The organism is Altererythrobacter sp. KTW20L, assembly GCF_023501975.1.
In the GTDB taxonomy this organism is placed as follows: Bacteria; Pseudomonadota; Alphaproteobacteria; order Sphingomonadales; family Sphingomonadaceae; genus Alteraurantiacibacter.
In genome coordinates this window covers 56205-282657 of the sequence record NZ_JAMFLH010000001.1, presented here as the reverse complement: position 1 = coordinate 282657, position 226453 = coordinate 56205, and the positions used below count along the sequence as shown (strand labels likewise).

At 65.0% G+C, this 226453-nt stretch carries 225 protein-coding genes, 1 tRNA gene and 1 pseudogene (1 of these 227 running past the window's edge); 107 read left to right on the top strand and 120 right to left on the bottom strand.

Features of this window, described 5'->3' with window-relative positions; all coding sequences use genetic code 11:
• The first annotated feature begins 87 nt into the window (after positions 1-87).
• Together pobA and M3P36_RS01420 are read left to right on the top strand one after the other, a co-directional pair.
• Positions 88-1257 (top strand): 4-hydroxybenzoate 3-monooxygenase, encoded by a 1170-nt coding sequence (gene pobA / locus M3P36_RS01425; protein ID WP_249698862.1) that lies wholly within the window; start codon positions 88-90, stop codon positions 1255-1257.
• Between the two features lie 24 nt (positions 1258-1281).
• Complete coding sequence (locus M3P36_RS01420) at positions 1282-2685, top strand: aldehyde dehydrogenase (RefSeq protein WP_249698853.1); 1404 nt, start codon at positions 1282-1284, stop codon at positions 2683-2685.
• A 28-nt stretch (positions 2686-2713) separates the two neighbouring features.
• Here the strand turns inward: M3P36_RS01420 and M3P36_RS01415 are convergent, their stop codons facing one another.
• Entirely contained in the window at positions 2714-3406 is a 693-nt protein-coding gene (locus M3P36_RS01415) for a GntR family transcriptional regulator (protein ID WP_249698850.1), read from the bottom strand.
• Positions 3407-3534: 128 nt separating this feature from the next.
• Between M3P36_RS01415 and M3P36_RS01410 the strand changes: the two genes are divergently transcribed.
• From M3P36_RS01410 to M3P36_RS01350, 13 genes are all read left to right on the top strand, one after another.
• The gene (locus M3P36_RS01410) at positions 3535-6225 is read left to right on the top strand and encodes a TonB-dependent receptor domain-containing protein (RefSeq protein WP_249698847.1); all 2691 of its coding nucleotides are present in this window, start codon (positions 3535-3537) and stop codon (positions 6223-6225) included.
• Between the two features lie 37 nt (positions 6226-6262).
• Positions 6263-7375 carry a CapA family protein gene (locus M3P36_RS01405; RefSeq protein WP_249698835.1) on the top strand — a complete coding sequence of 371 codons (1113 nt, stop codon included), beginning with the start codon at positions 6263-6265 and terminating at the stop codon, positions 7373-7375.
• Positions 7372-7824 carry a TRAP transporter small permease gene (locus M3P36_RS01400; RefSeq protein WP_249698831.1) on the top strand — a complete coding sequence of 151 codons (453 nt, stop codon included), beginning with the start codon at positions 7372-7374 and terminating at the stop codon, positions 7822-7824. The genes M3P36_RS01405 and M3P36_RS01400 overlap by 4 nt, the downstream gene beginning before the upstream one ends.
• Positions 7821-9128, top strand: coding sequence for a TRAP transporter large permease (locus M3P36_RS01395; protein ID WP_249698817.1), 1308 nt, complete (start codon positions 7821-7823; stop codon positions 9126-9128). The genes M3P36_RS01400 and M3P36_RS01395 overlap by 4 nt, the downstream gene beginning before the upstream one ends.
• Before the next feature lie 2 nt (positions 9129-9130).
• Positions 9131-10009, top strand: coding sequence for a 2-hydroxyacyl-CoA dehydratase family protein (locus tag M3P36_RS01390; protein ID WP_249698814.1), 879 nt, complete (start codon positions 9131-9133; stop codon positions 10007-10009).
• Positions 10006-12090, top strand: a complete 2085-nt coding sequence (locus M3P36_RS01385) for a CaiB/BaiF CoA-transferase family protein (RefSeq protein ID WP_249698804.1) — start codon at positions 10006-10008, stop codon at positions 12088-12090. Before M3P36_RS01390 ends, M3P36_RS01385 begins: the two co-directional genes overlap by 4 nt.
• Positions 12091-12092: 2 nt before the next feature.
• Positions 12093-13373 carry a 2-hydroxyacyl-CoA dehydratase subunit D gene (locus tag M3P36_RS01380; RefSeq protein ID WP_249699079.1) on the top strand — a complete coding sequence of 427 codons (1281 nt, stop codon included), beginning with the start codon at positions 12093-12095 and terminating at the stop codon, positions 13371-13373.
• Positions 13370-14398, top strand: coding sequence for a TRAP transporter substrate-binding protein DctP (dctP, locus tag M3P36_RS01375; RefSeq protein ID WP_249698801.1), 1029 nt, complete (start codon positions 13370-13372; stop codon positions 14396-14398). Before M3P36_RS01380 ends, dctP begins: the two co-directional genes overlap by 4 nt.
• Complete coding sequence (locus M3P36_RS01370; protein WP_249698792.1) at positions 14395-15555, top strand: CaiB/BaiF CoA transferase family protein; 1161 nt, start codon at positions 14395-14397, stop codon at positions 15553-15555. Before dctP ends, M3P36_RS01370 begins: the two co-directional genes overlap by 4 nt.
• Positions 15556-15652: 97 nt before the next feature.
• Entirely contained in the window at positions 15653-17365 is a 1713-nt protein-coding gene (locus M3P36_RS01365; protein WP_249698790.1) for a CocE/NonD family hydrolase, read from the top strand.
• A 25-nt stretch (positions 17366-17390) separates the two neighbouring features.
• A complete protein-coding gene (locus M3P36_RS01360; RefSeq protein WP_249698780.1) occupies positions 17391-18368 on the top strand; it encodes an alpha/beta hydrolase in 978 nt (325 codons plus the stop codon).
• A gap of 3 nt (positions 18369-18371) precedes the next feature.
• On the top strand, positions 18372-19946 hold the full coding sequence (locus M3P36_RS01355) for a hypothetical protein (RefSeq protein WP_249698778.1): 1575 nt from the start codon (positions 18372-18374) through the stop codon (positions 19944-19946).
• Positions 19946-20725, top strand: a complete 780-nt coding sequence (locus M3P36_RS01350) for a hypothetical protein (RefSeq protein WP_249698776.1) — start codon at positions 19946-19948, stop codon at positions 20723-20725. Before M3P36_RS01355 ends, M3P36_RS01350 begins: the two co-directional genes overlap by 1 nt.
• Positions 20726-20734: 9 nt before the next feature.
• On the opposite strand, the gene M3P36_RS01345 is transcribed toward M3P36_RS01350, so the two are convergent.
• The 4 genes from M3P36_RS01345 to M3P36_RS01330 form a co-directional block, all read right to left on the bottom strand.
• A complete protein-coding gene (locus M3P36_RS01345) occupies positions 20735-22495 on the bottom strand; it encodes a DUF8021 domain-containing protein (RefSeq protein WP_249698774.1) in 1761 nt (586 codons plus the stop codon).
• An 11-nt stretch (positions 22496-22506) separates the two neighbouring features.
• Positions 22507-24651, bottom strand: a complete 2145-nt coding sequence (locus tag M3P36_RS01340; protein WP_249698772.1) for a PQQ-dependent dehydrogenase, methanol/ethanol family — start codon at positions 24649-24651, stop codon at positions 22507-22509.
• Positions 24652-24715: 64 nt separating this feature from the next.
• Positions 24716-25192 (bottom strand): MarR family winged helix-turn-helix transcriptional regulator, encoded by a 477-nt coding sequence (locus M3P36_RS01335; protein WP_249698770.1) that lies wholly within the window; start codon positions 25190-25192, stop codon positions 24716-24718.
• Between the two features lie 5 nt (positions 25193-25197).
• Complete coding sequence (locus M3P36_RS01330; RefSeq protein WP_283773287.1) at positions 25198-25539, bottom strand: MarR family winged helix-turn-helix transcriptional regulator; 342 nt, start codon at positions 25537-25539, stop codon at positions 25198-25200.
• 240 nt (positions 25540-25779) lie between these two features.
• Between M3P36_RS01330 and M3P36_RS01325 the strand changes: the two genes are divergently transcribed.
• The gene (locus M3P36_RS01325) at positions 25780-26841 is read left to right on the top strand and encodes a hypothetical protein (protein ID WP_249698769.1); all 1062 of its coding nucleotides are present in this window, start codon (positions 25780-25782) and stop codon (positions 26839-26841) included.
• Positions 26842-26844: 3 nt separating this feature from the next.
• Here M3P36_RS01325 and M3P36_RS01320 read toward each other — a convergent pair whose 3' ends face one another.
• Positions 26845-26991 (bottom strand): hypothetical protein, encoded by a 147-nt coding sequence (locus tag M3P36_RS01320; protein WP_249698767.1) that lies wholly within the window; start codon positions 26989-26991, stop codon positions 26845-26847.
• 135 nt (positions 26992-27126) lie between these two features.
• Between M3P36_RS01320 and M3P36_RS01315 the strand changes: the two genes are divergently transcribed.
• Positions 27127-27828 carry a pirin family protein gene (locus M3P36_RS01315; protein WP_249698765.1) on the top strand — a complete coding sequence of 234 codons (702 nt, stop codon included), beginning with the start codon at positions 27127-27129 and terminating at the stop codon, positions 27826-27828.
• A 135-nt stretch (positions 27829-27963) separates the two neighbouring features.
• Here M3P36_RS01315 and M3P36_RS01310 read toward each other — a convergent pair whose 3' ends face one another.
• Genes M3P36_RS01310 through M3P36_RS01295 form a run of 4 tightly spaced genes read right to left on the bottom strand, consistent with a single transcriptional unit; the run spans position 27964 to position 32623 of the window.
• Positions 27964-29160, bottom strand: coding sequence for an ABC transporter permease (locus M3P36_RS01310; protein ID WP_249698762.1), 1197 nt, complete (start codon positions 29158-29160; stop codon positions 27964-27966).
• Positions 29160-29873: an ABC transporter ATP-binding protein gene (locus tag M3P36_RS01305; RefSeq protein ID WP_249698749.1), complete on the bottom strand. Its 714-nt coding sequence runs from the start codon at positions 29871-29873 to the stop codon at positions 29160-29162. The genes M3P36_RS01310 and M3P36_RS01305 overlap by 1 nt, the downstream gene beginning before the upstream one ends.
• A gap of 9 nt (positions 29874-29882) precedes the next feature.
• Entirely contained in the window at positions 29883-31187 is a 1305-nt protein-coding gene (locus M3P36_RS01300; RefSeq protein WP_249698746.1) for an efflux RND transporter periplasmic adaptor subunit, read from the bottom strand.
• Positions 31184-32623: an efflux transporter outer membrane subunit gene (locus M3P36_RS01295; RefSeq protein WP_249698735.1), complete on the bottom strand. Its 1440-nt coding sequence runs from the start codon at positions 32621-32623 to the stop codon at positions 31184-31186. Before M3P36_RS01295 ends, M3P36_RS01300 begins: the two co-directional genes overlap by 4 nt.
• A 148-nt stretch (positions 32624-32771) precedes the next feature.
• Between M3P36_RS01295 and M3P36_RS01290 the strand changes: the two genes are divergently transcribed.
• Genes M3P36_RS01290 through M3P36_RS01275 form a run of 4 tightly spaced genes read left to right on the top strand, consistent with a single transcriptional unit; the run spans position 32772 to position 36257 of the window.
• Positions 32772-33890 carry a HupE/UreJ family protein gene (locus M3P36_RS01290; RefSeq protein ID WP_249698725.1) on the top strand — a complete coding sequence of 373 codons (1119 nt, stop codon included), beginning with the start codon at positions 32772-32774 and terminating at the stop codon, positions 33888-33890.
• Positions 33887-34840 (top strand): MBL fold metallo-hydrolase, encoded by a 954-nt coding sequence (locus M3P36_RS01285; protein WP_249698721.1) that lies wholly within the window; start codon positions 33887-33889, stop codon positions 34838-34840. Before M3P36_RS01290 ends, M3P36_RS01285 begins: the two co-directional genes overlap by 4 nt.
• A complete protein-coding gene (locus M3P36_RS01280) occupies positions 34841-35689 on the top strand; it encodes an XdhC family protein (protein ID WP_249698707.1) in 849 nt (282 codons plus the stop codon).
• Complete coding sequence (locus tag M3P36_RS01275; RefSeq protein WP_249698702.1) at positions 35664-36257, top strand: nucleotidyltransferase family protein; 594 nt, start codon at positions 35664-35666, stop codon at positions 36255-36257. Before M3P36_RS01280 ends, M3P36_RS01275 begins: the two co-directional genes overlap by 26 nt.
• On the opposite strand, the gene M3P36_RS01270 is transcribed toward M3P36_RS01275, so the two are convergent.
• The 6 genes from M3P36_RS01270 to M3P36_RS01245 form a co-directional block, all read right to left on the bottom strand.
• Complete coding sequence (locus M3P36_RS01270) at positions 36244-37056, bottom strand: nuclear transport factor 2 family protein (protein WP_249698698.1); 813 nt, start codon at positions 37054-37056, stop codon at positions 36244-36246. The genes M3P36_RS01275 and M3P36_RS01270 overlap by 14 nt on opposite strands.
• Positions 37057-37065: 9 nt before the next feature.
• Entirely contained in the window at positions 37066-37896 is an 831-nt protein-coding gene (locus M3P36_RS01265) for an HAD-IIA family hydrolase (protein ID WP_249698694.1), read from the bottom strand.
• Positions 37893-39365 (bottom strand): hydroxymethylglutaryl-CoA lyase-like TIM-barrel protein, encoded by a 1473-nt coding sequence (locus tag M3P36_RS15230; protein WP_249698691.1) that lies wholly within the window; start codon positions 39363-39365, stop codon positions 37893-37895. The genes M3P36_RS01265 and M3P36_RS15230 overlap by 4 nt, the downstream gene beginning before the upstream one ends.
• A gap of 96 nt (positions 39366-39461) precedes the next feature.
• On the bottom strand, positions 39462-39932 hold the full coding sequence (locus M3P36_RS15225) for an acetyl-CoA carboxylase biotin carboxyl carrier protein (protein ID WP_249698680.1): 471 nt from the start codon (positions 39930-39932) through the stop codon (positions 39462-39464).
• Positions 39929-40972 carry a PEP/pyruvate-binding domain-containing protein gene (locus M3P36_RS01250; RefSeq protein ID WP_249698677.1) on the bottom strand — a complete coding sequence of 348 codons (1044 nt, stop codon included), beginning with the start codon at positions 40970-40972 and terminating at the stop codon, positions 39929-39931. The genes M3P36_RS15225 and M3P36_RS01250 overlap by 4 nt, the downstream gene beginning before the upstream one ends.
• Before the next feature lie 5 nt (positions 40973-40977).
• A complete protein-coding gene (locus tag M3P36_RS01245; protein ID WP_249698674.1) occupies positions 40978-42840 on the bottom strand; it encodes a PEP-utilizing enzyme in 1863 nt (620 codons plus the stop codon).
• A 257-nt stretch (positions 42841-43097) separates the two neighbouring features.
• Here M3P36_RS01245 and M3P36_RS01240 point away from each other — a divergent pair, with 257 nt between their 5' ends.
• Positions 43098-44288, top strand: coding sequence for a cation:proton antiporter (locus M3P36_RS01240; RefSeq protein WP_249698665.1), 1191 nt, complete (start codon positions 43098-43100; stop codon positions 44286-44288).
• Positions 44289-44302: 14 nt separating this feature from the next.
• On the opposite strand, the gene M3P36_RS01235 is transcribed toward M3P36_RS01240, so the two are convergent.
• Positions 44303-45277, bottom strand: a complete 975-nt coding sequence (locus tag M3P36_RS01235) for an AraC family transcriptional regulator (RefSeq protein WP_249698653.1) — start codon at positions 45275-45277, stop codon at positions 44303-44305.
• Between the two features lie 131 nt (positions 45278-45408).
• Between M3P36_RS01235 and M3P36_RS01230 the strand changes: the two genes are divergently transcribed.
• The 4 genes from M3P36_RS01230 to M3P36_RS01215 are packed head-to-tail and all read left to right on the top strand — an operon-like array spanning position 45409 to position 48625.
• Positions 45409-46446: an amidohydrolase family protein gene (locus M3P36_RS01230; RefSeq protein ID WP_249698642.1), complete on the top strand. Its 1038-nt coding sequence runs from the start codon at positions 45409-45411 to the stop codon at positions 46444-46446.
• A gap of 18 nt (positions 46447-46464) precedes the next feature.
• Positions 46465-46905: a hypothetical protein gene (locus tag M3P36_RS01225; RefSeq protein WP_249698639.1), complete on the top strand. Its 441-nt coding sequence runs from the start codon at positions 46465-46467 to the stop codon at positions 46903-46905.
• Positions 46902-48020 (top strand): CaiB/BaiF CoA transferase family protein, encoded by a 1119-nt coding sequence (locus M3P36_RS01220; RefSeq protein WP_249698637.1) that lies wholly within the window; start codon positions 46902-46904, stop codon positions 48018-48020. Before M3P36_RS01225 ends, M3P36_RS01220 begins: the two co-directional genes overlap by 4 nt.
• Positions 48021-48079: 59 nt before the next feature.
• Positions 48080-48625, top strand: a complete 546-nt coding sequence (locus M3P36_RS01215) for a cytochrome b (protein ID WP_249698634.1) — start codon at positions 48080-48082, stop codon at positions 48623-48625.
• Here M3P36_RS01215 and M3P36_RS01210 read toward each other — a convergent pair.
• From M3P36_RS01210 to M3P36_RS01175, 8 genes are all read right to left on the bottom strand, one after another.
• Positions 48622-49464 (bottom strand): class III extradiol dioxygenase subunit beta, encoded by an 843-nt coding sequence (locus M3P36_RS01210; RefSeq protein ID WP_249698632.1) that lies wholly within the window; start codon positions 49462-49464, stop codon positions 48622-48624. The genes M3P36_RS01215 and M3P36_RS01210 overlap by 4 nt on opposite strands.
• On the bottom strand, positions 49464-49868 hold the full coding sequence (gene ligA / locus M3P36_RS01205; protein WP_249698629.1) for a protocatechuate 4,5-dioxygenase subunit alpha: 405 nt from the start codon (positions 49866-49868) through the stop codon (positions 49464-49466). Before ligA ends, M3P36_RS01210 begins: the two co-directional genes overlap by 1 nt.
• 41 nt (positions 49869-49909) lie before the next feature.
• The gene (locus M3P36_RS01200; RefSeq protein WP_249698619.1) at positions 49910-50299 is read right to left on the bottom strand and encodes a PilZ domain-containing protein; all 390 of its coding nucleotides are present in this window, start codon (positions 50297-50299) and stop codon (positions 49910-49912) included.
• 48 nt (positions 50300-50347) lie between these two features.
• Complete coding sequence (locus M3P36_RS01195; protein ID WP_249698617.1) at positions 50348-51250, bottom strand: DUF8021 domain-containing protein; 903 nt, start codon at positions 51248-51250, stop codon at positions 50348-50350.
• Positions 51251-51265: 15 nt separating this feature from the next.
• Positions 51266-52321: a DUF8021 domain-containing protein gene (locus tag M3P36_RS01190; RefSeq protein ID WP_249698615.1), complete on the bottom strand. Its 1056-nt coding sequence runs from the start codon at positions 52319-52321 to the stop codon at positions 51266-51268.
• A 94-nt stretch (positions 52322-52415) separates the two neighbouring features.
• Positions 52416-53045 carry a glutathione S-transferase family protein gene (locus M3P36_RS01185; RefSeq protein WP_249698612.1) on the bottom strand — a complete coding sequence of 210 codons (630 nt, stop codon included), beginning with the start codon at positions 53043-53045 and terminating at the stop codon, positions 52416-52418.
• A gap of 4 nt (positions 53046-53049) precedes the next feature.
• Positions 53050-54999, bottom strand: coding sequence for an acetate--CoA ligase (acs, locus tag M3P36_RS01180; protein ID WP_249698610.1), 1950 nt, complete (start codon positions 54997-54999; stop codon positions 53050-53052).
• A 48-nt stretch (positions 55000-55047) separates the two neighbouring features.
• Positions 55048-55458: a MarR family winged helix-turn-helix transcriptional regulator gene (locus tag M3P36_RS01175; protein ID WP_249698596.1), complete on the bottom strand. Its 411-nt coding sequence runs from the start codon at positions 55456-55458 to the stop codon at positions 55048-55050.
• A 113-nt stretch (positions 55459-55571) separates the two neighbouring features.
• Here M3P36_RS01175 and M3P36_RS01170 point away from each other — a divergent pair, with 113 nt between their 5' ends.
• From M3P36_RS01170 to M3P36_RS01155, 4 genes are all read left to right on the top strand, one after another.
• Complete coding sequence (locus M3P36_RS01170) at positions 55572-56435, top strand: p-hydroxycinnamoyl CoA hydratase/lyase (protein ID WP_249698586.1); 864 nt, start codon at positions 55572-55574, stop codon at positions 56433-56435.
• A 158-nt stretch (positions 56436-56593) separates the two neighbouring features.
• On the top strand, positions 56594-58714 hold the full coding sequence (locus M3P36_RS01165; protein ID WP_249698584.1) for an acetate--CoA ligase family protein: 2121 nt from the start codon (positions 56594-56596) through the stop codon (positions 58712-58714).
• Positions 58715-58806: 92 nt separating this feature from the next.
• The gene (locus M3P36_RS01160) at positions 58807-59706 is read left to right on the top strand and encodes a prolyl oligopeptidase family serine peptidase (protein WP_249698581.1); all 900 of its coding nucleotides are present in this window, start codon (positions 58807-58809) and stop codon (positions 59704-59706) included.
• Positions 59707-59714: 8 nt separating this feature from the next.
• A complete protein-coding gene (locus M3P36_RS01155; RefSeq protein WP_249698572.1) occupies positions 59715-60671 on the top strand; it encodes an aldo/keto reductase in 957 nt (318 codons plus the stop codon).
• 18 nt (positions 60672-60689) lie between these two features.
• Here the strand turns inward: M3P36_RS01155 and M3P36_RS01150 are convergent, their stop codons facing one another.
• Positions 60690-61403, bottom strand: a complete 714-nt coding sequence (locus tag M3P36_RS01150) for a hypothetical protein (RefSeq protein WP_249698562.1) — start codon at positions 61401-61403, stop codon at positions 60690-60692.
• 189 nt (positions 61404-61592) lie between these two features.
• Between M3P36_RS01150 and M3P36_RS01145 the strand changes: the two genes are divergently transcribed.
• Positions 61593-61793: a hypothetical protein gene (locus M3P36_RS01145; RefSeq protein ID WP_249698559.1), complete on the top strand. Its 201-nt coding sequence runs from the start codon at positions 61593-61595 to the stop codon at positions 61791-61793.
• On the opposite strand, the gene M3P36_RS01140 is transcribed toward M3P36_RS01145, so the two are convergent.
• From M3P36_RS01140 to tsaD, 6 genes are all read right to left on the bottom strand, one after another.
• Positions 61790-62965: an acyl-CoA dehydrogenase gene (locus tag M3P36_RS01140; RefSeq protein WP_249699074.1), complete on the bottom strand. Its 1176-nt coding sequence runs from the start codon at positions 62963-62965 to the stop codon at positions 61790-61792. The genes M3P36_RS01145 and M3P36_RS01140 overlap by 4 nt on opposite strands.
• Before the next feature lie 93 nt (positions 62966-63058).
• A complete protein-coding gene (locus M3P36_RS01135) occupies positions 63059-63565 on the bottom strand; it encodes a helix-hairpin-helix domain-containing protein (protein WP_249698558.1) in 507 nt (168 codons plus the stop codon).
• Between the two features lie 201 nt (positions 63566-63766).
• Positions 63767-64513 (bottom strand): OmpA family protein, encoded by a 747-nt coding sequence (locus M3P36_RS01130; protein WP_249698555.1) that lies wholly within the window; start codon positions 64511-64513, stop codon positions 63767-63769.
• A complete protein-coding gene (locus M3P36_RS01125) occupies positions 64513-65961 on the bottom strand; it encodes a lipopolysaccharide biosynthesis protein (protein WP_249699073.1) in 1449 nt (482 codons plus the stop codon). Before M3P36_RS01125 ends, M3P36_RS01130 begins: the two co-directional genes overlap by 1 nt.
• A 59-nt stretch (positions 65962-66020) precedes the next feature.
• Complete coding sequence (locus M3P36_RS01120) at positions 66021-67031, bottom strand: NAD(P)H-dependent glycerol-3-phosphate dehydrogenase (protein ID WP_249698554.1); 1011 nt, start codon at positions 67029-67031, stop codon at positions 66021-66023.
• Positions 67028-68065: a tRNA (adenosine(37)-N6)-threonylcarbamoyltransferase complex transferase subunit TsaD gene (tsaD, locus tag M3P36_RS01115; protein WP_249698551.1), complete on the bottom strand. Its 1038-nt coding sequence runs from the start codon at positions 68063-68065 to the stop codon at positions 67028-67030. The genes M3P36_RS01120 and tsaD overlap by 4 nt, the downstream gene beginning before the upstream one ends.
• A gap of 50 nt (positions 68066-68115) precedes the next feature.
• Here tsaD and hemC point away from each other — a divergent pair, with 50 nt between their 5' ends.
• The 3 genes from hemC to M3P36_RS01100 all read left to right on the top strand — a co-directional run bounded on the left by hemC (position 68116) and on the right by M3P36_RS01100 (position 70691).
• Positions 68116-69060 (top strand): hydroxymethylbilane synthase, encoded by a 945-nt coding sequence (gene hemC / locus M3P36_RS01110; RefSeq protein ID WP_249698540.1) that lies wholly within the window; start codon positions 68116-68118, stop codon positions 69058-69060.
• 89 nt (positions 69061-69149) lie between these two features.
• Positions 69150-69734 carry a uroporphyrinogen-III synthase gene (locus M3P36_RS01105; protein ID WP_249698529.1) on the top strand — a complete coding sequence of 195 codons (585 nt, stop codon included), beginning with the start codon at positions 69150-69152 and terminating at the stop codon, positions 69732-69734.
• Positions 69735-69764: 30 nt separating this feature from the next.
• Positions 69765-70691: a hypothetical protein gene (locus M3P36_RS01100; protein WP_249698515.1), complete on the top strand. Its 927-nt coding sequence runs from the start codon at positions 69765-69767 to the stop codon at positions 70689-70691.
• Here the strand turns inward: M3P36_RS01100 and M3P36_RS01095 are convergent.
• Positions 70688-71929, bottom strand: a complete 1242-nt coding sequence (locus M3P36_RS01095; protein ID WP_249698511.1) for an FAD-dependent monooxygenase — start codon at positions 71927-71929, stop codon at positions 70688-70690. The two genes, M3P36_RS01100 and M3P36_RS01095, sit on opposite strands and share 4 nt — an antisense overlap.
• Before the next feature lie 40 nt (positions 71930-71969).
• Between M3P36_RS01095 and M3P36_RS01090 the strand changes: the two genes are divergently transcribed.
• Positions 71970-74024 carry a protein-disulfide reductase DsbD family protein gene (locus tag M3P36_RS01090; protein WP_249698501.1) on the top strand — a complete coding sequence of 685 codons (2055 nt, stop codon included), beginning with the start codon at positions 71970-71972 and terminating at the stop codon, positions 74022-74024.
• Here M3P36_RS01090 and M3P36_RS01085 read toward each other — a convergent pair.
• On the bottom strand, positions 74017-74586 hold the full coding sequence (locus M3P36_RS01085; RefSeq protein ID WP_249698498.1) for a hypothetical protein: 570 nt from the start codon (positions 74584-74586) through the stop codon (positions 74017-74019). The genes M3P36_RS01090 and M3P36_RS01085 overlap by 8 nt on opposite strands.
• Entirely contained in the window at positions 74583-76769 is a 2187-nt protein-coding gene (uvrB, locus tag M3P36_RS01080; protein ID WP_249698495.1) for an excinuclease ABC subunit UvrB, read from the bottom strand. Before uvrB ends, M3P36_RS01085 begins: the two co-directional genes overlap by 4 nt.
• 132 nt (positions 76770-76901) lie before the next feature.
• Here uvrB and M3P36_RS01075 point away from each other — a divergent pair, with 132 nt between their 5' ends.
• From M3P36_RS01075 to M3P36_RS01045, 7 genes are all read left to right on the top strand, one after another.
• A complete protein-coding gene (locus M3P36_RS01075) occupies positions 76902-77444 on the top strand; it encodes a DUF3617 domain-containing protein (RefSeq protein ID WP_249698481.1) in 543 nt (180 codons plus the stop codon).
• A gap of 85 nt (positions 77445-77529) precedes the next feature.
• Positions 77530-78321: an alpha/beta hydrolase family protein gene (locus M3P36_RS01070; protein WP_249698480.1), complete on the top strand. Its 792-nt coding sequence runs from the start codon at positions 77530-77532 to the stop codon at positions 78319-78321.
• A gap of 66 nt (positions 78322-78387) precedes the next feature.
• Positions 78388-79818 carry a circularly permuted type 2 ATP-grasp protein gene (locus M3P36_RS01065; protein WP_249698477.1) on the top strand — a complete coding sequence of 477 codons (1431 nt, stop codon included), beginning with the start codon at positions 78388-78390 and terminating at the stop codon, positions 79816-79818.
• A 46-nt stretch (positions 79819-79864) separates the two neighbouring features.
• On the top strand, positions 79865-80809 hold the full coding sequence (locus M3P36_RS01060; protein ID WP_249699053.1) for an alpha-E domain-containing protein: 945 nt from the start codon (positions 79865-79867) through the stop codon (positions 80807-80809).
• A gap of 17 nt (positions 80810-80826) precedes the next feature.
• Positions 80827-81642 (top strand): transglutaminase family protein, encoded by an 816-nt coding sequence (locus M3P36_RS01055; RefSeq protein ID WP_249698475.1) that lies wholly within the window; start codon positions 80827-80829, stop codon positions 81640-81642.
• A gap of 70 nt (positions 81643-81712) precedes the next feature.
• Positions 81713-82465, top strand: a complete 753-nt coding sequence (locus M3P36_RS01050) for a proteasome-type protease (RefSeq protein ID WP_249698472.1) — start codon at positions 81713-81715, stop codon at positions 82463-82465.
• 351 nt (positions 82466-82816) lie between these two features.
• Positions 82817-83497 (top strand): response regulator transcription factor, encoded by a 681-nt coding sequence (locus M3P36_RS01045; RefSeq protein WP_249698470.1) that lies wholly within the window; start codon positions 82817-82819, stop codon positions 83495-83497.
• 11 nt (positions 83498-83508) lie between these two features.
• On the opposite strand, the gene M3P36_RS01040 is transcribed toward M3P36_RS01045, so the two are convergent.
• Positions 83509-84186: an extensin-like domain-containing protein gene (locus M3P36_RS01040; RefSeq protein WP_249698467.1), complete on the bottom strand. Its 678-nt coding sequence runs from the start codon at positions 84184-84186 to the stop codon at positions 83509-83511.
• Positions 84187-84402: 216 nt separating this feature from the next.
• Here M3P36_RS01040 and M3P36_RS01035 point away from each other — a divergent pair, with 216 nt between their 5' ends.
• The 3 genes from M3P36_RS01035 (at position 84403) to M3P36_RS01025 (ending at position 88419) form a co-directional block, all read left to right on the top strand.
• The gene (locus M3P36_RS01035; RefSeq protein WP_249698465.1) at positions 84403-85563 is read left to right on the top strand and encodes a phosphoserine transaminase; all 1161 of its coding nucleotides are present in this window, start codon (positions 84403-84405) and stop codon (positions 85561-85563) included.
• Between the two features lie 116 nt (positions 85564-85679).
• A complete protein-coding gene (gene serA / locus M3P36_RS01030; protein ID WP_249698458.1) occupies positions 85680-87266 on the top strand; it encodes a phosphoglycerate dehydrogenase in 1587 nt (528 codons plus the stop codon).
• A 40-nt stretch (positions 87267-87306) separates the two neighbouring features.
• Entirely contained in the window at positions 87307-88419 is a 1113-nt protein-coding gene (locus tag M3P36_RS01025) for an ATP phosphoribosyltransferase regulatory subunit (RefSeq protein WP_249698450.1), read from the top strand.
• A gap of 15 nt (positions 88420-88434) precedes the next feature.
• Here the strand turns inward: M3P36_RS01025 and trhO are convergent.
• From trhO to infA, 7 genes and pseudogenes are all read right to left on the bottom strand, one after another.
• A pseudogene (gene trhO, locus M3P36_RS01020) lies at positions 88435-89157 on the bottom strand (oxygen-dependent tRNA uridine(34) hydroxylase TrhO); the annotation flags it as partial.
• A gap of 36 nt (positions 89158-89193) precedes the next feature.
• A complete protein-coding gene (locus M3P36_RS01015; RefSeq protein ID WP_249698448.1) occupies positions 89194-90069 on the bottom strand; it encodes an alpha/beta hydrolase in 876 nt (291 codons plus the stop codon).
• 163 nt (positions 90070-90232) lie between these two features.
• Positions 90233-90307, bottom strand: a tRNA-Phe gene (locus tag M3P36_RS01010).
• Positions 90308-90413: 106 nt separating this feature from the next.
• Positions 90414-90590 (bottom strand): DNA gyrase inhibitor YacG, encoded by a 177-nt coding sequence (locus M3P36_RS01005; protein WP_249698446.1) that lies wholly within the window; start codon positions 90588-90590, stop codon positions 90414-90416.
• A complete protein-coding gene (locus M3P36_RS01000) occupies positions 90587-91546 on the bottom strand; it encodes a ribonuclease E/G (protein ID WP_249698431.1) in 960 nt (319 codons plus the stop codon). The genes M3P36_RS01005 and M3P36_RS01000 overlap by 4 nt, the downstream gene beginning before the upstream one ends.
• Positions 91539-92114 (bottom strand): Maf family protein, encoded by a 576-nt coding sequence (locus M3P36_RS00995; RefSeq protein WP_249698423.1) that lies wholly within the window; start codon positions 92112-92114, stop codon positions 91539-91541. Before M3P36_RS00995 ends, M3P36_RS01000 begins: the two co-directional genes overlap by 8 nt.
• Positions 92115-92129: 15 nt before the next feature.
• Complete coding sequence (gene infA / locus M3P36_RS00990; protein ID WP_055920719.1) at positions 92130-92375, bottom strand: translation initiation factor IF-1; 246 nt, start codon at positions 92373-92375, stop codon at positions 92130-92132.
• Positions 92376-92581: 206 nt separating this feature from the next.
• Here infA and M3P36_RS00985 point away from each other — a divergent pair, with 206 nt between their 5' ends.
• Positions 92582-95545 (top strand): TonB-dependent receptor, encoded by a 2964-nt coding sequence (locus M3P36_RS00985; RefSeq protein ID WP_249698421.1) that lies wholly within the window; start codon positions 92582-92584, stop codon positions 95543-95545.
• Position 95546: 1 nt separating this feature from the next.
• On the opposite strand, the gene M3P36_RS00980 is transcribed toward M3P36_RS00985, so the two are convergent.
• Both M3P36_RS00980 and M3P36_RS00975 read right to left on the bottom strand, forming a co-directional pair.
• Positions 95547-96728 carry a BaiN/RdsA family NAD(P)/FAD-dependent oxidoreductase gene (locus M3P36_RS00980; protein WP_249698418.1) on the bottom strand — a complete coding sequence of 394 codons (1182 nt, stop codon included), beginning with the start codon at positions 96726-96728 and terminating at the stop codon, positions 95547-95549.
• A 42-nt stretch (positions 96729-96770) separates the two neighbouring features.
• The gene (locus tag M3P36_RS00975; RefSeq protein ID WP_249698416.1) at positions 96771-97895 is read right to left on the bottom strand and encodes a GGDEF domain-containing protein; all 1125 of its coding nucleotides are present in this window, start codon (positions 97893-97895) and stop codon (positions 96771-96773) included.
• A gap of 108 nt (positions 97896-98003) precedes the next feature.
• Here M3P36_RS00975 and uvrC point away from each other — a divergent pair, with 108 nt between their 5' ends.
• On the top strand, positions 98004-99950 hold the full coding sequence (gene uvrC, locus M3P36_RS00970; RefSeq protein ID WP_249698414.1) for an excinuclease ABC subunit UvrC: 1947 nt from the start codon (positions 98004-98006) through the stop codon (positions 99948-99950).
• A gap of 9 nt (positions 99951-99959) precedes the next feature.
• On the opposite strand, the gene M3P36_RS00965 is transcribed toward uvrC, so the two are convergent.
• The 8 genes from M3P36_RS00965 to hisG all read right to left on the bottom strand — a co-directional run bounded on the left by M3P36_RS00965 (position 99960) and on the right by hisG (position 108751).
• Positions 99960-100859, bottom strand: coding sequence for an acyl-CoA thioesterase (locus M3P36_RS00965; protein WP_249698404.1), 900 nt, complete (start codon positions 100857-100859; stop codon positions 99960-99962).
• Between the two features lie 32 nt (positions 100860-100891).
• The gene (locus M3P36_RS00960; protein WP_502798346.1) at positions 100892-101776 is read right to left on the bottom strand and encodes a cupin-like domain-containing protein; all 885 of its coding nucleotides are present in this window, start codon (positions 101774-101776) and stop codon (positions 100892-100894) included.
• Positions 101773-102888, bottom strand: a complete 1116-nt coding sequence (locus tag M3P36_RS00955) for a GNAT family N-acetyltransferase (protein WP_249698401.1) — start codon at positions 102886-102888, stop codon at positions 101773-101775. Before M3P36_RS00955 ends, M3P36_RS00960 begins: the two co-directional genes overlap by 4 nt.
• Positions 102889-103141: 253 nt before the next feature.
• Entirely contained in the window at positions 103142-105223 is a 2082-nt protein-coding gene (locus tag M3P36_RS00950) for a sodium-translocating pyrophosphatase (protein WP_249698399.1), read from the bottom strand.
• A 119-nt stretch (positions 105224-105342) separates the two neighbouring features.
• The gene (thiL, locus tag M3P36_RS00945) at positions 105343-106215 is read right to left on the bottom strand and encodes a thiamine-phosphate kinase (RefSeq protein ID WP_249698388.1); all 873 of its coding nucleotides are present in this window, start codon (positions 106213-106215) and stop codon (positions 105343-105345) included.
• A 129-nt stretch (positions 106216-106344) separates the two neighbouring features.
• Positions 106345-106797 (bottom strand): transcription antitermination factor NusB, encoded by a 453-nt coding sequence (gene nusB / locus M3P36_RS00940; protein WP_249698378.1) that lies wholly within the window; start codon positions 106795-106797, stop codon positions 106345-106347.
• Positions 106794-108077 carry a histidinol dehydrogenase gene (gene hisD, locus M3P36_RS00935; RefSeq protein ID WP_249699046.1) on the bottom strand — a complete coding sequence of 428 codons (1284 nt, stop codon included), beginning with the start codon at positions 108075-108077 and terminating at the stop codon, positions 106794-106796. Before hisD ends, nusB begins: the two co-directional genes overlap by 4 nt.
• Before the next feature lie 5 nt (positions 108078-108082).
• Positions 108083-108751 carry an ATP phosphoribosyltransferase gene (gene hisG, locus M3P36_RS00930; RefSeq protein ID WP_249698375.1) on the bottom strand — a complete coding sequence of 223 codons (669 nt, stop codon included), beginning with the start codon at positions 108749-108751 and terminating at the stop codon, positions 108083-108085.
• A gap of 42 nt (positions 108752-108793) precedes the next feature.
• Here hisG and M3P36_RS00925 point away from each other — a divergent pair, with 42 nt between their 5' ends.
• On the top strand, positions 108794-109864 hold the full coding sequence (locus M3P36_RS00925) for a DUF2332 domain-containing protein (protein ID WP_249698363.1): 1071 nt from the start codon (positions 108794-108796) through the stop codon (positions 109862-109864).
• A gap of 147 nt (positions 109865-110011) precedes the next feature.
• Here the strand turns inward: M3P36_RS00925 and M3P36_RS00920 are convergent, their stop codons facing one another.
• Complete coding sequence (locus tag M3P36_RS00920) at positions 110012-110503, bottom strand: FKBP-type peptidyl-prolyl cis-trans isomerase (protein WP_249698361.1); 492 nt, start codon at positions 110501-110503, stop codon at positions 110012-110014.
• Between the two features lie 165 nt (positions 110504-110668).
• Between M3P36_RS00920 and M3P36_RS00915 the strand changes: the two genes are divergently transcribed.
• Positions 110669-111058 (top strand): hypothetical protein, encoded by a 390-nt coding sequence (locus M3P36_RS00915; protein ID WP_249698359.1) that lies wholly within the window; start codon positions 110669-110671, stop codon positions 111056-111058.
• Here the strand turns inward: M3P36_RS00915 and M3P36_RS00910 are convergent.
• Positions 111055-111948 (bottom strand): pirin family protein, encoded by an 894-nt coding sequence (locus M3P36_RS00910; protein ID WP_249698357.1) that lies wholly within the window; start codon positions 111946-111948, stop codon positions 111055-111057. The two genes, M3P36_RS00915 and M3P36_RS00910, sit on opposite strands and share 4 nt — an antisense overlap.
• Positions 111945-112223 carry a BolA family protein gene (locus M3P36_RS00905; protein WP_249698356.1) on the bottom strand — a complete coding sequence of 93 codons (279 nt, stop codon included), beginning with the start codon at positions 112221-112223 and terminating at the stop codon, positions 111945-111947. Before M3P36_RS00905 ends, M3P36_RS00910 begins: the two co-directional genes overlap by 4 nt.
• A 55-nt stretch (positions 112224-112278) precedes the next feature.
• Between M3P36_RS00905 and M3P36_RS00900 the strand changes: the two genes are divergently transcribed.
• Positions 112279-112875 carry a J domain-containing protein gene (locus M3P36_RS00900; protein ID WP_249698354.1) on the top strand — a complete coding sequence of 199 codons (597 nt, stop codon included), beginning with the start codon at positions 112279-112281 and terminating at the stop codon, positions 112873-112875.
• A gap of 4 nt (positions 112876-112879) precedes the next feature.
• Here M3P36_RS00900 and M3P36_RS00895 read toward each other — a convergent pair whose 3' ends face one another.
• From M3P36_RS00895 to M3P36_RS00865, 7 genes are read right to left on the bottom strand one after another with little or no spacing between them, the layout of a single operon-like run.
• Positions 112880-113509 (bottom strand): glutathione S-transferase family protein, encoded by a 630-nt coding sequence (locus M3P36_RS00895; protein WP_249698352.1) that lies wholly within the window; start codon positions 113507-113509, stop codon positions 112880-112882.
• A 55-nt stretch (positions 113510-113564) separates the two neighbouring features.
• A complete protein-coding gene (locus tag M3P36_RS00890; protein WP_249698348.1) occupies positions 113565-114008 on the bottom strand; it encodes an SRPBCC domain-containing protein in 444 nt (147 codons plus the stop codon).
• Between the two features lie 17 nt (positions 114009-114025).
• Positions 114026-114679 (bottom strand): glutathione S-transferase family protein, encoded by a 654-nt coding sequence (locus tag M3P36_RS00885; protein WP_249698338.1) that lies wholly within the window; start codon positions 114677-114679, stop codon positions 114026-114028.
• Complete coding sequence (locus tag M3P36_RS00880; protein ID WP_249698336.1) at positions 114672-115157, bottom strand: VOC family protein; 486 nt, start codon at positions 115155-115157, stop codon at positions 114672-114674. The genes M3P36_RS00885 and M3P36_RS00880 overlap by 8 nt, the downstream gene beginning before the upstream one ends.
• Positions 115154-115936 (bottom strand): VOC family protein, encoded by a 783-nt coding sequence (locus M3P36_RS00875; RefSeq protein ID WP_249698333.1) that lies wholly within the window; start codon positions 115934-115936, stop codon positions 115154-115156. Before M3P36_RS00875 ends, M3P36_RS00880 begins: the two co-directional genes overlap by 4 nt.
• 3 nt (positions 115937-115939) lie before the next feature.
• Entirely contained in the window at positions 115940-116290 is a 351-nt protein-coding gene (locus tag M3P36_RS00870; protein ID WP_249698332.1) for a DUF1428 domain-containing protein, read from the bottom strand.
• A 27-nt stretch (positions 116291-116317) separates the two neighbouring features.
• Positions 116318-116992 (bottom strand): glutathione S-transferase family protein, encoded by a 675-nt coding sequence (locus M3P36_RS00865; RefSeq protein ID WP_249698330.1) that lies wholly within the window; start codon positions 116990-116992, stop codon positions 116318-116320.
• A gap of 83 nt (positions 116993-117075) precedes the next feature.
• On the opposite strand from M3P36_RS00865, the gene M3P36_RS00860 reads away from it, so the two are divergent.
• Positions 117076-117765 (top strand): winged helix-turn-helix transcriptional regulator, encoded by a 690-nt coding sequence (locus tag M3P36_RS00860; RefSeq protein ID WP_249698328.1) that lies wholly within the window; start codon positions 117076-117078, stop codon positions 117763-117765.
• A gap of 3 nt (positions 117766-117768) precedes the next feature.
• Here M3P36_RS00860 and M3P36_RS00855 read toward each other — a convergent pair whose 3' ends face one another.
• Positions 117769-118947, bottom strand: coding sequence for a glycosyltransferase (locus tag M3P36_RS00855; protein ID WP_249698326.1), 1179 nt, complete (start codon positions 118945-118947; stop codon positions 117769-117771).
• 49 nt (positions 118948-118996) lie between these two features.
• A complete protein-coding gene (locus M3P36_RS00850) occupies positions 118997-119962 on the bottom strand; it encodes a hypothetical protein (protein WP_249698324.1) in 966 nt (321 codons plus the stop codon).
• Between the two features lie 217 nt (positions 119963-120179).
• Here M3P36_RS00850 and cobS point away from each other — a divergent pair, with 217 nt between their 5' ends.
• The 3 genes from cobS to M3P36_RS00835 all read left to right on the top strand — a co-directional run bounded on the left by cobS (position 120180) and on the right by M3P36_RS00835 (position 122751).
• Positions 120180-121163 (top strand): cobaltochelatase subunit CobS, encoded by a 984-nt coding sequence (gene cobS, locus M3P36_RS00845; protein ID WP_249698322.1) that lies wholly within the window; start codon positions 120180-120182, stop codon positions 121161-121163.
• Positions 121164-121183: 20 nt separating this feature from the next.
• A complete protein-coding gene (locus M3P36_RS00840; protein WP_249698312.1) occupies positions 121184-122083 on the top strand; it encodes a hypothetical protein in 900 nt (299 codons plus the stop codon).
• A 362-nt stretch (positions 122084-122445) separates the two neighbouring features.
• On the top strand, positions 122446-122751 hold the full coding sequence (locus tag M3P36_RS00835; RefSeq protein WP_249698310.1) for a PilZ domain-containing protein: 306 nt from the start codon (positions 122446-122448) through the stop codon (positions 122749-122751).
• A gap of 5 nt (positions 122752-122756) precedes the next feature.
• Here the strand turns inward: M3P36_RS00835 and M3P36_RS00830 are convergent, their stop codons facing one another.
• The 3 genes from M3P36_RS00830 to M3P36_RS00820 are packed head-to-tail and all read right to left on the bottom strand — an operon-like array spanning position 122757 to position 124927.
• Entirely contained in the window at positions 122757-123740 is a 984-nt protein-coding gene (locus M3P36_RS00830) for an SMP-30/gluconolactonase/LRE family protein (protein WP_249698308.1), read from the bottom strand.
• A 3-nt stretch (positions 123741-123743) separates the two neighbouring features.
• A complete protein-coding gene (locus M3P36_RS00825) occupies positions 123744-124502 on the bottom strand; it encodes a hypothetical protein (RefSeq protein ID WP_249698297.1) in 759 nt (252 codons plus the stop codon).
• A 47-nt stretch (positions 124503-124549) separates the two neighbouring features.
• The gene (locus M3P36_RS00820; protein ID WP_249698295.1) at positions 124550-124927 is read right to left on the bottom strand and encodes a DUF6152 family protein; all 378 of its coding nucleotides are present in this window, start codon (positions 124925-124927) and stop codon (positions 124550-124552) included.
• Positions 124928-125082: 155 nt separating this feature from the next.
• Between M3P36_RS00820 and M3P36_RS00815 the strand changes: the two genes are divergently transcribed.
• A complete protein-coding gene (locus M3P36_RS00815) occupies positions 125083-127236 on the top strand; it encodes a transglycosylase domain-containing protein (protein WP_249698292.1) in 2154 nt (717 codons plus the stop codon).
• Here M3P36_RS00815 and truA read toward each other — a convergent pair.
• Both truA and fmt read right to left on the bottom strand, forming a co-directional pair.
• Entirely contained in the window at positions 127233-127976 is a 744-nt protein-coding gene (truA, locus tag M3P36_RS00810) for a tRNA pseudouridine(38-40) synthase TruA (RefSeq protein ID WP_249698282.1), read from the bottom strand. The genes M3P36_RS00815 and truA overlap by 4 nt on opposite strands.
• Positions 127973-128893, bottom strand: coding sequence for a methionyl-tRNA formyltransferase (gene fmt, locus M3P36_RS00805; RefSeq protein WP_249698273.1), 921 nt, complete (start codon positions 128891-128893; stop codon positions 127973-127975). Before fmt ends, truA begins: the two co-directional genes overlap by 4 nt.
• Positions 128894-128936: 43 nt before the next feature.
• Here fmt and recR point away from each other — a divergent pair, with 43 nt between their 5' ends.
• From recR to M3P36_RS00790, 3 genes are read left to right on the top strand one after another with little or no spacing between them, the layout of a single operon-like run.
• Positions 128937-129533 (top strand): recombination mediator RecR, encoded by a 597-nt coding sequence (gene recR, locus M3P36_RS00800; protein WP_249698261.1) that lies wholly within the window; start codon positions 128937-128939, stop codon positions 129531-129533.
• A gap of 38 nt (positions 129534-129571) precedes the next feature.
• Positions 129572-130138 carry a peptide deformylase gene (gene def / locus M3P36_RS00795; protein WP_249698253.1) on the top strand — a complete coding sequence of 189 codons (567 nt, stop codon included), beginning with the start codon at positions 129572-129574 and terminating at the stop codon, positions 130136-130138.
• Positions 130139-130183: 45 nt separating this feature from the next.
• On the top strand, positions 130184-130732 hold the full coding sequence (locus M3P36_RS00790; RefSeq protein WP_249698244.1) for a nuclear transport factor 2 family protein: 549 nt from the start codon (positions 130184-130186) through the stop codon (positions 130730-130732).
• Here the strand turns inward: M3P36_RS00790 and M3P36_RS00785 are convergent.
• Positions 130729-131127 (bottom strand): four-helix bundle copper-binding protein, encoded by a 399-nt coding sequence (locus tag M3P36_RS00785; protein WP_249698241.1) that lies wholly within the window; start codon positions 131125-131127, stop codon positions 130729-130731. The genes M3P36_RS00790 and M3P36_RS00785 overlap by 4 nt on opposite strands.
• Before the next feature lie 91 nt (positions 131128-131218).
• Here M3P36_RS00785 and M3P36_RS00780 point away from each other — a divergent pair, with 91 nt between their 5' ends.
• Positions 131219-131605 carry a DUF1622 domain-containing protein gene (locus M3P36_RS00780; protein WP_249698238.1) on the top strand — a complete coding sequence of 129 codons (387 nt, stop codon included), beginning with the start codon at positions 131219-131221 and terminating at the stop codon, positions 131603-131605.
• Positions 131606-131674: 69 nt separating this feature from the next.
• Here the strand turns inward: M3P36_RS00780 and M3P36_RS00775 are convergent, their stop codons facing one another.
• Positions 131675-133339: a formate--tetrahydrofolate ligase gene (locus M3P36_RS00775; protein ID WP_249698236.1), complete on the bottom strand. Its 1665-nt coding sequence runs from the start codon at positions 133337-133339 to the stop codon at positions 131675-131677.
• A 239-nt stretch (positions 133340-133578) separates the two neighbouring features.
• Between M3P36_RS00775 and M3P36_RS00770 the strand changes: the two genes are divergently transcribed.
• Both M3P36_RS00770 and M3P36_RS00765 read left to right on the top strand, forming a co-directional pair.
• Positions 133579-135009, top strand: a complete 1431-nt coding sequence (locus M3P36_RS00770; protein ID WP_249698224.1) for a DNA recombination protein RmuC — start codon at positions 133579-133581, stop codon at positions 135007-135009.
• The gene (locus tag M3P36_RS00765; protein WP_249698211.1) at positions 135009-135758 is read left to right on the top strand and encodes a hypothetical protein; all 750 of its coding nucleotides are present in this window, start codon (positions 135009-135011) and stop codon (positions 135756-135758) included. Before M3P36_RS00770 ends, M3P36_RS00765 begins: the two co-directional genes overlap by 1 nt.
• A 13-nt stretch (positions 135759-135771) precedes the next feature.
• Here the strand turns inward: M3P36_RS00765 and M3P36_RS00760 are convergent, their stop codons facing one another.
• The 8 genes from M3P36_RS00760 to M3P36_RS00725 all read right to left on the bottom strand — a co-directional run bounded on the left by M3P36_RS00760 (position 135772) and on the right by M3P36_RS00725 (position 141590).
• On the bottom strand, positions 135772-136167 hold the full coding sequence (locus M3P36_RS00760) for an META domain-containing protein (RefSeq protein WP_249698209.1): 396 nt from the start codon (positions 136165-136167) through the stop codon (positions 135772-135774).
• A gap of 48 nt (positions 136168-136215) precedes the next feature.
• On the bottom strand, positions 136216-137016 hold the full coding sequence (locus M3P36_RS00755) for a TrmH family RNA methyltransferase (RefSeq protein WP_249698208.1): 801 nt from the start codon (positions 137014-137016) through the stop codon (positions 136216-136218).
• A gap of 6 nt (positions 137017-137022) precedes the next feature.
• On the bottom strand, positions 137023-137301 hold the full coding sequence (locus tag M3P36_RS00750) for an HPr family phosphocarrier protein (RefSeq protein ID WP_249699034.1): 279 nt from the start codon (positions 137299-137301) through the stop codon (positions 137023-137025).
• 40 nt (positions 137302-137341) lie between these two features.
• Positions 137342-137746, bottom strand: coding sequence for a PTS sugar transporter subunit IIA (locus M3P36_RS00745; RefSeq protein ID WP_249698206.1), 405 nt, complete (start codon positions 137744-137746; stop codon positions 137342-137344).
• Positions 137747-137818: 72 nt separating this feature from the next.
• Positions 137819-138751: an RNase adapter RapZ gene (gene rapZ, locus M3P36_RS00740; RefSeq protein WP_249698204.1), complete on the bottom strand. Its 933-nt coding sequence runs from the start codon at positions 138749-138751 to the stop codon at positions 137819-137821.
• 40 nt (positions 138752-138791) lie between these two features.
• The gene (locus tag M3P36_RS00735) at positions 138792-139223 is read right to left on the bottom strand and encodes an HPr kinase/phosphorylase (RefSeq protein WP_249698202.1); all 432 of its coding nucleotides are present in this window, start codon (positions 139221-139223) and stop codon (positions 138792-138794) included.
• On the bottom strand, positions 139220-140797 hold the full coding sequence (locus M3P36_RS00730) for a stimulus-sensing domain-containing protein (protein WP_249698200.1): 1578 nt from the start codon (positions 140795-140797) through the stop codon (positions 139220-139222). Before M3P36_RS00730 ends, M3P36_RS00735 begins: the two co-directional genes overlap by 4 nt.
• Positions 140790-141590 carry a response regulator transcription factor gene (locus tag M3P36_RS00725; protein WP_249698190.1) on the bottom strand — a complete coding sequence of 267 codons (801 nt, stop codon included), beginning with the start codon at positions 141588-141590 and terminating at the stop codon, positions 140790-140792. The genes M3P36_RS00730 and M3P36_RS00725 overlap by 8 nt, the downstream gene beginning before the upstream one ends.
• Before the next feature lie 247 nt (positions 141591-141837).
• Here M3P36_RS00725 and M3P36_RS00720 point away from each other — a divergent pair, with 247 nt between their 5' ends.
• From M3P36_RS00720 to M3P36_RS00710, 3 genes are all read left to right on the top strand, one after another.
• The gene (locus tag M3P36_RS00720; RefSeq protein WP_249698188.1) at positions 141838-143433 is read left to right on the top strand and encodes a phosphoenolpyruvate carboxykinase; all 1596 of its coding nucleotides are present in this window, start codon (positions 141838-141840) and stop codon (positions 143431-143433) included.
• Positions 143434-143590: 157 nt separating this feature from the next.
• Positions 143591-143953: a hypothetical protein gene (locus tag M3P36_RS00715; RefSeq protein WP_249698176.1), complete on the top strand. Its 363-nt coding sequence runs from the start codon at positions 143591-143593 to the stop codon at positions 143951-143953.
• Positions 143954-144131: 178 nt separating this feature from the next.
• Entirely contained in the window at positions 144132-144365 is a 234-nt protein-coding gene (locus M3P36_RS00710) for a hypothetical protein (RefSeq protein WP_249698173.1), read from the top strand.
• Between the two features lie 5 nt (positions 144366-144370).
• Here the strand turns inward: M3P36_RS00710 and M3P36_RS00705 are convergent, their stop codons facing one another.
• Together M3P36_RS00705 and M3P36_RS00700 are read right to left on the bottom strand one after the other, a co-directional pair.
• Positions 144371-145045 carry an energy transducer TonB gene (locus tag M3P36_RS00705; RefSeq protein WP_249698171.1) on the bottom strand — a complete coding sequence of 225 codons (675 nt, stop codon included), beginning with the start codon at positions 145043-145045 and terminating at the stop codon, positions 144371-144373.
• Between the two features lie 150 nt (positions 145046-145195).
• On the bottom strand, positions 145196-145852 hold the full coding sequence (locus M3P36_RS00700) for an alpha/beta hydrolase (protein WP_249698170.1): 657 nt from the start codon (positions 145850-145852) through the stop codon (positions 145196-145198).
• Between the two features lie 122 nt (positions 145853-145974).
• On the opposite strand from M3P36_RS00700, the gene M3P36_RS00695 reads away from it, so the two are divergent.
• Genes M3P36_RS00695 through M3P36_RS00685 form a run of 3 tightly spaced genes read left to right on the top strand, consistent with a single transcriptional unit; the run spans position 145975 to position 148404 of the window.
• Positions 145975-146988, top strand: a complete 1014-nt coding sequence (locus M3P36_RS00695; RefSeq protein ID WP_349630532.1) for a cysteine desulfurase family protein — start codon at positions 145975-145977, stop codon at positions 146986-146988.
• Positions 146985-148061 carry a cysteine desulfurase family protein gene (locus M3P36_RS00690; protein ID WP_249699031.1) on the top strand — a complete coding sequence of 359 codons (1077 nt, stop codon included), beginning with the start codon at positions 146985-146987 and terminating at the stop codon, positions 148059-148061. The genes M3P36_RS00695 and M3P36_RS00690 overlap by 4 nt, the downstream gene beginning before the upstream one ends.
• Positions 148042-148404 carry a 2Fe-2S iron-sulfur cluster-binding protein gene (locus tag M3P36_RS00685; protein WP_502798345.1) on the top strand — a complete coding sequence of 121 codons (363 nt, stop codon included), beginning with the start codon at positions 148042-148044 and terminating at the stop codon, positions 148402-148404. Before M3P36_RS00690 ends, M3P36_RS00685 begins: the two co-directional genes overlap by 20 nt.
• On the opposite strand, the gene M3P36_RS00680 is transcribed toward M3P36_RS00685, so the two are convergent.
• Entirely contained in the window at positions 148401-149399 is a 999-nt protein-coding gene (locus M3P36_RS00680) for a DUF4349 domain-containing protein (RefSeq protein ID WP_249698149.1), read from the bottom strand. The two genes, M3P36_RS00685 and M3P36_RS00680, sit on opposite strands and share 4 nt — an antisense overlap.
• Before the next feature lie 185 nt (positions 149400-149584).
• On the opposite strand from M3P36_RS00680, the gene M3P36_RS00675 reads away from it, so the two are divergent.
• Positions 149585-149803 (top strand): hypothetical protein, encoded by a 219-nt coding sequence (locus M3P36_RS00675; protein ID WP_249698147.1) that lies wholly within the window; start codon positions 149585-149587, stop codon positions 149801-149803.
• Positions 149804-149966: 163 nt separating this feature from the next.
• Here the strand turns inward: M3P36_RS00675 and M3P36_RS00670 are convergent, their stop codons facing one another.
• Positions 149967-150515: a type 1 glutamine amidotransferase domain-containing protein gene (locus M3P36_RS00670; RefSeq protein WP_249698145.1), complete on the bottom strand. Its 549-nt coding sequence runs from the start codon at positions 150513-150515 to the stop codon at positions 149967-149969.
• A gap of 101 nt (positions 150516-150616) precedes the next feature.
• Here M3P36_RS00670 and parC point away from each other — a divergent pair, with 101 nt between their 5' ends.
• Positions 150617-152914, top strand: coding sequence for a DNA topoisomerase IV subunit A (gene parC / locus M3P36_RS00665; protein ID WP_249698143.1), 2298 nt, complete (start codon positions 150617-150619; stop codon positions 152912-152914).
• A 70-nt stretch (positions 152915-152984) separates the two neighbouring features.
• Here the strand turns inward: parC and M3P36_RS00660 are convergent, their stop codons facing one another.
• From M3P36_RS00660 to M3P36_RS00635, 6 genes are all read right to left on the bottom strand, one after another.
• Positions 152985-153485: a hypothetical protein gene (locus M3P36_RS00660; RefSeq protein WP_249698142.1), complete on the bottom strand. Its 501-nt coding sequence runs from the start codon at positions 153483-153485 to the stop codon at positions 152985-152987.
• Between the two features lie 229 nt (positions 153486-153714).
• The gene (locus tag M3P36_RS00655; protein ID WP_249698139.1) at positions 153715-155142 is read right to left on the bottom strand and encodes a DEAD/DEAH box helicase; all 1428 of its coding nucleotides are present in this window, start codon (positions 155140-155142) and stop codon (positions 153715-153717) included.
• A gap of 451 nt (positions 155143-155593) precedes the next feature.
• On the bottom strand, positions 155594-156877 hold the full coding sequence (locus tag M3P36_RS00650; RefSeq protein ID WP_249698137.1) for a CCA tRNA nucleotidyltransferase: 1284 nt from the start codon (positions 156875-156877) through the stop codon (positions 155594-155596).
• Positions 156874-157503: a CoA pyrophosphatase gene (locus M3P36_RS00645; RefSeq protein WP_249698135.1), complete on the bottom strand. Its 630-nt coding sequence runs from the start codon at positions 157501-157503 to the stop codon at positions 156874-156876. Before M3P36_RS00645 ends, M3P36_RS00650 begins: the two co-directional genes overlap by 4 nt.
• A gap of 20 nt (positions 157504-157523) precedes the next feature.
• On the bottom strand, positions 157524-158045 hold the full coding sequence (locus M3P36_RS00640; RefSeq protein WP_249698134.1) for a GNAT family N-acetyltransferase: 522 nt from the start codon (positions 158043-158045) through the stop codon (positions 157524-157526).
• A gap of 65 nt (positions 158046-158110) precedes the next feature.
• Positions 158111-159289 carry a PQQ-dependent sugar dehydrogenase gene (locus tag M3P36_RS00635; protein WP_249698132.1) on the bottom strand — a complete coding sequence of 393 codons (1179 nt, stop codon included), beginning with the start codon at positions 159287-159289 and terminating at the stop codon, positions 158111-158113.
• Here M3P36_RS00635 and rnhB point away from each other — a divergent pair.
• The 4 genes from rnhB (at position 159288) to M3P36_RS00615 (ending at position 162871) form a co-directional block, all read left to right on the top strand.
• Positions 159288-159932 carry a ribonuclease HII gene (gene rnhB, locus M3P36_RS00630; RefSeq protein ID WP_249698130.1) on the top strand — a complete coding sequence of 215 codons (645 nt, stop codon included), beginning with the start codon at positions 159288-159290 and terminating at the stop codon, positions 159930-159932. The genes M3P36_RS00635 and rnhB overlap by 2 nt on opposite strands.
• Positions 159933-160137: 205 nt before the next feature.
• The gene (locus M3P36_RS00625; RefSeq protein WP_283773267.1) at positions 160138-161289 is read left to right on the top strand and encodes a site-specific DNA-methyltransferase; all 1152 of its coding nucleotides are present in this window, start codon (positions 160138-160140) and stop codon (positions 161287-161289) included.
• 144 nt (positions 161290-161433) lie between these two features.
• Complete coding sequence (gene folP, locus M3P36_RS00620) at positions 161434-162558, top strand: dihydropteroate synthase (RefSeq protein ID WP_249698128.1); 1125 nt, start codon at positions 161434-161436, stop codon at positions 162556-162558.
• 76 nt (positions 162559-162634) lie between these two features.
• Positions 162635-162871, top strand: a complete 237-nt coding sequence (locus tag M3P36_RS00615; protein ID WP_249698127.1) for a hypothetical protein — start codon at positions 162635-162637, stop codon at positions 162869-162871.
• A gap of 68 nt (positions 162872-162939) precedes the next feature.
• Here the strand turns inward: M3P36_RS00615 and M3P36_RS00610 are convergent, their stop codons facing one another.
• The 3 genes from M3P36_RS00610 to M3P36_RS00600 all read right to left on the bottom strand — a co-directional run bounded on the left by M3P36_RS00610 (position 162940) and on the right by M3P36_RS00600 (position 165770).
• The gene (locus M3P36_RS00610; RefSeq protein ID WP_249698125.1) at positions 162940-163239 is read right to left on the bottom strand and encodes a GIY-YIG nuclease family protein; all 300 of its coding nucleotides are present in this window, start codon (positions 163237-163239) and stop codon (positions 162940-162942) included.
• Between the two features lie 110 nt (positions 163240-163349).
• Positions 163350-164114, bottom strand: coding sequence for an SDR family NAD(P)-dependent oxidoreductase (locus M3P36_RS00605; protein ID WP_249698123.1), 765 nt, complete (start codon positions 164112-164114; stop codon positions 163350-163352).
• A gap of 237 nt (positions 164115-164351) precedes the next feature.
• Positions 164352-165770, bottom strand: a complete 1419-nt coding sequence (locus M3P36_RS00600; RefSeq protein WP_249698120.1) for a sigma-54-dependent transcriptional regulator — start codon at positions 165768-165770, stop codon at positions 164352-164354.
• 170 nt (positions 165771-165940) lie between these two features.
• Between M3P36_RS00600 and M3P36_RS15100 the strand changes: the two genes are divergently transcribed.
• From M3P36_RS15100 to M3P36_RS00550, 11 genes are all read left to right on the top strand, one after another.
• A complete protein-coding gene (locus M3P36_RS15100; protein WP_283773266.1) occupies positions 165941-166063 on the top strand; it encodes a hypothetical protein in 123 nt (40 codons plus the stop codon).
• A gap of 17 nt (positions 166064-166080) precedes the next feature.
• Positions 166081-167199: an NAD(P) transhydrogenase subunit alpha gene (locus M3P36_RS00595; RefSeq protein WP_249699020.1), complete on the top strand. Its 1119-nt coding sequence runs from the start codon at positions 166081-166083 to the stop codon at positions 167197-167199.
• Between the two features lie 14 nt (positions 167200-167213).
• On the top strand, positions 167214-167666 hold the full coding sequence (locus tag M3P36_RS00590; protein ID WP_349630530.1) for an endonuclease domain-containing protein: 453 nt from the start codon (positions 167214-167216) through the stop codon (positions 167664-167666).
• Positions 167666-167950: an NAD(P) transhydrogenase subunit alpha part 2 gene (locus M3P36_RS00585; RefSeq protein WP_249698118.1), complete on the top strand. Its 285-nt coding sequence runs from the start codon at positions 167666-167668 to the stop codon at positions 167948-167950. The genes M3P36_RS00590 and M3P36_RS00585 overlap by 1 nt, the downstream gene beginning before the upstream one ends.
• Positions 167950-169395 (top strand): NAD(P)(+) transhydrogenase (Re/Si-specific) subunit beta, encoded by a 1446-nt coding sequence (locus M3P36_RS00580; RefSeq protein ID WP_249698116.1) that lies wholly within the window; start codon positions 167950-167952, stop codon positions 169393-169395. Before M3P36_RS00585 ends, M3P36_RS00580 begins: the two co-directional genes overlap by 1 nt.
• Before the next feature lie 68 nt (positions 169396-169463).
• On the top strand, positions 169464-170159 hold the full coding sequence (locus M3P36_RS00575; protein ID WP_249698114.1) for an aspartate/glutamate racemase family protein: 696 nt from the start codon (positions 169464-169466) through the stop codon (positions 170157-170159).
• Between the two features lie 56 nt (positions 170160-170215).
• Positions 170216-171376: a deoxyguanosinetriphosphate triphosphohydrolase gene (locus M3P36_RS00570; RefSeq protein ID WP_249698112.1), complete on the top strand. Its 1161-nt coding sequence runs from the start codon at positions 170216-170218 to the stop codon at positions 171374-171376.
• Positions 171369-172055: an NAD(P)H-binding protein gene (locus M3P36_RS00565; protein WP_249698110.1), complete on the top strand. Its 687-nt coding sequence runs from the start codon at positions 171369-171371 to the stop codon at positions 172053-172055. Before M3P36_RS00570 ends, M3P36_RS00565 begins: the two co-directional genes overlap by 8 nt.
• Positions 172056-172078: 23 nt before the next feature.
• Positions 172079-173059 (top strand): bile acid:sodium symporter family protein, encoded by a 981-nt coding sequence (locus M3P36_RS00560; RefSeq protein WP_249698108.1) that lies wholly within the window; start codon positions 172079-172081, stop codon positions 173057-173059.
• On the top strand, positions 173056-173523 hold the full coding sequence (locus M3P36_RS00555) for an ABA4-like family protein (RefSeq protein ID WP_249698106.1): 468 nt from the start codon (positions 173056-173058) through the stop codon (positions 173521-173523). Before M3P36_RS00560 ends, M3P36_RS00555 begins: the two co-directional genes overlap by 4 nt.
• On the top strand, positions 173520-174110 hold the full coding sequence (locus M3P36_RS00550) for a DUF938 domain-containing protein (RefSeq protein WP_249698103.1): 591 nt from the start codon (positions 173520-173522) through the stop codon (positions 174108-174110). Before M3P36_RS00555 ends, M3P36_RS00550 begins: the two co-directional genes overlap by 4 nt.
• On the opposite strand, the gene M3P36_RS00545 is transcribed toward M3P36_RS00550, so the two are convergent.
• From M3P36_RS00545 to M3P36_RS00540, 3 genes are all read right to left on the bottom strand, one after another.
• Positions 174107-174235 (bottom strand): Entericidin EcnA/B family protein, encoded by a 129-nt coding sequence (locus M3P36_RS00545; RefSeq protein WP_249698101.1) that lies wholly within the window; start codon positions 174233-174235, stop codon positions 174107-174109. The genes M3P36_RS00550 and M3P36_RS00545 overlap by 4 nt on opposite strands.
• 129 nt (positions 174236-174364) lie before the next feature.
• Positions 174365-174493, bottom strand: a complete 129-nt coding sequence (locus M3P36_RS15095; protein WP_283773264.1) for a hypothetical protein — start codon at positions 174491-174493, stop codon at positions 174365-174367.
• Between the two features lie 58 nt (positions 174494-174551).
• Positions 174552-175469, bottom strand: coding sequence for a DMT family transporter (locus M3P36_RS00540; RefSeq protein ID WP_249698099.1), 918 nt, complete (start codon positions 175467-175469; stop codon positions 174552-174554).
• 76 nt (positions 175470-175545) lie between these two features.
• Between M3P36_RS00540 and M3P36_RS00535 the strand changes: the two genes are divergently transcribed.
• Positions 175546-175776, top strand: a complete 231-nt coding sequence (locus M3P36_RS00535) for a hypothetical protein (RefSeq protein ID WP_249698097.1) — start codon at positions 175546-175548, stop codon at positions 175774-175776.
• Between the two features lie 40 nt (positions 175777-175816).
• On the opposite strand, the gene M3P36_RS00530 is transcribed toward M3P36_RS00535, so the two are convergent.
• Positions 175817-177379, bottom strand: coding sequence for an ATPase, T2SS/T4P/T4SS family (locus M3P36_RS00530; RefSeq protein WP_249698094.1), 1563 nt, complete (start codon positions 177377-177379; stop codon positions 175817-175819).
• A 211-nt stretch (positions 177380-177590) separates the two neighbouring features.
• Here M3P36_RS00530 and M3P36_RS00525 point away from each other — a divergent pair, with 211 nt between their 5' ends.
• Positions 177591-178880, top strand: a complete 1290-nt coding sequence (locus M3P36_RS00525) for a lipopolysaccharide biosynthesis protein (protein WP_249698092.1) — start codon at positions 177591-177593, stop codon at positions 178878-178880.
• A 27-nt stretch (positions 178881-178907) separates the two neighbouring features.
• On the opposite strand, the gene M3P36_RS00520 is transcribed toward M3P36_RS00525, so the two are convergent.
• Entirely contained in the window at positions 178908-179642 is a 735-nt protein-coding gene (locus tag M3P36_RS00520) for a methyltransferase domain-containing protein (protein ID WP_249698089.1), read from the bottom strand.
• A gap of 433 nt (positions 179643-180075) precedes the next feature.
• Between M3P36_RS00520 and M3P36_RS00515 the strand changes: the two genes are divergently transcribed.
• Complete coding sequence (locus M3P36_RS00515) at positions 180076-181095, top strand: glycosyltransferase family 2 protein (protein ID WP_249698088.1); 1020 nt, start codon at positions 180076-180078, stop codon at positions 181093-181095.
• Between the two features lie 17 nt (positions 181096-181112).
• Positions 181113-181871: a glycosyltransferase family 2 protein gene (locus M3P36_RS00510; protein ID WP_249698086.1), complete on the top strand. Its 759-nt coding sequence runs from the start codon at positions 181113-181115 to the stop codon at positions 181869-181871.
• A 51-nt stretch (positions 181872-181922) separates the two neighbouring features.
• Here M3P36_RS00510 and M3P36_RS00505 read toward each other — a convergent pair whose 3' ends face one another.
• From M3P36_RS00505 to M3P36_RS00495, 3 genes are read right to left on the bottom strand one after another with little or no spacing between them, the layout of a single operon-like run.
• Positions 181923-183011 carry a glycosyltransferase family 4 protein gene (locus M3P36_RS00505; RefSeq protein ID WP_249698084.1) on the bottom strand — a complete coding sequence of 363 codons (1089 nt, stop codon included), beginning with the start codon at positions 183009-183011 and terminating at the stop codon, positions 181923-181925.
• Between the two features lie 2 nt (positions 183012-183013).
• Complete coding sequence (locus M3P36_RS00500; protein ID WP_249698082.1) at positions 183014-184687, bottom strand: hypothetical protein; 1674 nt, start codon at positions 184685-184687, stop codon at positions 183014-183016.
• Between the two features lie 2 nt (positions 184688-184689).
• Positions 184690-185709 carry a glycosyltransferase family 2 protein gene (locus tag M3P36_RS00495; RefSeq protein ID WP_249698080.1) on the bottom strand — a complete coding sequence of 340 codons (1020 nt, stop codon included), beginning with the start codon at positions 185707-185709 and terminating at the stop codon, positions 184690-184692.
• A gap of 162 nt (positions 185710-185871) precedes the next feature.
• Here M3P36_RS00495 and M3P36_RS00490 point away from each other — a divergent pair, with 162 nt between their 5' ends.
• A complete protein-coding gene (locus M3P36_RS00490; protein ID WP_249698077.1) occupies positions 185872-186774 on the top strand; it encodes a DMT family transporter in 903 nt (300 codons plus the stop codon).
• Between the two features lie 54 nt (positions 186775-186828).
• On the opposite strand, the gene M3P36_RS00485 is transcribed toward M3P36_RS00490, so the two are convergent.
• The 6 genes from M3P36_RS00485 to M3P36_RS00460 form a co-directional block, all read right to left on the bottom strand.
• Positions 186829-187086 (bottom strand): ATP synthase F1 subunit epsilon, encoded by a 258-nt coding sequence (locus M3P36_RS00485; protein ID WP_249698074.1) that lies wholly within the window; start codon positions 187084-187086, stop codon positions 186829-186831.
• 4 nt (positions 187087-187090) lie between these two features.
• The gene (atpD, locus tag M3P36_RS00480; RefSeq protein WP_249698072.1) at positions 187091-188548 is read right to left on the bottom strand and encodes a F0F1 ATP synthase subunit beta; all 1458 of its coding nucleotides are present in this window, start codon (positions 188546-188548) and stop codon (positions 187091-187093) included.
• Positions 188549-188566: 18 nt separating this feature from the next.
• The gene (locus M3P36_RS00475; protein WP_249698070.1) at positions 188567-189436 is read right to left on the bottom strand and encodes a F0F1 ATP synthase subunit gamma; all 870 of its coding nucleotides are present in this window, start codon (positions 189434-189436) and stop codon (positions 188567-188569) included.
• A 28-nt stretch (positions 189437-189464) separates the two neighbouring features.
• Positions 189465-190994, bottom strand: coding sequence for a F0F1 ATP synthase subunit alpha (gene atpA / locus M3P36_RS00470; RefSeq protein WP_249698068.1), 1530 nt, complete (start codon positions 190992-190994; stop codon positions 189465-189467).
• Between the two features lie 2 nt (positions 190995-190996).
• Entirely contained in the window at positions 190997-191551 is a 555-nt protein-coding gene (locus tag M3P36_RS00465; RefSeq protein ID WP_249698066.1) for a F0F1 ATP synthase subunit delta, read from the bottom strand.
• A 138-nt stretch (positions 191552-191689) separates the two neighbouring features.
• Positions 191690-193261: a S1 family peptidase gene (locus tag M3P36_RS00460; RefSeq protein ID WP_249698064.1), complete on the bottom strand. Its 1572-nt coding sequence runs from the start codon at positions 193259-193261 to the stop codon at positions 191690-191692.
• 77 nt (positions 193262-193338) lie between these two features.
• Between M3P36_RS00460 and M3P36_RS00455 the strand changes: the two genes are divergently transcribed.
• Positions 193339-194154 (top strand): bifunctional transcriptional activator/DNA repair enzyme AdaA, encoded by an 816-nt coding sequence (locus M3P36_RS00455; RefSeq protein WP_249698062.1) that lies wholly within the window; start codon positions 193339-193341, stop codon positions 194152-194154.
• Between the two features lie 8 nt (positions 194155-194162).
• On the opposite strand, the gene M3P36_RS00450 is transcribed toward M3P36_RS00455, so the two are convergent.
• On the bottom strand, positions 194163-196328 hold the full coding sequence (locus M3P36_RS00450; RefSeq protein WP_249698060.1) for a primosomal protein N': 2166 nt from the start codon (positions 196326-196328) through the stop codon (positions 194163-194165).
• Positions 196329-196389: 61 nt separating this feature from the next.
• Between M3P36_RS00450 and M3P36_RS00445 the strand changes: the two genes are divergently transcribed.
• The 7 genes from M3P36_RS00445 (at position 196390) to M3P36_RS00415 (ending at position 205322) form a co-directional block, all read left to right on the top strand.
• Positions 196390-197088 (top strand): DUF4197 domain-containing protein, encoded by a 699-nt coding sequence (locus tag M3P36_RS00445; protein ID WP_249698058.1) that lies wholly within the window; start codon positions 196390-196392, stop codon positions 197086-197088.
• A 47-nt stretch (positions 197089-197135) separates the two neighbouring features.
• Entirely contained in the window at positions 197136-198950 is a 1815-nt protein-coding gene (cobT, locus tag M3P36_RS00440; RefSeq protein WP_249698056.1) for a cobaltochelatase subunit CobT, read from the top strand.
• 5 nt (positions 198951-198955) lie between these two features.
• Positions 198956-199417, top strand: a complete 462-nt coding sequence (locus tag M3P36_RS00435) for a DUF2939 domain-containing protein (protein WP_249698054.1) — start codon at positions 198956-198958, stop codon at positions 199415-199417.
• Positions 199418-199506: 89 nt separating this feature from the next.
• Positions 199507-200979, top strand: a complete 1473-nt coding sequence (gene cysS / locus M3P36_RS00430) for a cysteine--tRNA ligase (protein ID WP_249698052.1) — start codon at positions 199507-199509, stop codon at positions 200977-200979.
• Positions 200980-201062: 83 nt separating this feature from the next.
• Complete coding sequence (locus M3P36_RS00425) at positions 201063-202007, top strand: D-2-hydroxyacid dehydrogenase (RefSeq protein WP_249698050.1); 945 nt, start codon at positions 201063-201065, stop codon at positions 202005-202007.
• Between the two features lie 92 nt (positions 202008-202099).
• Positions 202100-203773 (top strand): acetolactate synthase large subunit, encoded by a 1674-nt coding sequence (locus M3P36_RS00420; RefSeq protein WP_249698046.1) that lies wholly within the window; start codon positions 202100-202102, stop codon positions 203771-203773.
• 112 nt (positions 203774-203885) lie between these two features.
• Positions 203886-205322 (top strand): aldehyde dehydrogenase family protein, encoded by a 1437-nt coding sequence (locus M3P36_RS00415; RefSeq protein WP_249698044.1) that lies wholly within the window; start codon positions 203886-203888, stop codon positions 205320-205322.
• 120 nt (positions 205323-205442) lie between these two features.
• Here the strand turns inward: M3P36_RS00415 and M3P36_RS00410 are convergent, their stop codons facing one another.
• Entirely contained in the window at positions 205443-205811 is a 369-nt protein-coding gene (locus M3P36_RS00410; RefSeq protein WP_249698042.1) for a hypothetical protein, read from the bottom strand.
• Complete coding sequence (locus M3P36_RS00405) at positions 205801-205989, bottom strand: hypothetical protein (RefSeq protein ID WP_249698040.1); 189 nt, start codon at positions 205987-205989, stop codon at positions 205801-205803. Before M3P36_RS00405 ends, M3P36_RS00410 begins: the two co-directional genes overlap by 11 nt.
• 148 nt (positions 205990-206137) lie before the next feature.
• On the opposite strand from M3P36_RS00405, the gene M3P36_RS00400 reads away from it, so the two are divergent.
• Both M3P36_RS00400 and M3P36_RS00395 read left to right on the top strand, forming a co-directional pair.
• Positions 206138-206764: a S24 family peptidase gene (locus M3P36_RS00400; protein WP_249698038.1), complete on the top strand. Its 627-nt coding sequence runs from the start codon at positions 206138-206140 to the stop codon at positions 206762-206764.
• Between the two features lie 30 nt (positions 206765-206794).
• Complete coding sequence (locus M3P36_RS00395; RefSeq protein WP_283773263.1) at positions 206795-207460, top strand: MBL fold metallo-hydrolase; 666 nt, start codon at positions 206795-206797, stop codon at positions 207458-207460.
• On the opposite strand, the gene M3P36_RS00390 is transcribed toward M3P36_RS00395, so the two are convergent.
• A complete protein-coding gene (locus tag M3P36_RS00390) occupies positions 207457-207852 on the bottom strand; it encodes an MAPEG family protein (protein WP_249698035.1) in 396 nt (131 codons plus the stop codon). The two genes, M3P36_RS00395 and M3P36_RS00390, sit on opposite strands and share 4 nt — an antisense overlap.
• A 185-nt stretch (positions 207853-208037) precedes the next feature.
• On the opposite strand from M3P36_RS00390, the gene rpmF reads away from it, so the two are divergent.
• The 5 genes from rpmF (at position 208038) to M3P36_RS00365 (ending at position 211097) form a co-directional block, all read left to right on the top strand.
• The gene (gene rpmF / locus M3P36_RS00385) at positions 208038-208220 is read left to right on the top strand and encodes a 50S ribosomal protein L32 (protein WP_249698033.1); all 183 of its coding nucleotides are present in this window, start codon (positions 208038-208040) and stop codon (positions 208218-208220) included.
• 28 nt (positions 208221-208248) lie between these two features.
• A complete protein-coding gene (gene plsX / locus M3P36_RS00380; RefSeq protein WP_249698031.1) occupies positions 208249-209337 on the top strand; it encodes a phosphate acyltransferase PlsX in 1089 nt (362 codons plus the stop codon).
• Entirely contained in the window at positions 209334-210305 is a 972-nt protein-coding gene (locus M3P36_RS00375) for a beta-ketoacyl-ACP synthase III (RefSeq protein WP_349630529.1), read from the top strand. Before plsX ends, M3P36_RS00375 begins: the two co-directional genes overlap by 4 nt.
• A 119-nt stretch (positions 210306-210424) precedes the next feature.
• Positions 210425-210724, top strand: a complete 300-nt coding sequence (locus M3P36_RS00370) for an integration host factor subunit alpha (protein WP_249699011.1) — start codon at positions 210425-210427, stop codon at positions 210722-210724.
• Position 210725: 1 nt separating this feature from the next.
• Positions 210726-211097 carry a MerR family transcriptional regulator gene (locus tag M3P36_RS00365; protein WP_249698028.1) on the top strand — a complete coding sequence of 124 codons (372 nt, stop codon included), beginning with the start codon at positions 210726-210728 and terminating at the stop codon, positions 211095-211097.
• Positions 211098-211112: 15 nt separating this feature from the next.
• Here the strand turns inward: M3P36_RS00365 and M3P36_RS00360 are convergent, their stop codons facing one another.
• Both M3P36_RS00360 and M3P36_RS00355 read right to left on the bottom strand, forming a co-directional pair.
• Positions 211113-211646 (bottom strand): SixA phosphatase family protein, encoded by a 534-nt coding sequence (locus M3P36_RS00360; RefSeq protein WP_249698026.1) that lies wholly within the window; start codon positions 211644-211646, stop codon positions 211113-211115.
• The gene (locus tag M3P36_RS00355; protein ID WP_249698024.1) at positions 211643-214402 is read right to left on the bottom strand and encodes an ATP-dependent DNA helicase; all 2760 of its coding nucleotides are present in this window, start codon (positions 214400-214402) and stop codon (positions 211643-211645) included. Before M3P36_RS00355 ends, M3P36_RS00360 begins: the two co-directional genes overlap by 4 nt.
• Before the next feature lie 500 nt (positions 214403-214902).
• On the opposite strand from M3P36_RS00355, the gene M3P36_RS00350 reads away from it, so the two are divergent.
• Positions 214903-215844, top strand: coding sequence for a hypothetical protein (locus M3P36_RS00350; RefSeq protein WP_249698021.1), 942 nt, complete (start codon positions 214903-214905; stop codon positions 215842-215844).
• Between the two features lie 81 nt (positions 215845-215925).
• Here the strand turns inward: M3P36_RS00350 and M3P36_RS00345 are convergent, their stop codons facing one another.
• The 4 genes from M3P36_RS00345 to M3P36_RS00330 form a co-directional block, all read right to left on the bottom strand.
• On the bottom strand, positions 215926-217419 hold the full coding sequence (locus M3P36_RS00345; RefSeq protein WP_249698019.1) for a tannase/feruloyl esterase family alpha/beta hydrolase: 1494 nt from the start codon (positions 217417-217419) through the stop codon (positions 215926-215928).
• Between the two features lie 30 nt (positions 217420-217449).
• Positions 217450-217953: a hypothetical protein gene (locus tag M3P36_RS00340; RefSeq protein WP_249698017.1), complete on the bottom strand. Its 504-nt coding sequence runs from the start codon at positions 217951-217953 to the stop codon at positions 217450-217452.
• On the bottom strand, positions 217950-219674 hold the full coding sequence (locus M3P36_RS00335; protein WP_249698014.1) for a MoaF N-terminal domain-containing protein: 1725 nt from the start codon (positions 219672-219674) through the stop codon (positions 217950-217952). Before M3P36_RS00335 ends, M3P36_RS00340 begins: the two co-directional genes overlap by 4 nt.
• Before the next feature lie 82 nt (positions 219675-219756).
• Complete coding sequence (locus M3P36_RS00330) at positions 219757-220623, bottom strand: mechanosensitive ion channel family protein (protein WP_249698012.1); 867 nt, start codon at positions 220621-220623, stop codon at positions 219757-219759.
• A 95-nt stretch (positions 220624-220718) separates the two neighbouring features.
• Here M3P36_RS00330 and M3P36_RS00325 point away from each other — a divergent pair, with 95 nt between their 5' ends.
• Both M3P36_RS00325 and M3P36_RS00320 read left to right on the top strand, forming a co-directional pair.
• Positions 220719-222338 carry a lysine--tRNA ligase gene (locus M3P36_RS00325; RefSeq protein ID WP_249698010.1) on the top strand — a complete coding sequence of 540 codons (1620 nt, stop codon included), beginning with the start codon at positions 220719-220721 and terminating at the stop codon, positions 222336-222338.
• A 10-nt stretch (positions 222339-222348) separates the two neighbouring features.
• The gene (locus M3P36_RS00320) at positions 222349-222870 is read left to right on the top strand and encodes a DUF1003 domain-containing protein (protein WP_249698008.1); all 522 of its coding nucleotides are present in this window, start codon (positions 222349-222351) and stop codon (positions 222868-222870) included.
• Between the two features lie 6 nt (positions 222871-222876).
• On the opposite strand, the gene M3P36_RS00315 is transcribed toward M3P36_RS00320, so the two are convergent.
• From M3P36_RS00315 to ettA, 3 genes are all read right to left on the bottom strand, one after another.
• A complete protein-coding gene (locus M3P36_RS00315; protein WP_249698007.1) occupies positions 222877-223554 on the bottom strand; it encodes a prolyl hydroxylase family protein in 678 nt (225 codons plus the stop codon).
• A 113-nt stretch (positions 223555-223667) separates the two neighbouring features.
• Complete coding sequence (locus M3P36_RS00310; RefSeq protein WP_249698004.1) at positions 223668-224633, bottom strand: RcnB family protein; 966 nt, start codon at positions 224631-224633, stop codon at positions 223668-223670.
• Positions 224634-224819: 186 nt separating this feature from the next.
• On the bottom strand, positions 224820-226453 hold the 3' portion of the coding sequence (gene ettA, locus M3P36_RS00305; protein ID WP_249698002.1) for an energy-dependent translational throttle protein EttA. It continues 40 nt past the right edge of the window; only the last 1634 of its 1674 coding nucleotides appear in the window; the start codon falls outside the window, past its right edge; it ends in the stop codon at positions 224820-224822.

The following is a 226453-nucleotide window of genomic DNA, read 5'->3' as shown; positions in this document are numbered from 1 at the left end:
GGCACTTGCGGCCCGCAATGATAGCGCTTTCATTGACGGATCATTTCTTCCTCGAAATTTGCGCCGGATAGATTTAGGGCAGGGACCATGAAAACACAGGTATGCATTATCGGAGCCGGGCCAGCGGGCCTTTTGCTGGGTAATCTCTTGCGCGCCGAGGGCGTGGATTGCGTAGTGCTGGAGCAGCGCTCGCCCGACTATGTGCTCAGCCGCATCCGCGCCGGTGTGCTGGAGAATATCACTGTCAGCCTGATGGAGCGGCTTGGGCTTGATGCGCGGCTGAAGGCCGAGGGCCTGCCGCACGACGGTTTCAACCTGGCCGATGGCGAGCGGCTGATCCGTATCGATATCGGAGGGCTGACCGGCCAGCAGGTCGTGGTCTATGGCCAGACCGAGATTACCCGCGACCTGATGGATGCGGCGGACGAGCGCGGATTGCAGGTCATCTACGAGGCCGAGGATGTGGCCCTGCACCATGTCGATGGCGACGCGCCCTATGTCACCTATCGCCAGGGAGAAGAGGAGTTTCGCGTCGATTGCCGCTTCATCGCCGGGTGCGACGGGTTCCATGGCCCCAGTCGCAAGGCCGTGCCTGCCAGCGTGGGCATGGAGTACGAGCGGGTCTATCCGTTCGGCTGGCTCGGCATCCTGGCCGATGTGCCGCCGTGCAATCACGAACTGATCTATGCCAACCACGAACGCGGCTTTGCCCTGGCCTCCATGCGCAGCGCCACCCGCAGCCGCTATTACATCGACGTTCCGCTGACCGAGCGGATCGAGAACTGGCCGGACGAGCGGGTGTGGGACGAACTGGCGATCCGCCTTGGCCCGGAAGCCGCCGCCGACATCACCCGCGGCCCGGCGCTCGAGAAGTCGATTGCTCCGCTGCGGTCCTATGTCTTTGCCCCGATGCGCCACGGTAGCCTGCTGCTGTGCGGCGACAGCGCGCACATCGTGCCGCCGACGGGTGCCAAGGGGTTGAACCTCGCCGCGAGCGACGTACACTATGCCTCTGCGGCGCTGGTCGGTTATTTCAAGGCGAATGATGTCGATGCCGTTGCAGCCTATTCCGACAAGGCCCTGGCCCGCGTGTGGAAAAGCGAGCGGTTCAGCTGGACCCTGACCAAGCTGATGCACCGTTTCCCGGAGGACGGTCCGTTCGAACGCGCGATGCAGGTGGCCGAACTCGATTATATCGCCAGCAGCAAGGCGGCCCAGATGACTATTGCCGAAAACTATGTCGGCTTGCCGGTCTAGGATATCCAAGGAGAGGATTACTTCATGTCCAAGTTTGAACGTTTGAACCCGATGACCGGCGCGGTCGCTTCCAGTGCGCAGGCGATGAAGGCGGGCGATATTCCCGCCATTGCAGAACGGGCGCAGGAAGGCTTCGCCGTCTGGTCGCATATGGGCCCGAACGCCCGCCGTGCGGTGCTGACGAAGGCAGCCGATGCGCTGGTGGCCAAGAAGGACCAGTTCGTCGAAGCGATGATGGGTGAAATCGGCGCGACCGCCGGCTGGGCCATGTTCAACCTGATGCTGGCTGCAGGTATGGTGCGCGAGGCCGCTGCCATTACCACGCAGATTTCGGGCGAGATCATCCCCTCGGACCACCACGGCACCGTGGCCATGGCGATGAAGGAGCCGGTGGGAGTGCTGCTGGGCATTGCCCCGTGGAATGCGCCGATCATCCTGGGTGTGCGCGCCATTGCCGTGCCGCTGGCCTGCGGCAATGCCGTAATCCTGAAAGCGAGCGAGACCTGCCCGCGCACCCATGCCCTGATTATCGAAGCCTTTGCCGAGGCCGGCTTCCCCGAAGGCGTGGTAAATGTCGTCACCAATGCGCCCGAGGATGCGGCCGAAGTCGTCGGCGCGCTGATCGATGCGCCGCAGGTCCGGCGCATCAATTTCACCGGCTCCACCGCCGTGGGCAAGATCATTGCCAAGCGTGCGGCCGAGCATCTCAAGCCCGTCCTGTTGGAGCTGGGCGGCAAGGCCCCGATGCTGGTGCTGGAAGATGCCGACCTTGATGAAGCGGTAAAGGCTGCGGCTTTCGGCGCCTACATGAACCAGGGCCAGATCTGCATGAGCACCGAACGGATCATCGTGGTGGACAGTGTGGCGGATGAATTTGCCGCCAAGTTCAAGGCCAAGGTGGAATCGATGCCGGTGGGCGATCCGACGGCGGGCAACACGCCGCTTGGCGCCGTGGTCGATCGCAAGACGGTGGATCACTGCTACAGCCTGATCGAGGACGCGGTGGGCAAGGGCGCTGTCCTGCTGACCGGTGGCGAGACCACGCAGAACGTGCTGATGCCCGCTCACCTGGTGGACAAGGTCACGCCCGACATGAAGCTGTTCCGCGACGAAAGCTTTGGGCCGGTCGTGGGCATCATCCGCGCGCGGGACGAGGCCCATGCGATCGAACTGGCCAACGATACCGAATATGGCCTGTCATCGGCAGTGTTCACCCGTGACACGGCGCGCGGACTGAAGGTTGCGCGGCAGATCCAGGCGGGCATCTGCCACGTCAATGCCAGCACCGTGTCGGATGAACCGCAGATGCCGTTCGGCGGGATGAAGGCTTCGGGCTATGGCCGCTTTGGCGGACGCTATGGCATCGACGCCTTCACCGAGACGCGCTGGGTCACGTTCGAGACCGAGCCGGGCCACTACCCGATCTGATAGCTGCCCGGTGCGGGTCGGCGGGGGTTCAGACCTCGCCGACCCCGCCGTGGTGTACTGCGCGGTCTAAATCGGTCAGGAAGCGGTGGCCGTTTTCGATATGCTGACGCATGGCCATTTCGGCAGCAGGCCCGTCGCGGTCGAGCACGGCTTTGACGATCAGCCGGTGGTCGCGCGCCGCCTCGCGCAGCCGGTCACCTTTGTAGAACGTTTCGAACAGCAGGTGGTGGACCGGCGTGTTGAGGCGTTTGACGATATCCTCGATCACCGCATTGCCCGCGCCGCGCATCAGCAGCGAGTGCCAATCCGAATTGAGCTGGCCGAACCGTTCCGGCGCGCCGCCTTCGACGCAGACCTCCATCTCGTCCGCGAGGTCGGCCAGCTTCCGGCGCTGTTCGTCTGTCGCCTTGAGCGCGAATTCGGCGGCGCAGATCCCTTCCAGCGCAGCGCGGGCGCGGTATAGCTGGCGCACTTCGTCCATCGAGGCGCCACGCACCGATGCGCCGCGGAACTCCTCGATCTCGACCAGTCCTTCGGCGGCCAGGCGCTGGAACGCCTCGCGCACCTTGAACCGGCTACCGCCGGTCTGGCGGATGATGTCCACCTCGACCAGGCGCTGGCCGGGCACGAGGCGGCTGGAGCGGATCTGCGAACGGATCCAGTCTGCCACCTCGACCCCGGTGGGTCCCTTGCGGGCGAGAGCTTCGACTGCGTCATTCATAAACGCCTGCTAGCAACGACAATAAAAATGTCAACAATCTTGTTATCGATATTCTGATTGCGCTTTGTGCGCCAATTTGTGATCCAGCCTTCGGACGCTCCTCGAGAGGGCGGAAAACGGAGGGTTTTATGTCGAAGGCACAGCGCACCATGGGTGCATCCAGGTTCATGCGCACCGGTTCGGTCGTCGCACTCGCAACTGCAGGCCTGTTCTGCACCCAGCCGGTTCTGGCACAGGACCAGGCAGAGGGCGAGGTTGAAGACATCATCATTGTTACCGGCAGCCGCATTGCCGAAATCCCGGTCGGGTCGGCCGCTACCGTATTGGGCCGCGGCGAGATCGAGGCTTCTGCCGGCATCACCATCGACCGCGTGATCAAGGAACTGCCCGCCAACTTCGACCTGGGCGTATCGGAAAACTCGCGCGGCCAGGCCGGCGGTTCGGGCAATATCGTTTACGGCAACACCGTGAACCTGCGCGGTATCGGCCCCTATGCAACGCTGGTGCTGATCGACGGGCACCGGGTGGTGAACAACAGCCGCTCGACCGATCCTTCGGTCCTGCCGACGCTGGGCGTGCAGCGGGTCGAAGTGCTGGCTGACGGTGCATCGGCTGTTTACGGTTCGGATGCCGTGGCCGGCGTGGTCAACCTGATCCCGCGCCGCAATCTCGATGGCGTGGAAATGTTCGCCCGCTACGGCTTTGCCGACCAGGGCAGCTTCGATGAATATGCGCTGGGTGTGGCCATGGGCCAGCAGTTCAGCCGCGGGCAGTTCATGGTGGCTTATGAGCATGTCTCGCGCTCCAACCTCAGCGGTTCGGACCGTGATTTCTTCACCTCGGACCAGCGCGAATTCGGCGGCAACGATTACCGCACCACCCGTTGTGCGCCGGGTACGCTGGTGATCGGCACCACGACCTATGCCATGCCCGACCAGTACACTCCGGCCAATGCCGGTGCGGTGACTGCGGGCACTCGCAACCTGTGCGACACCAACCCGGGGCAGGATCTGTTCCCCGAGCAGTCCTACAACTCGGTCAACGCCACCTTCGATTTCGAGATCGCCGACTGGGTCGAAGTGTTCGCCGACGCCTTTTATTCCAAGCGCGAATTCGTCCGCCTTGGCTCGCCCTTCTCGGCCCGCATCAACGTGCCTGAAAGCAACGCCTTCTTCGTCCGCCCGCCGGGCTTCACCGGTTCGAGCTATTCGATCGACTACAGCTTTGCCGATGAACTCCCCGTGCCGCAGACTGCCGGCTCTGCCCAGAGCTGGCAGATCACCCCGGGCTTGCGCTTCAACCTGCCGGGCGACTGGTCGGCCGAAGTGCTGGTCGGTTTTGGCGAAACCCGCGATTTCTCGGGTTCCTATGATGGCCTCAACAACGGCGCGCTCAATGCGGCGCTGGCCAGCAGCGATCCGGCCACAGCTTTCGATCCCTATGGCCTGAACCGTACCAGCCAGTCGGTCATCAACGGCATCTTCAACCAGATATTCCTCGCGCCGACCTATGGCGAACTGACGGTTTATGAAGGGCGGATCAACGGTCCGCTGTTCGAACTGCCGGGTGGAACGGTGATGGTCGCCGGCGGTTTCGAGCGGCAGGAATTCCAGGTCGAGCTGGGCAGCGCGCGCGGCAATCCGACTACACCGATTGCCTTCCGCACCTTCGATCGCACGGTGAATTCGGGCTATGCCGAAGTGCTGATCCCGGTGTTCGGCGCTGGCAATGCTACAGCGGGCTTCGAGGAGCTGACGATCAATGCTGCCCTGCGGCACGACAAGTACAGCGATGCCGGCAAGACCACCAATCCCAAGATCGGCATCAACTGGGTACCGACTGACGGTGTGCTGATCCGCGGCAGCTATGGCACGGCCTTCCGTGCGCCGACGCTGCCTGAGATCTACGGCAACAGCAACGCCATGTTCGGCCAGAACTACCAGAACCCGGCTGGCGGCTCGCCGGTGCTGGGCTATGCCTTGTCCGGTCCCAACCTCGGTCTGTCCCCCGAAACGGCCACCACCTGGTCGGTCGGCACGGATATCGACGTGGCCGCCGGCCTGCGCCTGTCGCTCACTTATTTCGATGTGGCCTACAACGACCAGGTCATTGCCAACCTGTCCAACCTTGCGATCCTGGGACAGGAAGCCGACTATGCCGGAACAGGCGTGATCCTGCGCGGACAGGCGGCGCGGGACCGCGTGCAGCATCTGCTCAACTCTGGCATTCCGGTTCTCGGCACGCCGTTCCCCTCGGGCGATATCAACAACGTCAACCTGTTCGTCGATGGGCGCAGCCAGAACCTCGGCAAGTCGATCACCCGCGGTATCGACTTTCTGGCCACCTACGACTTCGACCTGTCGCCGGATGACCGGGTGACGCTGATGGCCAACGGGAGCTACCTGCTGGATTACAAGGTGGCCGTGTCGCCGCAGGGTGCGCTGGTCGATCAGCTGAACAACATCTTCCAGCCGCTGAAGTTCAAGGCACGCCTATCGGCCGAATGGGAGCATGGCCCGATTACCGCCCGGGTGCTGGCAACCCATGTCGCGGGCTATACCAATACCCTCATCACGCCCAACGAGGAGGTCGGCAGCTATACACCGATCGACCTGAGCGTAACCTGGCGGTTGGGCGACAGTCTGGGCTTCGAGCGTATCCAGGGGCTGGCGCTGTCGGCTGAAGTGCGCAACCTGTTCGACACCGATCCGCCCTATGTAAACCTGGCTCCGGGCGGGAACGGCAGCGGCGGCTATGACGCGACTGCCGCCAACCCAGTCGGCCGGATGTTCGCGGTGGGCGCGCGCGCGGCATTCTGACCGAGCGGTGGACGTTGGAACGAGGTCGTCGAGGGCAGTGCCAGGCAATTTTACCGAAGTGCTGCTGACCGGCGACCTGGTTCTGGACGAGCCTGATCCCGACCACTGGCTTTCAGGCATCGCTCCGGCCTTGCGTGACAGCCACCTGGCCATTGGCCATCTCGAAGTGCCGCATACCCGGTGCAGGACCGAAGCCGAAGGCGACGTTCCTGCACCCGGTGCGCCGCCGGAAAACGTGGCGGCCATCGCGCGGGCGGGGTTCGGCATGGTCAGCCTCGCGGGAAACCACATTGCCGATTGCGGGCCGGATGGAATTGCCCAAACCGTGGCCCTGCTCGATGCCTGCGCCGTGCTCCACAGCGGAGCTGGCCGCGATATCGCCCACGCCCGCAAGATCGCGGTGGCCGAGGCGGGGGGCTGGGGCATCGCCTTGCTAAGCTACAATTGCGTGGGACCGGAATTTGCCTGGGCTGGCCAAGCCAGCGCGGGCTGCGCCTTCCTCCCCGTGGAGACGAGAAGCGGGTCGCCGGTGTCTCCAAGGGCGGATCTCGGGAGCCTTGCTTCGGCAGCTCTCGAGATCCTGGAGGAGGACATCACCAAGGCCCGTCGCCAAGCGGATTTCGTCATCGTGGCGCTGCACCAGGGCACGGTCCATACGCCCGTCCGCATCGAGAACTACGAAATGGAAGCAGCGCGCGCCGCCATCGACAGCGGGGCCGATGCGGTGGTGGCGCACCATGCGCACATCGTGCGCGGGATATCGTTCCACAAGGATCGCCCGATCTTCCACGGGCTGGGCAACGGCTGCGTGGTAACCTCCGCGCTCAGTCCCGGACAGGACCACGCCGTGCGCGCCGAATGGGCGAAGAAGCGGCGCGAGATGTTCGGCTTCGAGCCCGATCCGGCCTATACCCTTGCCCCGTTTCATCCAGAAGCGGTCAATGCCTTCATCGGTCGCCTGCGCATCGGCGAGGATGCAAAGGTGGAAGCCGGGATCATTCCCGTCCATGTCGAAGCGCCGGGTCGTCCGGTATTGGCCCAAGGGGCCGCCGCACGGGCGATAGCTGATTATGTCGAACGGATCACTGTGGCAGCCGGCCTGCCACCAATCCGCATCGAAGACGACGGACGAGTGGAGCAGGTGGCTTGAGCAAGGGTTGGACTATCGTGATCTGGATCGGCGGGCTGGCCCTGCTGGCCGCCACCCTGGTGGACACCGTGGCGGTGATCGGCCGCAACGTGGGCCTGCCGTTCACCGGCTCGATCGAGGTGATGCAGGCACTGATCGTGCTGGCAAGCGGGCTGGGCATCGTGATCGCTACACTGGAGCGTTCGCACGCGCGGGTGCGCCTGGTGGTCGATCGCCTGGCACCGCGGGCGCGTGACGTGGCCGACCGGATGTCGAACTTTCTTACCATGACTTTCCTTCTCGCCCTGCTGGTCGGGTCCGGCTGGCTCGCCATCGACTTGTGGCATGGCCATGAACAGAGCGAGTGGCTGGGCATTCCATGGGCAGCGATGCGGATGGTGGCCAATGGCTGCCTGCTGGCATCTGCGGCCATCCTGGCCTGGCGTGTGGTAAAGGGTGACCGGCCATGATGGCGACACCCGAAACCGGCCTTGTCGGCATCCTCCTCTTGCTGGTCCTGCTGCTGGCAGGCGGGCGCATCGGCGCCGTCCTGGGTCTGGTTGGCCTTGGCGGCCTTGCCGTGGTGCTGGGCCTTGAAGCGGCGGTCATCAAGGGCGGGGTGATCGCCATCGACACCCTGACCCGCTATGAATTGGGCACCCTGCCGCTGTTCCTGTTCATGGCGCACATCTTCTTTTCCATCGATGCCAGCCGCGACATGTTCGATGCGGCGGCCAAACTGGTCGGGCACCGGCGCGGCGGATTGGCCTATGCCTCGGTCGCGGGCTGTGCCGGCTTCGGCGCGATCAACGGGTCGAGCCTGGCGACCACGGCCACTGTCGGTCTGGTTGCCTATCCCGAAATGAAGAAGCGCGGTTACGATGACCGGCTGTCCACCGCCACCATCGCAGCGGGCGGCACCCTGGGCCAGATGATTCCGCCATCGGGCGCGCTGATCGTGTTCGGCATCATAGCCGAAACCAGCATCGGCGAGTTGTTCACCGCCGCGATCATCCCCGGCCTGACCCAGGCGCTATTCTATGCGATCGTGATCTTCATAATGGTGCGCCTGACCCCCGGCCTTGCGCCTGCGGGCGAACGGGCTGGCTGGCCAGAACGCTGGCGCGCGCTGGGCAGGATCTGGGACATCGTTGCGCTGGTCCTGCTGGTGATCGGCGGCATCGCTTCGGGCTGGGTCAGTCCGTCAGAGGCGGCCGCCATCGGCGCAGCGGGTGCACTGCTGATCGCTGCGCTGCGCGGCAAGCTGACGCGCGAAACGCTGTTCCATGCTTTCAGCGAAACCCTGCGGACCAGCGGGCTGATCTTCCTGATCATCATCGGCGCGCTGCTGTTCTCCGCCTTCGTCGGCGTGACCGGCCTGGCCGATGCGGCGGGGAATCTCGTTTCCGCGATGGGCCTCGGCACGTTCTGGACCCTGGTCCTGGTGGCCGTAATCCTGCTGCTGCTGGGCACCGTGCTCGACGGGCTTGGCCTGATGCTGCTGATGACCCCGATCCTGCTGCCGATTGTCGAAGGCACCGGCCTTTCCGCCATCTGGTTCGGCGTGTTCCTCGTGCGGGCCATGGAAGTAGGCTTCCTCACCCCGCCGCTGGGGATGAACCTCTATATCATGCAAGGCGTGGCCAAGAATGTCGGCATCGACCGGATTTTCCGGGGCGTGCTGCCCTTCCTCGCAAGTGACGCGGTCCACTTGCTCCTCCTGATCCTGTTCCCGGCAATCATCCTGTGGTTGCCCGGCGTACTGGGGAACTGACCTTGATTGCGATTGCCGGCCCCGACCTGCCCCATGAAGTGCTGCTGGCCGCCGCGTGCCACGCTGGGCCCATTGCGTTCGATCCGGAGCGCGAGACGCCGCAGGCGCTACAATGGGTCGAAAGCAAGTTCGCCCCCTGGGCCTTCGCGGTGGTCGAAGGTTGGGCGGAACATGCCTATGATGGGCTGGAGGCGGTGTTGTTCAGCCGGGCCGACGATACCTCGCAGCGGCTCTATTACTACATCTGCGAATTGCAGCGGCGCGGGCTGCTGGCAGGGCCGGAACCGCTGATCTGCGACATTGCCAAGATCCCCCGCGCCAGCAGTGTGGATCGCACGGCAGACGCAGTGCGCAAACTCGCGCAGCGTCTTGGCGTGGGTGACGAGGCGCTGGAAGCGGCGATCGTGGCCACCAACCAGCGCCGGGATAGCGTTCCCGCCCTGGCCGATGGCAAGCGCTGCCTGCTTGCCGGAACCCCGCCGCCGGATGACCGCCTGCACCGCGCCATCGCCGCACAGGGCTTCGTGCCGGTTGGACGGACGCTGGCCGAGGACTGGGCCGATCTGGGCGAGCCGGTGGCCGAGGCAAGCGGCGACCCTGCGCTGGCTATCGCCCGCGGAATGCACGCGCGGCAAAGCGGCTCGCGCAGCTTTGCCGATCCGGCAACCCGCCTGCGCGCCGCCATCGATGCTTGCAGTGCGAGTGCCGTGGTCCTGTGGCGGATCGAGGAGGAGGAGGCACAGTGCTGGCACCTCCCGGCCGAACGCCGTGCGCTCGATGAAGCGGGCGTGCCGGCACTGGTCCTGACCCGCCGCGACTGGCTGGCGCGCGATGGCGCTGCCGCTGAAATTACCGCATTCCTTTCGGAGATCACCCCATGAAGCCGCTCACCGGACACCGCGTGGCCGTGCTGGGCCAGATGGCCGATCGCCCGCTTGCCCGCTATCTTGCCTCGCTCGGCGCGGAGCTGAGCGGCTCGGTCGAAGGCGCCAGCTTCGTGATCGACGACCTGGGGCAGGAGGCGTGCGCGGACTTGCCCATTGGTGCCGACGCGATCCATGTTTCGGTCACGCCGTTCGGCTCTGGCGGGCCGCGTTCGCACTGGAAGGGCGGCGAACTGGTTGCCTCGGCCATGGGCGGGACGCTCCGACTGACGGGCGAGCCGGGGCAGAAGCCGGTGAAGGAAGCGGGCGATGCCTGTACCTTCCATGCCGACATGGTGGCAGGCGCAGGGGCCATGGCGGCTCACCATGCCCGCGGCACCCATGGGCAGGGCCAGCACGTGGACGTGTCGATCCAGCAGGTGGCAATGAGCCGCAACGTAAACGGCGTGCTGGTCTGGCAGTTCGACCACCGCAGCCTTGATCGCGCGGGCGGCTGCATCAATTACGGCAAGGTGACGGTGCAAGTTATCTGGCAACTGGCCGATGGCTGGTGCTTCCATGCGCTGATGACCGGACGGCTGGGCGCGCCTGCCAATGCCGCGCTGTCCGCCTGGATGGACGAGGCCGGGTTCGACAACCCGATGCGCGATGTGGACTGGCTGGCCTACAACCGATCCACCCTGCCTGCCGAAACGCGTGCTGTGTGGCAGGCCGCGATAGCGGCGTTCTTCGCCAGCCGCACCAAGGCCGAGATCGCCACCGAGGGCCGCCGCCGGGGGATCAATGCCTGCGTGGTAAACGAACCGGCGGATGTGCTGGCCGACCAGCACCTGAAGGCTCGCGGTTTCCTCGACGCGCCCGATGGCCTGCCCGAACGATTTGCCGTGATCCGCGAAGGCCGCCAGGGTGCGGCTCCCGCCATCCATACCGGCGAGCGGCCCGGGCCCCTGTCAGGCGTGAAAGTGCTCGATTTCGCCTGGGCACTGGTCGGCTCGATCACCACCAAGACGCTGGGTGACCTGGGCGCCGAAGTGGTCAAGATCGAGAGCCGCAGCCGCCCGGACCTGTCGCGCATGGACGTGCAGGTATCGGCTTCCACGGCCAAGAGTCTGGATGACAAGCCGTGGTTCGCGCATCTCAACACGTCGAAGAAATCGCTCACCCTCAATCTCAAGCAACCCGGATCGCGCAAGCTGATCGATCCGCTGGTCGACTGGGCCGATGTGGTGGTGGAGAACTTCTCGCCCGGCACGATGGCTAAGCTGGGGCTGGATTATGACAGCCTGTCGCAGCGCAATCCCGGCGTGGTCATGGTCTCGGGCAGCGTTTTCGGCCAGACCGGGCCACTGGCGCAGGAATGGGGCGTGGACGGCACCGGCGGCGCACTGTCGGGCCGCACCTTCCTGACCGGGTTCCGCGACGGCAATCCGGTGATCCCCGGCGCGGTCCCCTATGGTGACGTGATCGTGCCCTTCGTCATGGCGGGCCATGTCGCCGCCGCGCTGCAATACCGGCGCGAGACCGGGCGCGGGTGCCATATCGACGCCAGCATGTACGAGATCTGCGTCCAGCAGATGCGCGACTACCTTGCACTTGCGAAAAGCGGCGAGCGGCCGCTGCGGTCCGGCAATGCCGACCCGGCGGTGTGGTTCCAGGACGTGTTCCCCGCCGCTGGCGATGACCGCTGGGTGGCGATCAGCCTGGCAGACGCGGACCAGCGCGCGGCGCTCGAAGCTATCACCGGGCCGGATATCGCCGCCTGGACATCCACCCGCGAGGACAAGGCCATTGCCGAGCAATTGCAGGCCGCGGGGATTGCCGCAGGCGCATTGCAGGATTGCGCGGACCTGATGGAGAACGACCCGCAGATTGCCGCCCGCGAGGCGCTGGTCATGCTGGAACACCAGGTGCTGGGGCCCTTCGGCCACATGGCCACGCCGATGCGCTTCTCGCACGATACACTGGCCCCGTTCCGCGCGCCGGGCATGGGCGAACACAGCTTCCAGGTCGCGCGCCGCATCTGTGACCTGTCGCAGGACGAAGTCGAACGCCTCGATGGCGAAGGAGTATTCCATTGAGCGTGACCGCCAACCAGCGCAGCCGCAAAACGCTGGCCTGCACGGCCGAGGCGACCGCCTACCAGAAGGCGTTCGGTGCGGAACTGCGCCGCCGCGTGGTGGAAGACCGCGAGCCCTATGCCATCGTCCAGGCCGATACCCCGCACGAGCTGTTCCACGCGATGGATATTCCCATCGTCACCAACCAGTGGTGGTCGGCCTATATCTCGGCCAAGCAGCTTTCGGCTGAATACTTCGATGCGATGACCGCCAAGGGTTTTCCGGAAAACAGCTGCAAATACTGCTCGCTCGGCCTGGCCTGCACCCTGGCGAACGATCCCGAGCGCGCACCGTGGGGCGGCCTGCCGCAACCGACCGTACTGGTGGCGCGGCTGACCTGCGACTGCATCCAGCAGGTGTTCGGCCTGTGGGCAGAAGCGCTGGGCAGCGAGTTCTTCCCGATGGAAGCGCCTGCCTGGACCGACAAGGACCCCGACTGGTTCCTCCACGCGCGCGATGACTGGCGGCGGGTGTACCAGCCCGACCGCATCGCCCTGATGGTGCGCGAGATGCACGACCTGATCGCCCTGCTGGAAAACCGCACCGGACGAAAGTTCGACGAGGCGAAGTTCCACCACCTGATGGAACAGATCAACGTGCAGGAAGGCTATATCTGGGAAGCCGCGCAAGCGATCGGCAATGCCCGGCCGTGCCCGGTCTCGATCGCCGAACAGATGCCCAATACCATGATCCCGCAATGGCACCGGGGCTCCGACTGGGCCGTTGCCCATGCGAAAAAGTTCCGCGACCAGGTGCTGGAGAAGATTGCCGCGGGCGAGGGCGCTTCGACCAACGAAAAGCTGCGGCTGATGTGGATCGGCGCGGGCGTGTGGCACGATCCGGGGTTCTATCAGTCGCTGGAGGAAAAGCTCGGCGCGGTGTTTGTCTGGTCGATGTACATGCCCTTTGCCGGCCCGGCCTATATCCGCGAGCTGCAGGGCAGCCCGATGGAGGCGCTGGCCAGCCGCGTCGCCAGCATGAACGAGACACTGCACCTCCCGCCGTGGATGAGCGGCTGGATGGTTTCGGAAGCGGAACGCTGCGGCATTGACGCGGTGGTCATCCTGCTGCCGCCCGACAACCGCCTGTCGCAATCGGGCAACAAGCTGACCGCGCTGGCGCTGGAACAGGCCGGTGTCCCCGTGCTGATGATCGATGCCGACATGGTCGATGCCAAGATCTGGGATCATGACAAGATGGTCGGGATGGTGGCGGATTTCCTCGAACAGCGGGGGCTCACGTGAGACTGTTCGCCCTCATCTGCCTGCTGCTGCTGGCGGCCTGCTCGCGCCCGATCCCCGAAGGCGTGACAGAACTCAGCTATGCCACCCCGTATCCGCCGACCCACCCTTTCAGCCGGGCCGACCAGCGCTGGATTGACTGGGTCGAGGCTGAATCCGACGGCACTCTGCGTATCCGGCCGATCTGGTCGGGCAAGTTGCTGTCGGCCGACATGTCGATGGAGGAACTGCGCCACGGCGTGGCCGATATCGGCCTGATCACGCCCATTTATGTCCGCGGCGGAACGCACCTGCTGCGCATCCATACCGGCTTCTACAGCGGTGCCGACAGCGTGGAGACGCAGGTCGCGCTCTATCGCTGCATGGAAGCCAACATCGACCAGATCGGCAAGGAACTGGCGGGGCTGAAGGTGCTGGCGGTGCAGGGCGGACTGCTGCCGGGCGTGCTCACCCGCAACCGCCCGGTGCACAGCCTGGAAGACCTGCGCGGCCTGCGCATCCGTGCACCGACCGAACTGATGCCGGTGCTGCGCAACCTGGGGGCAGACCCGGTCAACATGCCGATGGGCGATACCTATTCCGCGCTGGCCAAGGGCGTGCTCGACGGTGTGGTGGCCCCGACCGACACCTTCCGCGCGCTGCACTTCGCGGAAGTGGCGAAGTACTACTACGAGATAAAGATCCCGCGTGGTGCCTATCCTGCGCGCGCCATGGGCGAGGACCGGTGGAACACGCTGTCGCCCGCCGACCGCGCCCTGCTCGAACGCAGCACGGCCGTGTGGGAAGCCGCCCTGGCCGAGGAAATCCGCGCCTCCGAAGCTGTCGGGCGCGAAGCGGGCGAAGGCAGGATCGTCTATGCCCAGGCCAGCGCCGAGGACCAGCAGGCGTTCGACGCGCTCTATCTGCGCGATGGCGAGGAAAATGCCCGCCGCCTGTCGCGTTTCGGGATCGACGGCCTGGCTGCGTTCCAGTTCGCCCGTTCAACTGTTACCGGCCGTGACCAGGTCGATTGTGGAGACATTTCGTGACCCAGCCGCTTGCGGGGATCCGCATTGCCGATTTCAGCCATGTCATGGCCGGCCCCTTTGCCAGCCACTTGCTGCGGCTGATGGGAGCAGAAGTCATCAAGATCGAAACGCGCAAGGGCGACCAGTTCCGCAACTATGGTTCCAACCGCGATTTCGATGGCATGGCGCCCGCCTTCATTGCCGCCAATGTCGGCAAGAAGAGCATCGCGCTCGACCTGAAGGATCCGGAGGAGCTGGAGATTGCCCGCCAGATCGTGGCCCGCAGCGATGTGCTGCTGGAAAACTTTCGCCCCGGCGTGATTTCCCGGCTGGGTCTCGGTTATGACGTGGTGCGCGAACTGAAGCCCGATATCGTGTTCTGTTCGGTGTCCGGCTATGGCCAGGAAGGCCCGCAGCGCGACTGGCCGGCGATCGACAATATCATCCAGGCGACCAGCGGCATGATGTTGCTGAGCGGCGCGGAAGGCGATCCGCCGGTCCGCGTGGGCTTTCCCATTGTCGATACCCTGACCGGCCAGACCGCCGCCGTGGCAATCCTTGGCGCACTGATGCAAAAGGCGCGGACGGGCGAGGGAGCTTTCATCGACGTGTCCATGCTCGATGCCTCGATGGCCTTCATGACTTCGGCGCTTACGCCATACCTCGTCACCGGCAAGGCGCTGCAGCGGCTGGGCAATACCGGCTATTCCGAGCTGCCGACCGCCGGCCTTTTCGAGACCGCAGACGCGCGGCACATCTCGCTGGGCGTGGTGCAGGACAACCAGTTCGCGGCCCTGGCGAAGCTGCTCGGGCGGCCCGACTGGCTGACCGATGAACGCTTTGCCACGGCCGACCTCAGGCGGGCGAATTTTGCCGCGATGTCGGACCAGCTGCGTGCAATTTTCGCCACACGCCCGGCGGTCGAGTGGGAACGCGAACTCAGCGAGGCAGGTATTCCCTGTGGCATGATCCGGCGGGTGGACGAGGCGGTCGAACTGTGCAGCCCGGCGGGCCTGCTCGATATTGCGCTGGAGGACATGCCGGGAACAGGGCGGATCGCCGTGCCGAATGCCGGTTTCCGCATGGAGCCGGGCTGTCCCGGCACCACCGAGCCGCCGCCCAGGATCGACCAGAACCGCGTCGAAATCCTCGACTGGCTGGCGTCCGACGAGGGGTGATTGCGGACGGCCCGCGGATTGTGAACAATCTTGTCGGACAAAATTCGATTGAAGCACACGCGATAAAGCAGTGAACTGCCACCCGGAGAGGATAGCCATGAGATTTCCCACCCGCCTGCTGATGGCGCTCGCCGCCTTGTGCCTCATCGCCCTGCCGGCCCGCGCGCAGGACTATCCCGAATTCGAGCGGCAATCGCTCTATGTGCCGGTGCGCGATGGCACGCGGCTGGCGGTCAATATCTACCGCCCCGCCGATGCTTCGGGCGTGGAGACCGACCGGTTGCCGGTGGTCTTCGCCTTCACCCCCTATCGCGCCCGCTTCACCGATGCCGAGGGCAACGTGCAGGAAACCGCTCTGGGTGACGGGCTGGCTCTGCGCAGCCTGATCCGGGCGGGCTATGTGGTGGCCGTGGCCGATATCCGTGGCAAGGGAGCATCCTTCGGGTCACGCCGGGGCTTCCAGGACCGGACCGAAGCGATGGACGGGCATGACCTGGTCGAATGGCTGGCCGCCCAGCCGTTTTCCAGCGGCGCTGTCGGCATGATCGGTTGTTCCTACCTCGGCGGGTCGGTGATGCACACGGCCAGCACTGCGCCGCCATCGCTGCGGGCGGTGTTCGTGGGGGCGACCGACTGGGACAAGTATGAGTTCGTGCGTCAGGGCGGCATCACCGCCCAGTTCAACACGCGGCCCGACGAGCCCCTGTCCGACGATCTCGCCAGCGTTCCGGTCGATGCAGACCCGAACGGCGAACTGCTGCGCGCCGCCGTGGCCCAGCACGCCGCCAACACGCCGATGGCCGCGCTGTGGTATGGCATGCCCTACCGCGACAGCGTTTCCCCGCTCACCGGAAATGCCTTCTGGGACGAGGTGGCGATGTGGCGCTATGCCGACACCATCCGCGACGCCGGCATCGCGACCTATTTCTGGAGCAACTGGCAGGATGAACCGACCGCCCAGGTGATTGTGGCGGCCGAAAATCTCGGCAGCCGCCTGCTGGTCGGGCCGGGCAGCCATTGCCAGACACCTGCAGGCTTCGATTTCACCGGTGAGATCACGCGCTATTTCGACCACCACCTGAAGGGTGCCGATAATGGCGAGGCCCAGGCCCCGCGCGTCACCTGGTGGCGGCACACCGGCGGGGGCGAGGGCGAGTATGTCCGCGGCAATGATCGTCCAGGGGCGGCGCGCGATACGCTCAGCTATTACCTTGGCGGTTCGGCGGAAGATGGCGGGCTGGCGCTGGCACCTGTTCCCGGCGGCGAGGGGGCGAGCACCTTCACCGTCGACTATGACGTGATGGACGATGCCTATTTCGCCTTCTGGCCGCCCTCGCTGGCCGAGCGGGGCCTGGCCTATGCCACGGCCCCGGTGGCCCAGCCGTTCGACCTGGCCGGTTATCCCGTGGCGCACCTGGCCGTGAAGCTCGACCGGCCCGATGCCAACGTGTTCGTTTATCTGGAGGAAGTGCTCGCAGACGGCACGGTAGAGGTCTTGTCGTTCGGCCGTCTGATGATCTCGCACCGCGCCGTGTCCGAAGCGCCGTGGGATACGCTGGGGATGCCGTGGCATTCCGGCCGCGCCTTCGATGTCGCGCCGCTGACCGTGGGTGAAACCGGCCATCTGGCCATCGCCATGCAGCCCTTGTCGCGCCGCGTTGCGGCGGGATCGCGCCTGCGCTTCGTGGTCACCGGAGCCGATCCGCGCCAGCGCAACCTCGCGGAAATCCGCGAGGATCCCGCGCCGGAGATTACCGTGGTGCAGGGCTGGCTTGGCGGATCGCGGATAGACTTGCCATTGGTGCGATAGTTCGATTGAACGGGGAGAGAACGTGATGGATTTGAAGCGCCTGATCCTGCCGGTTGCCGCCCTTGCCATGGTGGCAGACCTTGCCGGCCCCGCTCTGTCCCAGGATGGCCCGCCCGATCCTGCCGCGATGCGCGCTGCGGCGGAAGAACGCAATCGCATCCCCAACACGCCGGGCGACGGGCCATACCCCGCCACGGTGGAGGAAGATCCCTCGCTGCCCGGCCACGTGATCTACCGCCCTGCGGACCTGACGCCTTTCGGTGGCGGCAAGCTGCCGGTCGTCGTTTGGGGCAACGGGGGCTGCGCCGATGATGGCACGGCGCACCGCTTCCACCTCGCGCAGATCGCCTCCTATGGCTACCTGGTGGTGGCTGCGGGTCACTGGCGCAGCGGCCCGGGCGCAACCCATGGTCCGGCACCGCAGCGTGCGCCCGAACCGGGCGGAGGCCTGCCGCCACCAGCCACCACTGCGGCCGACGTGATTGCCGGGCTCGACTGGGCGATTGCCCAGGGTCGTGATCCTGAAAGCCGCTTCCATGGCCGGGTCGATGCCCGGCGGGCCGCCGTGGCGGGCCATTCATGCGGCGGGTTGCAGGCGATCGAGGTTGCCGCCGATCCGCGCATCGATACCGTGCTGATCCACAACAGCGGCATCTACAACGACCAGAACAGCCCAATCCGCGGGTACAGCGTGTCGAAGGACATGCTGCGCAATTTCCACCAGCCGGTGATCTATATCCTCGGCGGGCCGGGCGACGTGGCCTATCCCAACGGGACCGACGATTTCGCGCGGGTCAGCAATGTACCGATCGTGCTGGCCGACCTGCCGGTTGGCCACGGCGGCACGTACAGCCAGCCGATGGGCGGGGCCGTGGCCCATGTCGCGGTGGACTGGCTGGAATGGCAGTTGCGCGGCGACGAGGTTGCGGGCCGAACTTTCCTCGGCGACAACTGCCGCCTGTGTGCAGGCACGGACTGGACGATTGAACACAAGGGGTTCTGACAAGTGAGGGGACTTTTCGGCCGATCAGTCCTCGGGGTGGCTGGAGCAGCCCTGCTGGCCGCCGGATCATGGTCGGCCGTAACCGCCCAGCAGTCTGGCCAAGAGAGCATGCCCGAGCGGCGCGACTGGTGGAGCCCGGGCGAACCCCGGCATTTCCCGCAACACCTCGAATATGCCAACGATCACGGCAGCCTGGCGCTGTTCAATGCCGATGGCGCCTTCAACACGGCGGGCCATGCCTTCTTCGAGCCGCTGGGCCCCAACGGGCGCGGCTGCGTATCGTGTCACCAGCCCGCCGACGGGATGAGCCTGTCGCTCCAGTCCATCCGCGAACGGTGGGAGGACACAGCCGGGACCGATCCGATCTTTGCCGCCATAGACGGTTCCAACTGCCCTAGCCTGCCGCAGGGGGTGGAGGCATCGCACTCGCTGCTGCTGCAACGTGGACTGTTCCGCATCGCTATGCCCTGGCCGCCGAAAAACCCGTTCGGTGAAGGTACGATCGAACCGGAATTCGATATCGAAGTGGTGCGCGATCCCGGCACCTGCAATCTCGACCCCGAGTATGGCCTCGCCAGTGCCAATCCCGCCATCTCGGTCTATCGCCGCCCGCGCGTGGTGGCGAACCTGCCCTATGTGACCCACACCAATTTCGGCGTCGGGCCGTTCGTTGGCAAGACGGGCGAGCCGACCCTGCGCGATCCTGCCACCGGCCAGCCGGTCAGCATGAACCTGATGGCCGATGCCCGAGTGCCGACCCTGGCAACCCAGGCAGATGACGCAGCCTCGGCGCACCTGCAGATGGCTGCTGCGCTGACGGCAGAGCAGCATGACCAGATCAACCGCTTCGAACGCCAACTGTTCGCGGCGCAGGCAGCCTACACCGGCGCGGGCAGCCTGTTGCTGGGCGAGGGCGGCAAGGCCTTCGGACCGCAGAACCTGGCGGCAGGGGATGTCGGCGTGCTCGGCAACAACACCACACGCTGGGTCTTCCCGGTCGATCCCGCATGGGCCGAACCTCAAGCTAGCTTGAGCGAGGCCCAGAACGCCATGCGCGCTTCGATCTTCCGCGGGCAGCAGCTCTTCCACTTCCGGACCTTCTGGATCCGCGATTCGATGCATCTCAACACGGTGGGGCTGGGCAACCCGACCAAGCGGACCTGTTCCACTTGCCACGGGATGCACATGACCGGGCTCGACACGGTCAACGGTTGGATGGACATCGGCACCACCAACCTGCCCTGGGCGCGTGAAGTGCCGCTCAATCCGTGGAATGACGAACAGGAGCTGATGCCGCTGTTCAAGATCACCTGCCACGCCGACGTGGCGCCCCATCCGTTCCTTGGCCGGGTGTTCTATACCCAGGATCCGGGCCGGGCGCTCGTCTCGGGCAAATGCTATGACGTGGGGGCCATCGTGATGCAGCAGTTCCGCGGGTTGGCGGCGCGCGCGCCCTATTTCTCCAATGGCTCCGCCACGGATATCGACGAGATCGTGGACTTCTATGACCGCCGTTACAACATCCAGTACACCCGGCAGGAACGCACTGATCTCGCCAATTTCCTGGGGAGCCTATGATGGCGCGGAGCCTTGCCACGAGCGCTCTTACCCTCGCCGCACTGGCACTGCCCGCCACGGCGGCAGCGCAGGACCGCCTGACCTTTGTTGCCTGCCCGATCGTGCGCGATACCAGCAGCGTGCCGTGCTGGTTGAGCGAGTATGGCGGCGAACTCTACTACCTCGGTATCCAGACCGATGTTTCGGCCGAATTCAATCCGCCGTGGCTGGGGCACTTGGCGCTGGTCGAAGGCGCGCCAAAGGCGGGTGAGCGGATCTGCGGCGGTCTGGTGCTTGATGATGTGAGGGTGTCGGTCATGCCCGAGCTTTCACCCGAGTGTAACACCGTGCTGATGGCCGAAGAACGCTATGAACTCGGCTTCGAGCCGCCGCGTCCTCCGGGGCCGAGCGGTGGGCGGCTGGCCTTCGCCCCGGTCGGATCGCCCGTTCCACCACCGCCGCCCGAGCCGCCGTTTGTTGCCCGTACTTTCGATGTGCATTTCCCATTCGAGACATCGGTCAACTTCAAGACGCCCAATGCCCTGGGCGCGGTGCTGGACTATGCCTCAGCGATCGGTGCCTCGCGGATCGAAGTCACCGGCCACCGCGCCGCCGTGCGCCTGTCCGATGGCACGGTGCTGGAAGAGCAGCCCGGCCTTGCCGCCCGCCGCGCGCGCGAGATCGCCGGCATGTTCAACGGCCTCATCCCCACGGTCGAGCGGATCGAAACCGTGGTCGACGAAAGCGCCGAGCCGGGTGACTGGCGGGACCGCAAGGTGGCGATCACCGTCTATCCCTAAGCCGCCGGATCAGCGCGGGCGCATGCCGTAGGGCAGCTCGCTGGTGAAGGCCTCCACCCGCGTGATCCTCCCGCCTTCGAAGCGGTAGAGTTCGACCACCTGGGTGGTCATCGGATAGCCTTCGCCATTGGTGGCGGGAATGTCCTCAAAGAAGCGCACGGCCACCAGGCCCCGCTCCTCGTCGGCTGCCAGCACCTGCCGGTCGCGCACAGCTTCGATCCGGGCGAGCGGCGGGCTGCCGAACGAACCGGCGCAGCCGCCCACGTCGAGGCCGTTGACCAGCCAGTTGCAGTTTTCGTCCAGCAGTCCTTCGGGAGCCACGTTGGCGTCGATCGCGGCCATGAACCTGCCCGCGCCCGCGATCATCGCCGCGCGGGGCGTGCGGCGCGCGGCGGGGAGGCGGTCAAAGTCGGTGGCCGAAACCGGATCGACATAGGGCGGGCCATAGTTGCTGCGGCGGATCAGCGCGTCGATGCTGCCAACCGCGTCGCCATCGGCGGCCACGGTAAAGGCGGCCCAGGCGGGCTGGCCGTGCTCTTCGATCCGGCCGATCCATACGGCCTTGCCGGTTTCGGCGTCGGCAACCACCAGCGGGTCTGTGTCGATCGCGGTAATCCCCCGCCAGATGGATTCGCCCACACGGATGCCGACCGAATTTTCCGAATAGCCGACTGTTTCCGCCCAGTTGACTTGCTGCCAGTTGTTGCCCGGCATAGCGCTGGCAACCGACATGGCGAGGCCCGTTAGGCAGGCATCATTGCAAGCGGCCGGGTCTGGCGCAAAACGCGGCATGGGGGCGGCTTCCCCCCAGAACGGGTTGTGCATGAAATAGGGCACATAGGTGAAGGTCGCCTCGATCCGCTGGATTTCGGCATCGCGGATGCGAAAGGCTTCCAGCAGCGTGATCGAATTGGGCCACTTCAGGGCGGTGCGCATCTCGCGGCCATCGGTCAGCAGGTAACGGTCCCATTCGTTGGCATGGTCGAAGAAGCCGCTGCCCACCACCACGCCGCGATATTCGTCCACCAGCGGCAGGACGCGGCGCACCCGCTTGTTGATCTTGTAGATGCCCAGCTCGAACTGTTCGCGGCAGCCGCTGGCGATGTTGGCCGCGCTGGCCTGGGCACCGGGTTCGGGGGCAGTGGTGGAAATGCCGTTTTCGAGGCGGCTGCAATCTTCGGAGAAGGGCGCGAAGACCTGTCCGTCGTTCAGTTCGACCGTGTCGAAATAGGCATCGGCAATGGCCAGCATCCGTTCGCGCGGGCGGCGTTCTTCTTCCGGCAGCACTTCGTAGAACTCGGCGAAATGCTCCATGTTCTCCCAGTCGCCAAACGGCGCGGGAAGGCTGGTGCGGCGGTGGACGACGCTCTCGATCTCGTCGATCAGGCCGCCTTCCACGTGGATGCGCACGGCATAGAAGGCGGCATGGCCGTTCTCGCGGACAGAGCCGAACCAGGCGGCATGGCCGGTGGTCTCGTCGGCCACGGCAAGGCCGTTGTCATCGACTTCGACGACAGTCCGCCACAAGCCCTGGCCCACCGGCAGCACCACGTTGTTCTCGGTGAACATGACATCGGCGGCGAGCGGCAGGTTGGCATAGTTGCGCGCTTCCAGCGCCGTCATGTGCCCGCGCACTGCTGCGATCAGGCAATCGTAGAGGCACGAGGTATCGAGCACTGCGCTCGGTTCGCCCGGAGCCTGGGCGAGGGCGGCGGTGGGGAGGGCAGCGGCAAGCGCCAGGGCGGAGATTGCGGTGCGGAACAGTCTCATGGGCAAATTCCTCAGGGGTGGGCCGAAGCGTCAGCAAAGTCTTCGTTGGCACGGGCGATAAGGAAGGCGTGGATGGCGGCGGTGTCGTCCTCGCTCAACTGTCCGGCGAAACCTATCATTCCGCGGTCCGCCATGGTCCCGCGCAGCACGATATCGGCGAACTGGGCGCGGGACTCGGCAGTCATCCAGCGCAGGTCTTTCATCCCGCCCACGGCGTTGGGGCCGTGGCAGCGGGCGCAGCTTTCGCCGTACAGCTCGCGGCCACGCGCAATCACGTCCTCGGTCGCGGTGAGGAATGGCGGACGGGGCAGGGCCGTGGGGGGCGGCGGAGGCGGCAGGGTGACACCGGTTGCGCCCAGGCGGAACACCAGCAGCTTGGCCGTCGAGGTCTGGAATGGTCCGAGGTTGTAGACCGGCGACCCGCCCCACCCGGCGTTGATGGCGATATATTGCACGCCATCGACCATGTAGGTGATAGGGCCTGCCACCGGAGCCTGGTCGATGTGCATTTCCCACAGCTTGGCACCGGTGTCGGCGGCATAGATCGCCAGCGTCTGGTCGATCGTGCCCTGGATCACGAGGTTGCCCGCCGTGGCCAGCACACCGCCCGATCCTGGCACGCGATAGGGCACACGCCATGCCTCGCTCTGCGTCACCGGGTTCCAGGCGAGGAGATAGCCTTTCTCCTCTACCCGCGCCTGTTCCATCAGTTGCGCGCGCAGTTCCGGCATGTTGCGCCGCTGCTGGCCCGAATTGCTGCGGTGGTGGACATAGTTGAAGTCGCCATCCTCGGCCCGGGCATAGACATCGCCCTGTTCCTGCGCGGACAGGTAAACCAGGCCCGTCAGCGGGCTGAATGCCATTGGATGCCAGGTGTGGGCGGCGAGCCAGCTCGGGCTCATCAGGTGCGGCGTAGTGGTGTTGTGCGCGCCGGGTTGCAGCACCGGGCGGCCGGTGGCCATGTCGATGTGGCTTGCCCAGGTGTTGACCGAGACATAGTTTTCCGCGCTCAGCAGTTCGCCGGTGGCGCGGTCGATGACATAGAAAAAGCCATTCTTGGGAGCCTGCATGATGACCTGCCGGGTCCGCCCGCCAATCTCCAGGTCGGCGGTGATCATCGGCTGGGTGCAGGTGTAGTCCCAGTCCTCCTCGGGCACCATCTGGTAGTGCCATTTGTAGGCGCCGCTCGCCGCATCAACCGCCACGATTGAGCACAGGAACAGGTTGTCGCCGCGTCCTTCGCTGCGGAAATGCCACATGTGCGGCGTGCCATTTCCGGTGCCGATATACACGAGGTTCAATTCCGGGTCATAGGCGAAGGCATCCCAGGCCGTACCGCCGCCGCCATAGCGCCACCACTCACCGTGCCAGGTGGGCAGGGCAATCTCCATGGCGCTGTCCGAAGCCTCGCCATCGGGGCCGTCGGCGGGATTGCCGGGCACGGTGTAGAACTTCCACAACTGCTCGCCGGTCCCGGCATCGAATGCGGCGACAAAACCGCGCACGCCATAGTCCGCGCCGCCATTGCCGATCACCACGCGGCCATCATAGACCCGCGGTGCGCCGGTTATGGAATAGGCTTCGGCCCGGTCGAAGGTCTGGACGGACCACACTTCCGCGCCACTGGCCGCATCGACCGCGATCAGCCGCCCGTCGAGCGCGGCAATAAAAATCTTGCCCCCCCACGCGGCGATGCCCCGGCTGGATGGGCCGCAGCAGGCCAGCCGCGCCCATTCGGGGCCGACCTGGGGATCATAAGTCCACAGCTTTGCGCCGGTGGCTGCGTTGTATGCCGTGACGATGTTGTAGATGCTCTCGTTATAGAGCACACCATCGACCACCAGCGGAGTAGCCTGGACCCCGCGCATGGTTTCCAGATCGTCGAACCAGGCGAGGCCGAGCTGGCTGACATTGCCATCGTTGATCTGGGTCAGGGGGCTGAACCGGTCCTCGCCCCAGTTGCGGCCATGGCTCATCCAGTTGCCGATATTTGCGGGGTCTTCGGTGGCCAGCATGCGGGCGGTATCGACCGAGGCCGGACCGGCCTGCGCTGCGTTCGGGGTGGATTCGACTCGCGTTGACGACGGTGCACAGGACGCCAGCAGCAGGCCTGCAGATATGGCACCGGCAATGGCCCGGCTGACGAAACCCCTCACGTTAGAAACTCTCCCAATTTCCCGGCGGACAGGTAACGCGAAAGCGCCATGCGGCACAAGGGGGTCATTCGCCGGGAGGGTTGTCGATTGCTTCCAGCATCAGGTCTAGCAGGCGGTGCATTTCCTCCCGGTCGCCCGCTTCCAGCCGTGACAGCACATGCTCGCGGAAGCTATCGTAAACACCGAATATTTCTTCCAGCACTGTCTCGCCCGCCCGAGTGATGGAAAGCAGGTTTACCCGCCGGTCACCCGGGTCGGGTGCCCGCTCGACCAGGCCTTCCTTGCTCAGGATGTCAATCATGCGGGTGACGGTGGCCCCCTCCACCCGCAACCGTCGGGCGACATCACTTTGTGATTTGGGATCGGGCATATTCATGATCGCGGCCAGCGTCTCCATGCGGCTGACGCTCTGCCCGATGCGGCGCAGCCGTTCGTCCAGCTGCCCCCGAAACCCGCGCACTGTCAGCACCAGCTTGACCATCACGCCGATGTCCGGCGTGGTCTCGCCTGCCCGGTAGGTTTCGAATGCGCTGCGTGTCATGGCTGCTATCTGGCCTCGTTTTCCAGAGCAGCGATGGCGCGGTCGAGCAGGTCGGTCAACTCGGCAAGGCCGCTGTCTCCCAGAGCTGCACGGATTGGCGCTTCGATGGGGGAGACCGTGGTGAACATGCGCCCCATCATTTCGGTGCCCTCTGCCGTCAGGGCGAGCATGTTGCGCCGCCGGTCCACCTTGTCGCGGGTGCGGCCCACCAGTCCGCGCCGTTCCAGCTCGTCGAGCAGACCGACAAGGCTCGGCCCCGTGATCCCGGCCATGGCGGCAAGCTCAGCCTGCGAGCTGCCCGGATTGGCCGCCACCAGGGCCATCACCGTGAGCGAGCCGGTCGGCAGTCCGAACGGTTCGGAAGCTGCCAGCGAAGCGGAATTGAGCGCGTTCCTCAGCAGCCGTACGCGCGGGCCGACCGATCCATCAAGAATACCCCAGTCCAGCGCACCTGCTCCCTTGCTTGCGTTCGATCGAGATCGGACTTGGCCAATCCTGCCGCAAGGCTATGATCGGATGAACCGATGGCCGCAAGGGCCTTGCCTGCGTCGGCCCACAGAATGACTTTGCGTTGGGAGACGCCTGCGATGAAAACCCGTCACCTGCTCGCCGCTGCAGCACTGATCCTGGCACCCACTTTTGCCGCCATGGCGCAAGACGATCCGCGGGTGCTGGCGGAGATGGCCGGGGCTTCTGTCGGCTCGCAAGGCTGGCAGGCTCCGCGCACGGCCTGGGGCGATCCGGACCTGCGCGGCACGTGGCCGCTCGATCGGGTGGGGCGCACCACTGTCGAACGGGCCGTGGAGCTGGGCGACAGGGCCTATCTGACGGACGAGGAATTTGCTGCCGCCATGGCCCAGGCCGAGGCCGTAGCCGCCGGATACGACCAGGAGGACCAGAGCGACGAGATCGGCTCGGGCCACTGGTTCGAATGGGGCACGCCGCTCCGGCAGACCTCGCTCATCATGACCCCCGCCAATGGCCGCTTCCCGCCGCTGACCGAGGAAGGCGAGAGCATGTCCGCTGCCATGCGATCGAGCTGGAACGTCCTGCAGTTCAACCGGATCGAGGATTTCAACTCGCTCGACCGGTGCCTGTCACGCGGATTGCCCAGTTCGATGACGCCCTTTCCCTACAACAACGGCATCCGCGTGTTCCAGTCACCCGGCTATGTGGTGCTGAGCCTGGAGATCGTGCATGAAACCCGCATCATACCGATCCGCAGCGGACCAACTCTGCCTGCACACATGCGCCAGTACCTCGGCAGTTCGTGGGGGGAATGGCAGGGCGATACCCTGGTCATCCACACCACCAACCTGACAGGGGATACGCCGCTGAACATCGTCGGCCCCGGAAACAAGCCCATACCCACCAGTACCGCGCAAACAGTGGTGGAGCGGCTTACCCCGGTCGGGCCGGACACGATCTTCTATGAAGCCACCATCACCGACCCGGTGGTCCTGACTGCGCCATTCACCCTGGCCTTCCCGTGGACGCGCGACGACGATTACGGGATGTTTGAATATGCCTGCCACGAAGGCAACAGCGTGGTGCGCAATTACATCCTGACCACCTCGGAGCGGTTTGTCGGCGAATTGCAGAACCCGTCCGATCCGGCCGAATGGGTGCGAGATACGGTAACGCGCTAACCCTCAGTCGGCGATGTTCATGGCCAGCACGGCGCCTGCGCCCAGGATGCCGATGATGGCCAGAACGATGCGCATGGGGTCGCGCGACTCCGCATCTGTGTGAGAGCAGTCCTGGGCGGCATTCCTCGTCCGGTCGGGTCGATCGTTCATCGGCTCGCTCTCCAACAGCGGAGCGAGATTGCCAGATGGCCCGCCAGAGTCAAGCTGGCCGCCACCAGGCTTCCCGCGCTCTTCAATATGCGCGGTTCGATCCCCATGTTTTCCTGTAACACAGGAGCACAACCCATGATCGATATCCGCCGCTTCGAAACCCTGGGCAAGGCCGACCACGGCTGGCTCAAGGCCAATTTCCACTTCTCCTTCGCCGATTATTTCGACCAGCGGCGGATGAACTGGGGCGCGTTGCGCGTGTGGAACGACGATGTGATCGCCACCCGCTCGGGCTTTCCGCCACACCCGCACCAGGACATGGAAATCATCACCTATGTCCGCAAAGGCGCGATCAGCCACCGCGATTCGCTTGGCAATTCAGGTCGCACGGTCGCAGGCGATGTCCAAGTGATGAGCGCAGGGACCGGCATTACCCACGCCGAATACAACATGGAGGACGAGGACCTGCTCAGCTTCCAGTTGTGGATCATGGCCGATCGCAAGGGCATCGCGCCGCGCTGGGGTGAGAAGGCCTTTCCCAAGGAGGCGCGTGACGGTCGCTTCGTCGTGCTGGCCAGCGGGCGCGACGAGGCGGAGGATGCCGATGCGCTGCGGATCAATGCCGATGCCCGCGTGCTGGGGGCCACGGTGAAGGCGGGCGACAGCGTGGAATACGACCTTGGTGGCCGCAAGGGCTACCTCGTGCCCGCCACCGGCAAGGTCGAGATCGAAGGCGAGGTCGTGAACACCCGCGATGGCGCGGCGCTGGCCGATATCGCCACATTGACCGTGACTGCGATCGAGGATGCCGAACTGGTGCTGGTAGATACGAGATAATCCTCCCCGGAACGGGGAGGGGGACCGCCCGCAGGGTGGTGGAGGGGGCTTTCGAGCAAATGCTGGGTTTGTGGCGAGCTTCCACCACCATGCCATGCTTGGTCTCCCTCCCCATGAATGGGGAAATTCGATCTCCTACTCGTGCCGCAGGGCCTCGATTGGGTCGAGCTGGCTGGCCCGGCGAGCCGGGAAATAACCGAACACGATGCCGATCAGCGCCGACACCACGAAGGCCAGGATGTTGATCGCCGGATCGAACACGAAGGTGAAGCCCAGCGCGCCGGCCAGCCCATAGGAGAGGCCAAAGCCAAGCAGCATACCCATCAGGCCACCGAAGCAGCATAGCACCACGGCCTCTGTCAGGAACTGCAACTGGACCTCGCGCGCAAGGGCGCCGATGGCAAGGCGGATGCCGATCTCGCGCGTGCGTTCGGTCACGCTGACGAGCATGATGTTCATGATGCCCACGCCGCCCACTACCAGGCTGATCGCGGCAATGGCGGCGACCATCAGGGTCAGCGTGCCGACCGTGCCTTGCACGGTTTCATTGATCGCCGCGGTATCGACGATATCGAAATCGTTGGCCTGGCCATCAAGCAGAACCCGACGTTCGCGCAGCAGGTCAACCAGCGCGGAAGTCATGGTGGAACTGTCGTAGGCGCTATCATAGCTGACTGCCATGTAGCCGATGTTGTCGTTGCCGGTGAACCGGCGCTGCACGTTGGTCAGCGGCATGAACACCGCATTGTCGTCATCCCCGCCGCCGCCCACGCTGCCGCGGGTGGCGAATTGGCCGATCACCTGGCAGCTGACGTTGTTGAGCCGCATCCGCTCACCCAGCGGGCTTTCGTTGGGGAGAAAAATTTCGTCGCGCACGGTGGGGCCGATGATGCAGACATTGCCACCGGCTGCCATCTCGGCCTCGGTGAACAGGCGGCCTTCATCCAGCTTGATTCCGCGCGCATCGAGGAATTCGTTGTTAACCCCCTCGACCTTGGTTTCCCAGTCCTGCCCGTTGTAGATCGCCACGACATTGGCTTCGACCTGGCCCGCCACCGATTGCACGCCGGCAATCTGTTCGCGCACGGCCACCACGTCCTGTTCATCGAACGGGCGGAACTGGCCGCGTTCGCCCTGGATGGGGAAGACGAAAAACATGTTGGAGCCGAGCGAGCTGATCTGCTCCTCGATATCCACGGTCACGCTGCGGCCGAGGGAAACCATGGTGATGACCGCCGCCACGCCGATGATGATGCCCAGCGTCGTCAGGAAACTGCGCATCAGGTGGCGGCGGATCTCGCGGAACGAGAGCAGGAGCGTGGTGCCGAACATCAGGCGGGTGCTCCTGTGTCGGCCAGCATCCCGCGCTCGATCCGTTCCACCAGCCCGTCCTTGAAGTGGACGATGGTCTTGGCAAAGGCGGCCATTTCAGGCTCATGCGTGACCATCAGGATGGTGATGCCGGTGCGGTTCAGTTCGGCCAGGAACTTCATGATTTCCACGGACCGTTCGGAATCGAGGTTGCCGGTAGGTTCGTCGGCCAGCAGCACTTCGGGGTCGGTGACGAGGGCGCGGGCGATCGCCACGCGCTGCTGCTGCCCGCCCGACAGCTCTGCCGGGGTGTGGCCTGCCCAGGGGCCAAGACCCACCCGGTCGAGCGCGCGCATGGCCGCTTCGCGCCGTGCTGCCTTGCCCATGCCGCGATAGACCAGCGGCAGCTCCACGTTTTCGACCGCAGTGGTGCGGGCCAGCAGGTTGAAGCCCTGGAACACGAAGCCGAGATAGCGGCGCCTGAGCAGGCTGCGTTCGTCCTTGCCGAGTGACTGCACCGGTGTGCCAAGGAACTTGAACACGCCGGAGGTGGGTACATCGAGGCAGCCCAGGATGTTCATCGTGGTGGACTTGCCCGAGCCCGACGGCCCCATCACCGCAACGAAATCGCCGCGCTCGATCGACAGGTCCACCCCCTTCAGCGCCTGGAACGCGGCGGTGCCGGTGCCGAAGGTCTTGGTGATGCCTTTTAGCTCGATGATGGGGGCGGACATTACAGCGCCTTAGGGTCTGTCTGACCGGATGGCGGTGACGACCTTCATGCCCGGCTCGAGTTCGTCCGAGGTGACGATGGTGAAGCGTCCGTCCGACAGTCCGGTAGTGACCATGATCGGCCGCAGTCCGCCATCATCGCCCAGCACATGGACAGTCTGGCGGCTGCCGGCCCCGATGGTGGCGCGCACTTCCTCGCGCTCCAGCCCGCCGATTTGCCCGCCTGGCCCGCCAACCTGCATACCGCTGGCTTCTTGCTCTTCAGGGGGAACGAAGCGCAGCGCGCCGTTGGGGACGACCATCTGGGCCGCAGTATTCTGGGTTTCGATATTGGCCGTGGCGGTCATGCCTGGGCGCAGGAGGCCGCTGGCATTATCGACCGTCAGCCGTGCTTCGTATTCGACCACGGCATTGGTCTGGGTTGTCCCGGCAGCAGTGGCGATATTGCCGCTGGCAAGGTCCACCCGCTCCACCTGGGCGGGAAACTGGCGGCCGGGATAGGCATCGACGGTGAAGGTTGCCGCCTGGCCCGCTTCGACCTGGCCCACGTCGGCCTCGTCAACCTTGACGCGCAGCTGCATCACCGCGAGGTCTTCTGCCAGCATGAACAGGGTCGGGGTGCTGAAGCTGGCGGCCACGGTCTGCCCCGGCTCCACCTGCCGCACCAGGACCACGCCCGATACAGGTGAGCGGATCACCGCCCTTTCCCGGTTGGTCAGTGCGGTGGAGAGAGAGGCCTGGGCCGACATGACATTGGCCTGGGCCGAGGCGAGCGATGCCTGCGCCCGGCGCACAGCACCTTCGGCCCCGGCCATTTCCTGCTGCGAGGGGACGCGGCCGTCTGACAGGCGGTAAACCTCCTGCAGGCGCTCAAGCTGGGCGCGGTCCACATCCAGCGTGGCGCGGGCCTGTTCGACCTGGGCGCGGCTGGCAGCAAGGTTGGCGCGCTGCTGGGTGATCTGGTCGTCTATCACGTCGGTATTGATCCGCGCCAGCACCTGGCCCTGCGCCACCCGGTCGTTCACATCGACCAGCACGGCATCGATCCTGCCTGAAACTTCGGAACCGACTTCCACCTGGTTGGTCGGGCGCAAGTTACCCGTCGCCGTCACCACCAGGTCCAGGCTGCGGGTTTCAACTTCCTCGGTGATGTAGTTGGGGCCCTTGTTCTCCCCGCCCCAGATCGCCCAGGCAACCAGTGCCAGCAGGACCACAAGCGCCGGAATCCATACCTTGCGCCGCTTCCAGAAGGGTTTCTTCGCCGTGCCGAGAAACTCTTCGAGATCCTGGGGCGTGGTTTGGGTCGTCTCGCTCATCGATCGGTCCTGTCATTTGCAGGCTGAAAGGTCGGGGGCAGCGGGAATTCGCGCGGATCCCACCCGCCGCCGAGGGCCTGGGTCAATCGTACGAAGGCGGTGGCCCGGTCGGCTTCTGCATTCACTGTCTGGTTGCGGGCCGACAGCAGCTGGTTCTCCGCTGTCAGCAGGGTCTGGAAATCGGTCAGCCCGGCCTCATACTGGCTGCGGGCGAGAAAGGCGGAATTGCTGGCTGCTTCCAGCGCCTCGAGGTTTATCTCCACGCGTTGTTCGGCGCTGCGCTGGCCCACCGCGGCACTTTCGACATCTTCCAGCGCGCCGAGGATCGCTTGCTCCCATGCTGCCAGCGACCCGCGGGCAGCGGCTTCGGCACTGTCCACCTGCGCGGCCGTGCGGCCACCATCGAAAATGAGCTGGCTGACGCTGCCGACCACGCCGGCTGAAATCACGTCGAACAGGTTGGATATGCCGAGTGAGCTGGTGCCTACATTGCCCGTCAGCCGCAGCAGCGGATAGAGCTGCGCGCGGGCCACGCCGATCCGCGTGGTCGCCGACAGCAGGTTTGCCTCGGCTCCGCGCACGTCGGGGCGGCGGCGCAGGACTTCGGCCGGTGCCTCGAACCCGGCCAGTTCGACCGGTACGGGGATCGGCGCCACTTCGGCAAATTCGCCAAGCACCCGGCCCGGCGTTTCACCCACCAGTGTGGAGATGGAATTGGCGGTGGCGACGAGGCTGCTTTCAAGTGACGGGATCGAAGCGGCAGTCTGCGCCCGCTGTGTCCGCGCCTGTTCGACATCGAGGCTGGAAACCAGGCCTGCCTGGTTGCGCCAGCGGGCTATCTGGAGGTTGTCGTCCTGGTATTGGAGTGTGGAGCGGGCGATGGCCAGCTGCTGGGCGATGGCGCGGGCATTGATGGCGGAGATCGCCACCTGGCCTGCAATCAGGCGCTGCAAGTCGGCCAGCGAATATCCGGCTGAAGCAAGATCTGCTTCGGCAGAGGCGATGTTGCCGCCGATCTGCCCGAACAGGTCCACTTCCCAGCTTGCGTCGACGCCCACCGAATAAAGGAACTGGTCGGGCGAATTGTCGCCGAAATCGCGGCTCGACCGGCCGCCTGCCGTAAGGCCCGGCAGCAGCGAGGAGCGCGCCTGGACCAGTTGCGCCCGCGACTGGTCGAGGCGGGCTGCGCTTTGCGCCAGGTCGCGGTTGTTGGCGAGGGCGGCTTCGACCAGTTCGCTGATCAGCGGGTCGCCCAGCAGCACCCAGTATTCCGAGATATCCAGCGCAACCGGGGCGGGATCGCTTTGGGCCCAGTCGGCCGGAACAATGAGACTGGTTTCAGGGGGCGTGACCTGCGGCGTGGCGCAGGCCCCGGCCAACAGCGCGAGCGGCAGGACCAGCACCTTGGCGGCGCCATCGGGCAACAAGCCCTTCATGTCGGAATACGACCCCAAAATACCCCTCATCGACGCTTAAGACGATCCCGCAACTCGCCTATGCCTTCTTGCCCCTTGCTCCAAATGGAACGTTGTAACAAAGGGTAATAGGCCGGGATTGCCGGTAATCCACAAGACATTGTAGTCCATGAAAAAATTGATCGCACCTGTTTATTTCCTGCAACGCCTGACCTTGCTTCTTGCAGCGGCGGCCTTGCTTTTGACGGTCTCACCGGCACAGGCCCACCCTGTACCGTTCAGCTATCTCGACCTGCATCTGGAAGAAGACAGGATCGACGGCGTGCTCACCGTGCATGCACTGGACCTGGCCCATGAACTGCAAACCGACGAACCCGCCTTATTGCTCGACCAGCGTGTATTGTCGATGCAATACAGCCAGATTGGATCAATCCTCGGCCCGCGGCTCCGCCTGGGGGCGGGCGGGCTGCCGCCAATCGCCTGGCAGGAAATCACGCCCGACGAGGCGGGCGATGCTGTGCGCATGACCTTCACTATTCCTGCCGCGCCGCCTGCCGCGCTGGAGGTTGAAACTTCGCTTTTCCCCCATGACCCGCTGCATCAGACCTTCATCAACGTCTATGAGGGCGGGACCCTGCGCCAGCAGTGGATCCTGGGCGAAGGGGCGGGATCCCGCACCCATTTTGCCGGGACCACTGCCGGGGTGATGGCGGTGCTAGGCACTTTCATCCCCTCGGGCGTGCACCACATCATGATCGGGCCGGATCATATCCTGTTCGTGATCGGCCTGATCCTGCTGGGCGGGACATTGCGGCGGCTGGCGCTGATCGTCACCGCTTTTACCCTGGGACATTCGGTGACGCTGTCGCTCGCCGCGCTCGACCTGGTGACGATCCCGGCGCACATTATCGAGCCGCTGATCGCCCTGTCGATCGTGGTGGTGGGGGCGGACAACCTGCTGCGTGCCAAGGAACCCGACAAGTCGAAGGACTTGCGCAGCGTGATCGCCTTTGTCTTCGGGCTGATCCACGGGTTCGGTTTCGCTTTCGTGCTGCGCGAATTCGGCCTGCCTGACGGGCAACTGGCCTGGTCGCTGTTTGCCTTCAACCTCGGGGTCGAGATCGGCCAGTTGGCCATCGTGCTGGTAGTCGGCGTGGCGCTACACCTGCTGCGCCGCCGCAGTCCCAAGGCTGCGCGACAGGTCGCGACAATTGGTTCGCTTGCGGTGGTGGCAGCAGGTGCCTATTGGTTCGTGGAGAGAGTGTTTTTGTCGGGAGCGGGTTCATGAAGCGATTTGCGGTGCTTGGCGCCATTGTCATCAGCGGCATCACGGCGGTCGGCGTTACGGCGCAGGGCCTGCCCGGCATTACCGAGATCGAACACATCAGCGGCAACGTCTACAAGATCTTCGGCGCGGGCGGGAACACGGTTGTCTTCGTGCGCGAGAACGATGTGGTGCTGGTCGATACCAAGCTGCCCAACAGCGGCGATGCGATCATGGCCGAAGTGCGCAAGGTGACCGACAAGCCCATCGGCATGATCATCAACACCCATTCGCACCCCGATCACATGGGTTCCAACAACCAGATTTCCGAAATGTCGGGCAGCGGCGTGCAGGTTATCGCCCACATCAATACCGAACGCCGGATGGAAGCCGCGACCGGCCCGTTTGGCGCGTCGCAGGTCGATACCAGCTTCACCGACCGCATGACCCTGGGCGAAGGGGCCGACCGGATCGACCTCTACTACTTCGGCGCCGGCCACACCGATGGCGACGCCTGGATTGCCTTCCCTGCAGCGCGCACCGTGATGGCGGGCGATATCTACGCCTGGCACATGAGCCCGCTGATCGATCCCGGCTCGGGCGGATCTATGCTGGCCCTGCCGACCACGCTGACTCGCGCCTATTACGGAATGCGGGACATCGATCACGTGATCCAGGGCCACGGCGGGGTATCGACGTGGGAGGAATTCCGCAGTTTCATGCAGTTCAACCGCGCGCTGGTGGCCCAGGCCGAAGCCACGGTGCAGGCAGGCGGCACACCGGAAGATGCGCTCGAAGCGCTTGACCGGGCACCCAGCTTCGCCGTGTTCCTCGACCATAAGCTGAAGCCAGGCCTCGAATATGGCGGCACCCCTTGGTCACGCGCCCTGATCAACCTGCGCGTTGTGTTCCAGGAACTGCGCGGCGAGGAACCGCAGCTCATCATGGGCGTGGAAGACCCCCACCAGCACTAGATGATGGTCGACGACCGTGCCGCCTTGCGAGCCGCCTGTACGGCGGGGACCGGGCTGTGCACCATCGTGGGAATCGAAGGCAGCTTTTCGCGGCGATTGGGCGCGCAACTCGCGGTTGCGACTGACGGCAGCGTGACCGGCAGCCTTGCCGACGGTTGCCTGGAACGGCAGCTTGCCGCCGAAATCCTGGCCGGTGGCGAGCGGCGGGTCATGCGGTTCGGCGCAGGATCGCCGCTGATCGATTTCCGCCTGCCATGTGGTAGCGGGCTGGATGTGCTCGTCGATCCCGCACCCGACCGTGCGGCTTGCGCTGCGGCGGTGGACCTGCTGGACAGGCGCGGGGAAGCGAGCCTGCCTCTGCCGCTCGGCCTGTTGGGTGTGAGGCGCTATATCCCTGCGTTGCGCCTCGTGCTGTTCGGTGAAGGGCCGGAGCTTGAGGCGCTGGCCATGCTCGGCCGGGCAGCCGGGCTGGAGGTGGAAACCCACAGCAAGGATGGCAGCGGCGACCTGTCGCTTGGCCGCGCGCCATCAGACATCGCCGTTGACCGCTGGAGCGCGGTGATCCTGCTGTTCCACGATCACGAGTGGGAGCAGGCAATCCTGCAATGGGCACTGGCGACCCCGGCCTTTTTCATCGGCGCGCAGGGCGGCCGCACTGCGCGGGATGAGCGCGCCGAGCGGTTGCGCCACGCCGGCGTCGCGGAGAGCGAAATCGCCCGTATCGCCAGCCCGATCGGCGTGGTGCCGCACAGCCGCGAGCCGATGCCGCTGGCGCTGTCGATCCTGGCGGCGGTGGTGGGAGAATACGAGGCGATCCATCCCCATGCCCTGCTGCGTACCCCCAGCTAACGCGCCGCTGGTCGCCGTGCTGGCGGCAGGCGCAGCCACGCGATTTGGCGGCGGCAAGCTCGATGCCGTGCTGGCGGGCAAGCCGGTGGGTCAATGGACGCTCGAAGCAGTGAATGCCGCCGGGCTTGATCCGGGCCTGATCGTGGTGGGGAGCGATGCTCCGCAATTTGCCCGCGACAGCGGCTGGCCGCTGCTGGTGAACGCGCAGGCTGAACATGGCCTGGGAACCTCGCTGGCGTTGGCGGCCACGCAGGCCATGGTGCAGGGCAGGGCGCTGCTGGTGGTGCTGGCCGACATGCCGCTGGTCGATCCCTCGCATCTCGCGCAATTGGCGCAAGCCAAGACGATCACGGCCACCGGCTGGCCGCAGGGCAGGGCAGGAGTGCCCGCCTGCTTCCCGCTCGGTATTCTGCCTGAAGTGGCGCAGCTATCCGGCGATACCGGGGCAGGCGCGCTGCTGACTGGCCGTGCGGGCCTGCGCCTCGTTGAAGCAGCGCCGCAGATGCTGCTTGATGTCGATACCCCGGAGGATCTCGCCAGCGTCGAGCAATGGCTCAGGCGCGGGTGAACACCGGTTCGCCGCCGCGCTGCACCTTGATGTGGCAGACGCGGCCTTCGCGCAGCGTATAGGTCACCGTCACCCGCACATCGATGTAATCGCCCTGTTTGAGCGCGCCGACCACGAAATCGGGCGCATCGGTGATCGCGGTGAAGCGGCTGGTGCAATCGACCACGAGGCGTTCGTCGGTGGCATCGAGCGAATGGATCGTCAGCGTCTCCACCACCGAGCGGAACATGGCGGTGTAGAAATCGGCAATGCCCTGCGCACCCTCGATCCGGCCTACCGAACTCAGTTCAAGCACCACATCATCGGTATAGAAGCGGCCATACCGCTCCGGATCGCCGGCCGAGAACGCGGCGGCATAGGCATGGTAAGCCGCGATCTGGCTGGGGTGGCCGCCGAGCGGGGGCAGGCGGGTCACGCCGCGTCCTTCGGGCCAGGTCATGGTCTTCAGCCGCCAGACCTGCCCAGCATCGTTCAGGATATAATGGGCGAGGAACTTTACCGTAATCGAATCACCGGGAAACAGGTGCCGAAACGGGAAATCGGCGCGTTCTTTCGTCGCGTGGAAATCCATGTCGATCTCGGCAAACAGGTGATTGCCCGATTGCAGATAGTCGACGATCCGCGGACACTCGCGCACGCCATCGTGCGCCCAGGCGAGGAACCGGCGCATACCGTCGCGGCCTTCGAAAATGCCGCTGCCGCTTTCCATCGCACAATCTTCGGCGAACCACCGATCGACGAGCACCTCATCGTCTCCGGTCAGGAAATCGGCGATATAGGCGTGGTAGTCGAAGGTCATGGCTGCAACCTAGCCCAGTCCGCAGGCGGCGACCAGTTCGCCGATATTGCCAATCACCAGGTGCGGAGTTTTCTCGGGGGGCTGGCTGGCCCATTCGTCCGCACTGGTGGAACCGCTGGTGACGGCAATGCCGATGGCGCCGCCCTGCCGGGCCATCAGCATTTCTGCGGTGGCATCGTCTCCCACCACGCCGACATCCTCTGCCGCGATGCCAAGCGCTTCGGCCACCACGGCCATCGCCGTCGCGCTGGGCTTGCCGGTGGTCTGCGGTTCCACGCCGGTGACCCGCGCGATTGCCCCGTTGATGGCACAGGAATAGCCGAAGCTGCGGCCTTCCTTGGTGGCGAAGAACGGCACGTCGGAAGCGGAAAGGAACGCCGCGCCTGCCAGTACCCGCTCGCAGGCCAGGTGGAGGTGGGGCATGGTGCAATCGGGATGCCACGCGACATAGACCGCATCGCACTCCGCATCGGCGCCTTCTGCCGGGCTGTAGCAGGTCACGCCAAGCTCGGTCAGGGCATCGACCACGCCTTGCGTGCCCAACACCAGAACGCGCTGGTAACCGCCGTCCTTGATGACCTTGGCGGCGACCGAGTTGGGGGTGAACAGCTTGTCGTCAGGCACCGGAACACCTGCTGCGCGCAAGCGCGGGGCCTGCACGCGCGCGGCATAGGCGCTGCCGTTTGTCAGGGCGATCCACGGGATGCCCAGCCGGTCCAGCTCGGCCAGCGCCTCTGCCGCACCGGGGATGGCATCGTAGTTGCCCAGCGACCGGTTCGACAGGATCAGCGTGCCATCGAGATCGAACATGAAGCCTTTTGGCTTTCGGGCGAGGCTCATGCGGAAACTTCCAACCTGAAATCCTCTTTCTCGATCTCGAACTGGGTCACGTCGCGCCGCTTCAGCACTTCGCGCACCAGGTTCATTACGGCCACGGTATCGGGATCATATTCGCGCGGAGCGGGCCCTGCGGCCTGCATGGCATCGACCAGATCGGTCGGCATGGTGGCGCGAAGGAGGAATTCCTCGTCAGACAGGTGCGCGCCGATGCGGCGGCGCAGGTCGGGCAGGTCAGCCATGCCGGTTTCTGCCTCAAGCTCGCGGGTGCGCGGGTTGTCCATGATGCGGCCCATCACCTCGGCGTCCACCGGCGCATTGGGCCGCCCGAACTTGCCGATGGCATAGCGGATGATCTCGTCCGGAATGATGGCCCAGCGCTCCTTGCCCGTGACATTCATCACTGCCTGTGTCTGCAGCATCTGCGCGAACGGCGTCATCACGATCGGCCAGCCCAGCTCCTCGCGCACGCGGCCGATCTCTTCGATCACCGCGCCTTCGAGGTGCGGCACGCGCTGGTCGGACAGGTGGCGGCGCATCGTGCCGACCATGCCGCCGGGCAGATTGTGTTTGAAGTAGGCGGCATCGAAGGCCATCGGCGCGCCCGTGGGCAGGCCCTCGGCCTCGGCCATGGCGGTCCAGAAATCGGCGACTTCCTGCGCGGCCTCGTCATCGATCTCAACATCGTGGCCCGCGGCACGCAGGTTGGCGATCATGCGGGTGATCGGGGGGTTCGATGTGCCGTCCGCTGCGCCGCCGCTGGCGCACTGGATTGCCGATACGCCAAGGTCCGCCGCTTCGAGGCAGGCGGGTTCGGCAAGCCCGATGGTGCAGTGGTTGTGGAGTTCCAGCTCCTTGTCGCCAATCTCGGCAAGGATTGCGGGGATCAGCGTTACAGCGCGCTTGGGCGTGAGCAGCCCGCCGGGGTCCTTGATGTAGAGCGCGTCGATATCCGGGCTGGCGGCCATCAGCTTGGCAGCGGCAGCATAGTGCGCATCGTCGTGGATCGGGCTGATCGAGAATACCAGCGCGCCGACCACCTGTTCGCCGCCCGCGCGCTTCACCAGCCGCGCCACTTCGACATTGGATGCAGCATCGTTCATCGGATCGGCCAGCGCAAAGCGGCGGATGCCGTTGGTCGCCAGCGTGCGGAAGGCCAGTTCCATGAAGTCCGGGCTGGCGGTTTCCCACGCGATGAAGCGGAAGCCGGTCGAAAGGAACTGCAGCGGCGTGGTCTTGCAGATCGCCGCCATCTTGCGGATGCGTTCCCACGGGTCTTCCTGCTTGAAGCGTACGGCCACGCCCATGTGGGTGGAGGTGGTGAAATCGATCGCCTTGTAACCGGCGCGCTCCATCGCCGGGGCCACGGTCAGCGTCTTGGCGGTGTTGACCCCAAGAGCGCCCCACAGGCACTGGTTGCCATCGCGCAGGCTTGTTTCGACAATGCGGATCGGGGGACGGATGGTGGCCACTTCAAACCTCCGTTCGTGTCGAGCGAAGTCGAGACACCAGCGCGCAGCCTCTCGACTTCGCTCGAGGCGAACGGGCCGGGGAGGAGTGTTTCTTCATCAGCCGCGAACCTTCACACGTAGCAGCGCCTGGCCTTCCTCCACCGCCTTGCCGTTTTCGGCGAGCAGTGCGGTGACGATGCCGGCAACACCGGCGCGGATCGGGTTCATGAGCTTCATCACCTCGATAATGCCGATAGTGGTATCAGGCCCCACGGTATCACCAAGCTGGACGAAAGGCGGCTCGCCTGGGCGCGGGGCGGAGTAGAAGTTGCCGAGCAGCGGTGCGATCACGTCGATTTCGTTTGTCGAGGGGCCGGAGGAAGCCACCGGGGTTGCCGGGGCGGTTGCGGTGCGCGGGGCCGGGCGCGGCGGAGGAGCTTCGTCCTCATCCCCGTCCCCACCGCTCCAGCCGCCATCCCGCCGGATTTTCAGGCGAAATTCGCCCACCTTGAGGTCGAGCGAGGAGAACTGGCTCTCGTCCAGCAGCTTGGCAATTTCGGCAATGTCCTTGCCGGAAAGTCGGCTCACTTGCGGCCCCCGAAAATGTTCATCACGTGGGCCAGCGGATTAGCCGTTGGATCGGCGATGGGCTTGGCCGCCGCATCCTTGACCGACCACACGGTTTCGGGGCGCGACTGGAGCAGCAGCACATCGCCCGCCTTGTCGAGCGCCCATTCGATATCCTGCGGCTTGCCATAGTGCCGTTCCACCTTGCGGCCCACTTCGCGCAGGGCGAGGAGTTGTTCGTCGGTGAGGCACGGGGTGGTGCGGTCCGCGCCTTCCAGCTCCACTTCCACGATGCCACCGCCCGGCGCCGGAACCTGCTTGGCGTGCTTGTCCGAGATATCGCGCACCGAAATGTCGCCGGTGATCTTGCCGACCACCCAGCGATCGGGCGTGACTTCCCCCGACACGACGGCACTGCCGAGGCCCCAAGCCCCTTCGATGGTGATAACCGACTTGTCGCCCGTGGTGGGGCTGCGGGTGAACATCACCCCGGCGCACATGGCATCGACCATGCGCTGTACCACCACTGCCATGGCCACGCCGCTTTCGGGGAAGTCCTGCTTGCGGCGGTAGGTCATGCTTTCAACCGAATAGAGGCTGCCCCAGCACTCCCGCACCTTCAGCGCCATGTCTTCCGGCGTCAACACCCACAGGAAGGTGTCCTGCAGGCCGGCGAAACTGGCGTCCTCGGCATCTTCGGTGGTGGCGCTGGATCGCACGGCGACCGGCTGGCCATCGGCGCACAATTCGCGCATCGCCTGCATGATCGCACTTTCCACGTGGCCGGGCATAGGTTCGTTCATCACGCGGGCGCGCAATTGTTCGGACAGCCGCGTGGCGGCGCCCAGATCATGCGGGTCGAGCGCTTCCACCTTGGTCCGCACCGGCTCGCGCGCCTCCAATGCTTCAAGGAAACCTTCAAACGCTGAGGTGGTGACCACGAAGCCCGGGGGCACGGCAATGCCTGCCTGCGTCAGCTCGCCCAGTGAGCCGCCCTTGCCGCCCACGGTGGGGCGGTCGGCAATGCCGACATCGGCGAACCACGCCACTGCATCGCTCATCGAGATCAGGCCTCTTCCAATACCGGCTGTTCGCTGACCGGCTCGTCGTCGAGGATGGTCACGACCCCGCGCCCGCCATCCACGCGGATGCGCTGGCCGTCCTTGATGCGGCTCGTCGCCTTGCCCGTGCCGACCACGGCTGGCAGGCCATATTCGCGCGCCACAATGGCCATGTGGCTCATTGATCCGCCGATGTCGGACACCGCCGCGCTGATCTTCTGGAAGATCGGGCTCCACGTCGGGTTGGTCACCTGGCAAACCAGGATATCACCCTGCTGCAACCGGCCGATTTCCTGCACCGATTTGACGATCCGCGCTGTGCCTTCGACCACGCCGGAGCACGCTGCGAAGCCCTTGAGCTCCTTGTCGTTCTCAGACCCGTCATCGAGCCACTTGTCGAGGTTTTCGCGGGTAATGCCCCACAGCATGTTGATCGCCGGATCGTCGATCGCATCGGGCACATTACCGAGGGCAGGCGGGGTGTCGTGCAGTGCCCATTCGGCAATGGCCGCCTTGCGCTGCGCCACGATGGGCGGCCAGTATGTCGGGCCGCGTCCATCGATGCCGATGGACCAGGCCAGCATCAGGTCGATGATTGCGCTTTCCAGCTCGAACTGGGTGAGATGGAACACGTCCTCCTCCACGCCGTCCGGCCCGAAGAACCCGTGCTTCAGCAGCAGCCGCCCGAATTCGCGAATCTTGTTGAAGAACAGGTTGGTGTACCAGTGCTCGCAATAGAACTTGTGCCCTTCGACATAGGGGAACACGCGGTGCGCCAGACCGATGAGCTGGTCGTAGGTCGCCTTGTCCTCGTCAGTGTCGAGCAGTTCGCGGTAATCTGCGACAAGGGCCTCGCGCTCCTCGATCAGCTGGGCGGTGGGGCGTTCGATATTGGTGCCCGCCTTGATCTTCTCGATATAGCCCGGCAGCGCGGCGAAGGGCATCGACAGGTCGTCGTTCCAGCTGCGGTGATAGTGGTAGAAGCCATCCCCGCTAGAGACATTGAACCACGGGTTGCGGCTGGTCTCCAGTTCGGCCAGCCATTCCTTGCCGCCGCTGCCAACCTTGTCGAGATCGGCCAGCACGGTGTCGATATCGGCATTGTCAATGAAATGCGCGTCCACGCCCAGTTCCACCGCGCGGCGGGCGAGGCGCTTTACCTCCTCGTCGGGGCGGAAGATCTCGGCTTCCATTCCGGCGACCATGCGGCTGATCGCCTGGTCGGAAATCTCCGGGAAGGCCTTCTTGCAGAAATCGAAGAAGGTCATGTAGGCGCCGTAGCCGAGCAGCAGGAATTCGAAGTGGTGGTGCCACATCCGGTGGTAGCCCTCGACCTGCTGCTGGTAGATCTTCAGCAGGTCGTGGTTGGCGGCAATGCCCTTGCCGGTGTGGGTGGTTTCCAGCGGCTCGTAATCAGGCAGGGTGGGGACGGGCAGGGCCTGCGCGTCGGCGATCAGCGCCTTCATCTTGACCTTCCACTGGTCGTAAAGGGTCTCCCAGTTCTCGTAATAATAGAACGCGCGCTGCTGGAACTCGCCTACCCGCTCGGCGATTTCGTCAGGGTCGGTCACGGCCACGCCGCCGATGTAGACCCGGCCGTTGATGATCCGGTGATCGATGCCCTTGGCGGTGGGGAGCACGTGGACGCGGGTGTTGAACGCGCCCAGCGCGCAGTAAGCGGCTTCGGCCGTGATCATGTCGAAGTGATGCATCGGTTCGGGGAAGTGCATCGAATTGTAGAACCAGAAACGCTCGTCATCCTCGGGCACGAACTGGGTGTAATAGGGATAGGCGGCCTGGGCAGCTTCGGTGCCGGGCACGACCTTGAGGGAACTGGGGAGGGGGAACCCCTTGGGTGCATCGCTCACACTGGTACCTTTCAGGGCCTTTGCGGCCTCATCGCGGGAATTCGGCGCGCCGCCCCGCCTCTGTCGGGCGGTAGCGGCGCACCCAGGTCTCCTCTCCGAGCCTGATCCTGTTCGCTTCTCGACCCGAAGCGCTGCGGACGATTGTCAGGTTTGCAGGATTACTGCATCACCTCGCCGCTCCAAAGGACTCGTGCGCACGCTAATCAGGATAAAAGCGCAGGGGGTTTTGTCTTGATGAATGGTGAATGGGGGGACGAGTGACAGTCACGACGACCGAACTCTTTTTGATAGCGCTCACAATAATCCTGACTGTCCCCTACCTGTTCTGGCGCGTGTTCAGGACGGACTACTGGGCACCGCTGGTGGTGGTGCAGATCGTGGCAGGGATCATCCTTGGGCCGGGCGTATTGGGCGCGGCATTCCCGGCCTATTACCAGACGGTGTTCTCGCCAGAGGTGATCGGCGCGTTGAATGGCATCGCCTGGTGGGCAGTGATGATGTTCGTGTTCGTGGCCGGGATCGAGCTCGATCTCCACGCTGCGTGGAAGGACCGGCGCGAGACGGCCGTGACTGCCGGTTTGGCCCTGTTCACGCCGCTGGCGGCGGGCGCCCTGGCCGCTGTGGCGATCCTGGCATTTCCCGGCTGGCTGGGGTCGGAGGGGCATTACTACCAGGGCGTGCTCGGCATTGGCATGGCCTGCGCTGTCACCGCGTTGCCGATCCTGGTGCTGCTGATGGAAAAGCTGGAGATATTCCGCCAGGAACTGGGCCAGCGCCTGCTGCGCTATGCCAGCCTCGATGACCTGGCGATCTGGGGCGTGTTGGCGATCATCCTGGTCGATATGGAACGCATCGCGCGGCAGGGTGCCTTCCTGATGCTGTTCGCGCCTGCCGCATGGAGCATGCGCAAGCTGATGCAGCGCCTGTCGCAAGCTGATCGCTGGTACGCCGGGCTCATCTGGCTCGTGCTCTGCGGGCTGGTGGCCGACTGGGCGGGCCTGCACTACATGGTCGGCGCATTCCTGGCGGGCTGCGTTCTCGACTGCCAGTGGTTCGGTGAAGACAAGCTCGACACCTTCCGCGGCGTGATCCTGCTGACGGTGATGCCGGTATTCTTCCTCTCCACCGGCTTGCGCACCAGTTGGGAAGGCGGCGGGCTGGCGGTTTTTGCAGTGGCCGCGCTGCTGCTGGCAGCTTCTGTCGGCGGCAAGCTCGCGGGCGTCCACCTGGCCGGTCGGATCCTTGGCTGGCGCAAGGGCGAGGCGAGCGTAATCGGCTGGCTGCTGCAGACCAAGGCGCTGATCATGATCATCTTCGCCAACGTGCTGCTGGATAAGGCGATCATCACCAGCCAGACCTTCACCGCCCTGCTGCTGATGGCTGTCGCCAGCACCATGCTGACCGTGCCGATGGTGACGCCCAAGCTCAAAAAGCTGGCAGTAGACTAGCTGCCAACCAACTCTCAGCTTTGGGGCGCATTGCCCGCGCGCCACTCCCTCGGCGTGATGCCGAAGCGCTTGCGGAACAGGCGGGTGAAGTAGCCAGGGTCGAGGAACCCGGTGCGGAACGCCACTTCTGCCACCGGCAGGCGGGAGGCGCGCGGATCTGCCAGGATTTCGCTTGCCCGTTCCAGCCGGATGGCATTGAGTTCGGCCACAAAGCTGGTCCCGCTCGCCGCCAGCAGCGTTTGCAGATAGCGCTTGGAAATGCCGATCTGGTTGGCGACACCTTCGGACGACAGGTCGGGATCGGCAAAGTCGCTTTCGATCCGGCGCAGGATGCGGCTGGCGAGCTGGCCGCGGTGACGTGGTGCCCCCTCTGTCTCCGGCGTGCCGGTGGCGAGTGCCAGTAGGCTGCCGAACTGTTCGGCGATCAGCGGGCGCGGCAGCGGGGCATTGTCCAGCCCGCCATCCAGGATCGTCTCGAGCAAGGCGCCCAGGGGCGCGCCCCATCCCTCGCGCGCGGATATCGGCCGAGCGAGCAGGGCGGCGGGATCGGGCAGGTAGCGTTCCAGCCAGCCTTGCGGCATCATCAGGTCCACCGCCTCGTGCTCGGTGAACATCTCCATGCAGTAGAACCGCGTGTTGTCGAGCAGCACGAACTGGCCCGGCGCAACATCGAAAGTGCGCCCCGCCATGGTCGTCACCAGCACGCCGACGCGGGCATAGACCAGCTGGATCGACGGTGTAGCGCGCATGGCCTGGCCTTCCAGTCCGGTATGGGTCACGCGCTGGGCGGGGGCGTGGAGATGGAGCAGGCGCAACTGCCCGATACCGTGGCTAACCCAGCGGGCGGCAAAGGCTTGCGGGTCGAACACTTCCACCTCGATCGGGGCGATGGTGCTGGCCGCCCAGTCCCGCCAGGCATTGATCGCCTCCGGTCGGGCAAGCCCGGTCGAGGTCCAGCTTTCATCCTGCGATTGCGCGGGTTTGGCCATGGGCTTCAAGCTAGGCGGCAAGCGGCAGGGCGGCAAGCGATTGCGGTTGTTCTCGCCAGTTCTCGCGCTAGGTTGTTTGCCGGAGACAAACTGGCCCTTTAGAGGGGCCGAGGCTTGGGAGAGGAATAGCCATGGGAACCAAATGCCGCCTGATCGCCTGCGAGGAAGCCTGGTCTATCCCCGAGGTTGCCGCCGAACTGAAGAACGTCGCGCGCAGCCCTACGCAGAGCCTCGATAAGCTGCTGGTCAAGGGCATCTATGACGCCGAGGAAGACACCAGCGGTTATGGCAAGATGAACTTCCTCCAGGGCCTGCTCGATGTGGAGGAAAAACGCCTGCCACAAATGGACGAGCATGGTGTGGACATGCACCTCCTCACGCTGACCGCGCCGGGCGTGCAGATGTTCGATGCCGATACCGCCACAGAGCTTGCCGCCCTGGCGAATGACCGGTTGGCGGAGATTTGCGCCAATCGCCCCGAGCGCTTTGCCGGTCTCGGTAGCTTCGCGCCGCACAGCCCGAAGCGTGCAGCGAAGGAGGTCGAGCGGGTGATGTGCGAGCTGAAGTTGAACGGCCTGATCGTCAACGGCCATACCAATGGCGACTATTTCGATGACTACCGCTTCTGGCCGATCTTCGAGGCGGCAGAGGCGCTGGATGCCACGATCTACATCCATCCGCGCGGGCCGTCCGATACGCTGAAGGGCCCGTTGCAGGACTATGCGATGGACAGCGCCATGTGGGGCTATGGCGTGGAAGTAGGCACCAACATGCTGCGCATGATGGCCAGCGGCCTGTTCGACCGGTTCCCCAAGCTGAAGATCTGCGTGGGCCACATGGGCGAGATGGTGCCGTTCTTCATCTGGCGCATAAATTTCATGAACTCCCGCGCCCAGACCGTGGGCCGCGCCCCCAAGACCGAGCGCAGCATGGAGGAATACTTCCGCGACAACTTCGTGTTCACCACCAGCGGCGTGGAAGATCCTTTGGCCCTGCGCTATGCGATCGACCGGATGGGGATCGACAACGTGATCTGGGCGATCGACTATCCCTACCAGCCGATGAAACCGGCGGTGGATTTCATCGAGAACTTCGCCTGCTCGGAGGCCGAAATGCACGCGCTATGCCATGGGAATGCCGAGCGGGTATTCCACATCGCGCCGGAATAGAGAAGGAGGCGAGACATAATGCTGGCGGGAATGTTGGCAGTACTGGCCTTGTTGCTCAAACTCGCGCCCGGTACACCGCTGGCCCGGCTCGCCATGCGCATGTGCGTGCTTTGGCCCATCGAAAGGCTGGCGGCGCTGACGTTGCAACAGGCGATCTTCGGACTGATCATGGTCGGCTTCATGATGGCTGGAGGGGAGATGATCTTCCTGCTCGGGCCGGAGTTGGTCGCAGCCTATGCATTCGAGCTGTCGATCTACCTTGATGCGGTGCTGTTCACCTATGCACTGGCCGCCTGGTCGCGGGTAAAAGCAGGCGTCGGCCATGTGCGGATGATCGTCGCTCGCCTGGTGCGACTGCCGCAATCGTCGCGGCGAAGGCGGTTGCGCAGAACCCCGCCGCAGCGGCCCAGCGCCAATGATGATGAGCCGTCACCCGCTTTCGTGCGGTTGGCAGCATGAGCAACACCCCCCACGACTCTCCGCTCAGGGGCATCAAGGTGGTCGAACTCGCGCGCATCCTTGCGGGGCCGTGGGCGGGGCAGGTGTTGGCGGACATGGGGGCCGAGGTGATCAAGGTGGAAAGCCCCGGCGGCGATGATACGCGCGGCTGGGGGCCGCCTTTTATCGAACGCGCCGACGGCAGCCGAGATGCCGCCTATTTCCACGCCACCAATCGCGGCAAGGCGAGCATGGTGGCCGATTTCCGCGATCCGGACGATCTGGCCAAAGTGATCGACCTGATCCGCGAGGCCGACGTGGTGATCGAGAATTTCAAGCTGGGCGGCCTCAATCAGTTCGGGTTGGACTATGACAGCGTGAAGGCGATCAATCCACGTCTGGTCTATTGCTCGATCACCGGATTCGGGCAGGACGGGCCCTATGCCGCGCGGGCCGGATATGATTTCATTATCCAGGGCATGGGCGGGATCATGGACCTGACTGGCGATCCCGATGGCCCGCCGCAGAAGATCGGCGTGGCCTATGCTGATATCCTGACTGGGCTCTATGCCGTGATCGGCATCCAGGCCGCGCTGCATATGCGGCAGCGCACGGGGCAGGGGCAACTGGTGGACATGGCGCTGCTCGACGTGATGGTGGGCACGCTCGCCAACCAGGCGATGAACTACCTCGCCAGCGGGGTCTCGCCCACGCGGCTGGGCAATGCCCATCCCAACATCGTGCCCTATGAGGCTTTCCCCTGCGCCGATGGTTGGGCGATCATCGCCGTGGGCAACGACAGCCAGTTCGTTCGCTTGGCCGACCTGCTCGATCTCAACCCGCCGGAAAACTGGGCCACCAATGCGGGTCGCGTGGCCGACCGGGTGGCGGTTTCGGCCGCAGTATCGGCCCAAACCAGCGACTGGGAACGCGATGCGCTGCTCGCTGCGCTGGAAGGCGAAGGCATCCCCGCCGGGCCGATCAACACGGTCGAACAGGCGCTGGCCGATCCGCAGGTGGTCGCTCGCGCCATGGTGCTGGAAATGGCCGAAGGGATCAGGGGCCTGCGCACGCCAATCCGCTTTTCGGATGCTGAACTCGATCTGGGCAAGCCCTCACCGATTCTGGGTGATTGACCGGGGTCAATGCTTGCGGACCGGTGGTGATAGAGAGAGAAGCGGAAAGGACCGCGCTGATGGCTTCCCGGACCGCTTCCTCTCGTTACAGCACGCTTTCAATTTCGCTCCACTGGCTGATGTTCGCTCTGATCGTCGGCGTTTTTGCAATGATCGAACTGCGCGAATTCTATCCGCGCGGCAGTGACCCGCGCGAGGCGATGAAGGCCTGGCATTTTACGCTCGGCCTGTCGGTTTTCGTGCTGGTTTGGCTGCGTATTGTCGTCCGCCTTGCCACTGCCGCCCCGGCCAAGTTGGCAGAGCCCGCGTGGCGCAGCCTTTCCGCCAAGGCGGTGCATCTGGCGCTCTATGTGCTGATGATCGTCATGCCGCTGGCCGGATGGGTGATGTTGAGCGCCGAGGGTGATACAATTCCCTTCTGGGGCCTGAACCTGCCCGCCATCGCCCCGCAGGACGAGCTGATCGCGGGCCGCGTCAAAGAACTGCACGGGCTGGGCGGGACGATCGGTTACTGGCTGATCGGCCTGCACGCAGCGGCATCGCTGTTCCACCACCATGTGCTGAAGGACGGCCTGATGGCGCGGATGTCCTTGCGCGGTATCTAGCTGCGCGCTTCGTACACCACGTGACCGACGGCAGTGTTGCTGGCGGGCACTTTGTAGAAGCGGTGTTTTTCCTCCACGCCATAGCCCAGCGCGGCGCGCATGATCAGCCACATGATCAGCTCGATCCCCTCGGTGCCTGCCTCGCGCAGGTATTCCAGCCGGGTCATCGGGACGAGTTCTTCCGGCTCGTGAGCCAGAAGGTCGATGAAGCGCTGGTCGAATTCGGCATTGATCAGGCCGGCGCGGGTGCCCTGCAACTGGTGGCTCATCCCGCCGGTGCCCCAGACCTGCACGTTGAGATCCTCGGGAAAGGTCTTCACCGCATTGCGGATCGCCTCGCCCAGCTTCCAGCAGCGCTCGCCGCTGGGGGTGGGGAACTGGGTAACGTTGACGGCCAGCGGGATGACCTTGCACGGCCATTCGTCGGGCTGGCCGAACACCAGTGACAGCGGCACGGTGAGGCCGTGGTCCACGTCCATCTCGTTGATGATAGTGATGTCGAATTCGTCGATCACCAATTGCTCCGCCACATGGGCCGCAAGGTCGGAATGGTTGTAAACGGTGGGTACCGGGCGGCGGCCCCAGCCTTCGTCGGCGGGGAGAAATTCCTCGGCAAATCCGACCGCGAAGGTGGGCACGATGTCGAGCATCAGCGCGCTCGCGTGGTCGTTATAGACCAGGATCACCACGTCGGGCGTGTTGTCCTTGATCCATTCCTTGACGAATTCGTAGCCCTCGAACACCGGCTTCCAGTATTCATCCTGGGTGCGGCCGTTGTCGATTGCCGCGCCGATGGCGGGGACGTGGCTGGTGGCGATGCCCGCCGTAATGCGTGCCATCAGTTCTGCTCCCGCTTTGAACGCAGGCCTTCGGGCGAGCGACCGCCATCGCGCATCATCGCGGCATATTCCTCGGCGCTCATGCCCGACATGGAGCTGACCGCCTTCTGCGCGCTCCAGCCGTCGGTGCTGGCGATCTTGACGAGGAAATACATGTTGCCGCCCAGCTCGATCAGCCGCGTCAGGTCGCGTGCCAGCACGGCTTCCTTCTGCTCCTCGGTCATCTTGTACTGGTCGAGATAGGCGCGCTCATCGGCGCGGAAGGCCTCGCGGTTCTCGGCCTTCATCAGGCTCATGCAGAACTTGTGCAGGTGATAGCCCTGCCGGCTGCGGCGGGCGGTGAAAACGTGGGTGCCTGGAATGTCTTCCAGCTCTTCCAGCGAATAGAGACGGGCGCGTGGCATTCTTGTGCCCCTAGCAGAGGGCCAAGCTTAGCGGTAGGGGCCTAACGGTAGCTCATGTACCAGCTGCGCGCGCCATCAAAGGCCGCCTGTTCGGCGCTGGGGGCGATGCCCTGGTCCACCTGCTGGCGGGTATGCAGCAGGATCGTTTCGGCCAGTGGCTCGTCGAACTCCAGCCCGGCCTCGCCATTGGCGGTCCATACGATGGTGCCGAAGGCTTCAAAGCCGAGCCAGGTTACCACCAGCTCCTCGCCGCGGATCAACTCGCCCCTGGCGCGCAGGTGCGCGCCCGATTGCGACAGGTCGGCAAGGCTGGCGGTAAACTGGCCGTGCAGCGTGATCAGTTGCGCCGGAACGCCGAGCCGCAGGCGGCTGTTGCGCCTGCGCCCGATCATCCCGCCGATTTTGCCGACCATGTTCATGGCCTGCACCATGCCGCCACTTGGCTACAGTCGTGCGACTCCGGCCTTATGGAAGGTTACCTAGGCATTGGGATCGATCGCCCCTGGCACCATGCCCCCTTCGTCATTCGCTTGCGGGCCGGGAATGGCTGTCAGCGTGTGGATCAGGCGGAACTTGCCGTCGATATAGCGGAAGGTGTGCGAATCCGCCCCGCCGGTCGATCCGCCGAAGCGGCAGAACACGTTGATCGTGCCCATTTCCTCGTCGATCAGGTAATCGCGGTTGGTGATGTAGAGCACGCCCGGCGGCATGCCGACCTCGCAGCTCGCATCGGCGCGGCCATCGCGGTTGGTATAGGCGCCGCCTTCCAGCCGCGCGCAGGGTACGCCCCACGGGATATCGGTGAACTTGTCGGCAAAGCCATCGAGATAGGCATTGGCCCCGCGGATCATCTCGGCCGGGCTGGTGCGCTGGTAGGGGTGGAGAATGGACCAGTCCTCTGCCTGGGTATAGCGCAGGAAGGCATTGGCATTGAACAGCCAGTCGCCGGTCTTGGTCACGATGGAATCTACCCGGATCACCCGGCCTTCGTGGGCGTAGAGGCGGGTGCCGATGATGTAGGGCGTGCCGCCTTCGGTCACCACGATCTCGGTAAAGGTCTTGCAGCGCAGGTCGTCATGGAAGCTGAGGGCATTGGCCACCGGCAGGGCGGTGTTCCACAGGCCCGCAGCGGCATCGACCGTTTCCATGTTTTCCAGGTAGTGCGCGTTGCTGGCCAGCGGCAGGGCGGCAAGGCTGCCGCTGCGCTGCCCTTCGACATAGGCTGCAGTCAGCGCCTTCAGCTCGTCTCGCGTGCAGGTGGGGCGATCGACCCGGGGCGCGAACTGGCTGGCTGGCGGGCCGTTCTGGGCGAGGGCGGGTGCGGCGGTAGCCAGCGCGGCAAGCGCGGTGGCAGTGGCGATCAGCTTGCGGATCGTGGCCATGTCCTCCTCTTGCGCTCAGCGCACGTCCTGCACTTCTTCGCTGCGGCATTGGGCATAGGTGCTCCAGCCGGAGCACATGCCATAGGTGTTGCGGATGAAAATGGCCTCGATGCGGGTGATCATGCCGCCTTCCACCTTGAACAGCTCGCCCAGGTGCCAGGACCAGTTGATCGGCCGATGGTCGAAGAAGGCCGAGGCGAAAACGATGCCGCGTTCTTCATCCACCGCCAGCACACGCCTGTCGCGCACAGAGGTGACGGTGCCGATCAGGCTGGTCTCGAACTGGCCCTTGCAGGTCTGCACAGTGCCGAAAGCAGGCCGGTCGGGCAGGGCGGCGCGCTCCGCATCGGATGCGGCGGCGATCATGCCGTTTTCCAGCCGCAGGCAGTCCTCGGTAAAGGGATAATAGTCGTTGCCGGTGTTGCGTTCGACCGCTTCGAAATAGGCGTTGGCCACTTCCACCAGTTCGGCGCGGGTGTGGCGCTCGGCCTCGGGCACGGCCTGCAGGTAACCGGGCCATGGCGAGCCGATGGCGTGGACCGCCGCGCCGGTAGCCGGGAAGGGGTCGGTTGAGGGTCCGGTGGCGGCACCGAGTGGACGATCGGGACGGGCGGCAATTTGCTCCACCTCGGTAATCTTGCCCTCGCGGTCGATCCGCAAGCGCAGCGACAGGCCCACGTGTTCCGCGGGCCGCTGCGGGCCGGTGGCCGACGAATTGGCCTGCTCCTGCACTGTAACCAGCGCGGTAACCTGGCCGGTGGTGACGTCGGGCACGACCAGCCGGTAGCCTTCGGGCGAAACGGTTGTGGCCCACAGCCCTTCGTTGCCTAGCGGCAGTTCCACACCGTTCTCGGTGAAGCGGACAGAGCGGGCAAACAGGTCGTCCGACACCGTGCCGTCGCTCATCGCCTGGAGATAGCGCTCGACAAAGTTCTCAAGACAGGCGCGGTCGCAGGTGTTGGGCTCCATCTCCAGCGGAACACCGGCGACCTGTGCCGAGGCCGGAGCGGCCAGTCCTGCTGTGGCGGCGATAATGGCGAGCGTACTCGCCAGACGAAGCTGTCGGATCATCGGTCCCTCCCTTTTTCCCTGGGAGGGAATAGATCATGCGTGGGAGGCAGATGCCAGTGGAATAATTGTAATGGAATGTGTCGCCCAGGCGCCGTCAGGTGCTTGCGCGCTTGTAGGCCGGGCGCGCCTGCAGGCGCTGCCAGTAGGCGGCAACATGGTCCGGCAGGGCAATTTCGCAGCGGGTGAAGCTGGCGAGCAGGAAGGCGTAGCCGATGGAGATATCGGCGATGGTAAAGCGTTCGCCCGTCACCCATTCGCGCCCGTCCGACAGGTGATTGTCGAGGAAGGTGAGGCGCTTTTCCAACTGGCCGAGCTGATCGGCAATCGTGTTGTTGCTCTGCTCTTTGGTGAACACGCGGGTGCGGAAGATTGTGCCGATGGGCGTGGCCAGGTCCGCCTCTCCGAAATGCAGGAATTGCAGGTGTTCGGCATAATGCGCAGCCGAAGGGCGCGGTCCCACTGCCAGCGCGATGGCCCTTTCGTTCCCCGCCACCAGCCGCCTGCCGGTGATGTAGAGCAGGATGGCGATGCTTTCGAACATGGTGATCGGCGCTTCGGCATCGTCATCGGTGATGGTCGGCACTGAACCGAGCGGGTTCACTTTGAGAAAGTCTTCAGGCACCGGAATGCCGAAGGTTTCCAGCCGGTAGGGCTCTTCCATTTCTTCCATCAGCCAGACGATCCGCTGGCTGCGAGAATGGGGGACATGGTAGATCGTGATCATCGTATCACCCCTTTGCGTGCGGGCTGTTCTTCAGCAGGTCGTCCACCACCGATGGGTCGGCCAGCGTGGAGATGTCGCCCAGATTGCCCGTATCGTTCTCGGCGATCTTGCGCAGGATGCGGCGCATGATCTTTCCGCTGCGGGTCTTGGGCAGGTTGGGGGCGAACTGCACCACGTCGGGCGTGGCGATGGGGCCGATTTCCTTTCGCACCCACTGGATAAGCTCGGCGCGCAACTCGTCGCTGTCCTCCACCCCGTCCATCGTGGTGACATAGGCATAGATGCCCTGGCCCTTGATGTCGTGCGGCATACCGACAACGGCGGCTTCGGCCACCAGCGGATGTTCGACCAGCGCGCTTTCCACCTCCGCCGTGCCCATGCGGTGGCCGGACACGTTGATCACGTCATCGATGCGTCCGGTTATCCAGTAGTAGCCATCCTCGTCGCGGCGGCAGCCATCGCCGGTGAAGTACTTGCCGGGGTACTGGGTGAAATAGGTCTGGATGAAGCGGTCATGATCGCCATAGACGGTGCGCATCTGGCCGGGCCAGCTATCGGTCAGCACCAGCGCGCCTTCGGTGGCACCTTCCACCACGTGGCCATCGGCCGGATCGACCAGCGCGGGCTTCACCCCGAACATCGGGAACGTGGCGCTGCCGGGCTTGAGCGCATGGGCGCCGGGGAGCGGGGTGATCATGTGCCCGCCGGTCTCGGTCTGCCACCAGGTATCGACAATCGGGCAACGCCCATCGCCGACCACATTGTAATACCATTCCCACGCCTCGGGATTGATCGGTTCGCCCACAGAACCAAGCAGACGCAAGGACTTGCGGCTGGTTTTTGCCACCCAGTCATCGCCTTCGCGCATCAGCGCGCGCAGGGCCGTGGGGGCGGCGTAGAAGATCTCCACCTTGTACTTGTCCACCACCTGCCAGAAGCGGCTGTAATCGGGGAAGTTCGGTACGCCTTCAAACATCAGCGTGGTCCCGCCGTTGAGCAGCGGGCCGTAAACGACATAGGAATGGCCTGTGACCCAGCCGATGTCGGCTGCGCACCAGTAGATCTGGCCGGGGCTGTAATCGAAGGTATATTCGTGGGTCATGCCCGCCCACACCGCATAGCCGCCCGTGGTGTGGAGCACGCCCTTGGGCTTGCCGGTGGAGCCGCTGGTATAGAGGATGAACAGCGGATCTTCCGCGCCCATTTCCTCCGGCGTGCATTCGGCGGGCATGGTGGCAACCGCCTCGGCCCAGTCCACATCGCGGCCCGGCTTCATCGGCACATCGGCGCCGGTGTGGCGCAGCATGATGACCGTATCGACCCGCGCCTTGTCGCAGGCGGCATCGACATTGGCCTTCAGAGGAACCTTCTTGCCGCCGCGCAGGCCTTCATCGGCGGTGATAACCACAGTGCTGGCGCAGTCTTCGATCCGGCCGGCCAGGGCATCAGGGCTGAACCCGGCGAACACGATCGAATGGACAGCGCCGATCCGCGCACAAGCGAGCATGGCGACGGCCGCCTCTGGCACCATCGGCAGGTAGATGGTCACCCGGTCGCCGCGCTCTACGCCGTGTTTCTTGAGCAAGTTCGCGAACTTGCATGTTGCTTCGTAGAGTTCACGGTAGGTCAGCTGGCGGGCGGGGGTATCGGGATGGTCCGGCTCCCACAGGATCGCCACGGTATCGCCGCTCTCCTCCAGGTGGCGGTCAAGGCAGTTGGCGGCGAGGTTCAGAGTGCCGTCGGCAAACCAGCGGATGCGGAAATCGTCTGCGGCAAAACTGGTGTCCTTGATCTGCGTCGGCACCTGCATCCAGTCGAGCCGCTGCATCTCCTTGCCCCAGAAGCCATCGGGATCCTCCACCGACTGGCGGTACATCTGCGCATAGCGTGCCGCGTTGATCTTCGCCCCTGCGGCCCATTCGGCCGATACCTGGTGCGCTTCGTGTACGTGCATTGCCGGCTCCCAAGTCCTCTGTGCGCCCGACCTAGGAAATCCGCGCGCCTAACGCCAGAGGGCATCCAGCGCGGGCAGCAGGTGGTCGCGATGTTCGGCGGGTACGCGGGCGAGCAGTTCGCTCTCGAACCGGTCGATGATCACCCGGGCCTTTGTCATGGTTTCGCGCCCCTCTTCGGTCAGGGCCAGGCCTTGGGATTTGCCGTCGATCGGGGTGCGAGCAATCAGCCCGGCATCCTCCAGCCGTTTCAGCAGGGGCACCATGTTGGCGCGCTGGATATCGAGCTGGCGGCCCAGCGCGCTGGCGGTGACTTCGGGGTTGTCGGCCAGCAGCAGCAGTATCGAGGCATCGACCTGCTTCATGCCTATTGCACCCAGCCGCGCCGACAGGTCCGCCGCCGTCGCGTTGGCGGCACGACGCAGCGAATAGCCGGGGTAGGAGGGCAACGGATCGCGCATAATGGGCAGGCTAGCGATTGTTGTTGATCATAGCAATCCATATCGCTATCGCCGATAACAATATTGGCGCGACCGGGACGAATCGCTTCCGTTCGCATTTCAGGAGAGAACCCATGGCCAAAGGCCCCTCGCAGCCCGATCCCCGTCCGCAGTCCGAAACCGTCAAGTACGACATCGTCGATGGCGTGGCCTGGGTCTATTTCAACCGTCCCGACAAGCGCAACTGCATGAGCCCGAACCTCAACCGGCAGATGCTGATCGTGCTGGAGGAACTGGAATTCCGTGACGACGTGCAGGTGCTCGTCCTCACCGGCGAAGGCGCTGCCTGGTCGGCCGGCATGGACCTGCTGGAATACTTCCGCCACGCCGAACAGGAAGGCCTGCACAAGGTCCGCCAGCACCAGCGTGAAGCCTATTCGTGGTGGGAACGCCTGCGCTGGTATGAAAAGCCCACCGTGGCGATGATCAATGGCTGGTGCTTTGGCGGCGCCTATGGCCCGCTGTTCGCCTGTGACCTGGCGTTCTGCGCCGACGATGCGCAGTTCGGCTTGTCGGAAATCAACTGGGCGATCCTGCCGGGCGGCGGCGCATCCAAGGTCGCGGCCAACCTGATGGGTTTCCGCGATGCCATGTACCACGCGATGATGGGCGAGAACCTGACCGGCAAGCAGGCCGCCGAAAAGGGCATGGTCAACGAATCACTGCCCGCCGACAAGCTGAAGGCCCGCGTGCAGGAAGTGGCCGACGTGCTGAAGAAGAAGGACAGCCAGGCCGTCCGCGCCACCAAGTGGGCCATGCGCCGCGTCATGGAAATGACCTATGACAACGCCGAGGACTATCTGATCCGCGCGCAGGAAGCACTGAACCAGTTCGGTGGCCTCGAAAGCCGCAAGGAAGCCACCAAGCAGTTCCTCGATGACAAGACTTTCAAGCCGGGTCTCGGCACCTTCGACAAGACCAAGCTGAAGAAGGACTGATCCAGCACCAGTCTTGTCACCCCGGGCTTGTCCCTGGGTCCAGCTTCAGCCTCGCCGCAAGCTGGACCCCGGATCAAGTCCGGGGTGACGACATGTGTTGAGGGCGGTAAACGATCTCCGCCGACGAGCGAAAAATGCCAGCGAGAAAGAGCCCGACAATGACCACCCGCCGCTTCACCAATGAACAGATCGACCGCCTGCTGCGCCCCAAGTCGGTGGCGGTGATCGGGGCTTCGGACCGGCATGGCGCGCTGGGGGCCACGCTGCTCAACAACCTCGTGCAATACGAGTTTTCCGGCGACGTCTATCCGGTCAATCCCAAGCGGGACGAGCTGCTGGGCCTGAAGGTCTGCAAGGACGTGTCCGAGCTGCCGCAGGGCATCGATTGCGCCGTGCTGGCGATCCCGCGGCCCTTCGTGCTCGATACCGTGCGCGGACTGGCCGAGCGCGGCTGCGGCGCGGTGGTGATTTATTCGGCCGGCTTCTCCGAAGCGGGCGAGGAAGGCATGCGCGACCAGCTGGAACTGGCGCGCATTGCCGAAGAACACGGGATGGTGATCGAAGGGCCGAACTGCCTCGGCTGCACCAACTATGTTGATCGCGTGCCGCTGTCGTTCGTGGAAACGAACATGCAGGTGCCGGGGCAGGATGACCGCGCCGTGGGCATTGCCAGCCAGTCCGGCGCTCTGGCTGCCGTGCTGGCCACCGCCCTGCACCCGCGCGGCCTCTTTGTCTCGACTTCGGTTTCGACCGGCAACGAGGCGGGTTCGGGCGTGGAGGACTATGTTGAATGGCTGATCGATGATCCCGCCACCCATGTCATCGCGCTCTATGTTGAAAGCCTGCGTCGACCGAAGGCCTTCATCGCCGCCGCCCGCCGGGCGCGCGAAGCGGGCAAGCCGGTCGTGATGCTGCACCCCGGCCGCAGCGACAAGGCCCAGGCCAGCGCCGCCACCCATACCGGCGCCATGGCGGGCGACTATGCCCTGATGAAGACCAAGCTGGCACGCGAAGGCGTGATCTTTGCCGAAACGCTGGAGGAACTGGCCGACATCACCGAGATCGCGCTCCGCTGCAAGTCGCTGCCGGGTGCCAATATGGCGGTTCTGGGCGAAAGTGGCGCGTTGCGCGGCCTGGCCTTCGATATTGCCGAGGATATCGGCCTCGACCTCATTCACCTGGACGATGACAATTCGCCCAAGATCCGCGCGATCCTGCCCGATTTCGTGCCGGTCTCGAACCCGACCGACATCACCGCGATCGGCCTGTCGGAACCCGTCATCTACACCAACCTGTTGACCGTGCTGCTGGAGGATGACCGCATCGGGTCGGTGGTCGCCTCGATCATCCAGAGCGATCCGATCACCAGCAAGATCAAGTTTCCCGCCATCATCAAGGTGCTGGAAGACGGCACCTTCGCCAAGCCGCTGGTCTTCGCCGGGGTGGACGAGGGCGCTCGCGTACCGCCGGAATATATCGAAGGCCTGCGCAAGGTCGGCATTCCGTGGTTCCCCAGCACCGAACGCGCCTATCGCGCCATTGCGCGGCTGGCGGACCTGTCAAAGCGTGACCTCAGCGACAAGTCGCTCCCGCCGCTCGAAGTGGCAGGCCTCGATGCGGTCAGCGGCGTCGTGCCCGAATACAAGGCCAAGGAACTGCTCGCCCCGTTGGGCATCAGCTTCCCGCAGAGCAAGTTTGCCGCCAGCGCCGATGATGCCGTGGCTGCTGCCGAAGCCATCGGCTATCCGGTAGTGATGAAGGGCCAGGCTCCGGCGCTGGGCCACAAGAGCGATGCGGGCGCGGTTCTGCTCAATCTCAAGACCGCAGACGACGTGCGCGCCGCCTTCGACAAGATGTACACCAATGTCGCCGCCTATGACGCCTCCATCGCGCTTGATGGCGTGCTGGTGGAAAAGATGGGTCGCATGGGCACCGAGATGATCGTGGGCGCCAAGTCCGATCCCGAATGGGGTCCGGTGGTGCTGGCAGGCTTTGGCGGCGTGACGGCCGAAATCCTCAAGGACGTGAAGCTGTTCACCCCCGACATGGGCAAGGACCAGGTCGTGGCGGGCCTGCTGGGCCTCAAGCAGGCGGCGATCCTCAAGGGCTGGCGCGGCGCGCCCGCGCTGGATGTTGGCGCGCTGGCCGACCTCATCGTGCAGATGGGCCGCGTGATGGCCGGCAACCCGCGCATCCGCGAGATCGACTTGAACCCGGTGATCATCCATGCCGAGGGAGAGGGCGTGGTCGCGCTCGATGCGCTGATGCTGGTGGAATAGCCCTGTTACAATTCATGACCTAGCAATCCGCCTCTCCGGGGTTAGGCTGCGCGCCTGACGAGCCATGAATGGGCCGGGGAGGGGATTGATCCATGAAGATGTTGCAGCGCTTTGGCGCCCTCGTTGCCGTGATTGCACTGGCCGGCGGCGTGCCGCTGGCCGTTTCCGGGCAGAACGGTCCGCCGCCCGGTGCCAACGGTCCGCCGCGCATGGCCATGACCATGCCGGTCGATCCGCGGGCCGAGGAACGCTCCTATACCTTCGCGCCCACCGGGCAGCAGATGCGCTATACGATCTTCGTGTCGAGCAAGGTCGATCCGGCCGTGCCCGCGCCATTAATCGTGGCGCTGCACGGGATGGGCGGGGACGCCAATTTCATCGTGCGCGATCGGCTGATCGATCTGGCCGAAGAGGGTGGCTATGTCGTCGTCGGCCCGATGGGCTTCAACGAAGTGGGCTGGTATGGCTCGCCGGTGATCGCCTTCGGCCCCGGCGGCCCAGATCCCGCAAACCTTGCCGAATTGAGCGAGCTGGACGTGATGACGGTGACCGCCATCGCCACCAGCGAATTCACTATCGATCCCAATCGCCAGTACCTGATGGGCCATTCGATGGGTGGGGCGGGCACGCTGTTCCTTGGCCAGCGTCACGCCGAACGCTGGGCCGCCGTGGCCGCCATCGCCCCTGCCGCTTTGATGATGCAGCCGACGCAGGAACAGGTGCTGGCACCGATGAAGGATGCCGGCGTTCCGGTGATGATCACCGAAGGCGCGGATGACAATGTGGTCCCGCCCGACAGCGTGCGCACCTGGGCCGCTACGCTCGACCGCATGGGCATGAAGCATGAATACCTCGAAATGCCCGGCCACGACCATGGTACGATCATCGGTGCATCCATGCCCGATATCTTCCGCTTCTTTGCCGAGAACCAGCGCACCCCGCCACCGCCGCCCGCCTTCCGCCCTGGTGGGCCGCCGCCTCCATCGAACTGAGCGGCGCAATGGACGACGTAATCCTGGGTCGCACCGGGGCGCGGGTTTCCGCCGTGGGGCTGGGCTGTGGCGGTCATTCACGGCTGGGCATGGCGCGCGGGGCTTCGGCGGCAGAGGCCTCTCGCATCGTGGCCCATGCCATCGAACTTGGCGTGACTTTCATCGATACGGCCATGTCCTATGGCACCGAGGAAGCCGTAGGGTTGGGGATCAGGGGGCACGATCGCAGCCGCCTGTTCCTTTCGACGAAAAGTTGGGTGGGGCGGGGCGGTTCGGAGAAGCTGACTGAATTGCTGACGCCTGCCGAATTCACCGCCAATCTCGATGCCAGCCTCAAGCGGCTGGGGACCGACCATGTGGACCTGTTCCACCTCCACGGAGTGAGCGCGGACCAGCTCGATTATGCCTGCGATGTGCTGGTACCCGAGATGCACCGCCAGCAGCAGGCGGGCAAGATCCGCTTCATCGGAATTACCGAGGTTTTCCGTTTCGACACGCAGCACGCCATGTTGCAGGCAGCGGTTCCGACCGGGCTGTTTGACGTGGTGATGGTGGGTTTCAACATGTTGAACCAGAGCGCGCGGCAGCTGGTGTTCCCGCAGACCATGGCGCTGGATATCGGCACGCTGATCATGTTCGCGGTGCGGCGCGGGCTCAATTCCGCGGCCAATGCGGCCGAGGCCGTGGCCGAACTGGTGGCGTGCGGCGAGGTCGATGGAGGGGCGATCAACCCCGCCGACCCGTTCGACTTCGTCAGTGCCGATCCGGCGATCCGGAGCCAGATCGAGGCCGCCTATCGCTTCTGCCGCCATGAGCGCGGCGCGCACGTGGTCCTGACCGGCACCGGCAGCGCCGCGCATCTGGAAGAGAACATCGCTTCGATCCTCGCCCCGCCGCTGCCTGCCGATGTGCTGGAACGGCTGGAGCAGGTGTTCGGCCGGGCCGTATCGGCCAGCGGAGAGTAGGTTCCCGGCAGACGGCCGCTAGCGGATTGAACGCCGGCCATCGTTGTAGTCGATGCGGATGCGTACCCAGCCTCCCACCAGCGACTGGTTGCCGCGCCGGGGCGGACGGACGCGAAACTGCCAGGCCATGGCGAGCACGGCGCGCAGCATGTTCGATCCTGCCGGATGCTCGCTCACCCCCACACAGTCCTCCACCCGCCAGCCCGGCGCGGTGCGGCAGGATATGGTGGCCGAGCCAAAGGTCGCGGTTGAGAGATAACCGGCCATCTCCTGGTCGGTCGGTTCGGTGTACCAGCGCGCGGCGAAGAGCGCGGATCCATCGGGCGCGGTGCCGACCACCTGGCTGTCCCCGGCAGACGGGCCGGGAGCGGCGGGGCCATAGGCCGGGCCGCTGGGCGCATCGGGGCGGCGGCGGGGAAGGTTTGAGATATCGGCGCCCTGCATCTCCTCGCGCGTCAGCGGGATGATCGCGGTTCGCGGCGCCGGTTGCTGCGCTCCGGGTGGCGGGGTCTCGGCGGGCGGGACCGGCGGCGCGGGGGCGGGCGGCTCGACCGTGGGGACTATGCTCGACGGGGTCTCGGCCGGGGCAGGAGGGGGCTCGTCGGGCGGGGGCGGATCGGTAAAGTCGATGCTGGTGAGGCGGGGCTGGTCAGGCTCGGCAATGGTGCCGCCGTGGCCGAGCGAAAGCAGGGCCAATAGCAGCAAGGCTTCGAGTACGATTGCCGCCGCCACTCCGCCCGCGCGCGGCCCCAGCCGTTCGCGCAGCTCCTGGTAACGGGATAGGACGGGCGGTACTGGCGGTTGGATGGCGGCTGGACCTGCTTGGGGGCAATCTGGCACGCCATCGGCCCGCTTGGCCCGCGTTGCAAGCTTCGGTTGAAGAGTCCCGAAACTGTAACACAGGCCGCGCAGACAGGCACGATGGCGGGAGTAACTTCACAAGCCGACTGGGTCCGGCGCGCCCATGCCTTGGGCGACGACCTGTCAACCGAGGAATGGGCGCTGTTTGCCGAACTGGCCTCCGTCGTGGGTGACTGGCCTGCCCGCAATGCCGTGGCCCGCACGGCACTCAACAATGCCGCGCGAGAATTGCAGGTGATGGCGGCGGAGTCTGCGCGCTAGAAGGCTGCAATCCCGGTGATTGCCCGTCCCAGGATCAGCGCGTGGACATCGTGCGTGCCTTCATAGGTGTTGACCGTTTCCAGGTTCACCATGTGGCGCATCACCTGATATTCCTCGGAAATGCCGTTGCCGCCGTGCATGTCGCGCGCCATCCGTGCCACGTCCAGCGCCTTGCCGACGTTGTTGCGCTTGACGATCGAGACCATTTCCGGCGCGAACCGGCCTTCATCCATCAGGCGTCCGATCCGCAGGCTGCCTTGCAGGCCCAGCGAGATTTCGGTCACCATGTCGGCCAGCTTCTTCTGGAACAGTTGCGTGGCAGCCAGCGGGCGGCCGAACTGCTTGCGTTCAAGGCCATAGGAGCGGGCGGCGGCAAGGCAGAATTCCGCTGCGCCCAGTGCTCCCCATGAAATGCCGTAGCGTGCGCGGTTGAGGCAGCCGAACGGGCCTTTCATGCCTTCGACACCGGGCAGCAGCGCATCGGCGGGCAGGCGCACGTCGTCCATCATGATCATGCCGGTGGTGCTGGCACGCAGGCTCAGCTTGCCCGCGATCTTGGGGGCTTCGAGGCCCGCCATGCCCTTTTCCAGCACGAAACCGCGAATCTTGCCGCCGTGGGCTTCGGACTTGGCCCAGACCACGAAGACATCGGCGAAGGGCGAGTTGGAAATCCACGTCTTGGCGCCCGACAGGCGGTAACCGTCGCCGTCCGCCTTAGCCACGGTGCGCATTCCGGCGGGGTCCGATCCTGCATCGGGTTCGGTCAGGCCGAAGCAGCCGATCAGTTCGCCGCTGGCCAGGCCGGGCAGGTATTTGCGCTTCTGTTCGTCCGTGCCATAGGCATGGATCGGATACATCACGAGGCTCGACTGGACCGAGGCCATCGAGCGATAGCCCGAATCAACCCGCTCGATCTCGCGCGCCACAAGGCCATAGGCAACGTAGCTGGCGCCGGATCCGCCGTATTCCTCAGGGATCGTCACGCCCAGCATCCCTGCCTGCCCCATCTGCGGAAACAGTTCGCGGGCATCAGCCTCACGGGCGAAATCCTCGATCACGCGGGGTTGCAGCACGTCTTGCGCAAAGCCGTGTGCGGCCTCGCGGATCATGCGCTCCTCGTCGGTCAGCTGGTCATCGAGGTTGAGCGGATCGGCCCAGTCGAAAGGCACCATCCGGGTCATTGGTGAGTGGCCATGGAACAAGTCTCCTTTGAAACCGCCTTTAGCGACTAAGCCGCGCAAAGCAAATGCGGCCCAAATGCTGCCTCAGCGATTGCCGAACTGGCGGGCGAATCCGGCGCTGTCGCCCGCTGCCAGCAACTTGGCCTGTGCCACCCAGTCATCGCGCCGGATGCGGCCCTGGAAGCGGCCCATCTGGGCATCGACGCGGTCGATTTCGGCATCGTCCCAGGCGGCGATCTGGGCAAAGGTGGTGACGCCCATGACGGCCAGTTGCGCCTTGAGCTTGGGGCCGAGGCCCTTGATGAGCGTCAGGTCGTCCGCCCCGCTGGCAGCAACCGGCGGCGCGGCCGGAGCGAGCGGCGGAGCCGGAGCTGGCGCAGGTTCAGGCGCAGCTGTTTTCGGCGTAGCGGCCGCAGCAGGCGGCGCGTCGATCAGCGCCTGGTTGCGCAGGGCCAGGGCATCGGCCTCGGCGCTTTGCTCCTTCGCCACGCGGGTGGTGCGGTTGGCGGCGAAAATCCACCATGCCACCGCCATGCCGATCACCAGCGCAATGACCAGCAGCATCCAGTTAGCTTGTACCAGTTCAGCCACGAAAACCCCCAAAATTGCGATGGTTGCCTGCTATTCCCTACCCCAGATCGCCCAGCCGATCCCGATTCCGATCGCATAGGCGACCAGCAGCAGGACCAGCAGTTCGAGCCAGATGGGCATGGGAATCCTTGTTCAAAGCGCAGCCTTCTAACGGCGCTGCCCCCAAGCTGGCAACCGCCGGTGACTGCGGGTGACCGCCAGCTAGCGCGGACCGGGGGTATCGACCGGGGTGGGCAGGACCGGTTCGGTCGCGATCACGGCGAATTCGATCCGCCGGTTGGCCGGATCGCCCGGCTCCAGGCCTTCGACCGGAAACTGCGATCCCACACCGCGAGCACGCAGGCCGTCAGAAGGGATGCCGCGTGCAACCAGCGCCGCCTCCACGGCTGCGGCCCGTTCGCGCGACAGGGCGAGGTTCCCGACGGCGCTTCCCGAGTTGTCGGTATGTCCGGTGATCGCGATGATAGAGCCAAGGCACGGGCGCAGCGCGGCGGCGACCTCGTCCACCAGCGAATTGCTGGCGGCATCGATGCGGGCCGAACCGCCTTCGAAGCGGATTGTCCGCGCGCGCAGCAGGCCGTTGACATCGTCCTGGCAATGGAGCGGATTGACGATCGGCATCTCGCCTGCGGCCAGCAGGCCGGATTCTGCCCAGCGGACCCCGCCCACGCCGGATATAGCGCCGACTGCGCGGGCGACGCGGGCGCGGGTGCTGTCGTTCAGGCCTTCTCCCCCCACCAGCACCGGATGGCGGCTGGCGAAGCCGTTGGCAGTATCGAACTGGGCCACCACATGCCCGGCCCCGCCGGTTTCGGCGATTTTTGCGGCGGCCTTTTGGGCCAGGTCTTCGGCCAGCGCCGGACCGGTGACGTTCGCACCGACGATCGACAGAGCACTGACTGCAATCGCGCCAAGAGCAAGCGAGAGGCGCGATGTGGGCCGGAACATTATGCTTCGTCCTCCTTGATCTGGCGGCGGAACAGCACGCGGTCCTCAGGGCCGAAGCCCTTGGTCCAGATGATCCAGCCATATACTCCCAACAGCAGCGGTACGCCGAAGGCCAGTTCGATCCATTCGGGTAGCAGGATCACCACCTGGCCGATCACAACGACCGCCGCGGTGGCCCAGACCAGCGCCCAGCGCCAGTTGTTGATCGGGTGTCCCAGGATCCGGCTGAGCATGACTGCCTTGACCAGAGAGGCAGCGGCCAGCGCCAGCATCAGCGATCCCGCTGCCGCCGCTGCCTGGATATAGTCCTCCTGTATTTCGCTTTCGATCTGCATACGCTCGATCGCCAACATCACCCCTACGGTTACGATTGCCTGGAACACGATGGTGCCCACCGACACCCACAGGTTGCGCAGCCTAGCGACATAGATCAGCGCCGCTTCGGAGACTACAGCCGTGGCAGCGACAACCTCTGCCGCAAGCAGGAACACCAGCGCCCCCGTACCCGGAACAAAGGCCCCGCCCGCTCCGAACAGGCCGAGCAGCGCCTCGCCCGGTATGCCCAGTGCCAGGGCGATGCCGAGTTGCGCCGCCACGATCCAGAAGCCCACCTGGCACACCTGTCGGGCAATCGCGGCATAGTCCCGCTCCTTGAGCCGGGCGGTGATGACCGGCCCCAGGATCGGCTCGAAACTGGTCTTGAGCTTTTGCGGCAGGCTGGCGATCTGCTGCGCCATGAAATAGATGCCTACGGCAACAGGGCCGGCAAAAATGCCGAGGATGAAAATGTCGAGGCGGCGCGTGCCCCATTCGATGGCATCGGCTACCGCCAGCGGCAGGGCCCGGAAGGTCATGCGGGCAATCCGCATCGGGTGAGGCCGCCAGTTCTGCGGTCGGCCATAGCAGCGCAGGTAGGTCCACAGAGCGGTGGCCAGCCCGGCATAGATCGACACCAGATAGGCCATCGCCATGCCCGATTCCTGGATCGGTTCGACAAAGAAGAACGCGCCAGCCAGGATCGAGATCGTCCACGGTTCCACCACCGCGCGGGCGCGAACGGCCGTGGCGATGTCGAAGCGATAGGCCTGGGCCGCCAGCACGATCTCGGTCAGCGCATAGCCGGGAATGGCCAGCACGATCCACCGGTCGAGATCGTTGTAGATGCCTGACGGGAAGAGCGGCGCGGGGAACATATAGAGCAGGGCTGCTGCAATGACTGAAAGGACGAGCGCTACCACCATGCCGTCCGCAATCAGGCTGGCCGGGTTGTCGTCACTGTCGCTCAGGCGCTGGGCCAGCCCGCGCTTCTCGCCGATCGAACATAGCAGGGCGAGCAGTTCGACCACCACCAGGGCCGATGCAAAGCGGCCCACCGCTTCCGGGCCATAGAGGCGCCCCGCGATGAACAGGAACGGCAAGCGCGCCAGCAGGCGCAGGACGAAGCCCATGAAATTGGTGCGCCCGCCCCTTGCCAGGGCGGCGATGTCACGGGACTGCGCTGCCTCGTTCAAGTGCCGGAACTCTCGGGCTGTGAGGTTTCCGACTTGAGCGGTCGGGTCAGCATGTCCTGTGCCACTTCGGCTGCGCCCGCACCGCCCAGCAGCGCGCAGACGGCCTCGACAATTGGCATGGCCACACCGTGCCTTGCGGCAAGGTCGCGCAGCACCGGCGCAGTGTGCGCGCCTTCGGCCACAGTGCGGCGGTCCTGCATCAACGCGGCTGCGCTTTGGCCTTCGCCCAACGCTAGGCCAAGGCTGAAATTGCGGCTGGAAGTGGACGAACAGGTCAGCACCAGGTCGCCCAGGCCGCACAGCCCCGCCAACGTTGCTGCCTTCGCGCCGAGCGCCTCGCCGAAGCGCAACATCTCGGCATAGCCGCGACTGATAAGCGCCGCGCGGGCATTCTGGCCCAGCTTCAGGCCTTCGACCACACCACAAGCGATGGCGAGCACGTTCTTGACCGATCCGCCGACTTCGGCGCCGACCAGGTCATCGGAGAAATAGGGCCGGAATGTGGGGCGGGCGATTGCAGGCGCCAGCCGCTCCCATTGCGCCTGCCCGCCGCCGCAGGCCAGCGTCACGGCGGTTGGGAGACCGGCGGCGACTTCATGCGCGAAGGTCGGGCCGGACAGCACGGCAATGTCGCTGCCGGGTGCACAGAGTTGCGCCACTTCGTTCATCATCCGCCCGGTCCCGGCCTCGATACCCTTGGCGCAAAGCACCAGGTCCTGCGGATAGGCTGGCAGGCGCGAGAGGATCGATCCGAGATGTTGCGCCGGGGTGACGAGCAGCAGCACTTCGCACTGCGCCATGTCGGCGAGGTCGCCAGTGGCGTGGATTGTGGGGGCGAGGGCCGCAGAGGGCAGGAACAGGTCGTTCCGGTGGTCGCGGTTGATCGCGTCCGCCAGCCCGTCCTCCAGCGCCCACAGCAGTACATCGGTGCCGTCGGCGGCAAGCATCTGCGCCAGCGCCGTGCCCCAGGCGCCTGCGCCCACCACGCCGATCTTGCGACCAGTCATGCTTTCACTCCTGCGCCGCGCACTGTTTCGGCCGATGGATCGAGCGGCCAGCGGGGGCGGGCAGACACGTCGAGGGGGTCGGCCGAAAAGCCGCAGCGCAGCCGTTCGATCCCGGCCCAGGCGATCATCGCGGCATTGTCGGTGCACAGCGCTATCGGCGGAGCGCTGAAAGCGAGGTCATGATCGCCTGCCAGCCGTTCGAGCGCAGCCCGGATCACCGCATTGGCGGCCACGCCGCCTGCCACGACCAGTGCCGTCACCTCGCCCATCACGGCAAGGGCAATGCGGGTGCGATCGACAATGCAATCGACCGCTGCCTGCTGAAAACTGGCGGCGATGTCTTCCGGCCGATGCTGGCCGCTTTCAACTGCCCGCAACACGGCGCTCTTGAGCCCGGCGAAGGAGAACTGCACTTCGCCGCTGCCGACCAGCGGACGGGGCAAGGGCACGGCGCGCGGATTACCCTGCAGCGCCAGCCGCTCCACCGCCGGGCCGCCGGGATAGCCGAGGCCGAGTATCTTGGCGGTTTTGTCGAAGGCTTCGCCCAGGGCATCGTCGATGGTGGTGGCAAGGCGCCGATAGCGGCCCGGCCCATCAACCCGCAGGATCTGGCAGTGCCCGCCCGATACCAGCAGCAGGGCATAGGGAAACTCAAGGCCCGGATCGGCCAGTCGCGGGCTGAGCGCGTGGCCTTCCAGATGGTTGATCGCCAGCAGCGGCAGGTCGCTTGCCATGGCCAGCGCCTTGGCCGTGACGAGGCCGACCATGACCCCGCCGATCAGCCCCGGTCCGGCCGTGGCGGCAATCGCGTCACAGTCGTGCAGGCCCTTGTCGGCCCGTTTCAGTACCTGTTCAATGAGGGGGACCAGCCGCTCCGCATGCGCGCGGGCAGCGATCTCGGGTACGACGCCGCCATAGGGGGCGTGGGCCTCTTCCTGGCTGGCTATGGACTGGGCAAGGATGTGCCCGTCGCCGTCCACGAGCGCAGCTGCGGTCTCGTCGCAAGAGCTTTCTATGCCGAGTACAAGCACCATCCTGCGGCTTCCACTGAACCGAAATGTTATCTAGGGCAAGCGCCACGCTTATGACCGACCACGATATGACCGACCCTGTTAAACTGAAGCTGGGAACCCGCGCCTCGCCGCTCGCCATGGCGCAGGCCCACGAAACGCGCGCCCGCCTGTGTGCGGCGCACGGCTGGGATGAGCAGGCGGTCGAACTGCACCCCGTTACCGCCAGCGGCGACAAGGTGCAGGATCGCCCGCTGGCCGAGATTGGCGGCAAGGCTCTGTGGACCAAGGAACTGGACCAGTGGCTGGCCGATGGGCTTATCGATGCCTCGGTCCATTCGCTGAAGGACGTGGAGACGGTCCGGCCCGACGAATTCACGCTGGCCGCCATCCTGCCGCGCGCCGACAAGCGGGACCGGTTGATCGGTGCCGCCAGCCTGGCCGCCTTGCCGCAGGGCGCGGTAATCGGCACCAGCGCGCCGCGCCGTGCGGCCCAGGCGCTGCACCAGCGGCCGGACTGCAAGGTGGTGTTCTTCCGCGGCAATGTCGCCACCCGACTCGCCAAGCTGGCAGCGGGCGAGGCCGATGCGACATTCCTGGCGGCGGCTGGCCTTGAGCGGCTGGGCCAGCAGGGCGTCGGCCATGCGCTCGATCCAGCCGACTGGCTGCCGGCACCCGCCCAGGGTGCCATCGCGCTGGAATGCCGGACCGCAGACAGCCGCGTGCGCCAGTTGATGGCCGCCGTCGATCATGCGCCGAGCCGCGCCGAAGTGATGGCCGAGCGCGCCTTGCTGGCGGCGCTGGGCGGTGGCTGCCATTCGGCCATTGCGGTGTCCTGCGACCCTGTGGGCGACGACCTCCTGATGCGCGCCGCGCTGTTCAGTCCCGACGGGGCCGAGCGTGTCGCGGGCGAAACGCGCTTTGCCCCTGGCGATAGCAACGGCCCGGCGCAACTGGCGCAGGACCTGCTGGCCCGCTCCAGTCCAGCCATCCGCAACCTGTTCGGTAGCGGCCATTGAGTGCGGTAATTTCGATCCGGCCACAAGCTGGCGGCGAGGATACGGTTAAGCACGGGGCCTTGCGAAACCTTGCCATCACCAGCTTTCCAATGTCGCATGCAGTGCCGTGTGACTGGAGCGGTCCCGGCCCTTCTACGGTCGATGCCCTGTTGCTCGGCAGCGGGCGGGCAATCGCGCTGGGCGGGCCGGAATTGCAGAAGTACCGTGAAAAGCCGGTCTATGCCGTGGGCCGGGCAACCGGCCGGATGGCGCAGGAAGCCGGGTTCAGGGTGCAGGCCATCGGGGCGGGCGGTTTGCAGCAGGTGGTTGACGCCATCGACAGTCGGCCACTGACCCTGCTGCGCCTCGCCGGATCACGACAGGTCGAGGTCGAGCCGCCACAGGGTGTCACGGTCGTCACCCATGTGGTCTATGCCATCGAGGATCTGCCGATGCCCGCCCAAATGGCCGTGCTGCTGGGCGGTGGCGCGCTGGTGCTGCTGCATTCGGCAGGGGCGGCGGAACACCTGCGCGCCGAATGCGGGCGGCTGGGCATTGACCTTTCGCAGGTTCGCCTCGCTGCCCTCGGACCGCGCATCGCCGAAGCTGCGGGGGATGGCTGGGGCGAGGTCCGCTGGGCCTCCTCGCCGAGCGATGCAGCGCTCTTGGCCTTGGCCGCCGACATGTGCCATTAAGGTCGCTTGGCACAAAGGGCCGCACAACGCATGACGGATGACGCACAGACATTTCCCGACAGCACGACTGGGCGAAGGGGTCCGGGGCTGGGCACGCTCGCACTCGTGGTGCTGGGCGCCTTTGCCCTGGGTGCGGCGGCGATGCTCTACCTTGCACGCACCGAAGGCTGGGGCATTCCCGACGTGGTGTCTGTCCGCAGTGAAAATGCACCCCTGGCGACCGAGCCGCTGGCTGCTAGCAGCCGGTTCGGTCCATTGGTTTCGCCGGTCGAACCCAGCGCCGCCGAAGTGCGGCAGACAGCGCAGCGGGTCGAGCAGGTCGAGGTTCAGGCGGGCGGCATCGACCAGCGCGTTGCCGCGATGGAACAGCGACTGACCCGGCTCGATCTGCAATCGCAGGCCGCCGCCGGCAATGCCGCGCGGGCAGAGGGCATGCTGATCGCTTTTGCCGCGCGCCGATCGCTCGAACGCGGGCAGCCGCTGGGCTTTCTGGAAGACCAGCTGCGCCTGCGGTTCGGCGACGCCCGCCCCAATGCGGTGCAGACGGTAATTGATTCGTCCCAGGACGGGGTCACTCTGAACGAACTGCTGGTGCAGCTCGATGGCATGGGCAGCGACCTGGTCGAAGTGCCGAAGGATGAAGGGCTGATGCGGAGAATCGGCCATGAACTGTCGCAGCTGTTCTCGATCCGCACCGCCGACACACCGTCACCCATCTCCGAACGGCGTCTTGAACGGGCGAGGATCCATCTTGAGAGCGGCCAGATCGAGCGGGCGATAGCCGAAGTGCGGGCCATGCCCAATGCCGCACTGGCGCAGGACTGGCTGGACAAGGCGGAACGCTATGCCGCAGCCCAACGCGCGCTCGAAGTGCTGGAAACCGCCGCTGTGCTGGAACCGCGCGACTTGCGCGATGGTGATGGCCGGCGGGTCGAACAGCCCGGCCTGACCAACTAGCCTTTAAGCAATTCGGGCAGGTCTCCGGTCACGCCGCGGGCCTCGTCCATGAACCAGCGCTTCAGAGGCGGCGTGCGCTGCACCAGCCCCATGCCGAAGCGGCGGATCGCGCTGGGCAGTCGGCCGGGAATGCCGAACAGCCGCGTCAGGCTGTCGGTGGCGCCCATGACCATCAGCGAATCGAGTGCACGCCAGTCTTCATAGCGCTTGAGCATTTGCGGATCGGCGACATCCAGCCCCAGCCGCGCGCCTTCAACCAGCACTTCGACCAGCGATCCCACATCGCGTAGGCCCAGGTTCAACCCTTGCCCCGCGATCGGGTGCATGCCGTGCGCCGCATCGCCTACCAGCGCCAGCCGCTGGCCGGTCAGCTTGACCGTGTGTTGGAACTTGAGGGGATAGGAACTGACCGGGCCTTCTACCGTGATATCGCCCAGCACACCGTGCATCCGTTCGGCCACCTCGGCAGCGAACATGGTGCGCGGCATGGCCAGCACGCCGGCGGCATCTTTCTCGGCCACGGTCCACACCAGTGCGCTGCGGTGGCGGCCCTGGTCGTCATCCAGCAGCGGGAGCAGGGCAAAGGGACCGGCGGGGTAGAAGATTTCCCACGCGGTGTTGCCGTGCGGCTTGCTGTGGCTGAGCCCGGTTATCAGCGCGCGGTGCGAATAGTCCCACTGCGCCATGGTGATGCCCGCTTCCTCGCGGGTGGGAGACATGCGCCCTTCCGCGCCTACCATCAGGCCTGCTTCCAGCACCGTTCCATCGGCGAGCGTGGCGGAAACGCCATGCTCGCCGCGGTGGCGTTCGACTATGTCGGCCATCGGGTGCCAGGCGATCAGCGGTTCGGCCTTGGCGGCTTCGAACAGGGCCAAGCGCAGCTGGCGGTTGGGGAACATGCGGCCCAGCGAGCCTTCATGCGGTTCGGGGCGGAAATCGAGGCGGCCAGGCTTCATCCCGTCGGTCACGGCGATGGATGCGATAGGGCAGCCGAACGGCTCCAGCGCGTCTGCCAGGCCGATGTTGGTGAACAGGTTCCAGCTTGCCGTGGAGATCGCGCTGGCGCGCCCGTCGAACCCTTCGGCCGTCAGTTCGGCCGGATCGGCACGATCCACGACATGGCTGGAAAGGCCGCTGCGGGCGGCGGCGAGGGCCAGTGTCATGCCCACGAGGCCGCCACCGAGGATCAGGAGATCGCGCTTGTCGCTCATGGCGATCACCCCTAGATCGTGCGCCATGGCGCGCGCAAGTCTCCTGACCCTTTTCCGGTATGCTCTTATGCCGGTGTTGGCACTGCTGATTGCGGCGCTGGCCCAGCCTGCCGCAGCCCAGCAGCTTCGCGAAAACAACATTGCCGCCGACCTTGTAGCCGAAGGAGCGCCCGTTGCGGGTGAGACGCTCACAGTGGCGCTGCATTTCCGGCCCAAGGATGGCTGGCATGGCTACTGGTCGAACCCCGGCGATGCGGGCCTCGGCATGCAACTCGACTGGGACCTGCCCGAAGGCTGGCAGGCGGGGGAGCCGCAATACCCGGTGCCGCACAAGCTGACGCTGGCTGGCCTGATGAACCACGTGTTCAAGGGCGACTATGCCGTGCTGGTGCCGATAGTGGTGCCGGCGGGCGCCGTGGTGGATAGCCGCCGACCGATCACGCTCGATGCCGAATGGCTCGCCTGCACCGATCAGATCTGCGTGCCTGAAGGTGCCCAGCTAACCCTGCGCTATCCCCAGGCGGATGGCGGGGCTAACCCGTTCGATGGCTGGCGTGCCGCCTTGCCGCCGATGATCGACACCCAGGCGCGGTTTTCGGTTGCGGGGGACCGGCTGCGGATCGCCATTCCCCTGCCGGCTTCGATGGACCTGGCCAACCTCCATGTCTTCGTGGGGCAGGACCGCATGGCGGCAGACCGGCACATGGCCTATGCCGCCGAACAGTCGTTCTTCCGGGATGGCGACCTGCTGGTGGCCGAAGTGCCGCTTATCGCGCTGAACCTGCCGCCCAATTCCACCCAGGCCGCGTTCGATCCCCTGCAGCAGGTGACCGGCATCCTCGCTTTCGGCGCGCCGGCCAACGGTGTCCGTTTCGAGGCCGTGCCGGGTGAGGTGCCAACCGGTGGCGAGCGCATCAGCGGCAGTGCTCCTGTCACCGCGCCCCTGTGGACCTTGATCCTTGCCGCGCTGGCGGGCGGACTGTTGCTCAACCTGATGCCGTGTGTATTTCCCATCCTCAGCCTGAAGGCGATGACGCTGGTGCGGGCGGGCGAGGGCGAGGTCCAGGCGAGGCGCGATGCCCTAGCCTATACGGCGGGCGTGGTGCTGGCCTGCATGGCAATCGGCGCGCTGTTGCTGGTCTTGAGGGCTGGCGGCCAGCAGATCGGCTGGGCGTTCCAGTTGCAGGAGCCGGGCGTGGTCGTGGCCCTGCTGGTGCTGGCGGCGGTGATTACGGCCAATTTTGCCGGTGTGTTCGAGGTCCCTTCGCTGTCCGTCTCGGGCAATGGGGGCGGCGGATCGTCATTCGCCACGGGCCTGCTTGCAGCTTTCGTCGCCACGCCGTGCACGGGGCCGTTCATGGCCGCGGCACTGGGCGCGGCGCTGTTGCTGCCGCCGGAACAGGCCATGCTGCTGTTCGCCGTGCTGGGGCTGGGGCTTGCGCTGCCGTTCCTGGCGCTTGGCTATGTGCCCGCGCTGCGCAGCCGCCTGCCGAAGCCGGGACCGTGGATGAACACCTTCCGCCGCGTGATGGCGATCCCGATGGGGCTGACGGCGCTGGCGCTGTTGTGGCTGCTGACCCGCCTGGGCGGGCGTGAGTTCGCACTGGTGGCGCTGGTAGTTACAGTGGGCGTGCTGATTGCGCTGGCCGTCACCGGCCTGCTGCAGCGCCGCGGCAAGCTGGCATGGCCCGCCTTCGGCCTGATCGCCGCGCCTTTTGCACTTGCGGGGGCCTTCATCCTTCCTGCAGTCTATGCCCAGGCCGAGCCGGGCGGCGGTGCGTCGATCCTCTCGCCGGTAAACTACAGCGAGGCTGCGCTGGCAGAGGCGCGGGCATCGGGCCAGCCGGTGTTCCTGTGGTTCACTGCAGACTGGTGCGTGACCTGCAAAGTCAACGAAAGCGTGGCGATCGAGCGCGAGAGCACCAAGGACTCTTTCGAGGTGGCAGGCGTTGTCGCCATGCGCGGCGACTGGACCTTGCGGAACGAGGAAATCACCCGCTTCCTGACCGAGCAGGGCGTGGCAGGGGTGCCGCTGTACATGTGGTATCCGGCAGACGGTCCGGGCGAGCAATTGCCGCAGGTGCTGACGCCCCAGATGCTGGCGGACCTGGCCGCTAGCTGACCGGCTCTTCCGCTTCCGGCTCCACCGTGGGCCGGACAACGCCGCCGGCCCGGCACCAGGTGACGAATTCTCCCGGGAGGCGGCTGCCGGCAATCTCCAGCATACCGCCACCGGGCAAGGTGGCGGTAAGGTCGCGCGGGCCGGTGAACACGTCGAGCGAGGGGTCGGCGGCCGGCAGTTTCGCTTCCCACCGCCACTCGCCATTGGCCAGCGTCGCATCGACCATGAACCGGCTGCGCATGCCGTTGCCGATCACCGGCAGCAGTGCGCCTTGCCCTGGCAGGGCCGTCAGGTGGCGGATCACGCTGATCTGCGGCGGGTTCTCGCCCGGACGGCAAGCGAGGCTGAGCAGCGGGTCGGCCCCCGCATTGCCGAAGTGCAGTGCTTGCCCATCATCCGCCACGCGCCAGCTTGCCAGCGTCGTATCGGGCGATTGTTCCATGACTCGCGGCATGGCCGGTCCTGCCTCGGCCAGGTCCACCCGCTGCACCGGCGGCGGTGCGCGGTCGCAGGCGGTGAGGGCGATGGCGGCGACGAAGGTGGCCAGAAGCGCGGCTCTCACTTGCCCCACTTCTTCTGCACCTTGCCATAGCGGGTCTTGCGGGTGCCCGGCTTGCCTTCGTTGCTGCGCCCTACCATCTGCGCGCGCTGTTCGTGGGCGGGTAGGCCGAGTTCGTCGGCTTCCAAGCGGCGGATCTCATCGCGCAATCGGCCCGCCTCCTCGAATTCGAGGTTGGCGGCGGCGTTGCGCATCTTCTTTTCGAGGTCTTCGATATGGCTGCGCAGGTTGTGGCCGACGAGATTGTTGGCCCCTTCCGCGTCGATTTCTACCAGCACGCCATCGCGGCTGGCGGTGTGGGCGACGATGTCCTGGATGTTGCGCTTGATCGTGGTTGGCGTGATGCCATGTTCCTGGTTGAACGCATGCTGCTTTTCGCGGCGGCGGTCGGTTTCGGCCATCGCGCGTTCCATCGATCCGGTGATCCGGTCGGCATAGAGGATGACCTTGCCATCCACATTGCGTGCCGCGCGGCCGATGGTCTGGATCAGCGAAGTTTCGGAGCGCAGGAAGCCTTCCTTGTCGGCATCGAGGATGCAAACCAGTCCGCACTCGGGGATGTCGAGCCCTTCGCGCAACAGGTTGATGCCGATCAGCACGTCATAGACGCCGAGCCTGAGGTCGCGGATCAGTTCGATGCGTTCCAGCGTTTCCACGTCGGAATGCATGTAGCGCACCCGCACCCCCTGTTCGTGCATGAATTCGGTCAGGTCTTCCGCCATGCGCTTGGTCAGCGTGGTGACGAGCGTGCGATAGCCCTTGGCGGCGGTCGCCTTGCATTCGGCTATGCAGTCCTGCACCTGGTCTTCCACCGGGCGGATTTCCACCGGCGGGTCGATCAAGCCGGTGGGGCGAATGATCTGTTCGGCGAATACGCCGCCCGATTGGTCCATCTCCCACGATCCCGGCGTGGCCGAGACGGCGAAGGTCTGCGGGCGCATCGCGTCCCATTCGTTGAAGCGCAGCGGGCGGTTATCGATGCAGCTTGGCAGGCGGAAGCCATATTCGGCGAGCGTCAGCTTGCGCCGGTGGTCGCCCTTGGCCATCGCGCCCACCTGCGGCACGGTCTGGTGGCTCTCATCGACGAACAGCAGCGCGTTTTCCGGCAGGTATTCGAACAGCGTAGGCGGCGGTTCGCCCGGAAGGCGGCCCGTCAGGAAGCGGCTGTAGTTCTCGATCCCCGCGCAGGAACCGGTGGCGGCGATCATTTCCAGGTCGAAATTGGTCCGCTGTTCCAGCCGCTGGGCTTCCAGCAGGCGGCCTTCCTCTTGCAGTTCCTTCAGCCGTTCGGTCAGTTCGAACCGGATGGCTTCGGCGGCCTGCTTCATGGTGGGCCCGGGGGTGACATAGTGGCTGTTGGCATAGATGCGCACAGTGGCAAGGATGGCGCCCTTCTTGCCGGTCAGGGGGTCGAATTCGGCAATATCCTCGATCTCGTCACCGAAGAAGCTGATGCGCCAGGCAGTGTCCTCAAGGTGCGAGGGATAAACTTCGAGACTGTCGCCGCGCACGCGGAAATTGCCGCGGGCGAAGGCGGCATCGTTGCGCTTGTATTGCAGCGCCACCAGCTTGCGGATGATCTCGCGCTGATCGACCGTCTCGCCCTTCTTCAGGTCGAAGATCATGGCGGAATAAGTTTCTACCGACCCGATACCGTAGATGCACGACACCGAGGCCACGATCAGCACGTCGTCGCGTTCAAGCAGCGAACGGGTCGCCGAGTGGCGCATCCGGTCGATCGCCTCGTTCACCGAGCTTTCCTTCTCGATGTAGGTATCGCTGCGCGGCACATAGGCTTCGGGCTGGTAGTAATCGTAGTAGGAGACAAAATACTCGACCGCGTTTTCCGGAAAGAAGCTCTTGAATTCGCCGTATAATTGCGCGGCGAGGATCTTGTTGGGGGCCAGGATCAGGGCAGGGCGCTGCAATTCCTCGATCACCTTGGCCATGGTGAAGGTCTTGCCGCTGCCGGTGACGCCCAGCAGCACCTGGGTCTTGTCACCCGCCCGCGTGCCTTCGACCAGTTCGCGGATGGCCGTGGGCTGGTCGCCTGCGGGCTCGTATTCCGACACCAGCTTGAACGGCCGCCCGCCTTGCGACTTTTCGGGCCGCACGGGCTTGTGCGGAGTGAAGCTGGCGGAGGTATCGGGTTCTTCCAGGCCGCGCCTGATCACGAGTTCGGACATGGTGAACATATGGGGAATATTGGGCGCAGGGGCAATGGTCGACACGCCTGGACCATTGGCAGGCTTGCTTCAGCTTGGTATCCCGTCCTCCGATCATCGGGGCATCTGTCCCGCCACCTTGGGGGGAATACCATGCGTTATTCGATTATCCTGCCGCTCGCTGCTGTCCTGGTGCTGTCCGCTTGTGGCGATTCGGCAGAGGAGGCGGGAGAAGGTGCGAGCGTGGCGGATATGGCCGATGAGATGGCCGACGGACCGCAGCCGCTGCCGGGGCAGTATAGCACCACGACAGAAATCCTCGAATTCACCGTGCCCGGTCTGTCGGAAGACATGCAGTCGATGATGCGTTCGGCCATGGCCGAAGGCGCGAGCCAGGGGGCGAGTTATTGCCTCACCGCGGAAGATGCGTCGACGTCGCGCGAAGAGATGATCAAGAACATGACCGAGAGCGATTGCACCGTGCAGCGCTTCGACATGTCGGGCGGCAACCTTGACGCGGCACTGTCCTGCCCCACCGGAACCGATGGCATCAGCGGCGATGTGACCATGACCGGCACGATGGCGTCCGATGGCGCCGACATGGAGATGACTTTCAACACGCAGGTGCCCGAACTGGGCGATGCAACCATCCGCATGCGGATGATCTCGCAGCGCACCGGCGATTGCACGGGATAACTCCCCCGGATCAAGGGTTGTTGCCCACCCGTGACCGCGCCTGTCATTCAGTGACGCGACAAGTCAGTTCTGTTACACAAACGGAATGACTGTCGTGAAACTGAAATACCGTGCCCCGTTTGCAGAGCGTGTCGCTTCGCTTGGCGATGCAGTGATGCGGCGCGTGCGGTTATTCCGCAGCCAGCCACCCGACAATGCCGCCCGCCCTTCGCAGGCGCTGTTCCTGGCCGAATCGCTGGCTTTTGCCGAACCGGTGCTGCGCAAGTTGCGTGCGCCGCTCATCGTGCCGCAGGCGTCCTCGCGCAAGATCGTGATCCTGGTGCCGGGCTTTGCCACCCACCCCATGCGCATGCGCTACATGGCGGAAAAGCTGGAGGAAGCGGGCCACAAGGTGAAGCGCTGGGGCATGGGGTTCAACTTCGGTCCGACGGAGGAGAACTTCGACTTCCTCGCCCGGCGGGTGTGCCACGTGCATGAACGCTATGGTCAACAGGTGGTGCTGGTGGGCTGGAGCCTGGGCGGCATTTTCGCCCGCGAGGTGGCCAAGCGGCATCCCGAATGTGTGGCCAAGGTCATCACCATGGGATCGCCATTCAGCCACACGCCCTATTCGAACAACGTCTGGCGGATGTACCAGCTCATCACCGGCCATTCGGTGGAGCGACCGCCGGTAGAAGCGGACCTTGCCGCCAAGCCGCCGGTCGAGACCGTGGCCTTGTGGAGCGCGCGCGATGGCGTGGTGTCGGTGCGCAGCGCCCGCGGCCTTGCGGGCGAGCGTGACCGCGCCCGTGCCTTGCGCTGCACGCACATGGGTTTTTCCAATTCATCAGAGGCAATCCTGGCCGTGGCGGACGAGCTGGAAATGCTCGAGACCTAGCCTTGTCGCAATCGCCCTTGGCGGCGCGGTTCTTTCGTGCAATGTTGCACTGCGACATAGGTGGACATGAGTACGGCCGAGCCAGCAAAATTCGATGAGATGCACGCCCCTGACGGGTCCGTTCGCGCGGCCTATCGGGATTACCAGCGCTGGCTGGACCAGCAGGACGCATCGCTGATGCGCCGCAAGGGCATGGAAGCGGAGAGCTTCTTTCGCCGCACGGGCATCACTTTCAACGTTTATGGCGAGACCGATGCCGAGGAACGGCTGATCCCGTTCGACATGGTTCCGCGCATCATCACCGGGCAGGAATGGCGCAGGCTGTCGCGCGGGATCGAGCAGCGGGTAAGGGCACTGAACGCCTTCATCCACGATCTCTATCACCGGCAGGAAATCATCCGCTCGGGCATCCTGCCGGAGCGTCTGTTCCGCGACAATCCTGCGTGGCTGTCGCAGATGGTCGGCTTCACGCCGCCGGGCGGGGTCTATACCCACATCGTCGGGATCGACCTTGTACGCACCGGGCCTGATGAATTCATGGTCCTGGAAGACAATGCCCGCACCCCCAGCGGCGTCTCCTACATGCTGGAGAACCGCGAGACGATGATGGCGATGTTCCCCGAGCTGTTCAGCGCGGTGAAGGTGCGCTCGGTCTCGAACTATCCGCGCCGCCTTGCCGCCAGCCTGGCCGCCTGTGCGCCCGATGGCGCCGGCCCCAAGCCGACCATCGCGGTGCTGACGCCGGGCATCTACAATTCGGCCTATTTCGAACACGCTTTCATCGCCGACCAGATGGGCGCGGAACTGGTGGAAGGCAGCGATCTGCGCGTGTTCGACGGGCAGGTGCAGATGCGCACCACCGACGGCTTCCGCCCGATCGACGTGCTCTACCGCCGGGTGGATGACGATTACCTCGACCCGCTGACGTTTAATCCCAACTCGGTGTTGGGCGTGCCGGGGATCATGGATGTCTATCGTGCAGGCCGCATCACCATCGCCAATGCGCCGGGCACCGGGGTGGCCGATGACAAGGCGATCTATTCCTTCATGCCGGAGATCGTGAAGTTCTACACCGGCGAGAATGCCTACCTGCCCAATGTCCAGACCTGGCGTTGCGCCGATCCCGACAGCCTGAAATACGTGCTCGACCGCCTCGACCAACTGGTGGTCAAGGAAGTCCACGGGTCGGGCGGCTATGGCATGCTGATCGGGCCGACCAGTTCCAAGAAGGAAATCGCTGCTTTCCGTGCCAAGCTGGTGGCGCGGCCCGACAACTATATCGCGCAGCCCACGCTCGCGCTTTCGACCTGCCCGGTCTTCACCCGCGCCGGCCTTGCGCCACGCCATCTGGACCTGCGCCCGTTCGTGCTGTGCACGCCTGACGGGGTGGAGATCACACCGGGCGGGCTGACCCGCGTGGCTCTGAAGAAGGGCAGCCTGGTGGTCAATTCCAGCCAGGGCGGCGGGACCAAGGACACCTGGGTGCTCGATGACTGACGGGCCCAACTTCATTTCACCCAGCTACAACACGCTGGAAAAGCCGATGCTCGGCCGTGTGGCCAACGGCATCTTCTGGATGTACCGCTATCTCGAACGGGCGGAGAATACCGCGCGCCTGCTGGCGGCGGGCCACCGCATGACGCTGACCCGCGGGGCTGACGAGGCGACGCAGGAATGGCGCTCGATCCTGGTCACGCTGGGCCTGTTGCAGAGCTACCAAGCGCACCACGAAGGGTTTGTCGGCGCGCAGGTGTGCGAGTTCGTGCTGCGGTCGCGCAACAATCCCGAAAGCGTGCTGTCGATGTTCGAGCGCGCGCGGATCAGCGCCCGGGCCTGTCGCTCGGCCATCACGCGCGAGGTGTGGGAAGCGATCAACGAAGGCTGGATGGCCCTGCGCGACATGCTCGCCCGCCCGGTGCGCGAGACCAACCTCAACCAGGTGCTGGCCGCAATCCGCCGCGAATCGACCATTGCCCGCGGTGCAACCCATGGTTCGATGCTGCGGAACGAAACCTACAGCTTCGCCCGCGCGGGCACCTTCCTGGAGCGGGCTGACAACACCGCGCGTATCCTCGACGTGAAGTACTACCTGCTGCTGCCCAGCCTGGCCTATGTCGGCACCGCGCTAGATACGGGGCAATGGGACAACATCCTGCGGTCCTGTTCGGCCGAACGGGCCTTTTCCTGGCTCAATGCTGGGCGGATGGATGCCCGGTCGATTGCCGAATTCCTCATCCTGGATGAGCGGTTCCCCCGCAGCCTGATGTTCTGCCATGCCGCCATGCGCGAGAACCTCAATGCCCTGGGCCGCTTCCATCGCCGCGAGGGCAAGGCGCATGAAGCGCTGGCCGCTTGCGACCTGATGCTGTCGCAGCGCACGGTGGAGGACATCTTCGAGCAGGGGCTGCACCAGTTCCTGATCGAGTTCATCGCCTGCAACGCCGCCGTCGGCAGCGCAATTTCGGAGGAGTATCGCTTCGTCTCCTGACGCGGCAGAACCAGACCATGCGCCTCTCGATCCGCCATACCACCCGCTATGTCTTTGCCGAACCTGTCGCCCACGGGGTGCAGCGCCTGCGCCTGACGCCCAAGGAAACGCAAGGGCAGAAAATCCTCGACTGGGCCATGACCTACCAGGGCGCGCGCGAGGAACTGGCTTACGATGACCAGAACTTCAACCACACCAACCTCGTCTCGGTGGAGCCCGGCGCGAAGGAGGTCATCATCGAGTGCAAGGGCATGGTCGAGACGAAGGACTTGGCCGGGGTGATCGGGCGCCATTCGGGGCACATGCCGCTGTGGGCCTTCCTCGGCAGGACGCCGCTGACCAAGCCGGGCCCGCGTGTCCGCCAGTTGCTGGGGACGGTAGAGCGCAGCTCCGAAGGCATCGTCGAAACGCTGCACCGCCTGTCCGCCGTGATCCGCGGTGCGGTGGAATACGAGACCGGCTTTACCACAGTGGAAACCACGGCGGAGGAGGCGATTGCCCACGGCTGTGGGGTGTGCCAGGACCATGCCCATGTGTTCATCACCGCAGCCCGCATGCTCGATGTTCCCGCCCGCTATGTCAGCGGCTACCTGATGATGGACGACCGGATCCACCAGGAAGCCACCCACGCCTGGGCCGAAGCATGGGTTGAAGGGCTGGGCTGGGTCGGGTTCGACATTTCCAACCAGATCAGTCCAGACACCCGCTATGTCCGCGTGGCAACGGGCCGCGACTATCGCGACGCGGCGCCGATCACCGGCATCAGCTTCGGCGCCCAGACCGAGGACCTGCACGTGGACCTGGCAGTTGAACAGCAGACAGTGGAACAGTGACAGCCGTGCGCTTGCATCCCCGCACGCCGCGTTGCTAACCGTCTGAACCAGGGAAAACGGGAATTTCGACATGACCTATTGCGTTGGAATGGTGCTCGACAAGGGCCTGGTGTTGATGAGCGACACCCGCACCAATTCGGGCGTCGATAACATCTCGGTCTTTCGTAAGATGTTCCGCTGGTCGGTGCCGGGACAGCGGATGATCTCGCTGCTGACCGCGGGCAACCTTGCCACCACCCAGGCTGTCATCAGCAAGCTGGAAGAACGCACCAAGGCGCCGGGCGACAGGCACAATTCCCTGTTCGAACTGCCGACCATGTTCCAGGTGGCGGTCGAAGTGGGCAAGCTGCTGCGCGAGACAGTGCAGGCGACCCAGGCCGATAACGGCGGCATGGTGGCGGCCAGCCGGTTCAACGCCAGCATCATCGTGGCCGGGCAGATCGCCGGGATGGAGCCGCGGCTGTTCATGGTCTATCCCGAAGGCAACTTCATCGAGGCCAGCTTCGATACGCCGTTCTTCCAGATCGGTGAGACCAAGTATGGTCGGCCGATCCTGATCCGCGGCTATGACCGGTCCATGAGCTTCGAGGACGCGATCAAGCTCCTGATGGTCAGTTTCGATTCTACGCTGAAGGCCAACCTTTCGGTCGGGCTGCCGCTGGACCTGATGGTGATGGAGCGCGACAATTTCGAGCCGTTACACGAACGGCGGATCGAACATGACGATCCCTATTTCGATGCCATTTCGAGCAGTTGGAGCGATGCGCTGCGCAAGGCGTTCCATTCCCTGCCGGATTACACTTTCTACCAGCAGGTCGAGTAAGGCGGGCCAACACGGCGGCGGGCAGCGTCGTTCGTTGCTGCGTCGTTAAGGGTGGCAATTTACCAGTTGTGATAGCATTTTGCGGCTGATGGTCGGGCCCTGTGCCCTTGCTGGACAGGGCGTGGCGGCCCGTAGCAGGGGCGGGCCGGGTCGATTCTCTACGTGGTTCCACCTATCTTCCGGTGAACTAGGTGTTCCCAACATGCGGGCTAATCCTGAATTCTACTCCGAAATGGATGGAACTTGTCGATGGATTTCTGCGCCCTCACATCGTTTGAACACGTAACTTCGGTTGATTTCGGTTGGGATCCGACGTGCGAAGATGACCAATCCGACGCAACACTTGTCGCCATGGAACAGCGTCTCAAACTTCACATCGTCGGTGGCGACAGCCGCCTCAGGGCCGAACAGTCCCGCATCGCTTTCGGGCTCGGGCATCATGCCGAAGTCTATTCGGACATGGCCGAACTGATGGACAGCAATCCCCGCGACGGCGTTATCGTCGCCTGCGAAGGCGTGCTGGCCTGCGGGATGGACCGCCTGCTCGACCGGCTGGGCGATGCGGGCATCTGGCTGCCGGTGATTGCCGCCAGCCATTCTCCCGACGTAGACGAAGTGGTCCAGGCCATCCGCGCCGGCGCGCTCGATTACCTGCGGCTACCCCTCACCGAAAGCGAATTTGCCCGCATGGTCAACCACGTGGCGGCTGATGCCGGGCGCCACACCGATGCCCGCCGTCGCCTCGTCGAAGCGCGCCAGCGGATCGGCACTCTCAGCCGCCGCGAACGCGAAGTGCTCGACTGGCTGAGCGAGGGCTGTTCGAACAAGGCCATTGCCCGCGCGCTGGATATCAGCCCGCGCACCGTGGAAATCCATCGCGCCAACATGATGGAAAAGCTCGGCGCGAGCCATTCGGCAGAAGCCGTGCGCCTGCGGCTGGAAGCAAAGTTCGAGGATCGCCTGGCACCGGAACTTGCTACAGAGCTGATGGTCGATCCTCGGCCGATCCCGCGGCTGGCTGCCGAGGGCTGAATTTCAGCCCGTCAGCGGCAGAACGAATTGCCGGAGATCACCCCTTCAAGGTGGAAGTGGTCACGGTGAGCGGCATTGTACTCCGGCCCCAGCACGGTGGCAAAGCGGCGGCAGGCGCTACGCTGTACGGTGCGCAGGAATTCCTTCTCGGCGGCGGTCCCGGCGTGCCAGTGCTCCACGATTGAAATCCGGCGGCCATCTTCCAGCACGAAGGCTGCAATATCGATCGCGCCCGCGGTGGCATGGGCCGAACGCCGCTGGCTTCCCGCCACGTTGCGGCAGGCGTAGCTGCCCATCGTCTCGATCCGCTGCAGGGGTGAGCCGAGGATTTGCTGCGCGGCGCGATCAACACCGAAACGTGCCCAGGCAGCGAAAGCCGCGCCAACACCGCACTGGACCGGACCTATATTGCTGACGGACAGTCGCGTCACGTCGCTGCGCAGGGCGGTCAGCTGAACAGTGCCGACCGTGCTGCAGCCTTGCCCGGTATAGGCATCGGCCACCGGCACGAACTGGGCGCCGGTATCGGTCAGTTGCGCCAGGCACTGGCGATCCTGTGGGGCCACGGCGACAGGTGCCGCCTGCTGGATGCGGGGTGCTGCCGGAGCCTGGCTGCCGCGCGATTCAGGAACGACCGAACAGGCCGATAGCAGTGCCGTGACGGCCAGGAGGGGAGCGATGCGTCTCATACTCGTGCTATTGCCTAGACGTGGTTAAACATTGTGGAAGGAACAAGGTTAACGCGCGGCAAACAATTGCCGGGACGGCAGGATTCTTCCGCACCTCCAGCACTTGTCCGCCAGATAAACCGGCATTGCGGCTTGACTATGGCCAGCATCCCTCTAGTGCCGCCGCCGGGCCACGCGGTCCCAACGCCGCGCGAGCTCTCTGCAAGGAGAGAATACATGACTGTACAACCTACGCTTCGTCCCGAACGTCCGTTCTTCTCGTCCGGACCCACTGCCAAGATCCCCGGCTGGTCGGCTGACAAGCTCGATATCAAAAGCCTCGGCCGCTCGCACCGCTCGTCCTATGCCAAGGGCCGGCTGAAGTATGCCATCGACCTGACCAAGGAACTGCTTGGCGTTCCCGATGACTACCTCGTCGGCATCATGCCGGGTTCCGATACGGGCGCGCTGGAATGTGCGATGTGGACGATGCTGGGCGCCAGGCCTGCCACCGTCGCCGCGTGGGAAAGCTTCGGCAACGTGTGGATCCAGGATGCGGCAAAGCAGCTCAAGCTGCCGGACCTGCAAGTCCTCGAAGCCGGCTACGGCGAAATTCCCGATCTCACCCAGATCCCGCAGGACAACGACGTTGTCTTCACCTTCAACGGCACCACCAGCGGCGCGCGCATCCCCAATCTTGATTGGCTGGCTGCGGATCGCCCGGGCCTTGCGATCAACGACGCTACCAGCGCGGTGTTCGCGATGGACATGGATTGGGCCAAGCTCGATGTCACCACCTTCTCGTGGCAGAAGGTGCTTGGCGGTGAAGCGCAGCACGGCATGCTGATCCTCAGCCCCAAGGCCGCCCAGCGGATCGCCGACTACGATCCCGCATGGCCGCTGCCCAAGCTGTTCCGCATCAAGAAGAAGGGTGCCATCGACACCTCGATTTTCGAAGGCGCGACTATCAATACGCCGTCGATGCTGGCGACCGAGGATTACATCTTCGCGCTGGAATGGGTGAAGTCGATCGGCGGCCTCAAGGCCATGATCGACCGCGCCGATGCCAATGCCAAGCTGGTGTTCGATTTCATCGACAGCAAGGACTACCTGCGCAACATGGTGGCGGACCCCGCACAGCGGACCAATACCGGCGTGTGCATGGTGTTCCAGGGCGAGTGGTACGACAGTTTGTCGGCTGAAGATCAGGCCAACGTGCCGAAGAAGATCGCCTCCACGCTGGAGAAGATGCATATCGGCTATGACTTCAACGGCTACCGCGATGCCCCGCCTTCGCTGCGCATCTGGTGCGGCGGTTCGGTCGAGCAGGAGGACATCAAGCGCCTGCTGCCGTGGATCGACTGGGCCTATGAAGAGCTCAAGGCCGGCAATCTCTGATCGCTGATTAGGTGCAGGTCCGCTGGTGCGGGCCTGCGCTATCCCCATTTTCCTAGGCGCCGCCCGGATTCCATTTCAGATCGGCGCGCCACACTCCAATTGACGGGACAACTCCCATGACCAAGCCAAAAGTCCTCATTTCCGACAAGATGGATCCCAACGCCGCCCGCATCTTCCAGGAGCGCGGCTGCGATGTCGATGTGAAGCCCGGCATGACCAAGGAAGAACTGATCGCCTGCATCGGCCAGTACGATGGCCTGGCGATCCGTTCGGCCACCAAGGCAACAGCCGAGGTTCTCGATGCCGCCACCAACCTCAAGGTCATCGGCCGCGCGGGCATCGGCGTGGACAATGTCGATATCCCCTATGCCTCGTCCAAGGGCATCGTGGTGATGAACACGCCGTTCGGTAACTCGATCACCACCGCCGAACACGCCATCGCCATGATGTTTGCGCTGGCCCGCCAGATCCCTGAAGCCAATGCCAAGACACAGGCCGGGCTGTGGCCGAAGAACGATTTCATGGGCGTGGAAGTCACCGGCAAGACGCTGGGCCTGATCGGCGCGGGCAACATCGGTTCCATCGTGGCCAGCCGCGCGCTGGGCTTGAAGATGAAGGTTGTTGCCTATGACCCGTTCCTGACGCCGGAACGCGCCATCGAAATGGGCGTGGAAAAGGTGGATCTGGGTGCGCTGGTCGAGCGGGCCGATTTCATCACCCTGCACACCCCATTGACCGACGAGACCCGCAACATCCTTAACCGCGAGCGGCTGGAAAAGTGCAAGAAGGGCGTGCGGATCATCAACTGCGCGCGCGGCGGGCTGGTCGATGAAGTGGCGTTGAAGGATGGCCTCGACAGCGGCCACATCGCCGGTGCCGCGCTCGACGTGTTCGAAAGCGAACCGCCGGCCAAGGACCACCCGCTGTTCAACACTCCGAACTTCATCTGCACCCCCCACCTCGGCGCTTCGACCACCGAAGCCCAGGTCAACGTGGCGCTGCAGGTGGCCGAACAGATGGCCGATTTCCTGGTCACCGGGGGCGTCACCAACGCGCTCAACATGCCTTCGCTGTCGGCCGAGGAAGCGCCCAAGCTGCGCCCCTATATGTCGCTGGCCGAAAACCTCGGTTCGCTGGTTGGCCAGCTGGCCCACGGCGACCTGCCCAAGATCTCGATCGAGACCGAAGGCGCCGCTGCCCAGCTCAACCAGAAGCCCATCGTGGGCGCGGTGCTGGCGGGCCTGATGAAGCGCTATTCGTCCAGCGTGAACATGGTCAACGCGCCGTTCCTGGCCAAGGAGCGCGGCATCCAGGTGCGCGAAATCCGGAACGAGCGCGAAGGCGTGTACCACACCCTGGTGCGCGTCACGGTGGAAACCAGCCAGGGCAGCCGCTCGGTTGCCGGCACGCTGTTCTCCGACGGTTCGCCGCGGCTGGTGGAAATGTTCGGCATCGCCATCGAGGCCGACCTCGAAGGCCAGATGCTGTACATTTCCAACATGGATATGCCCGGCTTCATCGGCTCGGTCGGTGCGCTGCTGGGCGAGGCGAAGATCAACATCGGCACGTTCCACCTCGGTCGGCGGGAAGCCGGTGGCGAGGCGATCCTGCTGCTGTCGGTCGACAGCCCCGTTTCGGCTGACCTGATCGACAAGATCTGCAAGGTTCCCAACGTGCGCCGGGTGCAGCCGCTCAGCTTCTGAGCACTTTCGCCCAAGCAAAACCGGGTATAGGGGGTCTGTCATGAACGATCGTACGACAGACCTCCTGCCCGAAGGCCTCGAAGACCGCCTGCCGCAAAGCGCGGCGGCGGCGGCGCGGATCGAACACGATGCCATGGCGGTGCTGGGCGCTCACGGATATGACCGTGTGCGCCCGCCGCTGATCGAATTCGAGAAGAGCATGGCGACGCGGATGGACGGGCTGCTGACGCGGCACATGTTCCGCTTCGTCGATCCCAAGAGCCTGCGCACCCTGGCCCTGCGATCGGATATCACGGCGCAGGTCGGCCGCATCGCCGCCACTGGCCTTGCCGAAGCGGCGCGGCCCCTGCGTCTGTCCTATTCCGGGCAGGTGGTCCGCATCACCGGCGAGCAGATCGAGCCGCGGCGCGAGAACCTGCAGATCGGTGCCGAGCTGATCGGCAGCGACAGCGCGGCAGCGGCAGGCGAGATCGTGGACCTGGCCATCACCGCGCTCGAAGCCGCTGGCGCAACGGGCATTTCGGTCGATTTCACCTTGCCCGACCTGGTTGATACGTTGGCAGCCAGCACCATGCCTTTGGCTGACGATGCAAAAGAAGCGGTGCGGCGCGAACTCGATGCCAAGGATGCCGGCGGGCTGAAGGAAGCGGGCGGCGCGGCCTACCTGCCGCTGTTGTTCGCATCCGGCCCGTTCGAGGAAGCTGCTGGTAAGCTAGGCGCAATCGACGATGGGGGGGCGCTGGCGACCCGGATCGAGGGTCTTCGCGCCATCGCTTCGCGGGTCGCCGGTCGCGCGCGGCTGACGCTCGACCCTACCGAACGTCATGGTTTTGAATACCAGACATGGTTCGGCTTCACCCTCTATGCAACCGACGTGCGCGGCACCCTGGGGCGGGGCGGCACTTACCGGATCGGGGGATCGGACGAAGCGGCCACGGGTTTCTCGCTGTTCCCGGAAGAACTGGTGGAAGCGGTCAAGTCTGCCGAGAACCTGGGTGCCAAGGTGTTCCTGCCGCTGGGCCATGATCGAGTTGCTGCGGCCGATCTTCGGGCCGCAGGTTGGCGGACCGTGGAGGCGCTGTTCGACACTGACGAGGCTGCCCGCCTCGGCTGTTCGCACGTCTTCGACCAGGGCCAAGCCCAACCGCTCTGAAGCGGGTCAGCGGGCTGGCTTCAGCCCATGTTCCAGCCCTTCGCGTTCGTCGAACACGAAACATTCGCCGCGCCACAGGCTCTCTGCTTCCGGCACATGCTCCAGATAGGCGAGAATGCCGCCCTTGAGGTGATAGACCTCGTTGATCCCCTCCCTCTTCAGGAAGGCGGTGCTTTTCTCGCAGCGGATGCCGCCGGTGCAATACATGGCGATCCTTGGTGCCTCGGCCAGTTGGTCCTTGTGAGCGCGGAACCAGGCGGGAAAATCGCGGAAGGTCGGCGTGACAGGGTCTATCGCGCCTTCGAACTGCCCGACTGCCACCTCGTACTCGTTGCGGGTGTCGATCACCACGGTGCCCGGCTGCGATATCAGCGCATTCCAGTCCGCCGGATCGACATAGGTACCCACCGTGGCGGCCGGGTCCACCTCCGGCACGCCCAGGGTCACGATTTCCTTCTTCAGGCGCACTTTCATCCGCTGGAATGGCGGGGCCGCGCAGCGTGAGAACTTGACTTCGATGTCGGCGCATCCGGGGAAGGTGCGCACATGGGCCAGCACTTGTGCGATTGCTTCGTCTGTGCCCGCGATCGTGCCGTTGATCCCTTCTCGCGCAAGCAGCAGGGTGCCCTTCACGCCATGCTCCTCGCACAGGGCCAGCAAGGGCGCCCGCATCACGGCGGGATCATCGAACCGTGCAAAGCGGTAGAGCGCGGCAACAAGGATCGGGTGGGTGTCCATTGGACGGCGCCTTAGCACTGTGCCGGTTCGCTGCAACTAGCGCGCAAACACCCGCGCCAGGAAGGCATCGACCACCGGCGTGGCGGGATAGTCGGGGTCACCCAGGTCGCGGTTGATCTGGGCATGGCCGCGCAGGCCCCGACCGCGAAATTCCTGCACGCTAGCCGGAGTCCCGGCAACGCGCAGGCGCTCGGCTAGTTCGTTGCTCTGCCGCCGCGCGTCATCGCGCTGGACGTGGAGGATGAGGAAGGCGGGTGCATTGGGCGCGGCGGCGTGGAACGTGGGCGACAGGGCACGCTGGCGGGCGGGATCAGTGCCGAAAGCTTGGCGATAAGTCGCGCCCATCAGGCGCGGGTTCTCGCCCATCTGGTCAGGGACGTTAAAGCCCGCTCCATCCAGCGGGACGATGCCGACAACATCGTCCATCGACAGACCAGCGACGCGGAAATGCTGCGGGTCCGTGCCCGCCACCGCCACGAGGTGCGCGCCCGCGCTGTGGCCGACCAGCGCGATGCGGTTTGCGTCGAACCGCAAGTGCGAGGCCTCGGCCTTAAGATAGGCCACTGCGCTCGCCACATCGGCCGCCTGTTGTTCTACCGTATGATCGGGCACCAGCCGGTAGTTGATCGAAGCGACGGCATAGCCCTGCGATTGCCAGTGTCGCAGCTTGTCAGAACCGCGCATCATGTTCTTGTCGCCGCGCTTCCACCCGCCGCCATGGACGAAAACCACGAGCGGCGCATCGGCGCGCGCTCCCGGCCAGTAGTCGAGCACCTGCTCCTCGTCGGAGCCATAGGCCAGGGTCTGCACGGTGGAATCGGCGCGGCGTGATTGGGCGGCGGTGGCAACGGGCTGGGTAACGAGGGCCAGCGATGCGCTGGCAGCAAGCAGGGCAAAAGCAAGGCGGCGCATGGCGAGACTCCGTTGATAGTCTGTCTGCTGTGTGTAACCGCTTGGCTTGCGCCTCGCTGAACTGAATTCGGGTTCGGGCTTAGCCCGCAAGAGCGAACGCGCGCCCGGAGTGAAGCGAGGAAATGACGGGCCCGGATGGGGCCGCGCAAACAAAGAGAAAAAATGGTGCCCAGGGGCGGATTTGAACCACCGACACGACGATTTTCAGTCGTCTGCTCTACCCCTGAGCTACCCGGGCATCACTTCAGCGACAATCCCGTGAAACAGGATCGGCGAGCGATTGGAAGCGGCGATATGGCGAAGGCGTGCACGCTTGGCAAGGGGTATTCGTGCTGTTTTTGCGCCTATTCCTCATCCGCGCGGTCTTCGCGGGTAATCGCGGCCGGATCGACCCTCTCGCCCGGCACGGCATAGGAATCGCTGAACCACCGCGCCAGGTCGCGATCCCGGCAGCGGGGCGAGCAGAATGGCTTGAATTCCTCTGTTCGCGGCTTGCGGCAGATGGGGCAGGGTCTGGTCACAGGGCAACTGCCTGGGCAAAACCGCCGGTGATCGCAAGGACCGGGTCGCCCGTTACCCGCACCTCGCGCCCGGTCCGCCGCGCCAGTTCGGTGCGCCACGGCTTGGGGATGCGCGCCAGGACGGATGGGTGCGAGGTGAGCAGCAGGGCGCCCGGCTGCTCGACCAGTTCGGCCTGCCGCACCAGCATGCGCGCCGCAGCGCCCGCAGGGTCGAAATGGAGGCGGTGGAGCAGCGAGGGGCGTTCCAGCCGGGAGACCAGTTGGACAAAGCCGAAGCCGTTCATCGCGGTTCGCTCGTGGTCGAAATCGGCCAGGGCACCGTCGAGGTTTACATCCACCGCTTTGCGATCGTCCTTGGATTGCAGGGTGGGAAAGTCGATTCCGATCACGCCCCCAAGGCCCAGGCGGGCAATGGCGCGAGCCAACGGGTCGATGGCGGCCAGGGCCAGGGCACGCGGGGCGATGGTGCCGTCCACATCGACCAGGGTCATTGCCGGGGTCGGGCTGATCACCAGCGAGCCACCGGAGAAGGTGACCACGCCATCGGCCGCATCGGCCATCACGTCTTCCCATGCGCCAGCCGGGAACCGGCGCACGACCCGCCCGCCCAGTGTCTCGGCCAGGGTGGGGGCATGGCTGGCTTCGGCCTGCGTCGGCCTCGCCTGGGCCAGCTTTACCCGGCGACCTTCACCCATGCGGCTGCGGGTGACCTCCAGGCGGATCGTCGCGCCTTCCATCGCATCGGGCGGCAGGCGATCGACCAGGGCTTCCTCCCCGCTGGCAAAGCGCGCGCGGCCCCTGGGCGAGGTGCGCGGCTTGTATTTCAGCAGGGCATCCTCGACGAGGCCCGCTTCCAGCTCGCCCGGCCAGCGGACCTGCGCGGCGATCGCCTCGCTGTTGTCCACCAGCAGGGCGCGTTCTTCGCCAATACCTTCTTCGACCAGCCAGTCAGCCAATGGGGAACCCCGCAGATTTGAGTAGCGCCCGCGTTTCGAACAGCGGCAGGCCGACGACGCCCGAATGGCTGCCTTCGATCCAGGCGATCAGTCCTTCGGCGCGGCCCTGGATGGCATAGCCACCCGCCTTGCCGTGCCATTCGCCGCTGGCGAGATAGCCGTCGATCTCCTGCGGCGAGAGACTCTTGAAGCGCACCTTGGTCTCGCTCAGCTTTTCGCGCAGCGTGCCATCGGGGGCGAGCAGGGCCACGGCGGACAGAACGGTATGGCGGCGGCCCGACAGCAGTTCGAGGCACATGCGCGCTGTCGCCTCGTCCTCGGCCTTGGGCAGAATCCGACGACCGCAGGCCACGACCGTATCGCCCGCCAGCACATGGGCGACAGGATCAGCCGCCGCCAGCGCCTTCTCGCGCGCCATGCGCTGGGCGTAAAGGCGCGGAAGTTCGGCTTTCAGCGGAGTCTCGTCGATATCTGCCGCAGCAATGCGCGCAGGCTCGATTCCCAGCCGCGCGATCAGGTCGCGCCGCCGGGGGCTGGCCGAAGCGAGAATGAGGCTTGGTGCGGCCATCGGGGCCACAGCCGCTTATTGCGGGCCGGGGCCGCCGCGTCCCGGCATGAAGCGGTAGGTGATGCGCGCCTTGGTCAAGTCATACGGAGTGAGTTCGCACAGCACTTCATCGCCCACCAGCACGCGGATGCGGTTCTTGCGCATGCGACCGGCGGTGTGGCCGAGGACTTCGTGGCCGTTCTCAAGTTCAACCCGGAACATCGCGTTAGGCAGCAGTTCCACTACCTTGCCGCGCATTTCGAGAAGTTCTTCCTTGGCCATCAGGTCTCCGGTTCCGTCAACAATTTGTAGATCAAGCGGGGCGCATAGCCGCGAGCGGCCTAAAAGGGAAGGCCCGTCATCGCGCCACAACATACGATACATCATACAGACATTTGCGACATTTTATTACCCGACCGCGCCTTGCCGGATGGTGCAGTGCGGCACATATGCGCCGCAGGGGCACAGAACCGGTACTTGCGAGGAGCATGATTTTGCGTTTTTCCAGTTCTGCCAGCTTGTCTGCCCTCGCCATTGGCCTGATCGCCGCGCAGCCCGCGCTGTTGCAGGCGCAGTCCAATGCTCCGGTAACGTCGCAGGTGCCCGAAGGTGCAGCCTCGGCGGAAGCGGCGGGCGATAGCTTCGACGATGCAGATACCATCGTGGTGCTGGGCGCGCGGCTGATCGGCCAGGTCCAGGCAGCACAGCCGCCGATCCTCGAACTGACCGAAGCCGATATCGCCGCCTATGGCGCGGGCTCGATTGCCGACCTGATCCAGGCCCTGGGGCCGCAGGTCACTTCCGCCCGCGGTCGTGGCGGCGGCGGGCCGGTGATCCTGGTCAATGGCGTACGCATCGGTTCCTTCCGCGAACTGCGCAGCTATCCGCCCGAAGCGATCGAGAAGTTCGAGGTTTTCGCCGAGGAAGTGGCGCTCGAATACGGCTATTCGGCTGACCAGCGGGTGATCAACGTCATTCTCAAGCGCAATTTCTCCAGCCGCGAAGTCGAACTGGAATATGGCCAGCCGTGGTCCGGCGGGTTCTCCAGCCAGGAAGTGGAAGCGACCTACCTGATGATTGCCGGGGCTTCCCGCCTCAACATCAATCTGGGATGGGAAAATGCAAGCCCGCTGACCGAAGCCGATCGCAACATCATCCAGACCGGCGGCGTGTCCAACGTGCCGGGCGATCCGGACCCGGCCGCCTTCCGCAGCCTGACCGCCGATACGGCGGGCCTTGAAGGCACGGTTAATTGGAGCACCACGGTGGGCGGGCAGCACTCGCTGGCTCTGAACACCACATATGAGCGGTCGGACAGCCTGCGTTTGCAGGGCCTCGACACGGTGCTTTTAACCGGTCCGGCCCCTACACGCGAAACTGCATTGCGCGTTTTCAATGAAGGCAATCCTCTGGCGGTTGACAATCGTACGCAGACGCTTGCCGCCGCCGCCACCCTGAACCTCAGCCTGGGTGGCTGGGAAGCGACCACCACGCTCGACGCCAACCGCACCCGCTCCAATAGTCGGATCGAGCGCCGACTGACCGCACAGAATTCTCCTGAATATGCCGACTTGATCGACGCGGCTGCGGCAGGAACTTTTGATCTCGATGACCCGATCCCTGCTTTCGGCGATCCCGGTGTCGATCAGGCCCTGACCCGCACCACCAGCGCCAGCGGCCTGTCCACGCTGCGCGGATCGCCGTTCTATCTGCCTGCTGGCGACGTGCGGCTGACATTCGATGCCGGCTACAACTGGAACCGCATCGAGAGCGAGGACACCCGCAATCCCGGCCCGATGACGGTTCTCACCCGTGGCAACCTGTCGGGCGGCGTGAACGTGTCGGTGCCGATTACCAGCGTGCGTGACGATTTCCTGTCGGCGGTGGGTGACATTACTCTCAACGCCAGTGCGGGTGTCGATCACCTGTCGGATTTCGGCACGCTGTATGACTGGACCCTGGGCCTGACCTGGGGCGTGACCGATGCGCTCACCTTCAGCGCCAACTACGTCAACCGCGACGCGGCACCTTCGCTGGGCCAGCTCGGCAATCCCGAGATCGCCACGTTCAACGTGCCGGTGTTCGACCTCACCAATAACGAGACCGTGCTGGCCACGGTGATTTCCGGCGGCAACCCGCTGCTGCCCGCGCAGACGCAGAGTGACTGGAAACTGGGCGTGCAGTGGAACCTGCCGTTCCTCGACAACGCCTCTGTCTCGCTCGATTACCTTCGCAATTCGTCGGAGGACGTGGCATCGGGCTTCCCGGTCCTTACGCCTGCGATCGAGGCTGCCTTCCCCGGCCGGGTGACGCGCGATACAGACGGGCGGCTGATCCAGATCGACCAGCGCCCTGTGACATATGCCTCGCGTGAGGAAGAGCGGCTGCAATTCGGCATCAACCTGTCGGGCCAGATCGGCCAGCAGGCGGAGCAGGGCGGAAACGGCGGCGGCGGCAACGGTGGGCCGGTTGGCGGCGCAGTTGGCGGGTTCGGCGGCGGCGGTTTCGGGGGTGGCGGCCAGGGTGGCGGCGCGCCGGGCGGTTTCCAGCCCAATCCGGAAGCTTTTGCCCAGATGCGCGCGACCTTCTGCGAGGCCGATCCCGATGGCCTGCGCACTCAGTTGAACCGCGCCATTGCCGCTGCGGCAGCGGGCGAAGCCCCGCCGGTTGGCGAGGATGGCCAGCCGCTCGCCATTCCGCCGCAGATGCTGGAGCGTTTGGCGGGCGATGACGGCGTGATCGATGCGACCGAATTCGAGACCATGCGCAGCCGCATCTGTTCGGCCGGCCAGCCCGGTGCCGCAGGCGGGCAGCAGGGTGGACCCCAGGGTGGACCTCCCGGCGGCTTTGCCGGTGGACCCCCTCCAGGCGGCTTTGGTGGCGGCGGTCGTCCCCCTGGTGGAGGCGGCGGAGGCGGAGGCTTCGGCGGCGGTGGTATGCCGTTCGGTGGCGGTGGACAGGGCGGCTCTTCGGGGCGCTGGTTCGTCAACCTGCAATACAACCTGGCCCTGCAGGACGAAGTCCTGATCGCACCCGGACTTCCGGTGCTCGACCTGCTCGACGGTGATGCATTGTCAGGCGGCGGCGGCACCAAGCACGGCGGATCCTTGCGGGTCGGAACGTTTTACAACGGTTTTGGCATGATCTGGAATGCCCGCTACACCGGTAATTCCACGATCAATGGCTCCGGCTTGCCCGGCAGTACCGATCTGAAGTTCAACGATTATGTCACGATCAACGTGCGCGCCTTCGCCGATCTTGGCCAGCGTGCCAGCCTGGTGAGCGCGGTGCCCTTCTTCGAAGGGTCGCGCATCGGGTTCAACGTGGACAACATTTTCGACACGCGCCAGCGGGTGACCGACAGCGCGGGCCTGGTGCCGCTACGCTACCAGCCGTTCCTGATCGATCCGGTCGGCCGCAGCTTCGAAATCGAGTTCCGGAAGTTGTTCTGATCTAGAGAGCCTGGGCAGCGGCATATCCGCTCGCCCAGGCCCATTGGAAGTTGTAGCCGCCCAGCCAGCCGGTCACGTCCACGGCCTCGCCAATGGCGTAGAGGCCGGGAATCTTGCTTGCCTCCATGGTTTTCGATGACAGTTCGGCGGTGGAGATGCCGCCCGCAGTCACCTCGGCCTTGGCGAACCCTTCCGTGCCGTTGGGGTGGAACTGCCAGCGCGCCAGCCGTTCCTCCGCCGCGCGCAAGGCCTTGTCGGGCATGTTGCCGAGATCGCCGGGGAGGCGGAGCTGGTCATCCAGCACGTCGGCCAGGCGCTGGGGCAGCCTTTCGCGCATGATAGTCCGCAAGGTGGCGGAGGGGCGCGCGCGCTTGGCATCGAGCAGCCACCCGGCAGGCGCATCTGGCACAAAGCAGATGTCCACCGGATCGCCTGATTTCCAGTAGCTCGAAACCTGAAGAATCGCCGGGCCGGACAGCCCGCGATGGGTAAACAGCGCCGCCTCGCGGAACGTGGCCTTGTTCGCGCTGGCTGCAACCGGAGCAGCCACACCCGAAAGATCGCGAAACAGCACCTCCTCGCCGCCCAGGGTCAGCGGCACCAGGGCGGGGCGGGGCTCCACCACCTTGAGCCCGAACTGCCGCGCCAGGCGGTAGGCGAAATCGCTCGCACCCATCTTGGGTATTGATGGCCCGCCGGTGGCGATGACCAGCGCGGGCGCGGTGAATTGTCCGCTGCGGGTCGTGACCGTGAAGCTGCCGTCAGCGTGGCTTACCGATCCCGCCTCTTCGTCATAGCGGATCGTGACCGTGCCAGGTCCGGCGGCGCATTCGGCCAGCAGCATATCCACGATCTGCCGCGCGCTGCCATCGCAGAACAGTTGCCCCAGCGTCTTTTCATGCCACGCGATGCCATGCTTTTCGACCAGCGCGACGAAATCGGCGGGATTATAGCGGCTGAGCGCTGACTTGGCGAAGTGCGGGTTGGCTGACAGGTAATTGGCGGGGCCAGCGCCCACGTTGGTAAAATTGCACCGTCCGCCGCCCGAAATCAGGATCTTGGCGCCGACCTTTGCCGCCCGTTCGAGTACCAGCACCCGCCGTCCGCGCTGGCTGGCAACGGCTGCGCAGAACAGGCCGGCTGCGCCGCCGCCAAGGATGATCGCATCGAAGGTGTGGTCCATGCCATGCGCGATAGGGGTGAATTGCCAGGCTTCCAAGTGTCGTCAGTCTGCCTGTCCGGCCAGCCTGATCTGGTTGCGACCGCCTTCCTTGGCGCGGTAAAGCGCCTCGTCCGCTGCGGCGAGAGCGCTGCGCGGGTTGGCATGGGCAAAGACATCGGCGATGCCACCGGAAAAGGTGATCTGGCCGAACGGTTGTTCTGTCCGCCGGTTGACCAGCTTGCGCGAAGCCAGTTCGATGCGCGCCTGGTCCAGCATGGCAAAGGCTTCCTCCGGCGTTGACCCGCGAAACAGCATGACGAATTCCTCTCCGCCATGGCGGGCGATGTGGCATTTCTCGCCGGATATCTGCGACAGGGTCTTGGCCACCACGCACAGGATGCGGTCGCCTGCCTCGTGCCCGTGGGTATCGTTGACCAGCTTGAAGTGGTCGATGTCGCAGAACGCTACACTCAGCGCATCGCCTGCCGCCTGGGCCTCGGTATATTGCCGTTCCAGCGCCACTTCGAAGGCGCGGCGGTTGGGCAGGCCGGTGAGGAAATCGACTTCGGCATCGCGCCGCGCGCGGTCGAGATTGCGCCGCAGCGATGCGGCTTCCTGCTCGCTATGGCGCAGTTCGGCTTCGGCCTTGCGCGAGCGTTCAAGCATCGAGCGGGCATAGTTTGCCAGTTCGGTAATGATCTCGCCAGGATCGGGCGAGGCATCCAACTGTTCAACGTGTTCGGCCAGCGCATCACCATAACGCCGCGTGACAGTACGCGCATCGCTGGTCGAGCGCGAGAAATCGGCGATGCCCTGTTCGAGCTGGTGGACCAGCTTCTTCACCGATGCATCCTCGCCCTGGGCTTCGCTGGCCGTGGCACGATCAAGCCATGCCTGGGTGATCGGGCTACCCTGTTCGCGCAACTGGTCCACCTCGCGCCTCAGCCGCGGATTGAGGCCCGAATAGATGCTGAGGGCGGTTGCCAGGTTCTGCTGGGTAATCTCGAGCCCGTTGTCGATCAGGAACAGGCCGATCTGCTCGATCAGGTAGCGCCTAGCATGCCGTGTGGGATCCTCGCGGGGGGCGGGCGCTTCGTCAGGCGCAGACCCTTCCGGGCGGCCGAAGCGCAGCCAGCCGAGCAGGCCGGTTGAAGGATAGGGCGAAGCGGGGCGCGGCTGTGTTTCCATGGCACTAGGGACGGACAAGGGCGTCTAGGTTGAACCGCGGACGATTACCTAGCGGCCTTTTCATGCCGCAGTTGTGCCGGCTTGCGGACCTCCCTATCTCTCGCAGCCATGGCTCGCACACCGGCAGGAACTCCGCACGATCCCCGAGGGAAGGAGCGCTTCAACGAGGAGCGCGCCACTTCGACCGTGCGCGGCTCATCCTCACAGCCGGACCTGGCGGCAGGGGTGGAAGCGATCCGGCAGGTGGTGAAGACGTTGAAGCCCAAGCCTGGCGTCTATCGGATGCTCGATGCGCGCGGCGACGTGCTCTATGTCGGCAAGGCGCGGGCGCTGAAGAACCGGGTGGCAAACTATGTCCAGGTGGGCAACCTCACCAACCGCCTCCAGCGCATGGTCAGCCAGACGCGGACGATGGAGATCGTCACCACCAATTCCGAAGCCGAGGCGCTGCTGCTGGAAGCGCAGTTCATCAAGCGCTTCCGTCCGCCCTACAACGTGCTGCTGCGCGACGACAAAAGCTTCCCCTTCATCCTGCTGCGCGAAGGCCACGATTTCCCCCGCATCATGAAGCATCGCGGGGCGCGCAAGGCCAAGGGCGCCTATTACGGGCCTTTCGCCAGTGCGGGCAGCGTCAACACCACGATCAATGCGCTGCAGAAGCTGTTTCTGCTGCGGTCTTGCACCGACAGCTTCTTCTCGCGCCGCGACCGGCCGTGCCTGCTCTACCAGATCAAGCGCTGTTCCGCGCCCTGCGTGGGCCGGATCGACGAAGCGGGCTATGCCGAGCTGGTGGGCGAAGCCAAGCAGTTCCTGTCGGGCAAGAGCGACGCGGTGCAGCGCAAGATCGAAGTGCAGATGGCGGCAGCCGCCGAAGCGCTCGATTTCGAGACTGCCGCCATGCTGCGCGACCGGCTGCGTGCAGCCCAATTTATCCAGGGCACCCAGGCGATCAATGCCGAAGGGGTGGGCGATGCCGATGTCTTCGCCCTGGCGGCCAAGGGCGGACAGATCGCCATCCAGGGGTTCTTCATCCGGGGTGGGCAGAACTGGGGGCACCGCGCCTTCTTCCCCAGCCACATCCAGGACGTAGCCGAAGACGAGGTGCTGGCCCGCGTGCTGGCGCAATTCTATGAAGAAGTGCCGCCGCCACGCATGGTGCTGGTGGATCGCGACTTGCCCGAAAGCGAGCTACTGGCCCAGGCGCTGGGCGTTCTGGCCGATCGCAAGGTCGAGATCTCGGTGCCGCAGCGGGGTGACCGGCGGCGGCTGATGGAGCAGGCCAGCCGTAATGCGGCCGAAGCGCTCGACCGGCGGCTGGCCGAGAGCGGCACCCAGGCGCGCACCCTGCGTGAACTGGCCGAATTCCTCGAATTGCCCGACATTCCGCGGCGGATCGAAGTCTATGACAACAGCCATATTCAGGGTACCAAGGCGGTTGGCGCCATGATCGTGGCGGGGCCGGAAGGCTTCATCAAGAACCAGTACCGCAAGTTCAACATCAAGACCGCGCAGACGAATGACGATTTCGCCATGATGCGCGAAGTCATGCAGCGGCGCTTTTCACGTGCGATGGAGGAAGATCCGGAGCGCACCAGCGGCATGTGGCCCGATCTGGTGCTGATTGATGGCGGCAAGGGCCAGATGAGCACGGTTCGCGACACGCTGGAGGAGCTGGGGATCGAGGACGTTCCGCTGATCGCCATTGCCAAGGGCCCGCACCACGGACGCGAGGGGCGCGAGGTGTTCCACTTTCCCGACGGGCGCGAGAAGATGCTGCCTACCTCTTCGCCGGTGCTGTTCCTGGCCCAGCGCCTGCGCGACGAGGTCCATCGCTATGTCATCGGCGCCCATCGGGACAAACGCAGCCGGGCCATTTCAGCCAGCCCGCTCGACGAGATACCCGGCATCGGTCCGGCGAGGAAGCGCGCACTGCTGCTGGCCTTCGGCACGGCGGGCAAGGTGCGGGCAGCGGCGCTGGATGACCTGAAGAAGGTGCCCGGTGTCAGCGAGAGCGTGGCGCAGCTGATCTATGACTTCTACCACCCCGCAGGGTAGCGAGAGAACTCAGGCTCCGGTCGGCCGCATCATGCCTTCCTGCGCCACGCTGGCGACAAGGCGGCCATCGCGGGAAAAAATCTGCCCGCGCCCGAATCCGCGCGACCGGCCCGACCAGGGGCTGTCGGTGACATAGAGCAGCCAGTCATCGGCGCGGAAGTCGTCGTGGAACCAGATCGCATGGTCGATGCTGGCACCTTTCACCTGGCCCAGGTGCATCGACACGCCGTGCGGCTGCATGGCGGTGGAAAGCAGCTGGAAATCGGAAGTGTAGGCGAGCACCGCGCGGTGGATCGGGCGGTAATCGGGCAGGCTGGCGACAGTGCGGAACCAGCAATGCGCCTTTGGTTCGCGCACATGCGGATCGAGCCAGTCGCGCGGCTCCACCGAGCGGAAGTCGATCGCGCGCGGGCGCAGCAGCAGACGCCTGATCGGGCTGTCCGGCAGGGTCTCGGCCACTTCACGGCGGATTTCGGAATCGGGGCGCAGGCTTTCCGGCGGCGGTACGTCGGGCATCTGCGCCAGTTGGTGCTCCAACCCCTCCTGCGGCAGGTGAAAGCTCGCCGTCAGGTTGAGGATCGGCTCCCCTTTCTGGCTGGCGACCACCCGGCGGTTGGAGAAGCTGCGGCCATCGAGATCCCGCTTTACGCGGAATTCGATCGGATGCTCGTCGGTCCCCGGGCGGAGGAAGTAGGCGTGGAGCGAATGGGTGAAGCGTTCGGCCGGAACGGTGCGCCGCGCCGCGCCCAGTGCCTGGGCCACAGCCTGGCCACCAAATACGCGCCCCATGCCTTCGGGATGGCGGCGGCCGACAAACAGGTCTCCGCCGCGCTGCTCAAGGTCGAGCAGCAGCATGAGATCGGCGACCAGCTCTTCCGGAGTCGGATTCGGGCGTTGGGCAGATGACATCGCGATGCCCATGGGCGGCACGGGCGCGTTCGTCAATCGCTCCAGGGCATCTTGCGGACAATCCGCCAGGCCAGCGCCTTGGCACTGTTGCTTGCCGGCCACCGCTTGGGCGGCTTGGGGTTTATGCCCCAGCGACGCAACAAACCATTGAAAGCACGCGCATCAGCCTCGGCAAAGCTCCAGTCGCTGCGCCAGGTTATCGACAGCGATATCGAGACCTTGGGGCCATTGCGCACGAAATGCGGTGCCATGACCGGGACATAGATCGCCTCGCCGGCCGTGATGCGGAAGGGCACGCCGTCACGCACGAAGCTCTCCTGCCAGGCCAATTCGCGCTTGCCGCCGCGGTGATAGGTTTCGTGCACTTCATCCGGCGCAAAGCGGGCGGAACCGGCCGGGAAGATCGTCATGGTCTTCTCGCCGCGCAGCTGCAGCAGGATGTTGTGTTCCGGATCAAAGTGATAGGGGGTGACCGCATCTGGGCTGGAGATGAAGATGAACCCCTGCGGCTTCATCAGGCGGCCGGTGCGGTGTTCGATGATCGGCCGCAGTTCGCCCAGCAATTCGTCCATTAGCGCCCGATAGGTGGGCACCTGTTCGACACGCTTGAGCACGGCCCAGCTGTTGCTGGTATCGATCCCGCGGATGGTCTCGCCGATCGTCAGTCCGGTCGTCTTGGCCTTGCCTTCCAGGCCCACCGGCACATCGCCGCGATTGTACTCGATCGACGACGCGGGAAGCAGTTCGGCCAACTGGGCCAGGGCTTCCAGCTCCAGCATCGGATGCTCGACCAGTTCGTGGCCCAGCTTGTGCGCGCCTTCGGGATAGGACGCGGCAAAATCGGCGCGCGAATGACCGCCGAAGAAGCGCGGCACGGGCATGGGCTGGCGCTGGCGACTGTGTTTGGGCTCGATCATGCAATTCCCCCCGGAACGCGACCTGTCTCGCGCCGGGCGAGCAGGGTGAAGATGTGACGCCGCATCCGGCCGCCAATGGCGATCGAGTGACGGGCGATGCGTCGGCGTTCGCGCCAGATGTGGTCGATCATCGCGTGATCGGGCGCAGCGCAGCTATCCACCCACTGCACCTCGCTATCGGCCAACATTTGCAGGGCCTCGTGCTGCAGCAGGACGCCGGGCGAGAAGCGGGCAAAGGCCTCGTCGAAAGCGGTCTTGTAGGAAAAGGCACCGGGCGGGGCGAGGAATGTCGCCAGCATGGCGATGGGGCGCCCATCCAGGGTGAGCGCCAGCCGTTCGAGCTTTCCACGCTCGGCAGCGCCTCCCAGACTGGCGCGGAACAGGGCGGTCGTGGCCGGGTCAGCCGCCAGCGAAGAGCCCGCCCGGCCTTTCCAGCCCCGAGTTTCGAGTTCGAGGAACTGCGCGGTCCACTGTACGATACCTTCGGCACCTCGCGACCGTTCGACTTGCAGCACACCTTCTTCGGCAAGGCGGCGGTATTGGCGGCGCAGTTCCTTGCGCTTCTTGCCGCCGAGCGATGCTTCGAAATAGGCTTCCGGGGCAAGCTCGCTGGCAAGGAGGGCGCGGTCTTCCGCCAGCACGGTGGTCGCGCCGCGTTGCTGGGCTTCCAGCTCGGCCTTGAGAGCAAGGTGGAGCGGGCCGGTGCCCGGCATCTGCATCAGGTGCAGGAACAGGCTGCTACCGGCATTGCTGTCGCACCAGTCCAGTACGGCGCGCCAGAACTGGCGTTCCCTGCCCGGCGCAACCAGCGGCAGGCCACAAAAGCAGTTGTCGTGCACCCAGTTGCGCAGGTGGGGCACCGGGTAGCCATAGTAGGCAGGGTGGCGGCGGACCGGCATTAGACCGACCAGGCGGCCATCTTCCTCCAGCCACAACAGCTCGACCCGGTCTGCCGTATCGAGCGCGCGGAGCGAGGGGAGGAGGTACCAGCTTTCGTAGAACGGGTTGGGTTCAACTGCCTTTGCAGCCAGCGCATCCCACCGGGCGATAATGGTCGCGGCCTGGCAGTCACGCCAGTGGCGGGCATCCAGCCGCAGGGTCACCAACTCCACTCGCGCATCGTTAGGAATTGATGTGCGCTCGGTAAGGATTGTCGCAGAAACATGCGCATAGGCAGCCAAGAAGCGTTAACCTTTCTACGGACGCCCCAAGCAATCCGCCGTTAACCTCTAGGACGGCGGACGGAACGAAAGATTAATTGAAAGGGTAAAGAAAACCCTGCCCGACACATGCCGGGCAGGGTTCAGGCGCTTTTTCGGTCGTGTGTCCCGAACCGGGACCCGGCCGTTTGTAATGGGCCGTTTGTCAGGCGAGTGCGGCCAGGAGCAGCAGGGCCACGATATTGGTGATCTTGATCATCGGGTTGACGGCAGGACCGGCAGTATCCTTGTAGGGATCGCCCACCGTATCGCCGGTCACCGCAGCCTTGTGGGCTTCACTGCCCTTGCCGCCGTGGTTGCCGTCCTCGATGTACTTCTTGGCATTGTCCCATGCACCGCCACCGGCAGTCATCGACAGGGCCACGAACAGGCCGCCCACGATCACACCCAGCAGCAGGGCACCAAGCGCGGCAAAGCCGTTCTCCTGACCGGCCACGGCGGTGATCACGAAATAGACCACGATCGGTGCCAGCACCGGCAGCAGCGAGGGGATGATCATCTCCTTGATCGCGGCCTTGGTGACAAGGTCCACCGTGCGGGCATAGTCCGGCTTGCTGGTCCCGGCCATGATGCCCGGGTTCTCGCGGAACTGGTTGCGCACGTCGATCACAACGTCACCGGCAGCGCGGCCCACGGCGGTCATGCCCATCGCACCGAACAGGTACGGGAGCAGCGCGCCGAGGAACAGGCCGACGATAACGTAGGGGTTTTCGAGACTGAAGTTGACCGTCTGTTCGGGGAAATACTCCCTCAGATCGGCCGTATAGGCGGCAAACAGCACCAGGGCGGCAAGCCCGGCCGAACCGATGGCATAACCCTTGGTCACAGCCTTGGTGGTGTTGCCGACAGCGTCGAGCAGGTCGGTCTTCTCGCGCACGCTGTCATCCAGCCCGGCCATTTCGGCAATGCCGCCGGCATTGTCGGTGACCGGTCCATAGGCATCGAGCGCCACGACCATGCCCGCCAGCGCCAGCATCGCGGTAGCGGCATAGGCAATGCCCAGGACGCCGGCGAGCTGGAAGGCCACCACGATGCCGGTAACGATCACCAGCGTCGGAAGGGCGGTCGATTCCAGGCTTATGGCGAGGCCCTGGATCACATTGGTGCCGTGGCCCGTTTCCGAAGCCTTGGCGATCGAGCGGACAGGGCGATAGGCCGTGCCGGTGTAGTATTCGGTGATCCAGATAATGAGCCCGGTGACGACCAGGCCAAGCAGCGAACAGTAGAACAGCGACCGGCCGGTAAAGTCGGTGCCCGGGATCACGGTTGCGGTGCCGATGGCATAATCGGTGGCAAACCAGATCGCGGGGACCGCCAGCACTGCGCTGACAAGGAAGCCCTTGTACATCGCGCCCATTACGTTGGTCCCGCCTCCCAGGCGGACGCAATAGGTGCCGATGATGCAGGTGACGATACACACGCCGCCGATCAGCAGCGGCAGGGCCATCAGCGGTTCGAGCAGATCGCCCGCGCCGCTCAGCAGCAGGGCGGTGAGGACCATGGTGGCACCCACGGTGACGACATAGGTTTCGAACAGGTCGGCGGCCATGCCGGCGCAGTCGCCCACGTTGTCGCCCACGTTATCGGCGATCACGGCGGGGTTGCGGGGGTCATCTTCCGGGATACCGGCTTCGACCTTGCCCACAAGGTCCGCGCCCACGTCGGCCGCCTTGGTGAAGATGCCGCCGCCTAGGCGCGCGAAGATGGAGATCAGCGAGGCGCCGAAGGCCAGGCCCACCAGCCCGTCGATCACGGTGCGGCTATTGACGGCAAAACCGGCCGGGCCGGTCAGGTACCAGTAGAACACGGCAATCGCGAGGAGAGCGAGGCCCGCCACCAGCATGCCGGTTATGGCACCTGCGCGGAAGGCCAGGGTCAGGCCCTGTTGCAGGCCCTTGCTGGCCGCTTCTGCCGTGCGGACATTGGCGCGCACCGAGATGTTCATCCCGATGAAGCCCGCCACGCCCGACAGGATCGCACCGATAACGAAGCCGGTGGTCGGCACGGTTCCAAGGAACAGATAGACAAGTATGGCAACGACCACGCCGACCACGGCAATGGTGGTGTACTGGCGCTTCAGGTAGGCTTGTGCGCCTTCCTGGATGGCGGCGGCGATTTCCTGCATCCGGGCATTGCCCGGGCTGGCGCTGAGCACCTGCTTGCTGGTGAAGATGCCATAGATGATGGCAAGTCCGCCAAGAAAAATAGATAGAATTACAAGGTCCATGACCAAGATTCCCCCTCTCCAATATGAAAACGGCCCGGGTTTCCGGGTCCGCAAGACCTTATGGCTAGTTTGCCCCGCCTAGGTGCGCAAGCGCAAAAGGTCCGGGCTTTCCGGAGGGACTATGCCGAGTGGGAGTAACCGAGCCCCGCCGCGTTCACCAAAGGCTCGCCATCAAGGTACAGCGGGGCGAAACCGGGCACCTCCACCTGGCCGATCTGGGTGGCCGGAACGGGCAGTTCGACACCGGGGGGAAGGGTGAACAGGAGCTGGTAATCATCGCCCCAGGTCAGGCATTCCAGACGCCTCGAGGCGTCGGCAACGGGCACTGAACCGCCGTCGATGGCGATCGACACGCCGCTGGCCTGCGCCATGCGGAAGGCATCGAGCAGCAGGCCGTCGGACACGTCCATCATCGCGCTGACATGCGGCGCCAGCGCTCGGCCCTCGGCCACCAGCGCCGTTGGACGCGAGTAAGCCGCGTGGTCGCCGCCGGTTCCGTCGCGCAGAGCTTCGTAGCCCGGCATTGCCGCGCCGAGCGATCCTGTGACCCAGAGACCGTCGCCCGGCTGTGCGCCGCTGCGCGAAGGAACAGGGGTAAACGTGGCGCGGCCGATGGCGGTGAGGCCGTGGCTGCGGGTTCCATTGCCCGCGGTCGTATCGCCGCCCAGCAGCGGGACATCATATTGGGACAGTACCTCTGCCATCCCGGCAACGAACCGCTCGTCGCCTGCGCCCAGCATGTGGCCCAGCAGCACGCCAAGCGGCTCTGCCCCTTTGGCAGCGAGGTCAGACAGGTTGGTGGCGACCAGCTTCCAGGCCACATCGGCCATGTCGGCACCCGCAAGGTAGTGTGTGCCTTCGACCATCATGTCGTGAGTCAGGATCAGCGTTTCGCCGCCCAGTTCCAGCACGGCGCAGTCGTCATCAAGACCGCGTGCAGCCGGATGGCGGGCCAGCGCGCGCAGGGATTGGATGAAATCGACTTCAACCATATTCCCTACCTGCCGTTCGGTTCGAGCGAAGTCGAGAACCGTTTGCAGCAGGTGTCTCGACTTCGGGCCATTCAGGTCCGAAGTTTATCCTGAGCGAAGTCGATGGGCTCGACACGAACGGATGCAGGACTATTGCCGCACCTCTTTGGCGACCGCATCGAGCAGCCCGTTGACGAATTTCGCCTCGCGCTCCTCGAAGAAGGCGTGGGCCACGTCGACATATTCGCTGATCGCAGCGCCCGTCGGCACGTCGGCGCGGGCGAGCAGTTCGTAAGTGCCCACGCGTAGGATCTGGACCATGGTCTTGTCGAGCCGCGTCAGGCTCCAGCCTTCGGACAGCTTGGACGCAACCAGCGCGTCGATTTCTTCCGCGCGGGCGATGGTGCCGCTGACAAGGTCGTCGAAGAAGGCCACCTCGGCCTCGGCATATTGCTCATCCTCGATTTCCCGGCCCAGGCGGTGCTGGTGGAATTCGTTGAGCAGCCGGGCGGGCGGCGTCTTTTCCATGTGGTACTGGTACAGGGCCTGGACGGCGGCGAGCCGGGCGGCGGAGCGGGCGGTGGATTTTGCAGGTTTGCTCATGGCAGGCGCACCTGCACCGATTTGGCGTGGGCGGGAAGCCCTTCCGCACCGGCCAGCGCCACGGCGGCGGGGCCGATTGCCGCCAAGGCCGCTTCGTCGAGCTGGATGAAGCTGGTGCGCTTGATGAAATCGAGCACCGACAGCCCGCTGGAAAACCGCGCGCGGCGACCGGTTGGCAGCACGTGGTTCGGCCCGGCAACATAGTCGCCCACGGCCTCGGGCGTATGGCGGCCAAGGAACACGCTGCCCGCGTGGCGGATGTTTGCAAACAGCGCTTCGGGATCGTCCACGGCCAGTTCGACGTGTTCCGCCGCCAGCCGGTTTGCCAGTGCCGGGGCCTCTGCCAAAAGGTCGTCCACTACGATGATCACGCCGTAATCTTCCCACGATGCACGGGCGGTGCGGTTGGTGGAAAGGCTGGCGCACATCACGTCCACCGCATCTTCCACCAGCCGGGCAAAGGCCAGGTCGTCGGTAATCAGGATCGATTGCGAGGTGGGATCGTGCTCGGCCTGGCTCAGCAGGTCGGCGGCGATCCAGTCGGGATCGGACTTGTTGTCGGAGATAACCAGGATCTCGCTCGGCCCGGCCACCATGTCGATGCCGACGACGCCGTATAGCTGGCGCTTGGCTTCGGCCACGAAGGCATTGCCAGGGCCGGTGATGACATCGACCGGCGCGATGCTGTCGGTGCCATAGGCGAGCGCGGCAATGGCCTGGGCGCCGCCAATGCGCCAGACTTCGTCCACGCCTGCAAGGTGGGCGGCAGCCAGCACCAGCGGGTTGACCTCGCCCTTCGGTGTGGGCGTGGCGACGACCAGCCGCTCGACGCCCGCCACCCGCGCAGGGATTGCGTTCATCAGCAGGCTGGAAGGATAGCTCGCCCGCCCGCCAGGGACATAAAGGCCCGCGGCCTCGACTGCGGTCCACCGCGCGCCGAGGCGCACGCCCTGCTCGTCGGTATAGTCGCGGTCGGCTGGCATCTGAGATTCGTGGTAGGCGCGGATGCGATTGGCGGCGGTTTCGAGCGCGGTGCGCAGGCCGGGATCGAGGTCGGCAAAGGCGGCGGCGCAGACGTCCTTGCCGATCTGCCAGCCATCCTGCGCCAGTTCGAACCCGTCATAGCGCCGCGTCAGGTCCACCAGCGCGGCATCGCCTTCGGCGCGCACGCGGGTGATGATTTGCTGCACGACATGGCCGACGTCCTTGTCGCTCTCGCGCCGGTCATTGACCACGCGGGCGAACAGCTTGGCGAAATCGGGCTGCGAGGTGCGGAGCATCTGCATCAGGTGGACGCCTGCTCGGCATCGGCGCGGAACCGCTCGACCAGCGCCGCCACGCGCGGATCGGTTTTCAGCGCCACGCGGTTGACGATCAGCCGGGCGCTGACCTGCATCATGATTTCGGTCTCGATCAGTCCGTTCTGCGCCAGTGTCTTGCCGGTGGAGACAAGGTCCACGATCCGGCCCGCAAGGCCCAGCGAGGGGGCCAGTTCCATCGCACCGTTCAGCTTGACGCATTCGGCCTGCACGCCCTTGGCCTCGAACCAGCGCTTGGTGATGCCGGGATACTTGGTCGCCACGCGCAAGTGGCTGGCCACGCCGGGGGCATAGCTGGAGCCCTGCGCAGGCTCGGCCACAGACAGGCGGCAATGGCCGATGTCGAGATCGACCGGGGCGTAGAGCTCGGAATAGTTGAACTCCTCGATCACGTCCGATCCCACGATCCCGGCCTGCGCTGCGCCGAAGGCCACGAATGTCGCCACGTCAAAGGCGCGCACGCGGATCACCCGCATATCCGAACCCTCGCAGGCAAAACTGAGCGAGCGGTCGGCCTTGTCGTGGAAGCTGGAATCCGGCACCACGCCGGCGCGCGCCATCACCGGCAGCGCCTCGTCGAGGATGCGGCCCTTGGGCACGGCGAAAGTCAGGGGGCGGCTGTGCGTGTCGGTCATGGCCGCGCGATGTAGTTTCAACAGGCCGAAAGGGCAACGCAATTGGCGAACAATGATCTGCCCAGAGTGATGGAAATCGCCGACGTGGCCGAGGCGATCGAATGGCAGGCGCGTCATTCGGAGGAAGCAGGCGCCCCGATCAACGCCCGGATCATTCGCGGAGAACTGGCGATGATTGCGGCGGGCACGAAGACCGGCCAGCGGATGGCAAACTGGCCCGGCCTCAGCTTGGAAGACGCCATGCCGCTGCGCATGGCGGGCGGGCTGCACTTCCTCCACCTGACCGGCCAGACCGACCTGCTCGTCCCGGTCTATGCCGGAAAGGTGACCAGGCAGGAGCAGGTCGATGCCCTGGTGCGCGAGGTGGCGCTGCAATTTGATGATGCGCTGCTGCCGTGGCTCGACGGCCCGCCGCAGACGAACGAGGCCGGTCGATCGTCCTGTGTGATGGCGGGGCTGATGTGGCTGTCCGGTCACCTTGCGCCACGGTTCGAACTGATCGAGATTGGTGCCAGCGCCGGTATCAACACGATGATGGCGCGCTATGGCTATGATCTTGGCGGGGTGAAAGCTGGCCCGCATGGCTCGCCCATGCAGATCGTGCCCGAATGGCGCGGCTGGCCGCCGCCCGCCTATCCGGTGGAGATCGTCAGCGTAAAAGGCTGCGATATCGCGCCGGTGGACCTGACCGATGTGGATCAGGCGCAAAGGCTCAAGGCCTATATCTGGGCCGACGCCACCGAGCGGATGACGCGGATGGACGTGGCAATTGCGCTGGCGACCGAAGAGGCACCCGACCTCGTGCAGATGGACGCGGCGGAATTCGTGGCGCAGCGCTTGGCAGAAGATCAGGAGGCGGGCGTCACCCGCGTGCTGTTCCACACCGTGATGTGGCAATACCTGCCGCAAGCCACCCGCGATGCGATCCGTGACATGATGAATGCGGCGGGCAAGCGGGCGACTGCGGAAAAGCCGCTGGCGTGGATCAGGGTGGAGACCAACCGCACCACCTTCCGCCACGAATTGACGGTAAAGTACTGGCCCGATGGCGAGCAAGTGGTGCAACTGGCCCAAGCGCACCCGCATGGCGCCTGGGTGGAGTGGATGGGCTAATATTCCTCCCTGTTTTCGCGAGGCGCAAATGGGGAGGGGGACCGCCCGAAGGGTGGTGGAGGGGTGGGCGCAACCGCCTGAACACCCCTCCGTCAGCGCTACGCGCTGCCACCTCCCCATCGCTTCGCGACAGGGAGGATCTGGAACTCACCGCCCCGGCGGCACCATCATGTCCACCAGCTCGATGGTGAAAAACAAGGTCGCGCCCGGCGGGATCGGGCCTGCGCCGCGCGGGCCATATCCCAGTTCGGCGGGCAGGGCGATTTCCGCCGTGTCGCCCACGCCCATATAGGGGATCGCCACCTGCCAACCGCGCACCAGCTGCCCCAGCGGGAAAGTGGCCGGATCGCCGCCATCGGTGGAATCGAACACCGCGCCGTTAGTCAGCCTGCCGCTGTAATGCACGCTGACGATATCGCGCAGGGTGGGGGCAGGGCCGGTGCCTTCGCCTGCCACGCGGCGAAAACGCACGCCGCCTTCCAGCACCGCCCAGCCATCATCCGGCGAAAGCTCGGCCAGCGCCGATTGCTGGCGGTTGAACCATGCCGAGGATTGGGTGACGTCCTGCCGCTGCTGGGCAGCTGAGGGAGCGGCGGCGAGGGTTGCAGCGAGAGCCGCAGCAAATGCAATGTGCTTCATGGCGACGCTACCTAGCGGCACCCGAGGGCGCCGTCATCCATGACTTTTATCGGGAACCGGATAGCGTACCGTCCGTTAATCCGCGTCACCGAAAATTCTATCGTGATTATATGGATCCAACAGGGTGGTTCGTATTCATTCGACCAATCCTGCAGGAATTCCATCATGACCCGTTCAATCCTTTCGCTTTCCGCCCTTTCCGCGCTCCTGCTTGCAGGCTGCGCTACCGGTGGCTCGGCCCCGATGACAGCAGGCGAGCGCATTTCCGAACGCGGCGCTGCCATTGCCGACTATGGCGATGCCTGGTCATCGGGCCAGGACAGCGTCAACCGCGGTACGCGCATGGTCGAGCAGGGCAACCGCCAGGCCGAACAGGCCCGCAGCCGCATCGCCAAGGCCCGCACCGACCTCACGAGAGAGGAAACCCGGCTGCGCGAAGCCGATGCATCGCGGATTGCCGGAGAGCGCCTGATTGCCGATGGAACCGCCCAGATGCGCCGCGCGGAGGAAGACTACTCATCCATCCGCTCGGGTCCGGCGGCTACCCGCAACTAGAGGTAGCTCACCGTCTTGGCGACTTCGGGCAGCGGGATGAATTCCTCTGCATCGCCCGGCACCACCGGGAAGCGGCCTTCGCTCCAGTCATGCTTGGCCTGATTGATCCGTTCGCGATCGGACGAGACGAAGTTCCACCACACGTGGCGCTTGGTAGCAAAAGCCTCGCCGCCCAGCAGCATCACCTTGCCGCCACTGGCCGATGATAGCCGCATCGTAGCGCCGGGCGCGAGGATGTGGAGGGTGTAGGGTTCCAGTGCCGTGCCATCGAGCGTGGCTTCACCGCCCACCAGCATGACCGCGCGTTCGTCGGCGCTGTTGTCGATTGGCAGGCTGCCGCCGGGGGCGAGGTTGATTTCGGCGTAGATCGTCTGGGCGTGAGTTGTGGTCGGCGCGCTCGCACCCCACAAGCTGCCCATGATGATCGTGGCGCGGGTTCCGCCATCCTCAATCAGCGGGAGGTCGCTCACCGCCTCGAACGCGGGGTCGATCTCCTCCTGACCATCGGGCAGGGCCAGCCAGGTCTGCATGCCATAGAGCCGCGCGCCCTTGTCCCGCTCGTCGGCGGGGGATCGCTCCGAATGGACGATGCCCTTGCCGGCCGTCATCAGGTTCACCGTGCCTGGGCGGATGGTGGAAAAGGTGCCAAGACTGTCGCGATGCTCGATCGCGCCCGCGTGCTCGCCGCCAAACAGCCAGGTGACCGTGGCGAGGTTGATGTGCGGGTGCGGGCGCACGTCCATGCCTGCGCCAAGGTCCATCGTGGCCGGGCCGAACTGGTCCACGAAGATAAACGGCCCCACCATCGTGCGGCTGCGGCTGGGCAGAACGCGGCGCACCTGGAACTGGCCGAGGTCGTGGGTGACGGGGTTTATGGTCTCGGTAATCACGCGGCTTCTCCCGGAGCACGCGCCTTGATCGCCAAGGCGTGGACGCGGGTGCCGGGGATGTCACCCAGTGCGCTGTTGACCATGCGCTGGCGTTCCAGCCTGCTCTTGCCGGCAAATTCCGCGCTTTCGATCACCACGGTGAAATGCGATTCGCCGCTGCCGTCGTCGCCTGCATGGCCAAGGTGGTTGGCAGTGTCGTTGATCACCTCAAGGTGAGAGGGGCCGAGCTTGCGGTTGAGCAGCATTTCCATCTCGGTTTGCAGCGGTCCGGGCATATTTTCACTCCTGTGGGGGTTTTCATCTGGGGCCCCATGGCCCATTTTCAAGCGGATGGGCGAAGCACGGTTTCACGGACGGTATGACAGCCAGGGGCGCGCTTGCGAAGCGCCGGGTTGCCAAGAGGAAGGCGAATTCCGGGCTCCGGGTGAACGCCGCCACGGGTTTGACGGTCCGGGGCAATGGCGCTGGTTCTGCCTCGACCATGTGCGCGCCTTCAATGCAGGTTACAATTTCTTCGAAGGCATGGACAGCGAGGAGATCATCGCCGCGCAATCGCCGGTGGCCGGCTGGCAGACCGAAGTGCGCGCCTTTCGCCCCACTGCCGGGATCGACGGCGTTCCGCGCTGGTCCGATTTCACCGATCCGCTGGATGCCATCGGCGCGCGGGCGGGCCAGATCCGCCGGGCGGCGGCGGGCCGGGCGGCAGAGCACGTCCACGTGGTCCGCTTCACCGCGCGCGAACGCGAGGCGCTTCTGGTCATGGGGCTGGGTTCCGAGGCTGACCGGCAGGGCCTTCGCCGCCGCTATTCCGAGCTGGTGCGCAAGTACCACCCGGATCGCAATGGCGGCGACCGGCGGCACGAGGACCGACTACAGCGCGTGGTCGAAGCCTACCAGTTGCTGCGCAAGGCGGCCGCCTTCGCGTGACCGGTCAGGCTTCCGGCTGCACTTCGCCGACCATGGCCAAATCAATTGCCAGCGCCTCGCGATAGGCGGGCCGGGCGCAGACCCGTTCCGCATAGGCGGCGAAGCTGGACCGATCGGGCAGCGATTTGAACTCCACGCCCCAGTTGACCTGGCTGCCCAGATAGACATCGGCCATGGTGAAGCGCTCGCCGCAGGCAAAATGGTTGCCCGACAGCCACCAGTCGAGAGTATCGACCATGCGATCGTAGGTACCGAAGCCGGCCGTCCCTTCCTGCCCTTCCGGCACTTCCCAGCCCATCGCGCGTGCCGTGGTGGCGGCTTCGATCGGCCCGGCAGCGAAGAACAGCCAGCGGAAATAGCTGGCCTTCTCGGCAGCCGTGGGCAGCAGGTCCGATCCTTCCGCCTCGGCCAGGTAATGGCAAACCGCCGCGCCTTCGCTCACCACATGGTCGCCGCTGGCAGTGTGGTGGATGATGGTCGGCAGCTTGCCCATCGGATTGGCAGCGAGCAGGCCGGCAGGCTTCTGGCCCCAGTCCACCAACACCGCTTCATAATCGGCATTGACTTCGTGCAATGCCCAGCGGGCAATCCGTGCCCGGCTCATCGGATTGAAGAAGAAGGTATAGTCCGCCATCGCAGGCACTCCGGGTTCGCGTCTGATCAGAACAATACAGGAACATTGGCGGTGGTCAATCCGCTTCGCACAGAGCCTTCAACTGGTCCGCACAGGCGCCCCAGCCATGCTCGAAGCCCATGTCCTTGTGGCTCTGGGCGTCCGCTTCCTTCCAGTGGCCGGCGCGGGCGGTGTAGCGGGTTCCGCTGCCTTCGGGCTCGATTTCCCAGATGCCGATCATGAACGGCCCGGCGGGTTGGAGATCGCCCACGATCGCATCGGTCGAGGCAAAGCGCTTGCCCGGATCAAATGCGAGGTAGATGCCGTTGTGCGGATGAACTTCGCCATCGGGGCCATACATGGTCACCTCAGTGCGGCCCATCGGGCACTGTTCATCCACATCGAATTCGGCGCGCCAGGGCTTGGGGCACCACCATTCGGCCTTGCGGTTGGCCATGACATCCCAAACCTTTTCAGGCGCGGCTTCGATATGGCGGGTAATGACAAGTTCGGCAGTCATCTATTTGATCCTTAGACCTAATCTCGGTCGGGGGCACCCGGCGGAAACCAGCCGCGAAACGGCCGCGCATCATCCACGCAGCGGGCCACGGCGGGCAAGGCCAGCAGGTCGGCGCGGAACTGGCGCAGCTTGGGGGCGCTGGCTGGTATCTCCTCGATCCAGTCGGCATAGAACAGCGCCGGTGCCGCCGCGCAGGTGACCAGGGTGATTTCGGCGGGGATCGGCTTTCGTTCCAGATAGCGTTCCAGCCAGGCATAGGCGCGCAAGAGGTCGGCCCTGGCCTTGACGATTACCGCCTGATCGGGGTTATCCGGGCTTGCCATATAGGCAGCCACCACCGGAAAAGAACTGCCCTGGATCGACAGGTCGAACACCCGGTCCAACATGCGAGCTTCGACTGCCGCTGCCGGATCGGCCGGGATCAGGCTGCGCGCTTGCGGGAGGGTGGCGGCCAGGTGTTCGATGATCACCGTGGCTTCGAACAACACCGAATTGCCGTCGACCAATAGCGGGAATTTGCCCAGCGGACTGGCCGACGAAACCAGGTCGTCCCCGCCGGGCATCACCTCGTGGAAGGTGAACGGGATATCCAGCGCATAGAACGGGATCAGCGCCTTCCACGTGTAGGACGAGAAGGGATGGCCGTAGATTTCGAATACTGGCTCAACCATCGAGCGCCTCCTCGATTGCGGCAATATCGATCCTGCGCATGGTCATCATCGCCTGGAATACGCGGGCACGGGTTGCTTCGTCGGGGCTGGACAGGGCCTTGCTCAGCACGCGCGGCGTGATCTGCCATGACAGGCCCCATTTGTCCTTGCACCAGCCGCAGGCGCTTTCCTCGCCGCCATTGCCGACGATGGCATTCCAGTAGCGGTCGGTTTCCTCCTGCGTGTCGGTATGGACCTGAAACGAGAACGCCTCGCTCTGGGTAAAGGCGTCGCCGCCGTTGAGGCCCATGCAGGGAATACCCATCACGGTGAAGTCCACGGTCAATTCCTGGCCCGCCTTGCCACCGGGAAAATTGGTGGGGGCCGTGGTCACCACCCCTACCGAGCTGTCGGGGAAGGTGGCGGCATAGAACCGCGCGGCTTCGCCTGCGCCGCTGTGGAACCACAGGCAGATGGTTGCGGGGTTTGCTGTGCTCATTCTATCGCTCCTGCCAGGCCAAAGGTTGCCCCCTGCGGATCCCTGGCGAGGATCACCCGGTCGTTACCGGGAACATCGTGCGGGCCATCGATAACGGTACCGCCGTTGCCGGTTACCCGCGAAATGGCGGCATCGATGTCGGGCACGCGGAAGTAGAACCGCCAGCCCGCCTCTTCGTTGCCCTGCCGATAGATCGCCCCCAGTGTCTGCCCGCCATGCGCAACGAAGTGATATCGGCCCTGCGGCCCCATATCCATCCCGTCGGGGCTCTCCCAGCCGAACAGGCCGGAGTAGAAATCGCGCGCGGCCTGCTCATCGGGCGCGGCTAGCTCGTTCCAGCCGCAGCGATGGGTGGCGGTTTCGGAGAAAACGTCGCTCTTGGCGTCGGGCTGGCCTTCGGGCGGGGTGGGATCCATCACATAGAACGGCGCCCCACCGGGATCGCCCAGCATCGCCATGCGGCCTGCGGGCAGTTCCTGCAGTCCCATATGCACGCTGGCACCCAGGGCAACGGCCTTGTTGATCGTGGCCTCGATATCGGGCGTATGGAGATAGGGGAGCCACAAGGGCCGCGCGCCGTGCTCCACCATCGGCGGGGTCAGTTCGAGCATACCGCCTGCCGTGCCGCCATCGGGCCGCGTGATCAGGCGATAGTTCGAACCATTGGGCATGGCATCGCCGGTGGCAGGTATTGTCCAGTGCACCACGGCGCCATAGAAGGCGGCGGCCCCGGCGGGGTCGGGCGTCATCAGTTCGTACCAGATGAATTCACCTGCCATGGGTCAGTCCCTCCCGTAAACGACGAGCGGCTCGAACCCGCCCCAGATCATGCGCTTGCCATCGAACGGCATTTCCATGTCCATGCCCATGTTGTGTGTCATCTGTTCGTGCGCGGCATCGCTGGTGGCCTTGTCGGGCCAGATGACCCACGAGATCACTACCTTCTCGCCTTCCTCCAATTTCACCGCGCGGCGGAAATCGGTGACCTTGCCGTCGGGCACGTCGGCCTCCCACGCCTCGACCACTTCGACCAGGCCGTGAGGCTTCATCAGATCGACGAAAGTCTGGGCGACCTTGCGGTATTCTTCCTTCTTGTCGGCCGGAACGGGCACGACGAAACCCTGGATATACATCGCAATCCTCCTTGCTGTTCGATCCTGTCAGTTGTCCCATCCTTCGGGGGGCGAACCGGTGAAGTCGGCCAGCTGCGCATCGAGTGCGCGCTGGAAGGCCGGGCGATCCTTGGCCCGCTGCATGTAACGCACCAGCCCTGGCTGCTCTGCCACAAGAGCGGTGCCGCGCAGGTTTTCCAGCGTGGTGACCATGGCGATATCGGCCACGGAGAAGATGCCCGCCAGCCACTCGGCATCGCCCAATGCATCGGCCACGCGCTTCAGCTTCTGGCGGACCAGCGCCACGGCGGGTTCGCGCGCTTCCTTGGCCCAGGCCTTGTCGGCATGGAACAGGTCATAGATGATCAGCCGGGTGATGAAGGGTTCGACGCTGGCATAGGCGGCAAACAGCCAGCACCTTGCCTTCCACGCCGCGCCTTCGTCGGCGGGCAGCAGGCCGGGGTGCTTCTGCGCCAGATAGAGCAGGATCGCCCCGCTTTCGAACAGGTCCAGAGGGCCATCGGAAAAGGCGGGCACCTGGTCGAACGGCTGGCGCGCGAGATAGTCTGCCGACCGCTCGCCAAATGCGGGCAGTATTTCGACACCATAGCGCAGGCCCAGTTCCTCCATGGCCCAGCGGACCTTGATATCGCGCACCAGCCCGCGGGCGAAATCGGGCACCCAGTCGAAAGCGGTAACGGTGGGGAGTGGTTGGGCTGGCACGGGTTGATCCTCCTGCATGGCGGCGACCCCTGACCGAATCGCCGTATTGATATTTGTGAAGCGGACAGTTACTGAAAGCAACCATGAAGTTACAAAAAGAAACCAGCTCGTCGCAAGCGGAACACGGCAGATGGTATGACGATGCCTGCGGCACGGCCTTTGCCATGGAACTGATCGGCGAGCGGTGGTCTCTGCTGGTCGTTCGAGAACTGATGCTGGGCCCGGTGCGCTTCACCGACCTGCGCCAGGCGCTGCCGGGCATATCGGCCAAGGTGCTGACAGAGCGGCTGGCGGGGCTGGAGCAGGCGGGCGTGGTAGAGCGCACGGCGCTCCCGCCGCCCGCCCGGGTGCAGCTCTACGGGCTCACGCCGTGGGGCTATATGGCCGAACCGGTAATCCAGGAGCTGGGCCGCTGGGCTGCGCGATCAGTGCGGCACGATCCCACCCTGCCGCTGTCGCCGGTCTCGCTGATGATGTCGTTTCGCACCATGCTGGACCGCGAGCGCGCGCATGAGGTCGAGGCGGATGTCGGCTTTGTTGTCGGCAGCCAGACTTTCCGCGCGCGGCTTTCAGGTGGCACGATGCCGATTGTGCGCGAAGGGATTGAAGGGGCGCAGGCGGTGTTCGGTGCATCCGAAGCCATGCCGTTTGCCGCGCACTTCTATCGCAAAATGCCGGTGAGCGAAGTGCTGGGCATGGAGTTCAGTGGCGATGCGGAGCTGGCGGCGCGCTTCGTGGACCTGTTCCACCTGCCGCCCAAGGCGGACGGCTAGCGGCTAAAGGTAGGGCGCCAGCCGCTGGCGGAGCAGGGCAGCATCGTCGGTCACGAATGTTCCGGCGAGCTCGCCTGCCAGATCTCGTGCCTTGCGTTCCATCGCGGCATCGTCCCACGCGGTCCGCAAGGTGGCGAGGATCTCTGCTGCAGGCAGGTTGCGCGGCCAGATCGTGCGGCCAACGCCCCGCTCCTCGGCCTTGCGCGACATATAGAGGTGTTCGAGATGTTGCGGCAGGAACACCTGCCGCAGGCCCGCTGCCATGCCGAGCGACAGGATGCCGTGCTGCCCGCTGGTGAACATCACCCGCGCGCGGGCGTTAATCTCTGCCACGGGTAGCGGACGGTCGCTGATCGCCAGACCGGCTTGTACCAGCCGCGCGCGTACCGCGTCGCTGGCACCCGGCAGGTAGCCGAATGTCGGCAGTCCGCTGGTCTCCAGCGCCTCGACCAGGGCAGGGTTTTCCAGCTCGTAACTGGAAAAATAGCAGAACATCTCCTGGCCCGTGCCCGGTGCCGTCCCGGCATAGTCTGCCACCGGCGGCAGGTAGTCGGCGGGATCGCGCCAGTCGCGATAGGGATCGAGCATGGGCAGGGTGCGCAGCAGGTCGCCGCTACGGGCGTAGATTTCGGGCAGGAAGCGGATTGGCTGGTAGCCCAGCGGCGCGAGCGACTGGTTGATCGCCGCCACCATCCCTGCCTCGTCTGCCTCGCGCTGCGGGTATTCCGGCAGGAACACCGGGAAACTCTCCAGCGTGGCGGGCGGGATACCGTAGCCGGTGCCGATGGCAAGCGCCGGCAGGCCGAGGATCCGCGCCGCCATCAGGGCACGCGGGGCATAGTCGGCCACAACCAGGTCGATCTGCCGCACTTGCATCGTTTCCAGCCACCAGGCGACGTTGGTGCGCAGCTTCTCCGGATCGGCAAAGTGGCAATCGAGCAGGTAGTCGGCCCAGGTGGCATTGGGCGGGGCCTGCCGGGCGCGATGCCCGTCGAAATCATAGGGCAGCCGCGCGCCGTGATAGGCAAGATCCACATGGGGCGCGATTTCGGCCGCGTGGTCCATCCAGCCCAGAGAGGCATCGCAGACCGCCAGACCTTCGAGCGCGCGGGCGATGCGGGCCAGCGTCACCACATGGCCGCGCCCGGCGCCCGCCTCCCATGCCAGCAAGATGCGAATCACGTCCCGGCCCCTTCACCTGTCGGCAAGGGGCCGGGAATGGCGGGACCTGTCAGGCGCTGCAATAGCCGCCACATCCACCACAGCTACCACACCCGTCATCCGGCGGCGGCGGCGGCGGAGGAGGAGGAGGCGGAGGCGGCGGAGGCGGAGGCGGAGGAGGCGGAGGAGGCGGAGGAGGCGGAGGAGGAGGCGGTGGCGGTGGCGGAGGTGGCGGTGGCGGCACAATGTCCTCGGTGGTCACGCGGCGGGTGTTGCCGGGCGTGAACAGGTCTTCGATCAGGCGGTTCTGCAGCAGCCTGCCGGGATCGGGGTTCTCGCCGCCGAAGACAAGCCTCAGGCCAAGCAGGCCGGCGGTGTAGTCCCCGCCACCCAGCCGGGCCTGGCCCGTCACCGACAGCCCGCGGGTGACCGGCAGCGCCGTGCCGACCGCCAGGGCGTGCCTGCCGCCGGTATAGCGGTGGCCAACCGAAAAGGCCGCCCCGTCGCTACCCGGCTGGAGGATCAGGTCGCTGAAGGCGAACAGGCCACGCCTGCCGTAGGTCTCGGAGGTCAGGCGGGTCGGTGTCGCCGAAACCAGCGTGGTGACATCGTCGATGTCCTCGTAACCGGCCACCATGCTGAGCGTCCAGTCGCCGAAATCATGCTCGACCTCGCCGCCCGCGCGGATGGTCACGAGCCCGCCGGTCCGGCCGACATCCGACAGCGAACCGTAGATGCCGAGATAGGTCTGGCCCGCGGTGCGGAAGCCCGTGTGCAGCGCCCCGCCGATGGCCGTGCCATCGCGATGGCTGAATCCCATAGCATCCACCTGGATTTCCACCGGTCCGTCAAAGTTGACGCTGCCCAGCGCACCTCCGGTGAAGTCGGAAGAACCGGCGGTGGTCAGGCCGTCATCATCGGAAATGCCGCCCATGCCTTCGATGCTGAACGTGATTTCCTCGGCGCTGAGCGAGGCCACGGGACAGACGAGTGTGATGACCGTCAGACTGACACCGGTCTTGAAAAGTATGCGCATGGCGATGGTTCCTTGCCCCAAGAAGTGGCGCAAATCCTATGGTTTGGGCTTGTTGCCGACCAGCGGGCACGATGTCTCATCTTGCTGTTTCTTGTTGCACTGCGACGCAAACCGGCAGGTTTCGCGGGCTTTGCGGGTGCCCTAGCAGCCATGTTGGCCGGATCGCCGCCCTTTGCCCTTGCGGCTTGCGGGCTCTCCCCCTAGTCAATCGGGCGAAATGAACGAGATCACATTGAACCCCGAATCCGACGGCACGCTGATGGCTGCCCCCGATACCGAAGTGGACGTGCGCGAGACTTTCGGCGTCGATATCGACATGAAAGTGCCCGCCTTCAGCCAGGCTGACGAGCGCGTGCCCGACCTTGACCCGAGCTATGTGTTCGATCCGGACACCACGCTGGCGATCCTGGCGGGCTTTGCCTTCAACCGGCGCGTGATGGTGCAAGGCTATCACGGCACCGGCAAGAGCACCCATATCGAGCAGGTGGCAGCCCGCCTTAACTGGCCGTGCATCCGCATCAACCTCGATGCCCATATCAGCCGTATCGACCTGGTCGGCCGCGATGCCATCGTCCTGCGCGATGGCCTGCAGGTGACCGAGTTCCGCGAAGGGCTGCTGCCCTGGGCCTTGCAGCACCCGGTCGCCCTGGTGTTCGACGAATACGACGCCGGCCGCCCGGACGTGATGTTCGTCATCCAGCGCGTGCTGGAACAGGCGGGCAAGCTGACCCTGCTGGACCAGAACCGCGTGATCCGGCCGAACCCGTGGTTCCGCCTGTTCTCCACCGCCAACACGGTGGGCCTGGGCGATACCAGCGGGCTGTATCATGGGACCCAGGCGATCAACCAGGGCCAGATGGACCGCTGGAACATCGTCACCACGCTGAACTACCTGCCGGAAGAAACCGAGCGGGAGATTATCGGCAGCAAGACCGATCTCGACAAGAAGCTGGTGGCCGACATGATCCGCGTGGCGGACCTGACGCGGCAGGGCTTCATCAACGGCGACATTTCCACCGTGATGAGCCCGCGCACGGTGATATCCTGGGCGGAAAACACCAAGATCTTCAAGGATCCCGGCTTCGCCTTCCGCCTCACCTTCCTCAACAAGTGCGACGAGGCGGAACGCACGCTGGTGGCCGAATACTACCAGCGCGTGTTCGGCGTGGAACTGCCCGAGAGCGTGGTGGCCAAGGCGTGATGCCGTGCTCCACCCGCCCGGTGTGGCGCGTGTTCCCGCAGGCTCGAATTATTGCAAGCTTGCTGACTGGAGTAGTTGCGCTGACAGTTCCTTCTGGCAGTGCATTGGCGGGCGCAAAGTGGCGCGAGGCGGCCCAAGTGTTTGCGGCAAATGCGGCACCGCGAGGCGAAAGAACCTTTACTCGTGGACAGGAAGTGGTGCGCTTGCCCCTGCTGTGGGAGCATGCCGTAGAGCTTGACCGCGATGTTGATTTTGCCGTCGGCGGCGAAATCGGTACCTTGGCGCGAGGTACGGTCTTGCCTCTGGTCAAGTTTTCAATCGTCGGCGACGGCAGCGATGTGGTGGATATCTTTTGCACTCCGCGCCGAGCTGGCGAACGCGCGTTAGAGGGCGGCATGATGGGGGCCATGTTCGGCGGCGTTGCCACGCGGGCCTTGGTTCGCAGCCTGACGGATAGTCAAAGATGTCTGCAGGACAGTGACGGCGATGGGTTGTTCGATCGGACGCTGGTGGTCGGCGAAGGGAATAACGATTACTTGCTCGGACCGTCGCTGACCCCGATTGCTTTTCAGATCCGCGAGAATGTGCCGGTATCGGAGGAAGATGACGCCGTGGTGGTGACGCTTCGCACAGTCCGGCGAAACAGCGTGCATTTCCTCGTGGATTTGGTGCAGCAAGGCAAAAGCCGAAACTTCGATACGGTGACTGACGGCAATTACGGCACATCACGGCAATTGCCTTTTGACGCATCGGCCGATGCCACCCGCTCTTGGCGCATTTACGGCATGGATTTGCGGCTTGTGGAACATAATGTCTCCGCCGGCAGCGTCACCTTGGAATTCCCCACCGAAGTCGATGCGGAACGTTACCCTTCCATTCCGGACCGCTGGCAGCAGATTGTCACCTATCTTTCGTATTGAATTACCGGTTCGTGCTTTCCAGACCGCAGGTCATGGCAAAGCCTCGGCGAACAGCCCTTTGCCCGAACGGGCACGCATAGATCGTCCCTTTCATGGGAAACGGGATGGCTCGCGCACGTGATTGAACCGTCTTACCCTCGCGCCTTACGGCGGTGCCCTGAATAATTGCTGCCGTGCCAGCCGCTGCGCAGGACATCGACAGCCCAGCGATCCAGCCCTACGTCGGGATCCATGCTACCCGAACAGATTTATTCTGGTTAAAACGGCGTAAACGGTGCTTGTCAGGATTTGCTTGGGCGGTCGGGCTTAAGGCGGGGGAACTGCGGACAATCCCGTCCGCGATCCTGCACAGGAAGCCCTCCATGCCCGTCAGGCGAATTGCCGATCTGCCGTCGAAACTGCTGGCCAAGTGCCGGTTTTCTTCGGGTTCGACCTCGGACCTTGAGGTGCTGGACCTGTCGCACGGCGGCTGCATGATCGATCGCAAGCGGGCCAATGCCGATCCGGGCGCACGGGTGTTGGTCAAACTGCCGGGCCTTGCCTCGCAGGCGGGCGAGGTGGTGTGGGTGGAGGACGAACGCGCCGGGATCGCCTTCGAACAGCCGTTGCACGAAGCCGTGCTCGAACACCTGTGGCAGACACTTTCGGCCTCTCCCAAAGCGGCCTGAGTTTACTAGCGCAGCCCCGTCGCCAGCATCGGCAGGCGGTAGATCGTCATCGCCACGTTGCGCACGCCTTCGGGCGGGGCCCAGGCCGTGCCTGCGGGATCGGACGCACCCATCGCGCCGACATAGAGCTGGTCGCGGTCGGGCCCGGCAAAGGCCAGCGTGATGGTGCGGCGCGGGGCGGGGATCACGCCCAGTTCGCTGCCGTCGGCCGCGAACACGTAAACGCCCGCATCGCCGGTGACATAGACCCGGCCATCGGCGTCCACCGCCATGCCATCGCCGCCGAAACCCTGCGTATCGCGCGACAGGGTGGCGAACAGGCGCTGGTTCGATGGCAGCAGGTCTTCATCCAGATCGACCGCGATAATGTTGGTGCGGTCGGTGACATAGAGCGTGCCGCCATCGGGGCTGGTGGCGACACCGTTGGAAAAGGCTTCGACATCGACCACGATCCGCACCGTGCCATCGCCTGCCACGTGGTATAGCTCGCCCTGCGTGATCCACGCCCCGCCGCGGCCATCGGAATGCAGGTCGTTCAACCGACCGAGCGTTGTCCCATCGGCGAAAGTTTCCGCGATCACCCGGCGCGTCTCGCCCAGTTCGACAACGCGGCTGGGTTGCGAACAGGTGAGCGAGTTGAGCCCCGGATCGGTGCAACCGCGTTCGATCGCCAGCACGCGGCCGGTGCGGTCCACTGACACGGCGCCCGCGCCCAGCACATAGGGGTATTCGGCAAAGGTGCGCCCGTCGGGCCACAGCTTCCAGATGGCATTGCTCTGTTCCTGCGCGAACAGCAGCAGGCCATCGGGCGACACCGACATGCCGTCGGCCGTCATCGGACCCGTCCACACCGTTTCCCACGCGGCATCGCCCGAGACGACCCCGGCAATCGCGGGAATATCGGTCGCCACTTCGCCCGGCTGCAGGCCTTGCGCAGCGGCAGGCGAGGCAAGGACCAGCAGGGCGAGCGCGGTGAGGGCGGTTTTCATGGCTTATTGCTCCACTGGGGCGAGTTCGATGGTGTTCAGGCCGTCTTCGTTGCCGGTGCGGTCGTTGGTCCAGTCGAGCACGATCATCCGGTCGAACCCTTCGTCGCGCACCCAGCTTACCGAAACGTTCCACGGCTCTGTGAGGGTGACAGGATCAGTGATGGTGAAATCGGCAACCAGCCGGTCGCCATCCATGCGGATCCGTTCGACATAGCGGGCTTCTTCCGACAAGGGCGGAGAACCGTGGAAATAGTCGGATGGGTTGGTTACCATCACCGTTTCCACCACCAGTGTATCGCCTTCCCAGCGCCCCACCGACGTGCCGTAGGTGGTCGCCCACATGTCCATTTCGTCGGGCATGGGGCGGCCATCGGTGTAGATGTAGCGCGCCTCGTTGTACGCGTTGATGATGATGGTTTCTTCGGGCGTGATGAGGAAACGCAGGGGCGTCGCCGCATTCATCATCATCGGGTAGCCCCAGCCGCTGGCCTTTCTGCCGCCCGAGATGGCGCGCACCTGCGCCACGCGGGCGCGACCCTCTTCGTTCCACGGAGCCTGGTCGCCGCGCAGGTTCATCATGTTGGCAATCGCCGTTGCATTGGCTTCCGGATCGCGGACGATGGGTGCCTGGCCGGTGATCGTGGTCCCGGCCTGGTACTCCGATACCCAGTAACCGGGCCAGTAGGGCAGTGCGGCAAAGGCTTCCGTCCTGGCCTCCGGCGATGGATCGGCCTGGGCAATGGCCGATGGAGAAAGGGCCAAGCAGAAAAGCGCTGCAAGGGCTCCAGCACCAAGGATCCGGGCGGCCCTCACTGGTTGGTTCCAATCGGGTTGCCCTGGAGATCGTTGACCTCGAGCACGACCCCGCCGGGCGCTCCACTGCGCAAGGGGTGCAGTTCGACCGAAATCTGCGAGCCGGGGCGCAGCGTGCGCGGGCGCCAGCCGCGGGCGTAGAGATACATCGGCGCGCCCATCTCCAGGCTGTATTCCACTTCGCGCCCGGCACTGTCGCGGCTGGTGAGCTGGATATAGGCGTGGGGATTGGTCCACTGGAATTCCCGCACCGTGCCGCTGACCGTGGTGGTGCGCGTGCGATCGAACATGGCGAAGGAATGGTGGGCGACCGCTCCGGTGGCGACAACGGATGCCCCCACCAGCGCCACAAGGGCGGTAGTTCTTCTGCGCATTGTCCTCTCCTGGCCGGTTGTGTCCGGCCTTGTTAATATTGAGCATGGCAAATAACTTTGGTGCCGTCATCAGTGCAAATCGATTTCGCCAGACTGAATGGGGCTGCGGAATGGGGCTACCCAACGCTGTATTAAATGGATAACACAGTGACACGATGAACTGGTTGCGGTCCAAGCGAAGCGGGAAAGACGGCTATTGGGCGCCGGGCGAGGTAAGCTCGGTGCTGGAAACCGCGCCGTGGCATCCGCTGTTCCAGGGTGAGGGAAAAGACCCGCCGCCGCCGACGACGACGACTTATCCCGGCGCCTTTGCCGACGGCGGTGCGGACGACGGCCTGTCGGCCGCCATCGCTTCTTCACCCGCCAAGCCGAAACGCACCCGCTGGTGGTGGACGATTCGAGGGGTGGCAGGCGCGCTGTTCACTTTCATCCTGCTGGTCGGCTATCTGGCGATCACCGCGCCGCTGTCCAAATCGCTCCAGCCGATTGCCCCCCCGCAGATCACCCTGCTAGCGAGCGACGGCACGCCGATTGCCCGCAACGGGGCGGTGGTGGACGATCCGGTGCTGGTGGCGGACCTGCCGGACCATGTGATCCAGCCGTTCCTGGCGATCGAGGACCGGCGGTTCTATAGCCACTGGGGCGTCGATCCGCGTGGTGTGGCGCGCGCGCTGTTCACCGGGGTGGGCGGGGGCTCCACCATCACCCAGCAGCTCGCTAAGTTCACCTTCCTGACCCCCGAGCAGACGCTGACCCGCAAGGCGCGCGAGGCGCTGATCGCCTTCTGGCTGGAAGCATGGCTGAGCAAGGACGAGATCCTCGAACGTTACCTGTCGAACGCCTATTTCGGCGACAACACCTACGGTCTGCGTGCCGCGTCCCTGCACTATTTCTACCGCCAGCCGGAGAACCTGCGGCCCGAACAGGCGGCCATGCTGGCAGGGCTGTTGCAGGCCCCCAGCCGCCTCGCGCCCACCCGCAACCCCGAAGGCGCGGCCGAGCGGATGCGGCTGGTGCGCAACGCCATGGTGGCCGCCGGCTACCTGACGCAGGAACAGGCCGATGCCATGCCGGTGACGGGCCTCGACGTGCGCCGCCAGCGCGACAACCTGCCGACCGGTACCTATTTCGCCGACTGGGCGCTGCCCGAAGCCCGCCTGCGCAGCGAGGTCGGCTATATCAGCCAGACGCTGACCACCACGCTCGATTCGCGGTTGCAGAACATTGCCCGGCAGGCGGTGCAGCGGGCCAGCCTGGGTGGGGCGCAGGTGGCGCTGGTGGCCATGCGCCCCAACGGCGAGGTGGTGGCGATGATCGGCGGGCGGGACTATGCCACAAGCCCGTTCAACCGCGCGACCCAGGCTCAAAGGCAGGTGGGTTCGACCTTCAAACTGTTCGTCTATCTCGCCGCGCTGGAGGCGGGGTGGGAGCCGGACGATCCCATTTCCAACGCCGAATTCACCGCCGGATCATACCGCCCGCGCAATTCCAACGGCACCTATTCCGACACGATCACCCTGGCCGATGCCTTTGCCCAAAGCTCCAACGTGGCCGCCGTGCGCTTGCAGCAGGAGGTGGGGGACGAAGCGGTGATCGACATGGCCCGCGCGCTGGGCATCACCGCACCGCTCGACCGGGGCGATCCCAGCCTTGCGCTGGGCACATCGACCATGACGCTGGTGGAACTCGTCGCTGCCTATGCCGGGGTGGCGGGCAACCAGTACCCGGTGGAACCGCACGCTTTCGCCCGGCCGGAACAGGGCTGGTGGGACTGGCTGTGGAACGGGCCGGACAGCTTCTCGGGCCGCACGCACGAAAACATCGAGGCCCTGCTGCGCCAGGCGATCAACCGTGGCACCGGGCGCGCGGCAGTTCTGCGCAGCGCCAACTTCGGCAAGACCGGCACCACGCAGGACAACCGCGACGCCCTGTTCGTCGGCTATGCGGGCGAGGGAGAGGACCGGCTGGTGGTCGGCGTATGGGTTGGCAACGATGACAACTCGCCCTTGGGCCGCGTCTCGGGCGGCACGGTCCCGGCGCGTATCTGGCGCGATTTCATGGCGGCGGCGCTGGGCGAACGCACCGCACCCGCGCCGCGCCCGACCGCATCGGCCGATCCCGGAGGACCGGTCCAGCCGCTCGACGTGGAAGGGTTGGACGATATCCCGCTGACCGAAGATGGCGCCACGACGCTGTCGATCGACCAGCAGGGCGCGACAATCAGGACCGATGTGGAAGGCGTGCCGCTCGACATCCGGCTGGACCAGCAGGGCCTGCGGGTCACGCCGAGCGGAGAGCCGCCGGGTTAGTCCGGATAGACCGCCCGCACGAAATACAACCCGTCTGGCGGCGCGTTGAGGCCCAGTGCCGCGCGGTCCTTTGCCTCCAGCGCCTCGCGCACCTGATCCACCCGCCATTGGCCGAGGCCCACCAGCGACAGCGTGCCAACCATCGATCGCACCTGGTGGTGGAGGAAACTGCGCGCTTCGGCCCGCACGATCACATGCTCGCCCTCGCGGCTGATATCGAGCCGGTCGAGCGTCTTTTCCGGGCTTTGCGACTGGCAGTGAACGCTGCGGAATGTGGTGAAATCGTGCCGGCCGACAAGGTGCTGTGCGGCTTCGTGCATGGCGCCTGCATCGAGTGGCCGGGTGATAGCCCAGGCCTTGCCGCGTTCCAGCGTCAGCGGCGCGCGGCGGTTGACGATGCGGTATTCGTAGGCGCGCCCGATGCAGGAAAAGCGGGCGTGCCAGTCATCCGGCCTGGCCTCGCAGGCGATCACCGCGATAGGATCTGGCCGCAGCAGGGCATTGAGTGCGGCCATCAGGCGCGATGGCTCGAAGGGCTTGGCAATCTCCACATGGGCCACCATGCCCAGCGCATGGACCCCGCTATCGGTCCGGCCCGCCGCATGCATCCGCACGTCCTCGCCGGTCACGGCTCGCGCGGCATCTTCCACCGCCTGCTGGATAGACGGGCCGTGATCCTGCCGCTGGAGGCCCATGAACGGGCCGCCGTCGAATTCCAGGGTGAGGGCGAAGCGGGTCATGAAAGGTGCGTTCCGGCGGGGATCGGACGGCCGCGCAACAGGTCGGCTGTCGCCATCGCGGGGCGACCGGCGCGCTGGACCTGAGTAGGGCGGATCGCTCCGGTGGCGCAGGCGACGGTGAGCCTGTCGTCAATGGTGAAGCCTTCCCCATAAGCCGCGAGGCCGGGGAACCTCGCAAGCTCAGCCGCGAGAACCCGGTATCGTTCTCCTTCCAACTCGAACCAAGCACCCGGTGCAGGAGCGAAGGCACGGACCTTACGCTCGACCTGTTCTGCGCTCTTGCTGAAATCGAGCCGCGTTTCGGTCTTGTCGATCTTGTAGGCGTAGGTCACGCCCTCGTCAGGCTGCGGCACGGGGGGATAGGCGTCGATATCGCCCAGCACCTCGACCGCCAGCGTCGCGCCCATCTGCGCCAGCTCGTCGGTCAGTTCGCCGGTAGTCTTGCCATCCACCGCCGTCCGCACCTCAGTCCGCACCGGTCCGGTATCGAGGCCCGCTTCCATCTGCATTACGCCCACGCCGGTTTCCTTGTCCCCCGCCAGGATCGCCCGCTGGATCGGCGCCGCCCCGCGCCAGCGCGGCAGCAGGCTGGCGTGGAGGTTGATGCAGCCGAGGCGCGGCGCATCGAGCACGGCCTGCGGCAGGATCAGGCCATAGGCGGCAACCACGGCGATGTCGGCCTGGAGCGCGGCAAACTCCGCCTGCTCCTCTGCACCCTTCAGCGAGGCAGGATGGCGCACGGGAATCCCCAGTTCCTCTGCCGCCCGGTGAACCGGCGTCGGCGTCAGTTCCTTGCCGCGCCGACCGCCGGGACGCGGGGGCTGGGTATAGGCGGCAACCACTTCATGCCCCGCCGCCACCAGCGCCTTCAGCGCCGGGACAGCGAATTCCGGGGTTCCCATGTAGATGATCCGCATGTGGGGCTTTGCCTTTCCTCAGGGCGGCCCTATCTTCCACAACATGGCATCGCAAGAGATCGAGGCGCTGGCAGGCGCATTGGCCAAGCTTCCCGGGCTCGGCCCGCGTTCGGCGCGCCGCGCGGTGCTGTGGCTGGTCAAGCGGCGCGAAACCGCGCTGGTCCAGGTGATCGAGGCGCTCAGTGCGGTGAAAGAGCGGCTGGTCGAGTGCGACACCTGCGGCAATGTCGATACCAGCAACCCGTGCCCAATCTGCACCGATCCGCGCCGCGATGCGCGGCAGCTGTGCGTGGTGGAAGACGTGGCGGACCTCTGGGCGCTCGATCGCGCCAAGCTGTTTACCGGGCGGTACCACGTGCTGGGCGGCAGGCTTTCGGCGATGGACGGTGTGCGACCCGAAGACCTGACGATCGACCGGCTGGTGGCGCGCGTCGACGCGGGCGGGGTGGACGAGGTGGTGCTCGCCATGAACGCCACCCTGGAAGGCCAGACCACCGCCCACTACATCGCCGAAAAGCTGGAAGGCTATCCGCTGCGCATCACCCAGTTGGCGCATGGCCTGCCGGTGGGGGGCGAGCTGGATTATCTCGATGAGGGGACACTGGCCCAGGCGCTGCGGGCAAGAAGACCGGTGGGTTGAGCCTTGCGAGCAGGGCCAAGCGCTACTAAATGCGCCCCATGGCCATCCTAGAAATCATCGAAGCGCCCGATCCGCGCCTGAAAACCGTCTCCAAGCCCGTCGATACCTTCGACGACCAGCTGAAGACCCTCGTCGATGACATGTTCGAGACGATGTATGCCGCCCATGGCATTGGCCTCGCCGCGATCCAGGTGGGCATTCCGCTGCGCGTGCTGGTGATCGACCTGCAGCCCGATGATCCCGATGCCGAGCCCGAAGAGTGCGATCACGATGGCACGCACCACCATCACCAGCCGACCAAGCGCGAACCGCAGATTTTCATCAACCCGGAAATCCTCGATCCCTCGGCGGAAACCAAGAGCTACCAGGAAGGTTGCCTGTCGGTGCCCGACATCTATGCCGATGTCGAACGCCCGTCCGCCTGCCGCGTCCGCTGGCAGGATTTGCAGGGCAACCAGCACGAGCAGGAAATGGACGAGCTGATGGCCGTCTGCATTCAGCACGAGATGGATCACCTCAACGGCGTGCTGTTCATCGATCACCTCAGCCGACTCAAGCGTTCGATGGCGCTCAAGAAACTGGAAAAGGCGCGCAAGGCGGCGTGACGCGCTAAGCTCCCGCCCGGTGGGATGATTCGGGAGGGAATTGCCATGAAATTCGCCATTGCTGCTGTGCTGACGGCATCATTTACCTTGGCCGGGTGCAGCGATAGCTCTGCGCTCGAAGCGCGGGTCCAGGCGCTGGAAGACACCGCCGCGATCCAGCGGGTTATCACGGACTATTCCGCCCATCTCGATGCGCGCGACTACGATGGCTATGTCGGCCTGTTTACCGAAGACGGCGTCTGGGCCAACGGGTCAACCCGGCGCGAGGGTCGGGTGGAAATCCGCGAAATGCTGACCGGGCTGTTCGGCGAAACCGATCCCGATTTCGTCAACCTGTCGAGCTTCCACCAGATCTCCAATTTCGAGATCGACGTTGATGGCGACACGGCCACGGCCAAGTCCCGCTTCGTTTTCGTCATGCGCGGCGAGGGCGGATCGCCCACGCCGGAGCTGTCGGGCCAGTATCATGACCGGCTCGTACGTGTGGATGGGGAATGGAGGATCGCCGAACGGGTCGATCACACTGTCATGCCTACAGCCGAGGAATGGGTCGCTGAGTTGCAGCGGCGTGGCCTGGCGACCATGGAGAATTAACCCGCCGCGAACATCCCCTCCAGGGCAATCTGGCAGTCACGGGCGCATTCTCGGCACATCTTGGCGCAGCGGCGGCAGTGGGGGTGGTCGTGCTTTTCGCATTCGATCGCGCAGGCCTCGCACGCCGGGATGCAGGTGCGCAACTGCGCCTCGATGACGCGGACGTTGCCCGATGTGCGGCGGCTGGCCACGCGGTAGGTCGCGGTGCAAATGTCCGCGCAATCCATGCACAGGCGGATGCAGGCGGCCATGTCCATGTCCTCGGCGCTGCAGGCATCAGCGCAGGAATTGCAGATCGCCGCGCAATACATTGCATGGCGCACGGCCTCGGCCAGCTCCTCGTTGAAATCGCTTCCCACATGGGGATGCTCGCGGATCATTTCCTTGATGGACATGGGTCGCCTCCTTTCGGGTGACTGACGGGTGGGGGCTGGGATGGTTCCGGCATGGAGGGAACAGCCTCGCAGTTCTGCGGGTTGCCTGCACATGTCCACACCCGAAGACTTCATGCTGGAAATTGCCCGCTGGACCGCGCGCGGGTTCGAACTGGCGGGCATCGCGGCGATCGTGACGGGCACGCTGATCGCCCTCACGCTGTTCGTGAAGCGCAGTCTTGGCATCGGCAGGCCACCCGAGCTGGCGGGCGAGCGCGACATTATCGCCGCCTTCCGCCGTTCGCTGGGGCGGTCGATCCTGATCGGGCTGGAGCTGCTGGTCGCCGCCGACATCATCCTGACCGTGGCGGTGCGGCCGACCTGGGACAGCGTGCTGGTACTGGGCGCGATCGTGCTGATCCGCACTTTCCTGTCGGTGAGCCTGGAGATCGAGATCGAAGGCCGCCTTCCGTGGCGCAAGGCTGACGCCAAGGAATAGGCGGCGTAGCGAAAAGGGCCGCCTCCTTGCGGAAGCGGCCCCTTGATATTCAGTCCTGAACCGTAAGGCTTAGAACAGCCCTTCGATCTGGCCGTTCTCATCCAGATAGATGTTCTCGGCCGAAGGCACCTTGGGCAGCCCGGGCATGGTCATGATCTCGCCGGCGATGGCGACCACAAAGCCCGCGCCTGCCGACAGGCGCACTTCGCGGATGGTCACGTCATGATCGACAGGCGCGCCCAGCGCTGTTGGATCGGTGGAGAACGAATACTGCGTCTTGGCCATGCAGACCGGGAAGTGGCCATAGCCCATGTCTTCCCATGCCTTGAGCTGGCTGCGGACGGCAGGCGAGATAGTCACCGAACCGGCACGATAGATCTCGGTGCAGACCGTGGTGATCTTGTCGGCCAGCTTCATTTCGCTGGGGTAGAGCTGGTTGAAATCGGGCGCGCCCTTGTCGGCCTTGGCCGCCACGATGTACGCCAGTTCTTCCGCGCCTGCCGAACCATCGGCCCAGTGCTTGCAGATCACGGCTTCGGCGCCGTATTCCTTGGCCATCTCGATGATCACTGCGATTTCGGCATCGGTGTCGAGGTAGAAGTGGTTGATCGCGATGGTCGGGGTGATGCCGAACTTCTTCACGTTCTCGATGTGGCGGCGCAGGTTGACCGAACCCTTGCGCACCGCTTCCACGTTCTCGCCGGTGGTGAGGTCCTTCTTAGCCACGCCGCCATTCATCTTGAGCGCGCGGACAGTGGCAACCAGCACCACGGCGTCGGGCGTGAGGCCCGCCAGGCGGCACTTGATGTCCATGAACTTTTCGGCGCCAAGGTCGGCACCGAAGCCCGCTTCGGTCACGACATAGTCGGCCATGCGCAGCGCGGTCTTGGTGGCGATCACGCTGTTACAGCCGTGGGCGATGTTGGCGAAGGGCCCGCCGTGAAGGAAGGCCGGGCGGTTTTCCAGCGTCTGCACCAGGTTGGGCAGGATGGCATCCTTCAGCAGCACGGCCATGGCCTTCTCGGCCTTGATGTCGCGGCAGAACACCGGGGTCTTGTCGCGGCGATAGGCTACGATGATGTCGCCCAGGCGCTTTTCGAGGTCTTCGAGGTCGGCCGCGAGGCACAGGATGGCCATGATTTCCGAAGCCACGGTGATGTCGAAGCCGGTTTCACGCGGGAAGCCGTTCGATACGCCGCCCAGCGGGCCGACGATCTGGCGCAGCGCGCGGTCGTTCATGTCGAGCACACGGCGCCAGGTCACGCGGCGCAGGTCAATTTCGAGGCCGTTGCCCCAGTAGATGTGGTTGTCGAGCATGGCCGACAGCAGGTTGTGCGCGCTGGTGATGGCGTGGAAGTCACCCGTGAAGTGCAGGTTGATCTCGTCCATCGGCATGACCTGGCTCTTGCCGCCGCCGGCGCCGCCGCCCTTGACGCCGAAGCAGGGGCCAAGGCTCGGCTCGCGCAGGCACAGCATGGTCTTCTTGCCGATGCGGTGCAGCGCGTCCGACAGGCCGACAGAGGTGGTGGTCTTGCCTTCGCCTGCCGGGGTGGGGTTCACCGCGGTGACGAGGATCAGCTTGCCGTTGCTGGTGGTGGGCAGGGTGGCCGTATCGACCTTGGCCTTGTACTTGCCATAGGGGATCAGCGCTTCATCGGGCACGCCGGCATTCTTGGCGACCTCGGTGATCGGGATAAGCGTGGCTTGACGAGCGATTTCGATGTCGGTCAGCATGGGGGCGTCCTCTCCTGATTAATCCGCCGCTGGAGACTGCAAAGTTTCATAGCTGCGAAATTTTCGCGAATCTGAATTTGTAAGCACCCCATACAATTTTGCCGGGGGTTTTCTCAAGGGGTTTCGCATATCGGGGGCCTGCCTTGCGGCGGGTCGGCGGGGGATGACCGGGCGGGGCGGCTTGTGCGGTTGGGCGTTGTAGGATATGTTCTCTCTTCGTTCTAACTGTTGAGTGCGCCATGGATCCCCTCGTCATCATCGTTGCCCTCGTCTTCGCACTGATCGCGGGCGTGCTCGGCTGGTTGTTCGGCAAGCAACCGGTCGCGGGCCTGCGCGCGAGCCTTGCCAGGGCAGAGGAGGATGCGCGAGAGCGGGCCGATGCTCTGGCGCGGATGACGCCGGAACTCGCAACGATGAGCGAACGCGCGGCGCGGGCGGACGGGCTGGCGCAGGCGCTGGATCAGGCACGGGGTGAGCGGGAGGGTCTGCGGGCCGAACTCGCCACGTTGAGAGCCAATGCTGCCAATTTCGAGGAGCAACAGCGCCTGCTGATCGAAGCGAAAGAGGGCCTGCTCAAGGAATTCCAGAATGCCGGCAGTGCCGTGCTGGGCAAGGCGCAGGAGGATTTCCTCCGCCGCGCCGACGAACGGTTCCGCCAGTCGGAGGAGAAGGGCGAGGAGAAGCTGAAGGCCCTGCTCAGCCCGGTGGGCGAGCGGCTGAAAAGCTATGAGGAACAGGTGCTGGCGCTAGAGAGCAAGCGCGTCGATGCCTTCGGCCAGCTCGCCGGCGTGATCGAGGAGATGCGCAAGGGGCAGGAGGATGTGAAGCGCGAGGCGCAGCGGCTGGGCAACTCGCTGACCAACGCTCCCAAGGCCCGCGGCCGCTGGGGCGAACGCGCGCTGCAGAACGTGCTGGAGCAATGCGGCCTGTCGCAGCACACCGATTTCACGCTGGAGCACTCGCTGGAAACGGACGGCGGGCGGCTGCGGCCCGATGCCATCGTCCGGGTGCCGGGCAACAAGATGCTGGTGATCGACGCCAAGGTCTCGCTGAACGCCTACCAGGCCGCGTTCGAGGCGGACAACGATGCGGACCGCAAGCGCAACCTCGATCTCCACGCCAAGTCGATGCGAACCCATGTCCAGACGCTGGGTGCCAAAAGCTACCAGAGCCAGTTCGAGGAAGCGCCCGACTATGTGGTGATGTTCGTGCCGGGCGAGCATTTCGTGGCCGCGGCGCTCGAACATGATCCCGAACTGTGGGATTTCGCCTTCCGCAATGGCGTGCTGCTGGCGACGCCGACCAACCTCGTCGCCATTGCCCGCACCGTGGCGCAGGTCTGGCGGCAGGACAAAATGGCAACCGAGGCCAAGGAAATCGGCCGCATGGGGGCGGAATTGTATGGTCGCCTCAAGACGGCCGCCGATCACCTCAAGCGTGTGGGCGGCGGGCTGGAATCTGCGGTGACGAATTACAACAAGTTCGTCGGCAGTTTTGAGCGCAATGTCCTGTCTTCGGGCAAGCGCATGGCCGACAAGGGGCTGGAGATCGCCGCCGAGATCGAGGACGTGCCGCTGGTCGAGGCCCTGCCGCGCTATGGCGCACTCGATGCAGAGGAACCGGCGGCACTGCCTTCGGTTGAGGGCGGACAGGAACAGGAGACACCCTGATGAAATCTGCCCACTTCCTGGCGCTGCCGTTTATGGCGGTGCTGGCCGCCTGCGGTAACGATGCCGAGCCGGTGGAGGCCGATCCCGCTGCCGAAGCGCAAGTCACCGCCGCCGATCCGTCCGGCCAATACGCCCCGCGCAACGATTGCGCCGAGGTGGCAGGAGCGCAGGCTTTCCTCGACGAGGTGAACGCTGCTGTCGCCGCGCGCGATGTCGATGCCTTCGTCAATTTGGCCGATGTCCATGTGCGGCTGGGCTTCGGCGGCGAGGATGGCGCGGCCAACCTGCGTCAGTCGTTTGAAGCAAACGACGGTGGCATGTGGGACGAGATCGCCACTCTGATGGTCATGGGCTGCGCTGTGACCGAGGGCGGGGAATTCACCACCATCACCCTGCCGTGGTACTTCGCGCAGGACATGACCGGCGATCCGTTCGAGACAATGATTGTCACCGGCGAGGACGTGGCGATCCATGAAGCCGCCGCGCTCACCAGTCCGCCTCTCGCCACGGTGTCGTGGGAAGCGGTGCAACTTGTGCTCGAACCGGGATCGAACGTCATCGAATTCGGTGGACCGGACGACAACAATGGCTGGCGCCGCGTGCGCCTGCCCGCAGGGGGCGGAGCGGGGGCCGATCCAGTGGAAGGTTACATGCCCGCAGATGCCTTGCGCAGCCTGGTCGATTACCGCCTGCTGGCACACGACGGCGATGGCCGGTGGAAGATCAGCGCGCTATTGGCGGGGGATTGACGGGGCCAAGTTCTCAGGGCTGACGCACGGCCACTAACCGGTGTCCGGTACCCTCCAACGCCAGTCGGCCGCCTTCCATCGAGATTGTCGCGCCACCTTGCAACAGCGTGCCGAGCGCCTCTTCATGCTCCATCCGTCCGTCGCAATACATGCGCGTTGCCGCGAGCGGTCCTGCGGTTAGCTTGCCACCGGCCACGGAGTAGGTCCCGCCAAGCCGGTTGCACCCGGCGCTGGCGGACAGGCTGTTGGCGGTAAAGGCCAGCATCGATCCTTCTGCCGCCCGCGCGCCGTCTATGGTGGCGATCCGCCAGGAGGTTCCGGCAAGGCCCGCAGGCGGAGCGGCAGTCGTGGCACAGCCCGTGGCCAGCAAAGCCAGGGCAATGGCGACAAAGAAGGGTTTGCGGTTCATGCGACGCTTTTCGTTCAGGCAGGCTTGCGCGGGGCTGAACGCTACTTTCTAGCCCTCCAGCGTCGCCAGCACCTCGTAAGCCAGCACCGCAGCAGCCACGGCAGCGTTCAGACTGTCGGCCCGCCCCTTCATCGGCATGGTCACGCGCAGGTCGCAGGCCGCCTCGTATTCCTCGGGCAGGCCGCGCGATTCGTTGCCGACCATAACGAAGCAGGGGGCGGCATAGGGTGCGCCGCGATAGGGCACGGCATCGCGCAGGCTCGCCGCCACCAGTTGCCCCGGCCTGGCGCGCAGCCACGGCAGGAACTCCTCCCACGTGCCTCGCGCGATCTTCTGGGTGAATACCGCGCCCATTGAAGCGCGCACGGCTTCGACGCTGAACGGATCGGCGCAATCGTCGATCAGGATCAGTCCGCCAGCGCCCACCGCATCGCCGGTGCGCAGCATCGTGCCAAGGTTACCCGGATCGCGCAGCGCCTGGGCCACCAGCCAGATTGGCGCGGCCGACAGGTCCAGCCCGGTCAGCGAGGTATCGAATTCGGCAAACACTCCAGCGACACTCTGGGCATTGTCCTTGCCAGTGATCTTGGAGAGGATATCGGGCGCGGTCTCGATCACCTCGCCGCCGCTGGCGTTGACCGCTGCTTCCAGCGCATCGACCAGCGGGTGCGGATCGCGCGCGGTGCTCATCACCAGCACTTCAGGCACATGCCCGCAAGCCAGAGCATCGGTCAGCAGCCGCAGCCCTTCGGCCAGGAACCTGCCCGCAGCCTTGCGGTGCTTCTTCTCGCGCAGGGCGCGCAGCTCCTTGACGACAGGATTGGAAAAGCCGGTGATCTGGCGGCGCATGAAGTCCTACCGGTCCTCGCCGAAACCGTCTTCGACCATGAACACGAGTTCGGCCAGCCGCGCTTCGGCATTGTCGCCGGTCACGCTAATTTCGACCGTATCGCCCTTGGCAGCGCCCAGCATCATCAGGCCAAGGATCGAGCCCCCGGCAGCAGAATGCCCGTCACGCGATACGGTCACCGCCACATCGCTCATCTGCGCCACTGCGCCCACGAATTTCGCACTCGCCCGTGCATGCAGCCCGCGCTTGTTGACGATGACGACCTGCTTGCTTGCCTCTGCCAGCCTGACCTCCCCCGGTGCGTCGCCATGTGTGGCGATCGAACTATGCATCCTGGCCCAGGAATTCCGAAGCCAGGGTGATGTAGTTACGCCCGGCATCGCGCGCGGCGCAAGCGGCATGGGCGAGGTCCAGCTCCTTGCGGGCACCGGCCAGCCGAATCAGCATCGGCAGGTTGATGCCGGCGATCACTTCGGTCCGCCCGCGTTCGAGCAGCGAGATGGCGAGGTTTGACGGAGTGCCGCCGAACAGGTCGGTCAGGATCACCGCGCCCGCGCCGGTATCAACCGCCTCAATCGCGGCGGCGATTTCCTCGCGCCGCTGCTCCATGTCGTCATGCGGACCGATGCAGACGGTCGCCACGTCCACTTGCGCGCCGACCACGTGTTCCATCGCGTGGACGAATTCCTCGGCCAGGCGGCCATGGGTAACCAGAATCATGCCGATCATGGGTGCTGCAAACTCGCAAATGGGGAAAGGGGGGATAGGCCTTTGATCATTGAGGGCGTCTGAATACCGGCATTATTGCGCCTGCGATCCTTCGACCAGTTCAGCCGCCCGCGACGCCAGGTTGCGGTGCAGCACAGTGGGCGAAAAGCCCGCCTCGCGCAAGACCCCGGCCATCTGCTCGGCGCTAAAGACCGAGCGATGCCGTCCGCCGGTGCAGCCGAAGGCGATGTTGACGTAGGTCTTGCCCTGCGCCGCATATTGCGGAAGCAGTTCGAGCACGAGGTCGCGCATCTTGGCAAAGGCCGAGGCGAATTGCGGATTGCCGGCAATATGTTCGGCCACCGGCTCATCCAGCCCGGTCAGGTCCTTCAGGCCCGGCTGCCAGTGCGGATTGTCGAGGAAGCGCATGTCGAACACCAGGTCGGTGGCCGGCGGCATGCCGCGCGAATAACCGAAGCTGGAAACGATCACGGTCAGTCCGCGCGGCGCGGTCTGGCCGAACTGTTCGCGGATGCGTTGCTTCAGGTCGTTGACGGAAAAGTCGGTCGTGTCGATCAGCACGTCGGCCCAGCGTCGCAGTGGACCCACCAGCTCGCGTTCGGCCTTGATGCCCTGGGGCACCGGCATGTCCTGCGCCAGAAAATGGCGGCGGCGGGTCTCGTCGAACCGGCGGGCGAGTTCAGCCCCGGCGCAGTCGAGGAACAGGGTGGTAATCTCGAAATCGCCGCGCGCGGCCAGGTGCTTGACCAGATCGATGATTTCCTGCGGGACGAAACCGCGGGTGCGGCAATCGAAGCCGAAAGCCATCGGATAGGGCTGGCCGCTGGAGCCATTGTCGGGATCCAGCAGGCGCTCGATCAACTGGATCGGCAGGTTGTCGATCGCTTCCCAGCCGAGGTCTTCCAGTTCGCGCAGCGCGGTCGTCTTGCCGGCACCGAGCATGCCGGTGACAAGCAGGATGCGTTGCCGATCCTTGGAACGACTCTCGGTCGAAGCGCTGGCCATCACCGCGCCAATGCTCCTTTGGGGGAGAAAAGGAAAGTCCCTAGCGCGCCGCTGTGTCGGAACTGGCGTGCTTGCGCACTGCCCATTCGGCCCGCAGGAACAGGGCGGGACTATCGGGATAGAGCGTGATGACGGGCACCTCGGCACCCAGCATCACCTCGCGGTCCGCTTCTTCGACATAGCGCGGGGCGGCGGGATCGAGCCGCAGGACCAGGCCGACCGGGCCATCTGCTGTCGGGAATTCGACCAGGCCCACGTTCCGCACTTCCAGCAGTCCGGCGATGGCGGGCGGGGGGCTGGCCCACAGGTGCCCGTCGCGCTGTTCGAGTATCACGCCATCGTCACCCACCAGCGTTGCCCCGCGATCGATCAGAGCCAGGGCGAGGCTGGACTTTCCGCTGCCCGGTGGCCCCTCGATCAGCACGGCGCGGCCATCGATGATAACGCAGCTGGCGCTATGGGAAATACTCATGCGGCAGGCAGGTCCAGCACCAGCCGCGCGCCGGGATGGCCATCGGCGCGGTCTTCCACCACCAGCGAGCCGTTGTGCGCCTCGGCGATGGTCCGGGCGATAGCGAGGCCGAGGCCCGAGTGGTTGCCGAACCCGTCGGCATCGGGCCGGTCGGAATGGAACCGGCGGAACACCAGTTCGCGCGCCTCTGCCGGGATGCCCGGACCCTGGTCGCTGACGGCAGTGACCACGCTGCCCCCGTGATGCCCTACCGTGACCAGCACCTCGCCACCTGGCGGCGAGAAGGACACGGCATTGTCCAGCAGGTTTTCGGCGATCCGTTCCAGCCGCAGCGGCACGCCCATCACCCCGTACCCGCCATCGCCGTGGACCAGCTGGACGCTGCACCCCGCGTTCTCTCCGCGATCCTCGCGCGCGGCGATGATGTTGGCGAACAGTTGCGCCATGTCCACCAGTTCGAACCGGGTGCGGCTGATCTCGGCATCGACCCGGCTTGCTTCGGAGATTTCCGACACCAAGCGGTCGATTCGCTGCACGTCGTGGGCGGCAATCTCCACCAGCTGGCGGGCGAGGGCGGGGTCCTTGACGCGGGGCAGGCTTTCGGTGGCGCTGCGCAAGGACGCGAGCGGATTCTTGATTTCGTGCGCGACATCGGCCGCGAAGCTTTCGACCGCATCAATCCGCAGGCGCAGGGTAGCGGTCATATCCGACACCGCGCGGGCCAGCACGCCGATCTCGTCGCTGCGTTCCGCCATGCGCGGCACTTCGACATCGCGCTCGCGCCCGCTGCGCACCAGCACGGCAGCCCGCACCAGGCGGCGCAGGGGCTGGATGATGGTGCTGGCAAGATAGAGCGACAGGACGATCGACACGAGCAGGGCAGCGGCGATGATGTTGAGCAGGCTGGTGCGCGCGTTGCGCACCGACTGGGTGATATCCACCGCGTTGCGCGTGGTCAGCAGGGTCACGCCGTTGAGGCCGACCGGCGCGGCAGCGTTGATGACGGGGGTGTCGTCGGGAGCAAGGCGCAGCTCGATCTGCGTACGGCCCTGTTCACGCGCGCGCACCAGTTCGGGCCAGGCGCTGGCATCCTGCACGTCGGGTTCGACATAGCGCGGGGCAGCCGGGGCCCCGACGGCGAAGTTTACCGCCTTGTCGGTCCAGCGGGCAAAGTCTTCCACAAATGGTTCGGCCACCGGATCGTCGAACCGGAAGCTGGGTTCGGCCAGCACGAAACTGTCGGCCCACAGTTCGCCTTCGGCATCGTACATCCGCAGCCGCATGCGCTGTTCCTTGCCGATCTGGATCAGCAGCGCCTCCTGCCGCTGGCGGGTCGCCCCGGCCAGCGCCTCGGCGGTGATCTGGGCTTCAATCCGCGCCAGCTTGTAGCGTTCATCGAGCAACTGGCGGCGATAGGAATCGAGGAAGAACAACCCGCCCGCCAGCACCAGCAGCGGGATCAGGTTGACCGCCAGGATCCGCGTGGTGAGCGATGCGCCGAGCGGGAAGGCCAGCCGTTCCAGCCGCCCGGCGCGCAACTGGTCCTGCGCGCCTGATTGGTCGCCCTCAGCCATCCGCGAAGGAATAGCCCGCGCCGTAGAGCGTCTCGATCGCGCCGAACTGGGGATCGGCGGCGCGGAATTTGCGGCGCAGGCGCTTGATGTGGCTGTCCACCGTGCGATCGTCCACGAACACGTCATCGGGATAGGCGGCATCCATCAGCATGTTGCGGCTTTTGATAACACCGGGGCGGGTGGCGAGAGCTTCGAGGATGAGGAATTCGGTGACGGTCAGCGACACCACCCGCCCGTCCCACGTTACCTGGTGGCGCGCCGGGTCCATCCGCAGGCGCCCGCGCTCGATGATGGCGCTGTCGCCCGGCCTGGCGCTGGCGAGGTCGGGCTGGGTTTCGTGCCCCGGTCCGGCGCGGCGCAGGATCACGCGGATCCGGGCGAGCAGCAGGCGCTGGCTGAACGGCTTGGCAATGTAATCGTCGGCCCCCATGGCAAGGCCGGCTTCCTCGTCCTGCTCCTCGTCCTTGCTGGTCAGGAAGATCACCGGCAGGTCTGACGTCTCGCGCAGGCGGCGCAGCAATTCCAAGCCATCCATCCGCGGCATCTTGATGTCGAACACGGCAAGGTCTGGCGGATTGTCGCGCAGCGCTTTCAGTGCGGTCTCGCCATCGGAATAGAGCCGCGTGGCATAGCCTTCGGCCTGCAGGGCGATTGACAGGGTGGCCAGGATGTTGCGGTCATCATCGACCAGCGCGATGGTGCGCTGACGGTCATGGTCCGGCTGGTCGCTTTCGATCCGTGCGTTATCGGTCACTTCGATGTTATCCTGATCCGCCGGCCTGATTTCAGCCATGAAGCCGCACTTCCTGTTCGCACAAAATACCCCGCCCGTATGGACCTATCGCCTAGCCGGTTGCGAGACAATGGGCAGTTGATCCTGCACCATCGAAGCTGTCGATAGCACTGGTCGCAATTTTCGGCTGGTCTGTCGCAACCCTGTAAATTGACGCACGCGGTTAGCCCATCTAAGGGCACTTGCCTAACCGGGGGCCAGCGTGTTTTGCTGCACCCTCACAACATCCCGCCGGGAGATCCGTCCAGTGTCCAAGACGCTTTCCGTTTCACTTGCCGACCAAGGCATCGTGACCGCTGCAACAATCCACGCCAACCTGGGTACTGCGGCACTTGTCGAACAGGCCCTGGTCAAGGGCGAGGGCAAGCTGACGAAGGACGGCGCGTTGTTGGTCGATACTGGCAGGTTCACCGGCCGCAGCGTGAAGGACAAGTTTGTCGTTCGCGATGCGATCACCGAGGACACGATCAACTGGGGCGCAATCAACCAGCCGATGACGCCCGAGCACTGGGCCAACCTCAAGGCCGATTTCCTCGCCGCAGTGAAGGACAAGGACGAGCTTTACGTGGCCGACCTGTTCGGCGGCAGCCAGCCGGAATATCGCGTCAACGTGCGCGTGATCACCCAGATGGCCTGGCACAGCCTTTTCGTGCGCACCCTGCTGGTGCGCCCCACGGCTGACGAGGTGGCGTCGTTCGATCCCGAATATACCATCATCAACCTGCCAAGCTTCAAGGCCGATCCGGCGCGCCACGGCTGCCGCAGCGACACGGTGATCGCGGTAAACTTCACCGACAAGCTGATCCTTATCGGCAACACCGAATATTCGGGCGAGATGAAGAAGGGCGTGTTCGGCCTGCTGAATTTCCTGCTTCCGGCCCAGGGCGTGATGCCGATGCACTGTTCGGCCAACATCGGCGCCGACGGCAAGAGCGCGATCTTCTTCGGCCTGTCGGGCACCGGCAAGACCACACTGTCGGCCGATGCCAGCCGCACGCTGATCGGCGATGACGAGCATGGCTGGTCGGACCAGGCCGTGTTCAATTTCGAAGGCGGCTGCTACGCCAAGATGATCGACCTGTCGGCCGAGGGCGAGCCGGAAATCTACGCCACCACCAAGATGTTCGGCACCATCCTCGAGAACGTGGCGATGGATGCGGACACGCGCGAGCTGGACTTCACCGACAAGAGCAAGACCGAGAACACCCGCGGGGCCTATCCGATCGAGTTCATCCCCAATACCAGCGAGAAGAACCTCGGCCCGGCCCCGTCGAACGTAATCATGCTGACCGCCGATGCCTTTGGCGTTCTGCCTCCCATCGCGCGGCTGACCGCCGACCAGGCGATGTACTACTTCCTGTCGGGCTATACCGCCAAGGTCGCCGGCACCGAAATAGGCGTGACCGAGCCGGAAGCCACCTTCTCCACCTGCTTTGGTGCCGCCTTCATGCCGCGCCACCCCAGCGTCTATGGCAACCTCCTGAAAAAGCGCATCGCCGAAGGCAATGCCCAGTGCTGGCTGGTCAACACTGGCTGGACCGGCGGCAAGTACGGCGTGGGCAAGCGCATGCCGATCAAGGCCACCCGCGCCCTGCTCAATGCAGCGCTCGACGGATCGCTGAACAATGTCGAATTCCGCAAGGACGAGAACTTCGGCTTCGACGTTCCCGTGGCAGTGCCCGGCGTGGACACGGCCATCCTCGATCCGCGTACGACCTGGGCGGACCCGGCCGAATACGATGTCACCGCACAAAAGCTGGTCCAGCTGTTCGTGGACAACTTCGTGCAGTTTACCGACTATGTCGATGAAGGCGTGCGCCAGGCAGCCCCGCAGACGGCCTGACCTTAACGGACTTGAGTGCAAGGGGGCGGCGCCGAAAGGTTGCCGTCCCTTTTTCGTTGCGCCGGCGCGGCGTTTTGACTTGCGCCAACGCGCGCAGGGTCCATCATCGGCAGAAGCGGAGTCGCGACCGCACAGGATCGCACAAGGGAGAACGGGCATGGGTATTTTTGATGGCATTCTCAAAGGCATCGCCGGCTCGCCGGATGACGTGGTGAACCTGGCCGAAAAGGTCGGTATCTCGCCCGCCATGGCCGAAAAGGCCATCGCCGCGCTGGGCCGCTCGCACCAGATGCAGGGCGATACGGTGGAGCTGGCCTCGGCGCAGACCGGGCTCGATACCTCGGTGCTAAACCAGATCGTCAGCCAGATCGGCGGCGAGGGGTCGCTGACCAGTTTCGCCTCGATGCTGGAGAACAACCCCCAGGCCAAGGGCCTGCTCGACATGCTCGACCGCGACGGCGACGGCAATCCGCTGAACGACATCGCCGGCTTCGCAAGCGGGCTGTTCGGCAAGAAATAACCACGAACGGGGAACGCTGTTCCCGTGCGATGGCAAGCAAAAGGCGTCGGAACGATCTGACGCCTTTTGTCTATAAGGCACCGGTTTGGTTTTCCGGAAGCCCGAATGTAACCAATTTGGATGACCTGCCTCTTGAAAGGCACTGGCGGGATTTATCACCCGGCCCTAAGGTGCGGCTATGTCCGGTTTCGTCCCTTCGATCACCATGCTTGCCGCCCTGGCCCTGCTGGCCGGCGCATTCTACCTGTGGCGCAAGCAGAAGGCGACCAAGCAGGCGCTGCTGATGGCGCTGCTGGCCTTTATCATGCTGGCCAATGTGGTGATCTGGACCATCCCTGTGCCCGAGCCTGCTGCCGGTGAGACTGCCGGTGAGGGGGCCGGTGACACTGCGACAGGCAGCGCCACCGGCTGAGCGGATCAGTCGGGTATCGTCCAGCTTACCGCGCCGCGATAGGTGCCCGCCACCTGTGCTCCGGTGCGGTCGGTGGCCGGATCGAACCGTGCGCGCCGTTCGATCAGGCGGCAGGTTGCTTGGTCAAGCACGCTGTGCCCGCTGGAACTCACGATGCGGCAGGCCGTGGCGCGGCCGTTGAGGCCCACGTCCAGCATATAGGTGACATCGCCCTCCAGCCCCTGCGTGATGCCGCGGCGCGGATAGTCGGCGTTGGTCACCCATCCGGTTGGCCCATTGCGCGGGACCGCTGACTTTGGCGCGACCGTGGGCATGGTGGTGGGCATGGTGATCGGCCCGATATCCGGCACGCTGGGGACAACCAGTTCGACGATATCGCGATCAGGGAAGTCGATGGTGGTTTCGAACGGGTGGTTCCGGGTGATGTCGATCGCCCTGTCGGGCACGGTCGGCAGGGTGCGCGTCACACTTTCGGTCGGCTGCGCCTCCGGCGTGCGCGTGGGTGTCGGGGTGGGCATGTCGATGAAGACCGTGGGGATCGGCTCGTCCTTCTCCTTCTTGAAGCCGGTGATGGTAAGGCCCGTCGCCAGCCCGAAGGCCAGGACGAGGTGGACTGCCGCCACGCCCGACAGGCCGGCGATCCGCTTGTGGTTGTGCGTGTGGTCGTCGAGATAAGCCATTCTGCTACACTCCTTTCCCGGTCGGAGACCCGTCATTGAGTGCGAGTCTTCCGCGTGATAGTGTAACATTACATCTTGCTACAATTTGATACAAGCGTCTTCTTTCCCGCCTGCGGGGCGGATCGCACTTGTATCAATCTGGCCGGTAAATCAGGTGATCGGGCAGGACGGGTTGAGCCGGAAATCCAGGTATTTGTCCATCGAGGCGCGCAGTTCATCCAGCTCGTTCTCGAAGAAGTGGTTGGCGCGCGGGATCTCGTCGTGGTGGATGGTGATGTGCTTCTGCGTGCGGAGCTTTTCGACCAGCTTGGTCACGCTGACCGGCTGGACCACGGTATCGGCCGTGCCCTGGATGAAGATGCCGCTGGCGGGGCAGGGGGCCAGGAAGCTGAAATCATACATGTTGGCCGGCGGGGCGACCGAGATGAAGCCGCGGATTTCCGGGCGGCGCATCAGCAATTGCATGCCGATCAGCGCGCCGAAGGACACGCCGCCGATCCAGGTGACCGAAGCCTCCGGATGGATCGACTGCACCCAGTCGAGCGCGGCCGCCGCATCGGACAGTTCGCCGATGCCGTTGTCGAAGCTGCCCTGGCTGCGGCCCACGCCGCGGAAGTTGAAGCGCAGGGTGGCAAAGCCGCGATCGACGAAATTGCGATACATCATCTGCACGATGCGATCGTTCATCGTGCCGCCGCCCTGGCTGTGCGGGTGCAGGATCATCGCCACGGGTGCGCGCGGACGCGGGCCGGGGGAGAAACGTCCTTCGAGGCGGCCTTCGGGGCCGGGAAAGATCACGTGGGGCATGGTGTCAGGGCTCTATATGCAATGGGTTTGGCCGTGCGGGTGGCGCGGCGGAAGAGGGGGGCTATATAGGAAGTCACCGCCATTTCGCAATTATTCCCTGAGGTAGCCCAATCTCCCAGCGCATATATCTCGACCACGCCGCCACCAGCCCGCTGCGCCCCGAAGCCCGCGCGGCGATGGAGGAGGGCTTTGCGATCTGGGCCAACCCGTCCAGCCCGCACGCTGAAGGCAGGAGGGCCAAGGCGGCACTGGAGGACGCGCGGGCGCGGGTGAAAGCGGCACTCGGCTGGCAGGGCGAGGTCATCTTCACCAGCGGCGCGAGCGAGGCTCTGGCCATTGCGCTGGGCCGGGCGAAGGCCGGTGCACGCCTCATAAGTGCAGTCGAGCATGATGCAGTGCTGGCCGCCGCGCCCGATGCCGAGCGCTTGTCGGTCCTGTCGAGCGGAGTGCTGGATCGCGACGTCCTGGCCGAAGCTGTCCAACGTGAGAACCCGCTGGTGGCCGTGCAGACGGTCAATTCCGAAACCGGCGCCATGCAGGACGAGGCTGTCCTGGCTGAAACCGTCCACCGCGCAGGCGGACTGTGGCTGGCCGATGCCTCGCAAAGCGCGGGGAGGATAGCGCTGCCTGCTGCCGACATGGTCGTGGTATCGGCGCACAAGCTGGGCGGCCCGGTGGGAATCGGCGCGCTGCTGCTGCGCGACTATGCCCTGCTGGAGCCGAGCGGCGGTCATGAGCGCGGCTATCGCCGGGGGACCGAGAACCTGCCTGCTGCCATGGGCTTTGCCGCTGCGCTTGAAGCTGGCGACTGGGCAACCACACCGGCGCAGCGGGCCGAATTCGCCGCCGGGCTGGCCGAAAGCCTGCTGCCGATAGAGCGTCGCGCCGACCATATCCTCGCGCTCACCCACGCACAGTTGAGCGCGCAGGTGATGGTCATCAAGCTGGATGCGATGGGCTTTGCCGTGTCGGCCGGCAGTGCGTGCTCCTCCGGCTCGCTCAAGCCCAGCCGCGTGCTTTCCGCCATGGGCATGGCAGCGGGCGAGGCGCAGCGCACGATCCGCGTCAGCCTGGGCTGGAACACCACGCCCGCCGACCTCGATGCCTTCATGGCGGCGTGGAAGTCGATCCCATGACCTACCTCGATTACCAGGCCACCACCCCTCTCGCACCCGAAGCGCGGGAGGAGATGCTGCGCTGGCTGGGCGGGCCGGACAGCGACACATTCGGCAACCCGCACAGTCCCCACCGCATGGGCCGAAGCGCAGTGGCGGCGGTGGAACTGGCGCGCGAGCGGGTGGCCATGCTGTTTCCGGCAGGCGGGCGCGTGGTATTCACCGGCAGCGCGACCGAGGCGATCAACATGGCGATTTTCGGCAGCAATGCCCGGATGATGGCTGTATCGGCGATCGAACACGCTGCAGTGCTCGATGCCACGATGCAGGAGTGGGATCCCAACGCGACGATCCTGCCGGTCAATTCCGAAGGCCTGATTGATGCCGCCGCACCGTTGCCCGATCGCCGCCAGCTTGTGGCGGTGATGCAGGTCAACAACGAGATTGGCACTATCCAGCCGGTCGATGCCCTGTTCGCGCGATTGCGCGAGGCCGGCGCGCTGTGCCTGTGCGATGCGGTGCAAGGTGCGGGCAAGCTGGCCCCGCCTGCCTTTGCGGATATGATCGCGGTCTCGGCCCACAAGTTGCACGGCCCCAAGGGCGTCGGCGCGCTGTGGATCCGGGACGGCGTGGAATTGCGCCCGTTCATCCACGGCGGCGGGCAGGAACAGGGCTTGCGTTCCGGCACCCTCAGCCCCGCACTCTGCGCCGGGTTCGGCGCGGCGGCGAAACTGGCGGTGGAGCGGCGGGAGGAAGACGCGGCCCATGTCGAAATACTGTGGACCCGCGCGCGCGACCTGTTCGCCGGGTGGACGCTCAACGGCAGCGCTGAGCAGCGCTGGCACGGCAACCTCAACTTGAGGCTCGAAGGCCTCGATGTCGCCCGCCTGATGAGCGATTGCCGCGATGTGATGTTCTCTGCCGGGTCGGCCTGCGCCAGCGGATCAGGGCGCCCCAGCCACGTGCTGCGCGCCCTGGGCCTGACCGAGCCGCAAGCGAAATCATCGATCCGCCTCGGTTTCGGGCGCTATACCACGCTGGAAGACCTTGAAGCCGCCGCCGAAAAGCTTATTCGTGCTGCGTCGCAGCAATAACGGGATAAGACCGATCAAGATCACCTTCATCACGCGCGACGGCGACAGGGTAGAGGCCGAGGGCCAGCCGGGCGACCGCCTGTTGGAAGTGGCCCAGGCCGCCGCCATGCCGCTGGAAGGCACCTGCGAGGGCCAGATGGCCTGCTCCACCTGCCACGTTATCGTGGGGCGTGACTGGTTCGCCAAACTGCCGCCTGCCAGCGAGGACGAGGAAGACATGCTCGACCTCGCCGCAGACCTCGCCGCTACCAGCCGCCTGTCCTGCCAGATCCTGCTGACCGAGGAACTGGACGGCATGGAAGTGCGCATCCCGCGCGACAGCCACGATATGCAGGGGTCTTAGGCAGACTCTCCTTCGGTCCCCGCCAGACTCCCCGTCTTTTCCTCGCGCCTGAAGCTGAGACGAAACCGCGTCTTGCGCCACACCCATCGAAACGCCAGCAGGAACAGGGTGATGGGAATAAGTGCTACGGTCAGATAGATCAGCCCTGCGATGACGACGCCCAGTGTCGATCCGATGGCATCGAAGGCATAGGCGATTGGCGCCAGGAAGCCGACATTGTAGCGGCCCATCTCCGGATCATAGACGATGTTTACATCGCTATAGGCGATGCGGTTGCGCATGTGGGCTAGGAGGTTGGTGGCCGCGTCGAGTTCCTCGTTGACCTCGGCTACGCCGCGCTCGGCCTCGACAAGGTCGCCCACCGACCCCTGCCGGTTGCGAAGAACATCCATCAAGCGATCACGCAGGGCGGTTCGGGCCGCCACGCGGGCTTCGGTATCAATGATGTCCTCGGTCAGGTCTTCGCCGGTGACCGCCGATGAGATCTGCTTGGCATCGAGACCGTCGGTTGCTGATTCCAATTGTTCTGCAAACCCGTTGGCATCGCCGGCGGCAACCTGCAGCCGCATCTCGCCATAGCCGTAATCGTCGTTCCCCGACTGCGAGACCTCCAGTACTCGGCATCTCTCGCCCATGCCTTCGCACAGCTCTCGGTGGCGCTGCTGGAGGGTGGGCAGGTCGTTGGCATCGACCTGATAACCCCAGGAATAGTTGTAGGCGATCATCGGTGTCGTGACGGGGGCGGCCTGGGGGCGGGGGGCACCCGGTTCGGAGTGGGCATTTGACAGGGACACCTGTGCCGCGGATCGCACCGCATCGCCGCCCGATCGGAACAGGCTGGGACTTGCTGTAGCCTCCATGAAGCCGAACTGATTCTGCGGCGCACCTCCAGCAGGTTCGGTGTGGACGCGATCTTCTCGGGGGGATTGCCTCGTGTCGCTGCACCCGCTGGCCAGCAGGGACAGCACGCCCGCAAATAGAGTGGCCTTCCGCATCCCCCGTCTCCTCGCGGACGAGACTGATGATGCGCTGGAACCGTGTCAAGCAAGAGCACGGCTCGCGGTCTGCCTTCGATACAAATATGAATGATATAGTTGTTGCGGTGCCTTTTCGAGTCGATAGCATGACTTCCGGAGGCGACTCCAAATATCGAGTCGCTCCGACTATGAGGAGAGGACTGATGATTAAGACTGCAAAAAAGTGGTTGGGTGTTTTAGGTGTTATTACTGGGCTTCTTGCTGCAACCCCTGCCTACGCAGCGCCCGGATTCGACATCATCTATCTCGACGATTATGGAAACATCGTCGGCTACGAACTGAACTGCCAAGGGGTTACGGTTCAGTCGTACGGAGAAGTCACCAACAATATTCTCTGGTTCTACACCAACGCCTGTCCATAACGTGGCCTCGGCGCGCCTGACTTCGACTGGCGCACAGAGTGATCACAGTGTGACCAAGGTGCCGGGTCTCGAACCCGACACCTTGATCGCGCCCCTTATGCCTGACTTGAGGTGCTGGCCTTACGCACGCCCTGCAGCGGGCTTTCCTATTCGGGCTTTCGGATCAGGCCGCGTCGTCCATCCGCGCCGCGTCATTCAACGCCGAAATCAGCGCATCGCAGAACGCCGGGATATCAGTGGGATTGCGGCTAGTGATGAGGTTGCCGTCGGTCACCACTTCGGCATCTTCCACCTCGGCCCCGGCATTGGCGAGGTCGGTGCGGATCGAGGGCCAGCTGGTTACGCGCTTGCCATCGATCACGTCGGCTTCGGCCAGCAGCCACGGGCCGTGGCAGATGGCGGCGACGGGCTTTCCGGCCTCGCAGAAGTCCCGCACCAGTTGCACGGCCTTGTCCTCCATCCGCAGGATATCGGGATTGATTTGCCCGCCCGGCAGGACCAGCGCGGCATAGTCGGCGGCTTGGGCATCGGACAGGGCGCGATCGACCTTCACCGTGTTGCCCCAGTCGCCGCCGTCCCAGCCGCGGATTTCGCCCTCTTCCGGGCTGACCACCAGGGTCTTGAAGCCTGCATCGTTCAGCCGCTTGACCGGCTGTTCCAGTTCGGATTGCTCGAAGCCGTTGGTGGCGAGGATCATGACGGGTTTACTCATCGGGAAATTCCTTTGTGTGTGGGGGATAAGGCCGCAACACATGGGGAAAGGCGCTGGTTCCGCGCTGTCCCACGGGCCGAGCCGCTGCTAGGGCAGGGCGCATGTCCATTACCGATGCCGAGAAAGATCCCTTCGACGCCATCGTCGATGCGCCGTTCGATAGCGCGCTGTCCGAACGCTATCTGGTCTATGCCCTGTCCACCATCACGGCCCGCAGCCTGCCCGATCTGCGCGACGGGCTGAAGCCGGTCCACCGCCGCCTGTTGTGGGCCATGCGCAGCCTCAAGCTGGACCCCGGCAGCGCCTTCAAGAAGAGCGCCCGCGTGGTGGGCGACGTGATCGGCAAGTATCACCCGCACGGCGACGTGGCGGTTTACGATGCCATGGTCCGCCTCGCCCAGGACTTCACCCTGCGTTATCCGCTGGTCGAAGGGCAGGGCAACTTCGGCAACGTCGATGGCGATAACGCCGCCGCCTACCGCTATACCGAATGCCGCCTGACCCGCACGGCGATGAGCCTGATGGCCGGGCTGGACGAAGGCACGGTCGATTTCATCCCGACCTACAATGGCGAGGAGGAAGAGCCCGAGATCTTCCCCGGCCTGTTCCCCAACCTGCTGGCCAACGGCGCGGCCGGCATCGCAGTGGGCATGGCGACCAGCATCCCCAGCCACAACGTGGCCGAGATCATCGACGCTGCCGAACTGGTGCTGTTCAACCGCGATGTGACCCACACCGAACTGATGCAGGTGTTCCACGGCCCGGACTTTGCCACCGGCGGCGTGGTGGTGGATAGCCCCGCGTCGATCTCCAACGCCTATGAAACCGGGCGCGGGTCTTTCCGGGTGCGCGGGCGGTTCCATGCCGCCGAAGCGGCGACCGAGGAAGACCGCGAGGCCGGGATCGAACGGTCGAAGGGCGGGGGGTGGCAGCTGGTCATTTCCGAAATCCCCTACCAGGTGGCCAAGGGCAAGCTGATCGAACAGATCGCTGCGGCCATCAACGACAAGAAGCTGCCGATCCTGGAGGATGTGCGCGACGAGAGCGACGAACAGATCCGCATCGTGCTGATCCCGAAAAGCCGCAACGTCGATCCCGAACTGCTCAAGGAATCGCTCTACAAGCTGACCGACATGGAGACGCGGTTTAGCCTGAACCTCAACGTCCTCGATGCCACCCGCACACCGCTGGTCATGGGGCTGAAGGAACTGCTGGAGCACTGGCTGGTCAGCCAGATCGACATCCTCCAGCGCCGCACCCGCCACCGGCTGGACAAGATCGCCAGCCGGCTGGAACTGGTCGAAGGCTATATCATCGCCTTCCTCAACCTCGACCGGGTGATCGCTATCATCCGCGCCGAGGACGAGCCCAAGCCCATGCTGATGGCCGAATTTGCCCTGACCGACCGTCAGGCCGAGGCAATCCTCAACATGCGGCTGCGGTCCTTGCGCAAGCTGGAGGAAATGGAGCTCCGCCGCGAGAAGGACGAGCTGGAGGCCGAGCGCGAGGAGCTGCAGAAGCTGCTCGACAGCCCCGCCCGCCAGCGCACCCGCCTGAAGCGCGACCTTGCCGCCATGCGCGCCGAATATGCGCCCGATACCGCCATCGGCCGCCGCCGCACGACCATTGCCGAAGCATCCCCGGTCGTGGAATTCAGCATGGACGCGATGATCGAGAAGGAACCGGTCACCGTGGTCCTGTCGAAGAAGGGCTGGATCCGCGCGGCCCGCGGCCATGTGGATCTGGGCAAGGATGGCTGCGGCGATTTCAAGTACAAGGAAGGCGACGAGGCGGCCTTCGCCGTCCACTGCCAGACGACCGACAAGCTGCTGCTGGCCTGCGATGACGGGCGGTTCTTCACCCTGGGCGCCGACAAGCTGCCATCGGCGCGCGGCTTCGGTGAACCGGTGCGCAACACGCTGGATATCGACAGCACGGCCAACGTGGTCGCCGTGGTGGTCCACCACAAGGACCGGCAGCTGCTGCTCGCCTCCACCCTCGGCAAAGGTTTCGCGGCAGTAACCGACGAACTGCTCGCCGAAACGCGCAAGGGGCGGCAGGTGGTGAACCTGAAGGACAGCGCAAGGCTGCTGGTGGTGCGCCAGATCGCCTCCGCGCACGACCATGTCGCGGTGGTGGGCGACAACCGCAAGCTGGTGGTCTTCGCACTGGACGAAGTGCCGGTGATGTCACGCGGGCAGGGGGTGACGCTGCAACGCTATCGCGATGGCGGGCTGGCCGACGCGACCACGTTCACGCTGGCAGTTGGCCTGAGCTGGACGATGGGCGGCGATACCGGCCGGGTCCGCACAGAGGGCGAAATCCACATGTGGAAGGTGGCGCGCGGTGCCGCTGGCCGGATGCCGCCGACGGGCTTTCCGAAAGACAACAAGTTCTAGGTGCTGAACGAAAAGGGCCGGAGGATTGCTCCCCCGGCCCTGCACCCGTCCATGGGTTGTTTCGTAGCTATCAGCCGCCCTGCGCTGCTTCGAGCGCAGCCATGATGTCGGCGTGGTTGGCCAGGGCCATCAGCTGGCCATTGCCGTTGAGTGCCAAGAGGTCGCGCGGCAGGGTGACCACGAAGTCGCCTTCGCGGATCACGATGTTGTCGCCGTCGATCGTATCGACCGAACCCAGCGCCTGGGCATCGGCAGTCACCACGGCTGCACCGGCTACCAGCGCGGCATCGCGGGCGGCAGCGGCTTCGGCCAGCTGCGCGGCGTAGAGCGAATCGAGTTCCGCCTTGGTGGTGTTGAGGGTGGGGCCGGTGTCGGTGGTGGCGAAGACGTCGGCAGGCAGGGGCACCTGGTGCGTGCCGGTATCGACCATCACGGTGGAGCCATCGTTGGACATGACAGTGCCGACCGGGTTGCCATCATTGCCGGTTACGGTTTCGCCCTGGGCCTGAGCCAGCGCAGCGGCAGGCGCCAGCGCGAGAACGGCGGCGGCGAGAACTGCTTGGTACTTCATCAAAGTGTATCCCTTTCGCGATTTATCGCATTGTCCATGGCTCTTATCGGCCTGCAGTGATGCAGGCGACCCGATGCAGGCCTGAGTGGAGAGATGCGAAGGCGCAGAGGCCTTGCTTGCTAAGCCTCGGCACGGGAGCAGAGGATCGCAAGGCGAACGGGACAGGCCGTGCCATAGTTTCCGTGAACCGAGCCGGAGCAAAGCCCCGGCCCGGCTTCACCGGACGGATTCAGGCCGAGGTGGTCTGGGGGCGCGAACGGCTTTGCTGGCGTTGTCCGCCACCCTGTCCGCCGCCCTGGCCCTGGGGCCGACCGCGACCGCCGCCGCTTCCGCTTCCGCCACGACCGCCTTCGCCGCGCGGGCGAACCTCTACACCGGGATGGCGGCGCGGACCGCGCGCCTTGCGTTCGGCATCGCGCGAACGGCGGTTGCCGCCTCCGCTGCGGTTGTCATCCGAATGTTCGGCACCAAGCTGCTTGGCCGAGGCCTTGGGCAGCTTGGCGGCCTGTTCGATGAAATCCTTGGGCAGCGCGATGGCAGCAGGCGTGACACCCGTAAGCTTCACAATATCGCGCAGGAACGGACGCTCGTCACCCGCCACATAGCTGATGGCAAGGCCGCCCTTGCCGGCGCGCGCGGTGCGGCCGATGCGGTGGACATACTGTTCGGCCACGTTGGGCAACTCGAAGTTGAACACGGCCGAAACGCCCGGCACGTCGATGCCGCGCGCGGCAATGTCGGTTGCCACCAGCACCGGCACGCGGCCGGCGCGGAAGCCGTCGAGCGCACGGGTGCGCTGGGCTTGGCTCTTGTTGCCGTGGATGGCGGCAGCTTCGACCCCTGCGGCAACCAGGCTGCGGACGACCTTGTCGGCGCCGTGCTTGGTGCGGGTGAAGACCAGGCAGCTTTCCAGCTCGCCGCTTTCCAGGCCCTTCTTGAGGGTGATGGTCAGCAGCGCCTGCTTTTCCTTCTGGTCAACGTGGGTGACATACTGGTCAACCCGCGCGGCAGTGGTGGCCTGCGGGGCCACTTCCACCTTCACCGGATCGGTGATGAAGCGCTTGCCCAGCTGGGCGATGGCATCGGGCATGGTGGCGCTGAAGAACAGGCTCTGGCGCTGGCGCGGCAGCAGGCCGGCGATGCGGGTGAGCGGCTTGATGAAACCGAGGTCCATCATCTGGTCGGCTTCATCGAGCACGAAGATCTCGACCTTGTCGAGCACCAGGGCGCGCTGTTCGATCAGGTCGAGCAGGCGGCCCGGCGTGGCGACGAGGATATCGACACCGCGACCAAGCGCAGAGATCTGCTTGCCCACCGGCACGCCGCCGAACACGGTCATGACCGACATGTTGAGGAACTTGGCATAGCCGACCATGTTGTCGGCAATCTGCGCTGCCAGCTCGCGCGTGGGCGAGAGCACCAGCATGCGGCAGCTACGCGGTGCGCGCGGCTTGGGATCGGCGGCCAGACGGTGGAGCGAGGGCAGCGAGAAGGCTGCGGTCTTGCCGGTGCCGGTCTGGGCAATGCCGAGCAGGTCGCGCCCTTCGAGCAGCGCCGGAATGGACTGGCGCTGGATCGGTGTGGGGTCGTTGTAACCCTTGGCTTCCAGAGCGCGCAGGATAGGCTCGGCAAGGCCGAGTTCAGAGAAAAAGGACATGAATATCTTTCGTACATCACGGGTGCGCCGGACGGAGTCCGGGCGCAGTATGGGCGCCTTGTAGGCGACCCAAGCGTGAAGCGGGTTGCTTTGGCAGATTGACCGAGAGGGGCTTGCCCCGCTTCCGATGCCGGTCCTCACCCTTGTTGGATATGGGGAGGTTCACGCTCGCATCAGGACACGCAACGAATTTGCGCTGGTCGAGGCGGCATATAGCGTTGTTTCGTTAACAAGCAAGGGTGATGAGTGCAGGGCAACTACTCACAGACCTCGTCATCCTGAACTTGTTTCAGGATCCATCCTTCGGTTTGCGGGGAGTCCTTCGGGGAAACGCAGCGGGGCCAGGCGGTGAATGATCCGATCCATCCGTGCAATCGGCGCAATGGATCCTGAAACAAGTTCAGGATGACGGTGTTGGCGAGGGTGGCGAGGGTCTCGGAAGGAACAACGGCTATTTTGCCGTCAGTTCCTCCGCCAGCATCTGCTCAACCCTTGCCCGATCGGGGAAGCCCTCGGCAATCCAGCGGCGTTCGACGGCTCGCAGGATGCGCGCCACGTCCGGCCCAGCGCCAACGCCGCGCTGCACGATCTCGCCGCCCTTCAATGGTAGTTGCGGCACGGTCCAGCCGATGACCGGCGACGGATCGCGGCCGGTCAGCAGCAGCACATCGATCGCGCTTTCGGGGCCGTGGCGATAGGCGAGGGCACGTGCCACCAAATCCTCCCCGGAACGGGGAGGGGGACCGTCCGCAGGATGGTGGAGGGGGCTATCGAACGAAGGCCGTTTGGGCGGCGAGCTCCCTCCGCCAGCTTCGCTGGTCCCCCTATCCGTGCCGGGGAGGGTCGCGCTGCGCCCTGCCGCCGTGGTCAGCCGCTTGCGCTGGGCGGTGGACAGCTTGAGCCGCGCTGCAACCTTGTCGGCCACCAGCGGATCGGGCGGCAGCAGGGCGGCCATGCGGCGCAGGGCCAGGGACGGGATGCCGAACCGTTGTTCCGCCGCGACCAGCGCTGCCAGGAGGGTGGGATCGGCTTCGGGCAGGACCACTTGCAGCACGCCCAACTCGCTCATCCGCAACACGGTGGGGGACGGATCAGGCAGGGCGAGAATGGCGAGCAGCTCGCTCGCTACCCGTTCGCGCGACAGGCCCTTCAGGGTGGCGGCCATGTCGCGGCAGGCGACTTCGGCCTCCTCGTCCACCACGTCGCCGAAGCGGGCCTGGAAGCGGAAGTAGCGCAGGATGCGCAGGTGGTCCTCGGCGATGCGCTGGCGGGCATCGCCGATGAAGCGGACGCGGCGCAGGGCAAGGTCCTCGATGCCGCCGAAGAAGTCGGTGACTTCCAGGGTGACAGGATCGGCATAAAGCGCGTTGATGGTGAAATCGCGCCGCGCGGCATCCTCGCGCCAGTCGCTGGCGAAGGCCACGGTGGCGCGGCGGCCATCGGTGCTGACATCGTGGCGCAGCGTGGTGATTTCGACCGTGCCCTGCGCCAGCAGCGCGGTGACGGTGCCGTGGGCGATGCCGGTTGGCACAGTGCGGATGCCGGCGGCCTTACAGCGTTCGACGACCTCCTCGGGCCGCAGGGTGGTGGCGGCATCGATATCGGCCACCGGCAGGCCGAGCATGGTATCGCGCACCGCACCGCCGACCCAGCGGACAGTGCCTTCGCCCAGCGCAGTCACCAGCGCGGCAAGGTCTTCGCGGCCGGTCCAGTCGGCAGGCGGCAGCACGGTCATTGCCTCCGCTCCAGCCAGTCGAGCCGCCGGGCGAGGTTGGCGATGATCGCTGCCGTCACGCCCCATATCCGGTGTTCCTGCCACATGATCTCGATATAGGGCCGCATCCGCCCTTCGAACATGGTTTCGCGGTCTGCGTGGTTGGCAGTGTCGAGCACGAAGGACAGCGGCGCTTCGAACCAGGCGGACACTTCATCCGGGTTGCACACCAGCGGTAGGTCCGGCGGGACCATGGCGAGGACCGGGGTAATGTCATAGCCGGTGCCGGTGATGAAGGTATCGCTGGTGCCGATCACCCGCACCTGTGCCGGGTCGATCGCCAGCTCCTCATAGGCTTCGCGCAGGGCCGCCCCCACGGCGTGTTCGCCGGGATCGAGCTTGCCGCCGGGAAAGGCGACCTGGCCCGCATGCTGCCGCAGGTCCGCGCGGCGGTGGGTGAGCAGTACGCCGGGTTCCGCCCGTTCGGTAATGGCAATGAGGACTGCCGCCGGTTTCAGCGTTTCGGGCACGGTGGTGGCAAAGCCCGCCTGCACCTCGACCGCGCGGGAGTGGCCGCGTTCGAAGTGATCGGCCAGGCGGTCGAACAGTTCGCTTGTCTGGTCAGAAGGAGGCTGGCGGCCGTGCATGGCCAGTCACTTGGCAGGAACTAGCCGTTCTTCCAAGGGCCCAGCGAACCTTCCTGCGGAAGGATTGCCGGGTTGGTGCAGCGGACCAGCAGGCGGGTCGGCTCCCACGGGCCGGGCAGGGTCCATCCGCCGGTGTGTTCGTCCGAGAAACCGAAGCGGCCGTAATAGGGCGCATCGCCGATCAGCACCTGCGGCAGCGGGGCCTGCGGCCCGAGCGCCTGTGCCTGGGCCAGCATCAGCGCGCTGCCGAAACCTTCACCCTGCCGTTCGGGCAGGACAGCTACCGGTCCAACCATGATCAGCGGGTGCGCGCGGCCAGCCTTGTCGGTCAATGCCACAGGCCAAGCCTGGATCGTGGCGACCAGAAGTTCGTCTTCATCCACCATGGCAAAGCTCAGCGCGGGCAGGGCCTCGGCATCGCCGCGCACCTTGTAGGCAGTGCGCGCCCGGCGCCCGGTGCCGAAAGCGCGGTCGAGCAATTGCTCGACCATCGCAGGGTCCACCGCGTCGAGCGGAATCAGGGCAGGGGCAAGGCGGGTCATGGAGGCGCGCCGATAGAGAGGGGCGCGCCGCCATGCAATTGTTTCAGGCGATACCGCCGAACAGATTACCGCGGGGTCAGCCGCAGCAGGCGGCCGTTGCCGCCATCCTCGACCACCCAAAGTGAACCGTCGGCGGCCTGCTCGATATCGCGCAGGCGGCGTGGGAAGGCATAGCGCGCTTCCTCGGTCGCGGTGCCGGTGGCGGCATCGGTGGACAGCCGCACAAGCGTCTGGGTGCCGAGGTTGGCGATGAGCAGTTGCCCGCGCCAGTCGGCGAACATGTTGCCGCGATAAAAGATCATTCCGCCCGGCGCGATCACCGGGGTCCAGAAGATGGCAGGCTTTACAAAGCCGTCATCTGCCGAATGATCGGGGATCGGATCGCCATTGTAGTTGACGCCGAATGACCGGTCGGGCCAGCCATAGTTGTTGCCAGGTTCCACCATGTTCAGCTCGTCACCCCCGCGCGGGCCGTGCTCCACGTCCCACAACTGGCCGCCTGCATCGAACTCCAGGCCATAGATGTTGCGGTGGCCATAGGACCAGATCTGGTTGGTCGGGCTGGGCTGGTCGGCAAAGGGATTTCCTGCCGCAGGCGAACCATCAAGGTTGAGTCGCACGATCGTGCCCAGCGTGTTGGAATTGTCCTGCGCCGGATCGGCCTGCATCCGGTCACCGCTGGCGATGAACAGGTGCTGCCCGTCGGGCGAGAAGGCGAACTTGTGGCTGAAGTGGCCGGGGCTGTTGACCGCCGGTTCCTGCCGCCAGATTTCATTGAGGCCGGTAATGGCGCAGGCCGAGGTGGAGCATTCCAGCCTGCCGCGGGCAGCAACGGCGCGGCGGGCGTTGTCCTCGGCCGCCTGAGCCCAGCTCAGATAGACCATGCCGGTGCTGGCGTAATCGGGCGCGAAGGCGACATCGCCCAGCCCGCCCTGGCCGCCATAGGCCACGGTCGGCAGTCCGCTCACCTCCAGCACTTCGCCGGTGGCTGGGTTGTAGTACTTGGCCGTGCCCGCCTTCTCGGTAATCAGCAGGTTGCCGGTGCCGGGCTCCACCGCCACGGCCCAGCCTTCGGCCAGGTCGAGGTGCGCTTCGGCCGTGAAGGGGACTGCGGCGTCGAGTTCGACCGCCGTGGCGCTGCGCGGGGTCGGGGTAGAGGCGCTATCCCCCACCTGGGCCGCGCCGCAGCTTGCGGTCATCAGGGCGATCGGGAATAAGGCGGAACTCAGGACTTTGTGCGACATGCTCTCGGGAACTCCCTCAACCGATTTTACAGCCCGGCTGGCCCCGCACCCCCTTGTTGCCGGGGTGGACGAGGCTGGGCGCGGGCCTTTGGCCGGGCCAGTTGTGGCGGCTGCCGTCATTCTATGCAAGCCGGGACCAAAGGGCCTGGGTGATTCCAAGGTGCTTTCTCCCGCCGCCCGGGCCGAAGCCGAAGCGCGCATCCGCCGCCGCTGCGCGTTCGGCATCGGTGTGGTCCATGTCGAGGAGATCGACCGGCTCAACATCTTCGGCGCCACCATGCTGGCCATGACCCTGGCGATGGAGGCCCTGTGCGAAGCCATCGGCGGCTGCCCGGACGAAGCCCTGATCGACGGCAACCTCACCCCGCACGGCCGGGTGCCCGGCTGGCGCTGGCCCGCGCGCGCAATCGTGGGCGGGGATGGCAAGGAACTGGCCATCGGCGCGGCGAGCATCCTGGCCAAGGAGTACCGCGACCGGCTGATGATCGAGGCGGCGCGCCAGCATCCGCACTACGGGTGGGAACGCAACAAGGGCTATGGCTCGAAGGAGCATCTCGCGGCGCTGCGGATGCATGGCCCCACGCCGCTCCACCGCCGCAGCTTTGCGCCGGTGGCGCAACTGGAAATGCAGCTCCACGCCTGATTTCGCATTAGCCGCAAAATAGAGTCCGCAAGGCCACACCGCAGCATATCGAGTCCTCCAAGAGCCAGGGGACTCAACATCTTGTGCCGGACTCTTTTCGTTCTCCCTCAAGCTTTGCCGCCTGCCAGGCTCGCCTGAACAATTGCCGCTTGACCCCGGGACTCGAAGGACTCACCCTGTGGATAACTCAGGGGGCATAGTGTCGATGGGAAATGTGAGGAAGCTGCGCGCGGCACCTGCCGCCAGGGTGAAAACTGCGCCGCGCGTGGTGGACAAGGCGGACCTGCCGCTGGGGCAGATCCTCGATGGCGACTGCGTGGAAGCCATGCGCGGCCTGCCGGACAACTGCGTCGATCTGATCTTCGCCGATCCGCCCTATAACCTGCAACTGGGCGGCGACCTGAACCGCCCCGATGGCAGCCATGTCGATGCCGTGACCGACCACTGGGACCAGTTCGACAGCTTCGCCGTCTATGACCGCTTCACGCGGGAATGGCTGACCGAAGCCCGACGCGTGCTGAAACCCGATGGCGCGCTGTGGGTGATCGGCTCCTATCACAACATCTTCCGCGTGGGCGCGATGATGCAGGACATGGGGTTCTGGATCCTGAACGACATCGTTTGGCGCAAGACCAATCCCATGCCCAACTTCCGCGGAACCCGCTTCACCAATGCCCACGAAACACTGATCTGGGCGAGCATGGGCGAGAAGGCGAAGTACCAGTTCAACTATCGCCAGATGAAATCGCTCAACGACGAATTGCAGATGCGGTCCGACTGGGTGCTGCCGATCTGCTCCGGCGGCGAGCGGCTGAAGGACGATGCCGGCCACAAGGCGCACCCGACGCAAAAGCCCGAGGCGCTGCTCTATCGCGTGATGCTGGCCACCAGCGAGGCGGGCGACGTGGTGCTCGATCCGTTCTTCGGCACCGGCACCACCGGCGCCGTCGCCAAGCGGCTGGGGCGTGACTGGATCGGCTGCGAGCGTGAACCGGCCTACCGCGAAGTCGCCACCCGCCGCATCGCCAAGGAATTGCCGCTCGATGAAAGCGCGCTGAAATCGATGGCCAGCAAGCGCGATGCGCCGCGTGTGGCCTTCGGAGCGGTGGTCGAGGCGGGACTGCTGCCGCCCGGCACCAAACTCACCGACAAGAAGCGCCGCTGGACTGCCACCGTGCGCACCGATGGCTCGCTGTCATGCGAGGCGCTGACCGGCTCCATCCACTCCGTCGGCAAGGAACTGCAAGGCGCGCCAAGCTGCAACGGCTGGTCCTTCTGGCATTTCGAGGCCGAGGGCGGCGAGTTGAAACCGATCGACGCCGCACGGCAGCTCTACCTGCTCAGCATTGAGGACTAACACCCCCGCGTTCCCCACCAATTCCCGTCACCCTGAACTTGTTCGAGGGTCTATTTCGCGGCAGGCACGGAGCATCTGACCGGCACTCCGCGTAGTCGGCTTGATGGATGCTGAAACGAGTTCAGCATGACGAAGGATGACACGATGACCCAGCAGATCTACCTCCAGCCCATCGCCCTCGTCACCGGCCCGCAGGCGGTGGAGGGGGATGCCGTGCGGCTGGGCGGATCGATGGTCTGGGCGCACCGCTTTGCCGTGGTGGTGCGCGATGGCGGCACGGTGACCGAACGCATCATTTGCGGCCCGCGCGAGATGGCGGGCGTGCTGAGCGCGATTGGCGGCGAGCTTGCCACCCAGGGCGAGGAACAGTGGGCGGCCATCGGTACGGTCCACCAGCCGCTGCAGTGCGGCGCGCGCACGATCCGGCTCGATACCCCGCAGGTCATGGGCGTGCTCAATGTCACGCCCGACAGCTTCTCCGACGGCGGCCAATTCATGGACGATCCCGCCGCCATGCAGGCCCAGGCCGCCGCCATGCATGAAGCAGGCGCGGCGATCATCGACATCGGCGGCGAAAGCACCCGCCCCGGCGCGGCCGAGGTGTGGGAGGGGGACGAGATCAAGCGCGTGGTCCCCGCCATCCACACTTGTGCGCAGATGGGCGCGGCGGTCAGCGTGGACACCCGGCGACCGGCGGTGATGCAGGCCGCGCTCGATGCGGGCGCCGAGATCATCAACGATGTCTCTGCCCTGCGCCACGATCCGCGCAGCCTTGATTTCGCCGCTTCCAGCGGCAAGCTGGTGATCCTGATGCACGCCCCGGGGCCGAGCACCGGGGCAACCGCAGACCTCCACGCCAACGCCGCCTATGCCGCCGTGGTGTTCGACGTGTTCGACTGGCTGCGCGAACGGCGCGACGCGGCGATTGCGGCAGGTGTGGCGCGCGAACTCATCGTCCTCGATCCCGGCATCGGCTTCGGCAAATCGGTGGCCGACAATCTCGCCCTGATGAATGCCCTGCCGCTGTTTCATGCCCTCGGCCAGCCGCTGCTGCTGGGTGCCAGCCGCAAACGCATGATTGGCGCTTTGAGTAACGAGGCGGCGGCCGATCAGCGCCTGGGTGGATCGCTGGCGCTGGCTTTGCGCGGCATGGATGCGGGGTATCACCTGCTGCGGGTGCACGACGTGTTCGAGACGGTGCAGGCGCGGAACGTGTGGCGCGGGTTGAGGGACGCGGCGCTGACGGACTTTGCGGGGCTGGTTGGGTAGGGCGACGGCGGCGGGAGTGGACCGTCGGCAAACGTCCCCGTTTGCAATTATTAGAGAAGCGGCCTTAGCGTGGCGTATGGGCAAGCTAACAACCACACTGGGCGAGTACAAATACCTTTGGGCATCTGACATCGAGTTCGACGGTATTCGACTGGAAATCAGCGACCAGCATGGCGAACATTGGTTCCAAATTTCCGTGCCGGAGGTGGGGCCGACGACTGTAAACACGTTCGCTCGTGATGTGCCTACCGACGTTATTCTCTGCGCAATCCTCGTTGCGGAACAGCGGGACCCCGGATCAAGTCCGGGGTGAGGTTTTTCGAAAGGGAGTCTTCCTTCCTCGTCACCCCGGACTTGATCCGGGGTCCCGCTCGTTGCGCCTCACACCAGCTGATCGAACAAATCGATCCAGTCCGGATTGCCCTTCTCGATCAGGGCAAACTTCCATTCCCGCCGCCAGCGCTTCACCCGCTTCTCGTGCGCGATGCACAGGTCGATCGGGGCGGTGTGTTCGGCCCAGACCAGGCGCTTGAGGCCATACCGCTCGCAAAAGCCCGAGCCTTTTCCTTCGCGGTGCTGCGTGATGCGGGTTGGCAGGTCAGTGGTGATCCCGACATATGTCGCGCCGCGATAACGGTCGGCCATGATGTAGACCCAGCCGCCGTTGGTTTCGCGGTCCATTGTGTTTGCCTCAAGTAGAGCGGGACCCCGGATCAAGTCCGGGGTGACGATGATAGGCAAAGTTATCTAAATACGTCACCCCGGACTTGATCCGGGGTCCTGCTGCTGAACTAAAGCAAATAGCCCCCATCGCTGACCAACACCGTGCCGGTCATATTCGCCGCCGCATCGCTCAGCAGGAAGCCGACCTGTCCGGCAATCTCGTCCGCCGAAGCAAAGCGCCCAAGCGGCGTCGCGACCGAGGACAGCGCCTGCATCGCTGCGGCCCGGTCGCCGCCGTGCTGGGCAATCATGTCCTGGAAGAACGGGGTCTGGTCCCAGATCGGCGTATCGACCCCTCCCGGTGCGATCATGTTTACGCGGATGCGGCGGGGGGCGAACTCCTTGGCGGCGACGCGGCCCAGTTGCATCAGCCCGGCTTTGGAAGCGCCATAGGCGGCCGTGCCGGGTTCGGCCTTGATCCCGCTCACCGAAGCGGTGAGCACAACGGCGCCGCCATCCCCCAGCGCCCGCGCGGCATAGCGCAGGGCGAGGAAGGCGCCATCAAGGTTGACCGACAGGGTCTTGCGCCATTCGGCCAGGGTCATCTGGGCAATCGGCGCGCCGCCGGCGATCCCGGCGTTGATGACGGCATAGTCGAGCGACGGAGAGCAGGCTTCGATTTGCGCCCACAAATCCTCGTCGGCCACGTCGCCATCAAAGCGCAGGACTTCGCCCGGCAAAGCGAGCGCGGCGAGGGCAGGGGCATCCCGGTCCACCAGCAGCAGGCGCGACACGCCCTGCGCCGCCAGCCAGTGCGCGCAGGCAGCGCCGATGCCCGAGGCGGCTCCGGTGACAAGGGCGGTCTTGCCGGCAAATTCGGTGTGTTGTGTCATGCCGCAAAGGCTATCGCGAGCAGGCCAGCCTGTCGAGTGAGGGCGCTGTCCTACAGGGGCGGCCTTGTGCCAGAACGGCAAGGCTCTTTGACCTTGTCGATTGTCCCGTCAGGCCGGATCGGTGTTTTCCCCGGATCCCGGGCGAAGTGTCACCCTGGATTTTGGCAATATAATCTGTTAAATCAGTATGTTAAGGCGAAAACCGAAAGTGACACTGTCACCTTTATCCGGCCCGAATCAGGCCGCGCTTTCGATCCCGAGGTCGCCCAGCTTGCGGTAGAGCGTGGAGCGCCCGATGCCGAGGCGGCGCGCCACTTCGGTCATGCGGCCGCGATAGTGGCCGATGGCGAGGCGGATCACGTCGGCCTCGATCTCTTCCAGCGGGCGCAGGTTGCCGTCCACGGTATAGACCTGCACGCCGGTGCTTTCGAGGACCGGTTGGCTGGCTTCGGCCAGTTCGCCGATCAGCTGGTTCAGCTGCGGGAAGTCGGCCGCGGTCAGCGCGTCGCCATCGCAGAACACGGCGGCGCGGAACAATACGGCCTGCAGCTGGCGGACATTGCCCGGCCAGTCGAAGGCGGCGAGCAGTTTCAGCGCGCCTTCGGTAATGCCCATCTGGCGCAGGCCCGGCTGGTCACCGATGCGCGCGAGGAAGTGTCGGGTCAGCCCCGCGATATCGCCCGACCGTTCGCGCAGCGGCGGCAGGGTGACCACGGTGCGGGAAAGGTGCTCGAGCAGTTCGGCGCGGAAGTGACCCGTCGCCACCAGGTCCGCCAGCGGCAGGTTGCTGGCCGAGATGATCCGCACATCGACCTTGAAGCTGTGGCGCGCGCCGATCGGACGGACAGTGCCGTTGGTCAGCGATTCTGCCAGCCGGTCCTGCAGGTCGGGCGCGAGGCGGTCCACCTCGTCGAGCACCAGGGTGCCGCCGTCGCAGCTCTGCAACGCGCCCACCTGGCGGTCGAAAGCGCCGGGGAAGGAGCCCTTCTCGTGCCCGAACAGCACCGATTCGAGGCTGGATGCAGGCACGCCGCCCACGTTGATGGCGCGATAGGGCGCGCGAACGCGGGGGCTGGCGGCGTGCATGGCGCGCACCAGCATTTCCTTGCCGGTGCCGGTCTCGCCCTCGATCAGCACATTGCCGTGGCCGCGCGCCGCCTTGGCCGCCTTGGCCAGCGCATCGCGGAAGCTGGGGGCGGTGCCGACCATTGCGTCGAAATCGAGCAGGGCGGGCATCTTTTCGGTCAGCGGGGTCAGCTCGTCGCGCGGGGCGAGGTGGTTGGTAGTGTTGCGCAGCGCCTGCATCAGCCGCTCGGGCGCGACCGGCTTGACGAGGTAGTCGGTGGCGCCTGCCCGCATGGCCTCGACCGCGAGCAGCGGCGATGTGCTGGCGGTGAGCATCAGGATCGGCAGGGCGGGGCGGCGTTCCTTGAGTTCGGCAATCAGCTCGCAAGCCTGGTCGCCGGGCACCCATTGGTCGAGGATGATGGCGGACAACTGCATCCCCTGCCGCGTGCCCAGGGTGGCGATGGCCTTTTCCGCCTCGTCCACCACCAGCACGCGCCAGCCTTCACGCGCGGCAAGCGCGGTGATCAGCCGGCTTTGCGCCGGCTCGTCGTCGATCAGCATCAGCAGGCGCTGTTCAACTTCGGCCATGATTCTCCACTCGTCCGGGCAGCCGGGATTCCGGTGCAAGCGAGCGGCCTAGCAGGGCCAGGTAAAGAGGCGATTAAGGACTGCCTCGCTCTGCCCCTTGAGTGCCCGCGTCTTGGGCGATAGACGATGGCGACGCATTTCACGGATTCTGACAAGGACAAGAGGCACCAATGGCCAATACGCACGACACCAAAGCCAACGAACGGACCTACGGCTCGTTCATTTCCACGCTCAAATGGTCGGTCCCGCTGATCTCGGTGCTGGTACTCCTCATCCTGATCATCATCAGCTGAGCGCGGCTGTGGGGGCCATCCGCATTGCGGTTCTGAAAGAGCGGGCCGCCGGTGAAACGCGCGTGGCCGCCTCGCCCGAGACGGTGAAGAAGTTCATCGCGCTGGGGGCCAGCTTCGCAGTCGAGCAGGGGGCGGGGGTAGCCGCCTCGGTCTCCGATGAAGACTATGCCGCTGCCGGGGCCGAGATCCTGCCCGCCGACAAGGCCGTGGCGGGCGCGGATATCGTGCTGGGCGTGCAGGCGCCGGATGTCGCGCTGCTCAAAGGCGCCAAGCCCGGCGCGTGGGTGGCCGCCACCTTTGATCCGTTCGGCCAGCGGGCGCGGGTCGATGCCTATGCGGCGGCGGGGCTTGAAGCATTGAGCATGGAATTCATGCCGCGCATCACTCGCGCGCAAAGCATGGATGTGCTGTCGAGCCAGTCGAACCTGGCGGGTTACAAGGCGGTGCTGGCCGCTGCCAACCTATATGGCCGGGCCTTGCCGATGATGATGACGGCGGCGGGCACGGTTTCTGCTGCCAAGGTCTTCGTCATGGGCGTGGGCGTGGCAGGCTTGCAGGCAATCGCCACGGCACGGCGGCTGGGCGCGCAGGTTTCCGCCACCGACGTGCGCAGCGCGACCAAGGAACAGATCCAGTCACTGGGCGCCAAGCCGGTGTTCGTGGAGAGCGTGGCGGGCATCGAGGGTGAGGGCGCGGGCGGCTATGCCACCGAAATGAGCGAGGAATACCAGAAGGCCCAGGCGGAACTGGTGAGCAGCCACATCGCCAAGCAGGACCTCGTCATCACCACCGCGCTGATCCCCGGCCGCGCGGCACCCCGACTCATCACCGACGCGCAGATTGCCACCATGCGCCCCGGCAGCGTGATATTCGACCTCGCCGTGGCGCAGGGCGGCAATGTGGAAGGCTCTGTGCCCGACCAGGTGGTGACCCGCCACGGCGTGCACATCATGGGTTATTCCAACACGCCCGCGCACCTGCCCGCCGATGCCAGCGCGCTGTTCAGCCGCAACCTGTTCAACTTCCTCAGCGCCTTTTGGGACAAGGAACAGGGAAAGCCGGTGCTCGACGAGGAAATCGGCAACGCCGTGCGCCTGACGCAGGGCGGGGCCGTGGTGAGCGAGAGGTTGAAGTGAGCTTCGGGGCTCAGATGCCTCCCCGGAGCGGGGAGGGGGACCGCGCGCAGCGTGGTGGAGGGGGCATGCCTCCCTTGCCGCGCCCTATCGTTGCAGGAGCGCGAAAATTGCGGCGCGAGATGTCAGTGCCGGAACGGTTGCTGTGGCAGCAGTTGCGCTTGCGCCCTGAAGGCTGCAAGTTTCGTCGCCAGCATCCAATTGGGCCATATGTGGTCGATTTTTGCGGTCTTTCTGCGCGGCTTGTCGTCGAGATTGACGGGGCTGGGCATGATATGGGCGACAGTCCTGCTCGCGATCAGGCCAGCGACAGCTACATCAATGAGAACGGGTTCAGGGTTTTGAGGGTGTCCGCTGCTCGGGCGCTTGCCGACGCGGTGGGAACGGCAGAAGCCATCGTGGCGCGGGCGGTGAGCCCCCTCCACCGTCCTGTGGACGGTCCCCCTCCCCGTTCCGGGGAGGCAATATAATGGACTTCATTTCAATCCTCTCCATCTTCGTACTCGCCTGCTTTGTGGGCTATTACGTCGTCTGGTCGGTTACGCCTGCATTGCACACGCCGCTTATGGCGGTGACGAACGCGATCTCCTCGGTGATTATTGTCGGCGCGCTGATTGCCTCTGCCGAGGCGGGTAGTGCCGTGGCCAAGTGGCTGGGGCTGATCGCGGTGGTGCTGGCCAGCGTCAACATCTTCGGCGGCTTTGCCGTGACCGAGCGGATGCTGGCGATGTACAAGAAGAAGGACAAGAAGTGATGCTGTCCTTCCTCTCCGCCGCCGCCGCTGCTGCTGGCGGCCATGCGCCGGTGAACCCGTGGGTGGGCCTGGCCTATCTCGTCGCAGGCGTTCTCTTCATCCTCGCCTTGCGCGGCCTGTCGCATCCCACCACCAGCCGCGCGGGCAACCGCTATGGCATGATCGGCATGCTGATCGCAGTGGTGACCACGCTGGTGACGCATGATCTTGCGAGCCTGCCCGAGATCGTCGTGGCCATCGCCATCGGCGGCGCGATCGGCTTTGTCATCGCTCGCCGCATCAAGATGACCGACATGCCGCAGCTTGTGGCGGCGTTCCACAGCCTTGTCGGCCTTGCTGCCGTGCTTGTGGGCTGGGCGGCTTACCTCAATCCCGAAGGCTTCGGGATTACTGGCGCGGATGGACTGATCAACCCGGTCAGCCGCGTCGAGCTCGGCCTCGGCATTGCTATCGGCGCGATTACCTTCAGCGGCTCGGTTATCGCCTTCCTTAAGCTGGCGGGCAAGATGAGCGGCGCGCCGATCATGCTGCCAGGGCGGCACGTGATCAACCTTGGCACCCTGCTCGCGATCATCGCGCTGACGGCCTATTTCACGCAGGACCAGAGCCTGTGGGTGATCGGCGCGATCACGCTGGCGGCCTTTGTGATTGGCTTCCTGCTGATCATCCCCATCGGCGGGGCGGACATGCCGGTGGTGGTCTCGATGCTCAACTCCTACTCCGGCTGGGCCGCCGCCGCGATGGGCTTCACGCTGGGCAATACGGCGATGATCATCACTGGCGCGCTGGTCGGCAGCTCGGGCGCGATCCTCAGCTACATCATGTGCAAGGCGATGAACCGCAGCTTCATTTCGGTGATCGCTGGCGGGTTCGGCGCGGTGGCCGAAGCGGGCGGCGAGGCGCACGAGCAGCGGCCGTGGAAGCAGGGCAGTGCAGACGATGCCGCCTTCATGCTGAAGCAGGCCGAAAGCGTGATCATCATCCCGGGATACGGCATGGCCGTGGCCCAGGCCCAGCACGCGCTGCGCGAAATGGGCGACCTGCTCAAGCATCAGGGCGTGAGCGTGAAATATGCCATCCACCCGGTGGCGGGCCGCATGCCGGGGCACATGAACGTGCTGCTGGCCGAAGCCAATGTGCCCTATGACGAAGTGTTCGAGCTGGAGGACATCAACAGCGAATTCGCCCAGTGCGACGTGGCCTTCATCATCGGCGCGAATGACGTGGTGAACCCCGCCGCCAAGACCGACAAGGCTTCGCCGATCTATGGCATGCCGGTGTTCGACGTGGACAAGGCCAAGCAGGTGTTCTTCATCAAGCGGTCGATGGGCGGCGTGGGCTATGCCGGTGTGGACAACGACGTGTTCTACATGGACCAGACGATGATGCTGCTGGCAGACGCCAAGAAGATGGTCGAGGAAATCAACAAGGCATTGGACGCCTGATGACGTTCTCTACCAGTTAGACAGGGGATCGTTTCTTTTCGGGGGCAAAGCCGAAGAAGGATCACATTTTGCGCAAGCTGGGACTGATCGGGGGGATGAGCTGGATCGCCACCCGCAGCTATTACGAACAGATCAACACGATTTACCAGCGGGCGAAAGGCGCTCCTGCCAGCGCGCCCATGCTGATCGAGAACCACGATTTCGCCGGGCTGGCACGTCTGGAGAGCGACGAGGACTGGGCGCGCGCGGCCGAAACCATGGTCGCATCGGCCAGGCGGCTGGAGGCGGCGGGCGCGGGGCTGATCCTTATCGCCGCCAATTCGATGCACCGCGTCTACGACGAAGTCGAGGCGGCGGTCGGAGTGCCCATGCTGCACATCGCCGAATGCGTTGGCGATGCCATGGCGGCCGACGGGGTGAAGCGCGCGGCCCTCGTCGCCACGCGCAATGTCGCCACCGGCAGCTTCTATCGTCGACGGCTTGTGGCGCGCGGGATCGACCTGTTGCCGCCCGACATGGAGGACATCGAGAAGGTCGACGGGATCGTCTATGACGAACTGGTTGCCGGCCGTGCTACCCGTCCTGCCGAGCGGGTATTGAAAACCATCATCACCGAGATGGGCCAGCAGGGCGCCGAAGCGGTCGTGCTGGGCGCAACCGAACTGGAAATGGTGGTGATGGTGGATGCCAACGTGCTACCGATCTATTCCAGCACCCGCATCCACCTGACCCGCGCGGCGGAATGGTTGCTGGGCAGCGACTGACGGGTTCCCCAACTGTTCCCGTTGTCACGCGGGCGGGCGACCTCTAGCCCGCTGCCATGTCATCCAGCCCCTATGCCGCCGATCCTGCCGCCAGCCGCGGGCGCGAGTTTCCGCAGCATGGCGGCGGCACGCGCGGCCCTCGCAGCGCCTTCCAGCGGGACCGCGACCGGATCATCCATTCGATCGCCTTCCGCAGGCTGGCGGGCAAAGCGCAGGTGTTCGTCGCGCCCGATGGCGATCACTACCGCGTCCGCCTAACCCACAGCCTGGAAGTGGCTCAGATTGGTCGCGTGGTGGCGCGGTCGCTCGGGCTGGACGAGGACCTGGCCGAAGCCCTGTGCCTGGCCCACGATATCGGCCATCCGCCGTTCGGCCATTCGGGTGAGGACGCATTGGCAGGCGCGCTGGAGAAGCACGGCGGGTGGGACCACAACGAACATTGCCTGCGCGTGCTGATGCGGCTGGAGCGGCCCTATTGCGATATCGAGGGGCTCAACCTGTCATGGGAAGTGCTGGAAGGCCTCGCCAAGCACAATGGCCCCGTGGCCGCACCCGGCTGGGCCTTGCAGGAACTGGATGCGGCCTTCCCGATGGACCTGCACCTCCATGCCTCGGCCGAAGCGCAAGTGGCCGCGCTGGCCGACGACATTGCCTATGACAACCACGACATCGACGATGGCCTGCGGGCAGGCTTCCTCCAGCTCGACGATTTGCTGACGCTCGATTTCCTCAGCGAACAATGGGATGCCGTCCGCGCTCGCCACCCTGACGCCCCACAGCCCCTGCAACTGCGCGAACTTGTGCGCGACCAGATCGGGGCCATGGTGAACGACCTGATCGAGACCACGAAGGCCAACCTTTCGGGCATGGGCTCGGTGCAGGACGTGCGCCAGGCGGGCCGTGCTGTCGCCGCGTTTTCGCCCGAATGGGCATCGCGCGAGCGGCGTCTGAAGGCCTTCCTTTACGAGCGGCTCTACTACCACCCCGAACAGGTCGAGACAGCGCGGGTGGCGCACAAGGTGATTGCCCGACTCTATGCCGCCTTCGACCAGGACCCCTCCCTGATGAATCCGGGCTGGCGCGAGACACTGCCGGCCGACGCAGCCTTGCGTGCCCGCCACATTGCCGACTTCATCGCCGGCATGACTGATCGCTATGCCATCGACTGCCACAGGCGGATTTTCGGCGACGTGCCCGAGGGTCTGTCGAATGTCTGATCCGCTGCGGGTATTGCTGCTCGGCGCTTCGGGGCTGGTCGGGCGCTGCGTGCTGGAGCAGGCCGTAGGACGCAGCGAGGTGCGGCTGGTCGGACTGTCGCGGCGCGAGGTGGCCTTGCCGCCGGGCTCATTAATGGAAGTGCATCTCGCCCCGGTGGAGGGCTGGGCGCAGGAGATTGCCGCCATCGCGCCCGATCACGTGATTTGCGCTTTGGGCACGACGATCCGCAAACAGGGCGGGGACGCAGCGGCCTTCGCCTCGGTGGACCGCGACCAGGTGCTGGACGTGGCGCGCATGGCGAAAAATGCCGGGGCCCGCGGCTTCGTTGCCGTGTCCTCAGTTGGCGCTGACCCTTCTGCCAAGGCGCTGTACATGCGCACCAAGGGCGAGATGGAGGCGGGGCTGGGGCGCTGCGGCTTCTCCCGCATCGACCTGCTGCGCCCCGGCCTGCTGCGCGGCGAGCGGACCGGCGACATGCGGGTGCTGGAACGCATCGCGGCCCTTGGCGCACCGCTGGCAGACCTCATGCTTCAAGGCGAGCGGCGCAAGTACCGCTCGATCCGCGCCGCCGACGTTGCTGCCGCCGCCTTGCAGGCGGTGCGCGAGAAGGCGCCGGGACGGTTCGTGCAGGAGCATGACCAGATCATGCGGCTTTCCGCCCGCTGGAACAGCGGCTAGGCACTCGCCCGGGGGGAGGCGTCATGCTGGCAAGGTGGATCGACAAGGCGACAGGACTGTTCGCCATCTGGACCGTGCTGGGCGTGGGCTGGGCGTGGATCCAGCCAGCCCATTTCACCTGGGTTACGCAGACCAGCATCGGCGGGCAGGGACTGGTCAGCGTGCTGCTGGGCGTGATCATGCTGGGCATGGGGCTGACGCTGGGGCTCGATGATTTCCGCCGCGTTCTCGCCATGCCGCGCCGGGTGGCGCTGGGCGTGGGGCTGCAATTTACCGTGATGCCGCTGGCGGGGCTCGCCTTTGCCATGCTGTTCGGGCTGGAGCAGGGGCTGGCCGTGGGGCTGGTGCTGGTTGCCTGCTGCCCCGGCGGCACGGCATCCAACGTGGTGGCCTATCTCGCCCGCGCCAATGTGGCGCTGTCGGTGACGATGACGCTCTGTTCCACGCTCGCTGCCATCCTGCTCACGCCGCTGCTGACAGACTGGCTGGGCGGGGTGTTCATCCAGATCGACCGGTGGAGCCTGCTGCGCCAGATGGTCGCCATTGTGCTGATTCCGGTGGTGGCAGGCGCGGCGCTCAACACCCTGTTCCCGAACCTCACGCGGCGCATCGCGGTGTTCTCGCCGCTGGTATCGGTGCTGGCCATCGTGCTGATCGTGGGCGGCATCGTGGGCAATTCGCGCGACTTGATCGAGGCCCATTTCGGCAAGCTGCTGGTGGCCGTGTTCATGCTTCATGCCACCGGTTTTGCGCTCGGCCTGTTCCTGCCGCGCCTGATGGGATTTGCCGCGGCCGACGGGCGGACGATCTCGATCGAAGTGGGGATGCAGAACAGCGGTCTTGGCGCGAGCCTTGCATCCACTCCGGCTTTCGCCGCGCAGTTTGCCAATCCGCTGCAGGCCGCCCTGGCACCTGTTCCCAGCGCGATCTCCTCGGTCTATCACTTGGTGATCGGATCGATCCTGGCGGGGATCTGGGCGCGGCAGGACAAGGATAGGCAATGAGCTGGGATTTCATCTTCGGGGCTGCCAACGCCTTGGCCCTGGCCAGCTGGGCCTTGCTGGTGCTCGGCCCGCGCGGTGCGCTGGCCCGCACGGTTGTGTTCTATGGCGGGGCGGGAATTCTCTGCCTGGCTTATGGCGTGCTGCTCATTCTCCTGCTGGTCGGCGTGCTCGACGGCGGATCGGGGGCAAACTTCACGTCGATCGAAGGCGTGCGCGCCATTTTCGGGTCCGATGCCGGGGTCACGGTGGGCTGGATCCATTACCTGGCGTTCGACCTGTTCGTCGGCATGTGGATTGCTCGCGATGCCGACGACAAGGGCTTCTCGCGCCTGTGGCAGGCTCCTGTCCTGTTGCTCACCCTGGTTGCCGGGCCGCTGGGCCTGCTGGTGTGGTTGTTCATCCGCGAGCCTGCCGCGCGCCGCGCAAACCCGCGCAAGGGACTCAAGCCGGGGTTCAAGCGGTGAAACAGGAGGCCCCCGCCGCTGCCCGCAATCGCGAGCCGATTGCCGCCGTGCTGGCCGAAGAGCTTCCCGCCACCGGCACCGTGCTGGAAGTGGCCAGCGGCACGGGCGAGCATGTGGTGCATTTCGCGCAAGTATTCCCCCACCTTAGGTGGCAGCCGAGCGATCCTTCGGCCGACGCCCGCGCATCAATCGCAGCGTGGGGTGCCGAATCCGGCCTCGACAACATCGCCCCGGCGCTCGCGCTGGATGCCGCCCAGGGGGACTGGCCGGACAAGGCCGATGCAATCCTCTGCATCAACATGGTGCATATCAGCCCGCTTGCCGCGAGCGAGGGACTGGTGCGCGCCGCCGGCCTGATCCTGCCCGCGGGTGCGCCCCTGGTGTTTTACGGTCCGTGGCTGGAAGTGGGCGTGACGACCGCTCCATCGAACCTCGCCTTCGATGCCAGCCTGAAGGCGCGCAATGCGGCATGGGGCCTGCGGACAGTCGGCTGGATGGATGATCTTGCAGCGGCCAACGGACTGCGGCGGACAAGGCGCGTGGCCATGCCCTCCAACAATATCATGCTGGTATACCGGAAGGCCTAGATCGCCTCTTGAACATCGTCGGCGATAGACTGGAGGTCCTGCCCGGCGCCGCGTACGGTGTTGCAGGAGGTTGCGGTCAGGGCGAACAGGCTGGCTGTAAGTGCCAGCACAATCTTGCGAGCCATTGTGTCTGTTCCTCGTTTGAAAAGCGTTGCGGCAACCCTGTGCCCGTTCATCTTAACGCCACCGGAACGTCAACGGCGGGCAGGGCCATCGCCCTGTCCGCCGCAACATTCCGTTCGCCGATGGCGCGGTCAGATTTCTTCTTGAACGTCATCCGAAATCGACTGGAGATCCTCACCGGCACCCGAAACGGTGTTGCAGGCAGCAGTACCGGCAAAGGCGAAAACGCTGGCGGTGACAGCGATGATGAACTTACGCATGGGACATTCCTTTCATGGATGTGGTCGCCAAACGTTCCGTTGCGGGGGCGGTTCCGCGTCAGATGCTGGTGGAATCGCGCAAGTCGGCAAAGCGACGCTTCGATACGACGCGTTCCCGCCAGGCAATGATGATGCCGGCCGCAATGATCAGCGGTGCGCCGACAAAGGTGCTGGCGGGCGGCAGCACCGCGAACAGCAGGAAGCCGAGCAGGGTGGCCCAGACAATGGCGGAGTAATCCATCACGATAACGCTCGACACCTTGCCATATCGCAAGGCGGCGGTGATCATCAGCTGGCCCCAGGTGCCCGCCAGCCCGATGCCCAGCAGGATCAGCCATTCCTCGCCGGTATGGGCCTTGGTGACAAACGGCATGAAGGGCAGGGCACAAAGCGAACTGAGCACGGCGAACCAGAACACGATAGCCATGGGCTTTTCCGTGCTCGACAGGTCGCGGATCTGGATCGAGATCAGCGCGATCATGAAGGCCCCGCCCATCGCCACCAATGCGCCTTGCAAGGGGATATGCGATCCGCCGGGCTGGGTGATGACCAGGATGCCGGCAAAGCCTGCCAGCACCGCCGAACAGCGCCACCAGCCGACCTTCTCCTTCAACAGCACGATCGACAGGATCACCGCCCAGATCGGCGCGGAGAAATTGATTGTCGTTGCCTCGGCCAGCGGCAGTAGGATCACCGCGCCGAAATTGAACACCATGCCGATGGCGCCATAAATCCCGCGCATCGCATGGGCACCCGGGCGCTTGGTCGCCAGTTGCCGCACGCCACCGGTGGTCAGGGCGGCAAAGGCGAGGATGATCGGCAGGGTGGTGAACTGCCGCCAGAAAATGATCTCGGCAAGGTGGATGCCGCGTTCCGACGCCAGTTTGATCAATGCCGCCATGATCGACAGGCCAAGGATCCCGCCCAGCCGGACAAGTAGAGCCAGCATCGGTCGATCGTGTTCGCTGGCGCTCATTCCTTCGCCATAGAGCGCGGGCACTTTTGTTCAAGCATTGCAAGCGGCCCCGGTCCCGCACATATGCGCGGTCACGATGCACTGGCCAGCCTTCATCACCTTTGCCAGCGAGGCGACGATTGTGGGCCTGTGGGGCGGCGCCTTCCTGATGCTCGCGGTGGTGGCCTTGCTGGCCGACTGGCGACGCGCGCGACGCAAGCAGATCGACCGCGTCGGCTGCATGCCGTGGACGCCGCTGTTCCTCGCCTTTGCCACGATCGGCTTCGGGCTGCTGCTGGTAGCGGTGAAAGGCTGGCTGGGGGGATAGGGAGTATTCAAAGGCCGGCGGACCCGAAAGGGTCCGCTGGTCAGAGGCACGCCTCCAGATAGGCCTGATCGTATCCGAACTGGCGCGCCTTTTCGAGGGTGTAGGGGCGCAGGCCGGTTGAGCGGAATTCGCCGAGGATTTTGCCGTCCTCGCTCTCGTCGAGATACTCGAACTTGAACAGTTCCTGCGTCACGATCACATCGCCTTCCATCCCGATCACCTCGGTGATGTTGGTGGTGCGGCGCGAACCGTCGCGCAGGCGCTTGACCTGCACGATGAGGTCCACGGATTCAGCGATCTGGCGGCTGATGGCTTCCTTGGGGATCTTGATGTCGCCCATCAGGATCATGTTTTCCATACGGCCAAGGCATTCACGCGGGCTGTTGGCGTGGAGCGTACACATCGAACCATCGTGACCGGTGTTCATCGCGGCAAGAAGGTCGAAACACTCCGCGCCACGAATTTCGCCCAGGATGATGCGGTCAGGACGCATACGCAGGGCGTTCTTGACGAGGTCGCCGATGGTGATCGCGCCCTGGCCTTCAAGGTTCGGCGGGCGCGTTTCCAGCGGCAGCCAGTGCGGCTGCTGCAGGCGAAGTTCGGCCGCGTCTTCGATCGTCAGCACGCGCTCGCCCGGATCGATCATCTTCGACAGGGCGTTGAGCATGGTCGTTTTACCCGAACCCGTACCGCCCGAGATGACCACGTTCATCCGGCAGGCACCGGCGATCTTGAGCGCGGTCGCCATCTTTTCGCTCATCGAGCCAAAGCCCTTCAGCATATCGATGGTGATCGGCTTTTCGGAAAACTTACGAATGGAGATCGCCGTGCCGCGCAGGGACAGCGGCGGCACGATGACGTTGACGCGGCTACCGTCCTTGAGGCGGGCGTCGGCCAGCGGCGTGGTTTGGTCAACGCGGCGGCCGACCTGGTTCACAATGCGCTGGGCAATCTGGAACAGGTGCGATTCGTCGCGGAACTTGATGGTGGAAAGCTGGAGCTTGCCCTTCTTTTCAATGTAGGTCTGGTCCGGGCCGTTGACCATGATATCGGACACGTCCGGATCGCCGAGCAGCTCTTCCAGCGGCCCGAAGCCCAGCAATTCGTCGATCAGCACCTTTTCCAGCGCGAACTGCTCGCGGCGGTTTAGGGTGATCTTGAGCTCGGCCAGCACTTCGAGGATGATCGGGCGGAATTCTTCCGACAGTTCTTCCTTGGATAGAGTGGCGGCTGCTTCGGGATCGACGCGTTCGAGCAGGCGCGGCAGCACCTGTTCCTTGATCTTGTGGACCGAAGCTTCGAACCCAGTTGCCTCTGTGGGCGCGTCGTTGATGGCGTTGGCACGGTCCGACAGGCGCGACATGGCATCGTCGCCGCGATTGTAGGCAGCGCTGGCGCCCGCTTCGCCAAGGGCACCGGCGGGATCGCCAGGGATTGGAGGGAACTGCTCGCCGCCGGCCGGCGCGCCGCCAGGCACCGCAGAGCTGGGTTGGCCGCCGGGAACGGAGGCACCGCCGCCGCGCATGGGCTTGGCCACGCCGAAAGCGGGCCGGGCACCTGCGCCCATGCCACCAACTCCGGGCTTGCGTCCAAAAGCACTCATCGTCGCGTTACCTTTACACTTGCGGGCCGGGGCTGTCGCCAGCTCGCCTGCCCCCGTCCGCTTCATCACGTGTCCGTCATCGCGGAACTTGGTGAATAAAGTGCAAAGGTTGAAACAGTCCTAATCCCCGCACGCCGGGCCGGGCGGGGGTTGTTAACCATGCCATGCTAGTCTTGGGACTGACCGCATGAAAGAGCTATGACCCCGCGCCATGAGCCGCACGATCTTCAGTGGATGGACCAAGTTGGTCGGCAGCAATGTCGTGACCGCGATGCTTCAGCTGGCGGCTTTTGCCATCGTCGCACGCGCGCTGTCGCTGGAGGCGTTAGGCTTGATCCTGGTGATCCAAACCTATGTCAGAGTTGTGGACTTGCTGCTCAATTTCCAGTCGGTCAGTGTTCTCACGCGCTTCCTTGCCGAAGCGCACGAACAGGGAAACGAAGCGCGCTTTGCCGGGCTGGTGAAAGCGGGGTTTGTGATCGATGTGGGCACCGCGCTCCTGGCATTTGCCGTAACTTGTGCGAGCCTTCCGCTGATTGGCCCGATCTTCGGTATCGATGGCGACTGGCTGCCACTCGCAACGGCCTATGCCACGGTGATCCTAACGCGCACGTTTGGCTCTGGGGAGGCGGCCCTGCGCTGTTACGACCGCTTTTGGACAATTGGTTTGCGTCCTGCGATTCAGGCGGCCCTGTTGCTCGCAGCTACGACCGTGGCGTGGGTAGCCGACGCGGGGCCGGCGACGTTCCTGTGGATTTGGCTGGTCACTGAGGCGCTGGCCAATATCGCCTTCATCTGCTGGTCGATCTTCATCGTGCGATCGAACAATCAGCGCAGCCTGGTCAGTGCAAGCGCGCGTCAGGCGATCGCCGAGAGCCCGCGTTTCTGGGCATCGATGTGGCAAATCAACATAACTTCTGGCATCCGCATGTTAAGCCAGGATGCCGATCTGCTCGTCGCTGCAAGTTTGGTCGGCCCCGCCGCTGCGAGCCTTCTCAAGGCAGCGAAAAGCCTGGCGAGCGTGATCGGCCAACTGAGCCGCCCCCTTCAGCAGGTCGTCAGCGCCCCGATTGCCCGCTTGCGCGCACAGGGAAGCCCTTCAGACATGCAGAGTTATGCCTGGCGCATTTCGCTGTTCGCCGGGATGGCTTCATTTCTGTTCGTAGCGGGGTCGGCAGTGGCGGGCGGACTGGTCCTGTGGCTGGTTTACGGCCTGCCTTTTGTGGAAGCGCACATGGCACTCACACTGATGATGGCAACAGCCATGCTCTACATGTTCGGAGTGACCTTACTGCCCTTGGGGCTGGCACTGGATAGGCCCGACATCTCGCTCGTCTCGACTCTGGCAGGAACTCTGGCTTTTGCCTTGGCGTTGGCTGCACTCGTCGGGCCTTTCGGGATCGAAGGGATCGCCATTGCTCATGTCATTCTTAATGCCGTATGGTTGGCAGTCGGCTGGTCCTTGATACACAAGGCAGTGCAGAAACAAGCTGCCGAGTGACAATTGCGCAATGGCGGATTGCCCAATTCAGGGAATGCGGAGCAGGTCTTTTACCTTGCGACCGATAGCCCGGCGCGGCTGGGCGCTTTCGGCGAACTCATACTGTTCCGGATGGACCAAATCCACGAAGACCGGCTCGCTAAAACCTTGCCCCATTAGCTGGGAGAAAGCTGCAGAGCCACTTTTGGCATAGATGAGGGTGTTCTGCCGATACCAGAAAGAAATGTCAGGATCGTTCCACAGGAGCGGTCTGATGGGATCGAAAGCCTGGTACCCGTGTTCGGCGAACAGTTCCGCCCAATAACTTTGCCATTGTTCGTTCACGTGGCCCTTGCCGCCCTGCATCGGGATGGCAGCGGAGAACAGCACCAGATCGGCTAGCGCGCACAGATCGGCTACAAAGCTGTTGGCGCGGGTTTCCGGAAGGTGTTCGGCCACCTCAAGCGTGAGTGCCAGGTCGAACCGGCGATCCAGCTGGATCGGTTGCTGCAGGTCCTGAAAAGTGACAATCGCTGGATCGATGGCCAGCGCCGCGTCCCGCCCCCATGGGCCTTCGACCCCGCGACAATGAGTGAAGCCGGTTTCTTGCGCAGCGGCCAGCCAGCTGCCGACACCGCAGCCGATATCGACCAGGCTTTCCGCACCGGTCCATTCTCGCATCAGCCCCAGGATTTTACGAGCGGCATGACGCGTGCGCGCGTCGCGGCCAGCGTGAAAGTCGCCAGTATAGACTGTTTCTGGGGATTTGACGGTTAATGCCATATCTTGGTATCGCCAATGTGTTAGGTCGACCACAATGGGTTTCTCGGTAATATTCTCTATCGCAGCGACCCTGCCCAAGCCAGTGCGGCATGCCATCCGCCGCAGTGTTTTACCCCGTTTGCTGCGAAGCGTAAGGTGGATGCGAGGTGATGCGCCGGTCGACGTCGATGCAATTTGCTTGCGGGTACCGGGTTGCGAGACTTTCGTCGGACAGGGCGAGATCCAGCCGGTTTCGTCCGAGGGCCACGACCGGCTCGTTTGCACGTCGGTTGACGGACCACGTTGTGACTACATGGTGATCGACTGCACCGGTGGTATATTCGAGCCCCTGTCCCCTACTGCACCGGAAATAGATGGACATCACAGCCTAGGCCCGCGAGGCGGTCGCTGGTTTGCGGATCGTTATCCCCACCGTTTCGGTGGATGCGCCTGAATGACTCCACGCGTCACCGTCCTGATGGCTGTTTTCAATGGAGAGCCACATTTGGGAGCAGCCTTATCCAGCTTGGCAGCGCAAACTGTATCCGATTACGAGCTGTTGGTGATCGACGATGGCTCGTTCGATGGAACGCCTGCCCTGCTGGCTTCGGCCGCTGCCGCCGATCCGCGCATACGGGTGGTGCGAAATACGCAGAACCTTGGGCTCACGAAGTCACTCAATGTAGGGTTGGCACTGGCCCGGGGAACCTATCTCGCCCGTCTGGATGCCGATGACGAGGCTGCGCCGCGCAGATTGCAGCTTCAGGCCGATTTCCTCGATGCGCATCCGGGTCATGTCCTCGTGGGAGCATGCGAGACGGTGATCGCTGCGGACGGCAAGCAGCTTCGCGTCGGGCGAGGCGGATTGGGTCCCGTGCCGTTCCGCTATCTTTCGCGCATGTCGCCGGCCATCGCCCACTCCTCGGCTATGGTGCGCATGTCCACGATCCGAGAGAACGCCCTGACCTATGACGAGGCGTGCCGGACGGCCCAGGATTTCGCCTTTTGGCAAACCCTCCAGTCATATGGCGATGCCGAGCGGTTGCCGCAGCAGTTGATCAGCCTGCGTGAACACGGCGGCAGCATTTCGCGCAGACTTGCAGGTGAACAGCAACAGACCGCAATCAACATATCGATCGGTGCCCTGTCTCGCGATAATGCCCACGTCGATCCCGCGAGACTTGCGGAACTTGCGACTTTTCTTTTCACTGGCGAAGTTTTGAAACGCGGGCGGTATGCCCGCCTGGTGAAGACGGCGCTGGAGATCGAGGCAAACTTTCTGACGCAGCACCGCTCAGAACGAAGCGAGAGGGCGGCGATCAGGGGTCTCACTGTCAATTTGCTGCTGAAAGGTCTGGTTGCGGCCAGTTCCCGTGGCAACTCGAAGGCCTGTCTGATCGGCATTCATCTTTGCTTGAGACGGCCCTTGATTACACTGGTCGAGGGCCTGGCGATCATGGCGCGGCGGCTGTGATCAGGGGTGGAGAAAGCATGGCCAGACAAAACCTCGTGACCTTGATCATTGCCTATTTCAACGAAGAGGCGATGATCGGGCAGACCATCTCTTCGCTGTTGCAACAAACTGACCGGCGCTTCGAATTGGTGTTGGTGGACAATAACTCCTCGGACAGATCCACCGAGGTGGCTCGCGAAGTTATGGCCGGCGCGCAGGACATCCCGGTGAGGTACCTTCAAGAGCCGAGACGGGGTCAACTCCATGCTCTTGCCGCGGCTGCGGAACAGTCAACCACCCCCTATATCGCTACTTTGGATGCCGACACCTATTATCCCTCGCATTATGTCGAGCGGGCGCTCGCGCTGCTGGAGTCAAACCCGGGAGCTAGTGCGGCCCTGGCTTTCAATGCTGGCGAACAGCGGGTGCGATCCAAGGCAGCGATAAAATGGGTTCAAGCCCTGGTATGGCCGGCCAAATGCCATTCTGGCGGAGCCGGACATTGCTATCGCCGCACGGCCTATCTTGCTGCAGGAGGATTCGATGCGGTGCGATGGCCTTACATCCTGTTCGATCACGAGCTTGCCTATCGACTTCGCCAGCAGGGGCCGTTTGCCTATAGCCGTGACCACGTGATCCACGCTTCCGAGCGCCCGGACGGTAGCACCTCTCGTTCATGGAGCCTGAGCGAGCGAGCTCTTTACAAGCTTATGCCGCGAGCGGCTTTGGGCTGGTACTTCTACCGTTTCCTTGGGCCGCGACTGGAGAGGCGAGGACTTCGCTCGGTAAGGGACTGAAGGCCATTCGCCTGGCTGGCGGTCAAGCGGGAACCCCGGTGCAGAACTGCTTCAGCCGCCGGAGTATATCGCGGCAGTTTCGTCTGCGACCCGGTCCCATGCATAATAGGCCAGTGCTCGCTGCTGCGCCTGTTGCGTGAAAGCGCTCCGCTCTGCTCCAGTCCAGCCTTCCACGTCGGCGATCTTCGCCGCCCATGCGTGCGCATCGCCCGGCTCGAGCAGGAACCCGGTTTCGCCGTCGAGCACGGCATCACACAGTCCGCCGGTGCGGGCAGCAAGGACTACGCCGCCACATCCGGCAGCTTCTGGTGCCACCAGACCAAAGCCCTCGTATTCTCCGCTTGCCACGTCGATATTGGGCACGACCACACAGGTGGCCGTGGCAAAAAGCCGGGCCAGTTCGGCCTGTCCCAGCGGACCGAGGAAAGTGACGCGCGGATTGTCGAGCAGGGCGCTCTCGTTGACGTCCCACTTGGTGCCCGCCACCACAAGGCGCAACGAGGGGTCGAGCAGCGGAAGCACATTGGCGATGAACCAGCCGCAGCCCTTGCGCTTCACCAGTCGCCCGGCGAAGAGGATGAAGGGCTCTGGATGACCAACCGTCCCGAGTTGCGGGATCCTCTCCGTCGCCAGCGGGATCACGGCACTTGCACGCCATCCCGTTTCCCCCAGAATCTCGGCCGTTGCTCGCGAATTCGCGATTACACTGGCCCGCCGCATCAGGCGCGCTCCTAGCCGCAGGTAGGCACCGTATAGCCGCCCCCTCAGACCGCCACGCCGGTGATAGGCCACATCGGTACCATGGGCTGACAGGACGACATGCGCGCGCCGCGGGACCAGCAGGCCGAGCGGCCAGATCGCGAGGTCGCCCAGGTGGACCACCCGCGGCGGGAACGCACGGGCTCGCAGACGTCGAAACACTGTGATCGGGAAGGCGAGCAGGGCGGGAATGCCCGGCGGCATGTTGCTCGATCTCCCGGACAGCGCAACGACATCCAGCGCGATGCGCTCTTTCAGCGAGTGTGTCAGGCGCAAGGAATAGGTTTCCATCCCGCCGGTGGCCGGAGCCCACTTGCGGGTCACGAACATTACCTCGGCCTCGGCCTGGTCCTTGTCCGTGGGCCCCTTACTGGTCGACATGATCAGAAATCGACATGGATCGCGTCGGGGCGAAGCGGCCGGGACGGCTGACGCAAGTGATCGCCCCAGGTCAGGGTAACAGGCGTGAGTCCCGGATTACGGATGCGATGGATTCCCCGGTCGAGATGGATCACCATTCCTTCGGCAAGGACCAGCCCGTCGATTTCCAGCGGACCGCCCTGCAAAGTATAGGCGCCTGGTACCAGAAACTCGTCGCCGAATTCGGTGGAACTCGCCGGATATTCCTTGCCCGCCACCCAAATCGGCCACGAAAAGAGGCGAAAGTTATTGCGTATGGCTGCGGCATCTTCCGGCAACAGCAGCCCCCCATCACCTTCCAGCATGGCCAGGAGATCTGCTGAATTGGCCAAGATCATTGGCACCGTCTGCTGCCCCAGCGCGGTGCGGTATGCTGGACGGTTGGCTTCGTAATAGCTGCTCATCCCCCAAGGGGTCATGAAGCCGTTGGCTTTGGGCCAGTCTGCCAGCATGAAATTCTGGTCGATGTAGGTGACCGGCTGGCCGAAGATCTCGTGCACGTTTTCGACAACTTGCCGTTGCCGGTCGATTACTGCACGATCCTCGGAAACCCAGACCACAACGGCGGTCACCATAAGGCTCAAGGTCATCAGCTGCGGCCCGAAACGGATAATACCCCAGCGCAAAGGCAGGCAGCAAGCCACCACCACCGGCGGGAGGATGAAGGCGTAGAAATAGGCGGCGGTGTTGGCGTAGAAGAACAGGCTAACAATCGGCAGCCACAATCCCGCCAACGCCACTTTCTCCGCCCGATCCAGGCTGCTACGCGCGATCACCAGCGGTGTGGCAAGCAGCCAGACATAGAGAATAGGAGCGATCAACATGCTCTTGATCGCCATTTGGGCATAGACGGGTAGGCCGATGAAGAACATCCAGCCGGCCGAAATGCCGATCATCTTCCCCCCTTGGCCAACCGCATCGCTTTCCGGGACAAGTCCGGTGGAATGCCAGATGTAGAGCAGCGCAAAGAATAGTCCCGTGGCCACACCGCCACCGGCCAGCTGCAACAGTCGCTGCAAGGAAAAACCGCTCTCGCACGCACGGAGCCAGGCGAGCGCAACAAATGCGGGGGCGAAAAGCACGGCTTTCATCGAAAGCATCCCGGCAAGACCACAAAGCAGGCCAAAGGCAGCCAGGGCCGGTATGCTCAGGCGACTGGTCCCCAGAATGGCCAGTGCTCCGGTGAGCGTAGCGGCCAGCATTGGATCAGCCCGAAAAGACATGCCGTGCTGCAGGACATATCCGGCGGAAAGGTACAGGAGTCCTGCAAATAGGGCGGTCTGCCAATCGGTGAAGCGCTGCGCCAGGACTGTGATCGATGCCACCGTCACCATCTCGCAGCCCAACATGAATAGCCGCGCGGTGACGATGCCGTCCACGCTGTTGGTGTAGAAAGGGGGAAGCCAGCCGAACAGGCGAACGTGGAAAGTCTGTAGCGGCCGGTCGAGTTGGCCGCCGGAGAACTGCGCCACCTCGTGCCAGAAGAAGAACTCATCCCAATTGATCGCTCGGGTGAAAACCATTGTCGCCTGCAGCACGAACAGGATCGCCAGCGCTCCGAGCGGCCAGATTGCCGTGGTAACAGGATGGCGGGTTGCGCCATGCCCCGCGACGGCTGGTTGAGGCACCGTTGCCATGTTCACTTGCGCATGCCGAGCGGCAGCTCAATCACTTGCGGACAGGCTGCATCGACCAAGTGCTCTTTCTGTTGCCCCGCCAGGGTCTCCTCGATCTGGCGCAGCTTGGCGAGGTTCATTTCCAGCAATTTGCGGTTGGTGGCGATCAGGTCGGCCAGGATGCCCATTACCGCAGTGATCGAGCCCAGCATCAGCAGGGCTCCGCCGATCACCAGCGACTGCACGTGGCCGTCGCCCTGGCCGATCAGCCAGAACCACACGAAGCGCAGGATCGGGATGAGGCCAACGAGCGCCACGACAAGGCCCGTGCCGACGAACACCCGCAGGGCATTGTGCGTGGTATAGGCGCGCACGATAGTCACGCCGGTCTGGCTGATGAAGCCGGGGATCGATTTGAACAGGCGGCTGGGGCGCATGGTCTGGTGGGTGCGGACCGGCACGGTGGCGATGGCCAGCCGCTTGCGGCCCGCCTGGATCAGCATGTCGGTGGTATAGGAAAATTCGGTGGTGATGTTGATCCGGCGCGCGGCTTCCCGGCTGATGGCGCGGAAGCCGCTGACAGCATCGTTCACCTGGGCTCCCGCCAGGCGCTGGACCACGGCGCTGCCCAGCCGCTGGAGCAGGCGCTTGAATGGGCCGAAGTGGGCATTGTCCGCCACACCGCGATCACCCACCACGATATCGGCCTTGCCCAACAGGATCGGCTGGACGAGGAGGGCGATGTCGGCGCCTTCATACTGACCGTCGGCATCGGTGTTGACGATGATGTCGGCGCCTGCTGCCAGCGCGGCGTCGATCCCGCTGCGGAAGGCGGCGGCAAGGCCGCGGTTGCGGCGATGCCGGACTACGTGGTGCACGCCCCACTGGCGGGCAACCTGCGCCGTGCCATCCGAACTGCCATCGTCGATCACCAGGTATTCGATCACCGAAATGCCGTCGATCCGGCGGGGGAGTGCGGCCAGCGTCTGCGGCAGGCTGCCGGCCTCGTTGAGGCACGGGATCTGGATGATGAGTTTGGTCAATTCGGCCCCCGCATAACGGGCCACAGGACCCGCGTGATAGGCCTTTGTTAAGCATGACGGTTTAACGATTGGTAAAACCGGGCAGGTTGATGCACCAACATTTGCGGGCGGGGAGCGGAAGGCCTAAGCGGGCCCCTTCGTTTCGAAGGATCGCGCTGCCCCATGCAACAATCGGATCGTGCCGGACTGCTCTATGCGCTGGCGGGCTTCTGCACGCTGTCGATCGGCGATGCGATCATCAAGGGCATGGCGGGTGACTGGCCTGCGCCGGCCATGGCGACCACGCGCTATATCGTGGGAACGGCTTTGCTGGCTTTCCTCATCTGGCGTCACCAAGGGGTGGCAGGCCTGGCCCTGCCGAAGGACAAACTGCAATGGGTGCGCGGTGTGGCGATCAGTTGCTCGGCCATCGGCATGTTCCTTGCCGTGTGGATCATGCCGTTAGCCGAAGCGACGACGATCGCCTTTACCCAGCCGGTCATCACCGCCGTGCTGGCGTGGTTCCTGCTGAAGGAGCGGGCCACGGCATCGACCTGGATCGCTACAGCGGCGGCATTCGTCGGCGTTTTCATCGTGCTGCGGCCCAATTTCGACGTGGTTGGCTGGGGCGTCCTGCTGCCGCTGGTCGGCGCGACCGGCATGGCGGTGACCATCATCGCCAACCGCTTCACAATGGGGCGGGCAAGCGTGCTGGCGATGCAGTACTATATGTCGGTCACGGCGATGATCTTCCTGCTGTTCGCCACGCTGGCCGGGCACCTGAGCGGGGCCGAGGGCTTCGTGGTGACCATGCCGCACTGGTCGGTCGTGGCGCGCTGCGCTTTCATCGGCCTTTCCGCCACGCTGGCGCAATACCTGATCTACATGGGCACGATGAAGGCAGGCGCGGGCACCATTGCACCAATGACCTATGGTCAGCTGCTGATGGCCGTGGCTCTCGGATGGTTCTTCTTCGGCGACGCGCCCGATGCCCTGGCCATGCTGGGCGCTGCCATCATCATCGGAGCGGGGCTGTTCCTGTGGTATGCGGGACGCAAGCGCGACAGGGCGCGCAAAGCGGGCTGAAACGAAAAAGGGCGCCGCAGCGGGCGCCCTTCTCGATATTGCTATTGGGCCTGATCAGGCGATGACCTGCTCCGCCAGCACGGTCAGGCCGGCTTCGCTGACTTCGGCAAAGCCACCGCGCACTTCGATGTTGTCGGGCGCGCCGCCGGCGGTGCGATAGACCTGTACCGCGCCGTCGCGAATCGTGGACATGAAGGGCGCATGGCCCTCCAGCACGCCGAATTCACCTTCCGTGCCGGGGACGACCACCATGTAGACTTCCTCGCTCAGCACCAGGCTGGCAGGCGTCACGAGTTCGAAGTTGAGGGCCATTGGCTCAGGCGTCCTCGGCCATCTTCTTGGCCTTGGCGACCGCTTCGTCGATGCCGCCGACCATGTAGAAGGCGCTTTCCGGCAGGTGATCGTATTCGCCTTCGACCACGGCCTTGAACGAGGCGACGGTGTCTTCGACCTGGACGAACTTGCCCTTGATGCCGGTGAACACCTCGGCCACGTGGAACGGCTGCGACAGGAAGCGCTGGATCTTGCGCGCGCGGGCGACGGTCAGCTTATCTTCTTCGCTCAGCTCGTCCATGCCGAGGATGGCGATGATGTCCTGCAGGCTCTTGTACTTCTGCAGAGTCTCCTGGACGCGGCGGGCGGTGTCATAGTGCTCCTGCCCGACAACCGCAGGCGTCAGCACGCGGCTGGTGGAGTCGAGCGGATCGACCGCCGGGTAGATGCCCAGCTCCGAAATCGCGCGGTTCAGCGTGGTCGTGGCGTCAAGGTGGGCGAACGAGGCGGCAGGCGCCGGATCGGTCAAATCGTCGGCGGGAACGTAGATCGCCTGCACCGAGGTGATCGAACCCTTGGTTGTCGAGGTGATGCGCTCCTGCAGCTGGCCCATGTCGGTGGCCAGCGTCGGCTGATAGCCCACGGCCGAAGGAATACGGCCGAGCAGAGCGGACACTTCCGAACCGGCCTGGGTAAAGCGGAAGATGTTGTCCACGAAGAACAGCACGTCCTGGCCTTCCTGGTCACGGAAGTATTCGGCCATGGTCAGGCCCGACAGGGCGACGCGGGCACGGGCGCCCGGCGGCTCGTTCATCTGGCCGAACACCAGGGCCACCTTGGAGCCTTCGCTGGTGGCATTGCCCTCGGCATCCTTGGCGATAACGCCGGCGTCGAGGAATTCGTGGTACAGGTCGTTGCCTTCGCGGGTGCGTTCACCCACGCCGGCAAACACCGACACGCCGCCGTGGCCCTTGGCGATGTTGTTGATCAGTTCCTGGATCAGCACGGTCTTGCCCACGCCCGCGCCGCCGAACAGGCCGATCTTGCCGCCGCGCGCATAGGGGGCGAGCAGGTCGATCACCTTGATGCCGGTGACGAGGATGGCGGCTTCGGTGGACTGGTCCACGAATTCCGGCGCCTTGGCGTGGATCGGCGCGCTCATCTCGGCACCGATGGGGCCGCGCTCGTCGATCGGCTGGCCGATCACGTTCATGATGCGGCCCAGTGTCTTGGGGCCGACCGGCACGGAAATCTGCGCGCCGGTGTTGATCACTTCCTGGCCGCGGGTCAGGCCGTCGGTGCCGTCCATCGCGATGGTGCGCACCGTGTTCTCGCCGAGGTGCTGCGCCACTTCGAGCACCAGCGTGCTGTCACCGTTGCGCGTTTCCAGTGCGGTGAGAATGGCGGGCAGCTCGCCCGGAAAGGTCACGTCGACGACGGCGCCGATGACCTGGCTAATGGAGCCGTTGGTGGTCTGGTTCAATACGGGGGCGGTAGCCATTTTCGTTTCCCTCAGGGCTTAGAGCGCTTCAGCGCCAGCAATGATTTCGATGAGTTCGGTGGTGATCGCGGCCTGGCGGCTGCGGTTGTACTGGATGGTAAGCTTCTGGATCAGGTCGCCCGCGTTGCGCGTGGCATTGTCCATCGCAGTCATCGACGCGCCCTGTTCCGACGCTTCGCGTTCGAGCAGTGCGCCGAACAGCTGGGTCTTGATATAGCGGGGCAGCAGTTCGTCGAGGATCTGTTCCTCGTCGGGCTCATACTCGACCACGGCATCGCTCGCCTGGGTCACCGCCGGGGCGGGGACGGGGATGAGCTGGCGGGTGACCGGATCCTGCACCAGAGCAGACTTGAACACCGGCGCGATCAGGTGCGCCACATCGAAGCGACCGGCCTCGAACATCGCAACCAGTTCATCGGCAATCGCGGCTGCTTCGGCAAAGCCAGGAGTGCGGACCAAGCTGGTGTCGTAACCATCCTTGATCGAAGCGGGGAAATCGCGCTTCAGCGGTGCGCGGCCCTTCTTGCCGACGAGGTAGAATTCCACGTCCTTGCCATCGGCCTGGAGCATGCGCGCCTGGTTACGCGCTTCCTTCACGATGTTGGAATTGAGGCCGCCGCACAGGCCCTTGTCGGTGTTGACCACCACCAGCAGGTGGCGCTGGTTGCCACCGGTGCCGGCCAGCAGGCGCGGTGCAGCATCGCCGCTGACCTTGCCGGCAAGGCTTGCCATGACCGCCGCCAGCCGCGTGGCATAGGGGCGCCCGGCTTCGGCCGCAGCCTGGGCACGGCGCAGCTTGGCCGCCGCGACCATCTGCTTGGCCTTGGTGATCTTCTGGGTCGATTTGACCGAGTTGATCCGACCTTTAAGTTCTTTCAGCGAGGCCATTTCGGCTCCCTAGCTAGTCTCTAAAGGCTCAGGCGAACTGCTTGGCGAAGGCCTGCAGGGCAGCCTTGGTCTTGTCGGCCACTTCGCCTTCGAACTTGCCGCTGTTGCGGATCTCGGCGAGGACCGAGCCATGTTCGTTGCGCATGTAGCTGAGCATCGCGGCTTCGTATTCGTTGACGCGGTTGACCGGGATCGCATCAAGGTAGCCGTTGGTGCCGGCATAGATCGACACGGTCTGCTCCTCGAACGGCATGGGGCTGAACTGGGCCTGCTTGAGCAGTTCCGTCAGGCGCGCACCGCGGTTGAGCAGCTTCTGCGTGGCGGCATCGAGGTCCGAGCCGAACTGGGCGAAGGCCGCCATTTCGCGGTACTGCGCCAGCTCCAGCTTGATCGAGCCCGAGACCTTCTTCATCGCCTTTGTCTGTGCGGCACCGCCCACGCGGGACACCGACAGGCCGACGTTGATGGCCGGGCGCACGCCCTGGTAGAACAGGCCGGTTTCGAGGAAGATCTGGCCGTCGGTGATCGAGATCACGTTGGTCGGGATATAGGCCGACACGTCGCCTGCCTGGGTTTCGATGATCGGCAGCGCGGTGAGCGAGCCCGAGCCGTTATCGGCGTTGAGCTTGGCGGCGCGTTCCAGCAGGCGGCTGTGCAGGTAGAACACGTCACCCGGATAGGCTTCGCGGCCCGGAGGACGACGCAGCAGCAGCGACATCTGGCGATAGGCCACGGCCTGCTTCGACAGATCGTCATAAACGATCACGGCGTGCATGCCGTTGTCGCGGAAGAATTCACCCATCGTCGCGCCGGTATAGGGAGCGAGATACTGCAGCGGAGCGGGCTCTGATGCAGTGGCGGCGACCACGATGGAATATTCCATCGCGCCGTTTTCTTCCAGCTGGCGGACGATCTGCGCCACGGTGGAGCGCTTCTGGCCCACGGCGACATAGATGCAGTAGAGCTTCTTGCCCTCGTCGTCGCCCTGGTTGGCTTCCTTTTGGTTGATGAAGGTGTCGATGGCGACGGCGGTCTTGCCGGTCTGGCGGTCACCGATGATCAGTTCGCGCTGGCCACGGCCGATCGGCACCAGTGCGTCAATCGCCTTGAGGCCGGTCTGCACAGGTTCGTGCACCGATTGCCGCGGGATGATGCCCGGGGCCTTCTTTTCCACGCGCATGCGGGTGACATCGGTAAGCGGGCCCTTGCCGTCGATCGGGTTGCCCAGCGCATCGACCACGCGGCCGAGCAGGCCCTTGCCGACCGGAACGTCCACGATGGTGGCGGTCCGCTTGACGACATCGCCTTCCTTGATTTCGGCGTCGGAGCCGAAAATCACCACGCCGACGTTGTCGGCTTCCAGGTTCAGGGCCATGCCCTGCACGCCGTTGGAGAATTCGACCATTTCGCCGGCCTGGACGTTGTCGAGCCCGTGGATGCGGGCGATACCGTCACCCACCGACAGCACGGAGCCGACTTCGCTGACTTCGGCCTCGGTGCCAAAGCTGGCAATCTGGTCCTTGATAACCTTGGAGATTTCTGCGGCGCGGATTTCCATGATCAGCCTTTCATGGCTTGTGCAAGAGTGTTGAGACGGGTCCGGATCGAGCTGTCGATGCGCTTTGATCCGATGGTAACGACGAGTCCGCCCAGAAGGTCGGGATCGACGCGGGATTGCAGTTTGACCGTGCGGCCTTCGCGGGCACGCAGACGGCTTTCCAGTTCTGTGAGCTGGGCATCGCTGAGCGGATGCGCGCTGGCGACTTCGGCGGCCACTTCGCCGCGCTGGGCAGCGGCGATGGCGGTGAAGGCGCGGATCACGGCGGGCAACTGGCCGACGCGGCGGTTCTGCGCCAGCACACCAAGGAAATTGCCGGTGAGGGTGGAAATGCCGAGGTGCGTGGCGAGACCGGCAACGACATTGCCCATCTGCCCGCGGCTGACCTGCGGGTTGTCGATCAGCGCACGCAGGTCGGCCGATTCGGCCAGCGCCTGGCGCAGCTTGACGAGGTCACCCTCGACAGCCGTGACGGTTCCCGCCTCGCTCGCGAGATCGAACAGGGCGGAGGCATAACGCCCTGCCAGACTTGCCTTGATACCGGCGGAAAGCTCCACGCGTATGGTCCCTTGTGAGGTTACCGAAAACGATAGATTTCTCTTGCCGCTGGGTGGATCCAGCAAGTGGACCCGGGCAAGGTTGGCGCGCGCCTAGCATCGGGGTGCGCGCGATGCAAGCGGGTGGGGCGCGAAAGCCTACTGCTGCGGGGGAAGGACGCCAGTTGCGCCGTCGCCGCAGGTATAGACCAGCCGCTCATTCGGGCTTTGCGGCAAGGCCGTGGTGACGGCCAGTTGCTGGACGCCCAGTTCGGCGGCAGCCTCCGGCCCGGCACCGCAAGCCGGGGCCTGGAACGCCGCGCGCGCGGTGCGAGCCGCCACCATCGCCTCGCGGTCGAGCAGGAAGCGGTCCACCACATATTCGCCCGTGGCCGGATCGAAGCGGTTCAAGGCCACACTCTGCTCATCGGCGGAAACCAGCACGCGGGTCCATTGGCCACTGGCCATGCCGAACTGGGTCTGCCCGTTGACGCAGCCATCCGCGCTCCATTCCAGCGGGAGCACCTCGACCGGTTCGCTCAGCACGCGGCTGCGCGCCGTGTCGAGCACGCATCGGAATGAACCGGCGGGCGTTGCCACTTCGATCGGTCCACCATCCTCGCCCGCCATCTCGCTGCGCAACCGGTCTTCCAGCCGGTCTTCGATGTCGGTAAAGGCAGGGCGGGAAAGCCAGGCGAAAGCGGCCAGGGCCAGCGCGCCAAGGGTGATCGACCCGCCGATCGCGCGGTGACGGAACTGGCCCTTGCGGTGGGCATCGAAGGCGAATGCTCCGCCGCCTGCCACGAACATCAGCAGCACCAGCGCCAGCGCCATGCCGTTGGTCCGCTCGTCCAATACGGCAAATTCGATTTCGCGGCTGAGGGCGGCGCGGCGCTGGGCAGCGGCCTGTTCATCGGCTTCGGCCTGCTCGCGGGCGACCATCTGGCGGCGCTGTTCGAACTCGCGCTCGGCCTCTTCCATTTCGGCCAGGCTGCGGCAGGGCAGCGAATTGACGCGCGGGGTGATGTTGTTGGCGCGCAGGAACGGCAGCAGTTCGCGGATCGATACGGCAAAGAAGAACTCCGCCTCGGTCCTGGCGCTGTCGGTGCCGAACGAATTGACCCCGATCACCCGCCCGCAATCGTCCACCAGTGGCCCGCCACTGTTGCCGCGCGCGATGGGGGCGGTGTGCAGCAGGGTGTCGAAATCGCGGCTGGGCCGGCGGCCTGAAAGAAAGCCCATGCTCGTGACCGGCGGATGGGCGCGGAAGATGTCGTCCATGCCGAGGCCCTGCGCCTGGTCCACGTTCTGCGGATAGCCGATCGAGGTGACCGCGCCGGCGCCACTGGGCGCAATCCCGGCCAGGGTCAGCGGCGGCAGACGCAAGGGGCTGGTGGTGCGGATCAGCGCCAGGTCATTGCGCGGGCTGACCGATATGACCCGGCCATAGACCGCTTCTGCACCTTCCGACGGCACGATACCGATGACCAGCGATGGGTCGTCCACCGCCTGCCCCACCACGTGGGCATTGGTGACGATGGTTTCGGCGTTCACCGCAAAGCCCGATCCGTGGCTGATCGGGAACAGCTCCTGTCCATTGCGGTCGGCCACGATCACCCGCACCACACCGCGCGCGGCCGCTTCGATGTCGGCAGGATCGGCATGGGCCGGTGAACCGGCCAGCGCGGCTAGCAGCAGGAAAGCGGGAGCAAGGATCGAACGCAGGGTCATGCGGCCCTCATTCAGCAAGGCCCGACACAACGCAAGATTCGAGAAGCAATCCATGCCGTCCGCCCTATCATCGCCGCATGACGAATCCCGCAAACAACCACCTCGTCGAGACAATCGCCCGGCTGCTCGATTGCGATGGCAAGGCGCCGTCGCTGGAGAAACTGGGCGCGGCGACCGGGCTTTCGCCGTTCCAGGTCCAGCGGCATTTCACCCGCACCACCGGCCTGTCGCCAGCCGCCTTCGCCCGCGCCTTGCGGGAAGAGCGTGCGGTGCGGGCGCTGGAAGGGGGCGGGCGGATCACCGATGCGATCTATGATGCGGGATATGAAAGCGCCGCCCGGTTCTATGCCGCCATGCGCGAACGGCTGGGGATGACCCCTTCGGCCTGGCGCAAGGGCGGGGCGGGCGTGCGCATCGGCTATACTATAGAGTGTACATCGCTCGGCTCGATGCTGCTCGCGGCGACCGACAAGGGTGTGTGCCGCCTGTCGTTCCACGAAAAGGCGGAAGACCTGCGGGCGCGCTTTCCGGCGGCAGAACTGATCGAAGGAGCGGTTCCAGCCGAACTGGTGGCGCTGGTTGTCCGGGCAGTCGAAGGCGAGGGCGGCGAAGGCGAGGTGCCGCTCGACACTGCGGGCACCCCGTTCCAGCAGCGCGTCTGGGCACAGTTGCGGGCCATTCCGCGCGGGGAAACCCGCAGCTATGCCGAGATCGCGGCCCTGGTCGGCCAGCCCACGGCGAGCCGCGCGGTGGGCGGGGCCAACGGCGCCAATCCGGTGGCCGTGCTGGTCCCATGCCACCGGGTTATCGCCGCCGATGGCAAGCTGGGCGGCTATGCCTGGGGCGAAGCGATCAAGCGCGAACTACTGCGGCGGGAGAGGTCGAGTGATTAGCTTTCCCGTCAAACGAAGCTATACGGATCAATGTCCACCCCGACACGCACGCCCGAGGGGAATTTCAATGCGCCCAGCCACTGGCGGATAACGTCCTGCACATTGGCGCTGCGCCGGGCATTGAGCAGTAGCCGATAGCGATAGCGGCCGCGCAGCAGGGTCATCGGGGCCGGGGCGGGGCCGAGGATCTGCACATCGGGCAGCATGGGCCGCGTCGCGCCGATGCGGTTCGCCGCCTCGCGCGCTTCGGCATCGTCCTCGCTCGACACGATGATCGCCGCCCAGCGACCGAACGGCGGTGCACCGGCATCGCGCCGGGCTTCTGTCTCGGCCAGATAGAAGGCATCGCGGTCTCCGGCGGCCAGCGCGGCGATGACCGGGGCTTCGGGATGGCGGGTCTGGATCAGCACCTCGCCCGGTTTCGATCCGCGCCCGGCGCGGCCCGCGACCTGCGCCACCTGCTGGTATGTACGCTCCGCCGCGCGCAGGTCTCCGCCTTCAAGGCCGAGGTCGGCATCGATCACGCCCACCAGGGTCAACTCGGGAAAGTGGAAGCCCTTGGTCACAAGCTGCGTCCCCACGATCACGTCGATCGCGCCCCCTTCCGCCTCGGCGATGAACTGCGCGGCCTTTTCCGGCGAATTGATGGTGTCCGATGTCACCACGGCAATGCGTGCATCTGGCATGATCTCGGCCACCTCGTCCGCGATCCGTTCCACCCCCGGGCCGCAGGCGACCAGGCAATCGCCTTCGTGGCATTCGGGGCAGGTTTCCGGCGTTGCGGTTTCGAGCCCGCAGTGGTGGCATGCCAACCGCCGCGACAGCCGGTGCTCGACCAGCCAGGCGCTGCAATTGGGACACTTGAAACGGTGGCCGCAGTGGCGGCATAGGGTCAACGGGGCATAACCGCGACGGTTGAGGAATAGGAGCGACTGCTCGCCGCGCTCCAGCCGTTCCTTCAGCGCCTCCACCAGCGGCGGCGAAAGCCAGTGCTGCCGCGGCGGCTTCTCCTTGGTCAGGTCCACCGTGGCGATGCTTGGCATCTGCGCCCCGCCGAACCGGCTGGGCAGGACCAGCTTTTCGTAGATGCCCTGGTCGGCCATGTGGAGGCTTTCCAGTGCGGGCGTGGCGCTGGCGAGGACCACCGGCAGCCCTTCGAACCGCGCCCGCATCACCGCAACGTCGCGCGCGTTGTAGCGCACGCCGTCATCCTGCTTGAAGCTGACCTCGTGGGCCTCGTCCACCACGACCAAGCCCAGCCGGTCATAAGGCAGGAACAATGCCGAACGTGCGCCCACGACCACCTGCGCCTCTCCGCTGGCGATGGCCCGCCAGGCCCGCCGGCGCTCGGTGCTCTTGAGCGAGGAATGCCACAGGACCGGGGCCGCACCGAAGCGGCCCTCGAAGCGTTTGAGGAAGGCTTCGGTGAGCGCAATTTCCGGCAGCAGCACCAGCACTTGCCGGTCCTGCTCGATCGCTGCGGCAACGGCCTCGAAATAGGTCTCTGTCTTGCCGGAACCCGTCACCCCGTCGAGCAGGAAGGGGGCAAACGCCCGCGCCCTCGTGGCCACCACTAGCCTTTCTGCCGCCTCGTGCTGCTGCGCGCTCAGGTCCGGTGCGGAAAAAGCGGCGTGGGCGCGAGGGTAGGGGCGGTCGCAATCAACTTCCACCGGCTCCAGTACACCCTGGTTGACTAGGCCGCGCAACACGCTCTCGCTCGCCCCGGAAAGTCCCGCCAGCTCGCGGATCGTCGCCTGCTCGCCCTCCAGCGCGCCCATGGCCCGCTCGCGTGCGGTAGTCATCCGTTCGGGCAGGCCGCCCGACAGGCGGTATTCGGTCATCGTCGAAGGCCCGCGCAGCGCGCCGCCGCTGGATATGACCATGCGGGCGACAGAGGCGAGGGAGGCGCAGTAATAGTCCGCCGTCCATTCGATCAGTCGCATCAGCGCCAGTTGCAGCGGCGGCACCGGCAGGACCGCAATCAGCGGGCGCAGCTTGGCCTCGGGCACCGGATCGCTCGGCAGGCGTTCAGGATCCCAGACAATGCCGATGATCTGCCGCGGCCCCAGCGGCGCGACCACGACGGAGCCGGTGACGACTTCCATTCCTTGCGGAACGCGGTAGTCCAGCGGGCCGAGCGCGGCGTTGAAGATGAGCAGTCTGGCGCGGTTCATGTGCTGACCGCTATGCGCGGGTGATGGGCGGGGTCGCAACCCGGTGAGTGGAGAAAACGACATGACGGTTATGGAAAACACCACATTGGGACGTCGCCAGCTGCTCGGCGGGATCATGGCGGGCGGTGCAGTGCTCGCCCTGCCCGGCTGCGCCACGACCGGCGGCGGCTACAGCCTGGTCGATGCGATCCGGCAGTTGCTGTTCCTTTCGTCCAGCCGTGCCTTTGCCCGGCTGACCAGCGATGGCGGCTACTGGGACAGCAATGTCGCGCAACTTGATCTCGAAGGGTTTCTCGGCACGCGCGGCAACGTCTTGTCGCAGATCCTCACCTCCAACCTGTTCAAGGACCGGCTGGCCCGCGCTTTCGTACCGATTGCCGAGGAAGCATCGTGGCGCGCCGCGCCGCTCGTGACCGATGCCGTGCGGGTAATCGGTTTCCAGAACGCGCTGGCGCTGGTGCGCGGCGGACCCACCGCAGCCACCGGCTTCCTGCGCGGCGAGATGGGCGATGCGCTGGTCCAGGCGATGGTGCCCGAAGTGGGGCAGGCCTTGCGCGTGGCGCAGGAGCCGCTGGTGGGCCACGTGCTGTCGGCCCTGACAGGTGTGGACGTGGCCGGAGTGGCCAACAGCTTCTCCACCCGCGTTAACGACGTGATCTGGACCGAGATCGGCGCAGAGGAAGCCGCCATCCGCGCCAATCCGCGTTCTACCAACGATCCGCTGCTGATTGCGGTGCTGACGGGGTCGCAGGCATTCTAAGCGGTTGTCGAACAGGCTGACTGTCCTCTACGGACTGCGGCGATAACATGAGCCAAGAATCGCCCCTCGACCGTTTCAAGCTCGCCCTGACCGGCGCGGCGCGTGCCGTGGGCCGCGATGCCGAGACCGAGGTGGCGTGGACCGCTGAGGCTCCCGGCATTCAGGGCAAGACCATCCGCGTGCCCATGCCGCCCCGCGCGCTGCCGATGGCCCAGGCGATCGAGGCGCGCGGCTTTGCCGACAGTTTCGCCCTGCGCCAGCGCCACCACAACGAAGCGCTCCACGCCCGCCACGCCCCGGCAGAAGCCGATGCGCGCGCTTGCTACGATGCGGTCGAGATGGTCCGGTACGAGGCGCTGGGATCGAACAACTACACGGGGATGCGCGGCAATCTCGATGCTGCCACGGAAATTCGCACCGCCGCGGACCCGATCACCCGGGCGACCAGTGCCGACGATGTACCGGTACAGTCCGCGCTCGCCCTGCTGCTGCGCGAAAAGCTGACCGGCCAGCCGGTGCCGCTGGCGGCAGAGAATGGCGTGGCCATGCTGCGCGAGTGGATCGAGGACAAGGCGGGTGGCGATTTCGAGCGGCTGGCGAGCAGTCTCGACGACCAGCGCGCCTTCCAGAACCTGACGCTTGATATGCTGCGCCACCTCGACCTGGTCCGCAGCGAGGAGCTGCCCGACGAAGCCGACGAGGACGATGGCCCGGATGACGACGACGGCCCCGACAGCGACGATCAGGACAGCAGCCAGGACCAGGACAACACCCAGCAGCAGGTGACAACCGAGCAATCGGAAGGCGACGGCGAGAGCGACGAGACCCAGGAAATGGGTCAGGACCAGGAAACCAGCGAAGGCGAACCGGGCGACGATGGCGAAGAGGGCATGATGCCCGTTCGCCCCAACCGCCCGTGGACTGACCTGCCGGACACCTTCGACTACCGCATCTATTCCCCCGCCTTCGACGAGATCGTGGAAGCGCAGGACCTGTGCGATTACGAGGAGCTGGACCGTCTGCGGGCCTATCTCGACAGCCAGCTGGCAGGCCTTGCCGGCATCGTCACCCGCCTTGCCAACCGCCTGCAGCGCCGCCTGATGGCGCAGCAGAACCGCAGCTGGGACTTTGATCAGGAAGAAGGCCTGCTCGATGCGGCCCGGCTCGCCCGCGTGATCGTCAGCCCCGGCCACTCGCTGTCCTACAAGGTAGAACAGGATATCGAGTTCAAGGACACGGTCGTCACCCTGTTGATCGACAATTCGGGGTCCATGCGCGGGCGGCCCATCTCCATCGCCGCGATCAGTGCCGATATCCTGGCGCGCACGCTGGAACGGTGCGGGGTGAAGGTCGAGATTCTCGGCTTCACAACCCGCGCGTGGAAGGGCGGGCAAAGCCGCGAGAAATGGCTCAACGATGGCAAGCCCGCCGATCCCGGCCGCCTCAATGACCTGCGCCACATCATCTACAAGAAGGCCGACGAGCCGATGCGCCGCGCGCGCAAGAACCTCGGCCTGATGATGCGCGAGGGACTGCTGAAGGAAAACATCGACGGCGAGGCGCTGCTCTGGGCGCACGAACGCCTGCTGGGCCGCAGCGAGGACCGCCGCATCCTCATGGTCATTTCGGACGGCGCGCCGGTGGACGATTCCACGCTGAGCGTGAACAACGCGGGCTATCTCGAGACGCACCTGCGCAAGGTGATCGACTGGATCGAGAAGCAATCACCCGTCCAGCTTGTCGCCATCGGGATCGGGCACGACGTAACGCGATATTACAAGCGCGCGGTGACGATCATGGATGTGGAGCAACTTGGCGGCACAATCATCGAACAACTGGCCGACCTGTTCGAGGTGGAGTGACGGGCATGAAGCTGCGCCTGATTGTTGTGCTCTCTGTCTTGATGATCGGCGCGTGGTACTTCGCCTCGCCGTGGTACACCATGTGGCGGATCGTCGATGCGGCGGAATCGGGCAACAGCGCGGAGCTGGAGCAGCGGATCGATTTCGAGCGGCTGCGCCAAGGGATGCGCGAGGATCTATCCGCCAGCCGCGACGATGGCGATACCGATTTTCTCGACCGGATCGGCGATGGCGTGGTGCGCACTGTCGGCACGGCCGCGATCAACACCATGGTCACGCCGCGCGGGCTGGCCGTGATGCTCGATGCCAGCACGGTGATGCCGGGGCAGGACCTGTCGTGGGATGTGGACCGCACCGGCTTCAGCACCTTCACTGCCGTGTCCACCTACGAGGACGGAACGCCCGGCCCGCAGATGCTGTTCGAGCGCAGCGGACTGGCATGGCAACTGGTGGCGGTGCGGGTTTAGGGCCCAAGCCCTTGACCACCCGCCGCCTGTGCGGGTTTAGAGCCCAAACCCTTGACCACCCACCGCCTGTGCCCCCAAAGACCGGCGCCATGACCACGCCCCTCCACCTGTTCAATTCGCTCACCCGCCAGGTTGAGCAATTCCAGCCCGTCCACGCCCATGAGGCGCGGGTCTATTCGTGCGGGCCGACGGTCTATAACTATCCGCATATCGGCAACATGCGCGCCTATGTGTTTGCTGATTTGCTGGGTCGGACGCTGAGCTGGAAGGGCTACAAGCTCACCCACATCATCAACATCACCGATGTCGGCCACCTGACCGACGATGCCGATGCGGGCGAGGACAAGCTGGAAAAGGCGGCATCTGCCAGCGCGCAGTCTATCTGGGATATCGCCCAGCACTACACCGAGGCCTACTGGGCGGACGTGACGGCGCTCAACATCCGCCAGCCGGCCGAATGGACAATCGCTACGAAATTCGTGCCGCAAATGATTGAATTTGGGCAAAGGATTGCGGACAGGCATTGCTACGAACTGGAGGGCGGCCTCTATTTCGATACCTCGACCGTGGCCGATTATGGAAGGCTGGCGCGGGCGAAAACCGAGGACGGTGAAGGGCGCATCGAAGCGGTGGAGGGCAAGCGCCACGCCGCCGATTTCGCCATCTGGCGCAAGACTCCGCCGGGCGAGAGCCGCCAGATGGAATGGGATTCGCCGTGGGGCAAGGGCGCGCCCGGCTGGCATCTGGAATGCAGCGTGATGAGCGCGGCGCTGCTCGGCCTGCCGTTCGACATCCACACCGGCGGGATCGACCACCGCGAGATCCACCACCCCAACGAGATCGCCCAGAACCAGGCCTTTTGCGGCAGCGACCATTCGGGTGCGAAGTTGTGGATGCACAACAACTTCCTGGTCGAACGTTCTGGAAAGATGAGCAAATCGTCGGGCGAATTCCTCCGCCTGCAGCTGCTGATCGACAAGGGCTACCATCCGCTCGCCTTCCGCCTGATGTGCCTGCAGGCGCATTACCGCAGCGAGCTGGAGTTCAGCTGGGAAGGGCTTGAAGCGGCCCTGACGCGGCTCAAGCGGATGCTGATGGGGGTGGCGCAACTGCGCTCGCAGATGGAGGAGCTGCCAGCCGATCCCGATGGCGGCTGGACGCTGGACGAGGCGCGGGGCCATGTCGGCGGGGCGTTGCTGCCGCTGCTGGCCGAATTCGACAAGGCCATTTCCGATGACCTCAATTCCCCGCTCGCGCTGACCGTGTTCGAGGATGTGCTGGCAGCCAAGAAGATCGAGCGGGAGGACAAGTGGCAGATGCTCAGCGCGATGGACGCGGTGCTGGGGCTGGGTGTGCTCACCCTCGATCGCGCCGACCTGCGCCTCCGGCCCAAGTCCGCCACGATCACCGAAGCCGAAATCGAAGCTGCGCTCGCCCGCCGCAAGGATGCGCGCGCCGCCAAGGACTTTGCCACGTCCGATGCCCTGCGCGACGAACTTTCCGCCCAAGGCGTCGAAGTGATGGATGGCGATGCGCTTGGGTGGGAATGGAAGCTGGATTGATGCAGCTTGCGATTGGCGGTGATAGCGAGCAGATTAGTTTCAGATAAAACCAAATTCATATTGCGTCCACAGGTGACTTCCCAATGACCATCGCCCTCATCACCGCCCAGGCCCGTCCGATCGTGGAAGGCCGCCTGCCGCCCGGCATAGAACCCCTGTGGTGGGAAACGCCCGAACAACTGGTGGACCTCGCCCCGCAGGCCGAAATCGGCTGGTTCGACATGTTCGACAAAAGCGCGCCGCTGGAGGCCATCCGGCGTGCAACGGGCCTCAAATATCTTAACAGTTTCTTCGCCGGTGTGGACTGGCTGCCGCTGGCCGACCTGCAGGCGCGCGGCGTGAAGCTGACCAACGGTTCGGGCATCAATGCCAACACCGTGGCTGAATTCGCCCTGATGAACATGCTCGCGCTGGCCCGCGGCCATGCCGATATCGTGCGGGCGCAGGACCGGCACGAATGGCTCGCCCCCAGCATGGACGGCAAGGCGCGGGAGCTGGCCGGCGCCAAGGTGCTGATCATCGGCTATGGCGAGATCGGCCAGGCCATCGGCCGGATGCTGGCAGGCTTCCGCGCCGAAGTAACCCCGGTGCGCCGCAGCGGGGCTGATGGCGCGCTGGGGCCGGATGAATGGCAGGCGCGGGTGGGCGAATTCGAATGGGTCGTGCTGGCCATGCCCGGCACGCCTGAAACACGCGGGCTGGTCGATGCCAGGGTGCTGGCCGCGATGCGCAGTGATGCCGTGCTGGTCAACATGGGCCGGGCCGACGTGCTCGACCAGGATGCCCTGATCGCCGCTCTCCACGCCGGCAAGCTGGCTGGCGCGATCCTCGACCTGACCGATCCCGAACCACTGCCTTCCGGCCACCCGCTGTGGTCCGCACCCGGCGCGCATATCACCATGCACATGGGCGGGCTGCCGACACTGGCCAGCAGGATTGCCGCAGCAGAGCGGTTTATCGCCAATTGCGGCCATTATCTGCGCGGTGAACCGCTGGTAAGCGAGGTTGATCTGGCGCTTGGTTATTAGCGCCTGACTCGCTCCCAATGCTCTGATACCTTCCCGCCTGGGGTGGGGCCTGTTCGCGTGAACGCCCCAAAAACTTGGGGGGAATTACGGGCATGGCACACGAAGACGCCGCAGCGGGCAAGCAGAAGGCATCGGACCTCTTCATCCAGTGTCTGGAGGAAGAGGGCTGCGAGTACATTTTCGGCGTCCCGGGCGAGGAGAACCTCGATTTCCTCGATTCGCTGTCGCGCTCGTCCAAGATCAAGCTGATCCTCACCCGGCATGAACAGGGCGCGGGCTTCATGGCCGCAACCTATGGTCGCCACACCGGCAGGACCGGCGTGTGCATTGCCACGCTGGGGCCGGGCGCGACCAATTTCGTCACTGCCGCCGCCTATGCCCAACTGGGCGGCATGCCGATCCTGATGATTACCGGGCAGAAGCCGATCAAGAAATCGAAGCAGGGCCGGTTCCAGATCCTCGACGTGGTGGCGATGATGGGGCCGATTACCAAGTACACCCACCAGCTTGCCGCAGGGGACAACATTCCCAGCCGCGTGCGCGAAGCATATCGGCTTGCAGAGGAAGAGAAACCCGGCGCGGTCCACCTCGAATTTCCCGAAGATATCGCCGAGGAAATGACCGATTCCACGCCGATCCAGCGTTCGATCGCCCGCCGCCCCTCGGCCGAGCCCAAGGCCGTGCGCATGGCAGTAAAGGAGATCGAGAACGCCAAGGCCCCGGTGCTGGTCATCGGCGCGGGCGCCAACCGCAAGCTGTGCGGGCGGATGCTGCTGCAATTCGTCGAGAAGACCGGCATCCCCTTCCTCACCACCCAGATGGGCAAGGGCGTGATCGATGAACGGCACCCCAAGTTCCTCGGCTGTGCGGCGCTTTCCGCCGGCGATTTCGTCCACCGCGCGGTGGAGGATGCCGACCTGATCATCAACGTAGGGCACGATGTGATCGAGAAGCCGCCGTTCTTCATGCAGCGCGGCGGGCCCAAGGTTATCCACGTGTCCACCCGCACGGCAGAGGTCGATCCGGTCTATTTCCCGCAGATCGAGGTGATCGGCGATATCGCCAACGCCATCTGGCAGATGAAGGAGGACATCACCCCCAACCTGTCGTGGAATTTCGACCACATGCTGGCCTATCGCACGGCGGAACTGGCCCATACCAAGGAGCTGGCGGCGGACGCCCGCTTCCCGATCTTCCCGCCGCACCTGGTACAGCAGATCCGCGATGCCATGCCGCATGACGGGGTCATCTGCCTCGACAACGGGGTCTACAAGATCTGGTTCGCGCGCGGCTATTGCGCCTACCTTCCCAACACCGTGCTGCTCGACAACGCGCTCGCCACAATGGGTGCGGGGCTTCCCTCGGCGATGATGAGCGCGATGCTCTATCCCGATCGCAAAGTGATGGCTGTGTGCGGCGATGGCGGGTTCATGATGAACAGCCAGGAGATGGAGACCGCCGTCCGCCTCGGCCTCAACATGACGGTGCTCATCCTGCGCGACGATGCCTATGGCATGATCCGCTGGAAGCAGGCCAACATGGGCTTTGCCGATTTCGGCCTGACCTATGGCAACCCCGATTTCGTCAAATACGCCGAAAGCTACGGCGCATACGGCCACCGGGTGGAATCGAGCGATCACCTGCGCGAACTGCTGGCCCACTGCAATTCCACGCCCGGCGTCCACCTGATAGACTGCCCGGTGGATTACACCGAGAACGACCAGATCCTGAACAAGGACATCAAGGACTTGTCTAAGGCGCTTTGACGACCTGATCCGTCACCCCGGGCTTGACCCGGGGTCCCGCTTTTTGACTCGCGGCGGGCTACCACTCAAGCGGGACCCCGGGTCAAGCCCGGGGTGACGAAATGAGGTTTATGTGACCCAACTTAAAAGCACCTACCCGCTCTACCTCAACAACAAGGCCGCGCAGCCGAACACCGACCTTGCGGTGACCGACAAGTTCACCGGCGAAGTCGCCTTCCGCACGGCGCTGGCCACGCCGGACGTGATCGAAGAAGCCATCGCCGGGGCCGTTCGCGCGGCGGAGCCGATGGCGCGGCTGGCAAGTTACGAGAAGCAGGACGTGCTGATGCACTGCGTCGCCCGTTTCAAGGAACGGTTTGACGAACTGGCCTATGCCCTGTGCATCGAGGCGGGCAAGCCGATCAAGGATGCCGAGGGGGAGGTGGGCCGCCTGATCGACACCTTCCGCATCGCTGCCGAAGAAGCCGTCCGCAACTACGGCGAGGTCCAGCCGCTCGATATTTCGCCGCGCGCCAAGGGATACATGGGAATGTGGAAGCGCGTGCCGATCGGGCCGTGCAGCTTCATCTCGCCGTTCAATTTCCCGCTCAACCTCGCCGCCCACAAGATCGCGCCCGCCATCGCCATGGGCTGCCCCTTCGTGATGAAGCCCGCAAGCATGACGCCGCTGGGCGCGATCATCATGGGCGAGGTGCTGGCCGAATGCGACGTGCTGCCCGAAGGCGCATTCTCGATCCTGCCCGCCAGCCGTGCGGGTGCGGACCTGTTTACCACCGACGAGCGCCTCAAGCTGCTGTCCTTCACCGGCTCGCCCGGCGTGGGCTGGGAGCTGAAGGCCAAGGCGGGCAAGAAGAAGGTCGTGCTGGAGCTGGGCGGCAACGCCGCGGTGATCGTCGATCACGATGCCGACCTCGACCACGCGCTGGAGCGGATCATTTTCGGCGCGTTCTACCAGAGCGGCCAGTCGTGCATCGGGGTGCAGCGGATCATCATCCACGACAGCGTCTACGATGAGTTCAAGGCCATGCTGGTGGCCAAGACCGCCACGCTGGTGTCAGGTGATCCCAAGGAGCGCGACACCTTCATCGGCCCGATGATTTCCGAGAAGGAAGCAAAGCGTCTGAAGGGCTGGATCGATGCGGCGGTGGAGGCAGGCGCAACCCTGCTGTGCGGAGGCAAGCTGGATGGCGCGATGCTGGAGGCGACCCTGCTGGAAGGCGTGCCCGAGAACTGCGATGCCAACCGCGAGGAAGCCTTCGGCCCGCTCGCCAACCTGTCGCGCTTTACCGACTGGAGCGAGGCGCTGGAACAGGTCAACGATTCGAAGTTCGGCCTCCAGGCGGGCATTTTCACCCGCGACATCCACAAGGTGTTGGAAGCCTGGGACAGCCTCGACGTGGGCGGCGTGGTGGTGAACGATGTGTCGAGCTACCGGGTGGACAACATGCCCTATGGTGGGGTGAAGGATTCGGGTCTTGGCCGTGAAGGCATTCGGTTCGCCATGGAAGACATGAGCGAAATCCGGAACCTGGTGATCCGGCGTCAATGAGTTTCGCAGGCCCATCCGGGCCTGCGTCCTCGGTGCCGTTCCCTCCGCTACGCTACGGGCACCTGCGGGCGGGCGGTCGCCCTTGCGGGCCGCCTGAGGCGGCCCGGGGTGGGCGTGACTTTAACCATCCTCCAGCAACAGCAGTTCGCATACCACGGTCATGCGGGGCGGGTGGGCCACGTGATCCACTTCGACCACGGCGGCATCGGCCACCAGATGGCCGGGCAGGGCGAATTCGTGTTCCGGCAGGAAGGCGATGAAGCATTCGCCCGCTTCCACCGCCTCTGCCCCTTCGAACAGCAGCGTGACCCGGTGGCGGGTGCCGGCAAAGGTGATGCTGGCCCAGCTCGATTCGCTGTGGCGCAGCAGGGTGGCCTGGCCTTGCCCCAGGGCAACCAGCGCTTCGACCAGCCGTTCGCCGATGGAGCGACGGCGCTTTTTCACCGGGGCCGGAACAGGCGCAGGACGGCTCTTCAATTCAATATGCATGGGGCTTCTCCCAGTATTCGTTCATGAAATGTTCCACCCGTGACGCTGTGTTTTCCCGGGGCGAGCGGCCGTTGCGCAGGTCGAGCACGAAGCGCGGATCCTGCGTGGCGAGGCGGCCGAATTTTGTGGCGGGCATCCCCGTGCGGCGGAGGAAGACTTCGATTTTGCGGATCAGCATCGCGGTTCCCTTATCCTGTTCTTGCGCGTGGCCTTGTGGCGACCGGGTAACGAATCACCCTGTCATCTAGCTGTCCTGCGAAATCCTACTTGTCTAGGAAAAATCCTTCATGTAGGAAGCAATCAAGGTCACACAGGGATTATGAGCCATGCGATCGCGCGAGAGACTGGCAGTACTGGCGAGGGAGAAGGGCAGCAGCCTGGCTTCGCTGTCCCGCATGCTGGGCCGTAATACTACTTACTTACAGCAGTATATTTCTAAGGGCAGCCCGCGGAAGCTGGAGGAGGGCGATCGTCGCAAGCTGGCGCGGTTCTTCGGAGTGCCGGAAACCGAGCTTGGTGCATTGAAGGAAAAATCCTACGATGCCCAAAGTGAGTGGATCGAGGTGCCGCGCCTGTCTGTCGAGGCGTCCGCCGGGCCGGGGGCAGCTGCCACCACGGAAGGGGCGTTCGATTCGTTCCGCTTCAGCCGGAAATGGTTGCGCGAACATGCGCTGGAGGCGGGCAAGCTGTCGGCCGTGCGGGTGGTGGGCGATTCGATGGAACCGCTGCTGCGCGAAGGCGATGACCTGCTGGTAGACATGGTCAGCCGCCCTTTCCGCGATGGCATCTATGTCCTGCGGCTGGATGGCAACCTGCTGGTCAAGCGGGTGACGTCGCAAGGATCGGGCCGCTTCTCGATCCTCAGCCAGAACCTCAGCTATCCGCCGATCTCGGTCATGGCGGACGACCTCGACCTGGTGGGCCGGGTGGTGTGGAAGAGCGGGCGGTTGTAAAACCGCCGCGCGCTCGCCACTAATCCCTCCATGGCCAATGAATCCCCCCTGCGCGCCGCGATCCTGCCGGTGACGGCGTTCGAGCAGAACTGCAGCCTCGTCTGGTGTACTAAGACCATGCGCGGGGCGCTGGTCGATCCTGGCGGCGATCTTGCCAAGCTGAAGGATGCGATAGCGCGTTCTGGCGTGACGGTGGAGAAGATCCTTCTCACCCACGGCCACGCCGATCATTGCGGCCAGTCGGGCATCCTGGCCAAGGAACTGGGTGTACCCATCGAAGGCCCCCACGAAGCCGACCGCTTCTGGATTGCCCGGCTGGAGGACGATGGTCCGCGCTTCGGCATGGAATGCAAGGTGTTCGAGCCCGACCGCTGGCTGGAGGATGGTGATACGGTCAGCTTTGGCGAGGTGACGCTGGAAGTGATCCATTGCCCTGGCCACACGCCCGGCCACGTGGTGTTCTTCCACCGGCCGACCAACTTTGCTTTTGTCGGCGATGTGCTGTTTGCCGGGTCAATCGGACGCACGGACTTTCCGATGGGCAACCACCAGGACTTGCTGGATGCGATCACTCAGAAGTTGTGGCCGCTGGGCGACGGGGTGACTTTCGTGCCCGGCCACGGCCCCACAAGCACTTTCGGGCAGGAGCGGCGGACCAACCAGTTCGTCAGCGATGCGGCAATGGCGCGCGGCTAGACCAGCCTGAACGCCACGGCGATCGCCCAGCCGGCCCACAGCACCAGCAGGGGCAGGGTCAGCATCATGCCGATCATGCGCGGGCGGGCGGCGGTGTCCGCATCCATGCCGATGGCGTGGAGCACGCGGCCCACCATAAAGGCCAGCGCTGTCAGACCGAGCAGCCAGCCGTCCTGGTCCGCCAAGTCGAGCACCAGGATCAGCACCAGCGCAATCGGAGTATATTCGGTGAAATTGCTTTGCGCCCGCATCCGCCGGTGCAACAGGGCATTGCCGCCATCGCCGTGGAGGATCTTCTCCTTCAGGCGGATATTGCCGCAGCGCCAGCCCAGCCAGCCGGTAACAAGCGCGGCCAGCGCTGCACTCAGCAATGAAATATGCAGGTCACCCATGATTTTCCCTCTCCACCGATTTCCCTGACTAGGGCCGGGCAATGTGGCTTGCAACACAGGACAAATGGTCTATAGGCCGCGCCTTCGCCGCATCCCTGGGGCACTTTCCGGCGCGCTTGCGCAGGCAGGTTGCTTGCCCTAGGGCGGCCCCAACAGTTTATAGTATTCAAGGAACAGGTGCCGCCATGGCTGTCCCTAAAAGAAAAACATCGCCGCATCGTCGTGGCAACCGCCGTTCGCACGATGCGCTCCCGGTCGAAGCATTCCATGAATGCTCGAACTGTGGCGAGCTGAAGCGCCCGCACATGCTGTGTGGCGCCTGCGGTCACTATAACGGCCGCCAGATCCTCGAGCCCAAAGGGCTCTGAGCCCTAGCGACAGAGAGGTATCGTTCGCATGAGCCTTCCGCGTATCGCGATTGATGCGATGGGCGGGGATGAAGGCGTGCGCGTGATGATCTCCGGCGCGGCGCTTGCCCGCCGCCGTCACGACCGGTTCCAGTTCCTGCTGGTCGGCGACGAGACGCGCATCAAGGCCGCACTCGACAGTCATCCCAACATGCGGGGCGCGTCCGAAATCCTCCATTGCGAGGATGTGGTGGCTGGCGACGAAAAACCCACCCAGGCGCTGCGCCGTGCCAAGACCACAAGCATGGGTCTGGCCATAAACGCGGTGAAGAGCGGCGATTGCGGGGCTGCGGTCAGCGCCGGCAACACCGGCGCGCTGATGGCGATGAGCAAGCTGGCCCTGCGCACCATGCCGGGGATCGACCGGCCCGCGCTGGCCGCCCTGCTGCCCACCCTCAGCGACGACGACGTGGTCATGCTGGACCTTGGCGCCAATACCGAATGTGATGCCCGCAATCTGGTGCAGTTCGCCATCATGGGTGCGGCCTATTCGCGCATTGTCACCGGCAAGGAAGCTCCGCGCGTGCGGCTCCTTAACATCGGCACCGAAGATACCAAGGGCACCGATAAATTGCAGGAAGCCGCCAGCCGCCTGCGCGCCGCGACCGGCCTTGCGCTCAGTTTCGAAGGCTATGTCGAGGCCGACAAGATCAACCGCGGCGATGTGGACGTGGTGGTTACCGACGGCTTTTCGGGCAATATCGCGCTGAAGGCGATTGAAGGGTCCGCCCGCTTCGTGACCGACCTGCTGAAAACCGCTTTCCGTTCGTCCTTACGCTCCAAGATCGGCTTCTTGATCTCGCGCCCGGCAACCGAGCTGCTGCGCCATCATCTCGATCCCAACAACCATAACGGGGGGGTCTTCCTGGGATTGAACGGCGTGGTGGTGAAGAGCCACGGCAGCGCCAATACCCAGGGCGTGGCCCATGCAGTGGCAGTGGCCGCGCGGCTGCTGGAGGAAAACCTGACCGAGCGTATCTGCGCCGACCTTGCCGAATTGGGCGAGATGCGTCTGCGCGAGAACGGCGACAAGACCAATGGCGACACCAATGGCGACAAGGGAACACCTGCCAAGTGATCCGTTCGATCTTCCTCGGCTCCGGCTCTGCCTTGCCAGCCCGTGCTGTCAGCAATGAAGAGCTGGCGAAAACCGTCGATACCAGTGACGAGTGGATTCGCGAGCGGACGGGCATAACCCAGCGCTACCTGGCGGGCGAAGGCGAAACCACCGCCACGCTGGCGACCGAAGCTGCCCGCCGTGCGCTGGACGATGCGAGCCTGACAATCGCCGATATCGACCTGATCGTGCTGGCCACGGCCACGCCCGACTGCACTTTCCCCGCCACCGCCACCCTGGTGCAAAAAGCACTGGGCGGTGCCGGTTTCCCGGCGTTCGACGTGGCGGCGGTCTGTTCCGGATTTCTCTATGCGCTGGGCACGGCGGACGCGATGATCCGCGGCGGCATGGCGTCAAAGGCCCTGGTTATCGGCGCCGAAACCATGAGTCGCCTGCTTGACTGGGAAGACCGCGCCACCTGCGTTCTGTTCGGCGACGGGGCAGGGGCCTTCGTGATCGGGGCGGCAGAGGTTGCGGGCGACAAGGCGGACCAGGGCATCCTCGCCACCCAGCTCCACGCCGATGGCGCGCATGGCGATCTGCTTTATGTCGATGGCGGTGTGTCGACCACCGGCACTGTCGGCCACCTTCGGATGAAGGGACGCGAGGTCTTCCGCCATGCCGTGACCAACCTGGCGCAGGTACTGGCCGACGTGCTCGCCAAGTCGGGCCATGTGGCGGCGGATATCGACTGGGTCGTGCCACACCAGGCCAACTTGCGCATCCTCGATGCCACGGCGCGCAAGCTGGGCCTGTCGATGGACAAGGTGGTCGTAACCGTTGATACCCAGGCCAATACCTCGGCTGCATCGGTGCCGCTGGCGTTCGACACGGCCCGGCGCGACGGGCGCATCCAGCGCGGGCAGCTGGTCATGCTGGAAGCCATGGGCGGCGGATTTACCTGGGGCGCCAGCCTGATCCGGATCTGACCATCGGTCGATCAAAATCGATGTGGGATATATCCTGCGGTTCGCTTGCCAAGTTGCGGTGATTATAGCATTAACCGCTTTCGGGTCGTGGTGATGAGGAGAATTTTCGCATGGATTCGATGCGTTCCGTCGGCACGCTGACCCGTGCCGACCTTGCCGAGACGATCAACCGCAAGATGGGTTTTTCCCGTTCGGAATCGCTCGACCTGGTGGAAGCCGTGCTCGCCCGCATGTGCGAAGCCATGGGCAATGGCGAAAATGTGAAGATTTCCGGTTTCGGCAGCTTCGTGCTGCGCGACAAGAAGGAACGCGTCGGGCGTAATCCCAAGACGGGGGTCGAAGTGCCGATCACCCCGCGCCGCGTGATGACTTTCCGCGCCAGCCAGAAGCTGAAGGAACGGGTTGCCAAGGGCTCCTGATATGTCGGCCAGCACTTCGCCTTTCGATGACGGCAAGGCACCCGATGCCATGCGCACGATCGGCGAAGTGGCGGCGGCACTTGGTATCAAACAGCACATCCTGCGCTATTGGGAACAGCAGTTCCCGATGCTCAAGCCGCTGAAGCGCAGCGGCGGCCGCCGCCTCTACCGTCCGCACGATGTCGCGCTGGTCAGCAAGATTGACCGGCTGGTCAATCACGAAGGCTATACCCTGAAAGGCGCGCGCGCCCTGCTGGAAGCGGCGGAAACGCCCGCTGCCCGCGCCTTGTCTGCGGATGAGGCAATCGTCGACATGAAGGCCCGCCTGCTGTCGATCCGCAACCGCCTGTCGGGCGCGCTAAAGGCGGCCTGACCGCCAATCCATTGCCTAGCCCCGCCGGTCCGGTCCAAGTTCGGGATCAAGATCGCGCGGGCGCACGAAATGGGTGAGACGGCCGCAGCCCGGCGTGCAATGCGCCCAGTCATCGATATCCAGCGCGAATACGGCGAAGGCGGCGGTGGGGAATTTCACCATCACTTCCTCGAACAGGTCGTCCTCCGCTTCGGGTGGAACGAGGTCTAGCGCCAGTTCCTGCAGGCCCGGATTGTGCGCCGCCAACAGCAGCGCCTCGGCCTCGCCGCCGTGGTCGCGCAGCAGGGACAGCAGCGTGGTGCTGTCGGCCATATAGGCATCATCAAGGAAGGTCACCGGCAGGGCGAGACCCGACGCATCGAGCGTGGCGCGCACCCGCGCGGCGGGGCTGGCAAGCACGTGGTCCCACGCAGCCGGATGGGCGGCGATGTGCGCCCCCATCAGGGCTGCGCCGCGCCGTCCGCGATCGTTAAGCCCACGGTCGAAATCGCGCAGGGACAGGTCATCCCAGTCGGACTTGGCGTGGCGCATCAGGCCCAATATCTTCACCGAATCTCGTCCTCCGGCGCACGGACCGCGCTTTTCGTCCCTATCAGATTGGCCGCGCCGACGCGATGCAAAGCCTCGTCCAGCGTTACCCGATGAACCGGCGTTCCCGGCGGGAAGGCGCCCAGCAGGCGGCTGGGGAAAGCGGGCGACAGGACGATGAAATGGCCGCGATCATCCTTGCTGCGGATCAGCCGTCCGAAGGCCTGGGCCAGCCGGGCGCGGATGATCCGGTCATCATGCACGCCGCCGCCATTGGCTGCCCGTCGTGCGCGGTGGAGGATCGATGGTTTGGGCCAGGGCACCTGCTCCATCACCACGCAGCGCAGGGAATTGCCGGGCACGTCCACCCCGTCCCTCAGGGCATCGGTGCCGAGCAGGCTGGCGGCGGGATCGTCGCGGAAGATATCGACCAGCGTGCCGGTGTCGATCGGATCGACATGCTGGGCATAGAGCGGCAGTCCTGCCCGCGCGAGCCTGTCGGCGATGCGGCCATGAACCGCGCGTAGCCGGCGGATCGCGGTAAACAGGCCCAGCACACCGCCGCCGCAGGCATCGATGATGCGGGCATAGGCTCCCGCCAGTGCCGCAAGGTCGCCCTTGGGCACGTCGGTCACGATCAGCACTTCGGCCCGGGCGGCATAATCGAACGGGCTGGCGGCTTCGACGAGGTGCGGGGCAACATCAAGGTGGGATGCGCCTGATCGTTCCACCGCGCTGGCCCATTGCGGCCCGTCCGCGCCGCGATCACACAGCGTGGCGCTGGTCAGCATCACGCCGTGGGTGCCTGCCAGCACGGTCTGGGCAAAGGGCTTCATCGGATCGAGATAGCGGCGATGGAGACCGACATCGTAATCGCGCGCGTCTGATCGGTCGACCGCCAGCCAGTCAACGAAATCGGGGTCTGCCGGGCCACCCATGCGTTGGAGCAGCGATTCCCAGGCGGAGAGCATGTCGATCCGCCAGGTGAGCGAGTGGCGCGCGCCTTCGATCCGTGCGCGGCCCTGGCCATCCAGCCAGTCGGGCCCGTCGGTGAGCAGGGCCTCCAGCCGCACGCCCAGGCGGATCAGCGGGGTACGGATCTCGGACAGGGCAATGCCTGCCTGCTGCGCCAGTTCGACGAAGGCACCATCGAGCTGCGCGGCCTCTGTCTCGATGGCATAGCCTGCATCCTGCCCGCTTTCGTCACGCGCATAGGTTGTGGCGCGGACCGCCGTGAACAGTTCCTCCAGCGGGCCTGACGGCTGGCCTTCGGCGAGGCGCTGCAGCCAGCCTTGCGTGGGCAGGGCCTCTGCCGCGTGGCAGGCGGCAGCGACGGCCTTGCCGCCCACTTCGTCATAGCTCGCCACATCGGCCAGACGTGCAGCCAGGCCCCGGCGGCGGCCTTTCGACCCGCGCTCCGGCCCGAGGATCCAGCGCTTCAGTTCCACCGTCTCGGCCCCGGTCAGGGCGGCGGCAAAGGTGCTGTCGGCAGCCTCGAACACGTGGTGGCCTTCGTCGAACACGATGCGGGTGGGGCGCTGGGCGTGATCCCTCCCGCGCGCGGCATTGACCATCACCAGCGCATGGTTGGCGATCACCAGGTCGGCCTGGGCACTGGCCCTGGCGGCGCGTTCGATGAAGCATTTGCGGTAGTGCGGGCACCCGGCATAGATGCATTCGCCGCGCTGGTCGGTCAGGCTGCGGATCGCGCGGGCGCGGAACAGCGTGCCGAGCCAGCCGGGCAGGTCGCCGCCGATCATGTCGCCATCCTGGCTGTAGGCCGCCCAGCGCGCCACCAGTTGCGCCATGATCGCCGCCCGCCCGCCGAACCCGCCTTGCAGCGCGTCTTCCAGATTGAGCAGGCAGAGGTAGTTCTCCCGCCCCTTGCGGATCACCACCGGGCGGCTGCCATCGGGCCGCGCTTCAGGCCAGGCGCGGCGGCTTTCGCTGCGCAGCTGGCGTTGCAGGTTCTTGGTAAAGGTGGAGACCCAGACCGTGCCCTTCGACTGCTCGGCCCACAGCGAGGCGGGGGCAAGGTAGCCCAGCGTCTTGCCGATGCCGGTGCCTGCCTGGGCCAGCAGCATGTGCGGCGTATCACGCCGGGCGCGGGGGGCGAAAATGCGCAGCGCGGACCGGGCGAAGTGCTGCTGCCCGTCGCGCCGTTCGGCCTCCAGTCCGGTCAGTTCGACCAGCCGGGTATCGACCTGTGCCTCATCAAGCTGGACCTGCGCGGGCTGGGGGCGCTCGCCCGCTTCCTCCCATTCGGGCAGGCGGGCGAACAGCCACTTTTCGGCCTGCTGGGGGCGCGCGACATGCGGCGTCAGAACGCCTGCCCAGGCCCATCGCAACCGCGCCAGCGATTGCAGGACAGACCATGCACCGTCACGCTCCGGCCAGTCGGGAGCGTTGCAGCGGGCCAGCAATGCACCGGCGGCAAGTTGCAGGAAGCGGGGTACATCGTCGTCACCCGCAGGTTCGGGCAGGTCCAGCGCATGGGCCAGGCCGCGCGGGGTGGGTACGCAGAACCGCGCCGGATGGATGAAGGCGAACAGTTCAAGGAGGTCGAGCCCGGAAAGGTCGGGATACCCCAGCCGGGTGGACACCAGCGGGGCATTGATCATCAGCAGCGGGCTGTCCGCCGCCGCCATCACCGCCTCGCCCTTGCCCACGCCGCCAGTGCTGCCGCCATCGCCCCGGCGCAACCAGCACCCGGCATGACTGGCGTGGAGTGCAGGCAGAGCAAGCGGGGAGGGTAGAGGAGCAGTGTCGGGCGGCATCGGTGCCCACTATCGCAAGCCGGAACGAAAAGTAAACGAAGGGTGGCTGACCGGTTCGAAAATTCTCGCGCCAGCCGATATGGCCGGGGTCACCTCACCGCAGTGAACAATCCGTTTGCCGCAAGAAGAAAAATTGGAAGCACGCAAAATCAATACTTTAACGCAAGGATGAACAGCGGTTCACGGAACTGCCAGGTTGAGCGGCTGGTTTAATGCCCATTATGATCACACGCTCACATCTTGCTCGCAGTACCGTCCCCGCGATTGCCGCGGTCCTGGTGCTTGGTTCAACCCCGCTGCTTGCCCAGGACCCGGCAGCACAGCCGATGGGGTCGCCAAGTGCCGCTCCCGCTCCGGCTCCGCAGCCTACCCCACGCCTGCAAATGCCTGTTGCGCCTGCGACAGCTCCGGCTCCGACACCACAAACGACCGCGCCGACAACGTCTTCTGCCGCACCGGCCTCCCCCGGCGCGACCCCAGGCAATCAGGCCCCCACCCGCGTGTTCAACGCGCAGGCAGTGGTCCAGGATGTTCCGGCGGGTTCTGAGGCTGACGCTGCGACTCCGCCAGCAGGTGCCAACAGTGCCCAATCCACGCAGGGCGGTGCAGCGAATGTTGCTCCGGCTCCGCGTGCCGAGGCAGCTTCACCTGCTGCGCGAACCACCGCAGCGACCCCGCCGCCGGCTGAACCTACGATCCCGGAACAGGTGCCGGAGCAGGCACCGCCCGGCGATATCCCGCCGCCGCTCCCGCCCGTACCCCCTGTCATCGACGGCAGCGTTGACCTTGTCCCCGCCGCCGACCCTGTAAGCCAGAGCAGCGGTGCTGAAACGGCCGTGTGGCTTGGCCTGCTGGCCTCGGCACTTGGCGTGCTTGGCCTCGGCTTCCTGGGCGCACTCGCCTTGCGCCGCCGCCAGGTTCGCCGGGTGGACCAGGTTCCGCTGATTGATCGGCCCAAGGTCGACACAGGCAAAACGTCGCCCGCTACGGTATCGCCGGTCGTCACGCACGATCTGGGTTCCAAGCCTGCCACAAGCGTTCCGGCGGGTACGGTTCCGGCAGGTGTGGTGACCACGGCAAGCCTTGCCGCCAAGCCGCAAACGGCAACACCGGAGGCAACGGCGCCGCGCAGCCAGCAGCCGGTATTGCCGATCCGCGAACGCTCGCGCGAAGCCAGCCTTGCCCCGGCCGGTGCCTCGGTGGCGTTGCCCCGCAAGGTTCCGGAGAATGACGCGGAGCGCGAGGCGTTGATCGACCGGATGGTGGCGGCCAAGCCCGACCGGGCCAATCCGTTTAACACCCTGCGTGCCCGTCGCCGCCGCGCCCGGCTTATCCTCCAGTCGCTCGGCCGCAAGTTCGAGAACGGGAAATCGCGCATCGACCTTAGCCAGTATCCGCAGAACTGGCCGGAATTGCAGGGCAACAGTTCCGCCGCGGCCTGATGGTTATCCCCAGGCAGGCCCATTAGGCGGAAGAAGGGGCGGCGACCCGGTCAGGGATGCCGCCCCTTCGCACGTCCAGAATCAGGTGCGGGGAACGCAGCTCCAGCCAGCAGGATCATTGGCCTCGCCCTGGCCTTCGAACCGGGCCACATTGGGCCAAGCGCAATGCGGACGGGTGATCGAGCCATCGGGCTTGGAACCGATCAGGCGTTCGGGTGCAGTGCCGCTTTCGACCCAGTCATCCATCGCGGAAACGTAATCCACCAAGTCGGCGCCCGGTCCCCCGCGGCAGTGACCCACGCCGGGCAGGGTGAAATAGCGGAACTGGTCTGTTGCCGCCGGATTTTGCGACATCACGGCCTGGGCATATTCGAGCGAGCCGACGGGGCTGGGGCCGGCATCGCTTTCGCCGTGCCACATCAGCAGGCGTCCGCCGCGTTCAAAGAAAGCCGAGAGGTCGGGGTTTGCCGCCTCGTACATCTGCGCAAAGGGGCTGGCGCGCACGGCGAGGTAGTTGGCATCGTTGAAATTCGCCAGGGTTACAGAATTGCCCTGCCCGAAGAACAGCGGGAAAAGGTTCGCCAGCCCGCCGCCGCCGGTCGGATCCTGTCCGGTGCCATCGGTGCCGACGAACATGGCCCAGCTGGCCTCGCCGCCGCGCCGCATGGGGTGCATGGCCCAGCTTCCATCGGATGCCCGCACGCCGTCATAGGCGGTTTGCAAGGCGGTGACCTGCGGGGCCGACAGGCACTGCGCGGTCTTGGCACCGGAGCATTGGAGGGATGACGGTTGCCAGCCGCAGCTCGCCGGGTCGTTGACGATGCTGTCCTCCAGCCCGTCTGCCGCGTCACACTGGGCGAGGACCGAGGCCTGCACCAGTTGCAGGTCCGCTTCGCTGAACCCGCCCGCCGCAAAGGTCTGGTTGCGGAACACGGCGCTGGTCTGGACCTGCAGGGTATAGACCGGCGCACCGGCAATGATCGCGTCGTAGTCGTCCGGGTAACGCTGGGCCTCCATCAGCGCCATGCGGCCGCCGGTGGAACAGCCGTTGAAATAGGCGCGGCGGTGTTCCTGGCCATAGAAGGCGGCGGCGACGGCCTTGCCCGCCACGGTCATTTCGTGGATTGCCCGGTGGCTGAAATCGGTGGCACTTTCCGGGCGTTCGGCCACCCAGCTGTTGGCCCAGACATCGGTGCCCGCGTTGCCGCCATCGGTCTGTAGCGTGGCATAGCCCTTTGCCAAGCCATCTGCTGCTGCCATCAGCGTGACATTGCCCGCCCAGCCACCGCCACCGATGCCCAGCAATTTGCCGTTCCATTCCGCCGGCAGGCGATAAACGACACCCAAGGTTGATCCTTCGGCGGGGGCGAGCGTGGCGGTCACTTCGCAGAACGCGGGCGCACCCTCGGCTGCGTCCACCCAGGTCGCGGAAGCGTTTTCAACCCCCAGCACCGAGGTATCGAAGCTGATGCAATCCTCGGCGCTCGACATGATGGTGGCGGGTGCTTCTCCCTCGCCCGTGGTGCAGGCGGCAAGCGCCAGCGCGGTCAGGCTGACCGCTGCAAGTGTCCTCATGTCCATTCTCTCCCTCATTCGCCTCTATGGTCAGGCGACATGCATTGTGCGAACCGTCCAGCCTTGCCCGCTACGTTCCAGCGCAAGGTCGAGCGTGGCGGATGTGGTATTGGTGGCGGCGGACTGTCCCTGGAACCGCGCCATGCGCTCGATCGTGGTGTCGCCCGCAAAAGCCAGCGAATGCTCGGCCAGGCAGGCGAGGCGGCAGGTCGCGGCAGAACTATCAGCCGCCAGTTCCACCACCATGTCGGCCGCCGGATCGGGCCGGATCGCGCTCAGTTGCGGGTCGAGCCGGAAGGCGTCGGCGCAGCGGGCAAGATCGGCGCAGGCCTGGACCCCGCCATCGTTGAACCGAAGCACGACCTTGCGGGCCAGCTCCTCGATCGCCGCACGCGTTTCCAGCAGTGACAGGCGCGCGGCGCTGTCATCGTCGCTGGCTGCCAGCACGGCAGATGGGGCGAGGACGGCGAGCGGCGTGGCGGCGAGAGCGCCCAGCTTCAACATCGATCGGCGATCTGTCTGGGGAATAGTCATACCGCATATCCTCCGCGCTTGTTGCCAAGGTACTTTTCGACGTCGAACCTGCCCGCCAGCCGCGCATAGGCGCCCACCGGGCTCATGCTCAGGCCGTTTTCCCCGCAATGATAGCCGATGCCGCTGTCATGCATGGTGCGCAGGTTGATCAGGATCGTGCCCAGCGTGCCGTTGCAGGCTTCCTCCTGCCAGCGCACAAAATAGAGCTGGTCGCGGATCTTCACGAAATCGCCGCTGCCGCTCCACTGCGCGCCGCCGTGGCCCGATGGCGTGAAGATGATCCAGCTGACCGTGTTGGGGCTGGAATAGAGGTGCATCGAGGTAAGGCCCGGCGAATAGGACCAGGTGAGGCAGGAACCGAGCAGGTCGTTCGTCCGCTCGTGCCGGGCAGTGCCGGGATCGGGAATGCCTTCACCCACCAGCTTGCCGAACCAGGTTTCCGCTCCCGCCTCGTTGGCGAAATAGGGTGTGTTGAGGTAGCCGCGGAAGCAGGTCGCCTTGCCGTTGTCAAAATCGGCGACGACCACGTGGCCATCGTGATTGGGCTTGCCTGCCAGCAGGTGTCCGAAAATGAACACGCCGGGCATGGTTTCCCAGGCGTTGTAGCGTGCCGTGGTCCAGCCTCCGGCCCCGCCTTCGCGCCATTGCAGCTCGTCATGGCCGGTAAAGCGGTATTCCACCTGCGGCCCGCCGTCATAACGGACGGCGAAGTTCCTGCCCGACAGCGCGCGGCTGGGGGGCAGGCCGTGGCCCGCCATGGCGCTTGCCCGGGCGAAAACGTGGGTTTCGGCGGCGACGGCGGCGCTCACCTCCGCAGGGGTCATCTTGTCCATCGTTTCGAGCGGGCGATAGACCCGGCGCGCGCCCTTGGGTCCGTCGGGCATGGCCAGCGGATCGCCGCTGACATCCTCGAAGGCCATGAAGTTGGCGATTTGCCCCAGCCATTCGCCGGTGCCGCGGAACATATAGTATTCCAGGTTGTCGAGCCCGTCGAAACCCAGCCGAAGGCCAACCGATTGCAGCCGGTTCGCGTCCATCACATACATTTGCCACAGGCCGGAAAACTCCGCCTCTGTACGGGTGTAGAGATACAAGTCCTCGGTCAGCTTGATGTAGTCCGAAGGGCCCGAATAGCCGCGCCCTTCGGCGATGCGGTCCAGCTCGACCCAGTGCGAGAAGGCGGAGGAGGGGTAGTAATCGACCGTGCGGTTGCCGGTATCCTCCGCCCACATGATCGCCCGACCCTGTACCCGGCCGGTCGGCATGTGCAGCTCGCCTTCCGGGCGGGCGCCGCCTTCGATATGGCCGTGCCACACCGCGCGGTTGACCTCGCGGTTGGTGGGGGCAGGGCCGCCTCCGAACCACAATTCGAACACCGTGGCGCGGTTGTCGTGCCGGTCCCAGGCGATGGCATAGCCGCGCGTGGTGCCGGGAACGAGGTGGGCGATCAGGGTGATGTGATCGACTGTCAGCGCGCCATAGCGGCCCGGCTGTTCGCCTTGCAGCGTCACCTGCCGGTCAGGCCCGAAATTCCATGTCAGTCGCGTGCCGTCTGTGGCGACGAAGGCCAGCTCTTCGCGGGTGAGCTGCTCCAGCTCCGCCGCGCCGCCCGGACCGCCGAGCGCGGGCGCGCGCAGGGCGGCGGCCACCTGGTCCAGCGACAATGCGGTGTAGTCGTACCGGAACAACGGCACGTCATCGGGATAGGCTGCTTTGGCCATTCCTCGTCTCTCCCCTCAACTCTCGATGGGGAGACTGCCACAGCCCATTGTCATCGCCAACCGGCTAAAATGTCGCAGGTTGTCAGGCCGCCTTGCGAGGCCGTTCCAGCGGCAGGCTCTCCTTGAAGGTGTGGGTGACATAGGGGAACGGGATCTCGATCCCGGCCTGGTCGAGCGCGGCCTTGATGGCGAGGATCACTTCATGGCGTACCACCAGGATGTTGTTCTCCTTGGTGTTGGTCCACCAGCGCACGTTGAAATCGACCGAGCTGGAATTGAATTCGCTGCCGAACACTTCCACCGGGCGACCCGGCACCAAGGCCGCCACCGAGGCGACCGCATCGTGGATTACCGCGGCGGAGCGTTCCAGGTCGCTGTCATAGGACACGCCGACCACCATGGAATCGCGCCGTTCGGGCGCATCGCTGAAAATCTTGACCGGGTTCTTGAACACCGTCGCGTTGGGGAGGATCGTCAGTTCGCCCGAAAACTGGCGGATGTGGGTTTCGCGCAGGGTGATCTTCTCGACATTGCCGGAAATGCCGTCGGCCTCCACGTAATCGCCCAGGTTCATCTTGTCGCGCAGCATGATGAGTATGCCGGCCAGGAAGTTCTCGAAAATGTCCTGGAAGGCAAAGCCGATGGCCAGCGCGCCGATGCCGAGGCCGGCAATCATTCCGGCAGGGGTAAAGCCGGGGATGGCGACCGCGGCGGCCAACAGCAGGCCGATGATCCACACCGCCACCCGCACGAGCGTTTCCACCAGCTTTTGCAAATCGGGCCGCAGTCTGGATCGTCCAGTGAGCATTTCGGCAATACGCACGGCAAAGCGCGCCACGATCCAGGTCAGGAACACCACGACCAACGCCAGCACCAGTTGCGGCAGCAGGGCGACAAACCCCAGCGCCATGGTGTTGAGCTGGATTTGAAGCATTTCGATATATTGCACGGGGCCGGTTCTCCTGCAGTCTTCGGCGGGCGTGGTCAGGATTGGCGGCATTCGCACTTGCGAAAGACTGGTCTTTGGGCATAGGCCCCGCGACCATGTTCGACGAAGCCCTGATCTCAGCCGCCCGCACCTCGAAGGCATGGCCCTTCCAGGAAGCGATGAAACTCGCCAAGCGGTTCAACGGTTCCAAAAAAGGCGCTGACGGGACGGTTGCGCCCGTGCTGTTCGAGACCGGTTATGGCCCCAGCGGCCTGCCGCATATCGGCACATTCCAGGAGGTCTTGCGCACCACGCTGGTCCGCCGCGCCTTTGAGATCGTGGCCAGCGTTGACGGCCTGCCAGCGCCTACGCGGCTGGTCGCCTTCAGCGATGACATGGACGGGTTGCGCAAGGTGCCGGACAATGTGCCGAACAAGGCCATGCTGGAAAGCCACCTCGGCAAGCCGCTGACCCGCATCCCCGACCCCTTCGGCACGCACGAGAGCTTTGCCCACCACAACAATGCGCGACTGCAGGATTTTCTTGACCAGTTCGGGTTCGACTACGAATTCGTCTCGGCATCGGATCGCTATAATTCGGGCGCCTTCGACGAGGCCTTGCGGCAGGTGCTGCGCAAGTTCGACGCGATCCAGGCGATCATGCTGCCGACCTTGCGTGAAGAGCGCCGTCGCACCTATTCGCCGGTCCTGCCGGTCAGCCCCACAAGCGGCGTGGTGCTGCAGGTGCCGATTGAAGTGCTGGATGCAGAACAGGGTATCGTCCGGTTCGAGGACGAGGGCCGCACGATCGAACACTGCATTTTCGGCGGGCAGGCCAAGCTGCAATGGAAGGTCGACTGGGCCATGCGCTGGTTTGCGCTGGGCGTCGATTACGAGATGTGTGGCAAGGACCTGACCGACAGTGTCACCCAGTCGGGCCGCATCGTCGAGGTTCTGGGCGGCCGCAAACCCGAAGGCATGATCTACGAGCTGTTTCTTGATGCCAATGGCGAGAAGATTTCCAAGTCCAAGGGCAATGGCCTGTCGATCGAGGAATGGCTGACCTATGGCAGCGAGGAAAGCCTGGGACATTACCTCTATGCCAATCCGAAAAGCGCCAAGCAGCTGTCGATCAGCGTGATCCCGCGCGCGGTGGACGAATACTGGCAGTTCCGCGCGGCGATCCCGGGGCAGGACTGGAGCAAGCGGCTGGGCAATCCGGCCTGGCACCTGCTCCATGCGGCGAACCATGATGCGGGCGCAGGAGACAGCCTGCCAGTGAGCTTCGGCCTGTTGCTGAACCTTGTCGGCGTGCTGGGTGCCGGGGCGACACACCAGCAGGTGTGGAATTACCTTGGCAACTACATCGGCGATGCCGACCCGGACGACCATCCGGACCTGTACCGGCTGGTGGAAAAGGCGCTGGCCTACAACCGCGATTTCGTCGCGCCCACGCTGCAGCGCCGCGCACCGAACCCGAACGAGGCGGATGCGCTGCGCGAACTCGACGCTTTCCTTGCCGGGACCGCAGAAGGTACTTCAGCCGAAGATATCCAGAACATGGTCTATGAAATCGGCAAGAAGCCCGAGCACGGCTTTGAAACCCTGCGCGACTGGTTTCGCGCCTTGTACGAGACCCTGCTCGGCAGCGAACAGGGGCCGCGCATGGGCAGCTTCATTGCGCTATACGGCGTGGCCAACACCCGCCGCCTGATCGCCGAGGCTTTGCAATCATAGGATCTGCCCGATGAGCCATGATGCCGATCCCCGTCACCTCGCCCGGGAACTGCTGGGGCGCGATTTCGACGACCTGGGATCGGACGAGCAGCGCGTGCTGCAGCGGGTGGCAGCGGGGACGTTCACCGGCATCGATGCCGACGAGGCCGCGCAGGCGCACGCCACGCGCGGCGAGAGGTTGGCCGACAAGGTGGCTGCCGTGGGCGGAAGCTGGGGGTTCATCATCGCCTTTGGCGTGGTGCTGTTTGGCTGGATGTTGCTCAACACCAGCCTGCTTGAATCCTTCGGGCTGGGTCCGTTCGACGGGTACCCGTTCATTTTCCTCAACCTGATCCTGTCGATGCTGGCAGCGGTGCAGGCCCCGATCATCCTGATGAGCCAGAACCGGCAGTCAGCCAAGGACCGCATTACCGCGCGCCACGATTACGAAGTGAACCTGCGCACCCAGCTGGAAATCCTGCGCCTGTCACGCAAGCTGGACCGGTTCGTTAGCGAAATGCGGGCAGAACGGCGCGGTCCTGACGCCAAGTGAAAGTGCCTAGCGCCAGGGCTTGGCGCGATACCACTTGGTGATCACATATTTCGCCCCGCGCACCACGGGCCGTCCAGCGTGGATCGTGGCATGGTTGGGCAGGCCCTGGGCGTCGGTATTGTTCCACAGCAGAAGCACACCCGCCTTGGGTTCGATCGCCATGCCCAGATCGGTGAAATCGGTCGTGCCGCCTTCGTCCACATCGTTGAGATAGACCATCGCCGTCCATGCCCGCTGGCCGCCGCGCGCGGTCTCGATCTCCCAGTAGCTGGTATTGGGATGGAACCAGTCATGGTGCGGCTTGAATTCCTGGCCGGGCATATAGCGCTGGCCCTGGATGGTTTCGCCGAAGGTCGGCTCGATCCCCATCAGGTCGTCAATCCGCCGGTCGAGCATCCTGATGAAGGGGTGGTGCGGATCGACATCGCCCGAATAGCTGGTGCGGTAGCCGTCCTTGTACTGCAGGTCGAATACGGTGGAAGGACGCGCGACCTCGTCGATCATGGCGATCATCCGGGCGCATTCCTCGGCATTCATGAAGTCGGCCACGGCGAAGACCTCGGCCTTGTCGGTTGGCACTTTCCACACCGCGGGGTTGGCCGCCAATCGCTCGCGCACAGTGTTGCCCACCTTGCGCAGGGCGGGCTGGTCCTTGCGGAATTCGGGTTTCACCTCGACCGTCATTGCCGCCCTTGTTCCAAAGCGCGCGGTGTCGTGCAACACAAAACCCCCGCCCTCGTTAAGAGAGCAGGGGCTCCTTGTGCCGGCCACTCTTCCGGCACTCGGCCTTGTGGCTGTTACCAGAAGAAGTCGTAGATCACGTCCACCACTTCGCCGCTGTAGGTATCGACCAGCAGCACATCGTCATAATACCGGACCCAGCGATAGGGGCCATAGACGGCGGGCAGGCGGTACTGCCACGGATCGTTGATCCAGTAGCGGCTGCCGAAGAACAGGCTGTCGAGACGGATACCGATGCTCAGCCGGCTGTAGCTGTAGCCACGATAGGGCGTGTAATAGTTGCCCAGGCGATAGACGTTGCGGTTGGAGCGGCGATAGTCGTTCCAATTATAGCGGCGGTCATTGCGCCACGCCTGCCGGTCCCACCGGCGATTGTCGTTGCGGTAATCGCGGTTACGGTTGGCATCTCGGTAATCGCGGTTGCGATTGTTGTCGCGGTAGCTGCTATTGCGGTCGTTGTCGCGATAGTCGCGGCCACGGTTGTCGTTCCCGACCCAGCCACGGTTGTCGTTGCGGTCGTTCCGCCTGTCATCACGACGTTCTTCGCGACGCGCCTCGACCCGGTCGATGGCACGGCTGTCCACCACGCCTGCCCGCTCGCCACGATTGCGCGGTGGCTGGTTGGCCTGGCGGGTGTCAGGGCGGTTGTTACGTTCCGGCGCGCGGACCACTGTGGGAGGAGCCGGGCGGGCCTGGCGGCTTGCGCCCGGATCGGCCCGTTCGATCGGACGACGCTGGTCGGCCGACCGCGGCACGGCCTGGGCCTGACGCTGAGGAGCGGCTTGGGGAGCGGCAGCCTGGGGTGCGGGGGCCTGCCGCTGGGGAGCTGCCTGGCGCTGGGCCTGGCGTTCCGGCTGGGCCTGACGTTCCGCACGGCGTTCGCTACCACGGTTCTCGCTGCGGCCGCGGTTGTCGCCACGGCTTTCGCCGCCCGAGTTGCCGCCGCGCCATTCACCGCGCTGCGGACGGTCCTGCGCCTGGGCGCTGACCGAGATGGCGGGAAGGGCGATGGCCAGGGCCAAAGCCGCAAGCCCACTCGACCTCAGGAGAGATGTAAATGTCATATTCGGCGTCCTCCAGATGTTTACCGCGAGTGGGGCGGTCTGTGAGCACGCTTCTAGGCGAGTCGGTCTGTCCGATATCTGAACCGGCCTGTCAGGTAGCTGTTCATGTTGAGGGCCGGAAGAATGAACGCCCGGCCCTCGCGTTCACCTGGTCAGCTTCTTGTAGCTGAGCGCTGTCGGCCGATCCGCCGCATCGCCCAGGCGGCGCCGCTTGTCTTCTTCATAGGCGGCGAAGTTGCCTTCGAACCACTCGACGTGGCTGTTGCCTTCGAAGGCGAGGATGTGGGTGGCCAGGCGATCGAGGAAGAAGCGATCGTGGCTGATGACCACGGCGCAGCCGGCAAAGTTCTCGATCGCGTCTTCCAGCGCGCCCAGCGTTTCCACGTCGAGGTCGTTGGTCGGTTCGTCGAGCAGGAGGACGTTGCCACCCTCCTTCAGCATCTTGGCCATGTGGACGCGGTTGCGTTCACCGCCGGACAGCTTGCCGACATTCTTCTGCTGGTCAGCGCCCTTGAAGTTGAACGCGCCGACATAGGCCCGCGTGCTGGTTTCGTGTTTGTTGACGGTCATGTAATCGAGCCCGTCGGAGATTTCCTCCCACACGTTCTTGGTCGGGTCGAGGTGGTCGCGGCTCTGGTCCACGAAGCCGAGGTGCACGGTCGAGCCGATCTCGATCTCGCCACTGTCGGGCGTTTCCTTGCCGGTGAGGAGCTTGAACAGGGTTGATTTGCCCGCGCCGTTCGGCCCGATCACGCCCACGATGCCGCCCGGCGGCAAAGTGAAGCTGAGGTTCTCGAACAACAGCTTGTCGCCATAGGCCTTGGTCAGGTTCTTGGCCTCGATCACCTTGGAGCCGAGGCGTTCGGGTACCTGGATGACGATCTGCGCCTTGCCGGGCTTGCGGTCGTTCTGCGCGTCCTGCAGCGCCTCGAACTTGCGGATACGCGCCTTGGACTTGGTCTGGCGGGCGGCAGGCGTCTGGCGGATCCAGGCCAGTTCCTCCTTGAGCGCCTTGGACCGGCCGCTTTCCTCGCGGTCCTCCTGGTCCAGCCGCTTGGCCTTCTTTTCGAGGTAGGTGGAATAGTTGCCTTCGTACGGGAAGTAGCGCCCGCGATCGAGTTCGAGGATCCAGCCCACCACGTTGTCGAGGAAATAGCGATCGTGGGTGATCATCAGCACCGCGCCGGCATATTCCTTCAGGTGGTTTTCCAGCCATTCGACGCTTTCGGCATCGAGGTGGTTGGTCGGTTCGTCGAGCAGCAGGATCGACGGCTTCTGGATCAGCAGGCGGGTGAGGGCGACGCGGCGCTTTTCACCGCCCGACAGGTTCTGCACCGGCGAATCCGACGGCGGGCAGCGCAGGGCTTCCATCGCGATTTCGAGCTGGTTGTCGAGGCTCCACCCATCGACCGCGTCGATCTTGTCCTGCAACTCGCTCATTTCCGCGCCCAGGGCATCGAAATCGGCGCCGTCCTCGCCCATTTCCATGCCGATCTGGTTGAACCGTTCGACCATGTCGGCGGTCGCGCGGGCGCCGTCCTTGACGTTTTCCAGCACGGTCTTGGTGGGGTCGAGTTCGGGCTCCTGCGCCAGGTAGCCCACGGTGATGTTCTCGCCCGGCCATGCCTCGCCGGTATAGTCCTTGTCGATCCCCGCCATGATTTTCATCAGTGTGGACTTGCCCGCGCCGTTGGGGCCGACGATGCCGATCTTGGCACCCTGGTAGAACTGCAGGTTGATGTTCGACAGCACCGGCTTCTGCGCACCGGGGAAAGTCT

Bases quoted from the DNA above. Each gene is read 5' to 3' on its own strand.
- M3P36_RS00590 (WP_349630530.1), top strand. From the start codon at position 167,214: ATGCCTCCCCGGAGCGGGGAGGGGGACCGCGCGCAGCGTGGTGGAGGG.
- M3P36_RS01035 (WP_249698465.1), top strand. From the start codon at position 84,403: ATGACTGTACAACCTACGCTTCGTCCCGAACGTCCGTTCTTCTCGTCC.
- M3P36_RS00755 (WP_249698208.1), bottom strand. From the start codon at position 137,016: ATGCGCCGCCAGATCACCGGCTTTTCCAATCCTGTCGTCAAGGAGCTG.
- M3P36_RS00335 (WP_249698014.1), bottom strand. From the start codon at position 219,674: ATGGCCAAAGCAGCCTATCCCGATGACGTGCCGTTGTTCCGGTACGAC.
- M3P36_RS00540 (WP_249698099.1), bottom strand. From the start codon at position 175,469: ATGAGCGCCAGCGAACACGATCGACCGATGCTGGCTCTACTTGTCCGG.
- M3P36_RS00315 (WP_249698007.1), bottom strand. From the start codon at position 223,554: ATGACGGTCGAGGTGAAACCCGAATTCCGCAAGGACCAGCCCGCCCTG.
- rnhB (WP_249698130.1), top strand. From the start codon at position 159,288: ATGCTCTCGGGAACTCCCTCAACCGATTTTACAGCCCGGCTGGCCCCG.
- M3P36_RS01055 (WP_249698475.1), top strand. From the start codon at position 80,827: ATGCGCCTCTCGATCCGCCATACCACCCGCTATGTCTTTGCCGAACCT.
- M3P36_RS00625 (WP_283773267.1), top strand. From the start codon at position 160,138: ATGGGAAATGTGAGGAAGCTGCGCGCGGCACCTGCCGCCAGGGTGAAA.
- M3P36_RS00585 (WP_249698118.1), top strand. From the start codon at position 167,666: ATGGACTTCATTTCAATCCTCTCCATCTTCGTACTCGCCTGCTTTGTG.
- M3P36_RS00715 (WP_249698176.1), top strand. From the start codon at position 143,591: ATGGGTATTTTTGATGGCATTCTCAAAGGCATCGCCGGCTCGCCGGAT.
- M3P36_RS00775 (WP_249698236.1), bottom strand. From the start codon at position 133,339: ATGCTGACCGACATCGAAATCGCTCGTCAAGCCACGCTTATCCCGATC.
- M3P36_RS00435 (WP_249698054.1), top strand. From the start codon at position 198,956: ATGAAGCTGCGCCTGATTGTTGTGCTCTCTGTCTTGATGATCGGCGCG.
- M3P36_RS00745 (WP_249698206.1), bottom strand. From the start codon at position 137,746: ATGATCGGCATGATTCTGGTTACCCATGGCCGCCTGGCCGAGGAATTC.
- M3P36_RS00690 (WP_249699031.1), top strand. From the start codon at position 146,985: ATGACCTACCTCGATTACCAGGCCACCACCCCTCTCGCACCCGAAGCG.
- M3P36_RS01015 (WP_249698448.1), bottom strand. From the start codon at position 90,069: ATGCGCCGCCTTGCTTTTGCCCTGCTTGCTGCCAGCGCATCGCTGGCC.
- M3P36_RS01025 (WP_249698450.1), top strand. From the start codon at position 87,307: ATGAACGATCGTACGACAGACCTCCTGCCCGAAGGCCTCGAAGACCGC.
- M3P36_RS01075 (WP_249698481.1), top strand. From the start codon at position 76,902: ATGCGTTATTCGATTATCCTGCCGCTCGCTGCTGTCCTGGTGCTGTCC.
- M3P36_RS00780 (WP_249698238.1), top strand. From the start codon at position 131,219: ATGTCCACACCCGAAGACTTCATGCTGGAAATTGCCCGCTGGACCGCG.
- M3P36_RS00760 (WP_249698209.1), bottom strand. From the start codon at position 136,167: ATGAACCGCAAACCCTTCTTTGTCGCCATTGCCCTGGCTTTGCTGGCC.
- fmt (WP_249698273.1), bottom strand. From the start codon at position 128,893: ATGCGGATCATCTACATGGGAACCCCGGAATTCGCTGTCCCGGCGCTG.
- M3P36_RS01095 (WP_249698511.1), bottom strand. From the start codon at position 71,929: ATGGCGCACGATCTAGGGGTGATCGCCATGAGCGACAAGCGCGATCTC.
- M3P36_RS01105 (WP_249698529.1), top strand. From the start codon at position 69,150: ATGTCGCATGCAGTGCCGTGTGACTGGAGCGGTCCCGGCCCTTCTACG.
- M3P36_RS01395 (WP_249698817.1), top strand. From the start codon at position 7,821: ATGATGGCGACACCCGAAACCGGCCTTGTCGGCATCCTCCTCTTGCTG.
- M3P36_RS00965 (WP_249698404.1), bottom strand. From the start codon at position 100,859: ATGTCATCTGCCCAACGCCCGAATCCGACTCCGGAAGAGCTGGTCGCC.
- M3P36_RS00995 (WP_249698423.1), bottom strand. From the start codon at position 92,114: ATGGCCGCACCAAGCCTCATTCTCGCTTCGGCCAGCCCCCGGCGGCGC.
- M3P36_RS01160 (WP_249698581.1), top strand. From the start codon at position 58,807: ATGAAGATGTTGCAGCGCTTTGGCGCCCTCGTTGCCGTGATTGCACTG.
- thiL (WP_249698388.1), bottom strand. From the start codon at position 106,215: ATGGTTGAAGTCGATTTCATCCAATCCCTGCGCGCGCTGGCCCGCCAT.
- M3P36_RS01415 (WP_249698850.1), bottom strand. From the start codon at position 3,406: ATGAATGACGCAGTCGAAGCTCTCGCCCGCAAGGGACCCACCGGGGTC.
- M3P36_RS01320 (WP_249698767.1), bottom strand. From the start codon at position 26,991: ATGAACGATCGACCCGACCGGACGAGGAATGCCGCCCAGGACTGCTCT.
- M3P36_RS01230 (WP_249698642.1), top strand. From the start codon at position 45,409: ATGGGAACCAAATGCCGCCTGATCGCCTGCGAGGAAGCCTGGTCTATC.
- cobT (WP_249698056.1), top strand. From the start codon at position 197,136: ATGAGCCAAGAATCGCCCCTCGACCGTTTCAAGCTCGCCCTGACCGGC.
- M3P36_RS00660 (WP_249698142.1), bottom strand. From the start codon at position 153,485: ATGAAGTACCAAGCAGTTCTCGCCGCCGCCGTTCTCGCGCTGGCGCCT.
- M3P36_RS00875 (WP_249698333.1), bottom strand. From the start codon at position 115,936: ATGGCAGGTGAATTCATCTGGTACGAACTGATGACGCCCGACCCCGCC.
- pobA (WP_249698862.1), top strand. From the start codon at position 88: ATGAAAACACAGGTATGCATTATCGGAGCCGGGCCAGCGGGCCTTTTG.
- M3P36_RS00635 (WP_249698132.1), bottom strand. From the start codon at position 159,289: ATGTCGCACAAAGTCCTGAGTTCCGCCTTATTCCCGATCGCCCTGATG.
- M3P36_RS01090 (WP_249698501.1), top strand. From the start codon at position 71,970: ATGCCGGTGTTGGCACTGCTGATTGCGGCGCTGGCCCAGCCTGCCGCA.
- M3P36_RS01250 (WP_249698677.1), bottom strand. From the start codon at position 40,972: ATGAGCGATGCAGTGGCGTGGTTCGCCGATGTCGGCATTGCCGACCGC.
- M3P36_RS01385 (WP_249698804.1), top strand. From the start codon at position 10,006: ATGAAGCCGCTCACCGGACACCGCGTGGCCGTGCTGGGCCAGATGGCC.
- M3P36_RS00490 (WP_249698077.1), top strand. From the start codon at position 185,872: ATGCAACAATCGGATCGTGCCGGACTGCTCTATGCGCTGGCGGGCTTC.
- M3P36_RS01265 (WP_249698694.1), bottom strand. From the start codon at position 37,896: ATGAGCCTCGCCCGAAAGCCAAAAGGCTTCATGTTCGATCTCGATGGC.
- M3P36_RS01220 (WP_249698637.1), top strand. From the start codon at position 46,902: ATGAGCAACACCCCCCACGACTCTCCGCTCAGGGGCATCAAGGTGGTC.
- M3P36_RS01145 (WP_249698559.1), top strand. From the start codon at position 61,593: ATGGCGGGAGTAACTTCACAAGCCGACTGGGTCCGGCGCGCCCATGCC.
- M3P36_RS00370 (WP_249699011.1), top strand. From the start codon at position 210,425: ATGCGTTCCGTCGGCACGCTGACCCGTGCCGACCTTGCCGAGACGATC.
- M3P36_RS01275 (WP_249698702.1), top strand. From the start codon at position 35,664: ATGCCCTGCTGCGTACCCCCAGCTAACGCGCCGCTGGTCGCCGTGCTG.
- truA (WP_249698282.1), bottom strand. From the start codon at position 127,976: ATGACCCGCTTCGCCCTCACCCTGGAATTCGACGGCGGCCCGTTCATG.
- M3P36_RS01295 (WP_249698735.1), bottom strand. From the start codon at position 32,623: ATGAAGGGCTTGTTGCCCGATGGCGCCGCCAAGGTGCTGGTCCTGCCG.
- M3P36_RS00835 (WP_249698310.1), top strand. From the start codon at position 122,446: ATGCCCGTCAGGCGAATTGCCGATCTGCCGTCGAAACTGCTGGCCAAG.
- M3P36_RS01335 (WP_249698770.1), bottom strand. From the start codon at position 25,192: ATGACACGCAGCGCATTCGAAACCTACCGGGCAGGCGAGACCACGCCG.
- M3P36_RS01290 (WP_249698725.1), top strand. From the start codon at position 32,772: ATGAAAAAATTGATCGCACCTGTTTATTTCCTGCAACGCCTGACCTTG.
- infA (WP_055920719.1), bottom strand. From the start codon at position 92,375: ATGGCCAAGGAAGAACTTCTCGAAATGCGCGGCAAGGTAGTGGAACTG.
- M3P36_RS00340 (WP_249698017.1), bottom strand. From the start codon at position 217,953: ATGACTATTCCCCAGACAGATCGCCGATCGATGTTGAAGCTGGGCGCT.
- M3P36_RS00650 (WP_249698137.1), bottom strand. From the start codon at position 156,877: ATGACCGTGCTGCCGCCTGCCGACTGGACCGGCCGCGAAGACCTTGCC.
- def (WP_249698253.1), top strand. From the start codon at position 129,572: ATGGCCATCCTAGAAATCATCGAAGCGCCCGATCCGCGCCTGAAAACC.
- M3P36_RS00455 (WP_249698062.1), top strand. From the start codon at position 193,339: ATGACGAATCCCGCAAACAACCACCTCGTCGAGACAATCGCCCGGCTG.
- M3P36_RS00355 (WP_249698024.1), bottom strand. From the start codon at position 214,402: ATGCCGCCCGACACTGCTCCTCTACCCTCCCCGCTTGCTCTGCCTGCA.
- M3P36_RS00885 (WP_249698338.1), bottom strand. From the start codon at position 114,679: ATGGTTGAGCCAGTATTCGAAATCTACGGCCATCCCTTCTCGTCCTAC.
- M3P36_RS00820 (WP_249698295.1), bottom strand. From the start codon at position 124,927: ATGCGCAGAAGAACTACCGCCCTTGTGGCGCTGGTGGGGGCATCCGTT.
- M3P36_RS00570 (WP_249698112.1), top strand. From the start codon at position 170,216: ATGTCATCCAGCCCCTATGCCGCCGATCCTGCCGCCAGCCGCGGGCGC.
- M3P36_RS00365 (WP_249698028.1), top strand. From the start codon at position 210,726: ATGTCGGCCAGCACTTCGCCTTTCGATGACGGCAAGGCACCCGATGCC.
- M3P36_RS00670 (WP_249698145.1), bottom strand. From the start codon at position 150,515: ATGAGTAAACCCGTCATGATCCTCGCCACCAACGGCTTCGAGCAATCC.
- M3P36_RS00505 (WP_249698084.1), bottom strand. From the start codon at position 183,011: ATGTCGACCAGTAAGGGGCCCACGGACAAGGACCAGGCCGAGGCCGAG.
- M3P36_RS01060 (WP_249699053.1), top strand. From the start codon at position 79,865: ATGCTCGGCCGTGTGGCCAACGGCATCTTCTGGATGTACCGCTATCTC.
- M3P36_RS00405 (WP_249698040.1), bottom strand. From the start codon at position 205,989: ATGCTGATCCGCAAAATCGAAGTCTTCCTCCGCCGCACGGGGATGCCC.
- M3P36_RS01310 (WP_249698762.1), bottom strand. From the start codon at position 29,160: ATGTTCGGCACCACGCTCCTGCTCTCGTTCCGCGAGATCCGCCGCCAC.
- M3P36_RS01360 (WP_249698780.1), top strand. From the start codon at position 17,391: ATGGATTTGAAGCGCCTGATCCTGCCGGTTGCCGCCCTTGCCATGGTG.
- M3P36_RS01195 (WP_249698617.1), bottom strand. From the start codon at position 51,250: ATGGCCACGATCCGCAAGCTGATCGCCACTGCCACCGCGCTTGCCGCG.
- M3P36_RS01050 (WP_249698472.1), top strand. From the start codon at position 81,713: ATGACCTATTGCGTTGGAATGGTGCTCGACAAGGGCCTGGTGTTGATG.
- M3P36_RS15095 (WP_283773264.1), bottom strand. From the start codon at position 174,493: ATGCGTAAGTTCATCATCGCTGTCACCGCCAGCGTTTTCGCCTTTGCC.
- M3P36_RS00525 (WP_249698092.1), top strand. From the start codon at position 177,591: ATGAGCCGCACGATCTTCAGTGGATGGACCAAGTTGGTCGGCAGCAAT.
- M3P36_RS00610 (WP_249698125.1), bottom strand. From the start codon at position 163,239: ATGGACCGCGAAACCAACGGCGGCTGGGTCTACATCATGGCCGACCGT.
- M3P36_RS00530 (WP_249698094.1), bottom strand. From the start codon at position 177,379: ATGAGTGCTTTTGGACGCAAGCCCGGAGTTGGTGGCATGGGCGCAGGT.
- M3P36_RS01270 (WP_249698698.1), bottom strand. From the start codon at position 37,056: ATGACCTTCGACTACCACGCCTATATCGCCGATTTCCTGACCGGAGAC.
- M3P36_RS01070 (WP_249698480.1), top strand. From the start codon at position 77,530: ATGACTGTCGTGAAACTGAAATACCGTGCCCCGTTTGCAGAGCGTGTC.
- nusB (WP_249698378.1), bottom strand. From the start codon at position 106,797: ATGAGCAAACCTGCAAAATCCACCGCCCGCTCCGCCGCCCGGCTCGCC.
- M3P36_RS00730 (WP_249698200.1), bottom strand. From the start codon at position 140,797: ATGGCTGAGGGCGACCAATCAGGCGCGCAGGACCAGTTGCGCGCCGGG.
- M3P36_RS01125 (WP_249699073.1), bottom strand. From the start codon at position 65,961: ATGGGCTTCGTCCTGCGCCTGCTGGCGCGCTTGCCGTTCCTGTTCATC.
- M3P36_RS00900 (WP_249698354.1), top strand. From the start codon at position 112,279: ATGGGCGAAGCACGGTTTCACGGACGGTATGACAGCCAGGGGCGCGCT.
- atpA (WP_249698068.1), bottom strand. From the start codon at position 190,994: ATGGAAATCCGCGCCGCAGAAATCTCCAAGGTTATCAAGGACCAGATT.
- uvrC (WP_249698414.1), top strand. From the start codon at position 98,004: ATGGCTCGCACACCGGCAGGAACTCCGCACGATCCCCGAGGGAAGGAG.
- M3P36_RS00560 (WP_249698108.1), top strand. From the start codon at position 172,079: ATGCTGGCAAGGTGGATCGACAAGGCGACAGGACTGTTCGCCATCTGG.
- M3P36_RS00460 (WP_249698064.1), bottom strand. From the start codon at position 193,261: ATGACCCTGCGTTCGATCCTTGCTCCCGCTTTCCTGCTGCTAGCCGCG.
- cysS (WP_249698052.1), top strand. From the start codon at position 199,507: ATGACCACGCCCCTCCACCTGTTCAATTCGCTCACCCGCCAGGTTGAG.
- M3P36_RS00960 (WP_502798346.1), bottom strand. From the start codon at position 101,776: ATGATCGAGCCCAAACACAGTCGCCAGCGCCAGCCCATGCCCGTGCCG.
- M3P36_RS00515 (WP_249698088.1), top strand. From the start codon at position 180,076: ATGACTCCACGCGTCACCGTCCTGATGGCTGTTTTCAATGGAGAGCCA.
- plsX (WP_249698031.1), top strand. From the start codon at position 208,249: ATGAGCCTTCCGCGTATCGCGATTGATGCGATGGGCGGGGATGAAGGC.
- M3P36_RS01305 (WP_249698749.1), bottom strand. From the start codon at position 29,873: ATGTCCGCCCCCATCATCGAGCTAAAAGGCATCACCAAGACCTTCGGC.
- atpD (WP_249698072.1), bottom strand. From the start codon at position 188,548: ATGGCTACCGCCCCCGTATTGAACCAGACCACCAACGGCTCCATTAGC.
- M3P36_RS01040 (WP_249698467.1), bottom strand. From the start codon at position 84,186: ATGAGACGCATCGCTCCCCTCCTGGCCGTCACGGCACTGCTATCGGCC.
- M3P36_RS00735 (WP_249698202.1), bottom strand. From the start codon at position 139,223: ATGAGTATTTCCCATAGCGCCAGCTGCGTTATCATCGATGGCCGCGCC.
- M3P36_RS00830 (WP_249698308.1), bottom strand. From the start codon at position 123,740: ATGAAAACCGCCCTCACCGCGCTCGCCCTGCTGGTCCTTGCCTCGCCT.
- M3P36_RS00450 (WP_249698060.1), bottom strand. From the start codon at position 196,328: ATGAACCGCGCCAGACTGCTCATCTTCAACGCCGCGCTCGGCCCGCTG.
- M3P36_RS00700 (WP_249698170.1), bottom strand. From the start codon at position 145,852: ATGCCCCACGTGATCTTTCCCGGCCCCGAAGGCCGCCTCGAAGGACGT.
- M3P36_RS00915 (WP_249698359.1), top strand. From the start codon at position 110,669: ATGACCCGTTCAATCCTTTCGCTTTCCGCCCTTTCCGCGCTCCTGCTT.
- M3P36_RS01300 (WP_249698746.1), bottom strand. From the start codon at position 31,187: ATGAGCGAGACGACCCAAACCACGCCCCAGGATCTCGAAGAGTTTCTC.
- M3P36_RS00510 (WP_249698086.1), top strand. From the start codon at position 181,113: ATGGCCAGACAAAACCTCGTGACCTTGATCATTGCCTATTTCAACGAA.
- M3P36_RS01215 (WP_249698634.1), top strand. From the start codon at position 48,080: ATGGCTTCCCGGACCGCTTCCTCTCGTTACAGCACGCTTTCAATTTCG.
- M3P36_RS00390 (WP_249698035.1), bottom strand. From the start codon at position 207,852: ATGGGTGACCTGCATATTTCATTGCTGAGTGCAGCGCTGGCCGCGCTT.
- M3P36_RS01170 (WP_249698586.1), top strand. From the start codon at position 55,572: ATGGCCAAAGGCCCCTCGCAGCCCGATCCCCGTCCGCAGTCCGAAACC.
- cobS (WP_249698322.1), top strand. From the start codon at position 120,180: ATGAACGAGATCACATTGAACCCCGAATCCGACGGCACGCTGATGGCT.
- M3P36_RS01345 (WP_249698774.1), bottom strand. From the start codon at position 22,495: ATGAGACTGTTCCGCACCGCAATCTCCGCCCTGGCGCTTGCCGCTGCC.
- M3P36_RS00870 (WP_249698332.1), bottom strand. From the start codon at position 116,290: ATGTATATCCAGGGTTTCGTCGTGCCCGTTCCGGCCGACAAGAAGGAA.
- M3P36_RS00645 (WP_249698135.1), bottom strand. From the start codon at position 157,503: ATGCACGGCCGCCAGCCTCCTTCTGACCAGACAAGCGAACTGTTCGAC.
- M3P36_RS00325 (WP_249698010.1), top strand. From the start codon at position 220,719: ATGTTCGACGAAGCCCTGATCTCAGCCGCCCGCACCTCGAAGGCATGG.
- M3P36_RS01365 (WP_249698790.1), top strand. From the start codon at position 15,653: ATGAGATTTCCCACCCGCCTGCTGATGGCGCTCGCCGCCTTGTGCCTC.
- M3P36_RS01185 (WP_249698612.1), bottom strand. From the start codon at position 53,045: ATGATCACGATCTACCATGTCCCCCATTCTCGCAGCCAGCGGATCGTC.
- hisD (WP_249699046.1), bottom strand. From the start codon at position 108,077: ATGCTCCGCACCTCGCAGCCCGATTTCGCCAAGCTGTTCGCCCGCGTG.
- rpmF (WP_249698033.1), top strand. From the start codon at position 208,038: ATGGCTGTCCCTAAAAGAAAAACATCGCCGCATCGTCGTGGCAACCGC.
- M3P36_RS01410 (WP_249698847.1), top strand. From the start codon at position 3,535: ATGTCGAAGGCACAGCGCACCATGGGTGCATCCAGGTTCATGCGCACC.
- M3P36_RS00765 (WP_249698211.1), top strand. From the start codon at position 135,009: ATGAAATCTGCCCACTTCCTGGCGCTGCCGTTTATGGCGGTGCTGGCC.
- tsaD (WP_249698551.1), bottom strand. From the start codon at position 68,065: ATGGTGCTTGTACTCGGCATAGAAAGCTCTTGCGACGAGACCGCAGCT.
- M3P36_RS00485 (WP_249698074.1), bottom strand. From the start codon at position 187,086: ATGGCCCTCAACTTCGAACTCGTGACGCCTGCCAGCCTGGTGCTGAGC.
- M3P36_RS01235 (WP_249698653.1), bottom strand. From the start codon at position 45,277: ATGGCCAAACCCGCGCAATCGCAGGATGAAAGCTGGACCTCGACCGGG.
- M3P36_RS00975 (WP_249698416.1), bottom strand. From the start codon at position 97,895: ATGGAAACACAGCCGCGCCCCGCTTCGCCCTATCCTTCAACCGGCCTG.
- M3P36_RS01175 (WP_249698596.1), bottom strand. From the start codon at position 55,458: ATGCGCGATCCGTTGCCCTCCTACCCCGGCTATTCGCTGCGTCGTGCC.
- M3P36_RS01190 (WP_249698615.1), bottom strand. From the start codon at position 52,321: ATGATCCGACAGCTTCGTCTGGCGAGTACGCTCGCCATTATCGCCGCC.
- M3P36_RS00655 (WP_249698139.1), bottom strand. From the start codon at position 155,142: ATGTCCTTTTTCTCTGAACTCGGCCTTGCCGAGCCTATCCTGCGCGCT.
- M3P36_RS00395 (WP_283773263.1), top strand. From the start codon at position 206,795: ATGGCCAATGAATCCCCCCTGCGCGCCGCGATCCTGCCGGTGACGGCG.
- M3P36_RS01210 (WP_249698632.1), bottom strand. From the start codon at position 49,464: ATGGCACGCATTACGGCGGGCATCGCCACCAGCCACGTCCCCGCCATC.
- M3P36_RS01325 (WP_249698769.1), top strand. From the start codon at position 25,780: ATGAAAACCCGTCACCTGCTCGCCGCTGCAGCACTGATCCTGGCACCC.
- M3P36_RS00860 (WP_249698328.1), top strand. From the start codon at position 117,076: ATGAAGTTACAAAAAGAAACCAGCTCGTCGCAAGCGGAACACGGCAGA.
- M3P36_RS00905 (WP_249698356.1), bottom strand. From the start codon at position 112,223: ATGCCCGGACCGCTGCAAACCGAGATGGAAATGCTGCTCAACCGCAAG.
- M3P36_RS00500 (WP_249698082.1), bottom strand. From the start codon at position 184,687: ATGGCAACGGTGCCTCAACCAGCCGTCGCGGGGCATGGCGCAACCCGC.
- M3P36_RS00790 (WP_249698244.1), top strand. From the start codon at position 130,184: ATGAAATTCGCCATTGCTGCTGTGCTGACGGCATCATTTACCTTGGCC.
- M3P36_RS01140 (WP_249699074.1), bottom strand. From the start codon at position 62,965: ATGGTGCCTTTCGACTGGGCCGATCCGCTCAACCTCGATGACCAGCTG.
- hisG (WP_249698375.1), bottom strand. From the start codon at position 108,751: ATGACCGACACGCACAGCCGCCCCCTGACTTTCGCCGTGCCCAAGGGC.
- M3P36_RS00600 (WP_249698120.1), bottom strand. From the start codon at position 165,770: ATGGCCGAAGTTGAACAGCGCCTGCTGATGCTGATCGACGACGAGCCG.
- M3P36_RS01045 (WP_249698470.1), top strand. From the start codon at position 82,817: ATGGAACAGCGTCTCAAACTTCACATCGTCGGTGGCGACAGCCGCCTC.
- M3P36_RS00615 (WP_249698127.1), top strand. From the start codon at position 162,635: ATGGGCAAGCTAACAACCACACTGGGCGAGTACAAATACCTTTGGGCA.
- hemC (WP_249698540.1), top strand. From the start codon at position 68,116: ATGACCGACCACGATATGACCGACCCTGTTAAACTGAAGCTGGGAACC.
- ligA (WP_249698629.1), bottom strand. From the start codon at position 49,868: ATGCCACGCGCCCGTCTCTATTCGCTGGAAGAGCTGGAAGACATTCCA.
- M3P36_RS01315 (WP_249698765.1), top strand. From the start codon at position 27,127: ATGATCGATATCCGCCGCTTCGAAACCCTGGGCAAGGCCGACCACGGC.
- M3P36_RS00475 (WP_249698070.1), bottom strand. From the start codon at position 189,436: ATGGCCTCGCTGAAAGAACTTAAAGGTCGGATCAACTCGGTCAAATCG.
- M3P36_RS00950 (WP_249698399.1), bottom strand. From the start codon at position 105,223: ATGGACCTTGTAATTCTATCTATTTTTCTTGGCGGACTTGCCATCATC.
- M3P36_RS00920 (WP_249698361.1), bottom strand. From the start codon at position 110,503: ATGAAGCACATTGCATTTGCTGCGGCTCTCGCTGCAACCCTCGCCGCC.
- acs (WP_249698610.1), bottom strand. From the start codon at position 54,999: ATGCACGTACACGAAGCGCACCAGGTATCGGCCGAATGGGCCGCAGGG.
- rapZ (WP_249698204.1), bottom strand. From the start codon at position 138,751: ATGGCCAGCGCTTCGACCGAGAGTCGTTCCAAGGATCGGCAACGCATC.
- M3P36_RS00555 (WP_249698106.1), top strand. From the start codon at position 173,056: ATGAGCTGGGATTTCATCTTCGGGGCTGCCAACGCCTTGGCCCTGGCC.
- M3P36_RS01280 (WP_249698707.1), top strand. From the start codon at position 34,841: ATGATGGTCGACGACCGTGCCGCCTTGCGAGCCGCCTGTACGGCGGGG.
- M3P36_RS00980 (WP_249698418.1), bottom strand. From the start codon at position 96,728: ATGGACCACACCTTCGATGCGATCATCCTTGGCGGCGGCGCAGCCGGC.
- M3P36_RS00675 (WP_249698147.1), top strand. From the start codon at position 149,585: ATGATTAAGACTGCAAAAAAGTGGTTGGGTGTTTTAGGTGTTATTACT.
- M3P36_RS00725 (WP_249698190.1), bottom strand. From the start codon at position 141,590: ATGGCTGAAATCAGGCCGGCGGATCAGGATAACATCGAAGTGACCGAT.
- folP (WP_249698128.1), top strand. From the start codon at position 161,434: ATGACCCAGCAGATCTACCTCCAGCCCATCGCCCTCGTCACCGGCCCG.
- M3P36_RS01155 (WP_249698572.1), top strand. From the start codon at position 59,715: ATGGACGACGTAATCCTGGGTCGCACCGGGGCGCGGGTTTCCGCCGTG.
- M3P36_RS01065 (WP_249698477.1), top strand. From the start codon at position 78,388: ATGAGTACGGCCGAGCCAGCAAAATTCGATGAGATGCACGCCCCTGAC.
- M3P36_RS00710 (WP_249698173.1), top strand. From the start codon at position 144,132: ATGTCCGGTTTCGTCCCTTCGATCACCATGCTTGCCGCCCTGGCCCTG.
- M3P36_RS00535 (WP_249698097.1), top strand. From the start codon at position 175,546: ATGCACTGGCCAGCCTTCATCACCTTTGCCAGCGAGGCGACGATTGTG.
- M3P36_RS00770 (WP_249698224.1), top strand. From the start codon at position 133,579: ATGGATCCCCTCGTCATCATCGTTGCCCTCGTCTTCGCACTGATCGCG.
- M3P36_RS00680 (WP_249698149.1), bottom strand. From the start codon at position 149,399: ATGCGGAAGGCCACTCTATTTGCGGGCGTGCTGTCCCTGCTGGCCAGC.
- M3P36_RS01165 (WP_249698584.1), top strand. From the start codon at position 56,594: ATGACCACCCGCCGCTTCACCAATGAACAGATCGACCGCCTGCTGCGC.
- M3P36_RS00565 (WP_249698110.1), top strand. From the start codon at position 171,369: ATGTCTGATCCGCTGCGGGTATTGCTGCTCGGCGCTTCGGGGCTGGTC.
- M3P36_RS00850 (WP_249698324.1), bottom strand. From the start codon at position 119,962: ATGCGCATACTTTTCAAGACCGGTGTCAGTCTGACGGTCATCACACTC.
- M3P36_RS00400 (WP_249698038.1), top strand. From the start codon at position 206,138: ATGCGATCGCGCGAGAGACTGGCAGTACTGGCGAGGGAGAAGGGCAGC.
- serA (WP_249698458.1), top strand. From the start codon at position 85,680: ATGACCAAGCCAAAAGTCCTCATTTCCGACAAGATGGATCCCAACGCC.
- M3P36_RS00815 (WP_249698292.1), top strand. From the start codon at position 125,083: ATGAACTGGTTGCGGTCCAAGCGAAGCGGGAAAGACGGCTATTGGGCG.
- M3P36_RS00320 (WP_249698008.1), top strand. From the start codon at position 222,349: ATGAGCCATGATGCCGATCCCCGTCACCTCGCCCGGGAACTGCTGGGG.
- M3P36_RS15100 (WP_283773266.1), top strand. From the start codon at position 165,941: ATGGCCAATACGCACGACACCAAAGCCAACGAACGGACCTACGGCTCG.
- uvrB (WP_249698495.1), bottom strand. From the start codon at position 76,769: ATGTCCGAACTCGTGATCAGGCGCGGCCTGGAAGAACCCGATACCTCC.
- M3P36_RS00605 (WP_249698123.1), bottom strand. From the start codon at position 164,114: ATGACACAACACACCGAATTTGCCGGCAAGACCGCCCTTGTCACCGGA.
- M3P36_RS00985 (WP_249698421.1), top strand. From the start codon at position 92,582: ATGATTTTGCGTTTTTCCAGTTCTGCCAGCTTGTCTGCCCTCGCCATT.
- M3P36_RS00640 (WP_249698134.1), bottom strand. From the start codon at position 158,045: ATGACCCGCCTTGCCCCTGCCCTGATTCCGCTCGACGCGGTGGACCCT.
- M3P36_RS00705 (WP_249698171.1), bottom strand. From the start codon at position 145,045: ATGGCTTATCTCGACGACCACACGCACAACCACAAGCGGATCGCCGGC.
- M3P36_RS01200 (WP_249698619.1), bottom strand. From the start codon at position 50,299: ATGGTGCAGGCCATGAACATGGTCGGCAAAATCGGCGGGATGATCGGG.
- M3P36_RS00580 (WP_249698116.1), top strand. From the start codon at position 167,950: ATGCTGTCCTTCCTCTCCGCCGCCGCCGCTGCTGCTGGCGGCCATGCG.
- M3P36_RS00890 (WP_249698348.1), bottom strand. From the start codon at position 114,008: ATGACTGCCGAACTTGTCATTACCCGCCATATCGAAGCCGCGCCTGAA.
- M3P36_RS01100 (WP_249698515.1), top strand. From the start codon at position 69,765: ATGACGGATGACGCACAGACATTTCCCGACAGCACGACTGGGCGAAGG.
- M3P36_RS01350 (WP_249698776.1), top strand. From the start codon at position 19,946: ATGGCGCGGAGCCTTGCCACGAGCGCTCTTACCCTCGCCGCACTGGCA.
- M3P36_RS00520 (WP_249698089.1), bottom strand. From the start codon at position 179,642: ATGGCATTAACCGTCAAATCCCCAGAAACAGTCTATACTGGCGACTTT.
- M3P36_RS00880 (WP_249698336.1), bottom strand. From the start codon at position 115,157: ATGAGCACAGCAAACCCCGCAACCATCTGCCTGTGGTTCCACAGCGGC.
- M3P36_RS01120 (WP_249698554.1), bottom strand. From the start codon at position 67,031: ATGACTGGTCGCAAGATCGGCGTGGTGGGCGCAGGCGCCTGGGGCACG.
- M3P36_RS01285 (WP_249698721.1), top strand. From the start codon at position 33,887: ATGAAGCGATTTGCGGTGCTTGGCGCCATTGTCATCAGCGGCATCACG.
- parC (WP_249698143.1), top strand. From the start codon at position 150,617: ATGTCCATTACCGATGCCGAGAAAGATCCCTTCGACGCCATCGTCGAT.
- M3P36_RS00425 (WP_249698050.1), top strand. From the start codon at position 201,063: ATGACCATCGCCCTCATCACCGCCCAGGCCCGTCCGATCGTGGAAGGC.
- M3P36_RS00345 (WP_249698019.1), bottom strand. From the start codon at position 217,419: ATGAGGACACTTGCAGCGGTCAGCCTGACCGCGCTGGCGCTTGCCGCC.
- recR (WP_249698261.1), top strand. From the start codon at position 128,937: ATGGCATCGCAAGAGATCGAGGCGCTGGCAGGCGCATTGGCCAAGCTT.
- M3P36_RS00895 (WP_249698352.1), bottom strand. From the start codon at position 113,509: ATGGCGGACTATACCTTCTTCTTCAATCCGATGAGCCGGGCACGGATT.
- M3P36_RS00420 (WP_249698046.1), top strand. From the start codon at position 202,100: ATGGCACACGAAGACGCCGCAGCGGGCAAGCAGAAGGCATCGGACCTC.
- M3P36_RS00785 (WP_249698241.1), bottom strand. From the start codon at position 131,127: ATGTCCATCAAGGAAATGATCCGCGAGCATCCCCATGTGGGAAGCGAT.
- M3P36_RS00410 (WP_249698042.1), bottom strand. From the start codon at position 205,811: ATGCATATTGAATTGAAGAGCCGTCCTGCGCCTGTTCCGGCCCCGGTG.
- M3P36_RS01130 (WP_249698555.1), bottom strand. From the start codon at position 64,513: ATGTTCCGGCCCACATCGCGCCTCTCGCTTGCTCTTGGCGCGATTGCA.
- M3P36_RS01420 (WP_249698853.1), top strand. From the start codon at position 1,282: ATGTCCAAGTTTGAACGTTTGAACCCGATGACCGGCGCGGTCGCTTCC.
- M3P36_RS00545 (WP_249698101.1), bottom strand. From the start codon at position 174,235: ATGGCTCGCAAGATTGTGCTGGCACTTACAGCCAGCCTGTTCGCCCTG.
- M3P36_RS01225 (WP_249698639.1), top strand. From the start codon at position 46,465: ATGCTGGCGGGAATGTTGGCAGTACTGGCCTTGTTGCTCAAACTCGCG.
- M3P36_RS00445 (WP_249698058.1), top strand. From the start codon at position 196,390: ATGACGGTTATGGAAAACACCACATTGGGACGTCGCCAGCTGCTCGGC.